Below are 194,030 nucleotides of genomic sequence, written 5' to 3' on the forward strand. Positions count from 1 at the left end.
GTGTGCGGCATCGACCACATCAGGCTCTTCGATATCGATCCGCTGGCGACGGCGAAGATGGTGCGCAACCTCTCAGACAGCGGATTGACGGTCACCGCCTGCGTCTCATCGCAATCCGCGATCGAAGGCGCTGACATCATCACCACCTGCACCGCCGACAAGCAATGTGCGACGATCCTCACCGACAACATGATCGGCGCCGGCATTCATATCAACGCGATCGGCGGCGACTGCCCCGGCAAGACCGAACTGCATCGCGATATCCTGCTGCGCGCCGACACCTTCGTCGAATATCCGCCACAGACACGCATCGAGGGCGAGATCCAGCAGATGGAGCCGGATTACCCCGTCACGGAATTGTGGAAGGTCGTCACCGGGCAGGCGGCGGGGCGTCGCGACGTCAGCCAGATTACCCTCTTCGACAGCGTCGGCTTCGCGATCGAGGATTTTTCCGCGCTCCGCTATGTCCGCGACCGGCTCAAGGGCACGGGCTTCTACCAGGACCTCGATATCATCGCCGACCCCGACGATCCGCGCGATCTCTTCGGCATGCTGCAGCGGGCGAAATAGGCATCAACCCCGATAATGTGGTGCTTCCGCATCGAGCGTGCGCTTGATGGCCTCAAGATGGAGACGAGCGGATTCCGGATCACCCTCCCGCATCTGCCTGTAGGCCGCCTCCGCGATGGCCGGATCAACCGCAACAACCTGTCTTCCAGTCGACAGGGCAAGCGTCTGAACCTGGCAAGCCCGCTCGAGATAATAGAGATCATCCCAGGCCTCGGCTATATTGGGAGCAAGCACCATGACCCCATGATGCTTCATGAAGACGATGTCCGCATCCCCGATCGTTGAAGCGATACGGTCGCCTTCCCGCTCGTCCAGCGCCAGACCATTGTAATTCCTGTCAAACGCCGTCCGGCCATAGAATTTCAGTGCCGTCTGCCCGGCAAAGATCAGCGGCTCTCCTTCTGTCATCGAGAGCGCGGTGGCATAGGGCATATGCGTGTGGAAGGCGACTTTGGCGCGCGGGACGTTCTTGTGGATGCGGGCGTGGATATAGAACGCCGTCGCTTCCGGCTGACCGGTTCCTGAGACGACATTGCCGTGGAAGTCGCAAACCAGCAGCATGGATGCCGTCAGCTCCCGAAAGGCATAGCCATAAGGATTGACGAGGAACAGGTCGTCATATCCCGGCACGACCGCGGAGAAATGATTGCAGATGCCTTCCTCCAACCCATGTCTGGCAGCCATGCGGAAACAGGCTGCAAGATCGACGCGCGCCTGCCAGACTTCCTCGGAGTCGAGGGTCGGCTGATTTGGCCCTCCGGCACCGGGAGCGGTCTGGGTCTTGAGTGAATGCGCCATGGATAATCCTTCGATGAGACCGTCGTATTTCAAGTTGGGTTGACCGGTATTGATCCGTTGTCGTTGCTTCTTGTCAATGCAAACGCCCTCATCATCGAACTTGAAACAGCCACATTGCAGCGATATCGATTTTTCATCTCGAATGATTGAGTTGGCTGTCCGTGCTCCAAGAGAAGCACAAAGGATGATATCGCATTTTAATCGCCACCGAATTTTCGATGCCGCTCTTCATCTCATAATCCCAAAACTAATGCAGCCGGGTTCGCCTGGTCGCTTATGGACCACATGAAGAACACGCCTGAATTGAAGATGCCTATCGGATGCAGCCACGAAGGATTGCTCAGGGTCATCGCCGATCAGACTGATTGACGGCAATTCCATTGCCGCGCATCCACACCTTTAGGAGCAAGCCGCATCGCTGGCTTGAAACACGCTTATGAATAGACCACAGTCCCGTAGCATCCCCTCGAAAAAATCGGCAAATACCGATTTCCGTGGATCTGCCAACAAGGCCCAAAACGCAAACCGACGCTACCAGCATTATATCGCGCTTGCTCGCGAAAAGGCCCTGACGGGAGATTGCATCGAAGCCGAAAACTATTATCAGCATGCAGAACATTATTTCCGCAGCGCCGCAGCGCTCGCCCCGTCCGCACAGAAGGTAGACCAACCACAATGAATGCTACGTCCACCTTTGAGAACGCTGGCGACAAGGCTTGGCTCAAGGTTCTTTCGAAATATCGCAATCCACATGCCGGGCGCAGTACCTTCGAACTTGCGGTGACCGCCGTTCCGTTCGTCATCCTTTGGGCCGGCGCATGGGCGGCTGTTCATTATGGTCTCTGGTACGGCCTGATCCTGGTGGTCCCCGCCGCCGCATTTCTGTTGCGGCTGTTCGCGATCCAGCATGATTGCGGTCACGGCTCTTTTTTCGCACGCCGCCGCATCGATGACTGGACTGGACGCGCGATCGGGGTGCTGACCCTGACGCCCTATGATTATTGGCGCCGGGCGCATGCGCAGCATCACGCCTCCGCCGGCAATCTCGATGAGCGCGGCATCGGCGATATCACCACCCTCACCGTTGCCGAATACAATGCACAGTCCTGGTGGGGACGGCTAGGCTACAGGCTTTACCGGCACCCGCTGGTCCTGTTCGGCATCGGCCCCGTCTGGGTCTTCCTGTTGAAGCAGCGGCTACCCTTCGGCATGATGCGCTCAGGCCCCGTTCCGTGGATATCGACCATGGCCACCAATCTCGCCGTCGCCGTCGTCGCGGCGTTGCTTATCTGGGCGGTCGGCGTCGTTCCATTTCTGCTGGTCCATCTTCCGATCGTCCTGTTGGCGGGCGCCGCCGGTGTCTGGCTCTTCTACATCCAGCACCAGTTCGAGGAAACGCATTGGTCGAAGCCGCCGGAGTGGAAGTTTCAACACGCCGCCATGCACGGCGCATCCCACTACGACCTGCCGCTGGTGCTGAGATGGCTTACCGGTAATATCGGCATTCATCATGTGCATCACCTGTCGAGCCGGGTGCCGTACTACCGCCTTCCCGAAGTGCTGCGCGACCATCCCGAGTTGGGAAATGTCAGCCGCATCACGCTTATGGACAGCCTGCGCTGCGTCAAACTTGTCCTTTGGGACGAAAAAACCAACCGGCTCGTTTCCTTCCGCGAGGCAAAACGCCAAAGCTCGGTTTGAATGGCCGGTCTCTAGCGCCATCGGATCTTTCGCAGTCACATTCGTGCCTGCGAAAACCACCGATCGCCGCTCAAATATTGAGCAACTGCCATCAAGCGTGGGCAATCAAGGCTCAACTGGCGGACCGCCCTCATAAAAATCAATAGCTTGTAAATTGGCACACCCCTTGCTTCTGAAATAGCTGAGTTGGTGGCTAGGGTTCCGGCGCTTTGAAAAGCGTGCTGGTCCGAGAGCTGCCGCCGGTTGGGGGAGAAATCCCACCGGATGCACGGCGGGACAAAAGCCCGGGAGACCTCGTAAGCCAAGGGATTGGCGGCGCGATGGTCTTTGCCGATCCCTTTTTGATGAAAAAGCAAAAAGGGGAATTTCAATGCAGACTTTTTCGAAGCTTCTTTCCATCACCGCCTTGACCGCCTCGCTGATGCTGGGCGCCGGTTCTTCCGCCGATGCAGCGCAGAAGACGGAGTTCAAGGTTGCCTGGTCGATCTATGTCGGCTGGATGCCCTGGGGCTATGCCGCCGATCACGGTATCGTCAAGAAATGGGCCGACAAATACGGTATCAAGATCGACGTCACCCAGTTCAACGACTACGTTGAGTCGATGAACCAGTATACGGCCGGTGCCTTCGATGCCGTGACGCTCACCAACATGGATGGCCTTTCCATTCCGGCCGCCGGCGGCGTCGATACCACCGCCGTCATCGTCGGTGACTTTTCGAACGGCAATGACGCCGTCATCCTCAAGGACAAGGCAAGCCTTTCCGACATCAAGGGCCAGACCATCAATCTGGTAGAATATTCCGTCTCGCACTACCTGCTTGCCCGCGCACTGGAAAGCATCAAGCTCAGCGAACGCGACGTGAAGGTCGTCAATACCTCCGACGCCGACATGGTCGCCGCCTACAAAACGCCGGACGTCTCCGCTGTCGTCACCTGGAACCCGCTGGTCTCCACCATCCTCGAGGACCCCACCGCCGAGAAGGTGTTCGATAGCTCACAGGTGCCCGGCGAAATCATCGACCTGATGGTCGCCAATACCAACGTGCTCAAGGACAATCCGAACTTCGGCAAGGCGCTGGCCGGCATCTGGTATGAGACGGCGGCACTGATGAAGGCGGACACGGCGGACGGCAAAGCCGCTCGCGAGACGATGGGATCGGCGTCCGGCACCGACCTCAAGGGCTTTGAAGCGCAGATCGCCGCGACCAAGCTCTTCGACAAACCCACTGACGCCGTTACCTTCACCGCGTCCCCAAGCCTTCCGAAGACGATGGATCTGGTGCGTAACTTCCTGTTCCAGAAGGGTCTCCTCGGCAGCGGCGCAGCGTCGGCTGACGTCATCGGCATCGAAATGCCGGATGGCAAGGTTCTCGGCGACAGCGGCAACGTCAAGCTGCGCTTCACCGAGACCTACATGAAGGCCGCCGCTGACGGCGCGCTCTGAGCGAAGTTCGACCGGCGGCGCGGGGAAACCGCGCCGCGTCATCCCTTCATCAGCGGAGCTTTCCTCATGCGCTGGATCAACACCAAGCCGAGCCGGGGCGCGCAATTTGCCCTGATGCTGCTACCTTTCGTCCTGATCGTCGTCGCCTATGTCTTCGGATCGACGGCGCGGCTGGCTGAAAACGCCAATGACAAGCTGCTGCCCAATCTCTCCGGCTTCGTCCAGGCGATCGATCGCATGGCCTTCATCGCCGATCAGCGCACCGGCGAGTACCTGCTCTGGTCGGACACCTGGGCAAGCCTGATCCGGCTTTTCGCGGGCCTCGGCATCTCCACGCTGACGGCGCTTTTGATCGGCATGCTTATCGGCATGCTGCCTTATCTCAGGGCGCTGCTCGCCCCCTTCGTCGCCGTCATTTCCATGGTGCCGCCGCTGGCGCTGCTGCCGATCCTCTTCATCGTCATGGGTCTCGGTGAGACCTCGAAGATCGCCCTCATCGTGATCGGCGTCGCGCCGACGATGATCCGCGACCTCGCGCTAAAGGCGCTGGAATTGCCGCGCGAGCAGATCGTCAAAGCCGAAACGCTTGGCGGCTCCTCCTGGCAGATCGCCCTGCGCGTCGTGCTGCCGCAGATCCTGCCGCGGCTGATCACCTGCCTCAGGCTGCAGCTCGGACCCGCCTGGCTGTTCCTGATCGCGGCCGAAGCAATCTCGTCGGATTCCGGTCTCGGCTACCGCATCTTCCTCGTCCGCCGCTATCTCTCGATGGATATCATCTTTCCCTATGTCGTCTGGATCACGCTGCTTGCCGTGCTCACGAACTACATCCTCGATCGCATCCGCATCGCCGTCTTTCCCTGGTCGGAACTGGAGAAGCGGGCATGAGCGAGCTCAGGATCGAAAACGTCTGGAAGGAATATGGCGACCAGATCGTGCTCGAAGACGTGTCGCTGACCGTCGCCTCACGCGCCTTCGTCGCCCTTGTCGGCCCCTCCGGCTGCGGCAAGTCGACATTCCTGCGCATGCTGCTGGGTCAAGAACAGCCGACCAGGGGCCAAATCTTGCTCGACGGCGAGCTTCTACCGGCGGAGCCTGGTCCTGATCGCGGTGTCGTCTTCCAGCGCTACTCCGTCTTTCCGCATCTGACCGTGCTCGGCAATGTGTTGCTCGGCAAGGAATTCTCCGGCGCACGCCACAAGGCCAAGCTCTTCGGCGCAGCACGGCGGAGCGCGATTGCCGAGGCGCGGCAGCTGATTGGCGAAGTCGGCCTTGCCGGCGCGGAGGACAAATATCCGGCCCAGCTTTCCGGCGGTATGCAGCAGCGTCTGGCGCTTGCCCAGGCGCTGATCATGAAACCGAAGGTGTTGCTGCTCGACGAACCCTTCGGCGCGCTCGATCCGGGCATTCGCGCCGAGATCCATACGCTGATGAAACGACTCTGGCATGAAACGCAGATGACCGTCGTCATGGTCACCCATGACATGCGCGAGGCCTTCACGCTTGCAAGCCGGGTCATCGCCTTCGAACGCCGCCGCGATCGTCCAGAAGAGAAGGAACGCTACGGCGCGACCATCACCAAGGACATTTCCATCTGGCCGCCGCGCCTAGCAGGCACGCCATCGATTTTCAGCCCCGACCGGGACGGCCCGGTTGTTTCCCTGGGGCATCGCCGGGACGACCTGGCTTCGTCGGGAGAAACCCAGCCATGACACATGTCAGACGTTTGCCGGAAGACATAGCCGCCAACCGCGCGCGCTACGAAGAGCATCAAAGAAAAGGGCTCGAATTCGCGCCCAAGGCACTGCCGGAGGCAAGCCCGTTGCCGGCGCCGGAAATCGCGCCCGACAAGATCGTCCACCGCGAAGTGATCCCGGGTGGCTGGTACTGGTCGGCCCATATCAGGAAGAGCGAAGTGTTCCGTGTCAGCCTCGATCATGGCTTCTCAACGGTTTCCCTCGTCGCCTGGAGTGCTGCAGACACCAGCGAGCGGCTGAACCTGCCCGATACGGTGAAGATGCAGTGGACCACCGCTCTCGGCAAGGGCCGGGTAATCTTCTCCGATATGGGCCGGGTGATGTTCTCGGTGACGGAGGACTCCTCCGGCGCCCATGACGGGCTGATGGGCGGCTCGACCTTTGCGTCAAACGCGGCGAAATATGGGGACGGCACGCGCAACACCCGCGACAACCTGATCCTGCTTGCGACCAAGGCCGGGCTCGACAAACGCGACATTCCGTCAGTGCTGGCGCTCTTTGCCCCTGTTCGCGTCGACCCGGACGGTGCGTTCCTGTGGAAGCCGGAACTGCTGTGCGGGCACGACTATGTCGAGCTGCGCGCCGAGATGGATATGATCGTCGGCTTCTCCAACTGCCCGCACCCGCTCGATCCGGACCCCACCTATCGGCCGAACCCGGTGACCGTCACCCGCATCGCGGCAACCTTACCTTCCGCCGACGATCTTTGCCGGACCGCGACCGCCGAGGCGGTCCGCGGTTTTGAAAACAACGCGCTGGCGACGATGTGAGAGGGAGCAAGACCATGACTGATTTCATCCAGACAGCTCCGGGCCGCACACTCGAAAACACCACGCAGGATCACTTCATTGCCGCCGAGGCGCCATTCTCGACCGTGATCCGGAGAGGCCAGACGGTTCGCATCGAGGACACATACGGCCAGCAGGCGATCGACACACTGTTCTACAACGCCACGGATGTCTCCGAGCGCTATTCCAACCAGGATACGATGCGCGAACAGAGCGCGGCCTATATCTCCACCGGTACGAAGGTCATCTCGAATGAAGGCCGGGTGATGCTGACCATGACCGCCGACAGTTGCGGGCAGCACGATACCTCGGCCGGCGCCTGCTCCTGCGAGAGCAACACGGTGCGCTTCGGTTACGACACCAGATATCTCCATGCCTGCCGGGACAATTTCGTTCTCGAAGTCTCCAAGCATGGCATGAGCAAGCGCGATGTCGTCCCCAACATCAACTTCTTCATGAACGTTCCCATCGAGCCGAGCGGCGAGATGACGATCGTCGATGGGATTTCCGCGCCGGGCGACTATGTCGAGCTGAAGGCCGAGATGGACGTGCTGCTCGTCATCTCCAATTGCCCGCAGATCAACAATCCCTGCAACGGTTTCGATCCGACGCCCGTCCGGGTGCTGGTCTGGGATAGCGAGGCCTGACATGTTCAAGAAGGTTCTCATCGCAAACCGGGGCGAAATCGCCGTCCGGATTATCAAGACATTGCAGCGCATGGGCATCGCCTCCGTTGCCGTCTATTCCGATGCCGACCGCTTTTCCAAGGCGGTGCTGATGGCGGACGAGACGGTAAGGCTCGGCCCGGCGCCCGCCTCCGAAAGCTACCTCAACGTCGATGCCGTCATCGCTGCCTGCAAGGTGACCGGCGCCGAGGCCGTGCATCCGGGCTACGGCTTCCTTTCGGAAAACATCGGCTTCGCCGAGCGGCTGGCCCAAGAGGGCATCGCCTTCATCGGCCCGACGCCCGACAACATCGCCGCTTTCGGGCTCAAGCACACGGCCCGCGAACTGGCACGCGAAAGCGGCGTGCCGCTGCTGCCCGGCAGTGGACTGCTGGAGACGAGCGACGCCGCACTCACGGCCGCTGCCGACATCGGCTATCCGGTGATGCTGAAATCGACGGCCGGTGGCGGTGGCATCGGCATGCAGCTCTGCGACACCCCCGAAAGCCTGACGGCGGTCTTCGAGAGCGTGCAGCGTACCGCCCGCGCGAGCTTCGGCGATGCGCGCGTCTATCTCGAACGCTTCGTCGCTAAGGCCCGCCATGTCGAAGTGCAGATCTTCGGCGATGGCAAAGGCCGGGTGATCGCGCTTGGCGAACGCGACTGCTCGTTGCAGCGCCGGAACCAGAAGGTGATTGAGGAGACCCCGGCGCCGGGATTGTCGGACGCGGTTCGGGCCAGCCTGCATGCGGCAGCCGTCGCTCTCGGTATCTCAGCCCACTACCAGTCGGCGGGAACGGTCGAATTCATCTACGATCCGGCACGCGAGGAGTTCTACTTCCTCGAGGTCAACACCCGTCTGCAGGTCGAACATCCGGTGACCGAAGCCGTCTTCGGCATCGATCTGGTCGAATGGATGATCCGCCAGGCCGCCGGCGAAGACGTGCTCACCGGCAAGGAGACTCTCGTTCCCAAGGGTGCCGCCATCGAGGCGCGCATCTATGCCGAGATGCCGCATGCGGGGTTCAGGCCGAGCGCCGGACTGCTGACCGAGGTCGTCTTTCCGGAAAACGTGCGTGTCGACGGCTGGATCGAGACGGGCACGGAGGTCAGCCCTTATTACGACCCGATGCTCGCCAAGCTGATCGTCAAGGCCGAGGATCGCGCCAGTGCGATCGAGGCGCTCGGCAAAGCGCTCGAAGGCAGCGCGATTTCCGGGATCGAGACCAATCTCGATTATCTGAAGGCGATCGCGGCATCGGATCTGCTGGCGAGCGGCAATGTGGCGACGACGGCGCTCAAGGATCTCATCTTTGTGCCCGATGTCGTCGAGGTGATCGCGCCGGGCGCTCAGTCGAGCCTGCAGGAATTGCCGGGGCGACTGGGCCTCTGGCATGTCGGGGTGCCGCCAAGCGGTCCGATGGACGAGCGATCTTTCCGCCACGCCAACCGGCTGGTCGGAAATGCCGACGAGACGGCGGCGCTCGAACTCACCGTCTCCGGCCCGATGCTGAAATTCTTCTCGGATGTGACGGTCGCACTTTCCGGCGCAAACATGCCGATGACGCTCGACGGTACGCCGGTTCAGCACGACACGGCAATCCTCGTCAAGGCGGGCCAGACGCTTGCAATCGCGGCGATCGCCGGCGCCGGCCAGCGCGCCTATCTCGCCGTCGCCGGCGGATTTTCTGCACCGGAGGTGCTTGGCTCGCGCGCAACCTTCGGCCTGGGGCAATTCGGCGGCCATGCGACGGGCACCGTTCGCGCCGGACATGTGCTGCGGCTTGCTCGCGCACCGCAGCCGATATCAAAGCCGGCTAATGAACCCGCTCAGCTCACGCGCGGCTGGGAAGTCGGCGTACTCTATGGTCCGCATGGCGCTCCCGATTTCTTTCTTGAGGAAGATATCGAAACGCTGTTTGCGACCGAGTACGAGGTTCATTTCAACAGCGCCCGCACCGGCGTACGCCTGATCGGCCCCGCGCCGAAATGGGCGCGCACCGATGGCGGCGAGGCGGGGCTTCATCCTTCCAACCTGCACGACAATGCCTATGCGGTCGGCGCAATCGACTTTACCGGCGACATGCCGATCATTCTCGGTCCCGACGGCCCGAGCCTCGGCGGCTTCGTCTGCCCGGCGGTGATTGCGCGCGACGAACAGTGGAAGATGGGCCAGTTCAAACCGGGTGACAAGATCCGCTTCCATGCGGTGAAACGCGCCGAGGACCCGATCGCCGGGCCGGTGGTCAAGCGCATCGGCGTTGACGCCGGTGCCGCGATCATCGCAAGCAGCGAGACGGGGCCGGTCCCCGTGGTCTATCGCCGCCAGGGCGACGATAATCTGCTGGTCGAATACGGCCCGATGCAGCTCGACATCGCTCTCCGTCTGCGCGTGCATCTCCTGATGCAGGCGATCAAGGACGCGAAGCTTCCGGGGTTGGTCGATCTTACGCCCGGCATACGGTCGCTGCAGATCCACTATGACGGAACCGGTCTTACCCGCACGCGCCTTCTCGGCCTTTTGAGCGAGATCGAGGCTTCCCTGCCGCCGGCGCAGGCGGTGAAGGTCCCGAGCCGGATCGTGCATCTGCCGCTTTCCTGGAATGATCCAGACGCCGAGCTTGCAATGCGCAAATATCAGGAGCTCGTCCGCCCCAATGCGCCCTGGTGCCCGTCGAATATAGAGTTCATCCGCCGCATCAACGGACTTGCCGACGAACAGGCGGTGCGCAACGTTGTCTTCGACGCCAGCTATCTCGTCCTTGGGCTAGGCGACGTCTATCTCGGCGCGCCGGTCGCCACACCGATGGATCCCCGACATCGGCTGGTGACGACGAAGTACAATCCGGCCCGGACATGGACGCCGGAAAACGCCGTCGGCATCGGCGGCGCCTATATGTGCATCTACGGCATGGAAGGCCCCGGCGGCTACCAGCTCTTCGGCCGGACGATCCAGGTCTGGAACACTTGGCGCCAGACGCCGGTCTTTTCCAAGGAAAAGCCCTGGCTGCTCGACTTCTTCGACCAGATCCGCTTCTTCCCGGTCAGCCACGATGAACTGACCGAGGCGCGCGCCGCCTTCCCGCATGGCGGCTATCCGATCCGCATCGAGGAGAGCGAATTCTCCTATGCGGCCTACGAGGCGGACCTTGCCGCCAACGCCGAAGCCATCGGCGCCTTCAAGGCTAGGCAGCAATCAGCTTTCGAAGCCGAACGCCAGCGCTGGAAGGATCTCGGCCTCGACAGCTTCGTCGTCGACGAGGGCACAGGCCCCGGGCTCGGGGGCGATATTCCCGAAGGCTGCTTCGGCGTCGAAAGCGCCGTACCCGGCAACGTCTGGAAGATCCTCGTCGAAGAGGGCCAGCCGGTCGCTGCCGGCGAGACGCTCGCCATTATCGAATCCATGAAGATGGAAATCAATGTGACCGCCCATGCCGCAGGCCGCGTCCGCGATCTGCGCGCAGGCCCCGGCCGCAACGTCAAAGCCGGCGATGTCCTCGTCGTGCTGGAGGAAATCTGATGCTCCCTGCCATTCTCGATCTCGCTTCGCTCCAAACCGCCTATGCATCCGGCTTGTCGCCCCTTGATCTCGTCGAGGAGGTGATCATCCGCCGCAAGGCTTCCGACGATCCGGCGATCTTCATTACGCCGACCCCGGACGATGATCTGCGCGCCGCCGCCAGGGAGCTGATGGCCCACGCGCCCGATCCCAACAGCCTGCCGCTCTGGGGTATCCCCTTCGCGGTCAAGGACAATATCGACGTGGCGGGCCTGCCGACGACCGCCGCCTGCCCGGCTTTCGCCTATCATCCGGACGAGGATGCAACTGTGGTGGCACGGCTGAGGGCGGCCGGCGCGCTGGTGATCGGCAAGACCAATCTCGATCAGTTCGCCACCGGCCTCAACGGCACGCGCTCGCCGCATGGCGCGCCGCGCTCGGTCTTCGACAAGGATTATGTGTCGGGCGGCTCGAGCTCCGGCTCGGCCATCGCAACAGCCTCCGGCCTGGCGAGCTTCGCGCTTGGGACCGACACCGCCGGTTCCGGCCGCGTACCGGCGGCCTTCAACAATCTCGTGGGCATCAAGCCGACGCCTGGGCTGGTGCCAAATATCGGCGTAGTGCCGGCATGCCGCAGTGTCGACGTCGTCACCATTTTTGCGGCGACCGTCGGAGACGGCGTCGCGATCCGCAAGGTGATGGAGGGCTATGACGCCGCCGATCCGTTTTCCCGCAAGGCAGCTCCCGCCCGCCTGCCCGCTTCGGGGCTGCGGATCGGTGTGCTCGACGGAGCCGAGCGGGAATTCTTCGGCAACGAGCAAGTCGAAGCCCTCTATGATGCCGCGATTGAAAGGGCGCGCACCCTTGGCACCACCATCGTTCCCTTCGACTATGTGCCATTCCGGCAGGCAGCTGAACTGCTCTACAACGGCCCTTGGGTCGCCGAACGACTGGCGGCGGTGAAGGATTTTCTCGCCACCAATGCCGGCGATTTCGACCCAACGGTGCGCACCATCATCGAAGGCGCGAAGGCCTATGACGCGGTCGACGCCTTCGAAGGCCGATACAAGCTCGAAGCGCTGCGCCAGAAGACCAGGCAGGAGTGGGAGAAGGCGGATATCCTGATGCTGCCGACCTCGCCGACCACCTATACGGTCGAGGAAATGATTGCCGATCCGATCACGAAGAACGGCCATTTCGGCCGATACACCAACTTCGTCAATCTGCTCGATTGCGCGGCAATCGCCATTCCGGCCGGCTTCGACGCGGACGGCCACCTGCCGGCCGGCGTGACGCTGATCGGCCCGGCCTTTACCGACGACGCCCTCGCCCCCTTCGCCGACGCCATGCACCGGGCGCTCAATGCAGGGATGGGCATGGACCGCGTAGCCGCAATCCCCGAGGCAAGCCGTGTGCCACAAGCCGATGACGGCTCGGTGCCGATCGTCGTCGTCGGGGCGCATCTGAGCGGCATGCCGCTCAACCACGAACTCACCTCTTCCGGCGGATACCAGCTGAAGGCCTGCCGGACGGCGGGCGACTACCGTCTCTTTGCACTGCCGGGAACTGTCCCGCCCAAACCCGGGCTGGTACGTGAGCCGGGCTTTTCCGGCGGGGGCGTGGAGGTCGAGGTCTGGGCGGTGTCACCCGAAGCCTTCGGCCGCTTCGTCCAGAAAATCCCCGCGCCGCTCGGCATCGGCAAGGTCTTACTGGATGACGGCACCGCTGTGTCGGGCTTTCTCTGTGAAGCCCATGCCGTTTTGGACGCGGTGGATATCACCGACTTCGGCGGCTGGCGGCACTATGTCCGTGCCAAGACCGAGACAGTCTCTTGAGAAAGGATCTACGGGATGAAGGCATTCCTGGTGAAGACATTGCATGTCATCCTTGATGGGGTGATCGCCCGAACGCTTGCCATCGGGGCTCCTCGTTCGCGAGATAACAGTTCCTCATCCGACGACTAGAGACAGGGCATCGCCTTTTTGGATCGCCCTCAAAGGACAGGCGTTACGGCACTGTGCAGATCGGTGTCGGCCGCGGTGGCGGCGCCGGATGATCCATTTTGTACTGAGCAATGATCGGCTCCAGGGTTTCTTTCGACCAGAACTTCGGAGCGCCGATTTCTTTCAAGCAGGACTGATTCCAATATAATCCCGCCGTCGATGGCGAACGACCGCCCGCCACCGCTTTGGCGACGGCATTTATATCGGCTGACTCAGGATAGATGTAGAGCGTCGTCCGATTGCCCTTCACCATGGAGAGGATCTGGCTGGCGTCCGATGCCGTCCAACTGGTGCAGCCGTCGCTGCGCCCGCCGGCATATTCCACCAGCTTTCCAAGCGGGACATATCCATCGCTGTTTGCGTAGGGGCTCTGCGGATCTTTCTTCAGGCAGATGCCCGCCACCACCGCGGCCGCGTGCCCGCCGATGGCGCGCTGTCGCGCATTTGCCGTTTCGCCCTCACCGTCAAACTGGATGAACGAGCGAAGCAAGGCCGCATCTTTTGTCCCTGGGACGCGGTAGTAGCCCTTGAACGTCGTCTTCGTTTCGTCCGTCATATAGGCACCGCCGGCCGTCAGGTTCGAATCCATCGCGTTACCGAAGTTCCGGGCGCACTGTCTTCCATTGGCAAAATCAACAACGCCCTTCAAATCGCGGCCGCTGCCATGCCCGGACGAAATGACACGAAACGTCTGCGTGGCTTCACAGACGGTGTAAAAGCGGCCGCCCGATTTGCCGTCACCCAGATCGTTCGGGCGCGTCGCGTCCATCGCAAAGTAGCAGGGATTTTTGACCGAGCCTTCGCTCACCTTTCGCATGTAAAGCGCGCGAGCCCTCCGCAAGACCGGCTGCGCGATTTGGCCGTCGCTTTCACCGACATGAGCCCTTAGCCATGACGGAATATCCGATGGTCGGTCAGCGGCAGATAATTTCGGCGATGCCAAGGAGACAAGGGCGACCGCGCAGAGGCTGAGTACCTTAACAACACCTAGAAAGGCATATCTCGACCGCACCGAATCAGATCTCCTATTGAAACGTTCCGCACTTCTACATCCTGCCATGGGCCGAAGCCAACGGCCGCGCAGACGAACCAAGCATCATCGAACGACGCTGGCGGCAGATGGTCGCTGGTGCGCCGAAAAACTCGATTAACTTCGGAGAATAATACACTTATAAGGAGTGACAAAAGTTCGGATGAAAACAACTTTAAGGGAATGGTGGGGTCACAGCGGAAATCGGGATCGGCAGGCACCGAATTCCGGAATATCTGTTTTCCCCCGTCGTTGAAATCTGATCCGAGGCGATACGCGAGCGCTAAGCATACCAAGAGAAAAAGGGGCAAAATGAAAAAGCTTATGATTTTGATGGCCATCACTATGGCGGCTCTTTCCACGTCGGCGAAAGCAGCATCGGTCACGAGGTATGACTATGATAGAAATCGATTGAGCGATCCCGCAACTCTCAACTGGAACATCGAGCAATGCAGCCATCTCGGCATCAATCCGGACGTGCAAGAGAAACTTGCGAAGCTCATGGGCGTTTCAGAAATCAATGTCCGCCGTGAGTTTTGCCGCCGGATGCTCACCGCTTACGTGAAGGGTGCCATCCCCTATGGCGACTACCTACAATTCACCGAAAATGGCGGTATGCCTCCAAGCATTTTGAGGGCTTTGAAGATCACGGGTTCGGCTCCCCGGAAGCCCCAGGGCGGAGAACAAGGTGACATCGTTCTTCCGCTTTTCGCGAAAATGGATTCCGGCGAGACGTTCAAAGGCCACACGAGAGCATCGCACGGCGACGGCCAGTTCTCGGTCAAGTCGTCGCGGCGGTCGGCAAAATGTTCCGGTACCTACGACCTGAGGGATCGCCGCCCGACGGTTACTCTTTCGATCAAATGCTCGGATGGTCGCACCGGGCAAGCCGTCGTCACGAGAGCGCCGGACCTCATGTCAGCATGGGGGAAGGTAAAGCTGTCCGATGGAAGCAGCGGTCGGCTGGTTGTCGGCACGGTTCGGAAACAACCCTAACAGAGGCGTTGTTGCAGCGATCCCAGATCGGATATATGCGGCCTGGGATCGCACGCTCGTGGAAGAACAGCACTCCTCCTCATCCATCTCCGGCTATGCAAAACCATTTGCGGTGAAGACGAAACTAGAAAAAGGATGCCGCGAGCTCGGGCGGACCTTCGAGCGCATGCCCCATGAATTCAAGAGCCCCCAGAAGCTTTTCCCGGCCGATCGGACCACCAAGGCAGACACGAACCGCTTCCGACGCCTGCCCCTCGACCGTGAAGGCATCGCTGGCAACAACGCCAATGCCGGAGGAGCGCATATGGCTGCCGAAGGTCGACCGCGTCCAGCCGTTCGTTAGCGGCAGCCATATGTTGAAACTGATGGGATCGCCACGATAACTACCCGCCGGCAGAATGGCTGCGACCATTTCCTGGCGTGCCGTTGCCTCCTTACGGATGAAACGCAGGATCGCATCGGCCGTGCCATCCTCTATCCAACGAGTCGCAAGGGCCATGTTGAGCGGCGACGCCATGACATTGTTGGCACGCATGGCGCTGACAAAGGGCCAAATCGCCTTTGTGTCCGGCGCAACGACATAGGCCAGCCGAAGACCGGCGCCGATGCATTTCGCCAGGCCGCCGATATGCCATGTGAGGTCCGGAGCCATTGCCGCGAATGGCGGTGGCCCATGCAGCGGAATGAAGCCATAGGCGTCGTCCTCGATGATCGGCACATGATACTTGCGCGCCACCGCGCAGATCTCTTCGCGCCGACGCTCTGGAATCGTCAGGGTCAGCGGATTCTGCAGGGTGGGATTGAGATAAAGGCCCTTGGGTTTCAATCTCTCGCAGGCTTCGGCAAAGGCGTCCGGCAAAATACCGTCAAGGTCCATCGGCAAACCCGAAAGACTGAGACGCAGTTGTGCCGCAATCGAGCGGATGCCGGGATAGGTGATGCTTTCCGACAGAATGGTTTCGCCGGGCTTCGCCAGCAGGCCGCAAATCGCCAGCAGTGCTGGGTGAGCGCCAGGCGTCACGAAAATACGTTCCTGCGAAGGGACAAGGCCACGACGGCTGAGCCAAGCGGCGGCGGCTTCCTTGTCCATGCCCGAGCCGCCAAATCCCTGATAACGCAAAAGCGGAACAAGGCTGGAAGCGACCGCCGAGATGCCCTCGCGCATCCGCGCGATCAAATCGGGTTCCGTCGGCTCTGGTGGCATATTCATGGAGAGATCGATGGCGGACGCACGTCGCGGGTCGGGCGCCGTATCCAACGCAAAGCCGCGTCGCTCCCTATCGACGCCACCCGTCACAAAAGTGCCGCGGCCGACATGCGAATCCACCAGTCCACGCTTCTGTGCTTCGACATAGCCGCGCGCGACCGTGGTGAAATCGATATCCAGATGCTTGGCCAACTCGCGCTGTGGCGGCAGACGGTCCCCAATGACGAGATGGCCACTGCGCAAATCCATCTCGATGAGGTCGGCAATGGCCATGTAGCGAGGGCTGTTGCTGCGGCTCAGATCGGGTCGCCAGTCTTTCATCGTGATTTCGCCATGTCGTTCGTCGTCCACATTGACTGTATATTGTCGCAGCCATGCTCTGTCACGAAAAATGTCTCACCCTTCAGCGAAATGACACTTGCGGCACGCCAGCAGTGCGATCCTTGCGGAACTGATTGATTGCATATTGCATGTATTCATTTTGAACTTTCATGCATTCTATTTTTGCACTGAACTGCCCAGAAAATTGGCCTCCAAAGTTTTCTAACGATAATTGATCGGATAATTGAATGCATATTTGTGATATTTGATTGCCAATTGTGCAGAATCAATCTGGCACGCGGCTTGCTATTGAATGGACGCTCCCCGGATGGGGATCAGATTTCAACCAAGGAGCCATCCATGCCCGCAGTGACCAAACCAGCCAATCAAAAAGGCGAGTTTCTTGTCGATTACGAGGAAAAGGTATTCGAGGACGTACAGGCCGGCGAAGGTGAAAAAGCCCTCGTCACATTCCATACCGTCGCCTTTGAAGGTTCGATCGGATTTGTCAACCTGCTGCAGGCGACGCGCCTGAAGCGGAAGGGTTTCGAGACCTCGATCCTTCTCTATGGCCCTGGCGTGACGCTCGGCGTCCAGCGCGGCTTTCCGACACTCGGCTCGGAGGCATTTCCGGGCCATCTGAACTTCAACAACCAGATCGTCAAGTTCATGGAAGAAGGCGGCAAAGTCTACGCCTGCCGTTTTGCTCTTCAGGCGCTCTACGGCCATGGCGAAGGCGCGTTGATCCCCGGCATCAAGCCGATCAGCCCGCTCGACGTGCTCGACCTAATCCTCATCCATCGCCGCGACGGCGCCTTCATCCTCGACACCTGGACGCTCTGACGACCCATGAGGCGGAGTCCCTCCTCCGCCTCTTTCAATCAATGGAAGGATTTCGTCATGGAGAAAAAATCCATCGTCCGGGCCGCCGCCGCACAGATCGCACCGGATCTCGCCTCGCGCGAGAAGACGCTGGCACGCGTGCTGGAGACCATTCGCGAAGCCGCGTCCAAAGGCGCTGAACTCATCGTCTTTCCCGAGACCTTCGTCCCCTGGTATCCTTATTTCTCCTTCGTGCTGCCGCCGGTTTCGTCCGGCCGTGAGCACCTTCGCCTCTATGAGGAAGCCGTCACCGTTCCGAGTGCGGCGACAGAGGCAGTTGCCGCCGCGGCGCGCGACCATGGCATCGTCGTGGCGCTCGGCGTCAACGAGCGCGACCATGGCTCGCTCTACAACACACAGCTACTGTTCGACGCCGACGGCAAACTCATCCTGAAACGTCGAAAGATTACTCCGACGTTCCATGAACGGATGATCTGGGGTCAGGGCGATGCTTCGGGCCTGAAGGTCGTCGATAGCGCCATTGGCCGGCTCGGCGCGCTCGCCTGCTGGGAGCACTACAACCCGCTGGCCCGCTACGCTCTCATGGCGCAGCACGAGGAAATCCACATCGCCCAGTTCCCGGGCTCGATGGTGGGCCCGATCTTCGCCGAGCAGATGGAGGTAACGATCCGCCATCACGCGCTCGAAAGCGGCTGTTTCGTCGTCAATGCCACCGGATGGCTGACGGATGAGCAGATCGTTTCGATTACACCCGATCAAAGCCTGCAAAAGGCGCTGCGCGGCGGCTGCATGACGGCAATCATCTCACCCGAGGGCAAGCATCTCGCCCCGCCGATTACAGAGGGTGAAGGCATCCTGATTGCCGATCTCGACATGAGTCTGATCGTCAAGCGCAAGCGGATGATGGACTCGGTTGGCCACTATGCCCGCCCCGAGCTGCTGCATCTCGTCATCGATACCAGCGAGACCCACCCGATGGTCACCTCAAAACACTCTCTCGAAACAGCCGAAACAAGGATCAAGACCGATGGAGAACCAGACACGTCTTCCGACCGAGACCCTGATCAACGAGTTGCAGTCCTTCGGAGCCCGGCTCGTTGATCCGAAGGCAGGGCATGAAAGCCGCCGTGGCGGCGCTGGTCCTTCCGACCACAAGGCGCTGACGATCGACGGCATGACGGTCATGGTGCCGGTGCACACCGCGCCTGCCTTCGAAAGCCCCTATCTGATCGAGAAACCAGACGAGAGCGGTAAAAGCCGCATCAGCCGCGATGGCCGCGTGCTCGGCGAAGTCTCCTTCCCATTGCGCCCGCGCTTTTACGAGCGATCGACGGCGCAGGGTGTCCCCTATTCGCAGATCGCCGTGCTGCATGGCCGCGACGTGCTGGCGACCACGGTTCTTCAGACCTGCATCCGTTATCAGAGCCGCGCCAAGACCTGTCAGTTCTGCGCGATCGGCCAGTCGCTGGCGGCGGGCCGCACTGTCGCCCACAAGACGCCGGAACAGCTTGCCGAGGTGGCGAAAGCAGCCGTCGAGCTCGACGGGGTCAAGCATATGGTGATGACGACGGGAACACCGAAGGGCGACGATCGGGGAGCCGCGGTGCTCACCGAAAGTGCGCGCGCCATCAAGGCGGCCGTCGCTCTGCCGATCCAGGCGCAGTGCGAGCCGCCGGAAGACGACATCTGGTTTTCGCGCATGAAGGACGCTGGCGTCGATGCGCTCGGCATGCATCTCGAGGTCGTCACGCCGGAAATCCGCGCCCGTGTCATGCCGGGCAAGGCGCAGGTGCCGATCGAGAAATACATGCGCTCCTTCAAGGCGGCGGTGGGCGTCTTCGGCCGGGGTCAGGTCTCGACCTATATTCTCGCCGGTCTTGGCGACACGCGCGAAGCCATTCTCGACATCTGCGAAAAACTGGTCGCCATCGGGGTCTATCCTTTCGTCGTACCCTTTGTTCCGATCTCCGGCACACCACTTGAAAGCCATCCGGCCCCGAAACCGGACTTCATGCATTCGATCCTCGGACCACTCTCGAAGATGCTGGTGGACAGCGGTCTGAAGGCCGTCGACATCAAGGCTGGCTGCGGCAAATGCGGCGCCTGCTCGGCCCTTTCCACCTATGAAAGGACGCTGACGAAATGATCATCGAACCCTTTGCGCCCTATAGCGCCAATGAATTCCAGGTGAAGTTCGCCACCTCCGACTGGGAGCGGCGCCAAGCCCACGCGCTTCGCCGCGCCGTCTTCTGCGAGGAGCAGGGCATCTTCGAAGGCGACGACCGCGACGCAATCGATGATCATGCGATCCCGATCGTGGCGCTGTCGATGATGGGGGTCGCCGCCGACAGATTGGTCGGCACGGTGCGCATCCATCAGCCAGAGCCCGGCATCTGGTGGGGTTCGCGGCTCGCGGTGCATGAGGATTTCCGCAAGATCGGCGCGCTCGGCGCGACGCTGATCAAGCTCGCCGTTTCCTCGGCCAATGCGATGGGCTGCCACACCTTCCTTGCCAATGTGCAGGCGCAGAACGGCCTGCTCTTTCGCCGGCTGCATTGGGAGGTGATCGAGGAATTCGAGATCTACGGCAGACCGCATCTTCGGATGAAAGCGGACCTTGCCTTTTACCCGCCCTGCCCAACGCCGGAAGCTGGCCTCGTTGCCTTGTCGAAAAGAGCCGCGTAATGGCCGAGGCGATCGATATCAAGGCACTGGCAGCCAGGCTGACTACCTCGAGCAGCATCGCTGCTAAGGCGGATATCGGCACCGTTGCCGCTAGTCTCGGACTTGCCGGCCAGCCGGTTGCAGTCGGCGACGATTGCGCCGCTCTTCCCGACGGTGACGGTTATCTACTTTTTGCCATCGAGGGCTTCATCAACGAATTCGTCGCCGCCGATCCCTGGTTTGCCGGCTGGTGCGGGGTGATGGTCAACATCTCCGATGTCGTCGCCATGGGCGGCCGGCCGATCGCCGTCGTCGATGCCGTCTGGGCCAATGGCGAGGTGGAAGCCGCACCCGTACTCGAAGGCATGCGAGCGGCCGCCAGGACCTTCGGCGTACCCATCGTCGGCGGCCATACGAACATCCGCACCGATCGCAGCCAGCTTTCAGTCGCCATCCTCGGACGAGCGAAAAAGCTTCTCACCAGCTTCGACGCGAAACCGGGCGACGTCCTGATCGCCGCCATCGATCATCGCGGCCGCTATCGCGAGCCCTTCAACAACTGGGAAGCGGCAACGGATGCGCCCTCGGCGCGGCTGCGCCGCGACCTCGAAATCCTGCCCGAGATCGCCGAGGCCGGGTTGGCGCTCGCGGCCAAGGACATCAGTCAGGGCGGCATCATCGGCACGGCAATCATGCTGGCCGAGTGTTCTGGAGTCGGCATCGAGATCGACGTATCCGCCATTCCACTACCTGAGGGTGTTGCGCTCGACCGTTGGCTCGCCACCTTCCCGAGCTTCGGCTATCTCATCTCCGTTTCCCCGGAGAAAGCAGGCGACGTCATTCGCCGCTTTGCTGCCCGCAATATCAGCGCTGCCGCGATCGGCGGGATCGTCGCCGGAAGCGCGGTCGCAATCACCGACGGGATCGAGCGCGCCGTGATCCGTGACCATGCCGAGACGCCGCTTCTCCGGCTTGGCAGACGGGAGGACGCAGCATGAGCGGTTCGCTTCGCATCGCCATGCTTTCGCACTCCACCAATCCGCGTGGTGGCGTCGTACATGCCATGCAGCTTTCCGAGGCGCTGACGGCACTCGGCCATGAGGTGGTGCTGCACGCGCCAGATGCGAGAGGTTCCGGCTTTTTCCGCACGCCCGCCTGCCGCGCTGTCTGCATTCCGGTCGAACCGGCACCAGTGGATATGACCGCCATGGTCGAGCAGCGGATCGGCGATTACGTCAGCTATTTCGAAGGCCCGGCGGCGCGCGAGTTCGATATTTTCCACGCTCATGACGGCATTTCCGGCAATGCCTTGGCCACGTTGAAGGAGCGTGGCCTGATCTCCGCCTTTGCGCGCACCGTCCACCACATCGATCAGTTCTCCGACGCACGGCTGGCGGAATTGCAGGACCGCTCCATCGACAAGGCCGATCTCTTCTTCACCGTCAGCAGCCTGTGGCAAAAGATACTGAGAGACAAGTGTGGGGTGGATGCCGCGATCGTTGGCAACGGCGTGGACACCGTACGTTTTTCCCCGGCATGGAACGGCGAGCAGGCGGCGCTCCGCGATAGCTTGAAGCTCACGAGCAGTCCGATCTTTCTCAGCGTCGGCGGCATCGAGGCGCGCAAGAACACGCTCGGCATTCTCGAGGCCTTCCGGCAGGTCCGTGCCATCCGGCCAGATGCACAGTTGGTCATTGCCGGTGGCGCTTCCCTGCTCGATCATCGTGGCTATCAGGAGGAGTTCCATTTGGCACTCGCGGGCCTCGGCAGCCACCATGGCGCGGCCGTTCATGTCATCGGCCCGATTGCCGATGCGGACATGCCCAATCTCTACCGGATGGCCGACGCCCTGGTCTTTCCGTCCATCAAAGAAGGGTATGGCCTCGTCGTACTGGAAGCGATGGCAAGCGGCGTGCCCGTGGTTGTCTCCTCAATCGCACCTTTCACCGAATATCTGGGTCCTGAAGATGCGATCTGGTGCGATCCGCATCACCCGGCCTCGATTGCCGAGGGCATGGCGCTGGCGCTTATCGCGCCGGTGCGGGAGCGCGTTATTCCGCGGGGTCTCGAGGTTGCTGCCCGCCACGGCTGGCAACGGACGGCTGCCGCGCATATCGACCCATATCAACGCCTACTGGAGGCCGCCCATGCCTGAGATGCGTTTTGTCATTGCCTGGCCGGATGGCCGCAAGGAAAGCTGCTATTCGCCATCGCTCGTCATCACGGATTTTTTCACTGAGGGAGAAACCTATGCGCTCTCCGATTTCCTTGCGCGCAGCCGCAAGGCACTGACGATCGCCAGCGACCGGGTAGAAGCGAAATACGGTCATCCCTGTTCGCTCGCACTTGGGCAGCTAGCCCGCATCGAACAAGCCGCCCTCCCCTTTTTAACCGCCACGGCTGCCACCGTGTACTGCGAAACCTTCATCCTGTGAAAGGAACTCCCATGGCCAATCAAATCCTGAAGCCCCATTACAGCTGCGTTGTCATCGGCGGCGGCCAGGCCGGACTTTCGGCCAGTCATTACCTGAAAGCTCACGGACTCGACCATGTCGTCTTCGAAAAGAAAACTGTTGCCCATAAATGGAAGAACGAACGCTGGGACGCCTTCTGCCTGGTAACGCCCAACTGGCAATGCCAACTGCCGGATCATCCGTATGATGGCGCAGACCCGCATGGCTTCATGGTCAAGGATGAAATCCTGGCCTATGTCGACCGTTTCGTCGCCAAGGTCGATGCACCGGTTTTCGAACGGACCACCGTGACCGCTCTCGAACGCGATGGTGATCTCTTTCGCATCGAGACCTCCGCCGGAACGGTCACCTCCGATAGCGTGGTGATCGCCACCAGCCTCTACGCTGATCCAGCCATTCCCCGTGCCGCCGAGCGGTTGCCGGACGATATCCTGCAAATGCATACCGCCGCCTATCGCAATCCCGGGCAATTGCCGGAAGGCGGCGTCATCGTCGTCGGTTCCGGCCAGTCCGGTTGCCAGATCGCCGAGGACCTGCATCTGGCCGGCCGCAAGGTCCATCTCGTTACCGGCAATGCACCCCGCTGCGCCCGCTTCTATCGTGGCCGCGACGTGGTGGACTGGCTGTCCGATATCGGCCAGTACGATATTACCGTCGAAAAGGACGGCATGAACAAGAAGAAGCACGACACCAACCACTACCTCACCGGGCGGGATGGTGGGCGCGACATCGATCTGCGCAAATTCGCGCTGGAAGGAATGTCGCTCTATGGCCGCATGAAGGGTGTCGCCGGTGGAAAAATGCTGTTCGAACCGAGCCTGAGAACCAATCTCGACGGTGCCGACCGGGTCTATAACGGCATCAACGCACTGATCGACCGCCACATCGCCAAAAAGGGCATCGATGCGCCCGCCGGCAACCCCTATGTGCCGCTTTGGGAACCGGAGACCGAACCGGCGGATCTCGATCTCAAGGCCGAAGGTGTTACCGCCGTCATCTGGGCAACGGGTTTCAGCCCGGATTGGTCCTTCATCGGCCTGCCAATCTTTGACGGCAATGCCTATCCGGTCCACCGCCGCGGCGTCACCGCCGTCGATGGTGTCTACGTGCTCGGCCTTCCCTGGTTGTGGACCTGGGGCTCGGGCCGCTTCCTGAGTGTCGGCAAGGATGCCGAACATGTCGTTGGGCATCTCGCAGCGCGGCTTTCGGCGCAGACATCGTCTCCCAAACAAGCGGTCAACGCCTGATCATGAGCGCAGCCCTTCTCGATTTCCCAACATCCGGACCTTCCGTGCGCGACCTCATGGAGCGAGCGCTTGATCCGCATATTCTTATCGGCATGCCCCATTTGAACGGCTCGGGGCTGTCGGAGACCTGGTTGATGAAGGAACTCGGCCATCGCCACTGGCTGATGCTTGCGCGTCATCTCGGCTTGGACACCGCGGATTTCAGAACGGCCGATGGAGAGGAAGCCTACGCCGCGATCTGTGCGACGTCGCTCACGGCGGCACGCTTCAACGCCGTGCGAGCGAACGACATTCTGACCATCCATTCGACAATGTCCGCAGTCTCCCGGACGCAGACATCGACTCGACACGAATTGTCCGTTGATGACCGAAGCATTGGCACGGTCGAACTAATCTCGACTTTCGTTCACAGAACGATCAAAGGCAACAATCACTCCATCGCGCGGGTGACATTGCGCGAGCCACAAGCACAGTGGTTCGAATTAAGCCTTCTGGCCCAAAATGCCGCGAGTATCCGGAATGGACGGTTGAGCAGGCATTTCGGGCTTCCCGTCCTTGCCGACAAGCCGATCCGAACCTTTAAATTCGCTCCCAGCATCTCACAGGAGTTCAACGGTGCGGGACTATTTTACTTTGCCGAATTTCAGGCACTCGCCGATCGCGCCCTGGAGAATTGGTTTCCCGCCAAGGGGCCAGTCATACGAAAAGAGGTCTTCTTCCTTGGCAACATCGAGAAAAATGAAAGCATTTTTTTCGATCTCATTGATTGTTCGGAGGAAAAAAGAACGGTGTTTGGGCAATTGCGACGCGAAGACGGGAAAGTGATTGCGAAAATATTTGGTACGTGGAGGGTTCTGTGCTGATGCCAGCCATTGGTACAACGACCATCTAGGGGCCAGGCGCGCTCGCGCTTGCCTTTGCGGGTGTGTTTTTCCATGACACCGCAAATTTCATGAGAACGGCAGCCGCTTGCGCGGACAGAAAGGCTATCACGGAAATCAACGCGATATAGAGAAGGATATAAGCGAAAGGCGGGATCTGCACGCTGCGGAGAAGGTGGCCATAGATCTCGGTAAAGCCCCGGTGGCACATGTAGACGGGATAGGACAGGTAGCCGAGAAAAATGCAATGCCGCTGAAATCTCGCGGGGACTTCGAGCATCGTGCCTGCGAAAACGATGAGCGGAGAGATCAGAATGCAAAACGGCAGCGCGAATTTCAGCGAGTCCGTGGGCAGGAAAAGCAGTCCGAAAATCGCGGCAATCGGAAGGACGGCGAAATAGGTGTTAACGGTGCGTCCGATCCCATGGAAACTTCTGAGCCTGTAAATAATCATCCCGACCGTGAACGAAAAGAAAACGCGAGCCAAGCCACCGTCGACAGACCGCCATTCCCAGCCAAGGTCAAGCGACCTATGCACGAAGACCGAGCCAAGGAGCATTGCCAGTGAAGCAACGGCGATGACGGCGAGGCTTCGCGTTTTCAATCTGAACAGCACGAGTGCAAATATGAGGTTTGCCAGCAGTTCCCAGAACAGCGACCAGGCAGGTCCGTTCAGCGGATAGAGCGGCCAAAGATCGGCGGCCGACCTCGTCACGAAACTGGGTGAGGGTAACATGAATGCGGTCGATATCAGGCTCGCCAACAGATCCGCGCGGCTTTCCCCGGACGATTGCCAATGTAAGAGCAATTGGACAAGGCCGTAGAAACTGCCAATCAGGAAAAGCGGATAAAGACGCAAATATCGCGCTTTCATGAATGCCAGGACAGTCATGCCGCTTGCAAGCTTTTCGCCATAGGCCCGGGCAATGACAAATCCGCTGAGAACGAAGAAGAAGTCGACCGCGACATAGGCCGAGGGAGCATATGGCCTCTGAAGGTGATAAACGACGACCGCGAACGCAGCCAGACCGCGCATCGCATCCAGGGAGGCGTATCTATGTCTTGTCTCATCAGCCGGCATTGGTCGACGTCCCGTTGAGTGACTGGATTGCGAGCTTTATCCCTCCGCCCTCGCGCCAAAGAACTGCTTCTGCAAGCCGTGATTGAGCAGGCGCACCCGCGAGAGATTGCGGAGCAGTCGGTGAGGGCGGCAAAGGACGAATGTGCTCAGGAAATGCGTCCTGAGCAGACTGGGCGATTTGCTGTGAGCGCCGCTGTGTCCTACTCGATAGATCGCGCCTCGAAAGGGCAGCGCCTCGAGCGGACTACCCGCCTCGGCAAGTGCCTTGCCAACGCGGACATGGCTGCCCATCATCGATTTCATGTGGTCGATATCGGCATCCTCGAACCTTGCGGGAAGGCGGTAAAGATCCGAACGCACGATCAAGGATGTGCCGCAGAAATTTGAAAAATCGTTCTGGTGCAGAAGCAGGCGACCGCCCTCGCTCCAGATGTAACCTTTCTCGATTTTCCAGCCGTTTGCATTGGGATGCTTGGCGACAAAGGCGACAATATTCGCACTGACGAAGTCGTCGTCATCGACAATCATAAAGAACCGCGTGTCACGAGCAGAGAGCATTCCGCTCAGCACACGGCGGCCTTTATCCAGGCGGAATGCGTCATAGGCTTTTTCACGATCCGGACCATTCAGATCGTAAAGTTGGTTTGGTGGAAAGGTAACCCTTTCGACCGAAAATTGCGGCGGCAGATCGGGGAGGTCCGCACCCTCGTTGGCTACGATAACGGCGCGCCAATCGCTATTTGATTGGCCTGCAATCGACGCGATCGTTTGCGATAGCCTACTCTTTAGGGAAGCCCAGTCGTTCGAATTTTCCTGGTGCCTAACTGGGATGATGAATGTGATCAGCGTCATTGTGTTTCCTCTTTTTGAGAGTCGAAATCGCAATCGCGGAATTGAGAAAATGTCGGGAAACGCTGCCGCTTTCGGTCTGCGGTTCCCGATCGCAACTACCGCATTTCTGTTCGGTGGCCTCGCAGCGTCGTTCGCACGAGGAAGAGGATTCTTTCCCTGCACAATAGGAATATGAGACCTGAGTATGTGATGCCGCCGACCAAAATCTCGGTGACCAGTCGCCACACCGGCGGCCAGTCACCCAACACCGTCGACGCCGCCAGCACGACGACAAGCATGCCGAGATAGGCCGCCGTCGGTCTCAGAAACTGGACAAAATACTCCCCGATGCTCAATCCGATCAGCCGGGAAACCATCCACAGCGTTACGGGCCACATCAGCAACACCTCGAGCATCAGCGCAAAGACAATGGTGGCAACACCGTATTTATAAAGGAGAAGGACCGTCAGGATCGTAACGATATTGCGGGCCAGTTGATAGTAAAACCACCAGTCCGATCGTCCCTGGCTTGTGATCAGAGACGCCTGGACAACGCCGATGCTGCTCATCAGTCCGATAACGCAAAAGAAACGGACCGGCCAGATGGCTGTGGCCCAATGCGGTCCGAAGATCAGCGGGATGGCGTCGCCAGCCACCGTTGCAAGTCCCATGAACGCCGGAAAGGAAATGAGCGAGCAGCCGAAGGTCGTCATCAGAAACGCGTCGCGGACCTTGTTCTGGTCGTGCTGCAGGGAAGAGAGAAGAACGTGGGTGACCGAGGTCAAGCCGCCGGCGACAACGTTGTTGAGCATTTCAAACAGCCGTCTCGCGAAATTATAAATACCGAGTGCCGCGGGGCTAACCAACGTCCCAATGATCAATTGGTCCAGATTCATGGTTTGCAGGAACCGGTTCCCTGAAGCAAAGATGCCGTAATGCAGCAGTTCACGTAGACTGCTAAGCTTGATCCGGACGCCGGGTAGCCAGCCTGCGCCCCAGAAAGCTGCGGCACAAGCTGCCGCCGGCGCCGCGATCTGCGCGATCGCCAGTGCCCACAGGCCGAAGCCGGCCAGTATCAGCGACAGACAGATGATGGCGGAAACAACGGTGGAAATCGCCGTGCGCGTTGCCACCAAATGAAAGGACATCGTCCTTCCGATCAGGGCATTCGGAACGATGATCATCATGTCGAAGAAGATCTTCAATCCGATAATCATCAAGAGGCCGACGATTTCATCATGCCCCAGTGAATGCGCAAGTAGCGGAGACAAGACGAACAACACACCATAGAGAAGTGCCGCCGAAAAAAACGATAGCCAGAAAACCGTATCGAGATGACTTCGTCTAATGGACTTTTGCTGGATCAGCGCTTCGCCAAAGGCGGTTGGCCCAAGGCCCGCGGCAAAACTCACAATGCTGAAAGCCAGCGCCACAAGGCCGAAATCCTGTGGCTGTAGAAATCGCGATGTGACGATGAAAACCAGACCGTTGAGCACGGTCGGTATCAAGGTGTCCAGCGCCGACCAGAATGCCCCTCTCAGCGCAGCTCTCGATCGGTTTTCACTTAAATGCTCAAAAACGATATCGTCCGCTTCGGAAGCCAGCAATCACGTACTCCGTCTGAGTGATTTGACATGCCCTATGACGCCAGCGTCTCCTTTGGCGTCCGTGAATTGCATATTTGGCCTGTCATCCGATGCGAACTGAAAGGCGAACTTGATGCTCATCTAGGCTACCCCCCGATTTTGTCCAGGGAAAGACAAATATTGCATTGCAGCATGACATTCTGATCTAATTGACGTGCATGTCGAATTGCCGGGATAATTCCACCGGCGTCTGTTCACTCCCGATGGCTGCAAGCACCACTTTCCCCTGAAAAGCTGGGTTGCGGCTCCGATGCGGTCGTCTCGCCATGCATTCTTCTGTTTCCGGCATTTAGGCCAAGGTTTAGCAGGAGTTCCCTTCTTCCTCGCGGGTCCGGCATCCCCGGACCAGCCCTAGTCCGATGACACGGCCTAAAAAAGACGGAGAAAAATTGACAAATGGAATCTCCGGACTAAGTGACCCCTAGTTACTGGGGTCCATCATTTGTTTCCGACCATGGCATGATTTTGAGCTGTTGTTGTTCCGGCCCGTGATGAACGGTTGTGGCTTCACGGAATATTTTTGCGAATAAAACGGGGCGCTTACGGCGTCGAGCAGTGGGATTTGAGCACAATATGACCAGCATCACCGGGCGGCTCTTCAAGGGAAGCATGTGGTTGAGCCTGTCGCGGGCGATTGTGAACGGGCTGGCGATGCTGAGCACGTTCGTCTTGGCGCGGTACCTGGCACCCTCTGATTTCGGTGTCGTCGCGTTGGGGATGACGATCCTGTTGATCGTCACTACCGTCACCGAATTTTCGCTTGCCGAGGCACTTATCCGGCACGAAAAGCCCGAGGAATCGCATTTCAGCGCCGCCTGGACACTCAACGCCGCCCGGGGATTGCTCCTCTGCCTCTTGTTTGCGGTCTGCGCCTACCCGGCCTCCAAACTGTTCGATGAGCCAAGGCTGTTCGGCGTCATGCTTGCGCTGGGCTTGAGCATGCTGATGGGCGGCTTGACCAACCCGCGCCGGATTATGTTGCAGCGCGATTTGATCTTCTGGCAGGAATTCGTCCTCAGCGTCTCGCAAAAGTTCACGGGCTTCGTCGCTGCCGTGGCAATCGCCGTCATCTATCACAGCTATTGGGCGCTGGTGATCGGGACGCTGGTGAGCCAGGCTACGAACGTCATCGTCTCCTATCTCGTACTGCCGTTCTGGCCCAGGATCACATTCCGGCACATGCGGGAATTCTTCTCCTTCTCCGCGTGGCTCACGGCCGGCCAAATCGTCAGCACGCTCAACTGGCGTTTTGATTATCTGCTGGTCGGCAAGATGCTCGGCGGGGTCGCGCTCGGCTATTATTCCGTCGGCAGCAACCTGGCCATGATGCCCACGCGCGAAGCGACCGCGCCGCTTACCCAGACGATCTACCCCGCCTTCTCCAGCATTCGCGACGATCCGTCACGTCTCGCCGCTGCCTATCAGCGTGTGCAGGCGCTGGTCGCCGCGGTCGCACTTCCCGCCGGTATCGGGGTTGCGGTGGTCGCCGATCCACTGGTCAGGCTCGCGCTGGGTGAGAAATGGGTGCCGATCGTCTTCATCATCCAGTCGCTCGCCGCGGTTTTCGCGCTCCAGACATTGGGTTCGCTGGTGCAGCCGCTCGGCATGGCAAAGGGTGAGACACGGGTGCTGTTCATCCGCGACAGCCAGATGCTGTGTATCCGGGTTCCGATCATGATCGCCGGCCTGATTTTCTATGGGCTTCCGGGGGTCATCCTTGGCCGCGTTTTCACCGGATTGTTCAGCACATTTATCAACATGATGCTGGTGCGGCGCTTCATCGGCGTCACGGTGTTGAAGCAGCTGTCGGTGAACCTGCGCGCGCTCATAAGCGTCGCCGTTATGGCGGCGGGGGTTTCTCTTGCCGCCGGCCATCTGACCTACACAACTGACAAGGTCATGCTCACGCTGGACTTGGTGATCCTGATTGCGCTGGGTGGTTTTCTGTACTGCGGATCAAGCTTGTTGCTCTGGATATCGATGCAGCGACCGGCCGGCCCCGAAACGGAGGTCCGGAATATCCTTGGCAAGATCCTTCCAAAATTTCGTCTCGCTTGAAGAATGCGCCGCAAATTTCCTGCCGCGTAGTTTGCAATACCAGTAAAGGGGAATGGGGAATGACGTCACAATCAAATCTGGTCCTGATCGCAAAATTGCAGGACATGATTCACGATTGCCTGAAGGACTATGTCACCAAAGACGAGCCCGTGGCGATTCTTGACTTTCCTGATATCCGCAACTGCGGCGACTCGGCCATCTGGTTGGGGGAAATGGCTTATCTCAAGGATAGGCACGGTAAGCGGCCGGCCTATGTTTCGCGGGTAAACGATTTCTCGCCCGATGATCTTGAACGCGTCATGCCGACGGGACCGATCTTCATCCATGGCGGCGGCAATTTCGGCGACATCTGGCCCGCGCATCAGGATTTCCGCGAGCGCGTGCTCGAGCGGTTCCCCAATCGTCAAGTCATCCAGTTTCCCCAGTCGATCCATTATAATTCGCAGGCCCGCCTGGACGAGAGCGCGCGGATCATCGGACGCCACAAGAACTTCGTGTTGCTGGTCCGCGATGAGGAATCGAAAGAATTCGCGCACAAGCACTTCGATTGCATTGTGCGCCTCTGCCCGGACATGGCCTTCTCCATCGGCGCGCTCCCGCCTGCGGCGTCCGAATTCCCCGTGCTTGGAATGCTGCGGACGGATCTCGAAAAAGCTGGCAATGCCGATCTCTCGGCCTTTCCCGACATTCCGATGGAAGACTGGACAACCGAATCCGCCAGGCGCGTGCGCCTTTCCAAGGCATTTGGCGCGGCGGGAGCGTTCCTGGCGCTCAAGCCCGCGGAGGCGCGGCTACGTAAGCTCGATGCGGCCGCGCACAACCGCTTCCAGCGCGGTATTCGGCAGATTTCGCGCGGGCGCGCGATCGTGACCGATCGCCTGCATGTGCACATATGCTCGCTGCTGCTCGGACGACCACATGCTGTCCTCGACAACAGCTATGGCAAGATCCGGCGATTCATGGCGGCATTTTCTGGCGGAACCGACCTGTCCTACAAGGCGGAGTCGCTTGCCGATGGGATCGCTTGGGCGCGGCAGCAGGCCAGCCGAGGCAATGCCGGATAACCGGCTGGGGATGGAAACATGCCTCTTGGGCAACTCTAGTAAAGGGGCGAAATTCGCCCCTTTATTGCTCCGGCGAACGGACATCGGAGCATAATCCAGCGCGACATGAATGCAGCTATAAACGGTATGGCTTCGTGATTTCATAAGCCATCTCCGTTCAAGGCCCAGGGAGCATATCAGTTTTTCCCTTGAGCGTGGTCCAGCCGCGGGGGTTCACTCCAAGGTCCGATCAATGCTTAAAGAAAGACACTTTGTTCGTGTCCGATCCTGCCAGGGCATCGCCCGCCGACATAGTGTCAACTTTCGAAGGACCGGATTTCATGAGGCATTTTCCGCTCTGGCTAATCAGCCTGCTTGTCGCCTGCTTGATCTCGCTTGCACCGTCCGCGCGCGCGCAGGGATTTGTTCGTGCGGACCATCAGCAAATCGTGGACGGCAAGGGTAATCCCCTGATCTTGCGCGGGCTGGGCCTGGGAGGTTGGATGGTCCAGGAGGGTTATATGATGGGCCTATCCAATCTGAAGGCGCAGCATATCATTCGCGGCCGCATTTCCCGGATCATCGGTGAGAAAAAGACCGAGCAGTTCTATCAGTCCTGGCGCGACAACGCCGTGACGAAAGCCGACATCGACGCGATGGCCAAGTGGGGCTTCAACAGCGTGCGCCTACCGATGCATTGGAACCTGTTCATGAAGGACACGCCCGGCAGCACCGCCACGGGCAGGATCGTCTGGAACGAAGAGGGCTTTCGGCGTGTCGATGCGCTGATCGCCTGGCTGAAAGCCAACAACATGTTCCTGATCCTCGACATGCACGCTACTCCGGGTGGCCAGGGTCATGACATTGCTATTTCCGATCGCGATCCGGACAAGCCCTCCCTCTGGGACAGTCGCGACAATCAGGAGAAAATGATCGCACTTTGGAGCGAGATTGCCCGGCGCTACAAGGATGAGCCGACCATTGCGGGTTACGATCTGCTCAACGAGCCAAACTGGGGTTTTCAGGACAAGAACGATAAAGGTGGCTGCCGCGAAACCGGCAACGAGCCGCTGCGCGATCTCTATGAACGCACCATCCGCGCCATACGGGCGATCGATACCAATCATATGCTGATCATCGAGGGCAATTGCTGGGGCAATAATTACCTCGGTATATTGCCGATAGCCGATCGCAACACGGCGCTGAGCTTCCACAAATACTGGACCCCCACCACGCAGGAGTCGATCGAGCCATTCCTGAAATTGCGGGAACAATACGACATGCCGCTATGGAACGGCGAGTCCGGCGAGAACAACAATGATTGGTACGCGCGCGCCGTCGCACTGCAGGAAAGGAACGGTATCGGCTGGTCGTGGTGGCCGTTAAAAAAGATCGGCGCGGGCAATCCCCTCGAAATCAAGGCTGGAGCAGACTACCGCCGCCTGTCTGCTTATCTTCGTGGGGAAGGCAAGAGGCCTCCGGCCAAGGTGGCCTTCGCCGGTCTCATGCAACTGGCAGCCGACAACCGTTTCGACAGAAATATCTATCATCAAGACGTGGTTGACGCCCTGTTGGGGGCCACGGATCGCCATGAGAAGATACCGTCCGGATCACAATAATTGCAATTGGCTGCCGCCCTACCCGTTGCGCAGCGATAGGTCCCGCTATTCCCGTGTTCGCCTTTTCGCGGAGGACGTCGTCTTTCCGTGTGAACGCACCTCGGGAAGAGCGAGAGGCAGGTCAGGCCGCCTTGAGCGAACGCCTGCCAATACGGTTCAGCACCTTCCGGCCGAGTTTCTGGCCCGGACCTTCGATCCTCGTAAATCCGATATAAGCAAGCGCATAGGCAAGCGGAATCAATGTCGAAAAGACGATGAAGAAGCGGGTTGATGCCGATATGTCGTCGCCCAGTTCCCGGATGACAAACGCGGCAATGGGCTGCAACAGAATGAGGTGGATGAGGTAGACGCCGAAGGAAAGTTCACCGAGCCAGTGAAAAAAACTGTTGCCGAGAAAGCGTGAAATCCAGCCGCCGAAGCGTCCGAGCAGGCCCGGAAACAGCTGGTGATGCACGAGAGCGAAGAAGCCGATCACCAGTAGAATACGGACGCCGATCTTTACGGGCGTCATATCCCCGCCGATGGGGATCATGACCAGAGCTACGGCCAGCAGCGCATTCATGATGCTCTGCCGGCCACTGGCGAACAGGCCGCTGGCCAGCAGCATGCCGCAGAGGAATACGTGCATCTTCAGCGGCAAAAACGACGGCATGGGGAAATTCACATGCGCGGCTCCGATCAATTTCGAAAAGACGAACGCCCCCGCCGCGACGAGGATGGCGCCCGGAAGCCATCCGATTTTTCTCAAAAGCAGCATGACAAAGGGGAACACGGCGTAAAACTGCATTTCCAGCCCCAGGCTCCAATCCGGCAGAGGCGTGCGGAACGCATATCCGGGAAAGAGCCCGAAGGCGAAGCTCACATGCATCAGCAGATTGCTCACCGTGCCATCCAGATAGCGCTCCGGCAACTGCGGGCCGTGCGCCAGAAAATTATCGATGGTCATGCGGCTTTCATAAATCATCGGGCCGAGAAGAAGCCCTACACAGAGCAGGACATAGTAGAGCGGTGCGATGCGAAAGAACCGCTTCAGCCAGAAATTTGCCCAGGTCGATGGCTTTTCCCATGGATTAGCGTCTTCGCGCAGCTGGTAGTGAAAGACCATCAAAAAGCCGGATAGCATGATGAACAGGTCAACACCCAAATCCGGCGACGACAAGATCGGAAGATGCCAGCCCGTCAATATCAGGCTGTGGCCGACGAGAACCCAGAGGGCGGCCAGGCCGCGAAGTCCATCCAGGCACTCGATCCGCTTGCTCTCAATGATCATCCGGTGTCCCTTTTGGCTGAGGCGGAGCGTCGCAAGCTACCTCAATATGCTGCGTCGCACAACACGCAGTCGTCATCCGTGAAGAACAAGGATTAGCCGATTGCCGGCATTGGGTTTGATGTTTCGAATGCCGAATTTCTCCGCCCATAATCTCACGGCCTGATGAGAGACGACGATACCTCGCGCTGCCAGCATATCCTCGACCATGCGCAGGCTGAGCAGAAACCCGAAATAGAGCCATGCGGCATGGGCAATCGCCTCCGCCAGATTCCACATCGTCGATGCCAGGTTGACGTTACAGTGCCTTTGCGCGGTCTTCTCAACCACCGGATCCGATTCCCTGCCTGCTTCTCGGTCAACTTGCAACAGATACCGAATGGGCCAGCCGGAGTATTGGCACAGGCCTCGTGAAGCATGCCCTCGAACGGTGTGTGCACGCTGCTGCGCTGATCGGCGGGCGGGCATTGATGGTCAATGCCGTTGATAAGGAGGCCGCTGAATTTTGGCAACGGCGAGGTTTCGCACCGTCCAAGGACGACCCCTTGATCCTGTTCCGCCCGATCACCGGTATTGCTGCTTCACTGGCGCTGGCCAAGCATGGGCAAAGATTGCCGAGCTTTGGTTGAATGAAATTGCGAAAGCAATTATCAGATGTGCTGCGCAACAACAATTATGGAACAGGCATGCCGAGACGGTCCGCACTCGTTCGATATCGGCCTGGACAACAACGGCTCTTGCTTGCCGCCTATATCCGAAATGGGCGCGAAAATTGTCCCATCCCGAACCCCCAGACACTCATAAAGAATTAGACATTATAGTACTCTGCCCAATGCCCGTAAAAGTGGTCGAGGTTGCAAAATACCTTCCCACTTGAGGTATTTGAACCTCTGATTCCGTTATCCTGATGGATTAGACGAAGTGCTCAACAAAGGCCCACACATGGCGGTCTTGAACATACTCGGACTGTCGGGCGCTAACTTGAATTGGCTAAGCTTCTAATTTAATAGGACAACCGTGCGGAAACACAATATTATTCAACTAGCACTTCGTCCGCACGAATCCGACATGCCGGATACGAGCGGCAATCTACCCCGACGCAGCTAAACCTTTGCCAGCTCGCACCGGCAAAAGCGTGAGACTGGTTGCAGTGTTTGTCCCGATCGAAAGCATGCCGCGTGCATCGATGAGCAGCGCTCTATAATGATCGCTACGCCACTGCCTGCGCTCCGGTGATTTCGACCAGCGAACCACACATGAACGCCGCCTCATCGGACGCTAGGAACGCGACCAGCGCGGCAACCTCGTCAGGCTTGCCGATGCGACCGAACGGAACCATCTTGTCGAGATCGGCAATCGTACGGCCCGACCGTTTGACGCCGGCTTCGAGCATCGGCGTATGGATTTCGCCTGGACAGACGGCGTTCACGCGGATCTTGTCCGGCGCGTAGTCACGCGCGAGATTTTGCGTGAAGGCAGCTACGGCGGCTTTGGTCGTGCTGTAGGCAATGTGGTTCGGCGCCGGATAGAGACCCCACTGCGAGGCTGTGTTGACGATTGCGCCGCCGCCGGCAGCGATCATATGCGGTAGCGTCGCCCTGCAGAGATGGAACATCGAGTCGAGGTTTACGGTGAAGCTAACATCCCAGTCCTCATCCGACAGTGACAGCAGATTTCCACGACGATTGATGCCAGCATTGTTGACAAGAACGTCGATCCGCTCGTTGAGAGCGAAAGCCTTCTGGACCAGAGCGAAGCAGGAGTCCTTCTTTGAGATATCAGCGGCGATCACCGTTGCCGCACCGCCCTCCGCTTCGATGCTCTTCACGACCTCCCGAGCGGCCTCTTCGTTAACGTCGGTGACCACGACCAAAGCGCCTTCGGACGCCAGGCGGCGTGCGATCGCCGACCCGATACCCCCACCTGCACCCGTGACGATCGCAACTTTGTTCTCGAACCGCTTCATGGTGTTCTCCCCTTTATCTGATGTAGCTTCCGCCGTTGACGTCGAGCGTCGCACCGTTGAGCGACGCCTGTCCCGGCCGTAGAATGAATGCGACGAGTTCGGCGACTTCGCTCGGTTCGGCCATCTCGCCGATCGGAATGTCCGATACGGCCGCTGCTTTTCCGTGCGCGGCGATGAACTCCTCCGCCATGTCGGTGCGCACCCATCCGGGTGCGATCGCAACCGCAGTCACACCATCGGCGCCGAAGCTGCGGGCGATCGACTTTGTCAGATTGACGAGTGCCGCTTTTGTGGAGCCGTACGGCAGGGCGTCGGCCGTGTATCCACGTTGACCTGCCCGGCTTGCCATGTTGACGATCCGCCCACCGCCGTTCGCCTTGAAGTGGCCGATGGCTTCCTTGCAGAGATCTGCGGCGGCGAAGAAGTTGATCTGAAACTCCCGCTGCCATGCAGCCTTCCAGTCCGCAGCGGATACGTCGATCGAAATCTCGGTGCGGATCCCCGCATTGTTTACGAGCGCATGGATCCGTCCCGCCAGTGCCAAGGATTTCTCCCAGAGTTTGAACGGGCCTTCATCGGATGACAGATCACCCTGAACGATCCAACCCTCTCCGCCAATTGCGGAGAGCAACGCCTCGGTGCCTGACTTGTCGCGACCGTAATGGATAATTGGCCGGGCGCCTTCAGCGGCAAGCTGTTTGACGATGGCTGCGCCAATGCCTCCCGAGGCACCGGTTACGAGTATAGTTTGCCCTTCGAGTGCTTTCGTCATTCCTCACCTCATTTCAGGAGGCCGACCTGCGGTCCCCAAGTATCCGATAGTGCAAAACCCGTTTTGAAGGGGTCGTCCTTCTCAACACGCAGTTCGGTGCGACCATAGACGTAACCTCGTCCGGTGATACGCGGAAGGACGGCCTTTCGCCCGCCAATCTCGGTCTCCCCAATCGCTTCGGCAATGAACTCGCCACCGATGATCGATCTGGAGGTGCGCGCATCGCCCACCGTGACGAGACCCCGTGCGTGAAGAGTTGCGAGGTTTGCCGAGCTTCCCGTGCCACACGGAGAGCGGTCGATGCGTCCCGGCTGGAGCGTAGTGCAGGTTCGTACAGCGCCATCCGGCTCGTTGTCGCGGAACATGACGTAGGCGATCTCGTCGACACCTGGGAGCGTCGGATGCGATACCTTTACCTGCTCGACGAGGAGCCGCTTGAGTTCGATCCCGGCCTCGGCGAGCGTTCGAGCATTGTCTGGCGCAATGCTCAGACCGACTTGGCCGACATCCACCAAGGCATAGTAGACGCCGCCAAAAGCGATATCTGCCTTGATGCGACCCCACTCTGGAGTGTCGATTTCGTGGTCCAGCAGCTCTGCAAAACTCGGCACGTTGTCGAGGCTGACAGCGACGCAACGACCATTCTCGCAGCGGGCGCGGGCAACGATCAGCCCGGCCGGCGTGTCCAGCCTGAGGGTTGTCTCCGGTTTGACCATGGGCACGCGGCCACTCTCGAGAAGAGCAGTCACGACGCAGATGCAATTGCTGCCCGACATGGGATGGGCGCGATCTGCCTGGAGTACAATGAAGCCGGCGTCGGCGTCCGACCGCGTCGGAGCGACGAGCAGGTTCACCGACATGGCGACGTTTGCACGCGGTTCGAACGTGACGAACCGACGGAGACTGTCGTCGACATTGTTGATGTGGTTCATCTTGTCCAGCATGGTCGCTCCGGGGACCTCCGGAGCGCCGCCAACGAGGACATGGCCAAGCTCCCCCTGGCAATGAACCAAGAGAAGATCGAGGTGCTTCTCAAAATCCATGCTCGCGGGCCTCACTTGATGTACCAGCCCCAGGGCTTGTCGGTCACATACTTGGTGATCTGCTTGGTCTCGAGGTAGTTGTCCAGACCCCAGCGTCCGAGTTCACGACCAATGCCCGATTCCTTATAGCCGCCCCACGGCGCTTCGGTGAATGTGGGCTGCGAGCAGTTGATCCAGACGATGCCGGCACGGAAAGCGGCCGCAACGCGTTCGGCGCGGGCGTCGTTCTTCGACATAACCGCCGCTCCGAGGCCGAAACGGGAATCGTTTGAAAGCTCGATCGCCTCCTCTTCGGTCTTGAACGGCTTGACGCAGACTACGGGGCCGAAGATCTCCTCGATCCAGGCGTCGCTATCGAGCGGCACGTCGGTCAGGATCGTCGGCTGCAGATAGTAGCCCTTGTCGAAACCTTCCGGACGTTCGCCGCCGCAGGCGACGGTGGCTCCTGCCTTCCGTGCGCCTTCGATCGCGGTGACGACGTTTTCGTACTGCTTTTTGGATACCAACGGCCCAAGAAGGACCCCTTCGTCGAGCCCATTGCCGATCTTGATCTTTTTCGTCTCCTCGACCAGACGGGCCATGAAGCGATTGTAGATCGAGTCCTGGACCAGAACGCGCGAAGTACCGGAGCAGACCTGTCCCTGGTTCCAGAAGATACCGAACATGACCCATTCGACCGCGTCGTCGATATCCGCGTCCTCGAAGACCACGAACGGCGACTTGCCGCCGAGTTCGAGGCTAATGCGCTTGATATCGCGTGCGGCGGCCGCCATGATCTTCGAGCCTACCGGGCCAGATCCGGTGAAGGCCAGCTTGTCCACGCCCTTGTGATCTATGATGGCCTGCCCGGCGACAGAACCGATACCCGTCAGGACGTTCAGGACGCCCGGAGGAAGCCCGGCCTCGTCCGCGACGGCCGCAAGTTCAAGCGCCGTCAGCGAGGTTAGTTCGGAAGGTTTCAGGACAATCGTGCAGCCTGCCGCGAGTGCGGGCGCCACCTTCCAGGCGGCCATCAGGAGCGGAAAGTTCCACGGGATGATCGCGCCTGCGACGCCGACCGGTTCCTTGACCGCCTTCGAGGTGAAGCGGTCGTCCGGAAGCGGAACGATCTCTTCAGGATCGTTGTCGAGCTGTTCGGCCAGACCCGCGTAGAAGTCGAAGCAGCCGGCCGCGTCCGCGATGTCCCAGTCAGCCTCGGGAAACGGCTTTCCATTGTCGAGGACTTCGAGCTTGGCGATCTCAGCCTGCCGGGCGCGGATACCTTCCGCGATCGCACGGAGATACTTGGCGCGCTGCACTCCCGTGAGCTTTGGCCAGCCGTCCTTGTCGAAAGCCCGGCGCGCAGCCTTGACGGCGATATCGACGTCTTCGGCAGTGGCCGAGGCGATCGTCTGGATGACTTCCTCTGTCGCCGGGTTAGTCACGGTGGAAGAGCCGCCCATGACGGGCTTGACCCACTTGCCGTCGATGTAGAGTTCGGTTCGCATTGTCGTTTCCCTTGCCTTCGTTGGTCGCCCCCGGTTCAGAACCGGTCGGCGCGATAGGGTTTCATGTCTACGGGCGGCGTCGCGCCCGTAAGGAGATCGGCCATCAGGCGGGCTGTGGTTGCCCCGTAGGTCAGGCCAAGATGCCCGTGACCCGTGGCGTACCAGACGTTGCTTCTCTTGGCCGACCGGCCCATGACCGGCACGGTGTCGGGCGTCGCCGGGCGGTGGCCCATCCATTCAGAACTCTGCTCGACCTGCAGATCAGGAAGCGCTTCCCTTGCACGCTTCACCAGCACCTTCGCGCGACGGTAGTCGGGGGCGGCGTCGAGCCCCGCCATCTCGACCGTGCCGCCGACACGGATGCCGCCTGCGGTCGGCGTCACCATGAAGGCGCGCGCGGGCCAGATGAGAGAGTGACGCATGGAGACGCCGGGCGCCTGGATTTGAGTATGATAGCCCCGCTCCGTCTCGAGCGGGATCGGCTCGCCCAACATGGCGGAAAGACGCCCGGTAAAGGCGCCCGCGGCAAGGACCACCCTGCCCGCCTGAAGCTTTCGTCCGTCCTTCAAGCGCACGGCGCTGACGCCACCGCTGTCGTGTTCGAAACCCACGACCTCGCCGGTCTGCACCGAACCACCAAGCCTCTTGAACTGGTCCGCAAGCGCGACGACGAGTTCGTAGGGATTGGCGATGGAGCGGTTGTCCGGGAAGAGCACGGCCTTGCCGATCTTCGCGGTGATGGCGGGTTCGAGGTCGCGAATGGCGTTGCCTCCCAGAACTTCGTAGCGGAAGCCGAAGCGGTCGAGAATTTCGATATGTTCGTGATCGGCCTTGAACTCGGCCTCGTCGGTGTAGACGCTGAGGCATCCCTCGGCGGAGATCATGTGCTGGAGCCCGGTCTCGGCGAGTAGCGCATCCAGGTCTTCGTAGACGCGACGACATAGGACCGCGCCAGCCGCCTCCAGCTCGCGAAGCTTCGAAGGGCGGCTGGCGGAAATGAAGCGCAGGAACCAGGGGATGAGCCTCGGCACGTAGGAGGGACGAACGCGGACCGGCCCTTCGGGATCCAGCATCCATCCCGGCATCTGCGCCCAGATCCCGGGACGGGACGCGGGCATGAACTCAGTCACGGCGATGCTCGCCATGTTGCCATAGGACGCGCCGGTCCCAGGCTTGTTGCGATCCAGGAGCACGACTGTCTCGCCACGACGCTGTAGCTGGTAGGCGATTGCAGCGCCGATGATCCCGGCGCCGACGACGATGGTTTGAGACACTTCAGCTCCTCGTTCTTGGGAGACGGCCGGAGTTCGACCCCGGCCGTCTGCATCTGTTACCAGTTCAGGATCGGCTGCATCGCAGCCTTGAATTCGGCTTTCTCTTCAGCTGTCAGCTCTCCGAGAGGAGCTCGGGTGTTCCCGACCGGAAGCCCCTGCAGCTCGCAGCCGTACTTCACCTTCTGCACGAACTTCCCACTCTCGAGGATGTTCATCGCGCGGTAGAGGACGATCATCTTCTCCCGCGCGGCCTTCAGGTCGCCCGAACGGAAGGTACGGTCGAGGTCCACGCAGGCCTTCGCCATGCAGTTGGCCGGTCCGCAGATCCATGAGTCGGCGCCCCAGAACATGAAGTCGAGAGCGATGTCGTCCGAACCGGACACGAGGTCGATGCGGCCATTGTAACGCGCATGGATGTCGATCGCGCGCTGGAGCGATCCCGAGCTTTCCTTGATCCCGAGCACGCGCAAATCGTCCGCGAGCGCATCCAGAATGTCGAAACCGATCTCGACGCCATCCTTGTAGGGGTAGCTGTAGAGCACGAGGTTGATGTCCGTTTCCTTCAACACCGTCTGGAAGTGCGCGAGTAGCTCGTCCTGCGTCGGGCGCGTGTAGAACGGCGTCGCCAGCAAGACCGTGTCGTAGCCGATTTCCCTGGCCTTCAACGTGTTCTCAATGACTTCGCGGGTGGCGGGTGCGTTGGTCCCAGCGATTAGGATTTCGCCTTCGTTCGCGAAGTCCTTGACAAACTTGAGCACCTCGAGACGCTCGTCGTTTGAGAGCGCGGAGTATTCGCCAGTCGAGCCCATCGGAACCCAGCCCGTGACGCCAGCGGCGCGGAGCGCCGTCAGGTGCTTTTCGTAGGCCTTGAAATCGACCTTCCCATTCGCGTCGAATGGAGTGATGAGAGCGGGCATGACGCCGGAAAGTTTCATGGAATTTTTCTCCTGTAGCGGACTGCTAGATTGCGAGCTTCTTGAGAATGCGTCCCTCGACAAGCGTGACTGCTCGGGTCAGCGGGAAAGCGATGACGAAGTAGATGAGGGCAACCACGGTCAGCACTTCGACCGGCCGGGCCGTATTGTTGGAAATGTTCTGACCGACGAACATGAGGTCGGCCATGCCGACCGCCGAGACCAGCGCGCTCTCCTTGAAAAGGCTGACGCAATTCGACAGAAGTGTCGGGATCGCGCGCAGAACGGCTTGAGGAAGAATGACGCTGGTCACCTGAACTCTCGGGGGCAGACCGAGGGCCACGCATGCATCCCTCTGCTCCGGCCCGATCGACTTCAGGCTGGCGCGAAACGTCTCGCTGGTGATCGCTCCCATGTAGAGCGTCAAGGTGATGACGCCGGAAGCGAAGTTCGAGAGTTCGACGCCCAGGATCAGAGGAAGGCAGAAGAAGATCCAGAAAAGCTGGATAAGCACGGGCGTGCCGCGAAAGAACTCGACGTAGGTCCCCGAGATCAGGCGAAGAACGGTGCTGCGCGATGTGCGTGCCAGGCCCACGAGGAAGCCCAGCGTGCATCCCAGTACGATGCAGACAGCTGTGAGCTGCAACGTCGTCATGAGCCCGAGAAGAAGCGCATGTTCGAACCTTGCGAGGACGGAGAAATCAAGCGACATCTGGACCTCCTAGCTTGCAAGCTGTTGGCGGCGGCGTTCGAGCAGGCCGACGATCTGGGTTACGGGGAACGAAACGGCGAAGTAGATGAGAGCCACGACGGTGAAGGTTTCGATCGGACGATATGTCTCCGTGGCGAGCGATTTCGCCTCGTACATGAGGTCGGCGATCGCAACGATGGCGACGAGCGCGCTCTGCTGGAAGATGACGATGCCGTTCGTCAGAAGCACCGGGACGGAGGCCCGGAAGGCGGTCGGAAACACGATATAGAGAACGCGTTGCCAAGGATTGAGCCCTAGCGCGATCCCGGCGTCGAGCTGCTCTCTGGGAACCGCCTGGATCGATGCACGGTAAGCCTCTGCGTTGAAGGCCGTGAGGTTCAGGCCGAGCGCCATCACCCCCATCGTTATCGGATCGAGAAAGACGTCGAACAGCATCGGCACGCAGTAGAAAATCCAGACGATCTGGACGATCGCGGGCGTACACCGGAAGAACTCGACGAAGAGCATGAATGGTATGCGCAGGAGCCGGTACGGGCTCATCAGCAGCAGGGCCAGGCCGAAGCCCGCGATGATGCCGATGACGTTCGCCGCGACCGTTAGCTCGAGCGAGACCACCAGTCCCCGCAAAAGCGGCGCAAAGGAGATGGAGTTGAAGTCGAACGTGTAGTTCATCACCACCTCCTATTGCTTGATGTGGAAAACGCGGTCGATGAATTCCTTGGTGCGCTCCTCCTTCGGAGAACCGAGCACCTGTTCGGGCGGACCGTCCTCCACGACGACGCCGCCAGCGCAGAAGATCACGCGGGAAGCGATGTTCTTGGCGAACCACATGTCATGCGTGACGATCATCATCGGCATGTTCTGCGAGGCGAGCTGCATGATCACCTGCTCGACTTCGCTGACAAGTTCCGGGTCGAGCGCGGACGTCACCTCGTCGAACAACATCAGCTTCGGATCGAGCATCAAGGCACGCGCAATGGCGACGCGCTGCTTCTGGCCGCCCGATAGCTGGGCCGGGTAAGCCTTCGCTTTCGCGCCCAAGCCGAACCGTTCGAGGAGCGCTTGCGCACGGGCCTGCGCCGACGCCTTCGGTTCGCCGCGGACCTTGCACGGTGCGAGCATCAAGTTTTGAATGACGCTGAGATGCGGGAACAGCGTATAGTGCTGGAACACCATGCCAATCGAACGACGAACGTTCGTATTGATCAAGGTCTTCTTGCCGCGCCCTTCCGACGAGATGTACGGCTTGCCGTCGAAACTGATCGAACCGCTGTCGATCTGTTCGAGGCCCATCATGACGCGAAGAAGCGTGCTCTTGCCGCCGCCGCTCGGACCGATCACGACGACGCGGTCGCCGGGTTTCATTTCGATATCGATGCCCTTGAGCACCTGGATTGCACCGTCGCCGTAGCTCTTGTGCAAGGCCTGCATTTTGACGAGAGGTAGACTGAAAGACATGGTCATGGCCGATCTCGGTTTACATCGAGTGCGGGACAGCGCCGACTTTTAGGCGTCGGCGCTGCTGGCGATGTTAGTTCGAGCCCTTGAGGACCTGATCGACCGCCTTCTTGATCAGCTCGTCGACGTGGCCTGTCGCGACCTTCTCTTCGAGGAAGATATTGACCACTTCGACGTCGGAAGCCGCCATGTTGTGCGGCAGGCCGAAGGACACGCCCTGCTTTGCGAGCGCCGGCGTCGGGCTGAGCGCGACCGCCCAATCCGGATTTGCCTGCGTGAGAAGAAGATTGGTGTCGGAGGCGTCGACGAGGATGTCTGCGCGCTTGGACGTCAGCGCCAGCCGCGTCTCGTCGTTGCCCGGCAGGCGCATGATCGTGGCAGTCTTGACCGCGGCCGAGATGGCCTTGTCCTGTGCCGTTCCCGACATGACGGCGAGCGTGACGCCAGCCTTGTCGATATCGGCGACGGACGTAGCGCCCTGCGGAATCTTCGGGTTGTTCTTGTTGTAGGCGAGAGAGATCTGGTACTCCATCGCCGGGATCGAGAACTGGACGGCCATGGCGCGCGCCGGAGTCCGGTTGAGCGCCAGGGAGACGTCCCACTTGCCTGCCTGCAGACCCGCGACAATGTTGTCCCAAGTTGTATCGACGAACTCCGGCTTGACTTTGAGAGCGTCGGCGAACTCGCGGCAAAGGTCGGCGTAGAAGCCCGAGTATTCGCCGGTCGCAGGATCACGCATGATGTATGGCGGGGCGACGGCCGCGCCACATTTCAGAACGCCTGCCTTCTGAACGCCCTGCCAGTAACCTTCGGCGGTCTGGGCATGAACGAACGTGGCAGACATGCCTGCCAAAAGGGCGAGCGCAGGCAGCGCCCGCATGGCGGACGTGATCAACTTCGAGAGCATCGGCTTTCCTCTATTTTGCTATGCGCGGGGTGCGCGGTTCCACTCGTCGGCTATGGCCGTTTCTATTGTTTCTGTCGGCTGCGTGTCGACTGAAGAAAATATGTCAACAGCGTGTCGACAAAGTCAAGCGGAAAAATTACATTGCTGTGACAGGGTTTTTCTGGCCCAATGCCGCCCGAACGATAGAAAGGTATCTAAGTGTCTGAAGAACTGGAGACGAAGCGGGTCCGGGGAACCGGGTCCCGAAGCGTGTATGAGAGTCTGAGGAACGAGATCCTCTCGCTGGCTCTCCCGCCGGGGCAGCTCCTTGACGAGACGACGTTGGCCGAGCGATTCAACATGTCCCGCGCTCCGGTTCGCGAAGCATTGATCCGGCTGGGCTCGGATGAATTGGTCGTCACCCTCGCAAACCGCAGCACGATCGTCGCTCCGATCGAGGTGGCGACGTTTCCCAAATACGTGGAAGCGCTCGATATCGCACAACGGATGAACACGCGTCTGGCGGCAGCACTACGGACAGATGCAGATCTCAAGGTCATAGCCAAACGCGACAAGGCGTTCGCGGCAGCGGTCAAGACCGGAAATCACCTCTCCATGTCGGAAGCCAACAAGGAGTTCCACATGGCGATCGCCTATGCCGGCAAGAACCAGTACCTCACCTCCTTCTACGAGAAGCTTCTTTCCCAGGGCCAGCGCATGCTTCACCTGCATTTCGAATACCTTGAGAGGACCCACGAGGGCTATCTCCTGACGGACGAACATAACCAGATGTTCGAGGCGATCCGCGATCGTAACATCGATTTGGCAGATGAGCTGGCGCATGCTCACACAAGGCAGTTCCAGGACAATTTCATCAATTTCATGCGTGAGAACTACACGACCGATGTCACGCTCGGCTCGCGGCGGGCGGCGGAGTAAGCGGTGTCGAAGAAGACTATAGGGTTCGTCGGGACCGGCACGATCACCGAAGCGATGGTACGCGGCCTGCTGGCCGAACCCGCCTACGTTTCAACAATCCATGTTTCTCCACGGAATGCGGAGATTGCGACAAGGCTCGCAGCCGATTTCAGGTCCATCGTGATCGCGCCGGACAACCAAGCCGTGATCGACAGCTCTGACATGGTATGTCTGGCGATACGTCCGCAGATCGCCGAGGATGTCATTCGAGCGCTGAAATTCAGGCCCAACCAATCTGTACTCAGCGTGATCGCAGCGACCGATCGCGGCACCCTACAGGAATGGATCCAGACGGATGTTCATCTTATCCAGGCTATTCCTCTGCCGTTCGTCGCGAACCGGCAGGGCGTCACGGCGATCTATCCTCCCGATGCTGAAGTGGCGGATCTGTTCGACACGCTTGGCCGGGCCGTTCAATGCGCTTCGAATAAGGAATACGATCTCCTCGCGGCGGCAAGCGCGCTGATGTCGACCTACTTCGGCTTCATGGCGTTCTCGGCAGGGTGGCTGGAGGCGAACGGCCTCGAAAGATCCAAGGGGCAGGTATATCTGTCGGCGCTGTTTCACAGTCTTGCCCAACGTGCCGATCGTCCGGACGTGAGCTCGTTTGAGGAACTGAGCACGGGATTCGCGACCGTGGGCGGTCTGAACGAACAGGTTCTGTCGCACTTCGGGGATAACGGCGGCGGCGAAGCTCTTAAGTCCGCCCTCGATTCAGTTCTTGCCCGCATCGAAGGCCCCAGCTCCCGCTAGCAGTGTCTCGACAGCGGTGATGGAACTAGAATGTTGGGGGCGTGCAGGCGCTGATCACCTCGCATGGGACAGGCCCGACGCAGCGGAAGCGGTGCGGGCGGCGGCTCTCGAAATAGTAGGCGTCGCCTGGCCCAAGGATTCGACGTTCGTCGTCGACGGTGACCTCTAGCCTTCCGGATAGCACGACGCCGCGCTCCTCGCCTTCATGGACGAGAGGGACTGTGTTGCATGGGTCAGATTTTGGGTGAGATAACCCTACCCGCGAAATTTTTCATGCAACGCGCTTGAACTTTGGACGGCCAAGTTCCGTCATCCGGTTGAGAACACGAACGCCGATCTTTGCTTCTGTCTGTTGATTGTAGAAGTTCCGCGCCTTGAGCCTCAGTCCGATCACAGTCTTCCATCGGCCCATCTGGGTCTCGATCCGGCTGCGTTGAGTGTAGCCGGTGGATTTCTGCCAGGCTGTCAGGCCATTGGTTTCGATTTCGGCGACATGGCGGTCGCGTACCGTTGGGTCAAGTGCCGATTGCGGGCCTTGACCGGCGCACCACCACACGGATCAGCTTTGAGGGCAGCGCAGCCAATAGCGTTTGAAGGCGGACGGCCCACTGTCGTAGGAAGGAGGCTCACCCCATGTGTTCTTCGGGCTTTCGACAAGCGTATCATCGTCGATCGGAACAAGCGTAACCGGCAACGCTGCTGACAACGCCGTTTGGCGATACCAGCCGATGGCAGTCTGTTGAAGGCGTTTGGCGACTGCGTCGCCTTCCGCGGCAGGTGGAATGCGCAAACGCTCTGGATGTTCTTTAACCTCGACCATTGGATCGTGGAGCGCTACTCGCATGAGCTCGCCGTCACCGGCGAGCCGTAACTCGAACTCATCCTGCGAAGCCGGTACGGGGCGGTCGTGCTCTGAAGCCATGTCGGTGACATGGGCAGTCAGGATCGGCAGAGGCTGATGGTTCGCTTGCATGTCGACACGACGGATTTGGCACAGTTCGGCGACGGTCTTGTCTCGTACCTTGGATTTGGCGAGTTCGTCGACCAAGGTCCAACTCCCCTGCATCTTGCTGACAAATGGAACAGATCCATCGGAACTGTAGGACAAAAACCCAGCTTGCTTAGCCATTGTCTTTACGATCGTGTTCACGATCTGGATATTCTGCGCACTTCTCGCACCGTCCTTGGGCTCACCAGGACACCGCACCCAGTAGCTTGCGCTTGATGGAACCGCTGGGTTCTGAAAACCAATGACATCTTCATTCAACGGAAAAGCCACACCTTGCTGAACACTCCTCTGCATGACCAAGCCACGCTGAAGTTTCGCAAGATCTGCATCCGGAGAATTGTCAAGGCCGAGAGCCCGCATCTCGTCTTGAACACTGGCGATCCAATAAAACGCTGCCCCGACAGATAGCCGCAATTCAAACCGCCTGGAGCCTTCCCTGCCGATCCGACCTTCAAAGATCGGATAAGCCGGATCCGTCTGCTTGATGCTAACCCGGTTGAACGAGCACCACTGCTTTAGTTTGTCCGCGGGTATATCGCCCGCAAAAGCCTCCGACGACAACATGGTCCAGTCGCCGGGCAGGATCTTGATGAGAGTTTGCGGGTTCAGATCCGCCCCAAGCCGAATGCCCGCATCAGCGCGTCTGTGGCGGATTGTACTCTTTCGCCGACGGTTCCCGGGCCAGCCTTTATTGGCGAGGCGGGTGCGTTCTGCGCCCGTAGCGACGATGATCCGATCGCGAAGCAAACAAGTCCAACCAGGACGCCAAGCGTGATGCGCCCCTGCTTCCGATCATAAGATTTGCAACTAGCTTTCGGCGACATGTCTCAATCCATCATTGCAATGATGGCGAGTGATAGCTCCCGGGCATTAATAGTTCAGCCTACTCGCTCGTCAAATTCGAATAACTTTCCGAGTGCGGCAATCGGCACTCTTGAAGAGATCTGAACCGACGACCCGTTGTTGCAAGGGGCCATCCGTCTAATTTTCCTCAGGAGCGGCCATCAGCTTTGCCTAGATGGAATGACCGCTTTGGGGCCGACGGCAGACTGTCCGCGATGAAATGAAAACGCGCGGATAGCGGACTTTTCCTAAGCCAAAAAGTCCGCTATCCGGAGATCCAGAAGATTAGGCGGGAGTAGACGCGCTCCGCGTTGATTTGAACTGTTGAGCGCTTCCCGCACGCATTCGACACAGAAGCGGGTGGTCTCCGTCGTGCCGTATCTGTCCCCGACTTACGCCTTGGCGGCGTTCTGCGCGGCCTCGAAGACTTCGCGTGCGGACGTCGTACCCGCTACGTGCTCAGTATCCTCGGCTCCGAGGTCCATCCATCCCGCGTTCACGGCCTCAAACATTTCTTCGGCAGGTCCGGTGCGGCCCTTCGGGATGCCGAACTGCTCGAACGCTTCCGCCCACCCTGCACGCGGGACTGCAAAGGCTTTCACGTCGAGTTTCAGGACTTCACCCAATTGCGCCGCGACTTCATCCGCGCTGACCATCGAACCAAGCTCGATGACGCGCTGTCCTGACCAGGCTGGCCCGGTCAAAAGGGTTGCGACCTCCGCACCGATGTCGTTCGTCGCGACCATGGTCGATTTCCGATCTGTCGGATTATAGTAGACCGGTAGCATACCACCTTGGGCGACGTGCAAGCCGTAGAGGAAGTTTTCGAAGAATCCGCCTGCGCGCACAAATGCGGTTGGCGATATCAGGTCGCGAAACCCTTGCTCCAGAAGTGATAGCGCCGTGATCATCCCGAGCCCGCTAGTCCTGTTCGCACCCATCGATGAAAGCGCTACCACTCGCGGCGGCGCTGCCTTGGTGAGTGCTGCGACATAGTTCGCAATCACGCCCTTTGCTTCTTTGTAGTCAGATGAAGGCGCCCATACAGAAGGCAACATAACAAACGCGCCTTCAACGCCTTTGAGCGCCTGCTCGATGGCTTCCGAGTCATTCCAATCGCCGTCCACCAGCTCCACGCCTTGGGCCGCCCAATTAGCCGCCTTTTCGCGATCGCGGACGAGCGCGCGTACCTTCTTGCCTTGTGCCAACAGATGTTCTGCGGTGGCACCGCCGACTTTTCCGGTAATTCCCATCACCAAAAACATGCGTTTTCTCCTGATATTTAGGGACAGATCAATGCCCCCTGTTGCTTCAATGGATGAGCGGTAAAATGGCCCGGATACGGGGATCGCGCAGATAGAGGCCGCCCCAAGTCATCGCGCCCAGAGCCAAGGAAATGATTTGCGGCGGCGACCCCAACTCACCGATGCGAACATGGGCGCAGATCGCGCCTCCCAGAAAGCCAGTCACCAGGATCGCACCGAGGACGGTGGTGGCCGGAATGGCGTAGAGGATGGCGCAGGCGAGTATGATCGGACCCACGACGCGGGTCAGGTCCATCGCGAACCCGGTTTCCTGCAACATGCTCGCGATCTGTGCCGGCGCGAAAAGCTGAATAGTCCCATCCGCCACCAGAGCGGCAACGACAAACGCGCTCATTATCCGGCCAGCCCACAGGGCGCGCTGCAAGGTCATGGTTTCAGGCAACTGATGCAGATTCATAGTTTTTGACACTTGTCGTTCTCCGATGAGATCATCTGATTTCGAAGGCTACTGTGTCTCTTGGATATGATAAACATCCAGGAATAGAACCAACTGCTCTCTCCAAGGCGAACAATACCGAGGCACGAAAATGCAGAATCTCGAACCCATCCTGATTTTCATAACGGTCGCGGAAATGGGGAGCTTCACCCGAGCAGCCGATAGCCTAGGCATACAAAAGGGGAGGGCCTCAACGGCGGTCCGGAAGCTGGAAGAAGATGTCGGTGTCAGGCTCCTGCACCGGACGACGCGCAGCGTGCAGTTGACGGAAGATGGACGCGCATTTCATGCCCGTGCCCGCAATCTGCTTGCTGAGGTCGATGACCTACACTCGATGTTCGCAGGCGATAGCGTAGCACTTCGCGGGCGTTTACGGGTCGATCTTCCGACCGAGGTGGCGCGCACAACGATCGTGCCGGCGCTGCCGGACTTCATGGCGGCTCACCCCGAACTGGAGCTGGAGATATCGAGTACGGATCGGCAAGTTGATCTGGTTCAAGAAGGGTTCGACTGTGTATTACGCCTTGGACCCATCAGGGACGAGACGCTGATTGCGCGCCCGCTGGGCCTGCTGCGCATGGTCAACGCTGCCAGTCCCGCCTATCTGGCGCGCTATGGCGTCCCTCGATCGCTAGAAGATCTCCAGCGCCAGGGGCATCGGACAATTCATTTTTCGACGATGCTAGGCGCAAGACCCTATGGATGGGAATATCCGGACGGCGACAGCTACGCGACGCTTCAGTTGCCAGGCGCGCTACACGTCAACAGCGCGCAGACCTACGACGCCGCTGCCCTCGCCGGCCTTGGCCTGATTCAGGCACCGCTCATAGGGATTGGCCAATATTTTGAGAGTGGAGCGCTTGTGGAGATCATACCCGATTTTCGTCGCCGTGCGATCCCGGTGTCCCTCGTCGTAGCACATCGGAGCAACCTGTCGCGCCGAGTCCGGGCATTCATGAAATGGATCGAAGATGTGCTGACGCCGTATCTGGAATAGAAGGCCGTTTTCGGGACGACTCACTTTGCTCGGGAACGGCGAGGATGAGGGCGCGAAGCCGCCGTTGAGCTTTAACCCCAATCGGCACTGGGCACTGTGCCGGACGGACTTCTTGGTCTTGATGGGATGTGAACCTACGACCACATCGTTTCAATCACTGCAATAACGGCGATTTTGAAATGACCGATCCGTCGAGAAAATCATACCTCGCGCAGCCTTGCGGCCCCCGGACGTTGCGAGAATAACCAACCAGACCTCAACTTTTCCCGGAGACCATAAGGCACAGGATCGTAAACATGACCTGCGCGGCAATCTGTGCCGTGTTTGTTGTCGTATCATATTGAGGTGCGACCTCGACGACGTCGCCACCGACGAAATTAATGCCCTGCAGCCCTCGCAACAATCGCAGCACATCGGCCGGTAAGAGCCCGCCGACTTCGGGAGTGCCGGTTCCAGGCGCAAATCCGGGATCCACACTGTCTATGTCGAATGACAGGTAGGTCGGTCCATCGCCGACGATCTGACGGGCTTTCTCGATCACGGCGGCCATTCCCACGTCCGCCACCTCCTCAGCGTGAATCATGGTCATTCCGCTGTCATAGGAAAATTCCCAGAGATACTCTGCCCCTCCGCGGATGCCGATCTGGATGGTGCGCTCCGGATCCAGAACGCCATCGAGAACGGCCAGCCTGAACGGGCCGCCGTGCTGGAACTTTGCGCCCTCATAGGGACCTGCCGTGTCGCAATGCGCGTCGATATGGATCATGCCGACAGGCCGCTTCTCTCCCACCGCCTTGAGGATGGATGCACTGATCGAATGATCTCCGCCGACGGAAAGTGGTCGGACACCGGCGCCAACAAGCCGTTTGTAGAAGGTTTCGATATCCTGATGACACAGCGCCAGATCAAACCGGCTCTTCATCGGGACATCGCCGATGTCGGCGATCTGAGCCATGGAGAACGGCGCGCATTTGAGCACATGGTCGTAAGGCCCGATACGCTCGATGGTTCTGACCGCGCGCGGCCCGAAGCGGCTACCATTTCGGTTGGTCACACCGAGGTCCATGGGAACCCCGAGCAGAGCGATGTCGATACCACCGAAATCCGGCAGGTCCTGCGCATCTGGACGGCACGGCGCGTCCAGAAACGTCGGGATGCCGGCAAAAGGCCATTTTCGGCGATCGCTTCCTTTGAACTGGCCGCGGGCGACTGCTGCAAAGGCCGGATCGAAGATATCACCGCCGGCGGCGTCGGCATATTTCATTCTCAACGCTTCGAGTTTTGCGGGGTCGGTCATCGGAATACCTTTCGTAATGGAGGGATGGGCCGCGTCGAGATAGGCGTTGGCAATTGTGCGCATGCGTTCGCGCGACATCGGCGCGCCGTGGCCGCCATAGGCAACGGAAATATCGAGATCCCGCAGCCGGTGCATAGTCTTCCGGTAGGCAGATTTGTCGCAGCCGGGCAGATCGTCGACCAATGTGCCGTCATAGATTGCATCGCCGCTGAAAAAGATGCCTGACGCTTCGTCAAGCAAACCAATCGATCCGGGGGAATGCCCCGGCAGGTGCAAGACCTTGTATGAAGGACCACCGATATCAATGGTGTCGCTCTCGCCAAGAACCCTGCCGAGCGGAGCCGGGCGGATCTCGTAGGCGCCCTGGTCGAAAGATGGCACCGGCTTTTGTTCCACAGCTTGGGGCAACTCACGAAACAGATGTGCCAGCGTGACAGCATCCTCCATTCCCGCGAAACCGTCAGCCTCGGCGGCAGGGCCGAGCCGATGTTCGAACTCGTGGAACGAGCCGATATGGTCCGCATGGACATGGGTCGCTAGCCCAATGACCGGCTTTCCGGTCTCGATATTGAGGAAGGGACGCAGCGGAGCGAGGCCCATTCCAAAATCAATGATCAGATCAGTATCCTTGCCGATGACATGGAAAAGGTTGGCCCGGAAAAACCGGTGCACATGCGGTTCCCAGATGCGCCGGATCCCATCGGTGAGTTGTTCTGCACAAAACCAGTGTGTTCGTTCGGTCATTTTTTGCCGATCAATGGAGGAGATTGCTGAGAAAGCGTTTTGTCCGCTCATGCGAAGGCGAGCCGAACAATGTGTCGGGCGCTCCTTTCTCAATGACCCTGCCCTCGTCCATGAAAACGACTTCGCTTGCGACCTGACGCGCAAATCCCATCTCATGGGTGACGCAGATCATCGTCATCCCGTCTTCGGCGAGCCCAACCATCGTATCGAGCACCTCCTTGACCATTTCCGGGTCGAGCGCCGACGTGGGCTCGTCGAACAACATGATGCCCGGCGTCATGCAAAGCGCACGGGCAATGGCAACGCGTTGCTGCTGACCACCGGAAAGTTCGCCCGGGTAACGATGGGCCTTTTCGGGGATGCGCACGCGTTCCAGAAAAGCCATCGCAATGTCCACCGCTTCCGACACCGGGCGCTTGCGGACCCAGCGCTGCGCCAGCGTGCAATTTTGAAGAACGGTCAGATGGGGAAAGAGATTGAAGTGTTGGAACACCATCCCGACATCCCGGCGCACATGGTCTATTTTCGAAGTATCGTCAGTCAGTTCGACCCCGTTGACGATGATCCTGCCGCTCTGGTGTGTTTCCAGACGGTTGATGCATCGGATCAGTGTCGATTTCCCGGACCCTGACGGGCCGCATATAACAACTCGCTCCCCCTGCCCAACCGCCAGCGAGACATCGTGCAGGACATGATAAGTGCCGTAAGATTTGTTGACGTTCGACAGTTCGACAGCCGACGGCCGTTGCGCATCGGGCGACAGGAATGCCTCGATCATGGGTGTTCCTCGCTAGGCGTAAGGGGAATGATGAGCGGCTTCTAGCGGTGGCCTTTCGAGAGGGCACGCTCGATGCGGGACTGAAGAACGGTCAAGACCGAGACCATTGCCATGTAGTAGACGAGTGCCGCGCCGTACCATTCGAGGAAGCGGAAGCTCGTTGCGATGGCGAACTGCGTGATCGTCATCAGTTCTTTTAGGGAAATCACGGTTGCAAGGGACGTAGCCTTCAAAAGCGATATGAATTCGTTGACCAATGCAGGCATGGCAATCCGCAGGGCCTGGGGTAGCGTAACCAGCAAGAAGATCTGCCAGTTATGCAAGCCGAGTGCTGCGGCGCCCTCCTTCTGGCCTTTGCCCACAGCATTGAAAGCACTCCGCAGGATCTCAGAGAGATAGGCGATCTGGATGAGCGTCAGGGCAAGGAACGCCGCAAAGAAAGGCGTGAACCAGCCACCCCGGAAGATTGGTGATATTTGCGGTAGTCCGTTCCAGACGAAGAGCAGGATCAACAGGGCCGGAGCACCACGAAACAGCCAGACGTAAGCCCCAATGAAAAAGCGCAACAGCTTACTTTTGGAACCGGCAGCGGAACCGAACGCCATCCCCAGCATCAGCGAAACGCCCATGACCAAGAGGGAGAGCACAACCGTCAGCATAGCCCCTTTCGCAAGGGGCCAGCCGAAGAGGGCGGAGAGGAAGAGGTTAAAATCGAACATTGCACCGCCCCTAGTCGTGAGCGACGTCCGTCGATGTTTCCGGCAGGCCCCATTTGACAAGCAAAGTCTTCATTTCCCCGCTTGCCTGCAGCGCCTCGATTGCTTCCTTGACGAGCTTTCGGTCACCGGCGCTCTTGCGCAGGTAGATCCCGTATGTCTCGCTCTCGTCATACGTATAGGCGATCTTCAGCCTGTCGGGCATCTGCAGCATGCGGAACGCGGCCGTGGTGTCCTGCGTGATAGTGCCTGCAGCCCGCCCGACCAGTATCTGTTCGATGACGCCCGACGCGGACGGGTAGGTTTGGACCACGGCCTCCGGCTTGCCGTCCTTGACGAACTTTGCATTGAGGTCGGCCATCGTTTTTTCATAGGTCGTGCCGGCCTCGATCGCTATGACCTTGCCGTTCATATCTTCGGGCGCCTTCGAGTTCTCGTCGTTCTTTGGCACGAGCAGAACGACATGCGACCCGAAATAGGGTACGCCATCGTATTTCTCGAGGCGGGCCGGCGTGATCATGATGCCGCTTGCGACCAGATCGCAACGGCCGCTATCGAGAGAGGGCAGCAGTCCCTTGAAATCGCCGACAACAAATTCAGCCTTCGCGCCCCACTGTTTGGCAATCGCATTGACGACATCGATCTCGAAGCCGACGAGATCGGTGTCACCGGGGTTCTTGTAATATTGCATTGGCGGGAAGTCTCCGGCTGTGCAGACTTTGACCGTTCCGCTCGAAGCGAAGTCCGGTTTGGCGCCATCCGCCAGGGCGTGTCCTGTCGCTCCCAAAGCAACGAGGCCACCGGAGACCAATCTGGCCGCCCATTTCAATCGCTTATCCATGTCTGAGTTCCCTCTTTTTTTGGGGTCTCTTCTGAGATCCATTGCTCATAGCACCACGGAACATTTCAGCAGACAATCTAAATTTTCTGAGATAAAATAAGCAGGAAATCTAAACGAATATTGGACCCCAGACGCGCTTAATGCTACAGGAGACGGACGAATGTCCTTGCCACCGTTGAACGCCCTTCGCGTTTTCGAAAGCGTCGCCCGGCTAGGCCACCTTGGTGCGGCAGCGGCTGAATTGCATGTAACGCCCGGCGCAATCAGCCAGCAGCTTCGCACCCTCCAGGACGTTCTTGATGTGCCCCTGTTCGAAAAGCGCGGCCGCCAACTTGTCCTCACTGAATATGGTGCCATCCTGCAACGCTCCGCCCGGCAGGCAATGCATGCCTTGACGACCGGTGTTCAGGAAGTTGCCGCGCAAAAATCGCATGACGCAGGCAAAAGTACGCTGACGATCTCCATTCCGCAGGTGCACGGAGTCGCCTGGCTGGCCACCCGGCTGTTCGAGTTCATGGCGGAGAACCGAAACATCACCCTGAATGTGATAACCGCCACTCGCGCCAGCGACGTGAACTGGCGTAAGGCTGACATCGCGGTCGTCTACGGAGCGCCGCCATGGTCGGGCTTCTGGTGGCATCTGCTTCACGGCATCCACATGACGCCAGTGTGCAGCCCACAATTATTGCGCGGCCCGCATGCGATCCGACAAATCGGCGATCTTGCCTATCATCGCCTTCTGCACGAGGACGACGGTTCGCAATGGAAGAGATATCAGTCAGCAGCCGGCGTAACCCAAATTGGCCACTCCGAGGTTTATTTCGACGACTTCGGGATCGTGCTACAGGCGGCGCGCGATGGCTACGGGGTTGCGCTGAGCGACGATATCGTATCTGCGCGCGATCTTGACGAAGGACGGCTCGTCCAACCGCTACCCCTCACGGTCCCCGCACTTCAAAACTATTACTGCCTCTGCACGGAATCGAAACGTGAACGAGCGGACGTGGGCCATTTTATCGACTGGCTAGTCGCAGAAGCCGCGAAAGCCACCGACTTGAGCAAGCGGCGCGCTTTCCTGCCTTAGAATGTCACCGCCGCGGGCTTCCAAAGTGGACGCCAAGCTCCTGCGCAATTCTTATCGGCTGAAGCGGATTTCTGGGATCTACTGTCCGCGGTTGCGACGACATGGTGAGATTGGCATCAGCAATTCGAATAGCCAGCATTGGCGTGATCTGCCCGACCTGAGAGATAGGTGACGTTTTGTACCGGAGACATCGACCTCCACCTCCGATGCTCATCAATGCGTAGGAGCCGGCTCTGCTTCAGACGCTTCCTGCTTGTGGTGGTCCGCAGCCAACAGCATGTAGACCGCAGGCACCACGAAGAGCGTGAACAGCGTGCCGATGGCCAGCCCTGTGGCGATCACCAGACCCATATTGTAGCGGGAAGCAGCGCCTGCGCCGGTGGCCAGGATCAGCGGTATCACACCCAGAACCATGGCGCCCGTCGTCATCAAGATCGGACGCAGTCGGATGCCGCAAGCGCCCTCGATCGCCTCGCGCTTGGATTTCCCCTGAGCCTGCAACGTGTTCGCCACCTCGACGATCAGGATGCCGTGCTTGCTGATCAGCCCCATCAGCGTCACCAACCCGACCTGCGTGTAGATGTTCATCGTCGCGCCACCGATGCCAAGGCTGATGAAGGCGAGCGCGCCTGCGATCGACATCGGCACCGAGACGAGAATGATGAACGGGTCTCGGAAGCTGTTGAACTGAGCCGACAGCGCCAGAAAGACGATGATCAATGCAAGGGCGAAGGTGGTGGCCATGCCACTGGATTCCTGCACGAACTGGCGGGACTGACCGCCATAATCCACCGAGTAGCCTTGCGGCAATGTGCGCGCCGCGATTGACTTCAAAGTATCAAGCGCATCGCCGACGGCGACGCCCGGTGCCGGCACGCCCGAGATGGTGGCGGAGTTCAACTGCTGGAAATGCGCTACTGAGCGCGGGGTCGCCTGCAGTTTCGCCGTAGCGATCGCCGAAAGCGGGATCTTCGCGCCGTTCACATTCGCGATCGGATAATTCATGATCTGATCGATGGTCTGACGCGAACGTTGCTCCACCTGCGGGATAACCTGGTAAGAGCGGTTGTCGATACTGAAGTAATTAACGTAGCCGCCGCCCAGCATGGAGGAGAGCGCCGCACCGACGGTGTTCATGGATAGCCCAAGCGCCGATGCCTTGCTGCGGTCGATCTGGATCGAATATTGCGGATTATCGACGTAGAGATCCTTTGTCAGGAAGATGAACTGACCGGATTTCTGCGCTTCCTGCAGGAAGGTGCTGGACACTTCGTTGAGTTGCTCGAAGCCGCTGGTGCTGCCGATGGCGAATTGCACCGGCAAGCCGCTGGCACCAGGCAGCGGCGGAATCTGGAAGACCACCGCTTGTCCGCCGGCGATCTTTCCCAGGTCGGCCTGTACCAGTGGCTGCAGTTGATCGGCCGTTCTAGTGCGCTGGTCCCAAGGCTTCAGCACCATGCCTTCAAACGACGTGCCTGGCACTTCAACCTGCAGGGTCTTGTCGGTTTCAGGGAAACTGCGGAAGATCTTGGTGACCTGGTCGGAACTGAGCAGCTTCTGTTGAAGCGTTGCGTTGGGCGCGTTGGTCACTTGGGCCGCCAGAAATCCCTGGTCCTCATTGGGAGCAAGCTCGGTCTTGGCGCTTGTGTAGAGGAAATAGATGCTGCCGAGGACGATCGCGGCGAATACCAGCGCTACCGGTATGGTGTTCAAACTGCCGTGCAGCATGCGCACATAGGGTCGATGAATTTCCGAGAAGCGACGGTCGATGAAATCGGAGACTCGCTCTTCCCAGCCACTTCGGTCGGTCAGGTGCGGCTTCAGAATGCGCGAGCACATCATCGGCGTCAGAGTCAGTGCGATGATCATTGAGACCGTCACGGCGCCGACCAGCGTGAAAGCGAATTCCGTAAAAAGAGCACCGGTCAGACCGCCCTGGAATCCGATCGGCACATAGACCGCGATCAGCACGACGGTCATGGCCAGGATCGGCCCGACCAATTCATGCGCGGCGTCCAGCGCCGCCCGCATCGGCGTCGCACCTTCCTCGATGTGGCGGTTGACGTTCTCCACCACGATGATGGCGTCGTCGACCACAAGGCCGATTGCCAGCACCAGGGCGAGCAGGGTCAGGAGGTTTATCGAGAAGCCGAAGATCAGCATCATCGCGAAGGTGCCGACCAGCGATAGCGGTATGGCGACGATGGGAATGGCGACCGAACGCGGCGAACCAAGAAATGCGAACACCACGAAAATGACGATGCCCAGAGCCTCGAGCAGGCTTTTCACGACCTCGTTGATCGACGTGGTGACGAAGACGCTAGAGTCGTAGACGATGTAACCCTCAAGCCCCTGCGGAAGCTGTTCCTGGATGCTCGGAAACACCGCACGCACGCCTGCGATCACATCGAGCAGATTGGCGGTCGGCGCGATCTGGATACCCATGAACACGCCATCCTGCCCATCGAATCCGATCTGGACATCGGGGTTCTGAGATCCGAGCGCGACAGTGGCGACGTCCTTCAGGCGAACGATCGAAGTGCCGATCTGCCTGACCACCATTTCGTTGAATTCCTCGACCGAATGCAGGTCGGTCCGTGCGGTGAGCACCGTCTGCGTCATCTGACCGCGCGTCGTGCCGATGCCGGAGATATAGTTGTTGGCTGCAAGTGCGGTGCCCACATCGCCAGCCGTCAGCCCGTAGGCGGCGAGCTTGTCCGGCTGCAGCCACGCTCTCAACGCAAAGGTTCGCGCGCCAAGGATTTCGGCCGTCTGCACGCCGTTGACCGCCTGCAATTTAGGCTGAACAACGCGCGTCAGGTAGTCGGTGATCTGGTTACTTGCCAAGACATCGCTGCGGAAGCCGATATACATCGCATCGATCGACTGGCCAATGGAGACCGACATGATCGGCTGCTGCGTGCCCGTCGGCAGCTGATTGAGAACAGAGGATACCTTGGCGTTGATTTCCGTCATTGCCGCGTCGGCGCTATAATTGAGGCGCAGGTTGACGGTGATGGTCGACGTGCCGCTGGTGCTCGTCGAGGTCATGTAATCGATGCCGTTAGCCTGGGCGATGGCGTTTTCAAGCGGCGTCGTGATGAAGCCGGCGATCACGTCGGGTGCGGCGCCGGGATAGGTGGTCGTCACAGTAACGACGGCATTCTGGGTCTGTGGATATTGGCGCACGGTCAGCGTACGGAACGACTGATAGCCGATGACGATAATCAGCGCGCTCACCACCAGGGCGAGAACAGGGCGCCGGATGAAGATGTCGGTGATATTCATCGTCACGCCTCAGTTGGGATTTGCGGGTTCTGCATTGGGATCGTTCGACGGCTGCACGTCGTTGTTGATAATGACGGGTGAGCCGTTGTTCAGTTTGAGCTGCCCGGAGGTCACCACGACATCACCCGCGTTCACCCCCTTGGTCACCGCGATCTGATCCCCGCGCGCCTGCCCTGTGCTGACGAATTTCTGGTTGGCGACGAGCTGCGGCTTGCCATCTGGTCCTTTACCCTTGTCAGTCACGATATAGACAACATTGCCGTAGGGATTGATGGTGACGGCGGTCTGCGGCAAGGAGATATAGTTTTGCGGATCGCCGACAACGACAGACACATTGCCGAACATGCCGGGCAAAAGTTTGCGACCGGGATTGGCGAAGGTCGCTCGAATGGTGATATTGCGGCTCTGGCTGTCGACCAGCGGGCTAATTGCCGTGATCTTGCCGTCGAAGATCTGGTTGCCGTAGGCGTCGACCGTTGCCGTCACCGTCTGGCCGACTTTCAGCTGCGACAACGCCCGTTGCGGCATTGAGAAGTCAAACTGGATGGGATCGAGCGACTGCAAGGTTACAACTGCCGTTCCGGCCGCCAGATATTCACCGAGGCTGACGAGCCTGATGCCGAGATGCCCATCGAACGGCGCACGGATGGAATATTGATCGATTAACGCCTGTTGCGACGCGGCCTGCGCCTGCGCGGATTTCAAGTTGGCGAGATCGCTGTCGACCTGGCTTTGCGCGATCGTATTGGCCTTAATCAGCTTGGAATCGCGGTCATAAGCGATCTGGGCATTCGCCGCCGACGCCTGGTATTGCTGCAGGGTCGCGATCTGCTGATCGGCCAGCAGCTGTACAATCAGATCGCCCTTCTTGACGTCCTGACCATCCTCGAAGCCAATCTTCTGGACGATGCCCTGGACCTGCGCCGAAAGGTTGGCGCCCTGGACGGCATTGAAGCTGCCGATGGATTGCAGCGTCGTCTGCCACGGGCTCATCGCCGCCGGAATTGTCGAGACGGTCTGCGGCGGCGCCTTGAGGTTAGCCAGGTAGGCCGCGATCATGCGGTTCTTGAATGCCTGAAAGCCGAAAATCCCGCCCAGGATCAGGCCTATGACGATCAGCATGATCACCATGCGTTTTATCATGATTGCAAACTCTACTCTTCAGGAACGGAAGGGGAGAAGATCTGATTGGCGTCGGCTCTGGTGCGTCTCGCGGGCGTGGTCGCGAGTACACCGCCCGCCGTATTCAGAGCCTGTAGGACAGTCGATAATGATAGGGATCGGCGGGGCCGAGTGGGCAAAAGCTTGTGCGTTGAAAGACACCGCAGAACAACACCTCCCGCCCACTGAAGGCGACGTTGCATCCACGATGCTCGAATCAGGTCGTGTCGATGTCGATGTCGATGTCGATGTCGATGTCGATGTCGATGTCGATGTCGATGTCGACCATCCTCACGCAAATCGGACAAGTCAAACCTCATCAGCAGGCCTCCGTTTCCGATCGAGCACGATTTGTCTCGGTCATATTCAGGATAACTGATTTATTATGTCGCGACCATATCGAGGGGCCACGAAACTATCTCCAGCGAGGTCAACCTTTGTTGACCTCAGTTGTTGCAGGTCACTTCGTCCGAAATGCCATGGTTGCCGTCCAATTCAGGGCAAAATGGATAATCGGCGACACTAAGTACATGCGGCGAATTTGCTCATTTTGAAAACGTCTTCCGGGCACTTCGCTGAAAATCCAGATACCAGGCAACAGGACAAGCGTCTAAAGACATCCAGCGATGTCGCGCTGTCTCATCATTGATCGAACGATGTGTGTCAGCGAAGTCATGCATACGCGCATGTGACGGCGCGGCATTGTAAACTTATCGGCCTAGATTGGAGGAGTGGCATTGAGGTCTGTCATCAGGCTGCCTAAAGATGGGCGAGCTGGCTCCACATCTGGATCGCCGCTCCCCGCAGTTGGCGATGGTGAGCGGATGAAACGTCGTGGCGGGGAATGTGAAACAGGTTGGCGATCGGATCGTGGATGGAGACGAAGCGCTGGAGATGTCTCGCTGACTTGAAGCGCTTCATGATCTTCTCCCGCCTTCGAACCGGCTGATGGGAATTCTCCGCCCGATTGTTCAACCCTTTGTGGGAGCGATGCTCTACACCCGGCATGATCTCTCGCTTTGCTGCGCCGTAGGATCGCAGCTTGTCGGTGATCATCACCCGCGGCGAACTGCCTTGCCCTTTCAGAAGCTTTCGCATCAAACGCTTTGCGGCTTTGGCATTGCTGTGACGTTGCACCAGAACGTCAAGAACGAAACCATCCTGATCGACGGCGCGCCAGAGCCAGTGTTTCTTGCCGGCAATCGTGATGACGACCTCGTCAAGGTGCCATTTGTCGCCGAGTTTACCGGCCGAGCGCCGGCGGATGTCGTTTGCGAAATGCCGACCGAATTTCTCGGCCCAAAGTTTCACGGTCTGGTGAGAAACGATGATGCCACGCGCTGCCAGCATATCCTCGATCATTCGTAGACTGAGCGGAAACCGGAAATAAAGCCAGACCGCATGAGCAGTCACTTCCGCTGGAAAACGATGACGGCGATAGAGCGGATCACGAGCAAGGATGGTCATAAAAAATCATCGCAGATCAATCTCGACCGCAAGTTAACGTTACAGTGCCAGCTACCGGTGTCCGGCGAAAACGACGCTCGCGTCACTGACGGTCGCAACATGGGAATAGGCGGCTTGGCTGGCAGCGGTCGCATCCGCGCGCATGATCGCGGTCACAATGATCTCATGCTCACTGAATGACTTGGCAAGGCGACCCGGTAGCCGAAACTGCGCGCGACGGAAGGGAGCCAGCCTGGCGCGGGTCTGCGTCACCAGCTCGAAAATATGATCGTTGTGAGCGCCGCGATAGAGTTGGCTGTGGAACTCGGTGTTGTAGGTGGCGTAGTCCTCCTCGGCGCCAGTGCGTACGAGTTGCGCCGACGCACGATGGTCGAGCTCCAGGGTGCGGCGCTCATCAACCGTCATTCGCTCGGCGGACAGGCGCGCGCAGATTGCCTCAAGCTCGGCCATCGCCTCGAACATCGAATGCAAATAGGTGCCGCTGACGTTCGTTACCACGGCGCTGCGGTTCGGCTCGCGTCCGACCAGGCCCATGGCGCCAAGCTCGCGCAACGCCTCCCGCACCGGCGTGCGCGACACCTCGAAACGGCCCGCCAACGATATTTCGTCGAGCTTCTCCCCCGGCAGAAGCGCGCCTGTTACAATCATGTCCGCAATGGAGCGCACCATCTGCTCGACGGTCGTTCCGGCTCTGATCACTTCTCTGCGCTTGACCTGCTTCAACGGGGCGAATCTGCCTTTCAATCTTGCATACAGATTTATGCCGGCGACCCTCAAAGTCAATCTTTGAATTATATCTATGTTTTCAAATGATATTTATCCCCCGCTACATCGATTTTGAAACGAGAATACGGCTTAGTATCCCTTTCTGTGGATTAAAAAATAAGCAACTGTCTTCGCAAAGCTAATTTTACGGCATTAATGTGCATACACTTTCTACATTCCCTTTCCGTCCCGCAATTTAATTCATAAAAATCAATATATTATAATCTGGCATGGTGATTGCATACACTTTTCTGTAACCCTTATTACGAACCGGCTTCCGCCCCAAGGAGCATGCCCATGACCAGCCTCCTTTCCATGAATCGCCGCAATTTTCTCCGCACCTCCGCAGCCGGCGCTCTTGTCAGCACCGTCCCGGGCCTCCTGTCCTCCCGCGCCTTTGCCCAGAGCGCGCTCACCGTCGGCTTCATCTATGTCGGACCCAAGGACGATTATGGCTATAACCAGTCCCATGCCGAGGGTGCGGCTGTCGTCAAGAAGATCTCCGGCGTGACTGTCGTCGAGGAAGAGAATGTTCCCGAGACTGTCGATGTCCAGAAGACCATGGAATCGATGATCAATCTCGATGGAGCATCACTGCTTTTCCCGACATCCTTCGGCTATTTCGATCCCCATATGCTCGCAATGGCTGCGAAATATCCCGATGTGCAGTTCCGCCATTGCGGCGGTCTCTGGCAGGCCGGCAAGCATCCGGCAAATACCGGCTCCTATTTCGGCTATATCTTCCAAGGCCAGTATCTGAACGGCGTCACGGCCGGCTATGCCACGAAGAGCAAGAAGATCGGCTTCGTCGCCGCCAAGCCCATCCCGCAGGTTCTGCAGAACATCAACGCGTTCCTCCTCGGCGCCCGCTCGGTCGATCCCGCCATCACCTGCCAGGTGATCTTCACGGGCGAGTGGTCGCTGGCCGTCAAGGAAGCCGAGGCCACCAACGCACTCATCGATCAGGGTGCGGATGTCATCACCTGCCATGTTGACAGCCCGAAAGTGGTGGTCGAGACCGCCGCCGGCCGCGGCGCTTTCGTCTGCGGTTATCATGCAAACCAGAGCCCGCTTGCGCCGGCCAAATATCTGACGGGCGCCGAGTGGGCCTGGGGGAATGTTTATGCGGACTTCGTCAAGAAGGCACAGGCAGGCGAAAAGCCCAGCAATTTCGTGCGCGGCGGCCTGAAGGACGACTTCGTCAAGATGAGCCCGCTTGGCCCCGGCGTTTCCGATGAATCCCGCAAGAAATTCGAGGCGACGCTGGCCCAGATGAAGGCCGGCAGCTTCTCGGTCTTCAAGGGCGCGCTCAAGGACAACAAGGGCAATGTCGTCATCGCGGCGGACAAGAGCTACGCCGAAGATGCAATCGAGCTCGAGAGCATGAGCTATCTGGTCGAGGGTGTCGTCGGATCAACAGCCTGATCGCAAGGGGAGACGCGTCATGACGGTCAAAATTGACGACCCCACCCTGTTTATTCCCGCCGAAAGGCGGGCACTCTTACGCCCGGCGCTCGAGTGGATTGCGCGAAGGGCCGAGCCGGTGGTGATCACGCTCGGCGCCATACTGGCGGGCACGGCGCTCTTCTCCCTGTTCATTCTTGCAGTCGGAAAATCGCCGACCGACCTCTATCGCCTCATGTATACCGGCGGCTTTGGCAGCTGGTTTTCCATCCAGAACAGCCTGAGCCGCGCCTCTCCGCTGTTGCTGACGGCACTCTGTGTCGCGCTGCCGGCAAGGCTCGGCCTTATCATCATCGGTGGCGAAGGCGCTGTCGTGCTCGGCGGCGTGGCGGCGGCGGCGATCGCACTGCCGATCGTCGGCCTGTTGCCGCCTATCATCACCCTTCCCGTCATGGCGCTGGCTGCCATGGTGATCGGTGGTATCTGGATCGGCCTTTCCGGCTTCCTGCGCCACTATCGCGGCGTCAACGAAACCATCTCGTCCCTTCTGCTCGCCTATATCGCCATTGCCTTGATGAACCAGTTCGTCGAAGGGCCGTTGCGCGATCCAGCAAGCCTCAACAAACCCTCCACGAGACCACTACCGCACGAGTACATGCTTGGCAGCATCCCCGGCATGGATGTTCATTGGGGCCTCGTCATCGGTATCTTCGCCTGCATCGCCTCCTGGATCCTCATCGAGATGACCAGCTACGGATTTGCCGCGCGCATTGCCGGCGGCAACGTCCGCGCCGCGCAGATCCAGGGCTTGCCCGTCGGACGTCTCATTACCGGTTTCACCGCGATCGCCGGCAGCTTCGCGGGACTGGCCGGCATGATCGAAGTCGCCGCCGTCCAGGGCGGCGCCAATGCGTCGCTCGCCGCCGGTTATGGCTATACCGGTATCCTCGTCGCATTCCTCGCCCGGCACAATCCGTTGGCGATCATCCCGGTCGCCATTCTGCTCGGCGGCATCAATGCCTCCGGAGGGCTCATCCAGCGCCGCATGGGCCTGCCAGACGCAACCGTCCTGGTCCTGCAGGGCACGCTCTTCATCGTCATCCTCTTCTGCGAAACCCTCTACGGCCGCTTCAAGATCTTCAATCCCGACCGCTGGAAAAGGAGCGCATGATGGACGACACTGCCATCGGTCTTTGGGGCGTGCCCCTTGCCATTTTTGCAGGCGCGATCCGCGTTTCGACCCCTTTCATCTTCGTCAGTCTCGGCGAGACGATCACCGAGCGTTCCGGCCGCATCAATCTCGGGCTCGAAGGCACGCTCGTCTTCGGCGCTATGACCGCCTATGCCATCGCGGTCCTCAGCGGCTCGGCCTGGCTCGGCGTTCTCGCTGCCATGGCGACCGGCGCGATCTTCGGCGCGGTGCACGGCTGGATATGCAAGTGGCCGAAGGTCAACGACATCGCCATCGGCATCGCGATGATGCAGTTCGGCCTCGGCCTTGCCTTCTTCCTCGGCAAGCCCTTCATCCAGCCCGTTGCGCCGCATCTGCCGGCAATTCCCTTCGGCTTCTGGTCGAGCCTGCCGCCTGTAGAGGCCGCCCTCAATATCAATATCCTCTTCATCCTCGGGGCAGCAATTGCCGTCATATTGTGGTGGGCACTGAAGAACACCAGGATCGGCCTCGTGCTGCGTGTCGTCGGCGACAGCACGGACGCGGCGCGCGCGATGGGCATCAATCCCGATCGCGTCCGACTGCTGGCAACGGCCGTCGGCGGTTCGCTGGCGGCAATCGGCGGCGCCTATCTCTCGCTCTATTATCCGGGCTCCTGGAACGAGCGCATCTCCTCGGGACAGGGCCTGATGGCCGTGGCGCTGGTGATCTTCGCTCGCTGGAATCCGATCGGCTGCTTCGTGGCGGCACTTCTCTTCGGCGGTGCCGGCGCGCTCGGCCCGGCTTTGCAATCGGTCGGCGTGACGCAAGGATATTATCTCTTCTACGCCGCTCCCTATGTGTTGACGCTCGTCATCATGATCATCACCTCCTCGCCCACGCGCGCACTCGCCGGTGCTCCCGGCGCACTCTCGCTCACCAAATAGGGAGACCAGCCATGAACCATCCCGCGACCGCCTCAACAGACCAGACGCTGGCTTATATAGATGCCGATCCCTATGCCTGGCCCTATAACGGCGCCTTGCGACCCGACAATACCGCCCTGATCATCATCGACATGCAGACGGATTTCTGCGGGCCGGGCGGTTATGTCGACCACATGGGCTACGATCTCTCGCTGGTGCGCGCGCCGATCGAGCCGATCAAGAAGGTCTTGGCCGCCATGCGCGCCAAGGGCTATCACATCATCCACACTCGCGAGGGCCATCGCCCGGATCTTGCCGACCTTCCGGCTAACAAGCGGTGGCGGTCGCAGCGCATCAATGCCGGCATCGGCGATCTCGGCCCTTGCGGCCGCATTCTCGTGCGTGGCGAACCGGGCTGGGATATCATCGACGAGCTGAAGCCGATCGAGGGTGAGACGATCATCGACAAGCCGGGCAAAGGTTCTTTCTGCGCCACCGATCTGGAACTCATCCTCAATCAGAAGCGCATCGAAAACATCATCCTGACCGGCATCACCACCGATGTCTGCGTCCACACCACCATGCGCGAAGCCAACGACCGCGGCTTCGAATGCCTGCTGCTCGAAGACTGTTGCGGCGCGACCGACTATGGCAATCACCTGGCCGCCATCAAGATGGTGAAGATGCAGGGCGGCGTCTTCGGTTCCGTCTCCAATTCCGCGGTTCTGGTTGAGGCCCTGCCCTGATGCCCTCAATGCGTGCCCACGTCTATCGTATCGCCGCCGACGGACCGGACGATGTCTCCGGCCTCGAAGCACTTTTTGCCGACGGCGTGTCCGCGAAGAATGTTGTGGCCGTGCTTGGGAAGACCGAGGGCAATGGCTGCGTCAACGACTTCACCCGCGGCTACGCCACCCGCAGCTTTGAAGCCCTGTTTCAAAAACACGGCGTCGAAGGTGTCTCGCTTGTCATGTCGGGCGGCACGGAAGGCGCGCTTTCCCCGCACTGGACAGTCTTCACTCGTGAAACGGTCGATGCCGTGGCCGGCCGCGCGCTTGCGATCGGCGTTGCCCGCACCCCCCATTTACCACCTCACCATCTCGGTCGGCGCGAACAGGTGCTGCTCGTCGCGGACGGTGTACGCAAGGCGATGCGCGATGCCGGCATCGATGATCCGAGGGATGTGCATTTTGTTCAGATCAAATGCCCGCTACTAACGCTACACCGCATCACCGAAGCGGAAGCCGAGGGCAACTCGCTCGCCACCCGCGACACATTGAAATCCATGAGCTTGTCGCGCGGTGCCTCTGCACTCGGCGTTGCCGTTGCCCTTGGCGAAGTGGATGCGCAGGAGATCGCCAATGCCGACATCTGCAGCCGTTACGAACTCTTTTCGCATTGCGCCTCCAGCTCGGCCGGCGTCGAGCTGACCGATCATGAAATCATAGTGCTCGGTATGAGCGACAGATGGTCCGGGCCGCTTGAAATCGACCACACCCTCATGCGTGACGCCATAGACGCAACGTCCGTACGTGAAGCATTCCGGCGTCTGCCACAGCCAAGCCGCCTCGCCGCTGTTCTCGCCAAGGCGGAGCCTGATCCCTCCGGCAAGGTCGGCGGCAAGCGTCATACGATGCTCGATGATTCCGATATCTCGGGCACTCGCCATGCACGAGCCTTTGTCGGTGGGGTTCTCGCCGGCGTCTTCGGCATCACGGATCTCTACGTCTCGGGCGGCGCCGAACATCAGGGACCGGCCGGCGGCGGCCCCGTCGCCATCATCGTCGAAAAGGAGCATTGAAGTGAGCATAGTCCGCGATACTCCCCTACCCCAGGCGGGCAAGGCCGTCGGCGTCGAAACGCTCGACATGACCATGCGTTTCGGCAGCTTCACAGCACTCGACCATGTCTCGGTCAAGATTCCGGCTGGCAGCTTCCATGCCCTATTGGGCGAAAACGGCGCGGGCAAATCGACCCTGGTCAAATGCATCATGGGCTTCTATCACCAGACATCCGGCTCGCTGTCGGTCGACGGCCGCGAAGCGACGATCGCCTCGCCGAAGGATGCCGCCGCCTATGGGCTCGGCATGGTCTATCAACATTTTACGCTGGTGCCGTCGCTGACCGGCGCCGAAAACCTCGTCATCAGCCGCACGGAAGTCCCCGCCGTCATCAACTGGCCCAGGGAGCGCAAGGCACTCGCAGCCTTCATGGAGCGCATGCCCTTCCAGATTCCGCTGGACCGGCCGGTCAGCCAACTGGCGGCCGGCGAAAAGCAGAAGCTGGAGATTATCAAGCAGCTCTATCTCGGCCGCAGCTTCCTCGTTCTCGACGAGCCGACTTCGGTGCTGACGCCGGCCGAAGCCGACGAGATGCTTGGTCTCGTTCGTGGGATGACCGAGCGCGGCGAGCTCACCGTATTGATGATTTCGCACAAGTTCCACGAAGTAACCAAGTTCGCCGACGCGGTATCGATCCTGCGTCGCGGCAAGCTCATCGGCAGTGGCAAGGTGGGGGAATTGTCGACCGCCGAGATGGCCGAGATGATGATCGGTGATGTCAAGCTTGCCGAACTCGATACCCGTATTCCCGTCACAGACGCGGCGAAGCCGGTGCTGCGGATCGAACGGGTCAAGGCACCTGATCGCTCCGGGCTGAAGACCATAGAGATCGATAGTCTGACGGTGCATGCCGGCGAGATCGTCGGCATTGCCGGCATATCCGGTAATGGCCAGAAGGAACTCGCCGAGATCCTTGCCGGTCAGCGACCGACGCAGGCAGGTTCCGTCACCGTCAAGGGCGCCGCCTATGGCGCCACGCGACCGGAGACGCGCCGTAACAATGTCCGCTTCATTCCCGAGGAGCCGCTGCAGAATGCCTGCGCGCCGCGCATGAGCGTCAGCGAAAATCTGGCCTTCCGCACCTTCGATCTCAAGGAAAGCGGTGCGGATGCGATCTGGCTCAACAGGAACAAGATCAAGAAGGGCGCAACTGCGCTGATCGCCGATTTCAAAGTCAAGACTGCTTCGCAGTCCTCTCCGATCGCCGCCCTGTCCGGCGGCAATGTCCAGCGCGCCGTGCTCGCGCGAGAGCTGACGGGCGAGGTCGATCTGCTGATCGTCTCCAACCCCTGTTTCGGCCTCGATTTTTCCGCCGTCGCCGAAATCCGGGCCCGCATCATGCGAGCCCGCAATGCGGGGGCTGCCGTGCTGCTGCTGTCGGAGGATCTGGATGAGTTGATGGAAATGTCCGACCGGATCATGGTGATCTCCGAGGGCAAGCTCGTCTATGAGACTGCGGCCCGAAGCGCCGATATTTCGGTGATCGGCGCGCATATGGCGGGGCATCACTGATGAGAGAGATTTCAGCCCAACCCTTCGCCTTCCCCCTGCAACGCGATGCGGTCGCGCTTGTCGTTATCGACATGCAGCGCGATTTCGCCGAGCCGGGCGGCTTTGGCGCTAGCCTTGGCAATGATGTCAGCCGCATCACCAGGATTGTTCCGGATGTGAAGCGGCTGATCGACGGCTTTCGCAAGGCAGGCCTGCCGGTCATCCACACGATGGAATGCCACAGGCCGGATCTCTCGGATTTGCCTCCTGCCAAGCGCGACCGTGGCAATCCCACTCTCAGGATCGGTGACGAAGGCCCGATGGGGCGAATTCTTGTTGCCGGTGAACCCGGCACGGCAATCCTGCCGGAGTTGGCGCCGATCGACGGCGAGATCGTTATCGAAAAGCCGGGCAAAGGCGCCTTCTACGCCACCGAACTTGGCGATATCCTTAGGGATAGGGGCATACGACAGCTCGTCTTTGCGGGCGTGACCACGGAGGTCTGTGTCCAGACCACCATGCGCGAGGCGAACGACCGCGGCTATGAATGCCTACTCGCCGAAGAAGCAACCGAGAGCTATTTCCCCGAGTTCAAGGAGGCTGCCATCGCGATGATCCGTGCTCAAGGCGCGATCGTCGGCTGGACAGCGCATGTCGATGACATTCTGGAGGCTATCAATCATGCCTAGAACCACGCGAGAAATGCTGACGGCGGGTGGCTGGAAAGATCTGGCCTTTGGTCCCTTTCGCAGGGATGTCACCATTCATTGGATCCAGCCTTTCGAAGACGATCAGCCCGGCGTCGCCCTTTTGAAATACGAAGCCGGCGCTTCCGTGCCTCGCCACAGGCATGAAGGGCTGGAGACCATTCTCGTGCTCGAGGGCATACAATCGGATGAAGCCGGCGACTACGCCAAGGGCTGCTATATCGTGAATGCTGTGGGTACCGAGCATTCGGTTTGGAGTGACACAGGCTGCGTCGTGCTGATCCAATGGGCCCGGCCCGTCAGAATATTGGAGGAACAAGCGTGACCGGTCCGGCTCTCGATATTTCGTCCCTGCATGCGTTCTACGCAAACGGCGGCTCGGCGACTGCGATTATAGAGGCTGTGTTTGCGCGTATTGCCGCGGTAAACGATCCCGGAATCTTCCTGCATCTTGCCGGCAAAGAGGACTTGTTGGAACAGTCGGCGGCTCTCGGATCCTTTGATCCGGTGGCAAAACCGCTCTGGGGCGTGCCTTTCGCCGTCAAGGACAATATCGACGTCGCAGGGATGCCGACCAGCGCCGCGTGCCCCGATTTTTCCTACATGCCCAAAGCAGATGCAACGGTCGTTCGGTTGTTAAAGTTCGCTGGAGCGCTGGTGATAGGCAAGACCAACCTCGACCAGTTTGCAACGGGTCTTGTCGGTGTGCGCACCCCCTATCCTGTGCCACGCAATGCCATCGACCCCGATTTGGTGCCCGGCGGATCGAGTTCGGGCTCTGCCGTCGCGACGGCACAAGGCATCGTGAGCTTTGCACTCGGCACCGACACCGCAGGTTCCGGGCGCATTCCCGCGGGCCTTAACAATATCGTCGGCCTGAAACCAAGTCTTGGCGCATTGTCGACCACCGGCGTCATTCCCGCTTGCCGCACGCTGGATTGCGTCTCTATCTTCGCTCTGACGGTGAATGATGCATGGCGGGTCTTCGAGGTCGTGGCACGCCATGACGTCACGGACGCTTATTCGAGAACCGTTTCAGCTGATGGTTTTGGCCGAACGCCACCGACCCTAACCATTGGTGTGCCGGCAAAGGCGGACCGGCTCTTTTTCGGCGACGCCATCATGGAAGCGGCCTACGACGACGCCTTGCGTATGTTGATGGAATTGGGCCATCGCCTGGTGGAGGTCCCCTTCGGCGATTTTTACCGGGTGGCAAACCTGCTTTACGAAGGCGCCTGGGTCGCGGAGCGCTATGCGGCGGTGAAGGATTTCTTCGACACCAAAGAGGCAAGCTTTCATGCCATCACGCGCAAGATTTATGGGGGCGCCAAGCAGCTTTCGGCCACAGATGCCTTCAAAGGCCTCTATGCGCTGCAAGCCCTGAAACAGAAGGTTACGCCGATGATCGCTTCGGTCGATCTCTTCTGCGTACCGACCGCCCCAACGCATTATACGCGCGCGGACCTTGAGGCCGAACCGATCCGCGAGAACTCGCGTCTCGGTACCTATACGAATTTTGTCAATCTGCTTGATCTGTGCGGCATCGCCGTGCCGACGGGCATACGCAGCGATGGTCGTCCAGCCAGCGTTACCCTGTTGGCACCTTGGGGACGCGATGGTCTCACAGCTTCGCTTGCTTGTGACATTCACAGGGCCAGCGGCTTGACGCTTGGCGCCACCGGCTGGCTACAGCCGACGGCGAAAGACACGACCGCCGTTGACGAGGTCGAGCTGATTGATATCGTAGTCGTCGGTGCCCATCTCTCCGGCATGCCGCTGAACGCACAGTTGCTCGCCCTTGCTGGCCGCCTTCTGCGGACAGCACGAACATCGGATTGCTACCGGCTTTATGCCCTACCGGGGCAGATGCCAACCAAGCCCGGACTCATCCGTGTCGCACCAGCAACAGGCGGTGAAATCGATGTCGAGATCTGGCAATTGACGCCGGCTGCTTTCGGCCAATTCGTCGCCGCCATCCCGCCGCCGCTCAGCATAGGTACCCTCTTCTTATCCGATGGTACTTCGGCCAAGGGATTTCTGGTCGAAGCCGCCGCCATCGCTGACGCGACAGATATTACGCATTATGGCGGATGGCGCAGTTATGTTGCGGCAACGACGTAGAGCCGGCGAGGAATACATTCGATTTCGCTGCCTCTCTCGGCGGGCACAGAAACTTATCCCCTCTAAGAGGTGAAGAATTTTCGCATATTGAGCATGCAACCGTGACGGTGTGTGACCTCCGAGCTCTTGATAGGAATCGAATCGTCGGCTTCTCAAGCTTCTTGGCACTAAACTATAGAAAAATCTGACCTTAGGCGTTCGCACCAATTTTCCGGCTTGCTGGGGAAACGAAGTGTTGTCGCTTCGAAGATGGCCGCGCAGCGAAAGAGGGCGCGCGTGAACCCAGCAACCCATACTTCTCATGCCGAGATGTTCATCGGTTCCATGAATGATCGGGTCGATATCCAAGAGGGATCGGATGGGTGGCCGTCCTACCGCATGGAATAGGCATGGTCTGCGTGCTTCAGTCAGGTGCTGAGCCATCCTGGCACAAAAGTATGTGCGTGCCGTCATCGCTGCCCAGTTGATCGGGTGGCCTCTTCAGCAACGCCTGTAGCGCGGCCCGTAAGTCGTCATCATCAACGCTCTCAACCACGGCGCCGTGACGCAGCAAAGCATGGGCAAGCAAAGCGTCGCCGGCCTCTGCGGCGCGCCCTAGCGGCCCGCCATGGCTGCTATGGGCGGGCACGATACCGAGTCTCGCCAGCGCATCCAGCATGGCTTCGAGTTGTCCGGTCCAGACGGCGCTCGGGCTGTGTTCGATCCACTCGTCGAAAGATGTCCAGATCTGGTCCTGCTCATTGTCACTGCCGACCCGGACGCCTTGCTCGCCGAGCCAGCGCAAGGCATCGACGGCTCCTGAGCGCATCGCCGCACTGGTGACACTGTCGATGGCGACCTGTGGTGGCGGGTTCTCGTCCATTGGCTGGTGCGGGTTTGCGCCATGTGCGATCAAAGCGCGCATGATGTCTACGTGGTTGCCAAAGGCGGCGCCGGCGAGGGCTTCCTGCACCTGATCCCGGTCCCATTGCGGCAGAAACCGCTCGATCATCGCCATGTTGCCGCTGGCACCGGCCTGGCCTGGTAGAGAGAAGTAGCCTTCGTAATAGGCACCGCCCTTGCAGATGCCCATAAGGTCGGCTCTGTTCAGAAACTCTTTCTCGTAGGTTCGCTTGGTCACACCCTCCAGCAGCACGCCGAGGATGTGTGGTGCCTGCGCGACGATGGCCTTAGGCAGCCATTCCCCACGCGGGCAGGATATCCCGCAGATTTTGTATGCCTTGGCGAAGCTTGCGTCGTCGTCATGGAATAGCGCGGCTTGCATGACGCCCCGGGGCTCCTTGGCACGTTGCGCTTCCTCGTAATCCCAAGCTTGCTGGCGCTGGCGCTGCCAATCGTCGAGAAAGCCCGAGGCCACGCTCATGCCGATTATCCCTATCGCCAGCACTTGCAGCCAGAAGAACCAAGAACGCGGGAACGGGCGCTTCCATGGTTTGTCCAGCACGGCATAGACGATGAGCATAATCGCGCCCATGGGACAGGCGACCATGGCCAGTTCCAAGACCGCGACTGCCGCGGAGTAGCCGCCCTGGCCGCTAACAAGCGCAAGAAACAGCAACGGCCCAAACAGGCAGAGGGCCGCCGCCATGAGCAACAGGACCAGCAATGGATGCATCGCTTTTGAACTTATTGCCTCGCTATCCATGCTTTGTCCTAGGGATGCCTTCCGCTTCGGTTGTCCAGTGCGCCTAGCAACGAGCTTAAATCGATCAATCGATTGGCAATCAAGTGACCGACCCCATCAGCCCGCTCCCAGCAAGCGCCCTCCAGAAAAATACGCCATTGGCGCTCAGCGACCTGGCTCCAGACGACGACATCGATGGGACCGTACGGCAGACAGGCTTCCAAGCTCATCCACATTGCTCTCGTAGCACTGTAGCCAGCATCGCGAATGAATCGAAGGTTTCAAACCGCTTGTCCGGGAACCCCAAATTGATCGCATGAAACTCCCGATCCCGTCGGTCGAAAACGAACTGTGCCAGGTTCCCAGCATGGCCGAGACCAACAACTTCGGCCCGTTCCAGACCCAGATTCTCAAGGTCAAAGTTGAAACTGCCCGGGGTCATGATCGGCGATGATGACCTTAAACAGGTTACAAATTTGCCTGCAAAGTCATGCACTTGTTTCGTTTCGACTGGGGGCAATCTTTGACGCTGATTCACAGGTAGCGATCTCTAACCGCGCTGGACGAACAAGAACACAGCGATAATTGTCAACAGGAAAAGTCCTGCCCCGGCCGCTGCAATACAAAAGAGAGTGAGCCATGTCCGCGCATTGCGGAGGCTTGGCCGCTGACCGTTGGCCATCCTGGTGATGAGATGCGCACAGGCTCCGAGGACAACCGGCGTGGTTCCCCCGATCATCATCGCCATTGTTCCTTCTTGGGCGGAGGTTCGCCAGATCATGCCGAACAGGAAAATACCGGCAATCGTTCCCGCGATCAGTGAACCAAGAATGAGAAGAACTCGCATAGTGTGCCTTTCGACTTACACAGGAGATGCCGGTATTATGTGCTGTTTGATAGGACTTCGGGGCTTATGGCAACGGTTCTGGAAGCAGATCATGATGGATAAGGAGTAACCGATTGCTTCGTAGTCAAATTCGGGAGGCAAACCAACGATAGCGCTGAGGGGATCGTGTTTTCCGCGCGTTCTCAGTGTGTTGGATCGTCGACGGTGATTTCTTCGAAATCCACGATGCCTGCTTTTAGGTTGGGCAGGATGGCCAGCACCTCGCCAGCCACTGTCTGCACGATCGAGTTTCCGAACGGTACATCGGGCTGACCGTCGGGCTTTGCAACCTGGCCCCGTGCCGGGCTCAGGATCAAACTATCGGAATCCCGGTCTGATGACGTCCACTCCTTCGAGCGGATGCGCGTACCGGCAGGGTAATTGACCACGCCCAGGCGCAGGTCGGTAGCGAGCACCGCCTCGCTAAAGCCCGCGAAGTGGCGATCGCGGTCCACGGCTATCCGGGCGCCCTGCAGAGGCAGGCCACGTACTGTTGTCATCGTCTTGGGCGCGAGAAAAATGGTCCAGCCACGGGAGGAGCCTGCATGTGCCAGCAGTTTCGCGCCGGCGGGGATTTCCCGGCTTTCCAGGCGATTGGCGGCGCCGAGCGTGCAGGAATCGAAGGTGATCTTGCCTGCTTCGACTTTGAACGCCAACGGCTCTCCTGTCCCACAGAGCCAGCCATCGACGCGCTGATCGGAGGCCAGTGTCACCTCCATCGAGGTGGCCGCATAAGTATCTGTATCGCCATCCAGATAGAGGTTGCGGCGGAGGCTCGCCGCGATGACGCCATTGACCAGAGTCGGAACAGGAAAGCGGGCGGAATCGAAGGCTTCCGCCTCACCCGGCATCATGCTGTGTAACCGGGTTCCCGCCGGCATGGCGACGCCCGCCACCACGGCTGGCTTTTCCAGCGTGATATTCCGTGCTGCCTCGTCCCGCTTGATATCCGCATCCACGAGATAGGCTCGATAGAGAAAAGACAGGGCGAATGTCGACGCCAAAGCGAGCAACACCATGAGGGGCAGGGTGAACCACAAGCGTGCCCGAAACGCCCTTCGTGCGCCGCGCCAGACACTGAGTAGTGCCAGCCACGCTACGAGGATAAGCGCTGTATGACCGAGACCAGCAGCAGAACGGAGATGGAGGCGGGGATCAGTGCAATTGGGATCATATCGGGGCCGTGACGGCTTCCTGTGCTTTGTGAAACAAACAGGCGCTTGTTGGATATTTGTCGCGTCTTCTCGGTAAACTACCTCGGAGCCGTTCGTCATCAAAAGATTTTTGGCGAGGTCGGTTGGGGAAGCTTTTATCTGGTATTGTCACGTTAACCGGGCTGCGGTTGCCTGGCTGACGGGTTGGGCGTAAATTTCGGCGATGCAGACACGAGATATCAGCTTCAAGCGTCACCGTTTTCCGCCACAGATCGTGGCTCACGCGGTCTGGCTTTATCTGCGGTTCAACCTTAGTCTGCGTGAAGTTGAGGAAATGCTGCTCGAGCGTGGAATCGACGTATCCTATGAGACAGTCCGCCGCTGGATCGCCAAGTTCGGACCCCAGATTGCACGCAACTTGCGGCGGCGGCAGGTGCCCCCCGGCGATATTTGGTATCTGGACGAAGTTGTCGTGAAATGCGCTGGAGAGAAATTCTGGCTCTGGCGTGCGGTCGATCAGCATGGCACCGTTCTCGAAGAGATATTGCAGAACCGGCGTGATAAAAGGGCGGCAAAGCGCCTGCTGGTGACGTTAATGAAGCGCTATGGCTTTGCTCCCAAACGGATCATCACCGATAAACTGCGCTCCTACGGCGCGGCAAAGGCGGACGTGGCACCCGGCCTTGACCATTGGTCGCACAAGGGCCTCAATAATCGGGCTGAAAATAGCCATCTGCCGTTTCGAAAACGGGAACGAACCATGCAAGGCCACCGGTCACCAGGCACGTTGCAACGATTCGTCTCCATGCACTCAGCGACCCGCAATTGCTTTTCAGTTCCGCCCCGTCGCCGCGCCGCGCAAACAATTCGCTACCATCGGCTCGAAGCTTTCGATGCATGGAAAATTGCGGCCTGTGTCGCCTGAATATCCACGAACCGCAGAACTTTCCAGCCAGAGAAACTTAACGTGACAACACCAGATTGGATGCTAGCCCTATCGCCTTGATAGGAATCGAACCGAGAACCTCAGTCGATACTATAATATCGATGTGAAATAGACGTGCGGTTTCAGAGACTTGGATAGCTTGTCGTCGGTAAGCATAATTATGGAACTTACGCCCCGACCAACTGAGAGGTGCGAACGTTGTATTCCATACGAAACTCACCGCGTTAGCACAGCGCCTGTCTTCGTATGAATACATGAACTACCTCTTTAGTAGTCCAAGTTTTCGTCTGCATCCCCAATGGGTCAAATTACGGCGGAATCCAACAGTAAGAAGTTGGTCGTGGCAAAATTGGTCGCCGGCGCCGTTCTCGGATGTGGAGAGCGTGGGATTTCGCCCTCTCCCGCAAACGCCCTCTGATTGGCGAGAGGATGGCGGCTCTGAAAAGCTCGAGATAGTCTTACTAATTCGGCGGGTAACAGATTTCTCCGCCTTTCCGAAGCAAGCATACTGCTGGTCATAGATCTAGGATCGGCCATCGCCGCATCGAGCGGCGCTGGCCGAATGCCAGGGGACGCAAGCCCTTCTCCCCCAATCGTTCTGCCGTTACAGCCGTCAGGGCGACTGTGGGACGCCTGCCGAACCGATTAAGCGCTTACAAACCGAATTTTGTGAAAGTAATCGAAGGATAGACATCCGGCATGACGCTCCTCATAAGGTCACGCTCGGCGGGTGTGGCTTCTGATCCCACCACGCGCGGGTCGCTGCGCGTTCCTGCCAGCCGCATGTACCCTGCGTCAACAATCTGACCCTGGCCAATCGTGATGGAACTTTCACCCCCCAATGGCCGAACATAGCTGAATGTTCTACCGAAGAGGCCGTCATTGTCACCTCCCGCCTCAATAGTCGTATTTCCATAGCGGCACGATGCGTATGTGATGGCGTAGCGACCAGGGGCAACGGGCACGAACCATCTCTCATATTTTTGCGCGGTCGCGGAGAACAACTGGCCAAGGGACAGTTTATTTGGATTTTGCAAACGATATGCGACCGCAGAACCAACGGACAGAGGCGGTTCCGTCTCGTCTGGCTTTCCCGCATTGATCTTACGCAGAGTAATGTAACCGCCACAATTCATTTCGCCTAACAGCGGGGAATCCACCATTCGCACGAGAAGGAGCGAGCCCTTCTTCTTTTTATTTGCGAGAATCTGGGCGGACCCCTCATGTTGCTGGGCAGCAACTTTGGCCGGGTCCGGGGTCCCGGCGCAACCGGCCAATAGGCCTGTCATCAGGCCGAGTCCGACAACGGCAAGGAATTTTGCGTTCATTCTGAAATCCTTGGAGATTGCTATCATATTTGGCTTCGGACCATTCCCAGTGCCGAACAGGTCGAGACATTTTTCGGAAATAGCTTATCTGTAGAGAACATTGCGCAAGCGATCCTGCAAATTACGGGTGGATTGGTCCGTAAAGCTGGTTTCCGAGATGCTGATACGGACCACATCTTCGGCCACCTGCTTGATGCTCGCTTGTGAAAATCCAGCAAGCCGCTCTTTGTGATCGATGCCGACGTAGCGCCAGAAAAGACCACTAAGCCACATCACAGATCCGACCGCTTCGATGTACCCCGAACGAAATTCCCAGCGACCGGGATTCTGCGATATATCGACCACCACCTGCGCTACCGGCGGAGGCAATCCGTTGGACCGCATGGGCAAAGACGAGTAGTCCCGGTTGGCGGCCTTGTAGATAAGAGGATCCTGAGCATTCTGCCATTTGTCGTACTCGGCATCAGCAATCCATGCCTGGACAAAATGAGGCGATCCGACAAATGGTACCACCCATTGCTCCCAATCGATCGCAGCACCCGGAGTTTTTTCTTCTATTTCGACATAACAAAGCTCAGCATCCGCTACGACGCCATAGTGAAAAACGAGACTTGAGGTTTCGATCTGACTAAGTCGTTCAGTATTTCTGACAGTGGTCAGGAGCTTTTTGAGTGGAAGAGAGGATCCGTGGCTTTGGAATTTCTCATCGAGCTTCAAATTCTGCAACACGTCGAGAATTGTTTCCAATGCGTCGATGGCCTTCAACGCACCGCACAAAAGTTCGCCTACCTCAATTTTTGCCTTCTCCGTGATGACAGTCGTTTGTCCACGACAAGGAGCCAAGGTAAAAATCAGCTTTAGCTTTTCCGTTTGTAGCTTGCCAAATTCAAGTTCGCTGGCAACAGATTTACACTCCCCGATTTTACTTCTCAAGACGATCCTATCCGCTTAATGCAACTCTAGTATTCCGACGCGTCCGGCTTGTATGTCAGGCTCTTTCAACGGCAATATCGATTGCTCGGTCGATCATTTCTGGTTTAATCATCGGCACAAAATTTAGTCGCTTTCCCTTCTGAAATATCTGCTGGTAATCAATCAAGGTATTAAAATCCCCCAGGTAAGCAAGGGCACCTAGGTGCATAAGCTGAGGTAACCCTGTTGACGGTGGAGGGGCAGTGAGCGACCTGATCGCTGCCAGATTGTCTTGTGACCGCCACCAAATGATTGCCTCTTTGCTAATGTCTTCGATTTCCTTCAGGCCAATCTCCAGCGATCTTTTTTCAAGGCGCGTTTGTAAAAGAATCTCGTGAGAAGCTCGTTCGCCGACTATTGCACCGATTATTCGCGACATATCTTTTGAACCCGCTGAAAGGCTCAATCCCATCTTTTGCTCAGACGGAAGCTGGCGGATCTGAACAACCGCACGAAGCTCGCTATCGCCGTCATCTAAGGATAAGATCGCGTCATCTGAGCGACTTTCACGATGCGCTTTCCAATCGAGCGCTTTGAATTTTTCAAGTGCTTTTGTTTCCAATACGTTCATGACTTACAAACCAGGTGCGGTAATTTGATAAATAGGGATGCCATTCGGATAGCCTTGGTCCCGTAACGGCACGCCCGGACGTAAACCAAGTCCTCGCGCCAAATCGCCAGAGGGCACTGCATCCCCGCTCGAAATCTGAGGATAAATTGAGGCTTGGTTGGAGGTATTCGGGCCGTTTCCTGTCTTAATCTCGATAATCCCACCGACCTGGGCTTCGCCAGGTCGACGGTAGACGATGTCCGGCTTACAGACAGTCGCTCCACAAGAGCTTTGAAAAGTAACGTCATTTTGCACATCGTACCCCTGAGTACGTAGCTGATCTGTAATATCATCCACATACCCTTGGTGGTATGCCCGCTGCTGGCTAATAGATACATCTGGGCGACCTGCAGGATTGGAGACTTGCGTCTTGAATCCATCAAATGTGTAATACCTTCCGCCGCTATCCTTGTATACCGATAGCCCGTCCAGATCAGTACCCGCCACAGTGTAGGTACCTCCGTTAGGCCCCGCAATAGTACCATCAGCGTTGCGGGTATAGCCAGAGGGCAGTGGCACGCGTGGATTGCCGATGCCCTCGTCAACCTGACCGCTTTTCACGCCAGCACCCGCGAGCCTGCCATAGGCAGCCTCCAGCGCCGCTTGGCTGCCAAAGTAAGCTAATCCGCCCTTGAGTTTGCAGCTGCTACCAGGATTACGTTCACAATAGTCCGCCGTTGCGTAGGCATATGCGATATCAGTCTGCAGCTGGCTTTGGCCAATAAGCTCGATCTGCTGATAGGCAAGGGCCAAGTCTGCAGCCGCTCTGGAATATTTCAGCAGCTCGACATAATCACTACCGAGTGTCTGGTTCGAATCTTTGAGAGACGCGACGATGGCTTCAACACAAGCCTTTGTCAGGCATGCAACTAGCTGATTTTCCTGCGTGACATTCAGGTCACGATATTCATCAACAATTTTCTCGACACAATCCTGATCGCCATTGCAGCTTCTTAATTTGGAGATCTGCTCCTCGCGCTGTGCATGCGTCAGGTAATTGTACTGATAGTTTGCAGCTCCGTAGGACCCTCCTTCTCCACCGCCAACTACGCTACCAACAGCCGAACTGAGGCTCGTTCCGATCATAGTGGCAAGAGTCTGCTTATCCTGATCTGACAGGGTGCTGTCCTTCAACATGCCCTTGACAAGATCAGCAATCGCAGGGGCCATCAGGGTTGTTGCAGCGCCTCCGAGCGCGCCTTTGATCGCTCCTTCCCAGCCGTTGACGCCACCGAGGATACCGCCGCCGATCGCGTGCAACAGCGCCCGGCCCTGGCCACCTTCAGCCCAAAGATCGCGTTCGGCCTGAGTTTTAGCGTTGTCATACAGGTTGGTAGCAATATCCCCGACCAGCCCAGCCATTGTCGCTTGAGCAGCCTGTAGATCCGCCTGTGTCTTGTACTGATCGCGCAGGATGTGCTCGAGATCCGGCAGACCAGGCAGCGAGGTGTTGGTGTTATCGGTATCCCGACGGATCGTACCAATATCCTGCGTCTGGTGCGCCGGATCAGTAATGGTGATCGGGATGTTCCCGCCGATGGCCGAGAGCGCCTGACCTGTTTTATTCTCGCTAGCCTTCACCGGCGGCGTCGGCATGATGCCGCTAGTACCGATCGAGCCGCCATAGGTATCGGCCTTCCAGGTCGAATGCGTATCGATATCCGCGACCGTCAGCGTGCCGGTCGAGAAATTGTTGAGTGCCGCGCCGGCCTCACTGGTGATCAAGCCACCGACAAGGCTGGTGTGGCCGCTGACATTAATGTCGAGACCTCCTGCCCCGGCGTGAATGCCCGACTGCTCGGTGACAAGGGCCGCATCGCCCTTGGCCTTCTGCGTCACGCCGGAAACACTGGTCGAACCGAAGCCGGTCGAGGCCGATAGGCTGAGCTGGTCGGCCTTGGCCTTCGCCGTATCCACCTGGCTTTCGATTGTCAGGTTCTTGACGTCGGCGGTGACCGAGTTGCCGGTGATCGTCGCGCCACGCAGCGTCAGGTCATTGGTGACGATGGTGATGTCACCGGTGCCGTTGACATGGGTGTTGGTGTGGCTGAGACCGCTCGTGTCGGCACTGCCCTTGCCGTAGCCGGCATTGGCCACCAATCCCAGATCTCCGGTGCCCTTGCCCTTGCCCCCAAAGGTCGCGCCGACCCCGACGCCAACGCTCCAGGAGGAGTTACTGCTCGAGGTGTCCGTCGTGCCCGTGGCGGCGTTGAGATTGATGTTGCCATTCTTGGCCGACAGGAAGATATCGCCGGTCAGCGGATCGCCCGAAACGGTCGGTATGCCATTCTTGTCGTAGCCGGCGAGGATCTGTGCTCCATCGCTGGTGATGGAGCCATTTTCGGCTTCCATCGAGATCGAGCGGCCAGCGCGGATATCGGTGACCACTGGCGTCGAGGACGAGGAGGACCAGCTGTTTTCCTGATGGCTGGCGCCGACCGTCAGCGAGACATTGACGCCGATATCACCAGACTTCTGATACTGATCGTAGACGCCCTGCAGGTCCTTGAAGCCCTGATAGAAGCCAAGGCCGGCAATGGCCGTGTTGGTCACAGCATTGACGCCGCCGCTATCCGACAGGCGCTCGGCCGAGTTCATGATGCTCTGGGCGGCCTTGCCGACCTGGCTCGACACGGTGAGCGTCACACCGGCAAAGCTCTTCTCATGCGCCTCCTGGTAATTGGTGACGTCATTGGCCGAGAGCAAATTGATATCGTTGCCGGCGAAGAGATTGACGTCACGCTCGGCCGAAGCGCTGGTCGCCTGCAGGTTGACGTCGTGACCCGCCGAGATGTTGAGATCGCGGCCGGCAGACAACACCGACATGGCATTGGTATCGGACTGCTGCGCCGTACTGTCCTTGGTCGACTGCGCACCGATGCCCAGCGAGAAACCGCCCCCTCCTGCGGAGAAGGCGAGACCAAAGCCGGATTTCTTCTGCTGCTCGGATTGCGACGCGCTTTCCGCGCCTGGCGTGACATTGACGTCGCGAGCGGCCGACAGGTTAATGTCGCGATCGGCCGTGACCGTGGAGCCCATGATATTAAGGTCGGTCGCCCGTGCGGTCAGGTTGACGTCCTGGCCAGCCGAAAGCGTCGAGCCGACATTATCCGTCGAAGACTGCTGGCCTTGTTTTTCGTTTTTGCCAACGAGCGAGATGAAGCCGCCGCCGGAGCCCACGAACAGGCCGGAATCCTTGCGCTGGCTGTCAGACTGGTGGTTCTCCTGTGCGCCGATGATGGAAACGCTCTCGCCGGAGATATTCAGCGAACCATCGGCATTGACCTTCGAGCCGACGATGGCGGCCGCCTTGCCGGCATCGAGGTTAACGTCGCCCGAGGCTGAGAGCTGGGAGCCGACCGTCGTTTCGTTGTAGCCGTCATAGCTCGAGCTGCCGCTGCGCAGGAACCCCTTGCGCTTGGCGCTATCGTGTTCGGTCTCGGTGTCCTTGCCGGCGGTGACAATGAGATTGCCGCCCGTCTGGATGTTGAGATCGGAAGTATGTGTAGCATCGCCGGCCGTCACCTTGGACGCCGAGACAGTGGTATCGCCGCCGGAGATGATCGTCACACCATCCTTGCCCGAGAGGGACGAACCTGCCGCTGTCGTAGTTTCGAGATGACCGGAGGCGTTCTCCTTGGTCGATCCGAGGAAACCGCTCTTCTTGCTGGAACTTTTGACGTCGAGGGTTGCACTGTCGGTCGCCTCAGCGATCGTGACGTTGTTCTTCGCCTGTAGGCCGAGCATGCCGTCGGCTGTCATCGTCGAGCCGATGACGTTGATGTCGTTGTTGGACTTGGCGACCAGATCGCCACCGGCGGTAATGGTGGAGCCATTATGCGTCAGCGACGACGAGGAATTCTTGCCGAAGGTCGAGTTCGACTGGTTCTGCGAGGTGGTGACGTTGATGTCGCCGTTCGAGGTCAGGCCGACATCGCCCTTGGCCGACAGATCGGAGCCAGAGATCAGGACGCCGGTATTGCCATTGACTTGCAGACTGCCGCCGGCGGACAGCTGTGAAGCCTGCTGATCGGTGCCTGTGGTCTCGGTGTAGCCATCGTTCGTCTTGCGGGCGACGTCGGTCGAGACGATGTTGACGGCGCCGCTCGTGGCCTTGACGTTGAGATCGCCGCCGGCCTTGGCGGAGGAACCGATGACATTGACGTCGTTGTTAGCGGCAATGGCAAGATTACCGCCGGCGGTTACCCGTGCACCTGTTGCGTTCTGCTGACCGCCATTATCAACCTTGACCGCAGTGAGGTTGACATTGTTGCCGGAGAGCTGAGCTGAGCCGCCAGCCTTGACGCTGGCACCCTGGAGATTGAGATCGCTGTTATTGGCCGCCAGCTGGATATTGCCACCGGCCGACACGCCAGCATTGGGGTTGACCAGATTCTGTCCGCCGATGGTCATCGTCTGGGCGGCGAGCGTGATGCCATTCGAGGCTGTGAGATTGGCGTTTCCACCAGCATAGAAGGTGCCGGTCGACTTGATCGAGCTCGCAGCGATGTTGAGGCCGCCTGCGGCAGCGACCGCGCCGGAATTGTTGAGGTCACCGACATTCAGATTGACCGTGTTGCCGGCAATCATTGCGCCAGCGCCAGATCCAGCCTTGGCCCGGTCGGCCGCCGACAGGTAGACGACCGGCGCCAGCACCTGGACGCCGTTGACCGTCTGGGCCTGATAGATGACCATCGACTGTTTGAGATTGGCGGCTTGTTCAGGCGTTGGTGCCTGACCGAAGGCAAGTCCGTTGGCCTCGGCATAGGCAGCACCATTATCGAGCAGGGTCTTCATCTGCTCGATGGCGCTGTTACCGGGGATGAAGGAGCCGTTGCCAAGGCCATCGCCGACCAGCTGGCGCAATTGCGTGTCGACGAGCTGATTGTCGAAATAAGCGTCCCCGAGGAAGGGAATGCCGTTCTCCGGATTATAGCCGGCGCGGTTGATGAAATAGCTCGAGCCATAGAACTTCGAGACGTCGAGGAAGGCCGCGCGGGTCTCGAAGATGAACGCCTGTCCCGGGACCGTACCGCCGACGCCACCGGATTGCGGCTTGGCGAGTGCAGCCAGTTGCGCGACATTCGCAGCGGAGATCTGAGTGAGATTGCCAAGCGCTGCGGTCAGACCGCCACCGGCGGTAAGCGCGCCATTGCCGGCCACATTGGAGAGCGCACTATTCACCGTGAACAGGGCGCCGCCCGCGGTCATGCCGTTCAGGGCAGACAGCGGATCGCTGGAGGTCGCGGGCGACGTCACCGCGGCTTGGCCGGCGATTGAACCGGCAGCAGACGTGTTGTTGACCGTGGTATAGTTGAGGTTGAGGCTGCCAGCCGCCTTAACGATGCCGGCCGCGCCGCCGATGACCGTCGTACCCGACACGATCGAGGTGCCGTTGGCGATATCGCGAGACGGATCGGCCGTGCCATCGGCATTGTAAGCCGTGCAGGCGCTCTGGGCGTTGCAGGTCAGCGTCGTGGTTCGATTGAGGACAACACCTTCGTTGGTGAACGTCGATCCCTTGAGAGTCGCATCGCCACCCGCTTCGATCCTGCTATAGGAATTGGTGAGGTTGGTAGCATCGACGGTGAGATTGCCGCCGGCACGGATCACCGCTTCTGGGCTGAGCGCGCTGGTGAACTGATCCTCGTAAACCGACTGGCTAAGATTGCTGGTCGGATCCCAGGTATAGGTGGTACTGGCGTCGGTGCCGTTTCTGACGACTTCATCGACAATGAAATACTTCGATGGGTTGCTGGCATCGAGCACCGGATTGCCATTCGCGTCGACCGGAACTCGGGCTTTGATCCAGTCATAAATCGGCCGAACCAGAACCGGGCCGTTCGCCGAAGTCCAGGTCCAGGCGTGATAGCTGGTGCCGTCGGCAAGGGTGGCTTCAGACCACAGCAACGGCTGGTAGTCCTGCCATGCCGGCGGATCGATACCGGGGTAAAGCTGGAAAATGTTCTGGTCGCTGGTTTCCAGATAGGCGAATGGCTTGCCAGCGACGTCTGGATTGAGCACGAAGGTGCCAACGACACCGCCGGAGGATACAAGTACGCCGGTTGTCCATGTCGGCGTTGTCGACCGCTCGTTGGTCAGATTGGACGTCAGGATCGAGATATCACCACCAGCCTGGATCAGCCCGGAGATATTGGTGGTCGCCTGATTGCGTTGGGTAAGCGTGCTGCCTGCGATCGTCAGGTCGTTGCCTGCGAGAATAGCACCCTGATTGTTCGTCAGCGTGCCCGCGACCAGAAATTTGGCATCATTGCCGGCATAGAGCAGGCCGGTCGGCGTATTGGTAAGATCACCGCTGGTGTTGATGGTCAGGTTATTGCCGGCAGCGAGCTGTCCTGAATTGGACAGCGTCGGCAGGGTCAGCGTCAGGTCGTGGGCGGCGAGCAGCGTCGTGGCATCGCTCGCGGTCAGACCGGCGGCGGTGATGGCGATGTCGCCGGAGCCGCCTGCGTTGGTGACCGTATTGACTTGCGCGCCGGTCAGATCGGCCTGGCCGCTGAGATTGAGTGCCAGGCCGCCGAGGATCAAGCTGCTGCCCGTCAAGTTGGCGGAAGTGGCCGTGACGGCAAGAGTGCCGCCGACCGCCAGCTTGGCGCCGCGCGTTCCGGAAAGATCGATTGTGCCGGTGTCGATGGTGAGGTTGCCGGTGACATTACTATTGTTGGTATAGCTGATGCTGCCCGGAGCGGTCAGTGATGCGTCGGCAAGGCTCTGCAGCAGTGCGTAGCTGATATCGCCGCTTACCGTGGCAGAGAGGTTGCCGCCGGACAGCAGCGCATTGCTGGCGGTGATATCGCCGTTTGAGGCCGTGAGCGTCATCGTGCCGGCCTGGGCATTACCCTGTGCCAGCATCAGTGCGCCGGTGGTGGAGGCACGGGTCGCAGCGAAATCGACGCCCGAAACCAGGCTGCCAGCGGTGATCGACTGACCTTGCAGGTTGACGTTGCCCGCAGCCATGGATTGGCCGGCCAGAGCGATCGACCCGCCGGCCGTCATCGTCAGGTTCTGATGTGCAACCGCGTTGACGGGAGTCGTATTGCCGATGTTACCGCTCGCGTTGGCAACGATGTTGCCAGCCGCCAGCAGATTGGCGGCATTCAGATTCCCGGCGGTGGCTTTCAGGGTGAGCGCGCCGGTCGAACCGAGCACAACACTGCCGTCGGCAGACTGGTTTGTGGCGGTAAAATCGACACCCGAGACAAGGCCACCTGCCGTAATGGACGAGCCCGTGATTGCGACGTTGCCGGCGGCCAGAAGCGTACCGCTGATATCCGAGGCGGCATTGACGATGACGTCACCATGACCGGTGACGTTGGACGCCGTGAACGATCCAGCTGTCACGTTGAGGTCGCCAGCGACCAGCAGCGGGCCGGCCGTGGCGCTGGTGGCGTTGACGGTCAAGTCGCCCGTCGAACCGATAATGATAGCGCCGGTGGAGGATCGCGCCATGGCGGCGAAATCAACCCCTGTCACGACCTGGCTGGTCGAAACCGCACCGCCCGACAGCGAAATATCGTTGGCTCCGAGGATCTGGCTGGTTACGGTCAGGCTGTTGCTACCCGAAAGCGAGATATCCTTGTGCCCGGTGACACTGCCGAGGCTGAGATCCGCCGCCGCGGCCATGATCGTACCAGCGGCGAGCAAGGCATTGCCCGATAGGTCGTCGGAAGCCTGCAGGGTCAGATCACCAGCCGTGCCAAGCGTGATACTGCCGCCATTGGCTTCCGTCGCTGCGAAATCGAGGCCGCTGACGATCTGATTGGCAGAGACCGTGCCGCCGGAGAGCGAAACATCGCCTGCTCCCAGAACCTGGCCAGTAGCCGTCAGGCTGGAGCTGCCGGACAGGGTGATGGCCTGGTGACCGGTGACATTGCCGACGTTCAGATCCGCAGCTGTGGCGGAGATGGCTCCGGCCGCGAGCAGCGTATTGGCTGACAGGCTGCTCGACGCCTGCAGGGTCATATCACCGGTGCTACCGATGACGAGATTGCCGCTGTTGGCAGCGGTTGCAGCAAAATCGACGCCGGAGACGATGGCGCCGGCCTGAATGGCGGCACCCGAGATCAGCACATTGCTGGCGCCGAGGATCTGGCCAGAAACATTGGTCGCAGCATTGATGGTGAGCCCGCCATGCGAGGTGACGTTCTGAGCCGCCAGCGATGCGGCATTCACCGTGAGATCGCTATTGGATTGAATGCTTCCGGAACTCATACTGCCGGTCGCACTCGTATTGAGGCTTCCAGCCGACAGCAGGTTACCGGTAGCAATATTGCCGCCCGTTGCTGTCAGGCTGAGATCGCCTGTACTATTGGCAGCGCTCGCAATCGCGATATCGCCGGAACTGGTCGAAAGCGTCGCCGCACCATTGCCTGCCGTCACACTGCCGGCGGCAATACCGCCGCCCGAACTCATCCGCACCATCGTGCCGCTGTTGACGTCACCTGAGACGCTCAAGAGGCCTGTGCCGCTTGCAAGCACGATATCGCTGTCGGCCGCGACCGACTGCAGGGTGATACCCTGGTTAGCCTGGACGGCGACCTTCTGCTTGGAGGTCATCTTGGCCGCCGTCACCTTCTGCTTCGAGGTGATGGTCACACCCTGGCTGCCCGAGGCATTGCCGATCGAGATCTTGCCGTCAGCCGACAATGAGAGCTCCCCGGCATTGGCGGCCATGTCGCCGCTCATCTTGACGCCGGCGCCCTTCTCGGTGACGACGATCTTGATGCGGTCGGCCTGCATGGCGCCGAGCGCTGAGCCATCGATGGCGTATTCCGGCGTGCCGGAGGTGGCGGTCAGCGCCGTCGCCTCGCCGGTTGCATAGTCGTATTTGCTCGCACCGCCGGTCAGCCGCAGGGTCTTGCCGTAGATCGGCGCATTGACGTGGATATTGCGGGCAACGACGTCGAACAGGTCGACGGCACCGGGAGCGGCCGCAAGATTTGCCCCTGCCCCTTCGAAGGTGACATCGCCACCATTGACGGTGAAGCCGGTGAGCCGGCCATCGCTGCCGATATCAGGGACACCTGTGGTCAGCGTGGCGCGCGGCGTGTTGATGAAACCACAGCCCGTGCAGGTGATACCGTTAGGATTGGCGATGATGACGTCGGCCCTGCCGCCGAACACTTCGGTGGGGCCGTTGAGCGCCGAGCGGTTACCGCTGGTGACTTCATTGAGGATGACAGACGCCGGCCCGGAACTCTTCAGGTTCGGATTTCCGGGTGTCACACCGCCGAGATTGGAGGTGCCGACTTCGCCATTGAAGTTGTTGAGAATCAGCCCAGGCGTGCCGACGTTAAAATTGTCGTACTTGTTGTGTGAGAGGCCAGTTCCGTTCGGCGTAACGATATCGACGAGCGGCACGCCATTCGGAGCAGCGCCAACGCCTGGCTGGTTGGCGGCGGGTGCTGATCCGGCAGCGGAGACGGTCTGGGCGTTGGCGATTACCGGTTGCAATATCAGGAGGCCGCTCAAGAACATGGCGAGCGATCGTCCCGCGATCAGACGCAAGCGCCGCGAGATTGGCGCCGAATACTTCCCACTGGCTGAGATCTTGATATGATCAGTCATGGTCACCACTTCACCGATGTACTGACGAACAGCAGTCCGGCGTCGTGCCGATCGACCGTGCCGCCGAATATGTCCGAATAGCCGATATCGAAATTGACATGGCCGCCGACGAGCTTGGCACCCACCGTCCAGCCAAACATGTCTCCACCATCGATGCGATAGCGCGCCTGGGACGCAATTCGCCCGTAGTCGAGGCCGATATAGGGCCGGAATTCACCGAAGATCCTGGCAAGCTCTGCGTTGTCGGCGAAAGGCTGCGTGCGCCAGACCAGATCGTTGCGGACGAAGAAGCCGTTATTGCCGTAAAGCATGGTCTCGCGCGTTCCGCGCACGGTGGAATAACCGCCAATGGAGAATTGCTCGGCTCCGAACAGGTTGTCGGGGGAGTATTGTCCGGTCACGATCGAATTGACTTCGAAGCGCTGGTCGGCAAGCTCGAACGGCCGCGTCATGGTGATCGTGCCGGTGAACTTGGAGAAGCGAGGATCGCCGTCGCCGGCCGAGGGAGCGCCTGGAGCGACCGCATCGAAGAGGTTCAGCCCCTGGCTGTAGGAGAGGTCAAAGACCCAAAGTCCTCCCAGCATGCGGCGGGAATGCGATAGGCCGAGATCGCCGACCGTATATTTGCGACTGCCGACTTCTATTCTGTTGCCAAGCAGGAAGTTGTTGGTTTCCTTGTAGGTCAAGCCAGTGTTCAGCGTCGTGATCGAATCCTTGTCACGGAAGATCACGCGGTCGGCGCCAACACCCAGTTGTTTGGAATTGCCCGACGTGTCCAGCGGCCCGAAATTCCCAGGAACCGAGCTTTCATATTCATACCAGGAGCCGTTGAGCGAGAGTGTCCAATAACCATAGGGCGCGCTGACATTGCCGGAATAGCTGTTGCTTTTGCCCAGGCCATCGTCCCGCCAAGGGTAATCCGGGCCGCTATGCTCGTATGAAAAATTCCATTGATCGTTGATGCCGAAAAGATTGTCATAGCCGACCGTGGCCGAGGACTTGGAGTATCCCGTCTGTTCCTGGCCAAGATTGCTGTTGCCGAAGGAGAGATGCCAGGGATGGTCCGGCTTGTTCTCGATATTGAGGATCGAGGTGCCGTCCGTCTTTCCCGGCAGCATGGCCGTCTTGGCATTGTTGGACGACAGGCGGTTGATCTGGTCGAGACCCTGCTCGATATCGCGCAGATTGACGATATGGTCCTTCATGCCCGGAAAGGCCGTTGCCAGCACGCCGGAGCCGGGGGCCGGTTTACCGTTGATGTAGATGTCGGACAGCGTGCCTTCGACCGCCACCAGCCGCAGCACCTTGGTTTTGGCGATGTCCTGGGCCGGCACGTAGACGCGCGAGCTGACAAATCCTTTATCGAGATAGAGGTGTGTCAGATCGCGCAGCAGACCGTTGATCTCGCCGACGCCGACGCAACGGTTCGCGTGAGGCTCGGTGACCTTGTTGATGGCAGACGCTGGGAACTGCCTGACACCTTCAATCTCGACATGGGTGATGGCGAAGCACGGACCGGCCTTCTGGCCGCCGGGCGCTGCTGGTTGCCGGGCCTCGGCCTGCGCCGGCTTCGGGGTCATCCGCCCCAAAGTCTCCAGACGCTGCTGCTCGGCCTCCTGCGCCTGTCGGCGTGCGAAGTCGTCATTGGGCGTCTGGGCTGCTGCAGGCGATATGGCAAAAGTTGCCGCCAACAAGGCGCTGGCGGTCAAAACAAGAGTGTGGCGAAGAGCAGCCGGGCGCCGGGCTGACGTCATAAGTGTATCTGCCTTCGCGTCAGTTGGAGGCAGGCTTCTGCAGCGCGTCCAGCGCCGCCGACAGACCCTTCAGCGAGAATTTGATGTTGACCTTCTGGCCATTCATCATCTGAACATGACCAACCCCATCCGCAGCTTTCGAGAGTGCCGCCACCATCTTCGCATCCAGCTTCTGCTGCGACCAGCAACCGGCCTGATTGCAGTTGCGGTAGGCCAGCTGAACCACCGGCTTGTCGCCGGCATCGATGCTCAAGCCTGCCGGCAGGTACATGTTGAGTGGCACAAGAGTGGTCAGCACGAGATCGCTTGCCGCCGGCTTCCCGCCCTTCTGTGTGGGAGAGAGCGTTGCCGGCGCCTTGGCGATCGCAAACGTCAGCACATTGACGTCCTGGTCGCCCTGCTTCACCGTCGCGATCTGCGCGACTTCGCAGTTCGTTGTCGCCGAACCGTCAGCTGCCTTGCCATCGACACAGCGGTAGTACCAGTCGTCAAATTTTTGCACACGAGCTTGCGGCGCAGGCGGTTGCTGTGCGTCGGCCGTCGCAGCAGGGCTTTGCTGAGTCCCCGTATTGGCGGGTGCTGCCGGTTGTTCCTGCGCAATGCCGAACGACGCGTATAGCGTTGATGAGACGAACACTACGGATGCGAGAGTGTTGACGGAAAACGCGTTAGACAAAGCCTTATACGTCATGCAAACCTTCCTGAAGCAAAGCCTCTCGATTGAGCAAAGAGACCCAGCTCGTCGACAGATCATCAAGTTTTTGAAACAACACTCGGCATTACGTGGCCACTCATTGGCCTGGAGCGTTACATAGCAGAACCTAAACTACGCATGCAAAAGTAGTGTGTGCACCGCACCAACACACGCTCGTTTTTGGTGAAGCGTGCTCATTCTGCAACAAAAATGCTTGTGATTTATGTCACCGTTGTCTCGCGCTGTGCCCGCCGTCAAATCTCACCGAAATTTCGGGCTGGCTTTAACACTCAGGATGTCGAGTTTCACAACGTTCTGACTCGCATTTCCATTTGACGTTGATCCATCCAGGCGCCGTGAACCCGTTTATGAATCTGCTACTTCGATATCGAAGTAGGGTCACGACGAAATGCAAAACTGGGTGAGATCGCGACGCAAATGAACACTCAGCATCTCCAAGCGTCAGATCGTGCGGCTTCTGACCAGGCAACTGGACGGCTTTGTCGCCGAGGATGCGGCGGTGCTGCGTTCCGGTCTTGTGTCGTCACATTATGTGACGGTTGACGACACCGGTGCTCGATATTCCCATAATCCGCATTACCCCGCAAAGAGGTCGGAAAGGCCCCTGCCCTTCTAGGCTTGATCTAATATCAGTGGCCTTGAAGGGAGCCGAACCGATGACCCTCGAGGCTAATTCGTACCAGTTCGTTAAAAAGATGAAGCACTGGAGCGAGTTGATCGTCTTAGTGAACAGTCGGGTTGGCTGAACCTTCAGGCTCTCAATGCATCAACGACGATCTTGAAAGCGGGTGAGTTCTGCCGACGGCTTGGATAATACAGATAGTAGCCGGGAAACATCGGTGACCAGTCGTCGAGGATCTGGACAAGTCGGCCGGAAGCGATTTCGGCGACGACGAGGCTTTCCGGCACATAAGCGATACCGTAGCCGCTGACCGCCGCGTCAATCATCGCGTAGGACGTGTTGAATGTCAGTTGTCCGTCGACGCGCACCCGGACCTCTCCACCATTCTTCTCGAACTCCCATACATAAAGCCCGCCGGCCCGCGCCTGCCGATGGTTGATGCAGTCATGACCAACAAGGTCCCGAGGCGTTTTTGGAGTTGTCCGCTTCTTTAGATATTCGGGAGAGGCGACCGCGATCAACCGCCAGTCGGGGCCGATGCGCACCGCGATCATATCCTTGTCCACGCTCTCGCCGAGGCGCACGCCCGCGTCGAACTTCTCCTCGACGATATTCCTGAAGCCGTTATCGCTGTTTAGCTCAATTTTGATGTCAGGATACTGATTGAGCACAGGGCGCAGTTTTGGCCAGACGACACTCTCTAGCGCATGATCCGAAAGAGTGATCCTAACAGACCCCGTAGGCTTGTCCCGGATTTCCATCAGTTCGTCGATCTCGGTTTCGATCTCTTCGATGCGCGGCGCAAGCGAGCGGATCAGTCGCTCTCCGGCCTCTGTTGGGGCAACGCTGCGGGTGGTTCGGGTCAGAAGGCGCAGCCCCATCCGGGCTTCCAGCTTCTTGATCGTGTGACTGATCGTCGACTGCGATGTCCCGAGCTTCGCAGCTGCCTTTGTAAAGCTCCGCTCTTCCGCAACCGCCAGAAACCAAAGCATGTCGTTGAGATCTTCGCGCTTCATCGCCGCCTCTTAGCATCATCAATTGATGTCATAGGTCGATAAGTCCAAGAGGATTGCAATAGCTAATCTTTGAACTTCGGTCGACATATATTGCCACCATGACACAACAAGCTCTCAGACGAACTGAATTTCAGGATGACGAAACGAAACCAAACCCGGTGGCAGTCAACGGGTCGGCTATGCCGAACGCAGCCTGGGGCGCGGTCGTCTCGATGGCCTTGTGCGTTGCTGTCCTGATCGCATCGGAGTTCATGCCGGTCAGCCTTTTGTCGCCGATCGCCACCGAACTGGGCGTTTCCGAAGGGCGAGCGGGACAGGCGATCTCCATCTCTGGTATCTTTGCCGTCCTCACAAGCCTCTTCGTGGCCGGACTGACACGGCAGCTGGACCGGCGGTTGGTACTCGCGTCCTTCTCATTGATCCTCGTGGTCTCCGGAACGATCGTCACATTCGCGCCGAACTATATCGTGCTGATGATCGGGCGCGCCATGCTGGGCATCGCCATCGGCGGCTTCTGGTCCATGTCGACCTCGATCGTCATGCGCCTGGTTCCCGAGGACTCTGTACCCAAGGGTCTGGCAATGCTGAACGCGGGCAATGCTATCGCGGCGACCATCTCAGCGCCGCTGGGAAGTCTGCTCGGTAGCTACATCGGATGGCGAGGCGCCTTCTTTGCCGTCGTTCCGCTCGCCCTTCTGGCGCTCGTCTGGCAGTGGATCAGCCTGCCGTCTCTATCGCCGCGTCGCGACGAAGGATCGCCCAATGTCTTCCGGCTGCTTCTGCGCCCGCAGGTCGCGATCGGCATGGCCTCGATCATGCTCCTCTTTATGGGCCAGTTCGCGTTGTTTACCTATCTGCGACCATTTCTGGAAACAGTGACGGCGGTTTCGATATCGAAGCTCTCCCTGCTGCTCTTGTTGATGGGCCTGGCAGGTGTCGCAGGGACATACCTTGTCAGCCATCTGCTTCGGAAGCGCCTGTTCAGCATCCTCGCAGGAATTCCACTGATCATGGCCATGATCGCGTTGGGCCTGATCGCGTTCGGATCGTCTTCGACCCTCACTGCCATCCTTCTTATCGGCTGGGGTCTGTTCGGCACGGCCGCCCCGGTCGGCTGGGGCACGTGGCTAAGCCGAACCATGCCTGACGATGCTGAGGCGGGAGGCGGACTTCAGGTGGCAACGATCCAACTCGCCATCACACTGGGTGCTTCTCTCGGTGGCGTCCTGTTCGATGGTGCGGGCTGGTGGACCACTTTCCTATTCGCCGCTGTCCTGCTCGCTGGTTCAGCCCTTCTCGCCGGCGCGGCATGGCGGTCAACACGCAGCTGAACACCAGCAAACGTTCCATCCAAATCATATTTCATCGCAGCGCCTTCTCAGGAGACATGCAAATGACCGACACAAAGACCCCAGACGACACACACACCTCGAACACCGGCATCGATCGTCGAAATCTGCTCAAGATGACAGGTGCCGGCGTAGCGGCGCTCGGAGCGATGTCCATTTTCGATGCCACCATTGTAAAGGCTCAAGACATGTCCAACGGGGCAGCGAACTTCTATACGAGTGACAAGGTGACCCTGCACAAAGTCACCTTCAAGACCCAGTACCAAACATCTGTCGCCGGCAACCTCTACCTCCCAAAGGATCTCGACAGGACAAGAAAGACCCCGGCTATTGTCGTCGGTCACCCGATGGGTGCGGTGAAGGAGCAAAGTGCAAACCTCTATGCCACCAAAATGGCGGAACAGGGCTTTGTCGCCATGTCCATCGATCTTCCGTTCTGGGGAGAAAGCGAAGGGCAATCCCGAAATCTTGTTTCACCCGAAGCCTATGCCGAGGCCTTCAGCGCCGGCGTCGATTTCCTCGGCTCAAGTTCTTTCGTCGATCGCCAGAACATCGGCGCGATCGGTGTCTGCGGTAGCGGTAGCTTCGTCATCAGCGCCGCCAAGATCGACCCGCGCATCAAGGCAGTCGCCACGGTCAGCATGTACGATATGGGTTCGGCGTTCCGCAACGCGCTCAACCACTCCCAAAGCGTCGAACAACGCAAGCAGTTCATCGCGACAGCTGCCGAACAGCGCTGGGCAGAGGCCGGCGGCGCGGATATCCAGTATATCGGCGGCACCACGCTTGAACTGACAGCCGACACTGATCCCATCCAGCGCGAGTTCTACGACTTCTACCGGACGCCGCGTGGGGAATTCACACCCGCGGGCGTTACCAGGCGGACGACGACAAAGCCGACGCTGACCAGCAGCGTCAAGTTCATGAATTTCTATCCGTTCAACGACATCGAGACCATCTCCCCGCGACCGATGCTGTTCATCTCGGGCGACCAGGCCCACTCGAGGGAATTCAGCCAGGACGCCTATAATCGGGCCTCGGAGCCGAAAGAACTCGTCTGGGTCAAGGGTGCCGGCCATGTTGATCTTTATGACCGCGTCGATCTCATCCCCTTCGACAAGCTGAAGAGTTTCTTCGACCAGCACCTCGTCTAAAGCCAAGAGGCCGAACGTCAACCGAGGCTTCTCGGCTTCATCCCCACCTCGTCTCGGCTGATGTGTGTCCGACATTCAGCCGAGACGCGCGGGACGAGCCCATCCCAAGTCCAGCGGTCTGTTTAGCGGCAAAGCCAAATCGGCCTCTCTTATGGACGGCGGACCGAGCAAACGGGCGTGATGCCCTTTCACGATCTATTCAAAGGGTGAAGCCTATGAGACTGTTTCGCTGGTCCGGCTTGGTGGTCGCGCCCCTCGCACTCGTCCTGACGGGCTTTTTTGTCGTTGAGACCGAGCTGTCACCGACCTTAGCACTTGCGGCATCCAACTCGGTGACGTTTCCACCGCTCGAACAGCTCGAGCATTACACCACGGTTCGACGCGGGATCACGCGCGAGCATATGCTGACAAGCCCGGCCGCTCTCTCGGCGCTTAAAGCCGGTCAACCTGTTCCGACAGGCACGCATATGGTTCTCGTCGATTATCAAAGCGACGTCCTGACGCGCTACCTCGTGGCACAGAAGGTTGGAGCCGGCGCGGATCAATGGGAATACCAGTGGTTCTGGCCGGACCGTACAGTCAAGGCGGATGAGAATGTCGCCCGTTGCTACTCCTGCCACCGATCGCGTCAGTCCGAGCAGTTCATGTTCACCCTGAGCGGCGCTATTTCCGATGATGATCCGCTGTGAGGGAGATGAGGAACTGCAATGCTCAGGTTAGCTAGGGATCGTCTGCTTCTTCCTGCCGGCATGGCGGGCTTGATCATTTTGGCCCTCGCCTACTGGTGGCTAGACAACGCTCCGCATGAAATCTTTGGCACAGCGATGTTCGGGCTCCTCGCTTGGCACCTGATCATGAACAGGCGCTGGTTCCTGAAGCTCCGCGGCCGCGGCGGCCGTTACGATGCCCACCGATGGCTGGTCCTCGTGACACATGCCTGGCTTGGGATAACCATGGCGGTGCTGGTCGTGACCAGCGTGTTGATCTCACGCTCGGTCCTGAACTTCGCCCAGTTCACCGACAATGTCAGCATCATCGAACTCCACTGGTTCTCGGCGTACTGGGTCGCAATCATCATTGCCGTTCATGCCGGCACCCACTGGACGCGTGTGATGACGGTGGCAGCGAACGTCTTCGGGCTCTCTCCGTCAGTGATCGGAACCGTGGTATTACGGCTGATTGCCGGGTTGCTCCTTGGCTTTGGCGCCTGGAGCTTTGCTGTTCTTGGCGTATCGACCAGGCTGATGTTCGGGTACAGCCTGGAATTCTGGGACTTTACCAAGGCGGTGTCGCCGTTTTTCGCGCACTGGGCAGCTGTAATGGCGGGCGGGACAGTGCTTTCCCACTACGCCATGGTCTCTCTGAGATCGGTCGATAAGTTTCGTACGCCCACAACGAAAGGTCAAACATGAAGCGGATTCATGACGCAACCTTTATCGCAGCTATTCTAACGCTTAACCTTGGAGGATCCGCCTTGGCGCAGGACCGCATTCTGATTTCGTCCGGCTGGGGTAATGTCACCGCCGAACTGGCTGACAACGCAGCCGCTCGCGCCCTTGCCGGGATGCTGCCGTTGACGATCGAAATGGATGATCATCTTCGTCAGGAAAAGACAGGCGATCTGCCGGCCGCGTTGCCGACCGCTCCTCGTCAGCTCGAATTCTCTGCCGGTACGCTTGGCCTGTGGAGCTCGGGCGACTTCGTCATCTATTACCGTGACGGCCGCGTGCCGCAGCCGGGGATCGTGATCTTGGGTCAGGTCCAAGGCGATGTCTCGATCTTCGACCGGCCCGGTAACGTCACTATCAAAGTCGGAAAGGCTCGCTGACCAATCCCCGGAGGTATGGCTGCGATTGGGCCTCCAATGCTTGTTTTATCGCCCTGTCTCCGGCGCTCACGCTGACATCAATTGCTCGCGAACTCAAGAGCGAGTTGCTGCTCTTGAAGGGTATAGAACCCGCGGCCTCCTAAGAGGCAGTAAAATATCTTTATATTTTTTAATTATAACAACTACTTAAGGCGCCGGAAAGCGATATGCAGAATTATGGAACTTTTCGGCCGGATTCCAGAATGCGTCTTACCATTCAGCGCATAACAATTTACGCCCGAACAAGAAGGGGCCGCCTGCCACTGGGAGTGAACAAGCGACCAAATCATTTTATCTGTAAAATCTGAACCGCGTTGGAGACGCTGGCCGCAGGAGATGTTGAAAGGCTCCTCTAAGGCGTAAGAACAAGGTCCAATGCTTCTGCCGCAGCAAATGCGCGAGCATCCGGCCAATCTTTATCGAATGCTACGGGCGAGATACGAGCTGGAGCGCCTACCGCAAGTGAAAACGGCGGAACATCGTCGAGCACAACGCTTCCAGCACCTATGCGAGCCCAATCCCCAATTTTAACATTCCCGAGTATTTTGGCGCCTGCGCCGACGAACGTCCCGCGGCCTACCTTTGGGTGCCTGTCACCTCGCTGCTTGCCTGTTCCTCCAAGAGTGACATTGTGAAACAGAGTCACATCATCGCCAACGACCGCAGTTTCTCCGACCACAATGCCGGTGGCGTGATCTAGAAGTATTCCTTTCCCAAACAAAGCGCCCGGATGGATGTCAACCCCAACTGTGACCGACATACGTTGTTGTAATGCCGAGGCGATTGGATGACGGCCGTCAAGCCAAAGCTGGTGCGCAACACGATGAAGCGATAGAGCGGCAAACCCTTTCAGAAACAAGAATGGTGTCAGCAGGTCCTTGGTCGCGGGGTCGTTGGCACGTATCGCTACGAGGTCAGCACAGGCAGCTATTTCGATCTCTTCATGATTCACAAGAATGGTCGATACCAAATCACGGAAGGCAGCAAATTGAAGGTCGTCACTCGCAAAAATCGAAGAAAGCCGGATCGACAATGCGGAACGGAAGCTATCCGCCTCCAGCACTGTACGGTGCAATGTGCGGGCAAGAGTGGGTTCGGCAGCGGCCCATGCAGCCGCGGACCGCTGGATGTCAGCCCAATTGGAATCGATCCCAATATTTGTTGAACGCAAATATTCTCCTTGATGGGGCAGACTGATTGTCGATGGTTTGGGGGGCGCCATTGCGATAATCCTTCTCCAGAAGTCCAACTCGCAAGAAAGGGGACAGGCAACCCAACCTGATCAGTGTCTGGAACGCCTTTCGAATATTGTAGGATTGAGCACTAAGAGGCCGGAGCACATGATCAAGGCTATCCCGACGATCGTGAACGTGTCAGGCAAGTCTGCAAAAAACACAAAGCTCCAGAATGCCGCGAATATGAGATAGGAGTAGTCGAACGCTGCTATCGTCGCCGGCGGCCCAGACTGGTATGCTTTCGCCAGCCCGATCCCGATTCCCACGATCAGAAGCGCAAGTAAGCTGGTAACGCCCCATTCTCGTGGTCCCATCGAAATCCAGTTGCCAATCAGAAACCGGTAGAGCGATTGTGACGCTGGCGATAAATTCAAAAGCAGGAGCCCCGCCGTCGCTGCCCCACCGACGATCAGAAGCGCATAGTTCAGAGCCAAAGCAAGAACGATCGGTCGCTCGTTGGCACACTTCGAACGCGTTATAACCGCGGCCAGAGCGTAAAAGATCGCTGCCGCCACTGGGATCATTGCCGCCGGTGAGAACGCATCACCACCTGGTCGAATGATGAAGAGTACACCGACAAAACCCAGAATTATTGCAATCCAGCGGCCTCGGCCCACCGACTCACCAATCAGAACTGCCGAAAACAAGGTGATGAACAGCGGTCCGGTGTAAAGCGAGGCCGCGATTGTAGAGAGACTGAGGACAGGTACACCAGCATAGATCGCGATGTACATCAGGACCAGCAGCAGGCTACGCAACATCGTCCATCCAAAGGAGATCGGGCGAATGTCATGAAGTGGCCCCGCAAAGGCCACCCCACTAATCATTGGAATCGCAATCAGCGAGCGCACGACAAACACCTGCCATAGTGGCATCTGCGAACTGACGGATTTCACAATCGCATCGGCAAAGGCCATAGCAAAGACAGTGATAACAATCACCAAAACTGCAAGCACGGGCTGGTCCGCTCGACCCGAGACAGGCAGGGACTTGCTGATCTCAACCAACGCGACCGGCCTCTCTTTCTATTTTTAAGCTGCAATTAGAACAAAGTTCTCTTTTCCGTACTGATTCACAAACGAAAAATTATACGGCTATATTGAATTGAAGCTCACAGATGAACGGCGGGGATTGTGAAACGTAAATTACCTCCTCTGGCATCCCTTGCTACCGCTGCGGCGATAGCCCAAGAGCGGACATTCACTGCCGCTGCCGAGAAACTGCACGTCACACCGTCGGCGATCAGTCACCAAATTCGTGGCCTGGAAGACTGGCTGGGATTTGCTCTGTTCCGAAGAGACGTGCGATCTGTTCGGATAACCGAAGAGGGAGCTGCCTACCTCGAGAAAGTGTTGGCGATACTCAACAGCCTCGAAAGCATTACGCTCGAGGCCATGGAGCAAGCAGGAAAACAAAAGCTGCTTCGTATCCAGACCACAGATTCGCTCGCAAGCCGATGGCTTGTTAACCGGCTTCCCGGCTTTCAGGCGAACCATCCAAACCTGTCAGTTAGGATCCTGACTCGAGAATATACAGAGGGATATCACTCTAGCGATGCCGATATTGCCATCTTGTATGGTCGCGGCGATTGGCCGAATTTCATAAGCAATCTCATCCTCCCGGAGGCTATAGTGCCGGTGTGTAGTCCCGAGCTTCTTCGTGACGATCCGGTGGAAACACTACGTGGCAACAGTTTGCTTCACGACGATAACCTGGGAACGACCTGGGAAGACTGGTTAGCGTTTGCTGGCATTGAGATGCCTCTCATCAACAACTCACAGCATGTGCATGGACTGCATTTCAACCATTCGCATTTGGCACTACAGGCTGCGGAACAGGGAGCTGGCATCGTTTTGGCAAGCGTGCCTCTGATCATGGATGCGCTTCTTAGCAAGAAACTAGTTGCTCCATTTGAACAGCAGTTGGAGACCGGCTTTGGCTATCATCTCGTTCAAAGTGTTGATGTAGACCAGCAAAGGAGGAGCCGAACGCTTGTCGAATGGCTCATGGCTCTTCGCGAGGGAAAGTAATGCATCCTCCGTTTCGGCATCCGGGCCGGTCGGTGTGGCGTTCCGGATCATAAGCGCCGCATGTCGTAGCATTACCTGCAGATCGGCCCGGGGCAGATAAGCATTTGTCTCCCGCCATTCCTTCATGATTCGGCAGGATAAAGCGGTCTATCACGAGATATCCGATATCGGTTCCCAATCGCGCCACCGATTATTGCCGTGATGAGAGTTGCGGGAATGCCGATTGCGTTGCCCATCGCAGCAACGCCCACGCCTCCAATCATAATTCCCGCCATTGCTCCTAGAGGGCGCTGGTGCACGGATCAAATTTCAATAGTTCCCGCCTATGTAGCTTCGATCGAAAACAGCTTGATTGATCATCCATGCCACACAAACATAACGCTGCTCGCCGTCATCACATCGGCAAAATGAAGTTCAAGGTGACGAACTGGGCCGAGTATGATGCGGGTCTGCGCCAACGTGGCAGTCTGACCCTTTGGGTGACGTCGGAGGCTGTTGATGGTTGGGCAGCGCCACGACGCAAGACAAGAGGAGGCCCGTCGCGTTATTCCGATCTGGCGATTGAGACCGCCCTGACCCTGGGGCTCGTATTCGGCTTGCGGCTGCGCCAGGCGGAGGGCTTTCTGACGTCCGTGCTGCGGCTGATGGGACTGGATCTCGGCGTTCCCGATCAGCGTCAGCCGCTCCCGAGAAGGCTTGCCTTCGTTGGCCGACAGAAAGCGTTCGATCTCGGCTTTCCAGGCGCCGGTCTTCGGCAATGGTTGCCGTTCTCGCTCATAAGAGAAGTCGGTCTCATCAGAGCGCAATATCTTGCGGACCGTATTGCGGGACACATGCAGCTCCCAGACGATCTTCTTCACCGACCAGCCCTGCACATGGAAGGCTCGACGAACACGCGCAATCGTATCCACTCGCGTCAACTCCCCCTCCGTCCGCCATCAAAAGACGGATGGTCAGACGAAACAGGAGGGGGGGCAAAATTGGACGCCGGTCACCCCGCCAGTGGGGTCAAAATTCCACGCCGAAACACAGCACCAAAAGCGGACTACAGCGCCCGCTCGAACAGTTGAACAAGATGGCCGCCAGGGTCGCGAAGGGTCAGTACGCGACCATGCGATCCCATATCGCGGAATTCCAACACCTCCACGCCGCTTGCGGCGAGCTTTTGCCTTCGATCATCCATGTCATCGATCTCGAAGACCGGAATTGCGCCCAACGGACTGTCCTGCGGTCCAGCGGGATATTCCTCGATCGCCCCAATGGCAAAGTTCGTGCCGCCGGCGGTAAACTGCACCCAGCGACTACCGTCGGCGAATTTTACCTCCAGCCCCAACTGGTACTCGTAGAAATCCCTGGTCGCCGCGATATCCCCTGCCACCAGCCACGTATTCTGCAGACGCTTTACAGGCATCGTCCCTCCCGCTTCAGTAGACTGTCCAGCCGGCATCCGCGACGATACAGGCTCCGTTGATATAGGCGGCACCCTCCGAGGCCAGAAACACGGCAACGGGCGCGATGTCGTCCCCCGTCGCCTGCGGTGGTCGGGTCGGCAAACCCTTCGTTCTCAGCTCCCATCCCGATGGAGACGGCTCGCTGCCTGATGCAATATTGGTCTTCACCGATCCCGGTGCAATGCCGTTGCAGCGTATGCCGCGATCACCATAGGCCGCCGCCACCGAACGGGTAAGACCAAGAACACCGTGCTTCGTGGCCGTATAGGCAAATCCCGCCCTGCCCCCTTGGAAACTTGCGATGGAGCAGGTGTTGACGAAAACGCCGGCGCCGCGTTGTAACATGCCAGGCAGCGCGGCACGGGTAACCAGGAACGGGCCGGTGAGATTGACATCAAGCACATGCTGCCAAAGTGCATCGTCGGTCTCGTCGACGGGCGCCATACGGTCGAGTACACCGGCATTGTTGCAGATTACCGCCGGCGGACCGAAACGAGCTTCCACCGCCGCCAGCATACCGGCGATTGGTTCCGGTTTACTGACATCCGCAACATGGGTTGCAAAGCTGTCGGGTGCGCCGATGATCGCCGCCGTCTCCTCCAGCCTTTCGGCACTGAGGTCGGCGGCGAAGACCCGGGCGCCGGCCGTCACGAAGGCCCGCGCCATCGCCCGGCCGATGCCGGATCCGGCGCCAGTGATGATTGCCACTTTCCCATCCAGACGCGTCATGAAGTCTTGCTCCCTATTCAATTGATCATGCGCCGTAAAAACTGCCGGCGCGATAGACCAGTCCGGGGCGGCCGGGCTGTACGCGAGCGGCAACCACCGAGCCGATGAAAATGGTGTGGCTTCCCCAATCGAGGGTTCCGGCCGTGCGGCAATCGAAGACTGCAAGCGCATCGGCAAGCACCGGCGCGCCGGTCCGCATATTCTGCCAATCGCCGAGATCGAAGCGTCTTTCGCCACGAATGCCGTCGCGCCCGGCAAAGCGGCTGGCGACCTCGCTCTGTTCGGCCGCCAGCACATTGACGCAGAAGAAGCCGCTCTCGCAGATCGCCGTGTACCCGTCGGAACTGCGGTTGATGCAGGCAAGCAGCGTCGAGGGTTCGGCGGAAAGTGAACAGACGGCGGTCGCCGTCAAACCACGCTTTCCGTCCTTCGAGAGCGTGGTGACGACAGTGACGCCGGCGGCGAATTCGCGCATGGCAGCACGAAAATCGTCCGCGGCCACGGGCGGGTCGATACAGGTATTTGCCACCGATCCGAATGACATGTTCATTTCTCCTCTCCCAGATAGGCACTGCGCACGCGGGGATGGTTGAGCAAATCCTCACCCGAGCCGGAAAGCGTGACCTCGCCGGTATCCAACACGAAGGCATGATCGGCAATCTCGAGCGCGCGGTAGGCATTCTGCTCCACCAGCAGCACCGTCACACCCTGCCGATTGATGCTCTGCACCGCATCCAGAACGGTATCGACGATCTGCGGCGCAAGGCCCATCGTCGGCTCGTCCAGCAGCAGCACGCCGGGCTTGGTCATCATGGCGCGTCCCATCGCGACCATCTGCTGCTCCCCGCCCGACAGCGTGCCGGCAAGCTGGCGCCGCCGCTCGGCAAGGCGCGGGAAAAGCTCGAATATCTCGTCCAGATCCTGCTTGCGCCCCGTCTTGTCCTTGCGCGCGAAGCCACCGATCTCGAGGTTTTCAAACACCGTCATTCGCCCAAACAGGCGCCGCCCTTCCGGGACCTGCGCAAGACCTTCGCGCACCCGCAAATGTGGCGGGAGCGCCGTGATGTCCTCCCCCTCGAGGAATACGGCGCCGGATCGCACGTCCCGCAAGCCGCAAAGCGCATTGAGGATCGTGGTCTTGCCGGCGCCGTTCGCGCCGACGATGGTGGCGATGGTACCGGATGCGACCCGGAAGCTCGCGTCGCGCACCGCGGCGATCTCACCATAGGCGACGGTAAGGTTTCTGACTTCGAGGGATTTCATTCGACGGCCACCTTCCTGTCCGCTTGCGGTGCCCGGACACGGCGACTGCCGAGATAGGCGGCGATTACCCGCTCGTCGGCCTGGATTTCCGATGGCGTCCCTTCCGTCAGGACTGTGCCGCGATCGATGACGGTGATGCGTTCGGCAACCGCCATCACCACCTTCATGTGATGCTCGATCAGGATGACGGTGATACCGAGCCGGCTTCGGATCCGTTCGATAAGCTCCACGAGTGCGACACCTTCCGCCGGGTTCATGCCCGCCGCCGGCTCATCGAGCATCAGAAGACGCGGACCGGCAACGATGGCCCGGGCAATTTCCAGCCGCCGCTGGTCGCCATAGGAGAGATGCCGGGCAAGCTCGTTCGCCCTGTTTTCGATGCCCGTGAAGGAGAGGATTTCGTGGGCCTTCTCCCTCGCCTCGCGCTCCTCCCTGCGATACCGGGGCGTGCCGACAACAGCCTGCCATATTGGGCATGACAGCCGGCGATGCAGCCCGACCAGAACATTGTCCACCGCCGTCATATCCGGAAACAGCCGGACGTTCTGATAGGTGCGGGCAATGCCGTATCGCGCCACACGATGGGCGGGAAGGCCATCGATCCGCTCGCCGGCGAGATGGATGGTTCCGGCGGTAGGCTTGACGAAGGCGGTGATGCAGTTGAACAACGAGGTCTTGCCCGCGCCGTTCGGTCCGATGATGGCATGGATGCTACCGGCGGCAATGCTCAGATGAACATTGTTGACCGCATGCAGGCCGCCAAAGCTCTTGTAGAGGCCATCGACTTCCAGAAGGTTTGCCGTATCAACCATGGGAGGCCCCCTTTCCGGCGGAAGCGACCTTGACCGGCCACAGTCCCTCGGCACGGACATGCATCATCACGACGAGCGCCAGACCGTAGAAGAGGTAGCGGAACTCGCCGAACTCACGCAGCAGTTCCGGCAGGCCGATCAGCACGGCCGCGCCGACCAGAACGCCGGGCAGGCTGCCGAGCCCACCGATGACGAGGATCGCCAGTACATTGATCGACACCAGAAGCTGAAACGAGGACGGGAAGACAGAACCAATCAGCACCGCGAAGACGGCGCCTGCCGCCCCGGCAAAGGCCGCGCCGACGGTATAGGCAACCAGCTTCGAAGCGACCGGATCGATCCCGAGCGCCTGCGCGACATCCTCATCCTCGCGTATGGCAAGCCAGGCCCTGCCGATGCGCGAGCGCTGAAGCCGCCAGGAGATGAAGGCGACCACGGCCGCAAGCGCCAGCGCCAGATAGTAAAGCTCGGTGGGTTGGTTCAGCACGATGTCGCCAAGCATGGGCCGCTTGATACCGATCATGCCTTGCGAACCGCCAAGGATCGGCGCCAGGGCGTCGGAGAGGACGAGAACCCGGACGATTTCACCAAGGCCGAGGGTGGCCATGGCCAGATAGTCACCGCGCACGCGCAGCACCGGCAGACCGAAGAGAAAGCCGGCCGTGGCGGCTAAGCCGATCGCAATCGGTATGGCCAGCCAGAAGGAGATGTCGGCGATCGCCAGCGGCCCATCGGAGCAGAGCAGCGCGATCGTGTAGGCGCCGACCGCAAAGAAGGCGACGAAGCCGAGATCGACAAGGCCGGCAAGCCCGAGCTCGACATTCAGTCCCATGCCCATCAGCATGTAGAGCGCGACCAGCATGGCAATCTGCGCCACGAAATCGCTGGTGATCATCGGCAGCAGCAGAACAGCGACCAAAAGTGCTGCAAGCCCAAGCCGCGAATGTCCGTTGCGCTGAGATGTGGGCCGCCGGGATTTCGTGCAGGAGATTAGCGCTGCCGCAGCGATGAGGATGCCACAGGCCAGCGGATTGAGCCCCATGGAACCGAATGCCGCGCGAGCGAGCGAGGTACCGCCCGGAAGATTTTGTATCGTGGCAACAAGAACGTCGCGAAACAGACCGGCGATGAGCGCCGTTGCGAGGCCCGTCAGGATCGCGCGGCGCAGATTTATGCTCAGCTGGGCAAGTCCTGCTCCGGCAAGGGCGAAGACCAGAGAACCCGCCAGGATGACCGCAAAGGACTGCCATGACGCTCTCGCGAAACCGAAGCTCATGGCATTGAGCAGCATCGGACTGGCGGCCACGAGGATCGTGCGGATATTGGTCGTCGCGACCAGGACCAGCATGAGAATGAGGCAGATGGCGGCGATGAGACCGGCGACAGCGCCCCAAGCAAATTTGGGCGCTTTGGATAGGCCGATTTCGTCCGCGGCCCTAGCGCCGCAATAGCCGGCAACGCATGCCGTGACCGCGAGCACGATCTGCGAGAGGGTAAGCATGCCTTCGACGATGAAGCGCTTGTCCATGAGGACATAGGCGCCGATTAGCGCAAAAGCCACGGCAGAAAGACCGGCGAGTACGCCGATGCGCAAGGCTTCTCGCGCCGCGCTCCGGCGTTTGCGCACAAGCCTGTAGGATGAGGTGACGACGTTGAAGGACATGAGTCAGGCCCTCTTTGCGGCAAGCCGCTCGCCAAGCAGACCCTGCGGCCTGAAGATGAGAATGAGCACCAGCATGCCGTAGCCGATCACATCCTTGAGCTGGTAAGGCGCGGGCAGGCCATATCCCTCCAGCAGGAGAGCGGGCCCGAGCGCCTCGGCAAGCCCGAGAACCAGACCGCCGAGCATGGCGCCGCCAAGATTGCCGATGCCGCCTAGTATCGCTGCGGCAAAGCCCTTGATGCCGAGGGAGAAGCCGATGAAGACGGTGATCTGCTTGAAGACCAGCGCGTAGAGGACGCCGGCGACACCGGCCATCGCACCGCCGATGGCGAAGGTGAAGACGATGGTGCGGGAGACATCGATCCCCACCAGGGCGGCTGCGTCACGATCTTCGGAAACCGCACGCATTGCCTTGCCGAGGGGAGTGAGGCGAACCACGGCCGCCAGACCGGCAAGCGCGATCGCCGCGAAGACAAAGGCCACGATCTGCGGAATGGGGATGACGATGCCGGCAAGATTGACCGTTCCCTCCATCCAGCCGAAGGACGGATAGGCACGGTTGCGGGTGCCGAACAACCCGCGAGCGCCATATTGCAGCACGAAGGACAGGCCGATCGCGCAGATCAGCGGCGCAAGCGAGCGGACGTGCAGAAACGGCCGGTAGGCAATGCGCTCGATGGTCATGGACACCGCCGCCCCGGTTCCCATGGCGACCGCCAGGACGATGGGCAACGCCAGCAGCGGAGCGGCACTGGTCAGGCCGGCATCCGCCAGTGCCAGCGCCGCGAACAGACCAGCAAAGGAGCCAATCATCATCACGTCGCCATGCGCGAAGTTGATCATCCTCAATATCCCGTAGACCATGGTGTAGCCAAGCGCGATCAGGGCATAGACGCTGCCGATCGTCAGCCCGAAGACCACGAAAGAGACGAAATTAGTGAGAGAGTAGGTGCCGGCGGTAACTCCGCCGGCAAGCCCCACCAGGACGACCACCGCCACGGCGATACGGATAGCGAGCATTAGATGATCGACCCAGATCGATCGGCGCAGCCATTCCGATATCCCGTCGCTGATCGTCGCCGAAACAGCGCGCGCGTTCATGGATACATCCGCTTGGGATTTTCGCCGGGCGCGAAGGACGAGGCATCGTCGCTGACGAATTGCCACACGGCATAGGTTGCAGCGCTGCAATCGCCATAGGCATTGCATGAGAGCATGCCGGTCAGCCCAGGTACGTTCTTCGAGGCCATCATGGCGTCGAGCAGCGCCTTGCGGCCGATGTAGAGATTGCCCTCGGCATCGGTCTTCGCCGCCGTCTTGATCGCGTCCAGCGTCAACAATGTTGCGTCATAACCATAGGCGCTGAAGCCGCCGGTGGGCGCTTCGCCGTACTCATCCTTGAATTTCTTCACGAAGACCGGAAACCGTTCCGAGAAGAGTTCGGTCGACGGTCCCACAAGGCGAAAGCCGACGATATCCTTGCCCGCCGCCTCGATGACATTGGCGCTGAACACACCTTCGCCACCGATCACCGTCGTCTTGGCAAGATCCGGCACTTCCGGGAGCTGGCGCAGAATGAAGCCGATGCTGGAGGTGAAGACCGGGGTGAAGATCAGGTCGGGCTTCTTGGTGGAAATACGTGTCAGTACTGGACGCATGTCAGAGTCGGTCGGCGAGATTGCTTCGCTGGCGACGACGGTTCCGCCCTTGGCAACAAAATCCTTTTCGAAGGCCTTCACGAGCTGTTCGGTATAGGGGCTGCCGTCATGGATCGTGGCGACCGTCTTCAAACCGAGCTTCGAGACGGCGTAGTCGACGGTAAAGGAGGCGCTCAGAAGGTCGTTTGGCACGACGCGCAGGAAGCCCTTGAACTCAGTCGGGCGATCCGCCGCGGTCAATGCGGGAGCGGTGGCACCGATACCGACGCTCGGGATCCCGGCATTGGCGAGGATCGGAAGGCCAGCTCGCGCGCCGCTCGAGCAGGTCGGACCGACGACAGCGACGATCTGCTTATTGCCAGCAAGCTTGGTGGCGGCGGTCTGCCCACCCTCGGCGGTGCATTGTGCATCCTCACCGAGAAGCTTCACCGGGAAATCCAGCACCTTGCCGCCCTGATCCGCGATGGCGATTTCCGCTCCGCGCAACTCGTCGATACCCTGGTTGGTGTCGCCGCCCGATTGCGACGTGTAGCCCCCGATCAGGATGGGATCGCCCTTGGCGATTTTTACGACGCCGATATCGTCGGTCACGGGTCCCAGCGTTTCGGCGGAAGATGAAGATACAATGGTCGTCATGAGCAGTGTCGTAAGTGACACCGCTGCTGCGAATTCTTTCAACATGTCGTTTCCCTCTGGTTCGATTGTCCCCGTGAGCGTCGTTGCGTTCACGTCATCTGCTGAAATTCCCTGTCTGTCCTTCCGAGACGCTTTCCTTCCCTATGCGGTCTGTCGTCGGCTTCTATCGGCCGATCCTGTCGAGCGGACCCAGCTCCTTTTCGACCAGCGGCAGCACTTCGGCACCGAAGCGCTCCAGCGAGCGACGCGCGCGGGCGACCGGCATGTCGCCGAACTGGAAGAAGCAATTGTAATGGCTGGGCCAGAGCGTCCTGATTTCGGCGATCAGCCTTTCAGCGACATAATGGGCGTCGCCGATCAGCAGATTGTCGCGGAAGACCTCAAGTGGCGGCTCGTCCGGAAAGGGTGCGGCAACCACATGCGAGCCATCCAGGGTCAATACGTTGCTGCGCAATCCATGCACCAGCCTCCCCACCCAGCGGGCACGTTCGGCCGCCTCCAGTGCCTCTTCCTTGCTATCGGTCACATGAACATATTGTTGCAGGGCAACCGGCATCGACCGGCCATCCAGACCACCAGCCACCCAGGCTTCCCGCACTTTCTCGGTAATGCCGGGGAGCGCCTGCGATCCACGCCAGCCGGCTGTGACGAACGGGATCCCGCCCCATTTTGCGAGCGCCTTCAGGATCGGCGGATGCGGCGAGGTGCAATAGACCGGCGGCATCGGCCGTTGCTGGGGCCTTACCGTGAAGACGGCTTCCGGCACATTGACGTGGCGGCCCTTCAGCGCCGCGCGACCTTCTGTCAGCGCCTGCTCGACGATACTCCAGTATTCGAGGAAGATATCAGTCTTTTCCGTCACCTCTGCGCCATAGCGCTCGAATTCATAAGCCTGGTATCCGGTACCGACGCCAAGAACGGCCCGGCCACCGCTCAACTGGTCGAGAAGCGCAATCTCCTGCGCCACGCGCATCGGATGGTAAAGCGGCAGCACGACAACACCGGCGCCGAGCTTGATGCGGCTGGTGATCCCCGCCATGTGCGCGGCGACCATCAGCGGCGAAACGCTGATCGAATAGTTGGTGAAATGATGCTCCGCAAACCAGGCAATCTCGAAGCCGATATCCTCGGCGAGCCGGACCATGGTGCGCGTGTCCTCGATGATGCCGCCGATCCCTCCCGGATTGTCGCGAAGGCTCATGAGGTTGAAAATGCCGAAATGCATGTTGAGTGCCCTGCTTTGATTGGGAAAATGGATCAAGCGATGAAGTAGCCACCGCTGATGGCGACGGTTTCGCCGACCATGTACCGGTTCTTCCCCGAGAGGAGGAAAACGATGACATCGGCGATATCTTCAGGCTCGGCGGCGCGACCGATGGCGGTCTGGGCCGCAAGCTCCGGCAGAAAGCCCGCCGCGCGCGCCTTTTCCGTCGCGATGCCGGCGGGTGCCACGCCGTTGATGAGGATATTGTCCGGCGCGCAGGCCTCGCCGAGGCTCTTGGTCAGGCTGACCACCGCCGCCTTCATCGCCGCGTAGTGTGCATTTTTCGGATGGGATTTGAGGGCGTCGATGGAGGCGACATTGACGATGCGCCCGCCGCCATTTTCCTTCATATGCGCGATGACGGCGACGGATACGGCGTAGAGGCCACGCACATTGACCGAGAAGCTGAAATCCCAATCCTCGTCGCTGATGTCGAGGATCGGCCGCCTTGGATAGACGCCGGCGCAATTGCACAGGCCATGAACGCGGCCCGCTCTGGCGACGACATCGCCGACAAGTGCGGCCGCGCTGGCGCGGGTGGTGATGTCGCCGATGATCGCGAATGCCGCACCGCCGGAAGCCTCAATCTCGGCAACTACCGCGTCGGCCGCCTTCGGATCGATATCGATGATCGCGACGCGCACGCCTTCCGCCGCAAGCCCGAGCGAGACGGCCTTGCCGAGCCCGCTGCCACCACCCGTTACAATCATGGTCTGGTTCTTCATGATACCCCGCTTGGCCGGCCTCACCTTGCCGGTTTCGAATGTCGATGCGGGACTGTCTCCGGTCTTTGGATAATCAGCAAACGATCTCTTCTCATGACCCGATAAGCGCAGACGCTATGACAAAGCAGACTGAAGCTGTACTGTCGTGCACATTAGATAAGCTAATTTGTGGGCCGATCGATCCATGCCTATCATTTGGGCTATCTGGCGAATGCCGGAGAAAATCAAATGCCGTCCGCGCCGAGACGCAGGACGGGGCTAGGGAAAGAGACAAAAACATGGTCAAGCTCGGCCTCTTTAACCTGATGGGGCTTTACGACAGGAACACATCGCCGGCCTCCGTGGTGAAGACGACGGTCGACGCGGTAAAAATGGCCGAGGATTTCGGCTTCGATGTCGCATGGTTTGCCGAGCACCATTTCACCAATCATTCGATCTGCCCGTCCTCCATGCTCATGGTTGCCCATTGCGCCGCCGAGACCAAGCAGATCCGGCTGGCGCCCGCCGTGCTCGCGCTGCCTTTCTACGATCCGCTGCGGCTGGTGCAGGAGGCCGCCTTCACTGACCTCCTGACGCATGGCCGGCTCGTACTCGGACTGGGTTGCGGCTACCAACCGCACGAATTCGAGCGGTTTCGCGTGCAGCCGCAAGAGCGGCATTCGATCATGCTGGAAGCCTGGACGATCCTCGAACAGGGGCTGACCGCCGGCGTCGTCGAATTCAGCGGCAGGCACTTCTCCATCCCTCGCACCGAACTCTCCATGCGTCCCTTCGGCCTTGCCATGCCGGACGTCTTCGTCGCCACCAGCCACCCCGATCCGATCGCGCGCATGGTGCGAGGCAATCACACGCCGTTCATGAGCTTCGGTCATCGCGGCCTGAGCGCAGCGCGGAGTTTCAAAGACAGGATCGCCACAAGCTGGGCCGACGCCGGAGGCAACCCCGACACCATGCCGCTCGCCGTGCAGCGTTATGTCTACGTCACCGAGGACCGCGACGATGCGCGCCATGCAGCCCAGTGCGTGCGCGATCTCGCCCGCGCGGCCGTGCCGCTTTCGACGGCCGACCCCAAGCGTGACGGCCCCTTCCTACGCCTGATGCCCCTCAACGACGAGCCACCGCTTGACGATTTCCTCGACAACGCCGTCATCGGACCGGCAAGCTATTGCGCGGAAAAGCTCGCCGGGGAAATCAAGGCTCTCAAGCCGACACACCTCTCCTGCTTCATGGGCTTTGCCGGCATCGGGCGCCGGGAAACGCTCGCCTCCATTGAGCGCTTCGGCTGCGAGGTTATCCCCCAGCTCGAGGGCCTCGTGGACCTGCGCAACACGACGTTAAGGGATGCCGCATGAACGAACGCCCCTTTGGAACCAACGTGCTGGGAGAGGCGATCGCGATCGCCACGAATGATCTGGTGCCGACTGCACCGCAGGACTGCCAGCCATCCGGAGGTTCGGGGCGCCGCATGAATCGACTGCCGCCGCTCAACCTGTTTCGCGTCTTCGAGGCCGCCGCGCGTCACGGCAGCTTCACGGCCGCCGCAGACGAGCTCTGCGTAACCCAATCGGCCGTCAGCCAGCAGATTCGCCAGATCGAGGATCTTTTGGATGTGCGGCTATTTCGCCGCTTGCCGCGCCGGGTCGAGCTGACACGCGAGGGCACCCAGCTTGCAAGCGCCGTGCATGAATCGCTTGCGCTGCTCGCCCGGGCCTGCGAGCGGATCGTCGATCCGATGGCGCCGACGGTATTGTGCATCAACGCGCCGCCAGCAATCGCCTCGCGTTGGCTGGTGCCACGCCTGAAGCGTTTCATGCAACTCAATCCGCGGATCAAAGTCACGCTGCTTGCCTCCAACGACACGGTGAATTTCGACCGTCAGGACATCGACGTTGCCATTCGCTGGGGGCACGGCGATTGGCAGGGGGCAAGGGTGGAGCGGCTCGGCCGCGACAAGCTGTTCCCGGTCTGCAGCCCATCTGTTCTCCGCGAGGGTCATCCGATCGTCAACCCTGGCGACCTTGCTCACCACACCCTCCTGCAGAACATGAATTCCAGCCTCTGGGCGACGTGGTTCGCCGCTGCCGGTGTGGCCCGTATCAATTTCGATGAAACGCTCTATTTCAACGACGCCGGACTGTTGCTGGATGCCGCGGTGCAAGGCCAGGGTATCGCTCTGGCAAACCACATGCTTGTGGAGAACGACCTGAAGACCGGCCGGCTGATCCGCCCTTTCAACATCGAGATCGAGAGCGGGGAAGGCTATCATCTCCTGACGAGCCCGGATTTCTCGGAAAAAGCTGCCGTCGCAGAGTTCCGTCAATGGATCCGCACCGAGGGCATCGAAAGCGGGTGAGACCACACCGATCGTGCCACAACCCTGTTCATGCTGATCGAGGGCGCGATCTCCCTCACCCATATGAGACAAGGCAAGGCAGCGATCGCCAACGCGCCGAAGGCGGCGGCTGATATTCGGGCATCAGCGGGGCCGCCTCAATGAGTGCAATTCTCATCGGCCTTGCGCTTGGAAAAAGGCGAGCGTCCACCTCGTCCATACTGTTCGCGCTGGCGACGGGCGCGATCATCGCCGCTTATGCGACTGTCGATTCCATCGGGGTGAGACACACCGGGCAAAACAGTGCTTACACGGCTTGGGTACTTGTTCTCTATGGGGCATTCCTGCCGGCCAACGCTACCCGGTGCCGTCTTCGGCTCGAGCATATGACAAGATCTTTTTCTTGCGGTTGACCCTCAATGGACAATCATCTCCGCGGCTTTCTCGGCGATCATGATGACCGGCGAATTTGTGTTGCCCGAAACAATATTCGGCATGATGGAAGCGTCAACGACCCTTAGTCCGCCAATGCCATGTACACGCAGCCGAGCGTCGACAACCGCGCTTTCGTCGCTCCCCATTTTGCAAGTGCCGACAGGGTGAAAAATCGTCGTCGCAATGTCGCCAGCCCTTCGGATCAGTTCTTCATCGCTCTGGAACTCCGTACCTGGCAGCATTTCCTTTGGTGCGAAGGCTGAGATCGAGCTTGTCTGCATCAAGCGGCGGGCATGGCGGATCGACCTGGCCGCAACGATGCGATCTCGGCTCGCCGATAGATAATTCGGCTTTATCTCCGGTGTAGCCAAGGCGTTCGGACCAGTCATATGGACCGTTCCCCTGCTCTCCGGACGGAGGTTGCAAACGGACACTGTCACGGCCGGATAGCGATGCAGCGGCTCGCCCAGCCTGTCGGCGCTGAGGGGCTGGACGTGATATTCAAGGTCTGCCGTCGCCAGGGATGGATCGCTCTTTGCAAAGATGCCGAGCTGGCTGGGCGCCATGGAGAGCGGGCCGGAGCGGCGAAGGGCGTATTCAAGCCCCATGCCTGCGCGGGCAAAAAGGCTATGGTAGAGCTGGTTGAGCGTCTTTGCGCCCTCGATACGGAAGACCGTACGGATCTGTAGATGATCCTGCAAATTCTCGCCGACGCCGGGCAGCGAATGAGCCACGTCGATGCCGGCGGCCTGCAATACGCCAGGCCTGCCTATCCCCGAGATTTCCAGTATCTTTGGCGAGTTGATCGCCCCGGCCGAGAGAATGATGTCTCGCCCGGCACGCGCGGCATGAAGCCTGCCATTCATTCGAAACCGAACGCCGGTGGCCCGGTGGCCATCCAACTGGAGTTTTTCCGTCTCCGCACCGGTCAGCACCCTGAGATTGGGCCTTTTCATTGCCGGGCGCAGGAAGGCCTTGGTGGTGTTCCAGCGCACTCCGCCGCGCTGGTTGACCTCAAAATAGCCCGAACCCTCATTGTCTCCCCCGTTGAAATCATCCGTCTTCGGGATGCCAAGTTCCGCCGCTGCCTCCCGGAACGCATCGAGGATCGGCCAGGAGAGGCGCTGTCGCTCGACACGCCATTCTCCGCCTTCCCCATGCATGGCCGATTTGCCTCGGTAATTGTCTTCCGACTTGAGAAAATACGGCAGCACATCGTCCCAGCCCCATCCGGCGTTGCCCGCCTGCCGCCATCCATCGTAGTCGGCAGCTTGCCCGCGCATGTAGATCATCCCGTTGATCGAGGAGCAGCCACCGAGCAGCTTTCCCCGCGGATAAGGAAGGGATCGGCCGTTGAGCCCGGGCTCGGCGGCGGTCTTCATCATCCAATCCACCCGCGGATTGCCCATGCAGAAGAGGTAACCGATCGGGATATGCACCCAGTGATATCGGTCGCTGCCACCCGCCTCAAGCAACAGCACGCGGTTGGCGGGATTTGCGGAGAGGCGATTGGCCAGCACACACCCGGCCGACCCCGCTCCGACGACGATGAAATCATAAGACCCTGCATCGACGGCGTCTTCGTTTGAAAATCCGTTCATGCGACTGCTCCCGACATCCGCGGTTCAGCCGCCAAGCGCCGCCAGATCGGTGCCATCGCCTCGGCAATATCGCGGTAGAGCCCATAACGCCGTTTATAGTGACCTTCCAGATGTGGGTTGGGAGTGTATTTTCGCTCCATTCGAACCATCGCTGCCGCACCCTCGGCAAAGTCGTTGAAGATTCCGGCGCCTGTTCCTGCCGTGATGGCAGCCCCGAGCGCCCCGGTTTCGCGTGATCGTGCGATCGACACCGGCAGTCCCAGCACATCGGCGAATATTTGCGGCCAGATCAGGCTACGGGAACCACCGCCGGAAAGAACCGCTTCGTCGAAAAAAGCCCCTGCCTTGCGCATCGTCTCGATATGCTGGCGATGACCGAAGGCAACGCCTTCAAGAACCGCGCGGACGAGGTGACCCTTCGTGTGCCAACCGGCAACGCCATAGAACCCAGCGCGCGCATTGCCATTCTGCTGGGCGCCATAGAGAAAGGGATGATAGAGCGGATCGTCCGCCGCCGGCTCGATGGCAGCGGCAAGCTCGCCGCAGAGATCGAAGGGCGAGCGCCCGTCTGACGGAACGTCGGAAAAGAATTCTCGCACCAGCCATTCGAGGTTTGCCGCTGAGGTGGCACTCGACTCGATCGCCATGTACCGTTCCCGGTCGAAGGTGGAGGACATGAAAACCGGCCCGCTCAGATGCGGCTTGTCGATGATAACCTGGTTAATGCTCCAGGTTCCGGCGATGATCGAGGCCGCGCCCGTCCGGGTGACGCCGGAGCCGACGGCGGAGGCCACGACATCAAACAGGCCGCCGACGACCGGCGTTCCTGCGTCAAGCCCGGTCTGAGCGGCGGCCTCTTCCGTGACATATCCCGCGATATCGGAGCTTTCGATCAGCGGCGGCAAGAGCTCGATGCAATCGCTGAGACCATAGGCCTCCATCAACGTTCGATCGTAGCGGCGATCGGCGACATGGAGCAAGCCGCAGCCGGTCATGTCGGACACCTCGCTGACGCGAGCACCGGTCAAGCGGTTGACGATGAAATCCTTGCACAGGAAAATCGTGCCGATCTTGGCGAAGGTCTCCGGCTGGTGCCGTTTCAGCCAGGCGAGCAAGGTCGGCGTCTGCGATGGCCACGGCCGCTGTTGACCGATGGGATAGGTGATGTCGCCAACGCCTTGCGCCTGCCATTCCTCGACGAGAGCAGCTGCTCGCGTATCCAGAGATTGAATACCGAGCAACGGCTGACCGTCGCGATCCAGCGCGTAAAGACCATTTCCATGACCGGCGCAGCCAACGGCGACAATGTCCCCGGGCCGGATTCCCGCCTGTTCGATGCAGATGCGGATGACCTTGCGGGCATTCGCCCAGAGTTCGTCAAGTCCGCGTTCGACATGCCCGGGGCACGGCATCCGGCTGTGACCCTCTGCCGCCGCCGCCGCGATTTCGTTGCCCTCGCGATCGAAAATCACCGCCTTGATGACGGTGTTGCCGGCATCGAGCCCCAATAGATAATCTGCCATGCCGAACCCCTCCCAAGGCTTCCGTCTTTATTGTCAGCCGCGCTGATAGAGCGCGAAAGCATCCTCGCCGCCGGCGTCGTCATGTATGATCGCCATCAATCCGCGCACGACAGCGCCTGGATTGGCATGCTGATAGATATTGCGCCCATAGACCATGCCCATGGCACCCTGCCGCATCAAGGCCGCGGATTTGTCGAAGACGGCGCGAAGGTCTTCCTTGCCGCCGCCGCGGACCAGAACCGGGCAGCGGGCCGCCTCGACAACCCTGTGAAAATCCTCTGCATTGCTTGTCGGGTCCGCCTTGACGATATCCGCCCCCATCTCTCGGGCAAGCCGTGTCAACGTCACGATCTTGTCCGCATCGCCATCGACCATGTAGCCACCGGCCTTGTCGACCGGCTGCATCACCAGCGGTTCGATCATCAGCGGCAGGCCATATTTGTCACAATCCGCGCGCACGCGGGCAATGTTCTGCACGCACTGACGAAAGAGGTCGGGCTCGTCGGGAAGCATGAAGAGATTGACGACGACGCAGGCCGCATCCATCTCGATCGCGCCGATCAGCGGCTCGGCTTCGTTCTGGAGCACAGCCCACATGTCCCGGTGACGCGTACGATTATACGGGTTTCCCATGTCGATGCGCATCACCAGCGCCGGCTTGCCCTTGCCAATGGCATTCTGCAGCAGGTCGGCCTGGCCGTAGTTCATCTGGATCGCATCGGGTGCCGCCTCCACCAGGGTCTTGACGACGGCCGGCATATCTTCGAGGCCGCTGAGGAAGGACGGCTCGTTGCAGACACCGTGATCGATGGCCACATCCAGGCAGCGGCCGCCGTTGAACAGCCGGTTCATCCGGACTTTGCTGTTGCTTCGCATTCCATGCTCCTTTGTTCGTTCCGTTCGGAAAGGGTGTTTTCGGTAACGCCATGGCGTTCGCGCAAAAGGGTAAGAAAACGGTCGCGCTCGACCCCACGCTGCGCTGGCGTCCAGGCTTTCTGCTCCGCCAGAAGATCGAGCACCGCGTCCATCATCCGCTGGGAGAGATTGCCTGATATCGCAAGCGTGGTGCGCCTCAGCAGCAGATCATCGAGATGTTCCGCCGCTTCGTTGCGGATGAGAAAGAGCAGTTCGCGCTCCGAGTAGTCCGGATGCGGCATGGGCCTATCTGGCGCCATCGCAATGAAACCGGCGAACGCTTCCGCTTGCGTGCCGTAACGGCCGAAAAGTGTCGCCATCCGGCTACCTGGAATTCCTTTCTCCGCAGCCACCTGAGCAATCCAGGCAGCGCGATCCAGGGGAAATCTCCGCCCGCCGCCGATCGCCCGATCGGCTGTCGAAATACGGCGTTCTTTGCCAAGCCGCTCGAGAGCGAGATCGGCCGCGAGTTCGCCGAACGATCGAAAAGTCGTCCATTTGCCGCCGATCATGCACAGCACCGACGGACCACCATCGTCGGCGTCCACGACCGTGCAGAAATGATCGCGCGGGATGCGGCCGGTAAAGCTGTCCGTGCTGGCTGGCAGCGGACGCACGCCCGAAAATTGGAAGCTGATCTCTTCCGGCCGGATCTGGATGCCGGGAAGGACGAATGACAGGGACTGCAATATGTAGTCCCGTTCATCCGCTTCGCAGCGCACGGTATCGGGGTCGTCGATGCGGATATCGGTGGAGCCAACCAGAACCTTACCCAGATAAGGAAATAGAATGCAGATCCGGCCGTCCTCGTTCTCGTAGTAGATCATGTGGCCGGCCAGCGCTTCGTAAAGCGCCGCGTTGTCGATGATGAGATGGGATCCTTTGGTTCCACCCATCAGTGGTGCCGTCCGCGTGTCCGGCGTAGAGAGCGTGCCGTTGGTAATGTCGATCCATCCGCCAGTTGCGTTGATGATGAGTGTGGGCTCGATCGTCACTGACGAGCCGGTGATAGTGTCGTGCACGAGATATCGGCCTTTACCGGCCGCGCGGATATCGGCGTAGTTCAGCGCCCACGCCTGCGGCCCTGCAGATAGCCCGTCATCCAGCAATTCGATGCCCAGGCGCTCCGGATAGCTGACCCAGGCGTCGTAATAGGTGGCCGAACTCTTGATGTCGGGATTGAGCGCCGGCCACTTGCTGAGCGTCGCCCGCCGCCCGCGAAACTGGTGATGCGGCATCATGGCCCGCTTGCGTGTCAGGAAATCGTAGATGCTGAGCCCTGCCTTGATCGCGACGGCGCCACGGCGGCTGGGCCGGCGGGTCAACCCCAGGAAGCGAACGATACCGTTGCCAAGCCCGGAAAAAATATCGAAGACCGGCACCGTGGTCGGCAGAGGGGCGACGTAGTGCGGGGCGTTTCGCAGCAACCGGTCACGCTCGGCAAGAGACTCCTGTACCAGCTTGAACTCGCCGTTCTCGAGGTAGCGAAGGCCGCCATGCACCATGCGCGACAACGCGGCGCTCGCGCCGGAGCAATAGTCGTGCTTCTCGACGAGAAGCACGTTCAGCCCCTGCAGCGCCAGCTCCCGGAAGACACTGATGCCGTTGATCCCGCCGCCGATGACACACACGTCCACCTTCGGGCTCCGGCGAAGCCCGTCTAACGTCTCTTCACGATTCATGATGGCGACCCGTTACCTGTTCATGTCAGTCAGTTTCGCTGAAATGGCTGCGTCGATGGCTGATCGATCATCCGCATCCAGCCGGATGGTTCCGGCCCGGGCATTGTCGAGCGCCTGCGCGGGATTGCGCGCACCGCAAAGAGCAAAGGTGACGCCGGGCCTGGAAAGCGTCCAGGCAATGACGGTCTGAGCGATGCTGGCCTTGTGCTTATCGGCAACCGGTCGGATGGCGGACGCAAAAGCCAACACCTTTTCGCGGTTGGAAACGGAGAAGCGCGGATTACCCAGCCGTTGATCGTCGCCGGAAAAGACCCGGTCGGGTCCGATCGCACCAGACAAAAGGCCGAGCGCAAGCGAGGAATAGCTTAGTGTCGAAATGCCGTTCGCTCGGGTCAATGGCAGCAGATCGGTCTCGATCTCCCGGTCGATCATGCTGAAACGTTCCTGGATAGCATCCAGGCCGCCAGTTGAAATATAGGCTTCAAGTTCCGGCACTCCGACATTACTGGCGCCGATCGCCCGTATCTTGCCCGATGCCTTCAGATCTTCCAGCGCCCGCATCGTCTCCTCGACCGGGGTCGTCGGATCCTGCCAATGGGTGATGTAGAGATCGATATAGTCGGTGCCGAGGCGCCGCAGGCTTTCCTCGATTTCGTGGAAGATCGCATCGCGGCCAAGATAGCGGTGAACCGGTCTGCCATCCTGATCGAAGAAATGTCTGCCCTTGTCGGTGTGCCATACGAGGCCACATTTGGTGGCGATAACAGCCTTGTCGCGGCGGCCCGCCAGCGCCTTGCCGACGATCTCCTCTGAGCGGCCGAGCCCGTAGGCCGGTGCGGTATCGATCAGCGTGACGCCGGCACCCAGCGATGCCTGGATCGCGGCGATCGATTCCGCCTCGTCCGTGCCGCCCCACATCCAGCCGCCGATCGCCCATGTTCCAAGGCCGACCGCCGAGGCGGCGACGCCTGACCTGCCTATCTCTCGTATCAACTGTTGCCCGCTCATGCGCGTCGTCCTTCGCCGTTTGCGAGCGCCAGAACACGCGCCCCCGTTGCCTCGTCGGTGACCAGCGTATCGAGATGATGCCCACGCATGACGCTGAGGATAGGCCCGGCCTTGTTCGGCCCGCTTGCCACACCGATTTTCGTCGGAATGGAAGCAAACTCCGAAAGGGTCAGCGAGACCAGCGATCGGTTGAGGCTATAGTCGCAAACCCTGCCCCGGTCATCGAGCAGATGGGCAAGCAGTTCGCATGAGGCGCCAGAGCGTTCGATTGCCGCGCGGTCAGTACTCGAAGAGGGGTGCAGGTCGTAATAGCTGGAATCGTCGGAGAGAATGGAGCCAATGCCGACGATCGCCACCTTGGCCTCGCGCGCCCGTTTGAAGACGTCGGCGACAGAGCGCATGTTGATCAGCATTCCGCGCTCGGCCGCGCTATCGGCAAAAAGCGGCGCGTGGATCTGGAACGAGCGGCCGCCGAGACGGTCGGCCATCATCGTCGAGACATGGTTCACGTCCGTATAGTGCTTGCCCTGAACGCAGCCCGTCGCCGGAATGACTTCGATGTCGAAACGATGCGGCGGCTGAAGACCGGCAACGACCGCACTGACGCCCTTGCCACCAGTGATGCAGATCGTATCGCCATCGGCAATCTCCTCCAGCAGCAGGCGTGCCGCCGCCTCGCCAACCGCCTGCAACGCAGTCTGCGGGTTGTCGGATACGGTCGGCACGACGATGGCCCGGCTGATGCCGCCAAGCGCCAGAAGCTGCTCTTCCATGTCGACAAGCGGCTCGACCGGGGACTTAATCTTGATCTCGACCAGGCCGAGTTGCCGGCCGCGCTTGATCAGCCGGTTTACGGTGGCATGCGAGATGCCGAGCTGATCGGCGATCTGCGCCTGTGTCAGACCCTCGAGGAAGTGCAACACGAGAGCCTGGTGCATCTGGCGTGCGATAACGATTTCCTCGCGGGGCGCAGAGGCAAATTTGGGCTTTGCAATCGGCATGTCAGGCAGCCTTCCGCTTGTGCAGGAAATGGTCGATGGAGACGGCGGCAAGCAGAATGCAGCCTTTGATCATGTCCTGCCAATAGACAGAGATGTCGAGTAGGATCAGCGAGCTTGTCACGACCGACAAAAGAGCAATGCCAAGGATCGCACCGAGGATGGTCCCGGAACCGCCGCTCAGGGACGCCCCGCCGATGACGGCCGCTGCGATGATGTTGAGCTCCATTCCGACGCCGAATGTGGGCGTCGCCGCACCGAAGCGCGACATATAGATGACACCCGCAACGCCCGACAGCGTGGTGCAAAGCACGGTGACCCAGAACTTGACCTGGTTGGTCTTGATCCCGGAGTAGAGCGCCGCCTTCTCATTGCTGCCGGTATAGAAAACCCTCCGGAACGCCGTCGCACGGCGCAGCAGGAAGTCGAAGATGGCGACGATCGCCACGAAGATCAGGATGACATAGGGCACTCCGTAGAACGTGCCTTGTCCGATGGCCTTGAAGGACGGTGGCAGCGTAAACAGCGAAAGCGGCGTCCCTTTGGTAATGATCAGGCATATGCCGCGCACGATGACCATCGCGGCAAGCGACGTGATGAAGTGGTTGAGGCCGATCACCGTGACGAAAAAGCCCATGACGCAACCGATCAGGGCACTGGCAAGAATGCCGATCAGCGATGCGCTCCATGGATCCACTCCCATCAGGAACAGCGACCCGGACAGGACCATCGAGAAGCAGACGACCGACCCGACCGAGAGGTCGATACCCCCCACGATCAGAAGGATCGTCATGCCGACAACGACGATGCCCTCCACCGAGAACGACATCAGCATGGCCCTGAAATTGCCAAGCGTGAGAAAGTGCGGAGAGGCAAAACTCATGAGGACGCAGAGTGCGAGAATAATCGCAATCAGCCCCGCTTCCCGCATCGTTCCCAGCCTCCTCCAGGAGGAAGGACGCCCTTTCCCCACCGCCAATGCTTGATCTGTCATTGCCTGGTCTCCCGTCCCTGCTTGTTCTTCAGACGGCATGTTCTGATGCCTTCGATGTGGTGTGCTGCCTCGACGCGATGCCGGATGCGAGCCTCATAATGGATTCTTCCGTCATCGCCTCGCCTTCGAGTTCGCCGGCCACCATGCCTTCGCGGATGACGATCGCCCGGTCGCAGAGACCGAGGAGCTCCGGCAGTTCCGACGTGATGACGACGATACCGATCCCGGAACGGGCAAGGTCACGCAGCAGGCGATGAATCTCGGATTTCGCGCCGACGTCGATGCCCCGCGTCGGTTCATCCATGAGGATCACTTTCGGGTCGACCGCCAGTTGCTTGGCGATGGCGACCTTCTGCTGATTGCCGCCCGAGAGCGACGAGACCGGCATGTCTATGCCGCCCATGCGAACGCCGAGCCGGCGCGCAAGATCATGCGCGCGCTCAGCCTCCGCCTTCGTATTCAAGAGCCCGAAGGGGCCGGTCAGCGACTTAAGGTCGAGAGCCGCTATGTTCTGTGCGATCGACAGATCGAGAAACACGCCGGACCCCTTGCGATCTTCCGACAGGTAAACGACACCCGCTCGCACCGAGTCTGCATAGGATGACGCATGGAGGGCATTGCCGAGCAGTCGAACCTCGCCTTCCGTGGTTTGGCACAGCCCGCAAATGCCCTCCGCGATCTCGGTCCGGCCGGAACCGATCAGACCGCCGATCCCGAGAATTTCGCCTTTGCGCAATTCGAAGCTGATATCCTGAAAACGCTTGCCGTCGCCGAGATTGCGGACGGAAAGGATGGCTTCGCCGGTGCGCTCGACCACGGGCTGCTTTTCCGGATAGAGTTGCGTAATCTCGCGTCCGACCATGCGGCGCACCACATCCTCCGCCGTTATATCGGACACTTGTTCGGTCGAAACATAGCGCCCGTCACGAAAGATGGTGACGCGGTCGCAGAGGCTGAAGATCTCCGCCATGCGATGGCTGATATAGACGATGGATATTCCATGGGCCTTCAGGTCGTTAATGATGCCGAAGAGCACCTGGGCTTCCGCTTCGGTCAACGCCGCTGTCGGCTCGTCAAAAATGAGAATACGGCAGTCGAGCGTCAGCGCCTTGGCGATCTCGACCAACTGCTGGCTGGAAATCGGCAGATCGTCGACCTTCTGGCGGACGTCGATGGGAGCAAGACGGTTCATCACCGCCTGCGCTTCCCGCTCCAGTCTGGAAAAATTCATCAGGGGTGACCGGCGCCGGTTGGTTGTCGCCATGAACATGTTCTCGGCAACCGTCGCATCTGGGCAAAGCGCGATTTCTTGGTGGACGAGACCTATGCCCAGCGATTGGGCAAAGGCGGGAGACGTAATCTTCACGAGCGCGCCATTGATGAGGATTTCTCCCTCATTCGGCTGCAGCACGCCAGCGATAATATTCATGAGTGTCGACTTGCCTGCGCCGTTTTCACCACAGAGCGCATGCACCTCGCCCTTTTCAAGGGTGAATGCCACATCCGTCAGCGCCTTGATGGCACCGAAGTGTTTGCTGACATTGCGTATCTCCAAGACCGGCGCCTGCACCATAAGATCCTCTCCCTTATCCGCCTCGCATCGGCTGTCCGGGATCTCCTCATCCCGGACAGCCGCTTCGCGAGGCTTACTCCTCAATGCCCTTCGTGCCACGGCGCTTCAGATACTTGTCCCAATAGAAATCATCGGCATTGGCCACCGTCACGATCGACAGACCATTGTCGACGAAGGGAATGCTCATCGGGTTGAAGCCTGAGCGCTTGGCATCGTTCATCGGGTCGATCAGCTCCGGATGCTTGGCAAACCACAGCATCATGAAGCCCATGTAACCCTGCATGCCCTGGTTCGGATTGATCGAGCCGAACACTTCGCCGGCCTTGATCATGTCGAGGATGTTGGCGTTGACGTCGGCGCACATGACGAGGATCTTGCCGCCGCTTTCCTTGTTGGCCTGGGCCGCACCGATCGCCGAATTTGCCTCCGGCATGAACACGGCATTGAGGTTCGGATGCGCCTGCACCAGGCTCATGAGACCTTGATAGGCCTTGTTCGGGTCCTGGTTCGACGCGGCCCGTCCGACGAGCTTCATGCCAGGATACTTTGTTTCCATACGAGCGATGAAAGCGGCGATGCGCTTGTCATGGTTATCCTGCCCCGGATTTTCCAGCACCGCGTATTCGCCCTTGCCGCCAAGCTTTTCGGCGATCGCATCGGCAGCATAGGCGCCTTCGCGATTATTGTCCGAGGTGATGAAGGAGATGCGCTTGGAGAGCGGCGAGTCCGCGGCGAATGTGACGACTGCCGTGCCCTGATCGATCGCCCGATTGATGGGTTCAATGAAGGGGTCGGAGTTCATCGGATGAACGAGAATACCCGCCGGATTCTGGGCAAGCGCCTGATCGAAAGTAGCAATCTGCTTGTTGACGTCATATTCCGGCGTACCGGTGTAGGCGGTTTCGCAGCCGAGCTGTTTGCCGGCCTGCTTAAACATCTCGTAGACCGGGAACCAGTATTCGACACCCGAAACCATGACGTTCATGACGTATTTCTCACCCGGCTTGCAGCGAAACGGGTTTTCCGTTTCAGCCGCTGACGCAGCCGTGCTCAACGTCGCGACAGCCAAAACAGCCATCGCTGTCGTGCCCAGAAAATTGCGCAAAGTTCCTCCTCGAGGCTGACGCCCCTCCCAAAAAGCCGATGGCGCACATTGCGCCTTGTTCATGAAACCGGACTTCCTCCTCGAACCCCGGTGATTGCAGTTAGCCTCGGGAAAGACGATATGTCAATATAATTCACATTCTGAAATATATTTCACAACAAAGGGTCAGCCGGAGGCCGAAGAGGTCCGTCCACCCCTGGATTGCGAACAATCATCTTCGGCTTGCCTTCCTCGATGATCGGTCATGCTCAAGAGACAACCCGCAGACCGGACAGTGATCTATCGCCATTCTCGGTCGCGTCAGCCAGGCGCTTGGCGAGGCTGCCATGCTTATCGACGCACGCTCGATCTCCACGGCGATAGCGGCGGAGTAGTAATCCCCGCCGCCGCATCGCACCGAAAAACACCCCCGCGAAGTCGCCTGCTTCAAGCAGAACAATGCGCGCCAAGTAGATTTTTCGACTTTTCGACAAAACGGAGCGATTCTGCTCTCATTTCACGCGCCAGAATAGAACACTATCATGTTGATAGATTTGATCTTGAAATTTAGCCTGCTCGCTACGGGCTGGTTCTCGTCTCTAGCGAAGATGCGGCTTTCCAAGAAATCCTCGCGGAGAAGCACGCGCTTCATCGCGTTCACTTAGATCATTCGGCCGAATAGGGGTATTTATGAAGGCACTTGGCCTTGGCACATTGAGCGTCAAATTTGGTCGCCGCGTGGCACTTGGCGCGGCATTCGGCATTGCCGCCACACTGCTTGCAGGACAGGCCGCAGCCGAGGGCAAGATCAGGATTGCACAGCAGTTCGGCATTTCCTACCTGATCCTGGACGTCGTTCGCGACCAGAAACTAATCGAAAAACATGGCAAGGAAGCTGGCGTCGATATCGAGGTGGAGTGGGCGAGCATTTCCGGTGCGACCGCGATGAACGAGGCGCTTCTGGCCAACAATCTCGATATCGTATCGGCAGGCGTACCTCCGGCCTTGACGATGTGGGATCGCACCAAGGGTAACGTTAAGCTGGTGGCAGCTCTCGGCTCGTTGCCGAACTATCTGCTGACGACCAATCCTAATGTTCACACGCTAAAGGATTTCAGCGACAAGGACCGGATCGCTGTGCCTGCCGCCGGTGTCGGCTTCCAGTCGCGGACGTTGCAGATCGAGGCTGCCAAGCTCTTTGGAGCTGACAACTTCCAGAAGCTCGACCAGATTTCCGTTAGCCTTCCCCACCCCGACGCGACCGCCTCGCTGATTTCCGGTGGCACCGAGGTGAACTCGCATTTTTCCTCCGCGCCCTTCTATTATCAGGCGCTGCAGGGCAACAAGGCCGTGCACAAGGTCATCAGTTCCTATGACATTCTGGGCGGGCCGGCGACCTTCAACGTGCTTTACACCAGCACGGCCTTCCACGACGAAAATCCGAAAACCTATGCCGCCTTCTACGCCGCGTTACGCGAAGCTGCAGATTGGATCAACGCAAACAAGCAGAAGGCGGCAGAAACCTTTATCCGTCAGCAGGGTTCCAAGCTCTCGCCTCAACTGGTTCTCGACATCATCAACGATCCCGAGAATTCCTTCACGATCGTCCCGCAGAACACTTTCGTTTACGCGGCGGAGCTTCACAAGCTGGGTGTGCTGAAGAACAACGCCGGCTCCTGGAAGGACTATTTCTTCCCCGAGGCATACGGCGAAAACGGCAGCTGATATCGCATCACAACCTTCACGGCTCAGGACTGGATGCGATGCAAACCGGTTCTGGGCCGTCAACCTGATGGAATAGAGAATGGACGGCATATCTGCACCCGTTCGGGAGAACGGTGTTCCGCCCCTTCTTTCGGTCGAGGGCGTCACCCTGGAATACCAGGCGCCCGGTCGGGTGGTGCGCGCAACGCAAAATGTCAGTTTCGATGTCTGGGAGGCCGACCGCTTCATTCTTCTCGGCGCCTCGGGCTGCGGCAAGTCGACCTTGCTGAAAGCCGTGGGCGGCTTCATTGCGCCTCGGCAGGGCCGCATCCTCCTGGACGGGCGCCCGGTGAACGGACCCGGCCCTGACCGCGTTGTGGTCTTCCAGGAATTCGACCAGTTGCCGCCATGGAAGACGGTTCGCGAGAACGTGGCCTTCCCGGTGCGTGTTTCAGGCCGCCTCAGCCGCAAGGAGGCTGCCGAACGCGCCGACCACTATATCGAGAAAGTCGGCCTGAGCCCTTTTGCAGACGCCTATCCGAACACGCTGTCCGGCGGCATGAAGCAAAGAGTGGCCATTGCCCGCGCACTTGCCATGGAACCGCGAGTGCTGCTGATGGATGAACCCTTTGCCGCACTCGATGCCCTCACCCGGCGCAAGATGCAGGAAGAGTTGCTGGCGCTTTGGGAAGAGGTTCGCTTCACCCTGCTCTTCGTGACCCATTCCATCGAGGAAGCACTTGTGGTGGGCAATCGCATCGCGCTTCTGTCGCCCCATCCCGGTCGGATGCGGGCCGAGATCAACGCCCATGAATGGGATCTGCATAGCGGCGGAAGCCCGCAGTTCCAGGCGGCGGCCAACCGCATTCACCGCCTTCTTTTCGAGGAAGCCGAAGCCGTTGATGGAGCCGAGGCATGACGGACGTCGTGAGCATGGATGCAAGGAACGGCAACCGAGTTTCGCCGCCGGTCCGGCCGGAATACGAGCTGCCAATCGAGCCGCTTGCGGAAGCGAAACACGAAGAGACACTCTCGCTGCATCAGCGCCTCTGGCAGTATACCTGGTTGCGCAAGAGCCTGATCCTGATTTGTCTTGCCTTGCTCTGGGAAATTGCCGCCCGGCTGCAAGGAAACGAGTTGTTGCTGCCGCCGTTCTCCGCCGCCATCAAGGCGCTCGTTGAGGATATTTCAAGTGGCATCATTCCTGCCCGCGCGCTCAACTCCCTCGATGTGCTGGTCAAGGGCTATGCGGCAGGCGTCGTTCTGGCCTTCGTGCTGACATCGCTGGCCGTATCGACCCAGATCGGCCGCGACCTCCTGTCCACCCTCACCTCGATGCTCAATCCCCTGCCGCCGATCGCCTTGCTGCCGCTGGCGCTCCTGTGGTTCGGGCTGGGGCAAGGGAGCCTTGTCTTCGTGCTGATCCATTCCGTGCTATGGCCGCTGGCCCTCAATATGTATACCGGCTTCACCGGCGTGCCGGAAACCTTGCGAATGGCCGGCCGCAATTACGGCCTGCGGGGGCTGCGCTATGTGCTTCTGATCCTGGTGCCGGCCGCGCTGCCGTCCATCATCGCCGGGCTCAAGATCGGCTGGGCCTTTGCCTGGCGTACCCTGATCGCGGCTGAGCTTGTCTTCGGCGCCTCTTCCGGCAAGGGCGGGCTCGGCTGGTATATCTTCCAGAACCGCAACGAACTCTACACCGACCGGGTTTTTGCCGGCCTGATCATGGTCATCCTGTTCGGGCTTTTGGTCGAAAACGTGCTGTTCCGTCAGCTGGAGAACCGAACCGTGGCGAAATGGGGAATGACGCGCTAGCGCGGCCGAGGACATGCAGGAATGACAGCAGAACAGAAGTACGTGGTCGGGATTACCGACCACATGATCGGTTCGCCCGATCTCGAGGCCGAGATCCTTGGCGGCGATGTCGAGATCGACTTCTTCGACAGCAGGGACGAAGCATCTTTCTCCGCCGAACGCCTTTCAAGGCTCGACGCCTTGATGGTGTGGGGTGCGCGGCTCGGAGCCCAAAGCATAGCGCACCTGACCCGCTGCAGGGGCGTCATTCGCTATGGCGTCGGCTATGAGAAGATCGATCTGGTCGCGCTGGCCAGAGCCGGCATCCCGTTCGCCAACAATCCTGATTACGGCACGGAGGAGGTCGCCGATCATGCACTGGCCATGATGCTGTCCTTGCACCGGCGGCTCTTCGAGCATGACGCGCGCGCCCGCACCTATACGTCCGGCTGGCAGGTCCACAGCCTCAAACCACTTCCCCGCTCGAACCGGGCAACGGTCGGTGTCATCGGCGTTGGCCGGATCGGCACGGCGGTCATCAACCGGCTGAAGCCCTTCGGCTTTCATATCCTCGGCTACGATCCCGGCCAGCCGCCCGGGCACGAAAAGGCAGTCGGCTACGAGCGTGCGGAACGACTGGACGACCTTCTTGCGCGCTCGGACATCGTTACGCTCCACTGCCCGGCCAACGCGGAAACGCGCGGTATGTTGAACGGTGATGGCCTTGGCCGTCTCAAGCCCGGAGCGATTGTCGTCAATACGGCGCGCGGTGAATTGATCGACGATCTTGATGCGCTCGAAAGGGCGCTGCGGAGCGGCCATCTCGCCGCTGCTGCCATAGATACTCTGGTCGAGGAGCCGCCCGGCGATCATCCTTTGCTGAAAGCCTGGCGCGAGCGAGAGGACTGGCTCGCAGGACGTTTGGTGATCACGCCGCACAATGCCTTCTACTCCGATCATGCAGCCATCGAGATGCGCCGGAACGCGGCAAAGACGGTCAGGATATTGCTCGATGAAGGAAGACTTCGAAATCAGGTGACAGATAGATCATGAGCAGCCATTCCGAGTTTCTCTGGTATATTCCCAACGACGTGAAGGCCGGTCATCGCGGTGGCGCGGCTGATCCTGATCACAACAGCCTGGAGACGCTGACGACTCAGGCCAAGGCTCTTGAACAGCATGGCTGGAAAGGCGCCCTGATCAGCACTGGCTGGGACCGGCCCGACACGTCCACCATCGCAACGGCACTTGTTGCCTGGACCACAACCTTTGAGCCTCTGATTGCGGTTCGCCCTGGCTATTAGAAACCAGCGAATTTCGCCTCTTCAGCGGCGACACTCGATCAGCTGAGCGGCGCGCTCCACGCATGGTCGATTAATTTACACCAGATCTTCGGCGATAATGAAGGTAAGCGGCGTCTTGACCCCACGTGCCATTCGCACTGCAGGTGGTTGGTGAATTGACCGGAATATCCGCAGATTTCCTGCAATCCGTTAACAGCCAATTCGCTATTTCTTGCCGAGATGAAGTGCAACGGCCATATAGGTGCCATGACGCTTGATTCGAAGATATTCGTTGGCCTTAAATCAACTCGCAAGAGGCCTGCTCCGCAAAGCGAACCCACCGGTCCCAGATGCCAATGGGACGGCTGCGAAAAGAATGGTCCGCATCGCGCCCCGGTAGGACGGGATGCGGAGGGCCTGTATCTGTTCTTCTGTCTTGAACACGTGAAGGAATATAATAAGGGGTACAATTTCGCGGCGGATCAATCTGACAAGGACATTGCCCGCTATCAGAGGGAAGCAGCCGTAGGCGGCCGTCCGACCTGGGGGACCACCGTTAATCAGGCTCCCGAAATACCGATGCCGTCCACTGTCCGTTCCGGTTCTGCGCAGACATTGAATGCCCGCAAAACCGCCGCGCAGCGCAAGGCGCAAAAGGCCGATTTGCAGATGCGCAAACTCAAGGTGCTGGAAGCCAAGGCATTTGAGACACTCGGTCTTTCGCCGGACGCGACGCCGGAGGACATCAAAAGCCGCTATAAGGAAAGGCTCAAAATGCACCATCCGGATGCCAACCAAGGCGACCGCACTTCCGAGGACGAGCTTCGAGCATCGATCGAAGCGCATAAGATCCTCAAGCTGAACGGATTCTGCTGAAAGGTTTCTACCATCGGGTTACGTGAAGCTGCAGTTCCTTGAGGGACCGGATGGCATCCGCCTGATGTCAGAGCTTGAATGCGCTGTCGTGCACCGAACCCGGAAGGTTCTGTTGCAAAATTTGAGGTATCCGCGCGGCTGGACGATTTCTGCGTCTGCTCAGATCGCAGCGACAAGGGTTTCGAACTGTTTGGCGATCGACAAGCTGGCAGTGTGAGCGTCTTGCAGCTGGCGCTTGCGCAGCATGTGGATCATCTCGATGCCAGACAATGTTGCGACTGCGGATCTGAAAGACTTGAAGCCGAGCATCGGTCTGACGCATCGCTTTATCCGCCGATGGTCCTGCTCGATGCGGTTGTTCAGATACTGACTTTGTCGGATGCGGACGGGTTCAAGCCGGCGGCGCGATCGATCCTGAAGGCGGCTGACGGTGTCGCAGGAAATGATCGCTTCCCGGTTGGTCTGGCTGCCGTCGATAACAACGCGTTCCGGCCGGCCATGCCGAGCGAACGCCCTTTTGAAGACGCTTTTGGCGGCAGATAGGTCACGATGCTCGCTGAGCCAGAACTCGACCGTGCATCCGTTGCAGTCGATCGCCCGATAGAGATATGTCCAACGACCGCGAACCTTGATATACGTCTCGTCGGCATGCCATTTGCCGGTGACGACGCGCTTGCGCCGGTTGAACCGCTCCGCCAGCAGGGGCGCAAAGTGCACGACCCAGCGGTGGATCGTCGAATGATCGACGCTGATGCCCCGCTCGGCCATTATTTCCTTCAGGTCGCGTAGGCTCAGGCCATAAGTCAGATACCAACGCACGCACAACAAGATCATAGACTGCTCGAAATGCCGACCTTTAAACATTGCCAATCTCCGGAACATTACCGGAGATCAATGCCACGTCGATCCTAACGAATGGGATTTGCAACATAACCTCGAGCATGCGCCGACATCGCCTGCCGTCATCGAGACCTTCCTCAAGACACATGCTGACGTCGCCGCCGGCGTCCGCCAACAGCTTGAGAAAGATGCCGCAATGCTCGGCGGCCTGAGACTGCTGCCGGAGCGCTTTATCGTCATTGAGCAGGCTATGGGCGTCGCCCGCTCACACGGCGGTGCCGCCGAGGTGCATTTGTCTGATTTTGTCGAGCGTGTGAAAGCGGCCGGACTCATTGCCGAGGCATTGGATAGGCACAGAATCACCGGCGCCACAGTCGCCGCACCGCGCACTGCTTAGGGCAAGCTCTCGGCGAAAGCGCCCTGCCGCGTTGCCGTTCCCGACTATCTGCAAAGCTTGAGAACTTCTTGATCGCGTAAGCTCGAATACACGTTGACGCCGCTCGGACATTCTCTGTCAGAAACCGCTAGACACCTCGCCGATTGGGCCGCAGCCCATCAAGGGGTCATTGCCGTCAACCGCCTTCACTACGACGCCCGCCAGATTTGATTCAACCACGCCGACTATAACTATATCGATGCCCCAACCATTCGATGCCTTCCCCGTTGGCCAAGGTGAAATATTGATCCTTGCTATCAGAATCCGGCCCATCGAACCGTGTCACCTGACGCATTCGCATGAGGGTCCCAGCACTTCCGCCGTCGCTCCATGCGGCAATCGGGAAGAAATCCAAGTCGATCGTTTTACCGTCACCAGCATTCCTGCTCCAAGCCGGCATCAGGCCGACCGGATCACGTGTATCGAACGAGACATATTGCCATCGGGCCTCAACGCGGTCGAACGTAAGGAGATCGGTCCTTTTCACGGCCCGTCGCGAAATATCGTCCGCTGGGCGGATGATTTCCTGAAGGAGTGAACCCATCATGAGGCGTTCGGCGACAAGCCCTCTCGATGCCTCGGGCTCGGCGCCCGGTTTGGTCCAGCGGGTTTCGGTCAGATCCCAAAGGCCGACCCGCCTCGCAAGGGTCTCGCCTTCGGATCCCAGCTCGTTCAGTTCCACCCCGTTGGTTGCTTCGGCGCTCGAAGCGATGGCAGCGGCGCCTGCTACTGCGGCACCGAAGAACGCTGTCGTCTTCATGAAATCTCGACGGTACATGGTTCACCTTTTCCGTTGTTCGATCAAAGAGAGAAGTCGACGACGATCTTACCGAAGGCTCCCCGATTGAGGTGCTCCAGAGCCGACTGGAGATCCGATAGGCCGTAGCGGGCGTCGATGATGGGCTTGATCTGCAATTCGTCGATCGCCCTCACAAGCTCTTCCTGGGCGCGTTGATGACCGACGGCAATACCCTGAATGACAGGACCCGTCAGAAGGAGCGGGCCAACGGAAGCCGACAGCTGCCCGCCTTCCAAAACGCCGATCATCGATATGCGGCCGCCCGGCGCGACGGCTTCGAGAGCCTTTGCGAGGTGAGGGCCGCCAACAATTTCGAGAACATGGTCGACGCCGCGGTCCGACGTGATATCGTAGACTTTACCGACCCAGTCCTCGCGAGTTCGGTTGATCACGAAATCGGTAAGGCCAAGCGCCTTCGCCCGTTCGAGCTTCTCGTCGCTTCCGGAAACGAGGATCACGGTCGCACCTTTTGCCTTGGCGATCTGCGCGCCGAAGATCGCGACACCGCCCGTTCCCTCAATCAGGACGGTCTGGCCCTTCTCGACCCGGCCGAGTTCGACGAGCGAGTACCAGGCGGTGAGACCCGCGCAAGGAAGCGTGCTGGCCTCGACCTCGTCGAGTGATGATGGGCCTTTCGTCAGCCATGCCGCCGGAAAAGAGACGTATTCGCTCAAGACACCCGGATAGTGACCGCCAAGGGATTGGTAGTTTGGATGTCGACCGGACCCGAGAGGACGACCATCTTTCCAGTCCGGAAAGAATGTCGAGATCACCCGATTTCCGACCGCGAACTTTTCAACTGACTTGCCCACCTCGACAACCCTACCCGACATGTCTGAGCCTACGGTGATCGGCAAGTTGAACTCGCCCATGCGCCCGGCAATAACGTCCTGGTCGCGATAATTGAGTGCGACCGCATTGACCCTGACGAGCACCTCGTCAGCCCCAACTATTGGGACTGGTACTTGTTCAAGGCTCAGTCCGTCTTGGTTGAAGGCTGATAGTTCCCAACGCTTCATGAGGTTTTGCATGGATTTAATCCTTCCGATTTTTGATGATTAGAAGGTATCACCTCGGACAGCGCACCAGTTGCGCCATTTTTGCTCGACTATGGTGCGTAAGATGCTACAATGATTTATGACGATTTCCATGAGCGACATCCCTGTTTTCGTCTGTGCCGTCGATACCGGAGGGTTTTCCGAAGCCGGGCGACGGCTGAACCTGTCACGCTCCTCGGTCGGAAGAGCGGTTGCCCGCCTCGAAGCAGGTCTCAAGGTCAGGCTGTTCGACCGAACCACCCGTCATCAGAACGTCACGGCGGACGGACAGCTCTTTTACGAGCACTGCCAGCGGGCGATGGCCGAACTTCGTGCCGTCGAGGCCGCGCTGGATTCGGGATCGAGCGCGCCGCGGGGCAAGCTTCGGGTGTCTATGCCTGTTCTCTTCGGTCGAATGTGTGTCGCTCCCATCCTCACCAGACTTGCAGGAGAAAACCCCGACCTGGAACTGGAACTCAGCTTCAGCGATCGTAAAGTCGATCTCCTGGAGGACGGCTTTGACCTCGCCGTACGCAACGGTTCGCCCGGCAATGCCGCGGGCATGCGCATCCGTCGGGTCGGCCATGAGGAGACAATGCTCTATGCCGCGCCGACCTACCTCGAAAGGCAAGGCGTTCCGAAAACCATCTCAGAGCTCGACGCCCATGACACGGTCACGTATTCCCGCGCGGGACGGGTGCAGTCCTGGACGCTCGAGGTCGAAGGTATCGTCCATGAATTCAATCCTGTCTCCCGGCTCCGGTTTGACGACATCGACGCGATAGCAGACGCCGCGACAAATGGTTTCGGACTGGCGTGGCTGCCGTACTGGCTCGTCAGGAAACGGGTCGAGACCGGAGAGCTCGTGCCTGTGATGCGGCAGATGCCTCCGCATGTGTCCGAGGTCTGGGCTTTGTGGCCGGATGGCGCCCACCTGCCAACTCGGGTGCGGGCGGCCATAGATGCAATCGTAACGGAACTGCCGAAGCAAGCATCATCTTCGAACGGCGCTGGGAGGGATGATACATGTGTGTAAAAGTATGTGCAGGAATGGTTGGAAATCTCCCAGCCTTCCATACCGTAAAGGCATAAGATGGACCGGCTTTCCGAGCTCGAGGCGTTCCTTGCGGTCGTCGAGACGGGCGGCTTTACGGCAGCCGCCCGCAGAACCGGCAGGTCACAGCCGGCAGTCAGCAAAGCAATCGGTGCGCTCGAAAACCGTCTGGGCGTCGCACTCTTCAATCGCAGCACCCGAAACGTCACCTTGACGGATCAGGGACAAAGATACTTCGACAGGATGAAGCCCTTGCTCGAGGAGATCGACGACGCCAATCGCGAGGTCATAGGCAGCGCGGTCGACATGTCGGGGTCGATACGCATTGCTGTCCCCACCACCCTCGGTCGACTTCATATCCTGCCAATCATTCCGGATCTGCTGTCCAGATTTCCCAAGCTCGAAGTGGATCTGGTTCTATCGGATCTCATGCGGGACATGGTCGAGGATCGGGTCGATTTGGTGATAAGAGTGGGGCTTGTCGAAGAGCCCGATGCCGTCGTCAGACGGGTGGCAAAGACTCCTCTCGTATGCGTCGGATCTCGTCAGTATTTCGGAAAGCATGGTATTCCCACAAAGCCTGCCGAGCTTGCAGATCACAACTGCCTCGTCTACCGCGGCTTCAAGGAGTCGGCGAATTGGCCATTCGTCGGTCCAGAAGGTCACTTCAGCGTCGCAGTGCGCGGCAACCTCACCTCCAACAGCATCGAGACGATCCGTGCGGGTGTGCTTGCAGGCGTCGGGATCGGCATGTTCACCAAGGCATCCCTCGTCGAAGAGCTCTCGCATCCTGACGTGGTGACGATCCTCGGCGAATATGTCCAGGGCACAAGGGACATCAGCTTCGTCTGGCCGAAGCGTCGGCTGGTTTCTGCGCGGGTTCGGCACGTGACCGACTTCCTCGCTGCATCGCTCGAAGGGCGGATCTAGCGGCATTTTAACGCCTCGGTGACCTTCGGTAACAAGCGCCGTAGTGTGAGGCCCACACTTTAAGCTCGCTGCTATTTATTCCAATATCGCATCATTTTCATTCCATTCGTCCGTATTATCGTCATTTTCGACATGCGCTACAAACAGTGATCGTCGCAATTCATCGAGAACACGATCATGAACATTTCACTTGAAGGTCGCAAAGCAGTCGTCACCGGATCCACCGCCGGCATTGGTCGGGCGATCGCAGAGGGCTTGGCGCGGGCCGGCGCATCCGTTGTTATCAATGGCCGCAGCGAGGCGCGGGTCTCGACAGCGGTGGCTGAAGTCAAGGCGCTCTTCCCAGGCATCGAGATCACCGGCGTGGTTGCGGATCTGGCCACCAAGGAAGGCAGCGCGGTTCTTGCAGCCCAATCGCCCGATGCCGACATTCTTATCAACAACGCAGGCACAGCCAATCCCAAACCCTTCTCCGATATTACCGATGAAGACTGGCTAGGTTTGTTTCAGCTCAACGTCATGAGTGGCGTTCGTGCAGCGCGCCATTACCTGCCGAGGATGACCGCGCGCGGCTGGGGGCGTGTTGTGTTCATCAGCAGCGAGTCCGCACTCGCAATCCCAAAGGATATGATCGACTACGGCATGACCAAGACGGCGCAGTTGGCGATCTCGCGAGGTTTGGCTGAGACGGTTGCGGGGACGGGCGTGACGGTCAATTCGGTGCTTCCTGGTCCGACGAACTCTGAAATCATGTCGAACTGGATGGCGGGAACGGCTCGGGAACAGGGCATCACCCAGGAAGAGGCGGAACAGCAATTCCTGAAGGCCATGCGCCCGACAACGCTCATCAATCGGTTCACGAGCACGGAGGAGGTGGCCAACATGGTCGTCTACCTATGCTCGGAGCAAGCATCCGGCACAACCGGGTCCGCCATGCGCGTTGACGGCGGTGTGCTTAGACAGATCGCATAGCTCATTCAGACAAACACACTCAAGGAAGCTTATCATGACAACGGCACAGAACGAGCTGAAGCGTTCGCAATCACCTTCATATGATCTCACTGGAAAACGTGTGGTCGTCGTCGGTGGCAAAACAGGGATAGGGCTCGGCATCGCTCAGGCCGCTCACGCGGCGGGAGCGAGCGTAACGGTCGCCAGTCGGCGCTCGGATTCCGCAGCAGACCATCCAGAGCTGGCGCCCTTCGAGCAGCTAGTGCTCGACATGAGCGATGAGGACGCCGTTCGGGCTTCTTTCGATGCTATTGGCAATCTGGATCATTTGCTTGTCGCTGCGGGGCCGACCGATGGCAGCTGGGGTGCATTCATGGACGAAGACATGCGAGGGGCGCGCAGCTACGGCAATAGCAAGTTTCTCGGCTCCTGGGCATGTGCGCGCTATGCTGCACCAAAACTTTCCTCTAACGGGTCGATCACCTTTATGACCGGAGGGATCGCGGCTCGTTCGAAGATCGGCATGACGAGCGTCACATCGACTTTTGCCGCAGTAGAGGCACTCGCGCGCTCGCTGGCGCTTGAACTTGGCCCGATCAGGGTAAACGCCATTCGGCCTGGGTTCATCGATACCGACCTTTGGAACTTCCTTTCCGCGACAGACGCCGCTGATGTCCGCGAAAAGGTGCGCGCCAATTTCCCAGCGCGCCGGATCGGTCAACCGGCCGACGTGGGGCACGCTGCGGTGTTTTTGATGACCAACCCCTACGTTACAGGCACTGTGCTTGAGGTCTCTGGCGGAGAGCAGCTCGTCGATTGGCAGTTCTGAGCGGTCCCTTGCCGTTTTCACATTCCAAAACCGAGACGGTTATCACGGCGCATCATACTCGTACCCCCTTCGTCACCCCATCAAGATCAACGATTTGCCCGGAAGCCGGTTGCCGGCTTCGAGATCGCTGATCAGGGCAATCGCCTCGGATAGGGGGACGGTGCGGCTGATCGGTAATGTGAACTGGCCGGTGGTGGCCAGTTCAACGATCTTTTGCAGGATGGATGTGCTTAGCACGCCCCTGACAAAGCTGTGTCTCGATGAGATCAGCGATCTGATCAAGTTGCCGAAGGTCGGATCGATGTCCACCGCGATGCCTGAGCGCTTGGTCAGGAAATCCTCTTGCCTTGACGTCAGGCCGCCATGGCAGTCGAAGACGACGTCGAAGGCGCCCTTCAGGTCGTCGGGCAAGGCTTGAGTGTAATCCAGTACCCCCGCTAGGCCCATATCAGCGAAACCGGTGAGAGACGAAGGCCCCACGCGCGCGGTGATGACGGCCCCGGAGGCCTTGGCGATGGCGATCGCCGCCTGTCCGACACCACCAGAGGCGCCATTGATGAAGACCGACTGTCCTGACTTCAGCTGACCGCCGTCCATCAGCGCGCGCCAGGCGGTCACGCCGACGGTGGGCAGAGTGGCGGCGGCGGCAAAGGACAGAGCGGCTGGCTTGTGAATGATCAGATCAGAGGTGGTGATCGCCGTTTCGGCAAAAGCGCCAGGCTTCATCATCGGCACCTGCCCCAGCACTTCGTCTCCGTGGGTAAAGCCGGCCACGCCGGGGCCGATCCCTTCGACGACGCCGGCGAAGTCCATGCCCATCGCCCGCGGGAAGCGTCGGCCCATCATCAACTTCATGAAGCCCTGGCGTAGCTTCCAGTCGAGCGGATTGATTGAAGCAGCCATGACGCGTATCAGAATTTCGCCCTTGCCGGGGGCTGGGAGTTCGTAGGCTTCGAGGCGCATCACCTCGGGTCCGCCGTATCGATGATATTGAATGCGCTGCATTTCTTTCTCCTGGTGCATGAGTTCGAAGGCAGTCTCAAAAATTGACTTACTCCAGATAGGAGACTACATGTAACGGAGCAAGAACGCATATTTTCAGGACCAGGTCATATGGATATGCCCACACCGCCGGACGCTGCCTCTGCCGATTGCCGTGGGGTCAGCGAGATTCTCAACCGGGTCGGGGATAAATGGACGATGCAGGTGGTCGTCGCGCTTCGCGATCAGCCGCGGCGTTTCAACGACCTCAGGCGTCAGGTTGCCGGTATCTCTCAGCAGATGCTGACGCGCACTTTGAAGCTCCTCGAGCGCGACGGGATGGTCAAGCGCACGGTTTGTGCCACCACGCCGCCGCAGGTGGAATATGCGTTGAGCGAACTCGGACGATCACTGTCGGAGCCCGTGCGGGAACTGGCACAATGGGCGGTCGCGCACCTTGCAACCATTCATGACAACCGCCTGCGCTACGACACCAACCGCTGAGACCCGCACGCCCTAAGTCCGTCGCCTGGATTGAGGATTGAGATGCGGCACTCTTTGCCGCTCATACAGACGGGGCGACGAGGGCCTTCTCCAGAAACGCACTTTGGACCACCTCCATGAATGCGCGTACCTTGGCACCGATCAGGCGGCGTGAGCTCTGCAGCGCCCAGATTTCCACGGAAGGACCGGCTTGCGTTCCCCAATAGGCAAGCCTGCCAGCCTCGATGTCTTCGGCAACAAGAAGCTTCGGCAGCACGGCTGCACCAGCGCCCGCCAGGACCGCATCGCGGACCATCAGCAGCGAAGAGAGGCGGAGAACGGGGGCCGGCCGCAAGACGATGTCAGCGTCCGTACCGGACTTCATCCGCCAGACCGTCCCGGGAGGTGTCGCGGACAGTAGAACGGCCCTCACGGCAGCTTCGTCGCCATCCATCCCAGGAGAGGGGCGCTTCATGCCGGTCGGCGCCACGATCAGGCGTTCATCGTTGAGGAAACGGCGGCCGACGAGGCGTTCGTCCGGCGACGGGTCGATCCGGATGATCAGATCGTAACCATCCTCGACCGGATCGACCTTGCGGTCCTCGGCAACGATTTCGAGCTGGACCTCCGGATAGGCGAGGGCAAAGCGCACGCCGATCCGGGGCAGCGCCACATGCGCGAAGACGACTGGCGCGCTCACCCGCAGCCTGCCTTTCGGCGTCGATGCGCCAAGCACGACAGCCTCACCGGCCTCAGTGATTTCGCTCAGCAGCCCGTGCGTGCGCTCATGCAGCGCCCGTCCCTCATCCGTCAATCGCAGGTTCTGGGACCCGCGGTCGATGAGCCGCACGCCGAGGCTCTCTTCGAGTTCGGCGACCCGCCGCGACAGCGTGGCTTTGGAGCGGCCGGAGACGCGGGCAGCGCGGCCGAACCCGCCGTGGGCAGCAACGAGGTCGAAATCGGACAAAGCCTGAAGATCCATTTGTGGTGTTCCGAATTTGAGACAGACGATCTCGATATTGGCATCTTCTCAGTGACAGTGAAACGGCTATTTTCTTCCTCAGCAGATGCAACCCGCAGCAACAAAGGAGATTTCGACATGACCATTCTCGTGACAGGCAGCACAGGCACCATCGGGGCGCAGGTCCTGGCTCATCTTCACACTCGCAACGTCGACGTCCGTGCCCTGACGCGCTCGCCGGAGACGGCCCAGCTTCCCGCTGGCGTGAGGGCGGTTCGCGGTGACCTCGCCGATCCGGATTCGGTGCGCGCGGCGCTGCAAGGCGTCAGCACCCTGTTCGTGCTCGCCCCGAATGTCGCCGATGAACTGACACAGGCGATGCTGACGCTGACGGTCGCCCGCGAGGCCGGCATCAAAGGCATCGTCTACCTCTCGGTCTTCGGCGGCGACGCCTATGCCGACGTGCCGCATTTTGCCGGCAAGTACACGGTAGAACGCATGATCGAGGCGCTCGACTTGCCCGCGACGGTTCTCCGCCCCACCTACTTCATCCAGAACGATCTCCGTCAGAAGGACGGACTTCTCAAGGCCGGCGTCTATGGCTCGCCGATCGGCGCGAAAGGCGTCTCGATGGTCGATATCCGAGACACCGGCGAGGCCGCCGCGATCGAACTGGTTCGCCGTGAACAGGCCGCGACGCCGCTCGGCCGCGAGACCTACGACTTGGTCGGTCCCGACAGCCTGACCGGCGAAGGGATCGCCGGCCTCTGGAGCGAAGCCCTTGGCCGCGCGATCCTTTATGGCGGCGACGATCTCGTCGTCATGGAGCAGCGCATGAAGACCATGCTGCCCGCCTGGCACGCGCTTGACCTGCGCCTGATGTTCAGCCGCTATCAGACGGAGGGCGCGGTGGCAACCGCCGCCGACATCACCCGCCTGACCAGGCTCCTCGGTCGCGCGCCACGCTCCTATGCGGCCTTTGCCAGGGATGCCGCCGCCCAGTGGGCGAAGGGCTGAGCCCGCACTTTACCCTTCCCCCCAAACGAAGGAGACCTGCCATGATGACGATCCACCCCCTCTCGCCTCAAGATGCTCCCGCGGCGGCCGCGATGCGACAAGCCGCCTCGGCCCATAAGGGCGAGGCACTTGGGCCGGAGGCGCGGCCGATGTTCGACGCCATGTTTGCCGCAACGCCCGGGGCGGCGGATGTCCGGGTCGAGGCCGCGACGGTCGGCGAGATTGACGGCTTCTGGCTCCGAGTGTCAAACGCACGACCGGGCGCACGCATCCTCTATCTCCACGGCGGCGGCTATGTGCTCGGCTCGGCCCAGGCGCTGACCCATTTCGCGGGCCAGATCGCCGCACGCGCCGGCGCCGATGCGTTCGTACCAGACTATCGGCTGGCGCCCGAGCATCCGTTCCCGGCCGCGATCGACGATGCGGTCGCCGCCTATCGCGGTCTTGTCGCGGAGCGAGCGGAAGGGATCGTGGTCGTTGGCGATTCGGCGGGTGGCGGTCTGACGCTGGCGCTGTTGTCGGTCCTTGCCGCCGACAAAACGAAGGGCATGGTGCAGCCGGTCGGCGCAGCAGTGATGTCGCCCTGGACCGACTTGGCGCTCACCGGCGACAGCTTCGAGACAAGGGCGGAGGCGGACCCGATCTTCACGCGCGGCGTCCTCCAAGGCTTCGCAGACCTGTATCTTCAGGGCCAGGATGCCGCCAACCCCAAGGCATCACCGCTTTACGCTCAACTCAACGGACTGCCGCCCATCCGCATCGATGTCGGCGACAACGAAGTGCTGCTCTCCGACGCCATCCGCTACACTGAGCGGGCGCTAGCGGCGGGCGTGGAAATTACGCTGTCTGTTTGGGAGGGCATGCCGCACGTGTTCCAATCCTCCCTCGGCCAGTTTCTCGCGGCCGAACGGTCCGTGAACGCCATCGGTGATTTCCTCCGCCAGCGGCTCGATGCCCTGGCCGACGACACCGTCCCCTCCAACCCATTCGAAGGAGCTTGATCATGACACGCGTATTGTTTGTAGGCCAGAAGCCGGACACCGTCGACTTCTCCGATCCCTCCCTGCCGCCGGGGTTCGATGCCGAAAAAATCCAGGCGGGCATCGACATTGCGGAGACGACCATGACGGAGCGCGGTTGGGAGGGCGACATCTGCATGATCGCTCCCGATGACAGTGGCGTCGCAATATTGGCCGCGCAACTGGCCAGGGTGGACTACGATTGCGTCGTGATCGGTGGCGGCCTGCGCCTCCCGCCCAAGGGGTTGCTGTTCTTCGAGATGGTCGTAAACGCGATCCACCAGGGCGCACCAAAGGCGGCGATCGCATTCAACACCCGTCCCCAGGATACGGCGGAGGCCGCGGCGCGGTGGATCGGCGAACGCCATCGGTGATTTCCTTCGCCACCCCCTCATCGAGGCATCCCAGCACAACTTCGGAGATCTGATATGAAAATTCTAGTATTAGGCGCGACCGGTGCCACCGGCCGGCTGATTGTCGGCAAGGCCGTCGCAAAGGGATACGAGGTCGTTGCCCTCGTTCGCTCCAAGGCAAAGGCAGCGGACCTCGCCGGCGCCGAATTGATCGAAGGCGATGCCCGCGATCCCGCCGCGCTGACCCGCGCCATCGCCGGCTGTGATGCCGTCGTCAGTTCGCTGGGCACCGCCATGAGCCCGTTCCGGGAGGTGACCCTGCTCTCGACGGCGACGCGCGCGCTGGTTGGCGTTATGGAGCAACAGAACATCCGTCGTCTCGTGTGCATCACTGGGCTGGGCGCCGGCGACAGCCGCGGCCATGGCGGTTTCTTCTTCGATAGGCTGTTCCTGCCCCTGATGCTGCGGAAGGTCTATGAAGACAAGAATCGCCAGGAAGATGCGATCCGCGCCAGCACACTCGACTGGATCATCGTCCGGCCGACGGTGCTCAACGACAAGCCGGCGCGAGGCCACGTCAAGGCGTTGACTGACCTGTCCCGCGTCCATGGCGGGACCATCGCCCGATCCGATGTCGCCGAGTTCGTCGTCCAGCAGCTCACCACCGATACGTGGCTGCGGAAAGCGCCGCTGATTACGTGGTAGGATGTCCTAGGCCGATCGATCGTCGCGGTACCGGGCAGACGAGCAAGACCGATCGCTTCTGCCGCCCCTCACGATCGAGCATCAGCTTTTGGAGGTGAGCCGAAAGCGGACCTGAAAGCATGGCCGAATGCACTCTGCGACGTATAGCCAACCTTGCGTGCGATGCTGGCGACAGTCTCATCACCCCGTGTCAACGCCGCACGAGCGATGGTGAGACGCCACGCCCGCACGTAGGCGAGTGGCGGCTGTCCCACCCGGCGCGTGAACTCCGCAGAAAAGGCAGCTCGCGACATACCGGCGACGCCGGCGAGCTGGGCCACCGTCCAAGGCTGCGCGACGTCTCCATGAATGACGCGAAGTACTCGACCGAGCCGAGAATCCGACAGAGCGCCTAGCCACCCGATCTCCACCTGCCCGATACTGCCGGCGTAGGCCCGGATCGCCTCCACCAGCAACACATCAGCGAGCCGGGCACTTACGATTTCGCTACCGATGATATCGCGCTCGCCCTCGTCATTCATCAACCCAAGGATCGTCGCCATCGCTCCAGATGCGGCAGAGGATCGGGGAACGAACAGGAAATCCGGAAGCATGTCGAGCAAGAAGTCCGCATTCCCGGGATCGAACGTGACGGTTCCCCCGATTGCAATCGTCTCGTCACCGCCCAGACGCGCAACATCGCCGCCGGCGCCGTAGAATGTTTGGCCGTCGAGGGGCGGAACCTCCGGATCGCTGGCGACCGTATAGGTCGTGCGCCCCAACAAGCAGACATCCCCCGCGCACATGAGCTGAGGCGATCGCCCGGGCAGCAGTATCCAGCTGGTTCCCCGCAGCAGCGCCACGAACTTGAGCCGGTCTATAGCCGGAAATGTGAGAGCCCATCGTCCTGCGGCCTCCAGCCGGGTGCGGCGGGTCACCCTCGCGCCTAGAACGTTGAGGACATCCGACAGGGGGTCAGTCACAGCTTTAGACGATCGCGATAAATCCATGGACATTCGAGCATAGCTCATCTTGAACCCAGTGCCTATCTTCTTCGATGACATCAATGAAGGAGAATGGCTATGGGCATCGAAGGCAAGGTTGTCGCCATCACAGGCGCAAGCAGCGGGATCGGTCGCGCGACGGCGAAACTGTTGGCAGAACAAGGGGCTTTTGTCGTGTTAGGCGCACGCCGCGAGGAGGCGCTCGCAGCCATCGTGGACGAGATCACCGCTGCAGGCGGCAAGGCCGTGCATCGGGCGACAGACGTCCGCCAGCGGGGCGATCTTGAAGCGCTTGTCGCATTGGCAATTGAGCATGGCGGCAAGCTCGACGTCATTGTGAACAATGCCGGGATCGGTCCAATATCCCGTTTCGATGCGCTGCGCGTCGAGGACTGGGACGCCATGATCGACGTCAATCTGCGTGGCACGCTCTACGGCATCGCTGCGGCATTGCCCGTCTTCCAGCGTCAACAGTCGGGCCATGTCATCAACATCGTCTCGACCGCGGGCATCAAAGTCCTGCCCACCATGGGTGTGTATTCCGCGACCAAGAACGCAGTGCGAACCATCAGCGAAGCCTTGAGGCAGGAAGCAGGACCGCATCTGAGGGTCACCGAGATTTCGCCGGGGATGATCTCGACCGATTTTGCTAGCTCGATAACCGATCCCGCCGTGAAGTCGGCAATTCAAGAACGCGCTTCCAAGGTAGCCATCCCACCGGCTTCGATCGCACGCGGCATTGCCTACGCGATCGAGCAGCCGGCCGATGTGGACGTCGGCAGCATCGTCATACGACCGACAGCCCAGGATTGAACGGCTAGCTTCGGGTGTCTCTTCGGCCTGGTCAACAGCCGTCTCTGGTCGTCGGCGGAATGGCAGCTAGCTGGTGACCCCCCACCTCCTGGCGGACTGAGAGCAATCGGCGCAAACATGCCGCCTCTCCAATCCTTGCGATGTCTGCTTTCAAGGCCCCGCCAAGGTAGCTTCTATGACCAATTTGGAGGGCGCGTTGCGGATCGGCCGGTACCGACCTCTTAGTTGTCGGCACTGCGGTTCTGAATGCTGTCATTGAGTGAATTAGTATCTCGGACTATAGTTGCCCTAAACATGGATGGCCGTTCGTAGATCTGAATCTTCGCGGCAAATCGGTCGGAGGTTATCTGCATGGAGCATTTGCCAGAGATAGCTTTGGCCTTTGGTGCCTTTGCACTCGGGATGTTTAGCCCTGGTCCGAATATTCTCTCCGTTGTCGGCCACATTGCGTATGCCGTAGCCTTCTCGACAAGGCGAGTCGTCGCACTTTATGATCGTGCGCGCAGATGGATTGACGCGGGACTAGGGGTGTTTTTCGCCTTTGCGGGGATCAAATTGCTTACAAGCCGAACCTGATCGATCCGCACAGCTCGAACAACAAGAGTGGACGATACGGCTTACAACCATCATCGAGCTCGAGTGCCTTTCGCGCAAAAACCGACTGTCAGCATTCCACCCCATTTCGGTCGTAGCACCGACCAAAGCTGAAAGGCTGCTTTCGGTAGTCGCCAAGGCTGCGCGAACGACAGAAATGAGGGCGCAGAGCGGTCGTTGAACACATTAGAAGCCTATCTCCTGAATTGGCTCAACAACTGACGGCAAGTGGCGCTCTTGAAGGGATCTGAACCAACGACCTGTCAATTGGTTTCCAATCAAGGTTTTATGTGGTTTTTTAAAACATGCCGCATTCGCAACGCAACGGGAATCGAGATTAGGATCATATTTGCGCTCCAAGGACTAACGCGGAAATTGTCCTATTCCCTTGCGTGAGGCTGTATCAATCGCCTGATCGTGTGACTACTGACGGATATCGCCAAGCACCGCCACCGGACCTACCCGAAAGAATTATCGACGTCGTGGCCTGTTGCGAGACCGACCGCCAGTTCATACACTCTCTGATCCACCGCAGAAGGAGCAGCAGATGCAGATCGACCTCGCGGGCAAGACCGCTCTGATTACTGGATCTACCGAAGGCATCGGCTACGCGATCGCTCGCCAGCTCGCGAGGGCTGGCGCCGACGTGGTGATCAACGGACGGTCTCAAGAAAAGACCGCAAAGGCCGCCGAACGCCTGAAAGGCGAAGGTGCCGTGGGCACCGTAGCCGCCGTCGCAGCCGATGTCGCGACCGCTGAAGGGTGTAGCGCTCTCGTCGCCAAAGTGCCTCATGTCGATATCCTGATCAACAATGCCGGTATCTTCCAGCCGCTCGACTTCTTCGAGGCGAATGACGAGGTGTGGGATCGCCACTGGCAGGTCAACGTCATGTCGGCCGTCAGGCTGTCGCGTGCCTACCTACCGGGCATGCAGAACGTCGGCTGGGGCCGTGTTATCTTCATCGCGTCGGAATCCGGCTTTAACATTCCGGTGGAGATGATTCACTACGGCGTTAGCAAGACCGCCGATATCGCGGTTGCCCGTGGGCTCGCCAAGCGCATGGCTGGCACGGGCGTTACGGTCAACTCGGTCCTCCCCGGCCCAACACTGTCCGAAGGCGTCGAGGCGATGCTTGCCGAAGAGCGTGCAAAGACCGGCAAGCCGATCGAGGAGGTCGCGGCGGACTTCGTTAAGAAGCATCGCGGCAGTTCGATCATCCAACGAGCTGCAAGCGTCGAGGAAATCGCCAATCTCGTAACCTATTTGGCCTCGCCTTTGGCATCCGCCACGACTGGAGCTTCCATGCGCGTGGATGGAGGACTGATCGACACGCTCTGAGGTCATCCCTCGCCTGCTAGTCGTTCATACGGCGGAGCCATCCGGTCGTCTTCTCGACCACGGCCACCACCGGCTCGTAGACGGGTGCAGTGATCGAGGGGCCGGAAGCAGAATGGCAGGTCAGGCGCTTGAGCCTGAGAACGAGAAGTTCAAAAAAATCTGGCCGAGCAGATGGTGGGGCCTGGTTCAAAGAGGCAAGTGGCGAACGGCTGTCCGGAAGCATTTTATAAGGGATTGGGTCGATAGAGGAGAAACAAGGATGGGCCGATATGAACACCGAAATTGGCTGGTGCGGGTTTGCGCTTAATGAACACAAAGGATCGCACCCATGAGCCAACGTATTTCTGATTTCGACGCGGGTCTTATGATGACCCTTGACGCCATGCTGAAGGACAAAAACGTTACGCATGCCGCAGCCCGGCTGAACATAACGCAGTCGGCCTTGTCGGCACGTCTGACCAGATTGCGCCAGCTTTTGAACGATCCGCTGTTCATCCCGGCGGCATCGGGGCGTGGAATGATCGCGACGCCGCATGCGGCGGCTCTGGAGCCTGAACTGGCGCGGCTGCTCGAACGGTTCAACGACTTCGTCAATACCGCCCATCTCTTCGATCCTGCGACGAGCAAACGGATCTTCCGCATCGCTGCGACCGATAATCCTGCCGCGATCCTGGCTCCCGATCTCATTCCTCTGTTTCAGGCCCGCGCGCCGCTCGCCAAAATCGCCTTCACACTGCCGGACAAGGCAAGGATTGCCGAACATCTGGAGAAAGGAGAGGTCGATCTGTTCGTGGGTGCCGCAGAAGACGCCGCAGCCGATCTGATCGGTCAGACCTTGTTCCAGGAAGAGTTCGTCACGGCGCAGCGACGCGGCCATCCGCGCGGATCGAAGGAGATAACCTTGGACGCGTTCTGCGACGCGAACCACCTTTTGATCTCGACCAGTGGCGGCCATTTCTCCGGCATGATCGACGACGCGCTTGCTGAAGTTGGACGTGAGCGTCGCGTTTCGGTTTCGATCCAGAGCTACGCCCTTGCACCCCTGGTGCTGTCCAGCACGGATTGCATCTGCACCCTGCCCAGGCGATTCCTGCAGAGGTTCGAGGACACGCTCGACCTGTTTGCGCCGCCGCTTCCCCTATCGATTTTCAGCATGAATGTTTTCTGGCATCCGAGGATGCGAACCGATCCAGCACATATGTGGCTTCGGAAGCTGGTCATGGAAATTGCCAAGGCGACGATCCGGTAACATCAGGGCCGACGCAGATTTGCATCGGCCCTGATGATCGCTTGTCAGAATTTCTGCAGCAGCGAGTCGCTGACCTTATCCGCCTTCGGATCGAAAAGCGTGTCGAGACGCGAGTTCAGTATCCAGACATCGTCGCCGACCCGTGTCGGGGCGGTTGGCATAGACGCCGTGCTTTTGACTTCATGGGCGATCTTTGCGGTTTTCCAGTTGTCCGTCGAGATGAGTTCGATGGTCTTGTCGGCGCCAAGATTGACGGCGACGAACAGGTGTTTCCCGTCAAACAAACTGAATCCGTCGGCGCCCTTGATTGGCTCGGGAAGCTTCACCTTCTGGACGTCGGCCGGATCGGAGACGCTGACCTTGAACAGATCGCCGGAATTGTATTTGCCAACCAGGAGATAGCCACCCTCGTGATAGGCGATGCCGTTGAGATTGAAGCCATCCGCGTCCTTAAACAGAGGGTTCTGGGCGAAGATGCTCGCCTTGCCCTTTGTGTCGATCTTGTAGACGATCGGGGCGAAGCTGTCGGTGACGAAGGCGTTTCCGTCTTCGTCCAGCGCCAGATCGTTGGCGAAATGCGGGCCTTCGCTGAGGGCACCGAGATCGTAGTAGGCAAGGCGCTTTCCCGTGGTCGCGTCGTACTTGGCGACGCCTGCAAGCTTGCCTTGGGTCGAGGTCGTGGTTCGGGATCCAGCGCCCGGATCCGAGTTAGCAGCCCAGAGCGTATTGCGGGCGTCGTCAACGAGGATGCCGACCGTGGAGACAAGCTTTTCGTCGGTGACAAACGGCTTATATTCGCCATCGGGTGAAACTGTGCCGATCGTGCCATGCGTGACCGATCCGACGAAAAAGCGGTTCTGCCTGGCTGACCAGCTCATGCTTTCGGCATAGTTCTTGTCCGCAGTAAACCGGATCTCGCTTTTGCCGGAGAGCGGCGACGCGCTTCCTGCAAAGGCAGTGGAGGAGGTCAAGAGAATGACGGCGACGACGCCGGTGAGACGCGTACGAGAGATCATGATGTGCTCCTTTCGATCTTCGATATGCCTGGTCTAGCGGGTCGCCCCAAGTCGCTGAAATCGCTTCTCTCGATCACACCAATCGACTGAATTCATACCTTTGGACACTGTTGTTGCCGCCGCTTGCTGAAACGAAAAAGCCGCTTGAAAGCGGCTTCTGACAGGGAGCAGGGCTTCTATTCGGGCGCATAAGCCTCCCGGAAGAAGGCCGAGATGGCGCGAAATGCCCGCATCCGGTTCTTCTCCAGAAGCACCATATGGGTCGCCTCGCCGATCTCGATCCAGAGGCGGTTCGGCGCCGAGGTCAGTTCCTGAAAATAGGCCAGCGCAAGATCGATCGGCACATCGATGTCCCACTCGCCATGCAGCAGAAGCACCGGGACCTGAATGTCCGATGGTTTGTAGTAAGGTTTGCCTGCGCGCCAGTAGTCCCTGATATCCTGGATCGGACCATTGGTCGCTCGCAGCTTGCCGGGTTCCCTGGCTTCGCTCCATGCGTCGTCCGCCAGCGTCGCCGTCGCCCATTGTTCGAACCATTCATCCGGAATGATCGTTGCGCGCGCATGTTCGGGTGCGGTGCCGAGCCAGCGCTGAAGGGTATTCATGACTGGCACCAACCGATAGGCGGCCAGCTCGCCGCCCATATCCAGGGGGATCGGCCTTTCGCTTAGCCATTGCGGGGCGAGAACAGCCAGCTTCAAGACCTTGTCAGGGTTGACGGCGGTGTAGGCTCCGGTCACGGTGCCGCCCCAGGACATTGCGAACACGTTTACCTTGGCAATGCCACGACGACGCAGAACGAAGTCCACCGCCGAGCCGAAATCCCGAACGCCGACGTCGGTGCCTATCAGGGGTGGATTGAGAGCCGGGTCGATCTCCATAACCTGCGGGCGGGAGGACTTGCCGTAGCCGCGGACATCGACCGTGAAGACGTCGAACCCCTCGGAAGCGAGATAGTCCATGAATGAGAACCCGCCGAGCGGAACGTCGTAGAGGCTGCCCGAAGAATAGGTGGCACCATGCACCATGACGATGGTCGTTTCCGGCGCAAAACGGCTCATCCCGGCGGGGCGCTTATTGCGGACATGGAGTTCGATGCCGGGCGTGTCGCTTGGTATACGGTGCTCTTCGACCGCGATGGCGTCGATGTTTATGCGGTTGGTCATGTCGTCCTCAAATATAGGCCCAGGAGAATCCATCCGGCGTCCGTGCGACATAGCCGGCGGAAGAGGCTGGAAAGTGCGTGGCGAGGTACAAGGCACGGGTATCTGCAAGATGGGTCAGCATCGACAGTCGCGAGGCCGTAGCCTGATCGTGGAATTCGCAGAACACCGTATTGAGATCGGGATGGCGGACCTGAACGGGACTGTGCAGGATGTCGCCGCCGAAGATCGCGGTCTCTCCGCCCGACGTCACCGCAATCGACATATGTCCGATGCTATGGCCGGGCGTCGCGATGAAGTCGAATATATCGAGGTAGCGTCCCCCGCCAGGCTCGATAAAGTCGACAAGCCCCGCGTCGATCACCGGCGCGATGCTGTCTTCATAGACGCCGGAACTCGGGATATTGGCTTCGTTGTGGCTTGCCGGACTCGCATAGTATTCGCACTCGGCGCGTGGGAACACGTAACGGGCGTTCGGGAATGTCGGCACCCACTTGCCCTTTTCGAGACGGGTGTTCCACCCGCTATGATCGACGTGAAGGTGGGTGTTGAAGACGAAATCGACCTTCTCCGGATCGACGCCCGCAACGCGAAGTCGCTCGATGAACGGAATGGACTGCCGATCAAAGATCGGATTTCTGGACCGTTCCTTGTCATTTCCTGAACCCGTATCGACAAGGATCAGATGGTCCGGCGTCCGGACCACCCATGTATGGATACTGAGCCGTAGTCTCTTGCCACCGTCTTCGACTTCATCCCGCAGGCTGGGATCCGCCGCGATCCGCTCGGCAGCCTTTTCCTTCGGATAGAGGAACGAGACCGGGACATTGCTGAGTTGCTGTTCCTCGACTTTGCTTATCGTAACGTCGCCGATGCGATGTGTCTTGCTTTCGCTGCTCATGACAATCCTTCGTGCTCGAGGCTTCTGGCCGCCGAACATAGGAAGTTTGTGCGGGCGCAAGGAATCGAACTGAACCATAGGTGCGATCGACAGGATCGATTGGTCGAAGGACGAAAGATCGGGCATTTCTGGGCGGTGCTGCCCGACTATGGCGGCGACCTCATTCAGGGATGACGATGATGAACCTGTATTTCCACGCCACACCGAACTCCATGAAAGTCGCGGTGCTGCTGCATGAGCTGAACCTGCCTTTTGAAGTCAACCCGATCGATATTTTCAAGGGGGAACAGCATTCGCCGGAGTTTCGCGCGGTCAACCCGAACGGCAAGGTTCCCGCCCTCGTCGATGACGGCGTCACTGTTTTCGATTCTCATGCGATCCTGCTCTACCTTGCAGAAAAGTACGGGCGTTTCATTCCCACCGGCCTGTCGAGAAAAGCCGAAATGCTATCCTGGCTTCAACTGGTCGCAACCGGCCTGTCTCCCTACTCGGGACAAGCGATCCACTTCCTGCACTATGCGCCCGAAGCCCTCCCCTATGCGAAAAACCGCTATCTGAAGGAGGTCGAGCGCACGTATGAGGTACTCGACAAGCGGCTTGAGATTTCCGATTGGCTGGCTGGCGACGACTACACCGTTGCGGACATGGCGCTCTGGGGTTGGGCAGCGTCGGCGAGCTATATATACGGAGATAAGGGCCTGGACGATTTTCCCACGGTCAAGCGTTTCATGACGACGATGTCGGAACGCCCGGCAGTTCAGAAGGCCCTTGCGTTGAAAGCGGAGTACACCTTCAAAGCCGTGCTGGATGAGGAAACGAGGAAAGCACTTTTCCCTCAGAACACCGGTCATTGAAGGTCCCGGACGCACCGTGTCGAATGTAGCAAGAATGTGCTCCCGGACCCAATTCGGGTCGCGCATCACTGCCCGGGGAAGGCTAGGATCTAGTCTTAATATTAATTGCATTTTGCAAGCAAATGATTGACATTGTAAACAATGTCCCGCGCACCACGGTGACGCCAAGCTATTATCTAGATCGCCACTTCGGCCACAAAGGATGTGAGATGACCGCAACTCTCTTTCTCGCGACCGTGCTTTTCTGGGGTTCGGGCGCCATCGTGACATCCCTCCAGGCAAGTGCTTCGGCTCCCGAGTTGTCGGTGGCGATCCGCATGTTTCTCGTCGGGATAGGCATGCTTGGATTTTCGATCGCCACCGGCAAACCGGTCACAATTGCCCGTGGCGACCGCCTTTGGGTGATGATGCAAGGCATATTGTTTTTCGGGCTTGCTTTTATCGCCTTCTACAAGGCGACGAAGGGTATCCCGAGTGGGATCGCAGCGCTGGTGCTGTCGAGTTCTTCGCTGTTTGCGGCCGTTTCCAGCCGTTTGCTGTTGAATCTGCGGATAAGCCGCCGCGCGACAATTGGCATAGTGTGTGGTCTCCTGGGTCTTGGCATCGTGGCTGCTCCACAGATTTTTGCATTACATCTCAATCCGCAAACTATGACGGGCTTTATCTGGGCAGGTATCGCGGCGATGGCAACAGGTGCGGGAACGGCAATTGCTGCGCGTAATCAGCGGCGCGGCGTGCCGATCCCGGTGCTTATGGGGTGGGGGGCGCTATGTGGATGCGGCTTCGGGTTCGCCTGGGCTGTGGCTGTCGGCACATCTCTCACAATACCTATAACTGTTGGCTATCTGGCACAGCTTGCCTATCTGGCGATTGTCGCATCCTGTGTTACGTTTCTCATGTATTTTACGCTTATTGAAAAGGTCGGCCCTGCGCGAGCCGCCTATGCGCTAACGGTCGTTCCGATTGTTGCCATCACGATCTCCGCTCTATTCGAAGGCCTGCATGTCGATACTCGTCTCGCCTTCGGCGGTGCGACAATCCTCCTTGGCAATATCCTCGTGCTCAACGCCTGAAGCCGAGCAATCGATCACGCGGTCTGCGATCGGAAGCCTATCAGTCGGTGGAGGGCGCCGCGAGTTGCGATCACACACTGCCTTTCAGCGGCCGCATCCGCTCGTCGGAAAAAAACGCCAGCTGAGCGACGGACGCGCCCATTTTCTCGCGAAAATTGCCTCCGAAAAAATCGAATGCATAAAGTTTATGCATGTTTAAATTACTTGCAAATAGCAATTGATTTCCTATCAAGTCTATGTTGTAATTTTATCATAAGAGGTAAATCGCATCGCGATTGCCCGTAAAACTAGAATCTAGGGAGATGTCCGAACCGCAACAACTCTGGAAGGCATATGTTCATGTATATGTCCACGACACCGATCGAATCCGAAGTCGTCTTCTCTGGTCGCCGCTCGGCCACCTACCGCGATGCGCTCCACCTCTTTCCCGAAGCCTGGCTTGACGATATTGCCGCGATGCGCAGCTTCCTGCAGCCCATCGACGGCCGGCGCGTCCTGGAGATCGGCGCCGGCAATGGTCATTTCAGCCGCGCGATTGCCGAAGATGTCGGCCCTACCGGCTTGTTGGTCGCAACCGATCCGTCCACTGAGCAGCTTGAGGATCTCGAAATCGAAAGCGGCGGCCGGATTAAAGTATTCGGTCAGGCGGCTCATGCGCTCGACCTGCCTATCCGCGATTTCGACATGGCTTGGACGCGCGGCGCCGTGCACCATATTTCAGACAAGACGGCCGCCTGGAAGGCTATCGCGACCCATGTCAGGCCCGGCGGCAAGCTGGTGATTGCCGACATCTTCGCCGGAACGCGGCTTGCCGCATATTTCGACGATTTCATTGCGCTCAGTTGCTGTACCGGCCACGAGGTCTCCTTCCTTTCGCGGGAGTTTGCAACGAGCCTGTGTGCTCTGACCGGATGGGACAAACCTCAATTTACCGATGTCACCACCCGCTGGCGCTTCGACACCAAGGCAGATCTCGGACATTTTCTGCGATTGCTGTTTTCTGCAACCGAGATTTTCACCGACGAGGACTGCCTTGTGGCGGCGGAGCGCCATCTTGAGGTCGTTTCCGACGGCAACGGCATCGCCCTGCTTTGGCCAATGACCGTGATGGAAACGACGCGACTGCCAACCGCAAACTAATCATCGATGGCCGATGACAGGCGCGCTTGACGCGAGACGGACAAATCCGGCCGCGGCATGACTTGGCATGTGCGAATTTTCGGAGATCGCCTATGACATTTACCCCGGCAAACTGTGGATCCACGGCCCCTCCACACGCGGCCCCTTTCGATCCAGATACCGGTCCATTGGTTCCGGACGCCCAGAAAATCAGCGTGGGCGCCGCTGTCCATAAAGTTGGTTATAATGGCCGGCCTGGTGCGTTTGCGGATGTTGCCTGCGAGATGGCGTTCCCAACCGCCGATCGCATCGCCATGCCGAGCCTGGAGACCACGATCGCCAGCCTTGTCCGCGGCGAAGTCGACCGGATCCTCCTGCCATGCGAAAACAGCCTGGTTGGGCGCGTGCCTGACGTGCACAAGATCGTGCCCGACAGTGGTTTGCATATCGTCGGCGAGCATTTTCAACGCGTCGAGCATTGTCTGATGGCGCCTGCGGGGGCTACGCTCGCGAGTATCCGACGGGTCCGTTCGCATCCTGTGGCACTTGGTCAAGTCAGCCGGCTTATTGCGGCGCTCGATCTCGAGGCCATTGCCGCTCCGACGACATCGCACGCCGCCGAGCTGGTGGCGTCTCGCGAAGATCCGAGCGAGGCGGCAATTGCTTCAGATCTCGCCGCCAACCTCTACGGGCTGAATATTCTCAAACGCAATGTCGAAGACGATCCGCATAATACCACGCGGTTCTATGTGCTGTCCGCCGAACCTCAGGCGGTCGAGCACACAACACAGCTTCTGACGACAATCGTTTTCCGTACCCAGAACCGGCCGGGCTGCCTCTATCACGCCATCGCCGGATTTGCCGACAATGGCATCAACATGACCAAGATCGAAAGCTATCTTGTCGGTGGTCAGTTCGTGCCGTCCCGCTTCCTTTGCGAGTTCGAGGGCGATCCCGCCATGCCAGAGGTGGCCGATGCGCTCGATATTCTCGCTCGTCATGCCCGCGAGCTCGTTGTTCTCGGCACATTTCCAATGGCCAGCCGCCATCTGCGCAACCGAAGCGAGGAAGATCTCCATTGGGGGACCCAGCCTCCGGCTGCCTTTCGATGGTCCAATAGCCAACAGGAGAGCCTGCGATGACAGCCATGATCGGCCATAGCGGACCCCAAAGCGATCTCGCCGATACGGCGATCGCGAAATTGAAGCTGCATTTTGGCGATCGGCTGACAACGGCGGCGGCGGTGCGAGATCAGCATGGCCGTGACGTGAGCTGGCATCCCTCCTATCCGCCGGACGCGGTCGTCTTTCCGGAGACGGCCGATGAGGTATCGCGCATCGTAGCGACCTGCCACGCCCTCGACGTGCCGGTGATACCGTTTGGAACCGGCACCTCCTGCGAAGGACATGTCGCCGCCCTCATGGGCGGAATATGTATCGATCTCTCACGGCTCGATCGAATTTTGATGGTTCAGCCGGAGGACATGACCGCGACCGTCGAGGCAGGAGCGACCCGCAAGCGCCTCAATGCCGAATTGCGTGACACCGGCTTGTTCTTCCCCGTTGATCCCGGCGCAGACGCCTCGCTTGGCGGGATGGCCTCAACGCGCGCCTCCGGCACGAATGCCATGCGTTATGGCACGATGAAAGACAATGTCATTTCACTCGGCGTTGTTCTGCCCAATGGCGATCGGATCCGCACCGCAAGCCACGCGCGCAAGTCGGCTGCAGGATATGACCTGACACGGCTCTGGGTGGGATCCGAAGGCACACTCGGCATCGTGACCGACGTGACCGTCAAGCTGCATCCAATTCCTGACCACGTCGTTGCGATTTCGGCAAGTTTCGCAACGTTGGAACAGGCTGTCGGTTTCGTCCTTGTTGCGACCAGGCTCACCGATACCCTAGCACGGATCGAACTGCTCGACGAACTGCAGGTCGAGGCCGTCAATAGCTATTCAAAACTCTCTTTGCCGGTCGAACCCACACTTTTTATCGAACTGCACGGCAGTCGCGGGGCAGTCGAGGCGGCTTTGCCTTTCATAGAGGAGGAGGCACATGCCGCCGGAGCGAGCCGGTTTGATACGGCCGTGTCGGCGGAGGCCAGAGGCAAACTTTGGCAGGCACGCCATGATATCTGGTGGGCCAACCTTGCGCTGCGCCCGGGCGCAAGTGCTCTCCCCACGGATAGCTGCGTGCCGATATCGCGGCTCGTCGAGGCCATACTGGCCGCCAAGGCCGACGTGCGGGATCTTGGCCTTCTAGCACCGATCTGCGGCCATGTCGGTGACGGCAATTTTCATCTTTGCGTGCTTTTCGATCCCACTGACCTCGATGAGCGTCAACGCGTCGAGGTACTAACCAAACGCCTGTCTGCCCGAGCCATTGCCCTGGAAGGGACGTCGACCGGCGAGCACGGCATCGGTCATGGCAAAATAGCCGCGCTCGTCGCCGAGCATGGTCCGGCCATCCGGGTGATGGCCGCGATCAAACGCGCGATCGATCCTCACAACATCATGAATCCAGGCAAGATTTTCAATCTCGCCGAAGCGCCGCCTTTCAATTGAGCGACATCCATAGAGCAGGGAGGAAATAGAACATTCATGTCCAACCAGCATGGCCCGGCCTCGATCGCCGATTTCAGAATTGCAGCGCAGCGCGCCTTGCCGAAAATGGTCTTTGATTTCTTCGACGGCGGCGCCGGCTCGGAGCTGACGCTGCTTGAAAACCGCGCAGCGCTCGACCGTATCCGTCTCGTCGGTTCAGCGCCGGTCGATGTCAGTCTTCGCTCGGCTGCCATCACGCTCTTCGGCAAGCCGCTCGCAATGCCAGTCATTATCGGGCCAACCGGGCTTGCAGGCGCAGCCTGGCCCGCAGGCGACCGGGCGCTGGCCCGGGCCGCCTGGCGAGCGGGTATTCCCTTTGTTATGAGTTCGGCGGCCAGCGCGACCATGGAAGCCGTGGCAGCCGCCAGCGACGGCAGGAAGTGGTTTCAGCTTTACCTGTTCCGTAACCGCGACGTAAGCCTCAGACTGCTCAAGCACGCCGAGGCGCTGGGCTTCGAAGCGATTGAGATCACCGTAGACAACGCCATTCCCGGCAGGCGGTTGCGCGATGCCCGCAATGGCTTTTCGCTACCCTTCCACTGGACGCCGAGAAAACTCCTGAGCCTGCTTGCTCATCCGTCGTGGGCATTGCGAATGGCTCGTGCCGGCACTCCGCGATTAGAGATCATGGCAGCCGAGTTCAACCTCAAATCCGCGGGAACGATCGCAGAGGTGATGGAGCAACAGCTAGACCCGACCGTCTCTTGGGACGACATCGCCTTCATTCGCGATCGCTGGAAGGGGCCGTTGATCCTCAAGGGGTTGCTTAATCCACAGCAGGGGATCCGGGCAGCGGAACTTGGGCTTGACGGTATCGTGGTCAGCAATCACGGCGGCCGACAACTCGATGGAGCAGTCGCGAGTATCGATATCCTGCCGGAATTCGTGAGCGTCGTCGGGCGCAAGCTCGCGATTTTGGTCGACAGCGGCTTTCGCAGCGGCACCGATGTTGCCAAGGCGCTGGCGCTCGGGGCAACTGCCGTGCAACTCGGACGTGCGACACTCTACGCGTTGGCAAGTGGCGGTGAGGAGGCCGTTTTCCGGGCTCTCGGCATCATTGCCGCCGAACTCGACGTGGCCCAGGCAATGATGGGTGCACCCACCATTGCCGATCTACAACCTTCCAGGCTTCGATTTTCCCCACTTCTGACGCGGCCTGAGCAAGTTCCGGTCCGCGAATCCACATCGCCGCGGTCGCAGTCGCCCTTTGCCGCCTGACCCGCCATCACAAAGCGCTTACCAGGAGATTGTCCGATGAACCGCAGAACCGCTTTATTGCATGCCCTGGCCCTGTCGGCCTTTCTGCTGCCTTTGGCCACCACTGTCGCCATGGCAGCAGACAAGACGGTGGCGCTGACCTATATCGTCGAGCACCCCGCCATCGATGCCGCGCGCAAAGGAATTATCGATGCGCTGGCGGATGCCGGCTTTGTCGATGGCAAGACCATCACGCTCGACGTTGCAAGCGCGCAAGGCAGCATGCCGACGCAAACGCAAATCGCCAAGACGTTTGCCGGTAAATCGCCGGACCTGATCGTCGCCATTTCGACGCCGTCGGCTCAGGCCTGCCAGGCCGCGGCGAAGGGGGCAATCCCGATCGTGTTTTCCGCTGTAACGGATCCTGTTGAAGCGAAATTGGTCAAAAGCTTTTCGCAGCCGGACGGCACGCTCACCGGCACCAGCGATAAGCAACCCCTGAACCTGACCTTTGAGTTGATCCGCAAACTCACACCAACAGCAACGAAAGTCGGGGTCCTCTATAATGCTGGCGAGGCGAATTCCGTCGCACAGGTGGCAGATATGAAGGTCGAGGCGGCAAAACTCGGCATGAATATCGTCGAAGCGACAGCCGCGCAGTCGGCAGCCGTGCCGGATGCCGCGCGCAGCCTCGTCGGCAAGGTCGACGTCATCCTGCTCCCGACCGACAGTACGGTGGTTTCGGCCGTCGAAAGCGTGGTCAAGGTCGGCGTCGACGCGAAGATCCCGGTCTACGCCAGCGACACCAATTCCGTCGAGCGCGGAGCGATGGCTGCGCTTGGATTTAATTATTACAAACTGGGCCGGCTGACCGGCGAGATTGCCGCAAAGGTCCTGAATGGCGCAAAGCCCGCCGACATCCCCGTCGGCACGCTCGACACCGAGGATCTTTACCTGAACAGCACATCGGCGAAGAAAATGGGCGTAAGCTTGTCCGAGACGGTGATGCAGGCGGCCGCAAAGGTGATCACCCAATGAGCCTCATCGCCCTTTCCGGAGCCTGTGAGGCAGGCCTGTTGTTTGGCCTCGTTGCCCTTGGTGTCTATCTCTCGTTCCGAGTGCTCGACTTTCCGGATCTGACCGTCGACGGTAGCTTCCCGCTCGGCGCATCGGTCGCGGCTTCGGCGATCATGGCCGGCGTGCCGCCCATCGTCGCAACGCTCTTCGGATTTGCCGCAGGTGCACTTGCGGGGTTCGTGACGGCGTTCCTGTCGGTCCGGTTGAAGATCATGAACCTGCTCGCCGGAATCCTGACCATGGTTGCACTGTTTTCGATCAACCTTCGCGTCATGGGCAAACCGAATATATCGCTCTATGGCACCGACACGATATTCTCCTGGATTAATGGGATCGCGGCCCTTGGGGTCTGGGCCAACACGGTGCTGCTTTTCTGCATCGTATTGGCCGCAAAGGTTTCGGTCGATTGGTTCCTTGCCACCCAGGTCGGGCTAGCTGTGCGCGCGACCGGCGCCAATCCGAGGATGGCCGAGGCGCAGGCCGTCGACAATGGCGGCATGGTCATGCTCGGCATGGCGTTCGCCAACGGCCTCGTCGGCCTTGCCGGGGCGCTTTATGCCGAAAGCCAGGGCGTTGCCGATGTCTCGATGGGGATCGGCACGATCGTCTCCGGTCTTGCCGCCGTGATCATCGGCGAGACGGTCGTCGGCGCCGGATCGGTCGCGCGGGCGACGCTCGGCTGTATTCTCGGTGCATTGATCTACCGGCTTGTCATCGCGCTGGCGCTAGATGGCGGCATGATCGGGATCCAGGCGCAGGATCTCAACCTGGTGACCGCCGTTGTGGTCGCCGTCGCCGTGATGGTTTCAAAAACCCGGCTAAAGAAGCTGCCTTCAATCAGGCGCACCCGTGTGCCGGCGGAGCCATCGAAAGCAGAAGGAAAAGCCTCATGATGTTGAATCTCGACACGATCTCCGTCACATTCAATCCCGGGACGGCTCTCGAAGTGACCGCGCTGCGCGGCGTATCGCTAGCCATTCCCCAGGGACAGTTCGTGACCGTGATCGGCAGCAATGGTGCCGGAAAGTCGACGCTGCTTTCGGCTATCGCCGGCGCAATTTTGGCCGATAGGGGCCGGATCGTCATTGATGGTCTCGAGGTTACACGGCTTCCTACCCAGGTACGAGCACGATTCATCGGCCGCGTATTCCAGGACCCACGGATCGGAACTTGTGAGGCCCTTACCGTCGAGGAAAATCTTGCGCTCGCTTCCGCGCGCGCCGGGCGGCGTGGATTGTCCCTCGCGCTCGGCGGGCGGAGTGGACGCGGGCGGTTTGAGGAACAGCTCGCCGGTCTTGGTCTCGGACTTGAAACGAAGCTCAGGGCGCGGATTGGCACGCTTTCCGGCGGTCAGCGGCAGGCGGTAAGCCTGTTGATGGCGACATTGCTGCCAATGAAGCTACTTCTTCTCGACGAACATACAGCGGCGCTTGATCCTAAGGCGGCGTCGCGCATCCTGGCGCTTTCGGCAGAGATCAGCGAACGTCAGCATCTCACCACGCTGATGGTCACGCATAGCATGCGCCATGCCCTGGACTATGGCCAGCGCACCATCATGATGAGTGGTGGACGCATCGTGCTGGATGTCGCAGGCGATGAACGGACCAGCTACGACGTGCCCGACCTCATCGCCCTATTCGGAGCGGTCAGTGGCGGCGAGATAGCCGAGGACAGGCTATTGCTCGCTTGATTGTTGTCTGCACCGCCGCCGCTTGTCTTCGGAACCGTGTTGGAATATATCTGCGAAATGCAATTAAAAGACAATCAACGTGAAAGCGGATCTGTGGAGGAGCGCGAGGATGGGAAGGCTGTCAAGCCATCGTTTCGGCTTGACCGCTGGATACCCTACCGCATGTTCCTCGTGGCAAGCAGCACCGCGGAGTTGCTCGCTTCCTACTATGGGCCGCGCTATGGGCTTTCCCAGGCCTCCTGGCGAATTCTCGCCATTGCCGGCGGCCGACCCGGCCTCTCAAGCAAGGAAATTTGCCATGCCGGCGCGCTCGATCAGTTCGCCGTCAGTCGTGGCATCGCGCAGCTGGTAACGCTCGGCTATGCCCAGCGCAAAGCCGGCGTAGGAGACCGTCGGTTCTCGGCTGTCGAATTGACGCCCGAGGGTTACAAGCTGCTGGAGGAGATCGTCGTCATCGGTCAGGCGATGGAAGCACGAATCCTCGAGAGCCTGTCGGACGCCGAGCGCGAAAGCCTCCACTCAATGCTCGATCGGATCGAAGATGCATGTGCCGGCGCAGTCGCTCGTGGCTGGCAGGCAGTTGCTGGTGATACCAATTCGGCAAGGTTGTCTCCGGAATTCACTTCGTCAGAGTAGGCACAGCAGAACTTTTGTCGCGATCCGCCCGGCGAACGGCATTCTTTTTTGGTGCGCCTTTCTGCGCTAATGACGACTACCATCCGATATCCCAAGGTCGCGGTTTGCCATGAAAAATGACCACGCGAGCGTCTGCTGGGATGGAGCCATTCCCGCTTTCATCATCATGAAGCGCTTGCCGCACATGCGATTTCCAGGAGACAACTTGGCCAGGCAATAGATCCTGCCAGCGGCCGGCTCCATCGAGCCAGAAGCGCTCCAGAAATGCTTGGTCGCCGCCTTTGTGGTAGATATCCATCCAATGCCGTGGTCGACCGATCCATTCGGCCCAGATCCGCTCGCGAGCCGCTTCCGGCAGATACATGATTGATGATTGCAAGCCCTCCGGACGATAGATGTCGCGCATCATGGCGAGCCCATTGACGGAAGCGATATCGACAAGGCTCCCGACAATTGAGGTGTCCAGATCCATGAAGAGAATGTCGCCGGACACGTCCGGGCGGAATAGCTCCATCTTCGACCACCAGCCCGGCCAATCATAGATCAGCGGCAAAGTCCGAACGCCTTCGACCTTAATGTCGGAAAGACAACGGAAGTCTGCATCGGGAAGGTGCTTCACCACCTGCGTGCGTAAGCGTAAAACATGATCGGCCTTGTATTCGCCACCAGATCGCAGGACACAAAAGACGGAAATCACGTTGCTCTGGCCTCACTCGATACATCTGCTTTGACGAACAAAATCCGTCAGAACATATGGACCATTGCCGAAAGTGTCATCGGGAAATCGTAATTTTGACGGTCTGTGGACGATAAGACGCAGCTATATCGGCCTTGATAAAGAAGAGCCTTGCGTCGCCGACACAAACCATATCGTCTGTCTCAACGATCCATAGCAACGTGAGCGTGAATACCCTTCGAAAATGATTGGAACTATGCCAGACTGCAAAATGGTTGCAGGATTGGTAGGCATGCCCAAAAAGTTAGTAATTGCGCTCGGATTGTCGTTGATTGGCATATGGTTGAGCGCGGACATCGCCAATGCGGCGATACATATTCCGAAGGGATGCACGCCCGATGTCTTCCTGACGATATCAGGCAAAATCGGCAGGACGACGAACAGCGGCAACAACGCCTATGAGATGTCTGAACGCGAGTTTCTCGCTCTGCCGGCATCGACGGTGACGACATCGACGCCGTGGACTCCCAAAAGCGACTTCATCGGTCCTCTATTGAGCAAGGTATTGAGCGAGGCCGGCGCGGCGGGAAAGACGTTGCGCCTTACGGCGCTCGATGACTTCAGTGTAGAGGTGGATGCTGCCTATCTGGAGAAGTACGGCACGATCCTTGCGACTAGCAAGGACGGTATCCGCCTGACGGTCAGGGATTTCGGACCGATCTTCGTCATGCATCCTCGCGATAGTTTCAGGGAGGAACTGGACACGCCAGCTGCGTCGTCATATCTGGTCTGGCAGCTATGCGGGATAGAGGTGGAATGAGATTATTCCATCTGGCTTGGTTCAGCATTCCCGCAGCAATCGCAGCCATATGTATTGGCGTCGTGGCGTACAATTGGAGCGCCATAAGAGCGGAATACGTGCTTTGGGATTCCACCAACGCCAGGAACCCGTTATATTTCTACAAGCCGACCGCGCAGGCTCTAAGGGAGCTTGAAGCCGTCAGGCTGGATTTGAAGATGATTGCCGACGGATCTGCCGTCGAACCGCATGAGCTCTCATTTGACATCGATGTCTTTACATCCGGCATCGACATCATACTGCGGCCGTCCGATCTGAACGACGGGTATAGGAAGCTTCCTGGCTTTTCCGAGGATGGAGCCGCTCTGGCCAAATTCGCGGCAGATGTCCTGCCGGCGATTAAGCCCGGTCTATCATCGGCGGATGCTCAGGCGTTGTTGCCCAAACTGGAAGATATATCCGATACTTTGGATAGGATATCAAAAGCGGCCTGGGATCAGGATAGCGACCTGAAGGAAAAGTCCTTCGAGACCATCCAGGCAGGGCACGTAATCATTCTCGTGATTGCGGGATTACTGGTTTGCGCAATTCTGTCCTTTGTTATCATTTCGATATTTTACTGGTGGGCGATCATGGCGAAGACGCGCGCCTTAGCGGAAGCGGAAGCGGCGGTCGCCGACAAGGTCAGCTTCCTCGCGATGGTCAGCCACGAACTCAGAACTCCGCTTCAGGTCATCGTCTCGGCCCTGGATGTGCTGGAACGACCTCAAGATACGAAAACCCGAAGCGAGCTGACCGCGCGCATCCGCCGGGCGGCGAACAGTCTGGCTGTCCAGCTTCGCGACATGCTGACGCTGGCTCGCGCTCAAACCGGATATATCGAGCTGCAACCGGGCGTGTTCGAGGCGGGAGAACTCGTTCGGGAGGTGGTGGAAACCTATCAGGCTGCGGCGAAAGCCAAGCAGCTAGAACTACGTCACATGGCGCCCGATGATGCCGTTTTCGTAGTCGCGGATAGCGAGCGCATTGCGCAGTTGCTGCATAATCTCGTTTCAAATGCGGTCAAATATACGCCGAGCGGCTATGTTCAGGTTGATCTCGCGCCATTCGATGAGACGGCGGGCGAATTGGCATTGCGTGTGACGGATACCGGACCCGGATTGCCGCCACGGGTCATCGAGAACAGCATCGGTAAGGGGCTGTTCAGCCTTGGCAGCGGGCGAGGTATCGGTTTGTCGGTTGTCCAGACTTTGTTGCGGCAGCTTGGCGCGCGCATGGCAATCAGCAGCCCGTCAGAAGGCGGCAGCATATTCGAGCTTGCAATCCCCGCGGTCCCGGCGGCTGAAAGTTCATACGAGACGTCCGATGCGCGGAAGCGGGTGCTCGTCGTTGACGATCATCCTGACCTTTTGAAAGGCCTTTCGGGTGTGCTTGAAGATCTTGGATTTGTGGCCGACATGGCTCCCTCCGGCATGACGGCGCTGAACTTCCTGGCGGCGCACGCCTATTCAGTCATCTTCATTGATCTCGACATGCCGATCATGACCGGATCGGCGCTGGCGGCGCGAATCCGCAAGACGGACTTGCGCCACAAGACCAAGCTTGTCGCAATGTCAGCCGCACATCATGGCCCCAAGCACGATCTGTCTCTCTTTGATGCGGTCGTGAACAAACCGATACGCCGCCAACAATTGTTGACGATCATGCAGTTTTGAAGCTCGAGTTCAAAGCGGCAAGAAGGATTGGCATGCTTGCCGGTTTGGTGAAGAATTTCAAATTGTGCCGTGCCAGAGCCGCGGCGATATTCTCTTCGTCGGCATTTCCGGTTCTGATCTGCCCGGTCAGGATGATGATCGGGCAAAGGGCATTGCGGGCGCGAATGTTCTCGACGAGCTCAAGCGCGGTCTGGCGCCGTGCGTCTCGTTCGATGATCCAGTCGAGCACATAGGCATCGAAATCGGCATGGTCTTGCAAGGCTTGAGGATCGTTAAAGGCGACCGCATCGAGGCCTGCCATCTCCATGTAATGCACGATGGTTTCGGCGGTATCGGCGTGGTCGTCGAGAATGGCGACCCGACGGCGAGAGACGGTCGGTTCGATCAGCAGACGGGTGACCGCGTGCGCCGGTATCATCGATCTGGCGTCTGTGGGCATGACACGCCATGCGCCATCGATCTCGGCGGCAACCAGTGTTCCCGGAGGCACCTGCCCAACGACATCTCCCAGCCGAATCCGGCAGGGCACGATATGGTTGTCGATGACAATGGAAGCGTCAAGCAGCGCATCCGCATTATTAAGCGTGATGAGCTCTTCCAGCGTTTCGTTGAAATGCTCGGCGACGCGCTTCAATTCTTCGAGCGACCACGAGGCATTCGCCGTCAGACGGCGATTTGCGGAAGAATAGGAAAGTCCGAGGATTTCGGAAACGGTGACCGCAAAACGATACTTTGGGATGCCATGTCGGGTTAGCAGTGCCGCGATGCATTGCGCGGCAAGGCCAGCTTCGCCTTCGGGATGATCTGAGCGTATTTCGGATATACTTCCACTACTTTCGCTTAATTCGCTCAACTCTTTAAATTCCAATCTTGTCAATATGCGTAATACGCGTATACGTGGAGTCAACTCGCGCGTTATGGTCGGGTCCAGGGGTCTTTTACCGCTTTAGATGCGATTTGTCGCAATTATATGTGGGGGATTACAAGAATGCCAGGGCGACACGTCAAGGGGCTGGCGTGTTGCCGAGGGTGCCATGAGATAAATGGATAAGTCGAAGGGCTCGTATGTTAGGGATCTGGTGCCGCTTTAGTCCAATCAATAATGGCTTGAGGGAAGGATCGTCCGATGGTTGAGAAGAAAGAAAAAACTCTACGTTGAAATAAAGGGGCGCGCCTTCGAGGAAGCGGTGTCGCCGATCGAGAGCGATTTTGAATTACGTGTCAGTGTCCCGCAATTATATTATTTACGTTTACCCAGTCGAAGCGCGGAGATGCTGATATGACTGAACCACAAAAAGAAACGGGTCGCCGTCGTTTATCGAGAAACGAGAAAATAAGGCGCGTTCTGTATTTTTTGATATTCTATATTGTTTGTTTTATTATTGCTTCTCCATTCGATAGTGAATGGGTATCAGCTGTATTCATATGTCTAGTTGTTGGCGTCGGTATTGGTGAGCTCAATGGTATAAGTATATTTAATTTTCTGTCGCGACGCCGTGATCAGGATAATCACAACATGAAATAGAGGGTATCTGAATGTTACTTTCAGGGTCAAACGACGTATCTGGAAATTTCAATAATGGATCCGATTCGTCGCATGGTTTCAATGATCCAAATACTCTGGGTAGTGTAGGGAATTTTACGTCCGGTATCTCTGCGGCATTGACCGGATTGAACAATTATTTCGACAGACTTGCTAAAAATCTGCCTGATCTTGAGATGGAGATCGGTTCTTATTCAACAGTCATGTCGCGATCCGCAATGGCTATCGGCATCTTAGGTGGCTACCTAGATTATAGATCCTTCAAGGCAGTGGGCTATAGTGAGAACCAAAGCCGTGCGTTGGCATCGGGATCTTTTTTAGCAAGTGCGGGCGCCGGCTATGTGGTTGGAGCAATTGTCGGCGCGATTGTGGGAGAAACTGCAGCAGCGCTGTTTGCCGGGCCGATCATAGTCGGAGCTGCATCATTCTTAGTCGGCTATGGTATCAGTTATGAAGTTCATAGCTGGTTTCCTGGAACGCCGCTCGTGGCTCCAGTTCAATCTCCGATATCGGTCGTGGCGCCGGCACCGGTTGCCGCTAATGGTGTGACGGGTACGCCCTTTGTCCCCACCATCACTTCACCTCCTGTGCCCGGCAGAATTTTGACCCCGGATGATCTTGCTCCTAGTGCATTTGGAAGAACAGGTTACGGCGGCTCGCAGTCAACCGGCGGTGCTAGTGGCGGTGGTGCTAGCGGCGGCGGCCACTACGACGGCGATCCCGATGCAGAGGGCGATGGATCCGGAAACAATTCAGCTGGTGGCCCATCGGGTAGAGGCGGGACACATTCAAGTGGCAATGGCACGCATTCTGGAGCGACAAGCACCGGTAACCGGGGAGTAAATGGTGGTTCGCCGTATGGCGACAGCCCATCAAGCAGCGAAACTGAGCCACGCGACTATGTGAGTATTGTAACGGGAAAAAGTTATTCATTGAGCGACGTCAAGAATAACGTCGACGGTATTAGAGATAGTATGAAGGCTTACGATGCCGCCCATCCCGATGCCGATGCCGATGCCGATCCTGATGCTGATCCGGATGGCAATCCAGTCCTTCTTGATCTTTCTGGCAACGGCCTGAATGTCAACACGCTCGCCAGCTCGTCTCAGTTTGTGAATGTCAACGGCGACGGCTACCAGCACCGGACGGCTTGGGCAGGCAATGGCACCGGCGTCCTGGTGTTCGACGGCGACGGCGACGGCAAGATTAGCAGCTCGAAGGAATTCGAGTTCACGCAATGGGATTCGACGGCGACGGGCGATCTCGAAGCGATCAAGGATGTTTTCGATACAAACGGCAACGGCCAGCTCGATGCCGGCGATGCGCAGTGGTCGAAGTTCAAGGTCAGTGTCAGCGGCCAGCTCGTATCGCTGGCATCGCTTGGCATCACCTCGATCGACCTGACGCCGAAGGGCAGCGGCCAGACCTTCAGCGACAGCTCAGCGATTACCGGCACCACAACCTATACCAAGTCCGATGGCACCACCGGGGTGGTCGGCGACGCAGTTCTTGCCAGTGATTCCAACGGCTATATCGTCAAGTCGACAGTTGTCACCAATACCGACCAGTCGAAGACGAACACCATACAGGCCTATAATGCCGATGGCAGCCTGGCTTTCCAGGATCTGGTGACCACCAGCGCTGACGGCAACAGCGTCACGACCAAGTTCGACGATGACGGCAACGGTACCTACGATCGCTCGCAGACCGATGTGACGACGGTCGCCTCAACGGGCGTCCGCACCCGTATTGTCTCGAACTTCAATGCTGACGGCTCGCTTCTCAACAGCACGACGACGGTGACGAGCGCCGATCACCTGACGATAACAACGACCGTCGATCAGGACGGCGACGGCCAGGGAGATCAGAGCCAGAGTTTCGTGACGAATGCCGACGGTTCGACGGCCACCACAACGAAGACACTGAGCGCGTCCGGCGCTGTGTTGAGCCAGGTGTTGGTGCAGTCGAGCGTCGACGGACTTACGAAGACGACCAAGACGGATGTCAATGGTGACGGCATCTATGATGATGTCGCTTCCGACATCACCCTTGTTGCCAGCGATGGTTCGCGCACCAGGGCGGTGAAGGATAGCAGCGCCAACGGTACGCTTCTGTCGAACATTACGACCGCTACCAGTGCCGACCGCCACACCAGGACCGTCACCAGCGATCTCGATGGCAATGGCACGGTGGATAAGCGCGACCAGACGCTAACCACGATTGCCGCCAACGGCGATGTGACCACCGTGGTCACGACGACCAATGGCGATAACTCGGCGCGCAGTAAAGCTACGACGGTTGCCGCGGCGAGCGGCTTGTCGACCACGGTATCGACGGATGTGACAGGCGACGGCATCGCAGATTTCGCTCATTCCGATGTGACGACGATCGGCTCCGATGGTTCGCGCACGGAAACGGTGCAGCAGACGAGCGCCAGCGGCGTGCTGCTATCGAAGAGTGTCACGACGACCAGCGCCGACGGCAAGACGAAGACGATCTCGGCCGATACCAATGGCGATGGCGCGGCGGACGCGCTGACGACCATTACGGTTGCGAGCGACGGCACGATCACCGAGACCGACAGCACTCTCAATCCCAACGGAACGCTTGTCGGAAAAGTGCTGACGACGACGAGCGCGGATGGTCTGTCCAAGACGGTGAGCAAGGACGTCAATGGAGACGGCACCTACGATACCGTGACGACGGATGCGATCGTCGCCGCAACGGCCGGCGGCAGAACCGAAACCGTTACGACCAAGAGCGCAAGCGGTGCGGTCATCAGCAAGACGGTGACGACGACATCGGCCGACAGCCTGACACAGACCGTGCAGACGGATGTCAATGGCGACGGCACGTTCGATCAGACTTCTTCCGACGTCATCGTACTCGGCTCCACCGGCACGCGTCAGGAAACCGTCGCAACGAAGAGCAGCAACGGTACGCTGGAAAGCCAGACCGTTACGCTGGTCAGCGCCGACCGCAAGACCACCACAGTCACCACCGACGGCAATGGGGATGGGCACACCGATAGCACAAGCGTGCAGGTCGTTGCCTCCAGTGGCAGCCAGACCACGACGACGACCGCAACAAGCGCCGATGGCGTCCTGCATGCGAAGACGGCCGTCACTGTCAGCGCCGATGGCCTGACCACGACCACGGCCGACGACGTCAACGGTGATGGCGTCAACGACGTGACCACCGTCGATCAGACGGTCATCAATGCCGATGGCAGCCGCACGGAGACCGTGACGGACAAGAGCAATACCGGCGTCCTGCTCGACAAGGTGACGACAGTGACCTCCGGCAATGGTCTGTCGACAACGATCCAGAAGGATCTCAACGGCGACGGCGTCTTCGACACCAAGACGACAAAGGTAACGACGCTCAACAGCGACGGATCGACCTTGATCACCACGACTGATTACGCGGGGACAACCGCGATCGATCAGACCAAGGTCACGACGAGTGCCAACGGCCTCGTCACCAAGACGGAGTATAATTACGACGGCAACACCACACGCGACCGGGTTGCGACATCGACGAAGACGCTCAACGCCGATGGTTCGACGTCCGAGGTCGACACGGTGACCACCAGCGCCGGTGCATTGCTGTCGAAGACGACGAACACCGCGACCGCCGATGGCAAGACCACCACCAGCCAGGTCGATATCGACGGTGACGGCATACTCGATATCAAGGCCACGACGGCCATCGATGCGACAGGCCAGACGACGAAGACGGTGGCGATCTACAAAGCCGGCACGACGACGCTGAGCAACCGCGCCGTCACAGTGACGTCCGCCAACGGCCTGTCGACGAAGACGAGTTCGGATCTCAATGGCGACGGAGTGTATGAGCAGGTCGTTTCGGACGCCACGACGCTGTTTGCCAGCGGCGACCGCAGAGAGGCTGTCGCCCGATCCAGCAATACCGCACCGATCGAGCAATCAAGCGTCACGACATCCGCCAATGGATTGGCCAAGACAACGGTCGTTTCCAACGATGTAGCTGGTGCGGCTGCCCGCAACGAGATCTATCGCCTTTATCGGGCTATTTTGGGCCGCGATCCCGACGCCACCGGTTTTGCCACCTTTACGGCGGACTTCAATTCCGGAACATCGACAGTTCAGATTGCCACCACTCTGCTTGGCTCTCCCGAATTCGCGCAGAAATACGGCACGCTCACCGATCTCCAATTTGCCAATCTGATGTACCAGAATGCCCTTGGACGGGCGCCGGAAGCGGGTGCCGCCGAGGCATGGGTGAGTGCGATAGCGGCTGGGACCACGCGAGCGTCGCTTGCCCAGCAGGCCGCTGATTCACCGGAAGGGCTAGCGCATACAGCGAGCGGGGCTCAGACGTGGGCGCTTAGCAATCCAGATGTCGTTCTCTCCGAGGTCAGGAGGACCAGATACCTCACGACGCTCAACGCGGATGGTTCCACGACCGAGGACGTCACCAACACAGGGCTGGTTGCGAACAAGACGACTACAACGACAAGCGCCGACAAGAAGATCACCACGGTAACGTTCGACATCGACGGCAATGGCGTGGTGGACCAGAAGTCGGTGACGACCCGCAACGACGATGGTAGCGTGCGGCTGGCCTTGTCTGATCTCACGAGTACGGGTGCGATCTCTCATACAAAAACGATCATCACGAGTGCCGATGGCCTTAGCCAGACCACCAACTACGATACCGATGGGAATGGTGTCACCAACAAGAGCATTCTGGACACCGTGGTGCTCAACGCGGACGGCAGCAAGATCGTCGTAGAGCGTATCGACGTTGCCGATAGCAATGGCAATTTGGTCCGTAAGGCGACGACCGAGACGGATACCTCCGCCGACGGACTGTCCGTTGTCACAAAGTGGGATCAGACCGGCTCCGGCACGTTTACCAAGAGCCAGGCAGACGTCACAGTGCTCAATGCCGATGGATCTAAGACGGAGACCGTGAGCTATCTCACGGGGACGACGCTTACCAGCCGATACCTGACCAAGACCAGCGCCAATGGCCTGTCGATCACCACACAGTCGGATCTGACAGGTTCCGGCACCTATGGTGAGACTTCGACCGACGTGTCTGCGATCAATGCCGATGGCACCAAGACACGCACTGTGTCCAGCACCAAGGCCGATGGCACGGTGATCTCCAAGTTCGTGACGACGACGAACGCCGATGGCGAGATCGTCTCGACCAGCGAGCAACGCACGGGGCTTGCGACACAGACCGTCAGCGACACGATCGAGATCCTGGCCGACGGCGCAACCCGCGAGACCATCGCCACGACGGACGCCTCGGCCAAGCTGATTGACAAGACGATCACACTCACCAGCGCTGACAAGCAGACAGTGACGATCGACCGCGATGCCAATGGCGATGGCGTTGTCGATCAGCACCAGCAGTCGGTGACAGCGGATTCCGGCGTCGTAACGCTGACCGTCACCGACTACAAGGCCACCGGCGTCAAGGCGGACAGCTCGACCACGACGACGACGGCCAATGGCCTGCAGACCACGACGGACTGGGATCTCGATGGAAATGGGACGCTCGATCGCCACCGCGTCGAGGTCGATACCAACAATGCCGATGGCAGCCGGACGAGCGTTATCTCCGACACGGATCTGCCCACGGCGAAGCTGGCGACGAAGACGACGATCCAGCAGTCGTCGGACGGCATGGTACGTACGACCTCGAAGGATGTTGACGGCGACGGCACAGTCGACCAGGTGGAAACGCTGACGGCGGATACGACCGCCGCAACGGTGTCAATTGTGACCAACAACGCCACGGCACAGAAAGCGACCTATCTGCTCGCTGGCAAGGTCTATTGGAAGCAGGCGATCGCTGCCAAGGTCGAGACGGACAGTTCCGCCGACGGTCATACCAAGACGGTCAAATACGACTACGACGGCAACAGCACGTTCGAAGTGGTCATGCAGTCGCAGCTTCAGGTCGATGGCTCGTCGGTGACGACCGTCACGGAAACCAACGCCAGCGGTGCCGTCATCGCTAAAGGCACGATCACGGCTAGCACAGATGGGCTGATCACAACGCTCAGCAAAGACTCCACCAATGACGGCGTGATCGACCATACGGAGACCTCCGTCACGCATGCGGACGGTTCGGTTACGCTAACGAAGGTCGATCTCAATGCCAGTAGTGTTGTCACGCAGACGGTTGTCGATACGGTCTCGGCGATGGGCAGCCTGACGCTGCGGGTTACCAGCGACGGTCAGGGACGCAAGACGTCGCAAGTTGCGATCTCCAGTGACGGGACCTCCGTCACCACGACCTATGATGGCCCCAGCGGTCAGACGCTCAGCGTCGTCAATGCCAACAAGGCGGGCATCGTCACCAGTGCTATCCTCTATGATCCGCTGAACGCCAATCCTTGGACGCGCGTCGAGCAGTCTTTCGATGCGACTGGCAAGAAGACGCTTGAGAAGCAGTTCAATGACGATGGCACGCGAGTAGAAATCACCTTCTACACGGCGACCGGCTCCCAACAGCATGTCGATTACTTCAACGGTGCTGGAGTGAAATCCAACGCTGTCGACTACGACGTGACCAATTCAAACGACTGGACACGCGTGGAATACAGCTACGATGTGAGCGGGACTGGGAAAATGACCCAGGAGATCATCTACCATGATGATCAATCAAGGAACGTCTACAGCTATGATGTGGCGAATACCCAGGGTTGGTCGACCTACGTCCAGGTTTATAATGCCGCTGGACAGCTTTATCATGTCGAACAAGACAATGATGACGGTACCAAATCGGCTACCTCGTATTACACTCCGACGGGCGCTCAGCAGCATATCGACTATTATAATGCCGCTGGGCAATGGACAGGCACTATCGACTTCGATGTGACCAACGCGCAGTCGTGGAGCCGGCTTGACAATAATCTCGATCCGGCAAGCAGCCAGGTGGTATCTCAGACGGTCTACTACGACGATGGTACCCGCGGCGTAAACTATTGGGATCGGTCCAATGCTCAGTCATGGTCGACGATCAACGAGATGTATAACACCGCCGGGCAAATGACCAACCGCAATGTCAACTACGATGACGGCAGCAAGGTGCTCTATGCCTACGACGTGACGAATGCACAGCCTTGGTCTTCTCTTGCCAATGTCTACACGACCGCTGGTCAACTCATCGAGGAGAATGTCTATAGTGACGCTGCCGGTAGCCTGACGAGAACCACGCACGATGTGAACAATAATCAAGGCTGGACAACACTCGTTCAGAACTTCGTGAACAACGTCATTCACACCGCCACCTCGTATAATGACGACGGAAGCTACACGAATTACCAATATGACAGTTCGGGTAACAACACCGCCTGGGAGCGCTATGCGTATCAAGGCGGTGGAGGCCAGACCAATCTGGTGATGGTCGATCAATGGCCTGCGCCGCATTATGGACATGGCCCGGTGCTGCTGGATCTGAATGGCGATAATCATATAGACTTGCGACCGCTCGATCTCACAACCTTGGCGACCGGCTCGTCTGTCACCTTTGACTGGAATGGCGACGGGGCCCGCGACGGAACAGCCTGGGTCGGTCCCCAGGACGGCTTCCTGGCCATTGATCTCGCTAGCGGCGGTCAGGCTGGCGCGGACGGCGTCATCGATCAATCGAAGGAACTGGCATTTTCCGAATGGGCAACGCCGGACCAAGTGACGGCGAACGGTGGATCTGTGTCCGACCTCGATGGCCTGCGGTTGGTGTTCGACAGCAACCACGACAACGTGCTCGACGCCAGTGATGACCGCTGGAGCGAGTTCCGTGTCTGGCGCGACGCCAACCAGAACGGCGTCACCGACACCGGTGAACTCGAGACCATGTCGGAAGCCGGCATCAAGCTGATCAACCTGCTGCCTTCGACGGATGGAAGCCAATCCTTCTCCGATGGGTCTTCCATCACCGGAACAAGCTCGTACCAGATGACCGATGGCACCACCAAATATCTTGCCGCGGATGCAACGCTCGTGTCGCAGCCGGCAATTCCGCAGCAGAATGCAGCGTGACTATTGTTCGATCGAAACCGACATGCCGGCCAAGGCAGGTTTGGCATGTCGATCAATAATCCTCAATTCCTCGGTGTCGGCTCCTGGTTGGTTGCAATCCAGGAGCCAGCCGTGTCGCTACCAAGCAAATGAGATCAGAATGAAAAACTATCAGACGATTTTTGCAGCAGTTTCCATGGCCATTATTTCGATGCCGGCGAGTGCCGCACCCGTCACGACCAAGGGCGGTTATGAGTACGACAAAAATATGCTGAGCGATCCTGCGGCTCTTAACTGGAACATCGAGCAATGTAGCCATAACGGCATCGCTCAGAATGCTCAGGAGAAGCTCGCGAAGCTAATGAACGTTGAGCCATCCGATGTTCGTCACGAATACTGCCGCCGTATCCTCACCGCCTATGCCAAGGGAGCCATCCCCTACGACGATTATGTTCAGTTCGCTCAAAGTCACGTTATGAGCGCGAGCATTGCAAAGGCTCTGCGGATCGCGGGTTCGCGTCCGACAAAGCCGCAGAACCAGCGCGATAAACTTTCCGGCTTTCACTAAATGGCCTGCTGCAAAGGAATTGATATGCTTAAGTCATTGACCCTCCCCTTGATCCTGTTGGGTGCCGGTGTGGCATTGTCAGGTTGTGTAACGAGCAACGCCGATGGAATTCGACAGATTAAAAACCATCGATTTGCAGTGAGTGGTGAACGCACCGAGATAGGGCGTGATTGGAGCCTAAACCCTGATTGCACTTTACGGGGAAATCCTTCCGTTCGGGTGTTGCAAGCGCCCAAGCACGGTAAGCTTGCGATCGTAAGGGAGGATGTTTTTCCCTACTGGAAGAACGGAAAGTGCAATTCAAAAAAAGTTGTCGGTAATGCGCAGTATTATACGTCCGACAGAGGGTTTACCGGCACCGATAGTGCCACTACTCGGCACTCCTACGCAAATGGCTTCGTCCAGGATGTGACGGCCGAAATCAAGGTCGTCAAGTGACGCTGATCGATCGGTGATGCGACTCGTATCTCCGTGAGATCTAGCAGCTATCCATCCGGCAAATCGGTCTCTGACCAGGTATAAGGAAAACTGAAGTATGAGAATTCCGGCTCTGGCTTTTGCTTCCGCCCTCATCGCCATATCGACGTCCGGATGTGCAACCACCTCTGCAGACGGCGTGGCGGCTGTGAGCCATGATAAGATTGCAAAAAGTGGCCAGCGCGACCGCGTTGGCCACGCTTGGCACATCAACCCAGATTGCAGTGTAACGCGCCGCCCGACCGTTCGCGTGGTTGAGCCGCCGGCGCATGGCAAGTTGGCGCTCATTGAGGAACAGGAGGTGTTAGACGAGGCGAAAGGTCGATTTGCCAAATGCAACTCGTTGAAGCTGTCCATGATTGGCTATTATTACCAATCGACTTCGGCCTACATCGGAGCCGATCGGTTTGTAGTCCGTGTTTCGTTCGGAAACGGGAGCGTCAAAGATAGTATTATCAACATTCAGGTCCAGAAATAGCTCCGCGGCGCCGCGATTAACGTAGTCGAGCCGACCATATGGACCAAACAATCACTATTTCCCCAGATCCGCCTCCGCTCTCTTCCGAGGACGCAGCAAAACGTCCGGATAGCGGTTTGGCGGCGATCGCGGCGATTGCTGGCTACTTCCGCATCGCCTCCAATCCCGATGTCCTCGCCCGCGATCTTGCACTGTCAAAGGCGTCCAGACGCAATGATCTCCTACGCGCAGCGAAGCTCGTCGGATTGAAGGCAAAGCACGTCGAGATCCAGAGCGACGCTCGTCTTACGACGCTTCCCACGCCCGCTATCGCCTGCCTGACCGACGGCAACTTCGCCGTCTTCGGCGGAGTAACCCCGGACGGGACCTATCGGGTTATCGATCCGGTCGATTTCTCCAGCCGCAATCTCGGTGCCCATGAGCTGCTCGCCGAGACGGCCGGGCATTTCATCCTGTTGCAGCGGCGTCTGTCCGGCCCTGGCGGATTCAGCGGCAATTTCGGGTTTCGATGGTTTCTGCCGTCGATCTGGCGCTATCGCCATGCCTTCGGTCATGTCCTGCTTGCCTCGCTGATCGTGCAGATCTTCGCGCTCGTCACGCCGCTGTTCTTCCAGGTGGTGGTCGACAAGGTTTTGGCCCATCGCAGCTATTCGACGCTGATCGTCCTGGTGGTCGGCCTTGCCGCCGTCGGCCTGTTCGATGTGGTGCTGCAATATCTTCGAACCTACGCGTTGTCGCATACGACCAACCGCATCGATGTCGAGCTCGGACGGCGGCTGTTCCGGCATATGCTGAACCTGCCGCTCTCCTATTTCGAGACGCGGGCAACGGGCCAGACGATCGCCCGCGTTCGGGAGTTGGAAACGATCCGCAATTTCCTGACAGGGCAAGGGCTGTTCTCCGGCCTCGACCTGATCTTTACCGTCGTCTTCATCTTCGTGCTGTTTTCCTATTCCTCGAAGCTTGCCTGGATCGTCGTCGCATCGATCCCCTTCTATCTGGCGATCGGCTTTCTGGTGCGGCCGTTTCTGAAGGAGAAGATCGACGAGAAGTTCGAACGGGGCGCCTATAGCCAGCAGCTACTCGTCGAGACCGTCGTCGGCGTCCAGACGCTGAAGGCTTCTGCCGTCGAGCCGGTCGTCGCAGCGCAATGGGAAGAGCGGCTGGCCGGCTACGTGCAATCCTCCTTTGCCACGACCATGCTGGCCGCCAAGGGCCAGAACGCCATCCAGTATGTCAACAAGATCACGTCTGCGGCACTGCTGTTGTTCGGCGCCCAGGCGGTCATCAATGGCGAACTGACAGTGGGAGCGCTGGTAGCCTTCAACATGATTGCCGGCCAGGTCTCACAGCCGATCCTGCGCCTGTCGCAGCTCTGGCAGGATTTCCAGCAGGTACAAGTGTCGGTGGCCCGCCTCGCCGACATTCTCAATGCTCCACCGGAGCCACGCCCAGAAGTCTCCGTCAGCCTGCCGAAGCCGCGCGGCGCTATCGCCTTCAAGGGTGTGAACTTCCGCTACACCGCCGATGGCCCAGAAGTGCTGCGCGATATCTCCCTGTCGGTCCGGCCGGGCGAGGTGATCGGCATCGTTGGGCCATCCGGCTCCGGCAAATCCACCCTCACCAAGCTGGTCCAGCGCTTTTATAGTCCGAACCGCGGCCAGGTCTTCGTCGATGGACAGGATATAGCCCAGGTCGATCCCGCCTGGGTGCGGTCCAATATCGGCGTCGTGCTGCAGGAGAACATGCTGTTCAACCGGACGATCCACGACAACATCTGTCTGGTCAATCCGTCCATGTCACGCGCCGCCGCCATTCAGATGGCCCGCCTGTCGGGGGCGGAGGAGTTCATCGCCAAGCTACCGAAAGGCTACGATACGCTGATTGAGGAACGCGGAGCCAACCTTTCGGGTGGCCAGCGTCAACGATTGGCGATCGCGCGTGCGCTGGCGACCAATCCGCCGATGCTGATCCTCGACGAGGCGACCAGCGCGCTGGACTACGAGAGCGAGCGCATCATCCTCGCCAACATGCGCGAGATCGTCAAAGGCAGGACGGTTATCATCATCGCCCACCGCCTGGCGACCGTCAGGCATTGCGACCGCATCATCGGCATGAAGGATGGCCGTATCGTCGAAGAAGGCACGCATGACACCCTGCTTGCCCGCCCGAACGGCCTCTATGCCCATCTCTGGCAATTGCAGTCTGGGCTCAACCAGCCATGAACCAGGTGGTCAAGCCCCCGAAACGTCCAGGCAGGCCGCAACGGCGCACGAAGGTCGAGAACGAATTCCTGCCGGCGGCTCTGGAGATCCTCGAGACGCCGGCTTCTCCGATCCGCACGGCCTTCATCTGGTTCATCGCCGTCGTGGTCGGCAGTACGCTGCTGTGGAGCTATCTCGGCACCTTTGACATCGTTTCGACGGCACAGGGCAAGATCCAGCCGACGGGACGCGTCAAGGTCATCCAGTCGATCGAGGTCGGCAAGACCAGGTCCATTCCGGTCACCAACGGCTCGCACGTCAAGGCCGGCGACATTGTCGTTCAGCTCGACGATACCGAGTTTAAGTCGGATGAAGAAGCCATCGTGGTCAATCTCCAGGCCTACCGGGGCGAGATGATCCGTCGCAAGGCAGTTCTGGCAACCGTCGAGCAGTGGCGAAACCATGGCATATGGGCAATCGGGAAGGCAATTTCTGAAGCTCCGCTGGCCTTCGCAGGCGATACGCCGGTCAGCATCCGCGACCGGGAGCAATCTATTTATCGAGCCGACCTGTCGCAGCTTGCGTCCAGCATTACCAATCTTGCCGCACAGCACACTCAGCAGCAGGCAACCGTCGCCCGACTGCAGCAGACCATGACGGCGCAGAAGAGGCTGGTCGACACTCTCAACGAGCGGGTTGCCATCCGCTCGGCTCTGGTGGATCAGTCGGCCGGTTCTAAGTCCGGTGTCATCGATGCGCAGGAGACGAGCCAGAAGGAAGAGGCGACGCTTGCCGAAGAAACTGGCCAGCTCGAAGAGGCCAAGGCTTCGCTTTCTGTGACATCAAGCGATGGCGAGAAGACGGTTCAAACCTTTGTGGCAGACAATGTCCAGAAGGCCGGCGATGCATCGCGTCAGGCCGACGAACTCGACCGGCAATTTGTCAAGGCACGCAATCGGCGAGAAGCCATGACGATCGCCACCCCGATCGATGGCACGGTGCAATCGTCCTCGATCAATACCGTCGGGCAAGTCGTGACGACTGGCGTCGAGCTCATGCGCATCGTGCCAGAGAATTCGGCGCTGGAGATCGAAGCCTATCTCCCGAACAGCGATATCGGCTTCGTATCGATCGGACAGACCGCGGTGGTCAAGGTCGAGGCGTTTCCATTCACGCGTTACGGCGTGGTCCATGGCCGTGTGACGGCGGTTGCGACTGACGCTATCCCTGAACCGGATGCCAATCAGCTCGAGGGTGATCCGACAAAGCAGCTGCAGGCGACCGTGCCGACGACGAATGTACAGCGGGTTCAGAACCTGGTCTTCCCCGTAACCATCAAGCTCGATAACAGCACTATGAATGTCGACGGCCATTCGGTCCCGCTGTCTGCGGGGATGGCGGCCACCGCCGAGATCAAGACCGGCAAACGCCGGATCCTGGAATATCTGTTCTCGCCCATCGTCGAGGTCACCTCGCAGTCTATGCAGGAGCGATGAGGTGCTTTTAAAGAGGTACGTCACCAAGATGTTTGACCAAGACAGCATTTTGCTCGAGAGCTTCGTTGTGGACGCAAAGGTGCCGCGGAAAACGGAATTCGCCTACGACACGGGTAGGCTGTTATGGCTAGCCTTTATGGCGCAAGTCATTGCGGCCGCTATTGCAGGTAGCGCATTTCTACCCGATAGGCCTGGGCACCCACACCTGAGCGCAATTTTCTGTTGGCCACTTGCAGCCCTTATCAGCCTTCTTGGGCTCGCCTTGTTAATCAAGGCAACTCGAGGCAAGCCGGGGCTCATCATATCGCCGGACGGGATCTACACCGAAACCTATTTCGACGAAACAATACCTTGGCGATCTGTCCGCAATATCCGCAGATATCAGCGTAAACGTACCGATCAAGTGTATGTCGATCTGGATCCAATTGTGGCACGAACCTTGACGAGGCGTGGATTTGTGCGCTGGCTACCTAGAGCTTTGCAAGGGCAAGCAACCCCAGCCGTCATTTCCTTGAAGCTGCTTCGGGCTGATCCAGACTGGATCTATAATCGGTGCCTTGAATTTCTGGCTAAGGATCGTGAGGAGCAATCACTGGCGGACGACGACCACGCTGTAGCCTCCCAGGCCGACCAGTATGTAGAACCGGTCTTCAGCTTGAAGGGGCACCCGCTCTTCACCTACGGCCTCACCGCCATTCTGATCGTTGTCTATGTCGCGGAGCTTAAATTCGGTGTTGTTCCGCCAAACGAGGGTGCACCAAGCACCCAGACGCTATTAGTGCTCGGTGGGACGTTCCGTCAAAGGATCCTGCTGTATGGTGAGTGGTGGAGATTGGTGACGGCTGCCTTGCTCCATGGCAGTATAATGCATCTCATCTTCAATTGCTTTGCGCTTTGGCGGGCTGGTATCCTGCTGGAACGGCTCATCGGTTGGCGCTGGTTTGCCGGGCTCTTTTGCATCAGTGCCATTGGTGGGTCCGTGGCGTCGCTTTTGATCAACCCTTCCAACATGGTTGGCGTGGGCGCCTCCGGTGGCATCATCGGCCTGTTTGCAGCGGTGGTCGTTGCAAGCTTTCATTTCCCGTCCGGTCCATTGCCATCCATCCTGCGGATAGGAGCAATCCAAATCCTGGTACCCTCATTGCTGCCGTTCCTCGCCCAGACGGCCGATGGCATGCAGATCGACTACGCCGCTCATCTGGGGGGAGCACTCGCCGGCGGAGCGGTTTCTCTGGCCCTGCTTAAGGTTTGGCCACGCCAGCGGTTTCATCCTCGTTTGGGCACGGCGGCTCTCGTTGGCAGCATTGCATTCGCTGTCGTCGCACTCGGTTCGATTTGGCCCGTCAGCCAGCTCCGCGCTGGCTATATCGCGGATCCATTCGTGCAATATTTTCAGGGGCAATATCAGCTGGCGGCTGACGACTTCGCAGCAAGGGTAACGCTGAACCCGGAAGCGGCTCCCTATTATCATCTATGGCGCTTCCTCGCCCAGACACGGGGTAATGATAGTCGGGCAGCAACTGACCTTGGTGTCGAGGCAGGCAAGCTGGATGAAGGCAAATGGCCTTATCCAGTCTATCAGCTTTTCCTTGGAGAGCTGAAACCGGAAGAAGTTACCGCAAAGGCTACCAATAGCGACAGTCTTTGTGAGGCTATATTCTATATCGGTGAATGGCATCTCTTACGCGGGGAGCCTGTTGAGGCAACTCAAAAGTTCAAAGCCGCCCTCTTATCCTGCCCGAGCACTTTCATGGAGTATAAGGGCGCAGGGGGTGAGTTAGGTCGGCTTGAAAGACAAAAGACCTGAGGATCGGACGACGGGTTGGCGAGTTACGCCGTGATTCGATTGAAGGATGATCTGCGCGGCTGTTTGCATGTACCGATGGTTCGTTTGTCGCCGCATCGCTAATCGGTATTGACGGTCAATGCCGTTGATGAGGAGGCCACTGAATTTTGGCGGCGCGGTTTCTCGCCCTTGAGGGATGCCCGCTTGATCCTGATCCGCTCAATGCCGATATTGCTGCTTGGCTGGCGATAGCCAAGCATGAGCAAAGTTTGTCGAATGCGCGGTTGAATTAAATTATGCGTAAGCAATCATAGATTGTGCTTCGTAACTAGAAATTATGGAACTTTTATCTCTATTCCACCGGCGGCGACCTTGCGCCAACGTCGTTCGGTTCTGTCGCGTCCGCCAGGGTCAGTCGACCAGATGCCTACGGTGTGTCGTTAGATGGGCCGGCTCTTCCTATGTCGCAGCGACGCCGCGTCTCCTGACAAGCAGGATCAATGCGGCAATAAACAGCGTGCTTGCAATAAAAAGGAAAGCGGCTGCCGCGATTGCCGGGCTGATATTGTCCCGGATCGTCGAGAACATCTGCCGCGCCAGCGTCCGCTGGTTCGGTCCTGCCACGAAGAGGGTCAACACGACCTCATCAAGCGAGGTTGCGAAGGCGAGGACGGCGCCTGACAATACGCCGGGCATGGCAAGTGGCAAGGTGACCCGGCGAAACACCACCGAGGGAGATGCACCAAGACTTGCGGCTGCAAGTTCCACCTTCCGGTCTATGCCGGACAGCGACCCGGTCACGCTGACGATCACGAACGGGATGGAAACAACCGTATGGGCGATGATGACCGCAAGATAGGTGTTTGCCAGACCGATGTGGGCAATCAGGATCTGCATGCCAATCCCGAGAACGACAGCGGGCACCACCATGGGCAGCATGAACAGCGTGCGGACCAACCCGCCAATCAACGGCCAGCGGCGACGCAACCCTAGGGAGGCAAGGACCCCGAGAACGGTGGCCAGAATTGTTGTTCCCGCGCCGATGATCAGGCTGTTGATAATGCCGCGCTGCCATGCCGGCGCCGTGAGCAGTTCGACGAACCAGCGAAGCGAGAACGACGGGATGGGATAGATCAGGAGCGCGCTGGAGGTGAAGGCCAGCGGCAGAATGACGAGAAGCGGGATGACTAGAAACGCGGCCATCAGGCAAGCGAAAAGGAGCTGGACGATCTTTGCCGGCATCAGACGTTCCTTTCCCGCGGCGCAACAAGGCGATCGTAGACCGCATAAAGAACGATGGTGACGGCCAGAAGGACGATGCCAAGTGCGCTCGCCATTCCCCAGTTGCCGGAATTCGAGGCGTGGAAGGCGATGAAGGAGCTGATCATCTGGTCCCCGGCTCCGCCGATCAGCGCCGGCGTGATGTAGTAGCCGATCGCCGACATGAAAACGAGAAGTGAGCCGGCGGCAATACCATTGAAACTCAGGGGGAGCAGGACGCGCAGGAAGGCTCTGATCGGATGGGCGCCGAGGGAAGCCGCCGCAGGCATGAGGTTCCGGGGAATTGTCAGCAGCACGCTATAGATCGGCAGAACCATCAGCGGCAACAGCACATGGGTCATCGCGATGATCACACCGCTGCGGTTGAAGATCAGCGAGAGGGGGGAGGAAATGATGCCGAGTGACATCAGCGCATCGTTGATGAGACCCTTTTCCTGCAGAAGAATGAACCACGCGGCGGTGCGCACCAGCAGAGATGTCCACAGGGGCAGCAGCACCGCCGCCAGCAGCACCTGCTTTTTCCAGCCGGTGGCAATGGTGATCAGCAGCGCAAAGGGATAACCCAGCATCAGGCAGCAGGCCGTCACGACAGCGCAGATCCAGAAGGTTCGTGCAAAGACGGCCCGATTGATCGTATGCTCGGGGGGCTGGGAAATGATATCGCCAGCGTCATTGCGCATCAGATCCACGGATGCGAGGAGATAGCGATCCGTCGTCGGAGAAAGGGCGTCGGTAATTGCCTTCCAGTATTGCGGCTGGCCCCATTTCCTGTCGAGCGCGATAAGATCGATCGGACCATCCCTCTGTTCCCCTGCGGCCTTGATCGTCTTGCTCATCAGTGTCCGAAAGCCGGGCTGCGCACTGTTGAGCCGCCGGACCATGTCCCCCATCGCCTGGTCGTCAGTGACGCTGCGAAGATCGGTGACGAATGCCAGCTGCAAGGTGGTGTCCGGTGCCGATTTTCCGTCCCAGTCCGCTGCAACTAGCGCGGTTCGGGGTAGAAGGCGCAGCACGGCGTTGTCGGAGACCGACTGCGTGAGGACCATGACAATCGGCCATAGGAAAAACAGGCAGATAAACAGCAAAAGCGGCAGGACCAAAAGCACGGGACCGCATCTGCGCAAGACACTTCCGGCCCTCATGCGCGGATCACCTTGCAGTCGTCCGGGCTGAAGGATGCCGTGACTTTCGCACCTCTCGCCGGCTCCGTGGACTTGCGATCCAGACGCGCAACATAGGACGCGCCGTTGGCCCCGGTCAGCTGGATCCGCAAATGGTCTCCCTGATACACGCAGTCGGCGACAGTGGCGTCCATGTGGTTACAGGAACCGTCCCGTTCGCTGCCGTCGCCAAGCACGATGCGCTCGGGTCTCAGCGAAGCCGAAACGGCGGCGCCGGGTACCTTGTCGCTAGCCGCGGCAATCCGGATCGTGCTTCCGTCCGCCGTCCGGATAGCCGTCGAGCCGTCATCGGACGCCGTGACGACGCCTTCGATCAGGTTGGTCTCTCCAATGAACTCGGCGACGAAGCGGGTCTGCGGTTCATCATAGATCTGCCGGGGCGTGCCAATCTGCTCGATCTTGCCCTTGTTGAAAACGGCAATACGATCCGACATCGTCAAGGCTTCACCCTGATCGTGGGTTACGAAGACGATGGTCAGGCCGAGGCTTTGATGCAGGGCGCGGATATCGAGCTGCATCTGCTCGCGAAGGTTCTTGTCGAGAGCGCCGAGCGGCTCGTCCATCAGCAGAACCCGGGGTTCGAACACCAATGCACGCGCCAGCGCGACACGCTGTTGCTGGCCGCCGGAGAGTTGCGAAGGTTTGCGGTCGATCAAGGCCGAAAGCTGCACCATGTCGAGTGCCCGTTTGACCCTGTCGGTGATCTCGGCCTTGGGTACGCCGCGCATCTGAAGCGGGAAGGCGACATTCAATCCGACCGTCATATGCGGAAACAGCGCGTAGTTTTGGAAGACGACGCCCATGTCACGCTTGTGCGAGGGAAGATCGTTCACACGGTAGCCATCGACGAAGATCTCGCCCTCGGTGGCCGTCTCGAAGCCTGCAAGCATCATCAGCAAGGTCGTCTTGCCGGAACCGGAAGGCCCCAGAAGGCTAACGAACTCACCCTTTTCTATGTCCAGCCGCAGCTTGTCGACGACGCACAAAGGGCCGTAATATTTACTGACGCCATCGAAGCGTATGCGCAACTCAGCCAAGATTCGTTTCCTCTTTCGCATGGATGGTCATGGCTGCATGCTCAGGGACGGCATGCGCATGACTTCGTCATGTCAATCGCATCGACGGGAGACCGACTGTCGGTCCCCCGCGCTGCTTGGCGGAGGTTTATTACTGGGCGAGCCAGGCGTTGAAGCGCGCGGTCAGGGCCTCGGAGTTGTCGATCCAGAAATCAACATTCAGAGCTACCGCATCCTTCATATTCTGCGGGTTTGTCGGCAGGTTTGCGTCGACTTCAGGCGGAATGGTGGCGGCGGCCTTCATGTTGGGGATGCCGTAATCGACCAAAAGCGGAAGTTTGGCCTGATTTTCGGCCTGGCTTGCGAAGGCGATGAAATCCTGCGCCGCATCCTTGTTTTCCGAACCCTTCAGGATGACCCAGCTGTCGATGGCATACATGCTTTGCGGCCAGACGATCTTGAAGTGCTTGCCTTCAGCCTTGTTGATGCCGGTCACGCGACCGTTGTAGATGGATGTGAGCGTAACTTCGCCCGATGCCAGATACTGCACCGGCTGGGCACCGGCTTCCCACCAGACGATGTTCGACTTCAGCTCGTCGAGTTTCTTGAAAGCGCGATTGACACCCTCTTCCGTCGACAGCACGTCATAGAGTTCTGCAGGCTTCACACGATCGGCCAGAAGCGCGAATTCGAGATTGTATTTCGCACCCTTGCGCAGTGAGCGTTTGCCGGGAAACTTCTTCATATCCCAGAAATCGGCCCAGTTCTTCGGGCCATCCTTGATCTTGTCACCGTCATATCCCATGGCCAGCGACCAGTAGATCACGCCCGCACCGCATTCGCTGGCGGCGCCGGGAAGGAATTCGTCCTTCACGCCCATCTTGTCCCAGTCAAGCTTCTCGAAAAGGCCATCGGCGCAGCCAAGCGCCAGTTCTTCCGCTTCGACCTGCACGACATCCCAGTTCGGAGCGCCGGCTTTCATTTTCGCCTGAAGCACGCCGTAGCCGCCGTCCCAGCTTTCGTCGACGAACGGTTTGCCGGTCTTCGCTGCGAACGGCTTGAAATAGATGTCGCTCTGTGCCGCCTGCGCGACGCCGCCCCAGCCCACGATCGTCAGATCCCGAGCGGATGCTTGGCCCGCCAGGAATGTCACTGATCCCAGCGCCAGCGCACCGAGGAAAGCCGTTTTGAATGCACTTTTCATTGCGTTCCCCTTTAGATTTCGCCCCGGACTATTATCCTGAAGCGTGCTGATCCTGCTTTTGCCCGTCCGTCCGTTTCCTCCAGAAATGATGCGGTTTGCCCGCATCTCTTGTGTTGATTAGACGTGTTGCCCGCCGTTGATGTGTATCTCCGCTCCGTTGATGTAGCTGGAGTTGTCGGAACAGAGAAAATAGATGGTCTGCGCGACCTCGCGGGTCGTGCCGAGGCGTCCCAACGGCACTTCCGCATCGACAAACGCTGCGGTGCCCGGAGACAGAATGGCCGTATCGATCTCACCAGGCGCGATGGCATTTGCCCGGATACCACGCGGGCCGAACTCATGCGCCAGTTCTCGCGTCAGGGCGGCCAGGCCCGCTTTCGAGGCGGCGTAGGCCACACCGGCAAAGGGATGGACCCTGGAGCCGACGATGGACGTGACGCTGACGATCGACCCCTTTGCCGCTTCCAGCTCCGGCATCAGTTCGCGTGCCAGAAGGGCAGTCGAAACGAGGTTGACGTTCAGCACCTGTGTCCATGTCTCGGCGTCCGTATCGGCAACGCCAAGTCGAGACCCGCCCAGTCCCTTCGGAGAAATTCCGGCATTGTTGACGAGAGCCGCAAGCTTCCCCTCCGGTAGCAGCGAGCGTACGACCTTAGCCAGATCCGCGATGCTGGAGAGGTCGCTGAGGTCGGCCTGAATGTGACTTTCCCGCGCTGAAGGCCACCGGCATTCCTCCGAAAAGGCCTGACGCGAAACGGTCAGAATGCGCCAGCCCTTTTCCTGAAAGAGCTTCACGGTCGCATGGCCTATTCCGCGGCTTGCGCCGGTCAGAAGCATATAGGGAACTGCCATGCGATAACTCCAAAGGTATGAGAGATCAGGCAATATATCGGTATATTATGTTGCCATCGACCTGTGACAAGTTGTTTTTCGCAAGCGCGAAGCGAATCTTTTCGAAACCGAAATTCCGCTGAAATGTGCGCCAATAACGCTACTTGATTGCTCTGAAGTAGGGCAATTCGCCTAAAAATGGTACTCCGCAACGGCCGCTCATGTCGATCCATGGGCTTTGTTGCCTCGATCACTACATCGCGCCGGGGAAGCCAATGCAGAACGGCTATGCCGAGAATTTCAACGGTTGGATGCGCGACGAGTTGCTCAACAAGACCCTGTTCTTCGGTCTCGATCAAACAACGCACGCTCAGAAGGCTGCTATTTTGGCAGGTTGATCAAACAGATCAGTCAAGCGTTGATTGCTCGTTCGAACTCAAGGCCAAAAAGAACGGGGTGCCGATGGAGGCACCCCAGTTCCAATTCACATCAAAACTGGATCGGTTAGCTACGCCGCTCTCTCTTCTGCGGCATTCGGCCTCCACTTGATAAGCCGGCCTTCCAGAACATCGAGAATTCGATCGATGACAAGCACGAACATGGCCAGGATAATGATACCGGCAAACACACCGACCGCGTCGAAATTGCCTTCCGCTTGCGCGATCAGGTAACCGAGCCCTGCAGAGGAGCCGAGATATTCACCAATGATGGCGCCGACCACCGCGAAGCCGACGGACGTGCGAAGGGAGGACAAAATCCAGCTGGCCGCTGCCGGGAAATAGACGTGCCGCAACAGATCGGAATGTTTGGCCCCAAGGATTTTTGAATTTGCCAGGACCACCGGATTAACTTCGCGCACACCCTGCATCGCGTTGAAGAAAGTGATGAAGAAGACCAGCGTGACGGCGAGCGCCACCTTGGACCAGAGACCGAGGCCCAGCCAGAGGACGAAGATAGGCGCGAGAACGACGCGAGGAATGGCGTTGAGTGCCTTGATGAACGGATCGAGGATCCGGGCGGCGCTACGGCTGAGACCAAGCCAGACACCGGCGGCTACACCAAGACCCGTGCCGATGATGTAGCCGAGTACTGTCTCGGTCAGTGTAATGGAAACGTGCCGATAGAAGCTGGGGTCAACGATCCAGGTGACGATTTGGTTGAAGATGTCGAGCGGAGCGGGAAAGAAGAAGACATCGATGAAGCCGGCGGTCACGCCGAGCTGCCAGCCGCCGAGGATAAAAACCAGCATGCCGAGCTGGATAATGCGTTCAGTCACGACGTTCATAGCTTTTCTCCACTTCGCCGCGCAGGGAAGCCCAGATATTGCGATACAGATCCATAAAGCGTGGATCGAGTTTGATCTCAGCCACGTCTCGTGGCCGTTCTAGATCGACCGGGAAACATTCGATGACCCGCGAACGAGGGCCAGCGGCCAGAATGGCGACGCGGTCTCCCAGCGCGATTGCCTCTTCAAGGTCGTGCGTGATCATGACCACGGCGCGACGTTCTTCCTGCCAAAGGCGCAGCAGTTCGTTCTGCATGAGATGCCGCGTATGGATGTCGAGAGCCGAGAACGGTTCGTCCATTAGGATCACCTTCGGACCGGCAATGAGCGCTTGCGCCATCTGGACACGTTTGCGCTGGCCGCCGGACAGTTGGTGCGGATAACGGTGTTCGAAGCCCTTGAGCCCGACCTTGGCAAGCCAGCTCATGGAACGCTCGCGGCGCTCGGCGGCTGCAACACCCCTGAACATCAGGCCGAGTTCGACATTCTCGATGGATGTCTTCCACGGGAGCAGCGCGTCCTGCTGGAAGAGATAGCCGATCTCGTTCTGGACGCCCTTTACCGGCGTACCGTCGATCGTCACCGTTCCGCTCGCGGGTTTCAGAAGCCCTGCGATCGCATTCAAAATGGTGCTCTTGCCGCAACCAGTTGGGCCGACGATGGTGAGAAACTCGCCATCGGCAACCGCCAGATTGACGTCCTGCACCGCGACATAGGAACCAAACGACATTGTCACGGCGTCGATCGATACCATCGACTTTGCGTTTTGCTGTCCCGTCGGGATAGGCATAGGTGTTACGACAGCCAAAGACATGGCCTCCTCCTAGGATCAGTTGATGGTCTTATCCGTCACCTTGTCCACGAAAGCGTTCGTGTAGGTTTTGGAAAGATCGATTGTCGCGGCAGCAACTTTTTCGTTGAAACTCTTGAGAACGGCCAACGGCGTCTGCGTGTCGGTCTCGCTGAATTTGCCGTCCACCGAGAAGATCGGTTTGGCATTCTGGACGGCCTTCACATAGGTGTCCCGGTCGCCGGAGATGAATTCTTTCGGCAGTTTTTCGACGATCTCTTCAGCGCTATGTGTGTTCATCCAGGCCAGTGCCTTAACGGTCGCGTTCGTGACCTTCTGGATGGTTTCCGGGTTCTCATCGATATAGGCCTGCGTCGCATAAAGGACGGAGGTCGGGTAGATTCCCCCGTAAATTTCCTTAGCACCCTCGTCACTGCGAGCGTCGATCAAAATCTTGCCGACACCCTTGGCTTCGATAAAGGTTACCGCTGGATCGTAGTTGACCAACAGATCAACTTTCCCTTGCTCGAGCGCCGCGACTGCGGCCGCGCCTGAGCCAACGCCGATCAACGAGATGTCGTCGGCCGAGAGATTGTTGCGCCGCAGATAGTAGCGGACGAAGAAGTCCGAGGATGAACCCGGTGAGGTGATGCCAATTTTCGCGCCCTTGATTGTCTCGGGTTTAGCCGGATCGAAGGTTGTGCCCTTGCCGCCAGCCAGAACCAGGCCCGAATTGCGCGCAAGCTGGACAAAGCCGACGACGGCCTTGTTCTGCGACTGCATCTGGATCGTATGATCGTAGAAGCCGACGGCGATATCCGTCGAGCCGGCGACAAGCGCCTGCAGCGTCTTGGAACCGCCGGATGCGAAGTTTTCGACGGTCACCTCAAGACCTTCCTTCTCGTAGAGACCGAGGCCAGCCGCGACCGGGAAGGGCAGGTTGTTGAGGTTGTAGGACCCGACGCTGATGCGGACAGGCTCCGCAAAAACCGAACCGGCAAAAGCGACCGTTGCCGCAAGGGCGAGCAAAAGTTTACGCATGTGTATTCCTCCCTGATGCGTGGCGCCCTCCCGGCAACCACTTTCGATTATGCGGCGCAAACCATTTGCGCGATAGGTTTTGCAAAGACCTGGCCCTCGAAGAGGCGCCGGGCCGTCCGCAGGATTCCGGCAACTGTCTTGCCGTCGCGGGTATCCAGTTTCACTTCCAAACGACCGCTTGGATGTTCCAGAACGAGAACGACCGGTGGCTTGCGGTCGCCGATCAGCCGCGAGGCGACGGTTCCGTCGCTGATGCAGGCCGTGGCGATGCCGACCGCACCGGTCGTTGCGAGAGATGGATGGCACTGATGCGGCATGAAATAGCGCACGCGAAGATCACCGCCCTTGTCGGGCCTGGAGATCAGAACCGGCTTTGGCGTAACCTGATTGCTGACGTCACCCATACCCATGCGCCGGCCGGCTTCGAGCCTCAGAGTTTCGAGCCGTTCGAGCAATGCACCGTTGGCATTGAGCTCGGCAGCAGGTTCGTTGCCCGTCGCGCCGAGAGCGGTGGCTTCCAGCAACATCATCGGCATAGCGCAGTCAATGCAGGTGACATCGATACCGTCAATGCTGTCGCGCGGGTTGCCGGTGGGAAAAAGCATGCCTGTGCGTGCCCCGGCAGCATCCATGAAGGTCAGCGCAATTGGCGCAGCATTGCCGGGCACGCCGTCGATCGAAGCATCTCCCATGTAGGCAACGCTGCCATCAGGGGTCGGAACCTCGGCTTCAATCAATTTGCCAGTATTAACGTTGTGAATGCGCACGCGGGTTAACCCCGTTGCCGCCTTGACCAGGCCAGCCTCGATCGCGAACGGCCCGACGGCCGCCAGCATATTTCCGCAGTTGGGCGAGGTATCGACGAATTGCTGATCGATGCGGACCTGAGCGAACAGATAATCCACATCGGCATCGGACACTGTTGCTGGACCAACGATGGCGACCTTGCTGGTGACCGGATTGCCGCCACCGATTCCATCGATCTGCAACGGGTGACCGGATCCCATAACCGAAAGCAGGATCTGATCGCGCTGACGCGCATCCGACGGAAGGTCGGATGCGAGAAAAAACGGTCCTTTGGAGGTGCCGCCTCGCATCAGAACACAGGGGATGGAAATCAGGTCGTTCATGGTTGTGTCCACATACTGATGCGATTTAAATATCAATCAGCTTCTTTGTTGCAGTAAGCGGCAAAACGATTGATATGTGAAATGCGAATATCAGAGGGAATGATGCGCTATGAGCATTAATTGCGAGATATTGGATTTGCGCGCGTTTTTGTCGGTCGTCGAACTGGAGAATTTCCATCGCTCTGCCGAAGCGCTTAATCTTTCCCAGCCGGCACTCAGCCGGCGGATTCAGAAGCTCGAGTTGGCAATCGGGGCGCCCTTGCTCGAGCGCACGACGCGTCATGTCTCGACAACCGCCCTTGGCGCGGAACTGATCCCGCTGGTGCGACGAATGCTCGAAGAGTTCGACACGTCGCTGTTTGCGGTGCGCGATGTCGGGTCCCAGCGCAGTGGCCTTGTGACGATCGCATGCCTACCGACGGCTGCTTTCTATTTTTTGCCGACCGTCATCAAGCAGTTCAGCGCCGAGTATCCCAATATTCGGTTTCGCATTCTCGATTTGCCGGCCACCGACGGTCTGCAGGCAGTCGCCCGCGGTGAGGTCGAGTTCGGCATCAATATCATGGGCTTTTCAGATCCAGACCTTGTCTTCGACCGGCTCATCGAAGATCCATTCGTGCTGGCGGCACGCAAGGATCATCCACTGGCGGCCAAGAGCGAACTCGAATGGGACGATCTGGCGCCCTATCAACTGATCACGGTTCATCGGTCCAGCGGCAATCGTACGCTTCTTGATGCAGCATTGGCGAAATCGAACCTGAAACTGCGCTGGTCCTATGAAGTCACGCATCTTTCGACATCGCTTGGTCTGGTGGAAGCCGGGCTTGGAATTTCGGTTCTGCCGAAACTCGCTACACCGCAGGAAGAGCACCCGTTCCTCGTCACGAGACCTATTCGTAATCCTCAAATCTCGCGAACGATCGGCATTGTGCGCCGTCGCGGTGGGACGCTTTCGCCAGCAGCCGAGCGCTTCATGACAATGTTGATTGGGACGTGGGCCGAAGGAAACTGAGCAACTAAAGAGCTGCCGCGACAGTATTCCAATTACGTTACAGTCAAATGTTCTCTTTTTCCGCAGCGAGAACGCCTTGAAGAAACCGTTCGACATGGAGCGCCACCTGAGACGGATCTTCCCAGTGCGGATTGTGGCCAAAACCGCCCATGAGGACAGATTTTACATCGGACAATGCACTTGCAAGCGCAAGACGATGGTCCGCACCGAAGAGCGTATCCTCACTGCCGGCAAGGCACAGGACCGGCACGGAAATCCGGCTCGCCGTCTGCGTCACGTCAAGCCGGGAAAATCCGCCAAGGATGCCCTTCCAGATGCTCGACGGGATCGCCGCCGCCTGCATGATGTTAGAAACGGAGCTTCTGAATGCGGCAGTTGCCGTTTGCCATTGGTCTCCTTCGTTCCCCGCGGAAGTCGGCGCAGACTTGCCAATCCCAGAACTTGAAGCCTGACTATCCGTTGAGCATTCGGCATGGGTCCGCCCCCTGAGCCTCAGAAGGACGTTGAAATTCGATCCACACACCAATGCCGAACAGTTACAGAATCGGGCCTTCGTTAAACACTCACGCGTCGCCCTTCCTTGTCGGCCGACTTTCGGTCTGAACCGTGCTTTTCAATGATAGCCTTTGCATCCTCCACGGATATGCGGTGCTTTTTGGCAAAGGGAATCGGCTCGTAAGGCTGCTGTGCTGCCACAGCGCTTGTTTTCTTGTCAGACATGGAAGTCTCCGATCTTGTTGGCTGCAGCGGAGTGCTGAAGCCTGTTGGATTGAATGGGATAGTCAGCGTACAAACTTGGCTGAATGCTCTTGCGGCATCGCCGCAAATCGCCGCCTCGGCGTTTTTCTTATCTGAGTCTGAGGGGCGTT

168 protein-coding genes, 7 pseudogenes and 1 riboswitch (1 of these 176 only partly in view) are annotated in these 194,030 nt (G+C 59.2%); of the genes and pseudogenes, 89 read left to right on the forward strand and 86 right to left on the reverse strand.

The window, feature by feature from the left end; genetic code table 11:
- Nucleotides 1-570 carry the 3' portion of an ornithine cyclodeaminase gene (locus EX00_RS28350; RefSeq protein ID WP_047465371.1) on the forward strand. 480 nt of this gene lie to the left of the window's left edge, so the window shows 570 of its 1,050 coding nt (coding positions 481-1,050); the start codon falls outside the window, past its left edge; it ends in the stop codon at nt 568-570.
- 3 nt (nt 571-573) lie between these two features.
- Here EX00_RS28350 and EX00_RS28355 read toward each other — a convergent pair whose 3' ends face one another.
- Entirely contained in the window at nt 574-1,368 is a 795-nt protein-coding gene (locus tag EX00_RS28355; protein ID WP_047465373.1) for an aldolase, read from the reverse strand.
- A 436-nt stretch (nt 1,369-1,804) separates the two neighbouring features.
- Here EX00_RS28355 and EX00_RS32175 point away from each other — a divergent pair, with 436 nt between their 5' ends.
- The 9 genes from EX00_RS32175 (at nt 1,805) to atzF (EX00_RS28405) (ending at nt 13,054) form a co-directional block, all read left to right on the forward strand.
- Complete coding sequence (locus EX00_RS32175; RefSeq protein ID WP_052210984.1) at nt 1,805-2,047, forward strand: DUF4167 domain-containing protein; 243 nt, start codon at nt 1,805-1,807, stop codon at nt 2,045-2,047.
- Nucleotides 2,044-3,069, forward strand: a complete 1,026-nt coding sequence (locus EX00_RS28365) for a fatty acid desaturase (RefSeq protein WP_047465375.1) — start codon at nt 2,044-2,046, stop codon at nt 3,067-3,069. Before EX00_RS32175 ends, EX00_RS28365 begins: the two co-directional genes overlap by 4 nt.
- Nucleotides 3,070-3,251: 182 nt before the next feature.
- Nucleotides 3,252-3,362, forward strand: a riboswitch (guanidine-I (ykkC/yxkD leader).
- A gap of 77 nt (nt 3,363-3,439) precedes the next feature.
- Nucleotides 3,440-4,513 carry a putative urea ABC transporter substrate-binding protein gene (locus EX00_RS28375; RefSeq protein WP_047465380.1) on the forward strand — a complete coding sequence of 358 codons (1,074 nt, stop codon included), beginning with the start codon at nt 3,440-3,442 and terminating at the stop codon, nt 4,511-4,513.
- Between the two features lie 66 nt (nt 4,514-4,579).
- Nucleotides 4,580-5,398: an ABC transporter permease gene (locus EX00_RS28380; protein ID WP_047465383.1), complete on the forward strand. Its 819-nt coding sequence runs from the start codon at nt 4,580-4,582 to the stop codon at nt 5,396-5,398.
- On the forward strand, nt 5,395-6,222 hold the full coding sequence (locus EX00_RS28385) for an ABC transporter ATP-binding protein (RefSeq protein WP_047465386.1): 828 nt from the start codon (nt 5,395-5,397) through the stop codon (nt 6,220-6,222). The genes EX00_RS28380 and EX00_RS28385 overlap by 4 nt, the downstream gene beginning before the upstream one ends.
- Nucleotides 6,219-7,037 carry an urea amidolyase associated protein UAAP1 gene (locus EX00_RS28390; protein WP_047465389.1) on the forward strand — a complete coding sequence of 273 codons (819 nt, stop codon included), beginning with the start codon at nt 6,219-6,221 and terminating at the stop codon, nt 7,035-7,037. The genes EX00_RS28385 and EX00_RS28390 overlap by 4 nt, the downstream gene beginning before the upstream one ends.
- Before the next feature lie 14 nt (nt 7,038-7,051).
- Nucleotides 7,052-7,702 carry an urea amidolyase associated protein UAAP2 gene (locus tag EX00_RS28395; protein WP_047465392.1) on the forward strand — a complete coding sequence of 217 codons (651 nt, stop codon included), beginning with the start codon at nt 7,052-7,054 and terminating at the stop codon, nt 7,700-7,702.
- Nucleotide 7,703: 1 nt separating this feature from the next.
- Nucleotides 7,704-11,240: an urea carboxylase gene (gene uca / locus EX00_RS28400; RefSeq protein ID WP_047465395.1), complete on the forward strand. Its 3,537-nt coding sequence runs from the start codon at nt 7,704-7,706 to the stop codon at nt 11,238-11,240.
- Nucleotides 11,240-13,054, forward strand: coding sequence for an allophanate hydrolase (atzF, locus tag EX00_RS28405; RefSeq protein ID WP_047465398.1), 1,815 nt, complete (start codon nt 11,240-11,242; stop codon nt 13,052-13,054). Before uca ends, atzF (EX00_RS28405) begins: the two co-directional genes overlap by 1 nt.
- Before the next feature lie 172 nt (nt 13,055-13,226).
- Here atzF (EX00_RS28405) and EX00_RS28410 read toward each other — a convergent pair whose 3' ends face one another.
- On the reverse strand, nt 13,227-14,234 hold the full coding sequence (locus tag EX00_RS28410) for a hypothetical protein (RefSeq protein WP_047465404.1): 1,008 nt from the start codon (nt 14,232-14,234) through the stop codon (nt 13,227-13,229).
- A 330-nt stretch (nt 14,235-14,564) separates the two neighbouring features.
- Between EX00_RS28410 and EX00_RS28415 the strand changes: the two genes are divergently transcribed.
- Nucleotides 14,565-15,248: a hypothetical protein gene (locus tag EX00_RS28415; RefSeq protein WP_047465713.1), complete on the forward strand. Its 684-nt coding sequence runs from the start codon at nt 14,565-14,567 to the stop codon at nt 15,246-15,248.
- Nucleotides 15,249-15,372: 124 nt separating this feature from the next.
- Here EX00_RS28415 and EX00_RS28420 read toward each other — a convergent pair whose 3' ends face one another.
- Complete coding sequence (locus EX00_RS28420; RefSeq protein WP_047465405.1) at nt 15,373-16,776, reverse strand: aminotransferase-like domain-containing protein; 1,404 nt, start codon at nt 16,774-16,776, stop codon at nt 15,373-15,375.
- Between the two features lie 360 nt (nt 16,777-17,136).
- Between EX00_RS28420 and EX00_RS28425 the strand changes: the two genes are divergently transcribed.
- Genes EX00_RS28425 through EX00_RS28465 form a run of 9 tightly spaced genes read left to right on the forward strand, consistent with a single transcriptional unit; the run spans nt 17,137 to nt 24,867 of the window.
- Nucleotides 17,137-17,619 carry an MSMEG_0572/Sll0783 family nitrogen starvation response protein gene (locus EX00_RS28425; protein ID WP_047465406.1) on the forward strand — a complete coding sequence of 161 codons (483 nt, stop codon included), beginning with the start codon at nt 17,137-17,139 and terminating at the stop codon, nt 17,617-17,619.
- A gap of 57 nt (nt 17,620-17,676) precedes the next feature.
- Nucleotides 17,677-18,720 carry a Nit6803 family nitrilase gene (locus tag EX00_RS28430; RefSeq protein ID WP_047465408.1) on the forward strand — a complete coding sequence of 348 codons (1,044 nt, stop codon included), beginning with the start codon at nt 17,677-17,679 and terminating at the stop codon, nt 18,718-18,720.
- Nucleotides 18,647-19,765, forward strand: a complete 1,119-nt coding sequence (locus tag EX00_RS28435; protein WP_047465411.1) for an MSMEG_0568 family radical SAM protein — start codon at nt 18,647-18,649, stop codon at nt 19,763-19,765. Before EX00_RS28430 ends, EX00_RS28435 begins: the two co-directional genes overlap by 74 nt.
- Nucleotides 19,762-20,304, forward strand: coding sequence for an MSMEG_0567/Sll0786 family nitrogen starvation N-acetyltransferase (locus EX00_RS28440; RefSeq protein ID WP_047465414.1), 543 nt, complete (start codon nt 19,762-19,764; stop codon nt 20,302-20,304). The genes EX00_RS28435 and EX00_RS28440 overlap by 4 nt, the downstream gene beginning before the upstream one ends.
- Nucleotides 20,304-21,281, forward strand: a complete 978-nt coding sequence (locus EX00_RS28445) for a sll0787 family AIR synthase-like protein (protein ID WP_047465416.1) — start codon at nt 20,304-20,306, stop codon at nt 21,279-21,281. Before EX00_RS28440 ends, EX00_RS28445 begins: the two co-directional genes overlap by 1 nt.
- Nucleotides 21,278-22,438: an MSMEG_0565 family glycosyltransferase gene (locus EX00_RS28450; RefSeq protein WP_047465418.1), complete on the forward strand. Its 1,161-nt coding sequence runs from the start codon at nt 21,278-21,280 to the stop codon at nt 22,436-22,438. Before EX00_RS28445 ends, EX00_RS28450 begins: the two co-directional genes overlap by 4 nt.
- Nucleotides 22,431-22,718, forward strand: a complete 288-nt coding sequence (locus tag EX00_RS28455) for an MSMEG_0570 family nitrogen starvation response protein (RefSeq protein ID WP_047465421.1) — start codon at nt 22,431-22,433, stop codon at nt 22,716-22,718. Before EX00_RS28450 ends, EX00_RS28455 begins: the two co-directional genes overlap by 8 nt.
- Nucleotides 22,719-22,729: 11 nt before the next feature.
- Nucleotides 22,730-24,004, forward strand: coding sequence for an MSMEG_0569 family flavin-dependent oxidoreductase (locus EX00_RS28460; protein ID WP_047465424.1), 1,275 nt, complete (start codon nt 22,730-22,732; stop codon nt 24,002-24,004).
- A 2-nt stretch (nt 24,005-24,006) separates the two neighbouring features.
- Nucleotides 24,007-24,867, forward strand: coding sequence for a Pnap_2097 family protein (locus tag EX00_RS28465; RefSeq protein ID WP_047465426.1), 861 nt, complete (start codon nt 24,007-24,009; stop codon nt 24,865-24,867).
- A gap of 25 nt (nt 24,868-24,892) precedes the next feature.
- Here the strand turns inward: EX00_RS28465 and EX00_RS28470 are convergent, their stop codons facing one another.
- The 3 genes from EX00_RS28470 to EX00_RS28480 all read right to left on the reverse strand — a co-directional run bounded on the left by EX00_RS28470 (nt 24,893) and on the right by EX00_RS28480 (nt 28,404).
- Complete coding sequence (locus EX00_RS28470) at nt 24,893-25,921, reverse strand: acyltransferase family protein (protein WP_234709130.1); 1,029 nt, start codon at nt 25,919-25,921, stop codon at nt 24,893-24,895.
- 81 nt (nt 25,922-26,002) lie between these two features.
- Nucleotides 26,003-26,818, reverse strand: coding sequence for a hypothetical protein (locus tag EX00_RS28475; RefSeq protein ID WP_047465431.1), 816 nt, complete (start codon nt 26,816-26,818; stop codon nt 26,003-26,005).
- A gap of 95 nt (nt 26,819-26,913) precedes the next feature.
- Nucleotides 26,914-28,404 (reverse strand): lipopolysaccharide biosynthesis protein, encoded by a 1,491-nt coding sequence (locus EX00_RS28480; RefSeq protein WP_047465435.1) that lies wholly within the window; start codon nt 28,402-28,404, stop codon nt 26,914-26,916.
- Between the two features lie 612 nt (nt 28,405-29,016).
- On the opposite strand from EX00_RS28480, the gene EX00_RS28485 reads away from it, so the two are divergent.
- The 3 genes from EX00_RS28485 to EX00_RS28495 all read left to right on the forward strand — a co-directional run bounded on the left by EX00_RS28485 (nt 29,017) and on the right by EX00_RS28495 (nt 33,163).
- Nucleotides 29,017-30,501, forward strand: a complete 1,485-nt coding sequence (locus EX00_RS28485; RefSeq protein WP_047465437.1) for a lipopolysaccharide biosynthesis protein — start codon at nt 29,017-29,019, stop codon at nt 30,499-30,501.
- 59 nt (nt 30,502-30,560) lie between these two features.
- Entirely contained in the window at nt 30,561-31,565 is a 1,005-nt protein-coding gene (locus EX00_RS28490; RefSeq protein ID WP_047465440.1) for a polysaccharide pyruvyl transferase family protein, read from the forward strand.
- 320 nt (nt 31,566-31,885) lie between these two features.
- The gene (locus tag EX00_RS28495; RefSeq protein ID WP_047465716.1) at nt 31,886-33,163 is read left to right on the forward strand and encodes a glycoside hydrolase family 5 protein; all 1,278 of its coding nucleotides are present in this window, start codon (nt 31,886-31,888) and stop codon (nt 33,161-33,163) included.
- A 121-nt stretch (nt 33,164-33,284) separates the two neighbouring features.
- Here EX00_RS28495 and EX00_RS28500 read toward each other — a convergent pair whose 3' ends face one another.
- Entirely contained in the window at nt 33,285-34,433 is a 1,149-nt protein-coding gene (locus EX00_RS28500; protein WP_047465443.1) for an acyltransferase family protein, read from the reverse strand.
- Between the two features lie 129 nt (nt 34,434-34,562).
- Nucleotides 34,563-34,709, reverse strand: a pseudogene (locus EX00_RS28505) (IS6 family transposase); the annotation flags it as partial.
- Between the two features lie 68 nt (nt 34,710-34,777).
- On the opposite strand from EX00_RS28505, the gene EX00_RS28510 reads away from it, so the two are divergent.
- Nucleotides 34,778-35,059, forward strand: a complete 282-nt coding sequence (locus EX00_RS28510; protein ID WP_404944049.1) for a hypothetical protein — start codon at nt 34,778-34,780, stop codon at nt 35,057-35,059.
- A gap of 581 nt (nt 35,060-35,640) precedes the next feature.
- On the opposite strand, the gene EX00_RS28515 is transcribed toward EX00_RS28510, so the two are convergent.
- The 10 genes from EX00_RS28515 to EX00_RS28560 form a co-directional block, all read right to left on the reverse strand.
- Complete coding sequence (locus tag EX00_RS28515) at nt 35,641-36,396, reverse strand: SDR family NAD(P)-dependent oxidoreductase (protein ID WP_047465447.1); 756 nt, start codon at nt 36,394-36,396, stop codon at nt 35,641-35,643.
- Nucleotides 36,397-36,409: 13 nt separating this feature from the next.
- Nucleotides 36,410-37,168, reverse strand: a complete 759-nt coding sequence (locus EX00_RS28520; RefSeq protein ID WP_047465449.1) for an SDR family NAD(P)-dependent oxidoreductase — start codon at nt 37,166-37,168, stop codon at nt 36,410-36,412.
- Between the two features lie 8 nt (nt 37,169-37,176).
- Entirely contained in the window at nt 37,177-38,211 is a 1,035-nt protein-coding gene (locus EX00_RS28525) for a proline racemase family protein (RefSeq protein ID WP_047465451.1), read from the reverse strand.
- A gap of 11 nt (nt 38,212-38,222) precedes the next feature.
- Nucleotides 38,223-39,698: an aldehyde dehydrogenase family protein gene (locus tag EX00_RS28530; protein ID WP_047465453.1), complete on the reverse strand. Its 1,476-nt coding sequence runs from the start codon at nt 39,696-39,698 to the stop codon at nt 38,223-38,225.
- Nucleotides 39,699-39,733: 35 nt separating this feature from the next.
- On the reverse strand, nt 39,734-40,972 hold the full coding sequence (locus EX00_RS28535; protein WP_047465454.1) for an NAD(P)/FAD-dependent oxidoreductase: 1,239 nt from the start codon (nt 40,970-40,972) through the stop codon (nt 39,734-39,736).
- Between the two features lie 56 nt (nt 40,973-41,028).
- A complete protein-coding gene (gene dapA, locus EX00_RS28540) occupies nt 41,029-41,907 on the reverse strand; it encodes a 4-hydroxy-tetrahydrodipicolinate synthase (protein WP_047465457.1) in 879 nt (292 codons plus the stop codon).
- Between the two features lie 25 nt (nt 41,908-41,932).
- A complete protein-coding gene (locus EX00_RS28545) occupies nt 41,933-42,598 on the reverse strand; it encodes an amino acid ABC transporter permease (protein WP_047465461.1) in 666 nt (221 codons plus the stop codon).
- A 9-nt stretch (nt 42,599-42,607) separates the two neighbouring features.
- A complete protein-coding gene (locus tag EX00_RS28550; protein WP_047465464.1) occupies nt 42,608-43,270 on the reverse strand; it encodes an amino acid ABC transporter permease in 663 nt (220 codons plus the stop codon).
- 9 nt (nt 43,271-43,279) lie between these two features.
- Nucleotides 43,280-44,062, reverse strand: a complete 783-nt coding sequence (locus EX00_RS28555; protein WP_047465467.1) for an amino acid ABC transporter ATP-binding protein — start codon at nt 44,060-44,062, stop codon at nt 43,280-43,282.
- Nucleotides 44,063-44,129: 67 nt separating this feature from the next.
- Nucleotides 44,130-44,963, reverse strand: a complete 834-nt coding sequence (locus EX00_RS28560; protein WP_047465470.1) for a substrate-binding periplasmic protein — start codon at nt 44,961-44,963, stop codon at nt 44,130-44,132.
- Nucleotides 44,964-45,161: 198 nt separating this feature from the next.
- Here EX00_RS28560 and EX00_RS28565 point away from each other — a divergent pair, with 198 nt between their 5' ends.
- Both EX00_RS28565 and EX00_RS28570 read left to right on the forward strand, forming a co-directional pair.
- On the forward strand, nt 45,162-45,881 hold the full coding sequence (locus tag EX00_RS28565) for a GntR family transcriptional regulator (protein WP_047465473.1): 720 nt from the start codon (nt 45,162-45,164) through the stop codon (nt 45,879-45,881).
- Nucleotides 45,882-45,884: 3 nt separating this feature from the next.
- Entirely contained in the window at nt 45,885-46,673 is a 789-nt protein-coding gene (locus EX00_RS28570) for a pyrroline-5-carboxylate reductase (RefSeq protein WP_047465476.1), read from the forward strand.
- 25 nt (nt 46,674-46,698) lie between these two features.
- Here the strand turns inward: EX00_RS28570 and EX00_RS31315 are convergent.
- The 5 genes and pseudogenes from EX00_RS31315 to EX00_RS28590 form a co-directional block, all read right to left on the reverse strand.
- Nucleotides 46,699-46,893: pseudogene (locus EX00_RS31315) on the reverse strand (cupin domain-containing protein); the annotation flags it as partial.
- 51 nt (nt 46,894-46,944) lie between these two features.
- Nucleotides 46,945-47,229: a hypothetical protein gene (locus tag EX00_RS28575; RefSeq protein WP_052210986.1), complete on the reverse strand. Its 285-nt coding sequence runs from the start codon at nt 47,227-47,229 to the stop codon at nt 46,945-46,947.
- A 3-nt stretch (nt 47,230-47,232) separates the two neighbouring features.
- Nucleotides 47,233-48,429, reverse strand: a complete 1,197-nt coding sequence (locus tag EX00_RS28580) for a hypothetical protein (protein ID WP_047465478.1) — start codon at nt 48,427-48,429, stop codon at nt 47,233-47,235.
- A gap of 488 nt (nt 48,430-48,917) precedes the next feature.
- On the reverse strand, nt 48,918-49,790 hold the full coding sequence (locus tag EX00_RS28585; RefSeq protein ID WP_047465480.1) for an NmrA family NAD(P)-binding protein: 873 nt from the start codon (nt 49,788-49,790) through the stop codon (nt 48,918-48,920).
- Nucleotides 49,791-49,836: 46 nt separating this feature from the next.
- Nucleotides 49,837-50,259, reverse strand: a complete 423-nt coding sequence (locus tag EX00_RS28590; RefSeq protein ID WP_047465482.1) for a DoxX family protein — start codon at nt 50,257-50,259, stop codon at nt 49,837-49,839.
- A gap of 118 nt (nt 50,260-50,377) precedes the next feature.
- Here EX00_RS28590 and EX00_RS28595 point away from each other — a divergent pair, with 118 nt between their 5' ends.
- Nucleotides 50,378-51,283, forward strand: coding sequence for a LysR family transcriptional regulator (locus EX00_RS28595; protein WP_047465485.1), 906 nt, complete (start codon nt 50,378-50,380; stop codon nt 51,281-51,283).
- Nucleotides 51,284-51,539: 256 nt separating this feature from the next.
- Here EX00_RS28595 and speB read toward each other — a convergent pair whose 3' ends face one another.
- The 5 genes and pseudogenes from speB to EX00_RS28615 all read right to left on the reverse strand — a co-directional run bounded on the left by speB (nt 51,540) and on the right by EX00_RS28615 (nt 55,659).
- Nucleotides 51,540-52,580, reverse strand: coding sequence for an agmatinase (gene speB, locus EX00_RS32100; RefSeq protein WP_047465724.1), 1,041 nt, complete (start codon nt 52,578-52,580; stop codon nt 51,540-51,542).
- Between the two features lie 99 nt (nt 52,581-52,679).
- A pseudogene (locus EX00_RS32105) lies at nt 52,680-53,375 on the reverse strand (MBL fold metallo-hydrolase); the annotation flags it as partial.
- Nucleotides 53,335-54,102 (reverse strand): amino acid ABC transporter ATP-binding protein, encoded by a 768-nt coding sequence (locus tag EX00_RS28605; protein WP_052210988.1) that lies wholly within the window; start codon nt 54,100-54,102, stop codon nt 53,335-53,337. The pseudogene EX00_RS32105 and the gene EX00_RS28605, both read right to left, overlap by 41 nt.
- A gap of 41 nt (nt 54,103-54,143) precedes the next feature.
- The gene (locus tag EX00_RS28610) at nt 54,144-54,821 is read right to left on the reverse strand and encodes an amino acid ABC transporter permease (protein WP_047465486.1); all 678 of its coding nucleotides are present in this window, start codon (nt 54,819-54,821) and stop codon (nt 54,144-54,146) included.
- A gap of 10 nt (nt 54,822-54,831) precedes the next feature.
- Nucleotides 54,832-55,659: a transporter substrate-binding domain-containing protein gene (locus EX00_RS28615; RefSeq protein ID WP_047465489.1), complete on the reverse strand. Its 828-nt coding sequence runs from the start codon at nt 55,657-55,659 to the stop codon at nt 54,832-54,834.
- A gap of 160 nt (nt 55,660-55,819) precedes the next feature.
- On the opposite strand from EX00_RS28615, the gene EX00_RS28620 reads away from it, so the two are divergent.
- Entirely contained in the window at nt 55,820-56,743 is a 924-nt protein-coding gene (locus EX00_RS28620; RefSeq protein WP_047465491.1) for a LysR substrate-binding domain-containing protein, read from the forward strand.
- A 213-nt stretch (nt 56,744-56,956) separates the two neighbouring features.
- Here the strand turns inward: EX00_RS28620 and EX00_RS28625 are convergent, their stop codons facing one another.
- Complete coding sequence (locus EX00_RS28625; protein ID WP_047465493.1) at nt 56,957-60,031, reverse strand: efflux RND transporter permease subunit; 3,075 nt, start codon at nt 60,029-60,031, stop codon at nt 56,957-56,959.
- A gap of 9 nt (nt 60,032-60,040) precedes the next feature.
- Nucleotides 60,041-61,174, reverse strand: a complete 1,134-nt coding sequence (locus EX00_RS28630; RefSeq protein WP_047465496.1) for an efflux RND transporter periplasmic adaptor subunit — start codon at nt 61,172-61,174, stop codon at nt 60,041-60,043.
- Nucleotides 61,175-61,301: 127 nt separating this feature from the next.
- On the opposite strand from EX00_RS28630, the gene EX00_RS31650 reads away from it, so the two are divergent.
- Complete coding sequence (locus tag EX00_RS31650) at nt 61,302-61,571, forward strand: hypothetical protein (RefSeq protein ID WP_162184560.1); 270 nt, start codon at nt 61,302-61,304, stop codon at nt 61,569-61,571.
- Between the two features lie 380 nt (nt 61,572-61,951).
- Here the strand turns inward: EX00_RS31650 and EX00_RS28635 are convergent, their stop codons facing one another.
- Together EX00_RS28635 and EX00_RS28640 are read right to left on the reverse strand one after the other, a co-directional pair.
- Entirely contained in the window at nt 61,952-62,659 is a 708-nt protein-coding gene (locus EX00_RS28635; protein ID WP_047465498.1) for an IS6 family transposase, read from the reverse strand.
- Between the two features lie 51 nt (nt 62,660-62,710).
- The gene (locus EX00_RS28640) at nt 62,711-63,382 is read right to left on the reverse strand and encodes a GntR family transcriptional regulator (protein ID WP_047465500.1); all 672 of its coding nucleotides are present in this window, start codon (nt 63,380-63,382) and stop codon (nt 62,711-62,713) included.
- A gap of 339 nt (nt 63,383-63,721) precedes the next feature.
- Here EX00_RS28640 and EX00_RS28645 point away from each other — a divergent pair, with 339 nt between their 5' ends.
- Genes EX00_RS28645 through atzF (EX00_RS28685) form a run of 9 tightly spaced genes read left to right on the forward strand, consistent with a single transcriptional unit; the run spans nt 63,722 to nt 73,064 of the window.
- Nucleotides 63,722-64,849, forward strand: a complete 1,128-nt coding sequence (locus tag EX00_RS28645; RefSeq protein WP_047465502.1) for a BMP family ABC transporter substrate-binding protein — start codon at nt 63,722-63,724, stop codon at nt 64,847-64,849.
- Between the two features lie 19 nt (nt 64,850-64,868).
- Nucleotides 64,869-65,999: an ABC transporter permease gene (locus EX00_RS28650; RefSeq protein ID WP_047465505.1), complete on the forward strand. Its 1,131-nt coding sequence runs from the start codon at nt 64,869-64,871 to the stop codon at nt 65,997-65,999.
- Nucleotides 65,999-66,925 carry an ABC transporter permease gene (locus EX00_RS28655; protein ID WP_047465730.1) on the forward strand — a complete coding sequence of 309 codons (927 nt, stop codon included), beginning with the start codon at nt 65,999-66,001 and terminating at the stop codon, nt 66,923-66,925. The genes EX00_RS28650 and EX00_RS28655 overlap by 1 nt, the downstream gene beginning before the upstream one ends.
- Before the next feature lie 11 nt (nt 66,926-66,936).
- Nucleotides 66,937-67,650: a biuret amidohydrolase gene (gene biuH, locus EX00_RS28660; RefSeq protein WP_052210989.1), complete on the forward strand. Its 714-nt coding sequence runs from the start codon at nt 66,937-66,939 to the stop codon at nt 67,648-67,650.
- A complete protein-coding gene (atzD, locus tag EX00_RS28665; protein ID WP_047465507.1) occupies nt 67,650-68,705 on the forward strand; it encodes a cyanuric acid amidohydrolase in 1,056 nt (351 codons plus the stop codon). The genes biuH and atzD overlap by 1 nt, the downstream gene beginning before the upstream one ends.
- A gap of 1 nt (nt 68,706) precedes the next feature.
- The gene (locus EX00_RS28670) at nt 68,707-70,257 is read left to right on the forward strand and encodes an ABC transporter ATP-binding protein (RefSeq protein ID WP_047465508.1); all 1,551 of its coding nucleotides are present in this window, start codon (nt 68,707-68,709) and stop codon (nt 70,255-70,257) included.
- Nucleotides 70,257-70,925, forward strand: a complete 669-nt coding sequence (locus EX00_RS28675) for a cysteine hydrolase family protein (protein WP_047465510.1) — start codon at nt 70,257-70,259, stop codon at nt 70,923-70,925. The genes EX00_RS28670 and EX00_RS28675 overlap by 1 nt, the downstream gene beginning before the upstream one ends.
- On the forward strand, nt 70,918-71,268 hold the full coding sequence (locus EX00_RS28680) for a cupin domain-containing protein (RefSeq protein ID WP_047465512.1): 351 nt from the start codon (nt 70,918-70,920) through the stop codon (nt 71,266-71,268). Before EX00_RS28675 ends, EX00_RS28680 begins: the two co-directional genes overlap by 8 nt.
- Nucleotides 71,265-73,064: an allophanate hydrolase gene (gene atzF, locus EX00_RS28685; RefSeq protein ID WP_047465514.1), complete on the forward strand. Its 1,800-nt coding sequence runs from the start codon at nt 71,265-71,267 to the stop codon at nt 73,062-73,064. The genes EX00_RS28680 and atzF (EX00_RS28685) overlap by 4 nt, the downstream gene beginning before the upstream one ends.
- A gap of 403 nt (nt 73,065-73,467) precedes the next feature.
- Here the strand turns inward: atzF (EX00_RS28685) and EX00_RS28690 are convergent, their stop codons facing one another.
- The 3 genes from EX00_RS28690 to EX00_RS28710 all read right to left on the reverse strand — a co-directional run bounded on the left by EX00_RS28690 (nt 73,468) and on the right by EX00_RS28710 (nt 76,614).
- On the reverse strand, nt 73,468-74,709 hold the full coding sequence (locus EX00_RS28690) for an acetate and sugar kinases/Hsc70/actin family protein (RefSeq protein WP_047465517.1): 1,242 nt from the start codon (nt 74,707-74,709) through the stop codon (nt 73,468-73,470).
- A 529-nt stretch (nt 74,710-75,238) separates the two neighbouring features.
- A complete protein-coding gene (locus EX00_RS28705; RefSeq protein WP_047465523.1) occupies nt 75,239-75,535 on the reverse strand; it encodes a hypothetical protein in 297 nt (98 codons plus the stop codon).
- Nucleotides 75,536-75,717: 182 nt separating this feature from the next.
- Nucleotides 75,718-76,614: a hypothetical protein gene (locus tag EX00_RS28710; RefSeq protein WP_047465524.1), complete on the reverse strand. Its 897-nt coding sequence runs from the start codon at nt 76,612-76,614 to the stop codon at nt 75,718-75,720.
- Nucleotides 76,615-76,951: 337 nt separating this feature from the next.
- Here EX00_RS28710 and EX00_RS28715 point away from each other — a divergent pair, with 337 nt between their 5' ends.
- Nucleotides 76,952-77,653, forward strand: a complete 702-nt coding sequence (locus tag EX00_RS28715; protein ID WP_047465526.1) for an IS6 family transposase — start codon at nt 76,952-76,954, stop codon at nt 77,651-77,653.
- A 674-nt stretch (nt 77,654-78,327) separates the two neighbouring features.
- On the opposite strand, the gene EX00_RS28720 is transcribed toward EX00_RS28715, so the two are convergent.
- The 7 genes from EX00_RS28720 to EX00_RS28750 form a co-directional block, all read right to left on the reverse strand.
- The gene (locus EX00_RS28720; protein ID WP_047465735.1) at nt 78,328-79,002 is read right to left on the reverse strand and encodes a hypothetical protein; all 675 of its coding nucleotides are present in this window, start codon (nt 79,000-79,002) and stop codon (nt 78,328-78,330) included.
- Nucleotides 79,003-79,086: 84 nt separating this feature from the next.
- A complete protein-coding gene (locus EX00_RS32110; protein ID WP_052210991.1) occupies nt 79,087-79,935 on the reverse strand; it encodes a hypothetical protein in 849 nt (282 codons plus the stop codon).
- A 55-nt stretch (nt 79,936-79,990) separates the two neighbouring features.
- Nucleotides 79,991-80,545 carry a DUF6990 domain-containing protein gene (locus EX00_RS28730; protein WP_047465529.1) on the reverse strand — a complete coding sequence of 185 codons (555 nt, stop codon included), beginning with the start codon at nt 80,543-80,545 and terminating at the stop codon, nt 79,991-79,993.
- A 3-nt stretch (nt 80,546-80,548) separates the two neighbouring features.
- Nucleotides 80,549-90,172: a hemagglutinin repeat-containing protein gene (locus tag EX00_RS28735; RefSeq protein ID WP_234709132.1), complete on the reverse strand. Its 9,624-nt coding sequence runs from the start codon at nt 90,170-90,172 to the stop codon at nt 80,549-80,551.
- Between the two features lie 2 nt (nt 90,173-90,174).
- Nucleotides 90,175-91,926: a ShlB/FhaC/HecB family hemolysin secretion/activation protein gene (locus EX00_RS28740; RefSeq protein WP_047465530.1), complete on the reverse strand. Its 1,752-nt coding sequence runs from the start codon at nt 91,924-91,926 to the stop codon at nt 90,175-90,177.
- A gap of 19 nt (nt 91,927-91,945) precedes the next feature.
- A complete protein-coding gene (locus tag EX00_RS28745; RefSeq protein ID WP_047465533.1) occupies nt 91,946-92,617 on the reverse strand; it encodes an invasion associated locus B family protein in 672 nt (223 codons plus the stop codon).
- Between the two features lie 774 nt (nt 92,618-93,391).
- Complete coding sequence (locus tag EX00_RS28750; RefSeq protein ID WP_047465535.1) at nt 93,392-94,279, reverse strand: LysR family transcriptional regulator; 888 nt, start codon at nt 94,277-94,279, stop codon at nt 93,392-93,394.
- Nucleotides 94,280-94,458: 179 nt separating this feature from the next.
- Here EX00_RS28750 and EX00_RS28755 point away from each other — a divergent pair, with 179 nt between their 5' ends.
- The 5 genes from EX00_RS28755 to EX00_RS28775 all read left to right on the forward strand — a co-directional run bounded on the left by EX00_RS28755 (nt 94,459) and on the right by EX00_RS28775 (nt 98,610).
- Nucleotides 94,459-95,610: an MFS transporter gene (locus EX00_RS28755; RefSeq protein WP_047465538.1), complete on the forward strand. Its 1,152-nt coding sequence runs from the start codon at nt 94,459-94,461 to the stop codon at nt 95,608-95,610.
- Nucleotides 95,611-95,672: 62 nt separating this feature from the next.
- Nucleotides 95,673-96,782 carry an alpha/beta hydrolase gene (locus tag EX00_RS28760; RefSeq protein ID WP_202903785.1) on the forward strand — a complete coding sequence of 370 codons (1,110 nt, stop codon included), beginning with the start codon at nt 95,673-95,675 and terminating at the stop codon, nt 96,780-96,782.
- Between the two features lie 215 nt (nt 96,783-96,997).
- A complete protein-coding gene (locus EX00_RS28765) occupies nt 96,998-97,471 on the forward strand; it encodes a hypothetical protein (RefSeq protein WP_047465542.1) in 474 nt (157 codons plus the stop codon).
- Nucleotides 97,472-97,489: 18 nt separating this feature from the next.
- Nucleotides 97,490-98,194: a hypothetical protein gene (locus EX00_RS28770; RefSeq protein WP_052210993.1), complete on the forward strand. Its 705-nt coding sequence runs from the start codon at nt 97,490-97,492 to the stop codon at nt 98,192-98,194.
- Between the two features lie 62 nt (nt 98,195-98,256).
- The gene (locus tag EX00_RS28775) at nt 98,257-98,610 is read left to right on the forward strand and encodes a cyclophilin-like fold protein (RefSeq protein WP_234709133.1); all 354 of its coding nucleotides are present in this window, start codon (nt 98,257-98,259) and stop codon (nt 98,608-98,610) included.
- A gap of 391 nt (nt 98,611-99,001) precedes the next feature.
- Here EX00_RS28775 and cysE read toward each other — a convergent pair whose 3' ends face one another.
- Together cysE and EX00_RS28785 are read right to left on the reverse strand one after the other, a co-directional pair.
- A complete protein-coding gene (gene cysE / locus EX00_RS28780; protein WP_080761346.1) occupies nt 99,002-99,871 on the reverse strand; it encodes a serine O-acetyltransferase in 870 nt (289 codons plus the stop codon).
- 60 nt (nt 99,872-99,931) lie between these two features.
- Nucleotides 99,932-100,891 (reverse strand): DMT family transporter, encoded by a 960-nt coding sequence (locus EX00_RS28785; protein ID WP_202903786.1) that lies wholly within the window; start codon nt 100,889-100,891, stop codon nt 99,932-99,934.
- 126 nt (nt 100,892-101,017) lie between these two features.
- On the opposite strand from EX00_RS28785, the gene EX00_RS28790 reads away from it, so the two are divergent.
- Nucleotides 101,018-101,914, forward strand: a complete 897-nt coding sequence (locus EX00_RS28790) for a LysR substrate-binding domain-containing protein (protein WP_052210996.1) — start codon at nt 101,018-101,020, stop codon at nt 101,912-101,914.
- 362 nt (nt 101,915-102,276) lie between these two features.
- Nucleotides 102,277-102,585, forward strand: a pseudogene (locus EX00_RS31330) (transposase); the annotation flags it as partial.
- Here EX00_RS31330 and EX00_RS32320 read toward each other — a convergent pair.
- The 11 genes and pseudogenes from EX00_RS32320 to EX00_RS28845 all read right to left on the reverse strand — a co-directional run.
- Nucleotides 102,583-102,834, reverse strand: a pseudogene (locus tag EX00_RS32320) (IS21 family transposase); the annotation flags it as partial. The pseudogenes EX00_RS31330 and EX00_RS32320 sit on opposite strands and share 3 nt — an antisense overlap.
- 125 nt (nt 102,835-102,959) lie before the next feature.
- Complete coding sequence (locus EX00_RS28800; protein ID WP_047465548.1) at nt 102,960-103,325, reverse strand: VOC family protein; 366 nt, start codon at nt 103,323-103,325, stop codon at nt 102,960-102,962.
- A 13-nt stretch (nt 103,326-103,338) separates the two neighbouring features.
- Nucleotides 103,339-104,094, reverse strand: a complete 756-nt coding sequence (locus EX00_RS28805; protein ID WP_047465550.1) for an SDR family NAD(P)-dependent oxidoreductase — start codon at nt 104,092-104,094, stop codon at nt 103,339-103,341.
- A 25-nt stretch (nt 104,095-104,119) separates the two neighbouring features.
- Nucleotides 104,120-104,638: a flavin reductase family protein gene (locus EX00_RS28810; protein ID WP_234709134.1), complete on the reverse strand. Its 519-nt coding sequence runs from the start codon at nt 104,636-104,638 to the stop codon at nt 104,120-104,122.
- Nucleotides 104,639-104,640: 2 nt separating this feature from the next.
- Complete coding sequence (locus EX00_RS28815; RefSeq protein ID WP_047465552.1) at nt 104,641-105,357, reverse strand: ABC transporter ATP-binding protein; 717 nt, start codon at nt 105,355-105,357, stop codon at nt 104,641-104,643.
- Nucleotides 105,354-106,169 (reverse strand): ABC transporter ATP-binding protein, encoded by an 816-nt coding sequence (locus EX00_RS28820; protein ID WP_047465553.1) that lies wholly within the window; start codon nt 106,167-106,169, stop codon nt 105,354-105,356. The genes EX00_RS28815 and EX00_RS28820 overlap by 4 nt, the downstream gene beginning before the upstream one ends.
- On the reverse strand, nt 106,162-107,832 hold the full coding sequence (locus EX00_RS28825) for a branched-chain amino acid ABC transporter permease (RefSeq protein ID WP_047465554.1): 1,671 nt from the start codon (nt 107,830-107,832) through the stop codon (nt 106,162-106,164). The genes EX00_RS28820 and EX00_RS28825 overlap by 8 nt, the downstream gene beginning before the upstream one ends.
- 3 nt (nt 107,833-107,835) lie before the next feature.
- The gene (locus EX00_RS28830) at nt 107,836-108,933 is read right to left on the reverse strand and encodes a branched-chain amino acid ABC transporter permease (protein WP_047465556.1); all 1,098 of its coding nucleotides are present in this window, start codon (nt 108,931-108,933) and stop codon (nt 107,836-107,838) included.
- On the reverse strand, nt 108,930-110,126 hold the full coding sequence (locus EX00_RS28835; protein WP_234709135.1) for a branched-chain amino acid ABC transporter substrate-binding protein: 1,197 nt from the start codon (nt 110,124-110,126) through the stop codon (nt 108,930-108,932). The genes EX00_RS28830 and EX00_RS28835 overlap by 4 nt, the downstream gene beginning before the upstream one ends.
- Before the next feature lie 163 nt (nt 110,127-110,289).
- Nucleotides 110,290-111,351 carry an LLM class flavin-dependent oxidoreductase gene (locus tag EX00_RS28840; protein WP_047465757.1) on the reverse strand — a complete coding sequence of 354 codons (1,062 nt, stop codon included), beginning with the start codon at nt 111,349-111,351 and terminating at the stop codon, nt 110,290-110,292.
- 32 nt (nt 111,352-111,383) lie between these two features.
- Nucleotides 111,384-112,115, reverse strand: coding sequence for an SDR family NAD(P)-dependent oxidoreductase (locus EX00_RS28845; RefSeq protein WP_047465559.1), 732 nt, complete (start codon nt 112,113-112,115; stop codon nt 111,384-111,386).
- A gap of 278 nt (nt 112,116-112,393) precedes the next feature.
- Between EX00_RS28845 and EX00_RS28850 the strand changes: the two genes are divergently transcribed.
- Both EX00_RS28850 and gcvA read left to right on the forward strand, forming a co-directional pair.
- A complete protein-coding gene (locus EX00_RS28850; protein ID WP_047465561.1) occupies nt 112,394-113,467 on the forward strand; it encodes an LLM class flavin-dependent oxidoreductase in 1,074 nt (357 codons plus the stop codon).
- Nucleotides 113,464-114,468: a transcriptional regulator GcvA gene (gene gcvA, locus EX00_RS28855; RefSeq protein ID WP_052210999.1), complete on the forward strand. Its 1,005-nt coding sequence runs from the start codon at nt 113,464-113,466 to the stop codon at nt 114,466-114,468. Before EX00_RS28850 ends, gcvA begins: the two co-directional genes overlap by 4 nt.
- A gap of 395 nt (nt 114,469-114,863) precedes the next feature.
- On the opposite strand, the gene EX00_RS28860 is transcribed toward gcvA, so the two are convergent.
- From EX00_RS28860 to EX00_RS28900, 9 genes are all read right to left on the reverse strand, one after another.
- Nucleotides 114,864-116,483: a GMC family oxidoreductase gene (locus EX00_RS28860; RefSeq protein WP_047465564.1), complete on the reverse strand. Its 1,620-nt coding sequence runs from the start codon at nt 116,481-116,483 to the stop codon at nt 114,864-114,866.
- The gene (locus EX00_RS28865) at nt 116,480-118,006 is read right to left on the reverse strand and encodes an FGGY-family carbohydrate kinase (protein ID WP_047465567.1); all 1,527 of its coding nucleotides are present in this window, start codon (nt 118,004-118,006) and stop codon (nt 116,480-116,482) included. The genes EX00_RS28860 and EX00_RS28865 overlap by 4 nt, the downstream gene beginning before the upstream one ends.
- A 33-nt stretch (nt 118,007-118,039) precedes the next feature.
- Complete coding sequence (locus EX00_RS28870) at nt 118,040-118,882, reverse strand: class I fructose-bisphosphate aldolase (protein WP_080761347.1); 843 nt, start codon at nt 118,880-118,882, stop codon at nt 118,040-118,042.
- The gene (locus tag EX00_RS28875) at nt 118,855-120,603 is read right to left on the reverse strand and encodes a glycerol-3-phosphate dehydrogenase/oxidase (RefSeq protein WP_047465571.1); all 1,749 of its coding nucleotides are present in this window, start codon (nt 120,601-120,603) and stop codon (nt 118,855-118,857) included. The genes EX00_RS28870 and EX00_RS28875 overlap by 28 nt, the downstream gene beginning before the upstream one ends.
- Nucleotides 120,604-120,615: 12 nt before the next feature.
- Nucleotides 120,616-121,611, reverse strand: a complete 996-nt coding sequence (locus EX00_RS28880) for an aldo/keto reductase (protein WP_047465574.1) — start codon at nt 121,609-121,611, stop codon at nt 120,616-120,618.
- A complete protein-coding gene (locus EX00_RS28885) occupies nt 121,608-122,612 on the reverse strand; it encodes a sugar-binding transcriptional regulator (protein ID WP_047465578.1) in 1,005 nt (334 codons plus the stop codon). Before EX00_RS28885 ends, EX00_RS28880 begins: the two co-directional genes overlap by 4 nt.
- A gap of 1 nt (nt 122,613) precedes the next feature.
- Nucleotides 122,614-123,603, reverse strand: coding sequence for an ABC transporter permease (locus EX00_RS28890; RefSeq protein ID WP_155294150.1), 990 nt, complete (start codon nt 123,601-123,603; stop codon nt 122,614-122,616).
- 28 nt (nt 123,604-123,631) lie between these two features.
- Entirely contained in the window at nt 123,632-125,176 is a 1,545-nt protein-coding gene (locus EX00_RS28895) for a sugar ABC transporter ATP-binding protein (RefSeq protein WP_047465583.1), read from the reverse strand.
- Between the two features lie 73 nt (nt 125,177-125,249).
- Nucleotides 125,250-126,281, reverse strand: coding sequence for a substrate-binding domain-containing protein (locus EX00_RS28900; protein WP_047465586.1), 1,032 nt, complete (start codon nt 126,279-126,281; stop codon nt 125,250-125,252).
- Nucleotides 126,282-126,950: 669 nt separating this feature from the next.
- Between EX00_RS28900 and EX00_RS28905 the strand changes: the two genes are divergently transcribed.
- The 6 genes and pseudogenes from EX00_RS28905 (at nt 126,951) to EX00_RS28930 (ending at nt 131,920) form a co-directional block, all read left to right on the forward strand.
- Nucleotides 126,951-127,985, forward strand: coding sequence for an ABC transporter substrate-binding protein (locus tag EX00_RS28905; protein ID WP_080761348.1), 1,035 nt, complete (start codon nt 126,951-126,953; stop codon nt 127,983-127,985).
- A gap of 79 nt (nt 127,986-128,064) precedes the next feature.
- On the forward strand, nt 128,065-128,883 hold the full coding sequence (locus EX00_RS28910; protein WP_052211001.1) for an ABC transporter ATP-binding protein: 819 nt from the start codon (nt 128,065-128,067) through the stop codon (nt 128,881-128,883).
- On the forward strand, nt 128,880-129,782 hold the full coding sequence (locus EX00_RS28915; protein WP_202903787.1) for an ABC transporter permease: 903 nt from the start codon (nt 128,880-128,882) through the stop codon (nt 129,780-129,782). Before EX00_RS28910 ends, EX00_RS28915 begins: the two co-directional genes overlap by 4 nt.
- 21 nt (nt 129,783-129,803) lie before the next feature.
- Nucleotides 129,804-130,814: a C-terminal binding protein gene (locus tag EX00_RS28920; protein ID WP_047465588.1), complete on the forward strand. Its 1,011-nt coding sequence runs from the start codon at nt 129,804-129,806 to the stop codon at nt 130,812-130,814.
- Nucleotides 130,811-131,170, forward strand: a pseudogene (locus EX00_RS28925) (LLM class flavin-dependent oxidoreductase); the annotation flags it as partial. The gene EX00_RS28920 and the pseudogene EX00_RS28925, both read left to right, overlap by 4 nt.
- 141 nt (nt 131,171-131,311) lie before the next feature.
- A complete protein-coding gene (locus tag EX00_RS28930) occupies nt 131,312-131,920 on the forward strand; it encodes a J domain-containing protein (protein WP_047465589.1) in 609 nt (202 codons plus the stop codon).
- Nucleotides 131,921-132,079: 159 nt separating this feature from the next.
- On the opposite strand, the gene EX00_RS28935 is transcribed toward EX00_RS28930, so the two are convergent.
- Nucleotides 132,080-132,784: an IS6 family transposase gene (locus EX00_RS28935; protein ID WP_047465592.1), complete on the reverse strand. Its 705-nt coding sequence runs from the start codon at nt 132,782-132,784 to the stop codon at nt 132,080-132,082.
- Between the two features lie 58 nt (nt 132,785-132,842).
- Between EX00_RS28935 and EX00_RS28940 the strand changes: the two genes are divergently transcribed.
- The gene (locus EX00_RS28940) at nt 132,843-133,157 is read left to right on the forward strand and encodes a type 2 periplasmic-binding domain-containing protein (protein WP_080761349.1); all 315 of its coding nucleotides are present in this window, start codon (nt 132,843-132,845) and stop codon (nt 133,155-133,157) included.
- Between the two features lie 211 nt (nt 133,158-133,368).
- On the opposite strand, the gene EX00_RS28945 is transcribed toward EX00_RS28940, so the two are convergent.
- Nucleotides 133,369-133,956: a DUF1579 domain-containing protein gene (locus EX00_RS28945; protein WP_155294151.1), complete on the reverse strand. Its 588-nt coding sequence runs from the start codon at nt 133,954-133,956 to the stop codon at nt 133,369-133,371.
- Between the two features lie 41 nt (nt 133,957-133,997).
- A complete protein-coding gene (locus EX00_RS28950; RefSeq protein ID WP_047465597.1) occupies nt 133,998-135,026 on the reverse strand; it encodes a zinc-dependent alcohol dehydrogenase family protein in 1,029 nt (342 codons plus the stop codon).
- Between the two features lie 106 nt (nt 135,027-135,132).
- Here EX00_RS28950 and EX00_RS28955 point away from each other — a divergent pair, with 106 nt between their 5' ends.
- The 4 genes from EX00_RS28955 (at nt 135,133) to EX00_RS28970 (ending at nt 138,796) form a co-directional block, all read left to right on the forward strand.
- Nucleotides 135,133-136,068, forward strand: coding sequence for a LysR family transcriptional regulator (locus EX00_RS28955; protein WP_047465599.1), 936 nt, complete (start codon nt 135,133-135,135; stop codon nt 136,066-136,068).
- 57 nt (nt 136,069-136,125) lie between these two features.
- Nucleotides 136,126-137,016 carry a LysR family transcriptional regulator gene (locus EX00_RS28960; protein ID WP_047465602.1) on the forward strand — a complete coding sequence of 297 codons (891 nt, stop codon included), beginning with the start codon at nt 136,126-136,128 and terminating at the stop codon, nt 137,014-137,016.
- Between the two features lie 177 nt (nt 137,017-137,193).
- Nucleotides 137,194-137,988 carry an SDR family NAD(P)-dependent oxidoreductase gene (locus tag EX00_RS28965; RefSeq protein WP_047465605.1) on the forward strand — a complete coding sequence of 265 codons (795 nt, stop codon included), beginning with the start codon at nt 137,194-137,196 and terminating at the stop codon, nt 137,986-137,988.
- Nucleotides 137,989-138,022: 34 nt separating this feature from the next.
- Complete coding sequence (locus EX00_RS28970; RefSeq protein WP_052211006.1) at nt 138,023-138,796, forward strand: SDR family oxidoreductase; 774 nt, start codon at nt 138,023-138,025, stop codon at nt 138,794-138,796.
- Between the two features lie 72 nt (nt 138,797-138,868).
- Here the strand turns inward: EX00_RS28970 and EX00_RS28975 are convergent, their stop codons facing one another.
- On the reverse strand, nt 138,869-139,801 hold the full coding sequence (locus EX00_RS28975; RefSeq protein ID WP_047465612.1) for an NAD(P)-dependent alcohol dehydrogenase: 933 nt from the start codon (nt 139,799-139,801) through the stop codon (nt 138,869-138,871).
- 108 nt (nt 139,802-139,909) lie between these two features.
- On the opposite strand from EX00_RS28975, the gene EX00_RS28980 reads away from it, so the two are divergent.
- Nucleotides 139,910-140,281, forward strand: a complete 372-nt coding sequence (locus EX00_RS28980) for a winged helix-turn-helix transcriptional regulator (protein WP_047465615.1) — start codon at nt 139,910-139,912, stop codon at nt 140,279-140,281.
- Between the two features lie 61 nt (nt 140,282-140,342).
- Here the strand turns inward: EX00_RS28980 and EX00_RS28985 are convergent, their stop codons facing one another.
- Nucleotides 140,343-141,242 (reverse strand): LysR family transcriptional regulator, encoded by a 900-nt coding sequence (locus tag EX00_RS28985; protein WP_047465617.1) that lies wholly within the window; start codon nt 141,240-141,242, stop codon nt 140,343-140,345.
- Between the two features lie 117 nt (nt 141,243-141,359).
- On the opposite strand from EX00_RS28985, the gene EX00_RS28990 reads away from it, so the two are divergent.
- From EX00_RS28990 to EX00_RS29005, 4 genes are all read left to right on the forward strand, one after another.
- Nucleotides 141,360-142,238 (forward strand): NmrA/HSCARG family protein, encoded by an 879-nt coding sequence (locus tag EX00_RS28990; protein ID WP_047465620.1) that lies wholly within the window; start codon nt 141,360-141,362, stop codon nt 142,236-142,238.
- Between the two features lie 92 nt (nt 142,239-142,330).
- Nucleotides 142,331-143,239, forward strand: coding sequence for an alpha/beta hydrolase (locus EX00_RS28995; protein WP_234709136.1), 909 nt, complete (start codon nt 142,331-142,333; stop codon nt 143,237-143,239).
- Between the two features lie 2 nt (nt 143,240-143,241).
- Complete coding sequence (locus EX00_RS29000; protein WP_047465623.1) at nt 143,242-143,631, forward strand: hypothetical protein; 390 nt, start codon at nt 143,242-143,244, stop codon at nt 143,629-143,631.
- 54 nt (nt 143,632-143,685) lie between these two features.
- The gene (locus EX00_RS29005) at nt 143,686-144,315 is read left to right on the forward strand and encodes an NAD(P)-dependent oxidoreductase (RefSeq protein WP_052211007.1); all 630 of its coding nucleotides are present in this window, start codon (nt 143,686-143,688) and stop codon (nt 144,313-144,315) included.
- Between the two features lie 68 nt (nt 144,316-144,383).
- Here EX00_RS29005 and EX00_RS29010 read toward each other — a convergent pair whose 3' ends face one another.
- Nucleotides 144,384-145,358, reverse strand: coding sequence for an AraC family transcriptional regulator (locus EX00_RS29010; RefSeq protein ID WP_309546375.1), 975 nt, complete (start codon nt 145,356-145,358; stop codon nt 144,384-144,386).
- A gap of 18 nt (nt 145,359-145,376) precedes the next feature.
- Here EX00_RS29010 and EX00_RS29015 point away from each other — a divergent pair, with 18 nt between their 5' ends.
- The 3 genes from EX00_RS29015 to EX00_RS29030 all read left to right on the forward strand — a co-directional run bounded on the left by EX00_RS29015 (nt 145,377) and on the right by EX00_RS29030 (nt 149,293).
- Nucleotides 145,377-146,111, forward strand: a complete 735-nt coding sequence (locus tag EX00_RS29015; RefSeq protein ID WP_047465627.1) for an SDR family oxidoreductase — start codon at nt 145,377-145,379, stop codon at nt 146,109-146,111.
- Nucleotides 146,112-147,252: 1,141 nt separating this feature from the next.
- Entirely contained in the window at nt 147,253-148,044 is a 792-nt protein-coding gene (locus tag EX00_RS29025; RefSeq protein WP_047465629.1) for an SDR family NAD(P)-dependent oxidoreductase, read from the forward strand.
- 328 nt (nt 148,045-148,372) lie between these two features.
- Entirely contained in the window at nt 148,373-149,293 is a 921-nt protein-coding gene (locus EX00_RS29030; RefSeq protein ID WP_052211011.1) for a LysR family transcriptional regulator, read from the forward strand.
- Nucleotides 149,294-149,337: 44 nt separating this feature from the next.
- On the opposite strand, the gene EX00_RS29035 is transcribed toward EX00_RS29030, so the two are convergent.
- From EX00_RS29035 to EX00_RS29045, 3 genes are all read right to left on the reverse strand, one after another.
- A complete protein-coding gene (locus tag EX00_RS29035; protein ID WP_047465635.1) occupies nt 149,338-150,309 on the reverse strand; it encodes a hypothetical protein in 972 nt (323 codons plus the stop codon).
- Nucleotides 150,310-150,485: 176 nt separating this feature from the next.
- A complete protein-coding gene (locus tag EX00_RS29040) occupies nt 150,486-151,475 on the reverse strand; it encodes an alpha/beta hydrolase (protein ID WP_047465637.1) in 990 nt (329 codons plus the stop codon).
- 7 nt (nt 151,476-151,482) lie between these two features.
- On the reverse strand, nt 151,483-152,373 hold the full coding sequence (locus EX00_RS29045; protein ID WP_047465775.1) for an MBL fold metallo-hydrolase: 891 nt from the start codon (nt 152,371-152,373) through the stop codon (nt 151,483-151,485).
- Nucleotides 152,374-152,552: 179 nt separating this feature from the next.
- Here EX00_RS29045 and EX00_RS29050 point away from each other — a divergent pair, with 179 nt between their 5' ends.
- From EX00_RS29050 to EX00_RS29095, 10 genes are all read left to right on the forward strand, one after another.
- Nucleotides 152,553-153,227: a glutathione S-transferase family protein gene (locus EX00_RS29050; RefSeq protein ID WP_047465777.1), complete on the forward strand. Its 675-nt coding sequence runs from the start codon at nt 152,553-152,555 to the stop codon at nt 153,225-153,227.
- Nucleotides 153,228-153,436: 209 nt separating this feature from the next.
- Complete coding sequence (locus EX00_RS29055; RefSeq protein ID WP_047465640.1) at nt 153,437-154,300, forward strand: DMT family transporter; 864 nt, start codon at nt 153,437-153,439, stop codon at nt 154,298-154,300.
- Nucleotides 154,301-154,639: 339 nt separating this feature from the next.
- On the forward strand, nt 154,640-155,440 hold the full coding sequence (locus EX00_RS29060; protein ID WP_234709137.1) for a class I SAM-dependent methyltransferase: 801 nt from the start codon (nt 154,640-154,642) through the stop codon (nt 155,438-155,440).
- A 92-nt stretch (nt 155,441-155,532) separates the two neighbouring features.
- Nucleotides 155,533-156,561, forward strand: a complete 1,029-nt coding sequence (locus EX00_RS29065) for a prephenate dehydratase domain-containing protein (protein WP_080761351.1) — start codon at nt 155,533-155,535, stop codon at nt 156,559-156,561.
- Entirely contained in the window at nt 156,558-157,985 is a 1,428-nt protein-coding gene (locus EX00_RS29070) for an FAD-binding oxidoreductase (protein WP_047465643.1), read from the forward strand. Before EX00_RS29065 ends, EX00_RS29070 begins: the two co-directional genes overlap by 4 nt.
- Before the next feature lie 36 nt (nt 157,986-158,021).
- On the forward strand, nt 158,022-159,242 hold the full coding sequence (locus EX00_RS29075) for an alpha-hydroxy acid oxidase (protein WP_047465645.1): 1,221 nt from the start codon (nt 158,022-158,024) through the stop codon (nt 159,240-159,242).
- A gap of 72 nt (nt 159,243-159,314) precedes the next feature.
- Nucleotides 159,315-160,259 carry an ABC transporter substrate-binding protein gene (locus EX00_RS29080; protein WP_202903791.1) on the forward strand — a complete coding sequence of 315 codons (945 nt, stop codon included), beginning with the start codon at nt 159,315-159,317 and terminating at the stop codon, nt 160,257-160,259.
- The gene (locus tag EX00_RS29085; RefSeq protein WP_047465648.1) at nt 160,256-161,191 is read left to right on the forward strand and encodes an ABC transporter permease; all 936 of its coding nucleotides are present in this window, start codon (nt 160,256-160,258) and stop codon (nt 161,189-161,191) included. The genes EX00_RS29080 and EX00_RS29085 overlap by 4 nt, the downstream gene beginning before the upstream one ends.
- Nucleotides 161,191-161,988, forward strand: coding sequence for an ABC transporter ATP-binding protein (locus EX00_RS29090; protein WP_047465782.1), 798 nt, complete (start codon nt 161,191-161,193; stop codon nt 161,986-161,988). The genes EX00_RS29085 and EX00_RS29090 overlap by 1 nt, the downstream gene beginning before the upstream one ends.
- 162 nt (nt 161,989-162,150) lie before the next feature.
- Nucleotides 162,151-162,624, forward strand: a complete 474-nt coding sequence (locus tag EX00_RS29095; RefSeq protein WP_234709139.1) for a MarR family winged helix-turn-helix transcriptional regulator — start codon at nt 162,151-162,153, stop codon at nt 162,622-162,624.
- Nucleotides 162,625-162,700: 76 nt separating this feature from the next.
- On the opposite strand, the gene EX00_RS29100 is transcribed toward EX00_RS29095, so the two are convergent.
- Complete coding sequence (locus EX00_RS29100; RefSeq protein WP_047465650.1) at nt 162,701-163,321, reverse strand: hypothetical protein; 621 nt, start codon at nt 163,319-163,321, stop codon at nt 162,701-162,703.
- 271 nt (nt 163,322-163,592) lie between these two features.
- Here EX00_RS29100 and EX00_RS29105 point away from each other — a divergent pair, with 271 nt between their 5' ends.
- Nucleotides 163,593-164,120, forward strand: a complete 528-nt coding sequence (locus tag EX00_RS29105; protein ID WP_052211016.1) for a putative pterin-binding protein — start codon at nt 163,593-163,595, stop codon at nt 164,118-164,120.
- A complete protein-coding gene (locus EX00_RS29110) occupies nt 164,117-165,814 on the forward strand; it encodes a hybrid sensor histidine kinase/response regulator (protein WP_162184561.1) in 1,698 nt (565 codons plus the stop codon). The genes EX00_RS29105 and EX00_RS29110 overlap by 4 nt, the downstream gene beginning before the upstream one ends.
- Here the strand turns inward: EX00_RS29110 and EX00_RS29115 are convergent.
- The gene (locus tag EX00_RS29115) at nt 165,801-166,667 is read right to left on the reverse strand and encodes a helix-turn-helix domain-containing protein (protein ID WP_047465656.1); all 867 of its coding nucleotides are present in this window, start codon (nt 166,665-166,667) and stop codon (nt 165,801-165,803) included. The two genes, EX00_RS29110 and EX00_RS29115, sit on opposite strands and share 14 nt — an antisense overlap.
- Nucleotides 166,668-167,093: 426 nt before the next feature.
- Between EX00_RS29115 and EX00_RS31600 the strand changes: the two genes are divergently transcribed.
- From EX00_RS31600 to EX00_RS29155, 8 genes are all read left to right on the forward strand, one after another.
- Entirely contained in the window at nt 167,094-167,339 is a 246-nt protein-coding gene (locus EX00_RS31600; protein ID WP_155294153.1) for a hypothetical protein, read from the forward strand.
- A 992-nt stretch (nt 167,340-168,331) separates the two neighbouring features.
- Complete coding sequence (locus EX00_RS29125; protein ID WP_080761354.1) at nt 168,332-175,402, forward strand: DUF4214 domain-containing protein; 7,071 nt, start codon at nt 168,332-168,334, stop codon at nt 175,400-175,402.
- Nucleotides 175,403-175,541: 139 nt separating this feature from the next.
- Entirely contained in the window at nt 175,542-175,949 is a 408-nt protein-coding gene (locus tag EX00_RS29130) for a hypothetical protein (RefSeq protein ID WP_234709140.1), read from the forward strand.
- Between the two features lie 24 nt (nt 175,950-175,973).
- Nucleotides 175,974-176,387: a hypothetical protein gene (locus tag EX00_RS29135; RefSeq protein WP_052211018.1), complete on the forward strand. Its 414-nt coding sequence runs from the start codon at nt 175,974-175,976 to the stop codon at nt 176,385-176,387.
- A gap of 97 nt (nt 176,388-176,484) precedes the next feature.
- On the forward strand, nt 176,485-176,904 hold the full coding sequence (locus tag EX00_RS29140) for a hypothetical protein (RefSeq protein ID WP_047465661.1): 420 nt from the start codon (nt 176,485-176,487) through the stop codon (nt 176,902-176,904).
- Nucleotides 176,905-176,942: 38 nt separating this feature from the next.
- Complete coding sequence (locus EX00_RS29145; protein WP_047465664.1) at nt 176,943-179,129, forward strand: type I secretion system permease/ATPase; 2,187 nt, start codon at nt 176,943-176,945, stop codon at nt 179,127-179,129.
- A complete protein-coding gene (locus EX00_RS29150; protein ID WP_047465666.1) occupies nt 179,126-180,604 on the forward strand; it encodes an HlyD family type I secretion periplasmic adaptor subunit in 1,479 nt (492 codons plus the stop codon). Before EX00_RS29145 ends, EX00_RS29150 begins: the two co-directional genes overlap by 4 nt.
- Before the next feature lie 28 nt (nt 180,605-180,632).
- Entirely contained in the window at nt 180,633-182,411 is a 1,779-nt protein-coding gene (locus EX00_RS29155; protein ID WP_052211028.1) for a rhomboid family intramembrane serine protease, read from the forward strand.
- Nucleotides 182,412-182,849: 438 nt separating this feature from the next.
- Here the strand turns inward: EX00_RS29155 and EX00_RS29160 are convergent, their stop codons facing one another.
- The 5 genes from EX00_RS29160 to EX00_RS29180 all read right to left on the reverse strand — a co-directional run bounded on the left by EX00_RS29160 (nt 182,850) and on the right by EX00_RS29180 (nt 187,924).
- On the reverse strand, nt 182,850-183,632 hold the full coding sequence (locus tag EX00_RS29160) for an ABC transporter permease (RefSeq protein WP_047465669.1): 783 nt from the start codon (nt 183,630-183,632) through the stop codon (nt 182,850-182,852).
- Nucleotides 183,632-184,813: an ABC transporter permease gene (locus EX00_RS29165; protein WP_047465672.1), complete on the reverse strand. Its 1,182-nt coding sequence runs from the start codon at nt 184,811-184,813 to the stop codon at nt 183,632-183,634. The genes EX00_RS29160 and EX00_RS29165 overlap by 1 nt, the downstream gene beginning before the upstream one ends.
- Nucleotides 184,810-185,889: an ABC transporter ATP-binding protein gene (locus EX00_RS29170; protein WP_047465675.1), complete on the reverse strand. Its 1,080-nt coding sequence runs from the start codon at nt 185,887-185,889 to the stop codon at nt 184,810-184,812. The genes EX00_RS29165 and EX00_RS29170 overlap by 4 nt, the downstream gene beginning before the upstream one ends.
- Before the next feature lie 130 nt (nt 185,890-186,019).
- The gene (locus tag EX00_RS29175; RefSeq protein ID WP_047465679.1) at nt 186,020-187,072 is read right to left on the reverse strand and encodes a polyamine ABC transporter substrate-binding protein; all 1,053 of its coding nucleotides are present in this window, start codon (nt 187,070-187,072) and stop codon (nt 186,020-186,022) included.
- A gap of 117 nt (nt 187,073-187,189) precedes the next feature.
- The gene (locus EX00_RS29180; protein WP_047465680.1) at nt 187,190-187,924 is read right to left on the reverse strand and encodes an SDR family NAD(P)-dependent oxidoreductase; all 735 of its coding nucleotides are present in this window, start codon (nt 187,922-187,924) and stop codon (nt 187,190-187,192) included.
- A gap of 230 nt (nt 187,925-188,154) precedes the next feature.
- Here EX00_RS29180 and EX00_RS31350 point away from each other — a divergent pair.
- A pseudogene (locus EX00_RS31350) lies at nt 188,155-188,262 on the forward strand (integrase core domain-containing protein); the annotation flags it as partial.
- Between the two features lie 149 nt (nt 188,263-188,411).
- Here EX00_RS31350 and EX00_RS29185 read toward each other — a convergent pair.
- The 4 genes from EX00_RS29185 to EX00_RS29200 are packed head-to-tail and all read right to left on the reverse strand — an operon-like array spanning nt 188,412 to nt 192,149.
- Nucleotides 188,412-189,188 carry an ABC transporter permease gene (locus EX00_RS29185; protein ID WP_047465683.1) on the reverse strand — a complete coding sequence of 259 codons (777 nt, stop codon included), beginning with the start codon at nt 189,186-189,188 and terminating at the stop codon, nt 188,412-188,414.
- Nucleotides 189,172-190,002 carry an ABC transporter ATP-binding protein gene (locus EX00_RS29190; RefSeq protein WP_047465685.1) on the reverse strand — a complete coding sequence of 277 codons (831 nt, stop codon included), beginning with the start codon at nt 190,000-190,002 and terminating at the stop codon, nt 189,172-189,174. The genes EX00_RS29185 and EX00_RS29190 overlap by 17 nt, the downstream gene beginning before the upstream one ends.
- 15 nt (nt 190,003-190,017) lie before the next feature.
- Nucleotides 190,018-191,019, reverse strand: coding sequence for an ABC transporter substrate-binding protein (locus EX00_RS29195; RefSeq protein WP_047465687.1), 1,002 nt, complete (start codon nt 191,017-191,019; stop codon nt 190,018-190,020).
- A gap of 47 nt (nt 191,020-191,066) precedes the next feature.
- Complete coding sequence (locus tag EX00_RS29200) at nt 191,067-192,149, reverse strand: 4-oxalomesaconate tautomerase (RefSeq protein ID WP_047465690.1); 1,083 nt, start codon at nt 192,147-192,149, stop codon at nt 191,067-191,069.
- A 109-nt stretch (nt 192,150-192,258) separates the two neighbouring features.
- On the opposite strand from EX00_RS29200, the gene EX00_RS29205 reads away from it, so the two are divergent.
- Nucleotides 192,259-193,161, forward strand: coding sequence for a LysR family transcriptional regulator (locus tag EX00_RS29205; protein WP_024316389.1), 903 nt, complete (start codon nt 192,259-192,261; stop codon nt 193,159-193,161).
- A gap of 43 nt (nt 193,162-193,204) precedes the next feature.
- Here the strand turns inward: EX00_RS29205 and EX00_RS29210 are convergent, their stop codons facing one another.
- Entirely contained in the window at nt 193,205-193,504 is a 300-nt protein-coding gene (locus EX00_RS29210; protein ID WP_047465694.1) for an alpha/beta fold hydrolase, read from the reverse strand.
- A 212-nt stretch (nt 193,505-193,716) separates the two neighbouring features.
- On the reverse strand, nt 193,717-194,030 hold a 314-nt coding region (locus tag EX00_RS31870), incomplete at its 5' end, for a hypothetical protein (RefSeq protein WP_210165819.1).

Source organism: Martinezella rhizogenes, assembly GCF_000799715.1.
Lineage (GTDB): Bacteria > Pseudomonadota > Alphaproteobacteria > Rhizobiales > Rhizobiaceae > Rhizobium > Rhizobium rhizogenes_C.

Bases quoted from the DNA above. Each gene is read 5' to 3' on its own strand.
- EX00_RS28355 (WP_047465373.1), bottom strand. From the start codon at position 1,368: ATGGCGCATTCACTCAAGACCCAGACCGCTCCCGGTGCCGGAGGGCCA.
- EX00_RS32175 (WP_052210984.1), top strand. From the start codon at position 1,805: ATGAATAGACCACAGTCCCGTAGCATCCCCTCGAAAAAATCGGCAAAT.
- EX00_RS28365 (WP_047465375.1), top strand. From the start codon at position 2,044: ATGAATGCTACGTCCACCTTTGAGAACGCTGGCGACAAGGCTTGGCTC.
- EX00_RS28375 (WP_047465380.1), top strand. From the start codon at position 3,440: ATGCAGACTTTTTCGAAGCTTCTTTCCATCACCGCCTTGACCGCCTCG.
- EX00_RS28380 (WP_047465383.1), top strand. From the start codon at position 4,580: ATGCGCTGGATCAACACCAAGCCGAGCCGGGGCGCGCAATTTGCCCTG.
- EX00_RS28385 (WP_047465386.1), top strand. From the start codon at position 5,395: ATGAGCGAGCTCAGGATCGAAAACGTCTGGAAGGAATATGGCGACCAG.
- EX00_RS28390 (WP_047465389.1), top strand. From the start codon at position 6,219: ATGACACATGTCAGACGTTTGCCGGAAGACATAGCCGCCAACCGCGCG.
- EX00_RS28395 (WP_047465392.1), top strand. From the start codon at position 7,052: ATGACTGATTTCATCCAGACAGCTCCGGGCCGCACACTCGAAAACACC.
- uca (WP_047465395.1), top strand. From the start codon at position 7,704: ATGTTCAAGAAGGTTCTCATCGCAAACCGGGGCGAAATCGCCGTCCGG.
- atzF (WP_047465398.1), top strand. From the start codon at position 11,240: ATGCTCCCTGCCATTCTCGATCTCGCTTCGCTCCAAACCGCCTATGCA.
- EX00_RS28415 (WP_047465713.1), top strand. From the start codon at position 14,565: ATGAAAAAGCTTATGATTTTGATGGCCATCACTATGGCGGCTCTTTCC.
- EX00_RS28420 (WP_047465405.1), bottom strand. From the start codon at position 16,776: ATGAAAGACTGGCGACCCGATCTGAGCCGCAGCAACAGCCCTCGCTAC.
- EX00_RS28425 (WP_047465406.1), top strand. From the start codon at position 17,137: ATGCCCGCAGTGACCAAACCAGCCAATCAAAAAGGCGAGTTTCTTGTC.
- EX00_RS28430 (WP_047465408.1), top strand. From the start codon at position 17,677: ATGGAGAAAAAATCCATCGTCCGGGCCGCCGCCGCACAGATCGCACCG.
- EX00_RS28435 (WP_047465411.1), top strand. From the start codon at position 18,647: ATGGAGAACCAGACACGTCTTCCGACCGAGACCCTGATCAACGAGTTG.
- EX00_RS28440 (WP_047465414.1), top strand. From the start codon at position 19,762: ATGATCATCGAACCCTTTGCGCCCTATAGCGCCAATGAATTCCAGGTG.
- EX00_RS28445 (WP_047465416.1), top strand. From the start codon at position 20,304: ATGGCCGAGGCGATCGATATCAAGGCACTGGCAGCCAGGCTGACTACC.
- EX00_RS28450 (WP_047465418.1), top strand. From the start codon at position 21,278: ATGAGCGGTTCGCTTCGCATCGCCATGCTTTCGCACTCCACCAATCCG.
- EX00_RS28455 (WP_047465421.1), top strand. From the start codon at position 22,431: ATGCCTGAGATGCGTTTTGTCATTGCCTGGCCGGATGGCCGCAAGGAA.
- EX00_RS28460 (WP_047465424.1), top strand. From the start codon at position 22,730: ATGGCCAATCAAATCCTGAAGCCCCATTACAGCTGCGTTGTCATCGGC.
- EX00_RS28465 (WP_047465426.1), top strand. From the start codon at position 24,007: ATGAGCGCAGCCCTTCTCGATTTCCCAACATCCGGACCTTCCGTGCGC.
- EX00_RS28470 (WP_234709130.1), bottom strand. From the start codon at position 25,921: ATGCGCGGTCTGGCTGCGTTCGCGGTCGTCGTTTATCACCTTCAGAGG.
- EX00_RS28475 (WP_047465431.1), bottom strand. From the start codon at position 26,818: ATGACGCTGATCACATTCATCATCCCAGTTAGGCACCAGGAAAATTCG.
- EX00_RS28485 (WP_047465437.1), top strand. From the start codon at position 29,017: ATGACCAGCATCACCGGGCGGCTCTTCAAGGGAAGCATGTGGTTGAGC.
- EX00_RS28490 (WP_047465440.1), top strand. From the start codon at position 30,561: ATGACGTCACAATCAAATCTGGTCCTGATCGCAAAATTGCAGGACATG.
- EX00_RS28495 (WP_047465716.1), top strand. From the start codon at position 31,886: ATGAGGCATTTTCCGCTCTGGCTAATCAGCCTGCTTGTCGCCTGCTTG.
- EX00_RS28500 (WP_047465443.1), bottom strand. From the start codon at position 34,433: ATGATCATTGAGAGCAAGCGGATCGAGTGCCTGGATGGACTTCGCGGC.
- EX00_RS28515 (WP_047465447.1), bottom strand. From the start codon at position 36,396: ATGAAGCGGTTCGAGAACAAAGTTGCGATCGTCACGGGTGCAGGTGGG.
- EX00_RS28520 (WP_047465449.1), bottom strand. From the start codon at position 37,168: ATGACGAAAGCACTCGAAGGGCAAACTATACTCGTAACCGGTGCCTCG.
- EX00_RS28525 (WP_047465451.1), bottom strand. From the start codon at position 38,211: ATGGATTTTGAGAAGCACCTCGATCTTCTCTTGGTTCATTGCCAGGGG.
- EX00_RS28530 (WP_047465453.1), bottom strand. From the start codon at position 39,698: ATGCGAACCGAACTCTACATCGACGGCAAGTGGGTCAAGCCCGTCATG.
- dapA (WP_047465457.1), bottom strand. From the start codon at position 41,907: ATGAAACTTTCCGGCGTCATGCCCGCTCTCATCACTCCATTCGACGCG.
- EX00_RS28545 (WP_047465461.1), bottom strand. From the start codon at position 42,598: ATGTCGCTTGATTTCTCCGTCCTCGCAAGGTTCGAACATGCGCTTCTT.
- EX00_RS28550 (WP_047465464.1), bottom strand. From the start codon at position 43,270: ATGAACTACACGTTCGACTTCAACTCCATCTCCTTTGCGCCGCTTTTG.
- EX00_RS28555 (WP_047465467.1), bottom strand. From the start codon at position 44,062: ATGACCATGTCTTTCAGTCTACCTCTCGTCAAAATGCAGGCCTTGCAC.
- EX00_RS28560 (WP_047465470.1), bottom strand. From the start codon at position 44,963: ATGCTCTCGAAGTTGATCACGTCCGCCATGCGGGCGCTGCCTGCGCTC.
- EX00_RS28585 (WP_047465480.1), bottom strand. From the start codon at position 49,790: ATGTTTTTGGTGATGGGAATTACCGGAAAAGTCGGCGGTGCCACCGCA.
- EX00_RS28595 (WP_047465485.1), top strand. From the start codon at position 50,378: ATGCAGAATCTCGAACCCATCCTGATTTTCATAACGGTCGCGGAAATG.
- speB (WP_047465724.1), bottom strand. From the start codon at position 52,580: ATGACCGACCCCGCAAAACTCGAAGCGTTGAGAATGAAATATGCCGAC.
- EX00_RS28605 (WP_052210988.1), bottom strand. From the start codon at position 54,102: ATGATCGAGGCATTCCTGTCGCCCGATGCGCAACGGCCGTCGGCTGTC.
- EX00_RS28610 (WP_047465486.1), bottom strand. From the start codon at position 54,821: ATGTTCGATTTTAACCTCTTCCTCTCCGCCCTCTTCGGCTGGCCCCTT.
- EX00_RS28615 (WP_047465489.1), bottom strand. From the start codon at position 55,659: ATGGATAAGCGATTGAAATGGGCGGCCAGATTGGTCTCCGGTGGCCTC.
- EX00_RS28620 (WP_047465491.1), top strand. From the start codon at position 55,820: ATGTCCTTGCCACCGTTGAACGCCCTTCGCGTTTTCGAAAGCGTCGCC.
- EX00_RS28625 (WP_047465493.1), bottom strand. From the start codon at position 60,031: ATGAATATCACCGACATCTTCATCCGGCGCCCTGTTCTCGCCCTGGTG.
- EX00_RS28630 (WP_047465496.1), bottom strand. From the start codon at position 61,174: ATGATAAAACGCATGGTGATCATGCTGATCGTCATAGGCCTGATCCTG.
- EX00_RS31650 (WP_162184560.1), top strand. From the start codon at position 61,302: ATGATAGGGATCGGCGGGGCCGAGTGGGCAAAAGCTTGTGCGTTGAAA.
- EX00_RS28635 (WP_047465498.1), bottom strand. From the start codon at position 62,659: ATGACCATCCTTGCTCGTGATCCGCTCTATCGCCGTCATCGTTTTCCA.
- EX00_RS28645 (WP_047465502.1), top strand. From the start codon at position 63,722: ATGACCAGCCTCCTTTCCATGAATCGCCGCAATTTTCTCCGCACCTCC.
- EX00_RS28650 (WP_047465505.1), top strand. From the start codon at position 64,869: ATGACGGTCAAAATTGACGACCCCACCCTGTTTATTCCCGCCGAAAGG.
- EX00_RS28655 (WP_047465730.1), top strand. From the start codon at position 65,999: ATGGACGACACTGCCATCGGTCTTTGGGGCGTGCCCCTTGCCATTTTT.
- biuH (WP_052210989.1), top strand. From the start codon at position 66,937: ATGAACCATCCCGCGACCGCCTCAACAGACCAGACGCTGGCTTATATA.
- atzD (WP_047465507.1), top strand. From the start codon at position 67,650: ATGCCCTCAATGCGTGCCCACGTCTATCGTATCGCCGCCGACGGACCG.
- EX00_RS28675 (WP_047465510.1), top strand. From the start codon at position 70,257: ATGAGAGAGATTTCAGCCCAACCCTTCGCCTTCCCCCTGCAACGCGAT.
- EX00_RS28680 (WP_047465512.1), top strand. From the start codon at position 70,918: ATGCCTAGAACCACGCGAGAAATGCTGACGGCGGGTGGCTGGAAAGAT.
- EX00_RS28690 (WP_047465517.1), bottom strand. From the start codon at position 74,709: ATGGATAGCGAGGCAATAAGTTCAAAAGCGATGCATCCATTGCTGGTC.
- EX00_RS28705 (WP_047465523.1), bottom strand. From the start codon at position 75,535: ATGCGAGTTCTTCTCATTCTTGGTTCACTGATCGCGGGAACGATTGCC.
- EX00_RS28715 (WP_047465526.1), top strand. From the start codon at position 76,952: ATGCAGACACGAGATATCAGCTTCAAGCGTCACCGTTTTCCGCCACAG.
- EX00_RS28720 (WP_047465735.1), bottom strand. From the start codon at position 79,002: ATGAACGCAAAATTCCTTGCCGTTGTCGGACTCGGCCTGATGACAGGC.
- EX00_RS28730 (WP_047465529.1), bottom strand. From the start codon at position 80,545: ATGAACGTATTGGAAACAAAAGCACTTGAAAAATTCAAAGCGCTCGAT.
- EX00_RS28735 (WP_234709132.1), bottom strand. From the start codon at position 90,172: ATGACTGATCATATCAAGATCTCAGCCAGTGGGAAGTATTCGGCGCCA.
- EX00_RS28740 (WP_047465530.1), bottom strand. From the start codon at position 91,926: ATGACGTCAGCCCGGCGCCCGGCTGCTCTTCGCCACACTCTTGTTTTG.
- EX00_RS28745 (WP_047465533.1), bottom strand. From the start codon at position 92,617: ATGACGTATAAGGCTTTGTCTAACGCGTTTTCCGTCAACACTCTCGCA.
- EX00_RS28750 (WP_047465535.1), bottom strand. From the start codon at position 94,279: ATGAAGCGCGAAGATCTCAACGACATGCTTTGGTTTCTGGCGGTTGCG.
- EX00_RS28755 (WP_047465538.1), top strand. From the start codon at position 94,459: ATGCCGAACGCAGCCTGGGGCGCGGTCGTCTCGATGGCCTTGTGCGTT.
- EX00_RS28760 (WP_202903785.1), top strand. From the start codon at position 95,673: ATGACCGACACAAAGACCCCAGACGACACACACACCTCGAACACCGGC.
- EX00_RS28765 (WP_047465542.1), top strand. From the start codon at position 96,998: ATGAGACTGTTTCGCTGGTCCGGCTTGGTGGTCGCGCCCCTCGCACTC.
- EX00_RS28770 (WP_052210993.1), top strand. From the start codon at position 97,490: ATGCTCAGGTTAGCTAGGGATCGTCTGCTTCTTCCTGCCGGCATGGCG.
- cysE (WP_080761346.1), bottom strand. From the start codon at position 99,871: ATGGCGCCCCCCAAACCATCGACAATCAGTCTGCCCCATCAAGGAGAA.
- EX00_RS28800 (WP_047465548.1), bottom strand. From the start codon at position 103,325: ATGCCTGTAAAGCGTCTGCAGAATACGTGGCTGGTGGCAGGGGATATC.
- EX00_RS28805 (WP_047465550.1), bottom strand. From the start codon at position 104,094: ATGACGCGTCTGGATGGGAAAGTGGCAATCATCACTGGCGCCGGATCC.
- EX00_RS28810 (WP_234709134.1), bottom strand. From the start codon at position 104,638: ATGTCATTCGGATCGGTGGCAAATACCTGTATCGACCCGCCCGTGGCC.
- EX00_RS28815 (WP_047465552.1), bottom strand. From the start codon at position 105,357: ATGAAATCCCTCGAAGTCAGAAACCTTACCGTCGCCTATGGTGAGATC.
- EX00_RS28820 (WP_047465553.1), bottom strand. From the start codon at position 106,169: ATGGTTGATACGGCAAACCTTCTGGAAGTCGATGGCCTCTACAAGAGC.
- EX00_RS28825 (WP_047465554.1), bottom strand. From the start codon at position 107,832: ATGTCCTTCAACGTCGTCACCTCATCCTACAGGCTTGTGCGCAAACGC.
- EX00_RS28830 (WP_047465556.1), bottom strand. From the start codon at position 108,933: ATGAACGCGCGCGCTGTTTCGGCGACGATCAGCGACGGGATATCGGAA.
- EX00_RS28835 (WP_234709135.1), bottom strand. From the start codon at position 110,126: ATGACGACCATTGTATCTTCATCTTCCGCCGAAACGCTGGGACCCGTG.
- EX00_RS28840 (WP_047465757.1), bottom strand. From the start codon at position 111,351: ATGCATTTCGGCATTTTCAACCTCATGAGCCTTCGCGACAATCCGGGA.
- EX00_RS28845 (WP_047465559.1), bottom strand. From the start codon at position 112,115: ATGAAGAACCAGACCATGATTGTAACGGGTGGTGGCAGCGGGCTCGGC.
- EX00_RS28850 (WP_047465561.1), top strand. From the start codon at position 112,394: ATGGTCAAGCTCGGCCTCTTTAACCTGATGGGGCTTTACGACAGGAAC.
- gcvA (WP_052210999.1), top strand. From the start codon at position 113,464: ATGAACGAACGCCCCTTTGGAACCAACGTGCTGGGAGAGGCGATCGCG.
- EX00_RS28860 (WP_047465564.1), bottom strand. From the start codon at position 116,483: ATGAACGGATTTTCAAACGAAGACGCCGTCGATGCAGGGTCTTATGAT.
- EX00_RS28865 (WP_047465567.1), bottom strand. From the start codon at position 118,006: ATGGCAGATTATCTATTGGGGCTCGATGCCGGCAACACCGTCATCAAG.
- EX00_RS28870 (WP_080761347.1), bottom strand. From the start codon at position 118,882: ATGCGAAGCAACAGCAAAGTCCGGATGAACCGGCTGTTCAACGGCGGC.
- EX00_RS28875 (WP_047465571.1), bottom strand. From the start codon at position 120,603: ATGAATCGTGAAGAGACGTTAGACGGGCTTCGCCGGAGCCCGAAGGTG.
- EX00_RS28880 (WP_047465574.1), bottom strand. From the start codon at position 121,611: ATGAGCGGGCAACAGTTGATACGAGAGATAGGCAGGTCAGGCGTCGCC.
- EX00_RS28885 (WP_047465578.1), bottom strand. From the start codon at position 122,612: ATGCCGATTGCAAAGCCCAAATTTGCCTCTGCGCCCCGCGAGGAAATC.
- EX00_RS28890 (WP_155294150.1), bottom strand. From the start codon at position 123,603: ATGACAGATCAAGCATTGGCGGTGGGGAAAGGGCGTCCTTCCTCCTGG.
- EX00_RS28895 (WP_047465583.1), bottom strand. From the start codon at position 125,176: ATGGTGCAGGCGCCGGTCTTGGAGATACGCAATGTCAGCAAACACTTC.
- EX00_RS28905 (WP_080761348.1), top strand. From the start codon at position 126,951: ATGAAGGCACTTGGCCTTGGCACATTGAGCGTCAAATTTGGTCGCCGC.
- EX00_RS28910 (WP_052211001.1), top strand. From the start codon at position 128,065: ATGGACGGCATATCTGCACCCGTTCGGGAGAACGGTGTTCCGCCCCTT.
- EX00_RS28915 (WP_202903787.1), top strand. From the start codon at position 128,880: ATGACGGACGTCGTGAGCATGGATGCAAGGAACGGCAACCGAGTTTCG.
- EX00_RS28920 (WP_047465588.1), top strand. From the start codon at position 129,804: ATGACAGCAGAACAGAAGTACGTGGTCGGGATTACCGACCACATGATC.
- EX00_RS28930 (WP_047465589.1), top strand. From the start codon at position 131,312: ATGACGCTTGATTCGAAGATATTCGTTGGCCTTAAATCAACTCGCAAG.
- EX00_RS28935 (WP_047465592.1), bottom strand. From the start codon at position 132,784: ATGTTTAAAGGTCGGCATTTCGAGCAGTCTATGATCTTGTTGTGCGTG.
- EX00_RS28945 (WP_155294151.1), bottom strand. From the start codon at position 133,956: ATGAAGACGACAGCGTTCTTCGGTGCCGCAGTAGCAGGCGCCGCTGCC.
- EX00_RS28950 (WP_047465597.1), bottom strand. From the start codon at position 135,026: ATGCAAAACCTCATGAAGCGTTGGGAACTATCAGCCTTCAACCAAGAC.
- EX00_RS28955 (WP_047465599.1), top strand. From the start codon at position 135,133: ATGACGATTTCCATGAGCGACATCCCTGTTTTCGTCTGTGCCGTCGAT.
- EX00_RS28960 (WP_047465602.1), top strand. From the start codon at position 136,126: ATGGACCGGCTTTCCGAGCTCGAGGCGTTCCTTGCGGTCGTCGAGACG.
- EX00_RS28965 (WP_047465605.1), top strand. From the start codon at position 137,194: ATGAACATTTCACTTGAAGGTCGCAAAGCAGTCGTCACCGGATCCACC.
- EX00_RS28970 (WP_052211006.1), top strand. From the start codon at position 138,023: ATGACAACGGCACAGAACGAGCTGAAGCGTTCGCAATCACCTTCATAT.
- EX00_RS28975 (WP_047465612.1), bottom strand. From the start codon at position 139,801: ATGCAGCGCATTCAATATCATCGATACGGCGGACCCGAGGTGATGCGC.
- EX00_RS28980 (WP_047465615.1), top strand. From the start codon at position 139,910: ATGGATATGCCCACACCGCCGGACGCTGCCTCTGCCGATTGCCGTGGG.
- EX00_RS28985 (WP_047465617.1), bottom strand. From the start codon at position 141,242: ATGGATCTTCAGGCTTTGTCCGATTTCGACCTCGTTGCTGCCCACGGC.
- EX00_RS28990 (WP_047465620.1), top strand. From the start codon at position 141,360: ATGACCATTCTCGTGACAGGCAGCACAGGCACCATCGGGGCGCAGGTC.
- EX00_RS28995 (WP_234709136.1), top strand. From the start codon at position 142,331: ATGCGACAAGCCGCCTCGGCCCATAAGGGCGAGGCACTTGGGCCGGAG.
- EX00_RS29000 (WP_047465623.1), top strand. From the start codon at position 143,242: ATGACACGCGTATTGTTTGTAGGCCAGAAGCCGGACACCGTCGACTTC.
- EX00_RS29005 (WP_052211007.1), top strand. From the start codon at position 143,686: ATGAAAATTCTAGTATTAGGCGCGACCGGTGCCACCGGCCGGCTGATT.
- EX00_RS29010 (WP_309546375.1), bottom strand. From the start codon at position 145,358: ATGTCATCGAAGAAGATAGGCACTGGGTTCAAGATGAGCTATGCTCGA.
- EX00_RS29015 (WP_047465627.1), top strand. From the start codon at position 145,377: ATGGGCATCGAAGGCAAGGTTGTCGCCATCACAGGCGCAAGCAGCGGG.
- EX00_RS29025 (WP_047465629.1), top strand. From the start codon at position 147,253: ATGCAGATCGACCTCGCGGGCAAGACCGCTCTGATTACTGGATCTACC.
- EX00_RS29030 (WP_052211011.1), top strand. From the start codon at position 148,373: ATGAGCCAACGTATTTCTGATTTCGACGCGGGTCTTATGATGACCCTT.
- EX00_RS29035 (WP_047465635.1), bottom strand. From the start codon at position 150,309: ATGATCTCTCGTACGCGTCTCACCGGCGTCGTCGCCGTCATTCTCTTG.
- EX00_RS29040 (WP_047465637.1), bottom strand. From the start codon at position 151,475: ATGACCAACCGCATAAACATCGACGCCATCGCGGTCGAAGAGCACCGT.
- EX00_RS29045 (WP_047465775.1), bottom strand. From the start codon at position 152,373: ATGAGCAGCGAAAGCAAGACACATCGCATCGGCGACGTTACGATAAGC.
- EX00_RS29050 (WP_047465777.1), top strand. From the start codon at position 152,553: ATGAACCTGTATTTCCACGCCACACCGAACTCCATGAAAGTCGCGGTG.
- EX00_RS29055 (WP_047465640.1), top strand. From the start codon at position 153,437: ATGACCGCAACTCTCTTTCTCGCGACCGTGCTTTTCTGGGGTTCGGGC.
- EX00_RS29060 (WP_234709137.1), top strand. From the start codon at position 154,640: ATGTATATGTCCACGACACCGATCGAATCCGAAGTCGTCTTCTCTGGT.
- EX00_RS29065 (WP_080761351.1), top strand. From the start codon at position 155,533: ATGACATTTACCCCGGCAAACTGTGGATCCACGGCCCCTCCACACGCG.
- EX00_RS29070 (WP_047465643.1), top strand. From the start codon at position 156,558: ATGACAGCCATGATCGGCCATAGCGGACCCCAAAGCGATCTCGCCGAT.
- EX00_RS29075 (WP_047465645.1), top strand. From the start codon at position 158,022: ATGTCCAACCAGCATGGCCCGGCCTCGATCGCCGATTTCAGAATTGCA.
- EX00_RS29085 (WP_047465648.1), top strand. From the start codon at position 160,256: ATGAGCCTCATCGCCCTTTCCGGAGCCTGTGAGGCAGGCCTGTTGTTT.
- EX00_RS29090 (WP_047465782.1), top strand. From the start codon at position 161,191: ATGTTGAATCTCGACACGATCTCCGTCACATTCAATCCCGGGACGGCT.
- EX00_RS29095 (WP_234709139.1), top strand. From the start codon at position 162,151: ATGTTCCTCGTGGCAAGCAGCACCGCGGAGTTGCTCGCTTCCTACTAT.
- EX00_RS29105 (WP_052211016.1), top strand. From the start codon at position 163,593: ATGCCCAAAAAGTTAGTAATTGCGCTCGGATTGTCGTTGATTGGCATA.
- EX00_RS29110 (WP_162184561.1), top strand. From the start codon at position 164,117: ATGAGATTATTCCATCTGGCTTGGTTCAGCATTCCCGCAGCAATCGCA.
- EX00_RS31600 (WP_155294153.1), top strand. From the start codon at position 167,094: ATGACTGAACCACAAAAAGAAACGGGTCGCCGTCGTTTATCGAGAAAC.
- EX00_RS29125 (WP_080761354.1), top strand. From the start codon at position 168,332: ATGAAGGCTTACGATGCCGCCCATCCCGATGCCGATGCCGATGCCGAT.
- EX00_RS29130 (WP_234709140.1), top strand. From the start codon at position 175,542: ATGAAAAACTATCAGACGATTTTTGCAGCAGTTTCCATGGCCATTATT.
- EX00_RS29135 (WP_052211018.1), top strand. From the start codon at position 175,974: ATGCTTAAGTCATTGACCCTCCCCTTGATCCTGTTGGGTGCCGGTGTG.
- EX00_RS29140 (WP_047465661.1), top strand. From the start codon at position 176,485: ATGAGAATTCCGGCTCTGGCTTTTGCTTCCGCCCTCATCGCCATATCG.
- EX00_RS29145 (WP_047465664.1), top strand. From the start codon at position 176,943: ATGGACCAAACAATCACTATTTCCCCAGATCCGCCTCCGCTCTCTTCC.
- EX00_RS29150 (WP_047465666.1), top strand. From the start codon at position 179,126: ATGAACCAGGTGGTCAAGCCCCCGAAACGTCCAGGCAGGCCGCAACGG.
- EX00_RS29155 (WP_052211028.1), top strand. From the start codon at position 180,633: ATGTTTGACCAAGACAGCATTTTGCTCGAGAGCTTCGTTGTGGACGCA.
- EX00_RS29160 (WP_047465669.1), bottom strand. From the start codon at position 183,632: ATGCCGGCAAAGATCGTCCAGCTCCTTTTCGCTTGCCTGATGGCCGCG.
- EX00_RS29165 (WP_047465672.1), bottom strand. From the start codon at position 184,813: ATGAGGGCCGGAAGTGTCTTGCGCAGATGCGGTCCCGTGCTTTTGGTC.
- EX00_RS29175 (WP_047465679.1), bottom strand. From the start codon at position 187,072: ATGAAAAGTGCATTCAAAACGGCTTTCCTCGGTGCGCTGGCGCTGGGA.
- EX00_RS29180 (WP_047465680.1), bottom strand. From the start codon at position 187,924: ATGGCAGTTCCCTATATGCTTCTGACCGGCGCAAGCCGCGGAATAGGC.
- EX00_RS29185 (WP_047465683.1), bottom strand. From the start codon at position 189,188: ATGAACGTCGTGACTGAACGCATTATCCAGCTCGGCATGCTGGTTTTT.
- EX00_RS29190 (WP_047465685.1), bottom strand. From the start codon at position 190,002: ATGTCTTTGGCTGTCGTAACACCTATGCCTATCCCGACGGGACAGCAA.
- EX00_RS29195 (WP_047465687.1), bottom strand. From the start codon at position 191,019: ATGCGTAAACTTTTGCTCGCCCTTGCGGCAACGGTCGCTTTTGCCGGT.
- EX00_RS29200 (WP_047465690.1), bottom strand. From the start codon at position 192,149: ATGAACGACCTGATTTCCATCCCCTGTGTTCTGATGCGAGGCGGCACC.
- EX00_RS29205 (WP_024316389.1), top strand. From the start codon at position 192,259: ATGAGCATTAATTGCGAGATATTGGATTTGCGCGCGTTTTTGTCGGTC.
- EX00_RS29210 (WP_047465694.1), bottom strand. From the start codon at position 193,504: ATGCAGGCGGCGGCGATCCCGTCGAGCATCTGGAAGGGCATCCTTGGC.